This is a genomic window from Kaistella sp. SH40-3 (assembly GCF_030686865.1).
GTDB lineage: Bacteria > Bacteroidota > Bacteroidia > Flavobacteriales > Weeksellaceae > Kaistella.
This window is the reverse complement of the sequence record NZ_JAQYUS010000001.1, coordinates 459,765-690,450: the sequence shown is the minus strand read 5'-3', so window position 1 is coordinate 690,450 and position 230,686 is coordinate 459,765. Positions and strand designations below refer to the sequence as shown.

Here is a 230,686-nt window from a genome sequence, read left to right as displayed (position 1 = left end):
GGATAATTTTATTTTTCATGAATTTTATTTTATAAATGTTCTTCATTAAATTGACTTTAAATGAAGTTTAAATTATTTGTTTAAAGTTGATCAATAGTTTCTTTTATATTTGAAATGTTTTTTTCGAAGAGATCAGCGTAAACAGTAAATTTTCGCAATGCCTCTTCATCGATTGTATTTCGAAAGTCTTTCAGTTTATTTAAAATGGATAATTCGGACTCCATTTTTTCAATAATTTCCTCGAAACGAATTTTCATATACTTTTCATTCATCACAAAAAACCTTTTTCTTTCATCAATCTTATTGAAATCGGTGATGATGTTTAGGTTTAAAAGTAAGTTGAGATTTGAAGAAACTGCACTTTTACTTGCAGAAAAAATTTCAACAACCTCATCAAATGAAACTCCATTTCTGTCGAAATCGAAAATTAGGTAGGAGTATATTTTCGCAGCAAGTGGTGGTAAATGCAGAACATCTCCATAAAACTTTACCATGTCGCGAAAAATTTCTTTATCAATTTTCATTATTATATTTACGAATTAACGCGCAAAATTACAATTTGGTTCTGAACTAAACGAACCAATCTTAAATTTTAAGACTTTTTTATGATTTCCCTAACATTATTTACCAAAAATGAGAATAATGAAAAATGATTTTACAACGAAAAATAGCAGCACTCATTGAATTACAATTAAATTTCATTAATTTTGGTAGATGGATTTAAGAGATCAACTCAAAAATATATTCCCTGATCATGAAGAGCAGGATTTTGAAATGCCGGTGGAAAAATTCGTGCAGAAAGAACCACTTGTCTGTAAATTTGAAAAAAAAGGCAGGCACGGAAAACCGGTAACTCTTGTTGAAGGTTTCGAAGGAAGCGATGAAGAACTGAAAAAGATTTCCAAGAAAATTAAAACGACTTTGGGAATTGGCGGCTCGGAAAAAGACGGAATCATTATTATTCAGGGAGATAACCGGGATAAGATTATGGTGATTTTGAAAGACATGGGTTATAAGACGAAGAGAGTTGGCGGGTAAACTATAATTATTGAGTAATCCTTAATAAGTAATTAATAACTGCGTAAGATTTTAGTAACGAATCTGCAGCCCGACTTGAACGGAAATCCTTTTTTTTGCATAGGCAAATGCGTAGGCAAAAAAGATTGGGAGTGGAAGGCGGAAATGTCTGCCATAAAAAAATATAAAATAAAAAAATATAATATGCTTAATAAATTAGCAGCATCAGAATTGGTGCTTAATGACGATGGAAGTGTGTATCACTTGAACTTATTGCCAGAAGATATTGCTGGGAAAATCATGTTGGTTGGTGATCCTGACCGTGTTCCAAAGGTTTCTAAATATTTCGATAAAATTGAAATCAAGAAAAATAAAAGAGAATTTTATACGCACACCGGAACTTTGCGCGGCGAAAGAATCACGGTAATGTCGACCGGAATTGGAACCGAAAACATCGATATCGTGATGAACGAGTTGGATGCTTTGGTGAATATCGATTTGAAAAATAAAGAATTCAAAACCGATCATACGGTTTTGGAATTATTTAGAATGGGAACTTGTGGAAGTGTGAATCCTGAAATTGAAGTCGACAATATGCTGGTGACTGAAAATGTGGTTGGGCTTGATGGCCTTTTACATTTTTACCAGGACTACGCGTTTGAAAATGAATTCTCCAGAAACTTCATGGCGAAATTCCCGTATGAGAAAATTAAACCGATGTTGTATTTTTCTGATTGGTCAAAAGAAATGGGCGAATATTATAAGGATGCAAAATACCATGGAAACACGGCAACCTTCCCAGGTTTCTATGCGCCGCAAGGAAGACAACTTCGTTTGAAAGCGATTGATGATCAATTTTTGGAAACCTTAAATGAATTAGGCGTAACGAATTTCGAGATGGAAACTTCGGCGATTTATGGACTTTCAAAATTGTTAGGACATAAAGCAATTACCGTAAACTCTGTAATTGCCAACAGAAGAAGAGGCGAGTTTTCTGCGGATCATGCTGCTTCTGAAAGAAATATGATCGAGTGGGTTTTGGATCGGATTATTAAATAAAAAATAATTTTATATTTATGCCGAAGTTATTGCTTCGGCATTTTTTTATGATGAAATTCAAAATAGTTGAACAGAGAAAAAATTTCATAGGTAGAATTACCAATGCTCAATGGGCTGCACTATCTTTTTTTATCCTAGTTTTTTTAATCCTTAAAATTGGTACAAATGAGTATTTAAGTTTGATTCTGGGATTTTTATCTTTTGGAATATTGTCACTAATTATTTATTCTACGTTAAGTTATGAGACGTTAAATGCAGATATAGTAGGAGATTTAATTTTTGATGAAGATTTAGTTGAAATTAAGTTAGAGAATATTCATTATGATGAAATCCAAAATATGGAACTTTATACGAATCACTATAAAAGTCAAAGCAGATATCCTGGTCCGAACAGTTTTTTTGGTCCGTGGAATTACATCGGAAAAAGTAATTATTTAAAGATTAAATGTTTTGATCAAAGAATTTTCAATGTTGAATTTCAAATCCTGTCATTATGTGATTTTAAAAATATTAATGAGTTTTACGCAAATTTACTTTTAACTGGAAAAATCAGTTTATACAGTCATTCTCTGCATAAAGTTCCAATTGACATTAAGCAAACCTCGTCATTTCTTCTTTACGTCATAAAAATGGTGGATGAAAAAGTTATTGGTAAACAATATTCTCAAAGGGTTTTGAGCGATCGGTATAACTCATAAATCTTGAACCAAATATTTCAGATGTACAGCATGTCATTTTTGCAATGACAATCAACCAAATGGTCATTGACCATTCCCGTTGCTTGCATGTGCGCATAAACAACGGTTGACCCGAGAAATTTAAATCCTCTTTTCTTTAAATCTTTAGATAACGAATCCGAAATTTCTGTAGTAGCAGGAATTTCAATTAATGTTTTCGGATGATTTACAATTGGTTTTCCATCAACGAAATTCCAAATGTATTCTGAAAAACTCCCGAATTCTTTTTGGATTTCTAAAAATTTTTGAGCGTTATTTACAGTTGCCAAAATCTTTAATCTATTTCTTATAATCCCAGCATTATTCCTTAACTCTTCTACTTTTCCCTCGGAATAGTTGGCAATTTTTTTATAATCAAAGTCATCAAATGCTTCTGCAAAATTTTCTCTTTTCTTTAGAATCGTATACCAGGAAAGTCCAGCCTGAAAACTTTCTAAAACCAAAAATTCAAAAATAGTTTCATCATCGTAAACAGGTTTCCCCCATTCTTCATCATGGTATTTTCTATAGAGATCATCTTTCTCACACCAGCCGCAGCGAACTAATTCCATTCGTATTATTTAATGACAAAAATAGAAAACTATGTGATTACAAATTAAATCTGCTAAACATTAATTATACCGTTTATGATAAGTTTATAAAATGTTTAACATAGCATTATGATTTTTAGGAATAGAACTTGCAAACTTCATAGTATCAAATTATTTTTTTTCAATCATTAAATATTAACATTAAACATTTTTATTATGGACAGACAAGATTATAACAAAGCAGAAAACGCAGTAGATAAAGCAAAGTGGCATGTAAACGATTACGCTGAAAGAGCAAAAGAATACATCCGCGAACAAAAAGAAAAAAACACAGAGCCAACTCATGAAGGCTGGATGGACAGAGCAAAGGAAAATGTTTCTGATGCTTGGGAAAGCACCAAAGATGCAGTATCTGATGCTTGGGAGAAAACCAAAGATGCGGCGGTTGATGCCGAAGCAGCAGTAAAAAAAGCAACCAACTAATTTTGCTGTAATATCATAGAGGGAACCGTATTTAATACGGTTCTTTTTTTATGCATTAAACAATAAAATTTTTTAAATTTGTCTAAAATTAAGATTATGTCATACGGATTACTAAAAGGAAAGAAAGGAATTATTTTCGGTGCCTTAAACGATCAGTCGATCGCGTGGAAAGTTGCAGAAAGATGCCATGAAGAAGGTGCAGAATTCATTCTTTCAAATGCGCCAATCGCAATGAGAATGGGAGAAATAGATGAACTGGCCAAAAAAACCGGCTCAGATGTTATTGCTGCAGACGCAACTTCTGTTGAAGATTTGGACAAACTTTTTGCTCATGCTGAAGAAAAATTTGGCAAGATTGATTTTATCCTTCATTCAATCGGAATGTCGGTAAACATTAGAAAAGGTAAATCCTACACTGATCTTAATTACGATTTCTTAGAAAAAGGTTGGGATGTTTCTTCTGTTTCTTTCCACAAAGTGATGAAAGCCGCTTGGGACAGAGATATTATGAACGAATGGGGCTCAATTTTGGCCTTAACTTATATTGCTGCACAACGAGTATTCCCAAATTATGGTGATATGGCAGACAACAAATCATACCTAGAAAGCATCGCAAGAAGCTTCGGATATTATTGGGGCGACCGAAAAGTTCGTGTAAATACGATTTCTCAATCTCCGGTAATGACTAAAGCAGGTGCTGGTGTGAAAGGAATTAGTGGTTTCTTCAACTTTGCAGATAATATGTCTCCGCTTGGAAATGCTGATGCTTTGGATTGTGCGAACTATTGCGTGAGTCTTTTCTCGGACTTAACAAGAAAAGTAACGATGCAAAATCTTTTCCACGATGGAGGTTTCAGTAAAACTGGAGTTTCCCAAAAAATTGTAGATAAATTTGAAGATTTAGAATAACTAAATTTTTAGTTGAAATAGAAAGCCCTTCTCATTAATTTAATGAGAAGGGCTTTTTTTATCTTGATACTTTGGGAATAACCGGTAAACTTTGGTTGCCGGAAGTTGATATACTTTCAACGGCAAACAGATAATTATCTTTGGATAGAGGAATGGTTATCGATGCTTCGGTTGTAAATATTCTCTCTGTCCAAACAGGACTGCTGGTTTCACGAATCAAAACTTGATAGCCTTTTACTTTTCCAGAGTTTGGTTTTTCCCAACTCAGTTTTGTAGAATTGGAAAGTTCTTTTACATCCATTAAAACATTTAAAGGTTGCGGAGTTGATTTGGCTAAGTTCGCCAAGACTGCAACATTTACAGCCGTATTGGTTTTTAGATAATCAAAATCCATGAACTCGATTAAATCACCATATTTTTTATTATTCTCTGTTCGAATATCTTGGTGTTGATGGTCATAATTTTCATAATAATCAGTTAAACGAACTGCAGTGAACCCATGATTCACAAAAGGAGTGTGATCACCGCCCCGCAAAAAACGATCATTTCTATAAATTAGTTTAATGTCAATATTTTTCACATACTTCTCTCCTATTTCTTTTACATATCTCGCCAATTGACGGGCATTTCCATCATTTTCTAAACCGAAATTGCGAATCTTAGCGGCTGATTTTTCAGTTTCAAAAGCAGATAGACCTTCACTGAAAACTCTTAATTTGGGAACTCCATCATTTTTGGGAGCATCAAAACTGTTGTTGCCAATCATATCATTATTCAAGACTGCTTCAATTTCCCAGTTTTCTTTCTTTGCTTTATCGGCTAACATTTTCGCTCCTAAAAGTCCTTGCTCTTCGCCACTGACCGCAACAAAAAGAATGCTCATCGGGAATTTTGATTTGCTTAAAACTCTGGCAGATTCGATAACTGCTGCAACACCACTTCCGTCATCGTTAGCGCCTGGAGCATAATCGGTCGAATTCATCACCTCTGAAACTCTGGAGTCGAGGTGCCCAGAAATAATTACAATTCTTTTATCTGAGGGATCAGTTCCCTTTAACAACGCAATCGCATTTCCAAGATTGGTAACTTTATTGATTCGTTTTCCATCGGGTTGCAGATCCTCATTTTGGAGGTAAAATTCCATTCTTCCACCAGAATTTTTCGAATAATTTCTGAACTTTGATAAAACCCAACTTCTGGCGGCACCGATTCCTTTCTCCTGATCTGTAGTAGAACTCATCGTGTGGCGCGTTCCAAAACTCACAAACTTTTCGATGTTCGCTTTTAATGAATCTTTGCTCACTAGTTTTACATACTCTGAAATCTCAGGATCCTTTTCCTGTTTCTGCGCATTGATAGCGACGGAGAGTAATACGCTCAAAAAGAAGACTGATTTTTTCATTTTAAATTTTTTATTTCGGTGGTGAATTTTTCTATAATCTCATTAGTTGTCGCCCAGGAAGTAATCAAACGAATGGCTGATTTTTCGTTGTCAAGTTTTTTCCAAACATAAAAATCAAAGTTAATAGAAAGTTGTTCAATTTGACTATCCGTTAATATTGGAAAGATTTGATTGGTAAATGTTTCGGAAAGAAATTTACATCCAACTTGGGTAAAAGCATCTTTAATTTTCATCGCTTGCTGATTTGCCTGTTTTGCCAGATCAAAATACAAATCATCCTTTAACAATTCCTGAAACTGAATTCCAAGCAAACGACCTTTGGCGAGCATGGCACCTTTTTGTTTTAAATGAAAACCAAATTCTTCCTGCAAACTTTCATTATTAATGATGATCGCTTCACCAATTAAAGCACCATTTTTTGTTCCGCCCAAATAGAAAGCATCCGTGTATTTCCCGAAGTCTTCTAAAGTAAGATCATTATTCTCAGCGGTTAAAGCATGTCCCAACCTTGCTCCATCCACAAATAAATAAAGATTTCTTTCTTGACAGAACTGGTATAAATCAATCAATTCCTTTTTAGAATAAATGGTACCTACCTCGGTAGAATTTGAAATATAAACCAATTTCTGCTTTACCTGATGTGGTTTATTTTGATGAACATCAATGATTTTTTGAATATCATCAGGATAAATTTTCCCCTCAGAAGTTTCAATTCCGTGTACTTTATGACCGGTCGCTTCAATCGCACCACTTTCGTTGGTGAAAATATGACCTGTCGCTGCCGCTACAACACTTTCATGTGGACGTAAAAATGCCGAGATTACAATAAGGTTTGCTTGTGTTCCACCCGAAACAAAATGAACTTTAGATTTCGGATTATTTATTTTTTGTCGAATGATATTTTCTGCGTTTAGCGAATACTCATCGAGTCCGTAACCGTTTTGCTGAATCAAGTTTGATTGAATTAATGCTTCCAGAATTCGCGGATGAGCACCTTCGGCATAATCATTTTTAAAGGAATATTTCATAGTTTAAATTTAGAAAAAAGGGTGAATTAAACCATACAATTTGGGTGAAAATACCTATGAATTAATTAATTTTTGATACACCTTTGTTCTATCAAAATAACCAAATGAAAAACTAATAACCTTTTTAACATCATTATTTTAAAGTTGAACAATAATTTCATTAAATTTTAAAACTGATGTAAATTTTCTTCATGTATTTTTATTTAAATGTAGGCGCGTAAATTTTTTACGCGCTTTTATTTTGTTAGATTTGTAAATATTAGAATCTAACTTTATGATTTCACTTACTGAAGAGAATTACCTGAAAGCCATTTTTCATCTAAGAAACGATTATAACACTGTCACTGTAAACGAGTTAAGCAAGTTTCTAAATGTAAAGATGCCGAGCGTTAATAATATGATGAAGAAATTCGCGCTCAAAAACTGGGTCCTCTATGAAACCTATAAACCCTTAAAAATTACCGAAGAAGGTAAAAAACAAGCGGCATTAATTGTAAGAAAACATCGACTCACAGAAATGTTTTTGGTCGAGAAAATGAATATCGGCTGGGAAAATGTACATGAGATTGCTGAGCAGTTAGAACACGTACATTCAGAATTATTCTTTGACAAGATGGACGAAATTCTGCAATATCCAAAATTTGATCCTCACGGCGAACCTATTCCTGACAAAGAAGGAAACATCATCGCTTTGGATTTACAGAAATTAAGCAATTGTAAAATTGGTGATCAAATTATTTTCAGTGCAGTTACGGTTTCTGATGACGATTTCCTGACTTACCTTAACAGCAAAGAATTAGAACTGGGAACGAAATTAGAAATTTTAGAGATTGAGAATTACGATCAGTCGATGACAATCCTAAAAGATGACGGGATTAGAACCACTTTAAGCAAGATGGTTTGTGAGAAAATTTTGGTTAAGAAATAAGTTCATTATTTCCTTTTTTGGAACATTAATGTAATTCACTTAACTTTGTACGAATCTAATAAAATCAATAAAAATTAAAAATATGTCAAAAGCAATTTCACAGGTTCCTTTCGCAATAAATGAGCCGGTAAGAAGTTACGAACCCGGTTCTGAAGAGGTTAAATCTTTGATTTCTACCTACAAAAAAATGTGGAAAGAGAAAGTTGAAATCCCAATGGTCATCAACGGTAAAGAAGTTAAAACAGAGAATAAGGTGACGATTAATTCACCACAAGATCACCAACATAATTTAGGTTTCTATTATAAAGGAGATATGAGCCACGTTGACGAGGCTATTAATTCCGCTTTAGCAGCCAGAGAAAAATGGAATAATTTAGGATGGGAACATCGTGCAGCGATTTTCCTGAAAGCGGCTGATTTAATTGCTGGACCTTACAGAGACCGTTTGAATGCTGCAACAATGATTGCGCAAAGTAAAAACGTTCATCAGGCAGAAATCGATGCTGCTTGCGAATTCATCGATTTCTTGCGTTTCAACGTAGAATTCATGACGGAAATGTACAGCGAGCAACCGGTTTCTGATAGTGGAGTTTGGAACAGATCAGAATACCGTCCATTGGAAGGTTTCTGTTTTGCGGTGACTCCATTTAACTTTACTGCAATTTCCGGAAACTTGCCAACCTGTATGGCAATGATGGGAAATGTAGTTGTTTGGAAACCATCTGACAAGCAAGTTTATTCTGCAAAAGTGATCATGGATATTCTTATTGAAGCAGGTTTACCTGATGGAGTGATCAATATGATCTATACTGATGGAAAAGAAACTGCAGAAAAAGTGTTTACGCATCCAGATTTTGCCGGACTTCACTTTACAGGTTCTACAACCGTTTTCCAAAACATGTGGAAAATGATGGGCGACAACATTCATAAATACAAAACTTACCCAAGAATTGTAGGTGAAACCGGTGGAAAAGATTTCATCATGGTGCATCCTTCGGCAAACGTAGATGCTGTGGCAACTGCAATGGTTCGCGGTGCATTTGAATATCAAGGTCAGAAATGTTCCGCTGCTTCAAGAGCATATGTTCCTAAATCTCTTTGGAACGATGTGAAAGCAGTAATGGAATCTCAGATGAAAACCATTAAAATGGGAAGTCCGGAAGATCCTTCTAATTTCGTAAATGCAGTAATTGATAAAAATTCTTTCGAAAAATGTAAAGGTTATATCGAGCGCGCTGAGAAATCAAGTGATGCAAAAGTAATTATCGGTGGAAAATGTGATGACTCAAAAGGATGGTTTGTAGAGCCAACCGTTATTGAAGCAAGCAACCCAAGATATGAGTCGGTTTGTGAGGAAATTTTCGGACCAATTCTTTCGGTATATGTTTACGAAGATAAAGACTGGAAAGAAACTTTGAAATTGGTCGATGAAACTTCGCCTTATTCATTAACAGGAGCAATCTTCTCTCAGGATCGCTATGCAATTGATGAAGCGTACAAAGCATTAGAAAATGCTGCAGGTAACTTCTATATCAACGACAAACCAACTGGAGCAGTTGTAGGACAGCAGCCATTTGGTGGTGCAAGAGCCTCAGGAACGAATGATAAAGCAGGTTCTAAAATGAACTTATTGAGATGGGTTTCTGTAAGAAGTATAAAAGAAACTTTCGTTTCTCCAAAAGATTACAAATATCCTTATTTAGGTTAAAAAGTGAATATCTTTAGTATTAAAGAATAAATTAATCCGCCTCGTAATTATTTTCGAGGCGGATTTTCTTTTGTAATAGATTTTTTACTTTAACAAAACTTTAATGTTTATACAATTTCTTTGGCATAGAATTTACATAATAGAAAACATCAAATTAATTTTTCATTAAAAATAAAAACATAATATTATGGGCACTAAAAAAAACGGACTTCTAGCACTATTAGGACTTGGAGCATTAGCATGGTGGAAATATAAAAATTCTACTGATGAAGAAAAACAAGCGGTAAAAGACACCGTAAACAATGCAAAGGAAAATTTCAATAAATGGGGAAATGACTTGAAATCTAAAGCAGGTGATCTATCGTCACAAGTTCAAGACAAAGTAAATCAAGCCAAAACTTCTGTTGAAGATTCTGTAAATCAGAATTAGAATTAAGAATTCATATTCAAAACATTCATATATATTTAAGAGAAGCCGCAGTGTATTTTACACAGCGGCTTTTTTCATGTATAAATCCGGAAACAATAGTGATTTATATTTTTTTTAAATATCCTTGAGAAAAAGGCATTAAATTTATTTTAAAAGTGCATCAAAAGTATCACCTTGACGAATATCTCCAGTGTTATATCCTTTCATAAACCACTCTTTTCGCTGCGCAGAACTTCCGTGCGTAAAACCTTCCTGATTTACGTAACCTTGGGAACGTTTCTGAATATTATCATCACCAACGGCTTCTGCTGCAGAAATCGCAGACTCAATGTCGCCTGGTTCTAAAATATTCTCTCGGTTATCTGTTTGCCTTGCCCAAAGTCCCGCATAAAAATCGGCTTGCAATTCTGTGGCAACAGAAACACGATTCATTTCTGCTTCAGAATACTTACCACTTCTTCTTAACTGATCCACTTTCTGTGTTGTTCCTAAAAGTGTTTGAACGTGATGTCCCATTTCGTGAGCCATAACGTAAGCAATAGAAAACTCTGTTACTTTTGCACCAAAGCGCTGTTCCAATTCTTTGAAAAAACTCATGTCCATATAAACTGTTTCATCAGCCGGACAATAAAAAGGTCCCATTGCCGCTTCTGCAGTTCCACAACCTGATTGGGTAACTGATTCAAACATTACTACTTTCGCAGGGCGGTATTTCATTCCGTTTTCAGCAAATATGTTGGTCCAGGTTTTTTCATTTTCAGCGGTAATCATTTTCACAAAATCACGAACTTTAAGTTCATTTGCATTCAAATCACGTTGCTCTGTTTGTGGACCAGCATTACCCATTCCAGAAGACAATATCGCTGAAGGATCGCCTCCAAGGAAAAATATAATTGCTGCAATAATTAATGTTCCCAAACCGCCGCCGACAAGCATTCCGCCACCACCTCCAGATCCACGTCTGTCATCAACATTACCGCTTCTATCGTTTGTCCATTTCATATTTTAATCTTTTGATAAAATTACAAAAAAAATTATTTATTGAGTTTGTTTTCTTTCAACCAAAATGAAACACTTTGGTAAACAGCGATACAGTCATCAACTAAAGTTTGCTGTAAATTTTTGACTGGAGTTTCATCATAAAAGATTTTGAAATCTTCTGGATTTTTCGATGGCTGTAAACTTAAAGAATACTGTTTTACCTTTTTAGTTGGAGAAATAATAGTTAAATAATTATCTTTTATTAAACCTAAATCTTGATAGGTGGCGATATAAGCCTTGGGCTCAAAGTTTTGTGTGAAAACATCTTGACCTAAAAACTTCGATTGGTATTTAAAATTGAGCAAACCAAATAATGTAGGCATTACATCAATTTGAGACATGGTTTGCGTAAATTTTTGAGGCTCTATAAAACCTTCGGAAAAAATCATCCCTGGAATTCGGTATTTGTCCATCGGAAGTTCTGTTTTACCAGCGCTGGAGGCGCAATGATCTGCAACAATAACAAAAACCGTGTTTTTGTACCAAGGTTGTTTTTTCGCCATTTCAAAAAACTTACGAATGGAGTAATCAGTATATTTTACGCCACCGTCACGAGATTTCGCAGTTCCGAGAATATTAATTCTCCCGTCAGGATAGGTAAAAGGCCGGTGATTAGAAACAGTCATCCAATGATGGAAGAATGTTTTTCCCGCTTTGGCTTCCTTATTCATTACTTCAATGGCTTTCTTGGCCATATCTTCATCTGATACACCCCAAATATTCGCAAAGGTAATTTCTTCAGGTTTAAAGTTATTTCTGTCTACGATTTCATAGCCATTTCCCTTATAGAAATCTTCCATATTATCGAAATAACTGTAACCTCCATAGAGGAATTTCACATCATAACCTTTCGATTGGAAAACACTTCCGGTACTGAACTTATTTTTATTGTTCTCCCTTTTAACAACACTTTCTCCGGCGGTTGGTGGAATGCATAATGTAAGTGCCTCTAAACCACGAACTGTTCTATTTCCAGTTGCATAAAGATTGGTAAACATCAATGATTTATCTGCCAAACTATCTAAGAACGGCATTATCTTTTGATCATTTCCATAATGTTCCATAAATTCTGCAGATAAACTTTCGATTGAAATTAAAACTACATTTTTACGAACTTCTGGATTTTCAGGATTAATGTTTCTAACGAAAGTTGGAGGATCAAACGGTTTTAAAAAATCACTTTCCGCAACTTGTTGATTAATGGTTGGGTAGAACTGAAAGAAATCCAATTCTTTTTGAGTAAATGCGTTATAAAATTTAGGAAAACTATTAGCCTGAATTTCCTGCGCGAAAGTATTATCAGTTTTTACCTTCCCTAATTTAGGAATGATGAATAAACTGATTCCACATAAAACAACGAAAGAAACTAATAAAACGATTTTTTGAATAAAAGTCGGTAGCGTTAATAATTCGTCTTTTGTTTTCTTATAAATGAACCATGTAACAATTAGAGTAAGAGAGAAAATCGCAGCGAACAAAGGAACAACAGGATAACTTTCCATAATGTTTCCAATGACTTCATTGGTATAAATTAAATAATCAACCGCAATGAAATTGTAGCGAACTCCAAATTCATTCCAGAAGAAGTATTCGCTGACTCCATTGAAAATAATCAACATCACGTATAAAAACAGTACGATGAAATAAAGAATATTTCGAATCTTAATTCTTTGAGTTGGAAGGAAAAGCATTAACCCAAACAGTAAAGTTTTCAAGCCAATAAAGGCCATTGCTATTTCTGGGAATGAGCCACCATATTGTTTGAAAATATTTCCAGGAACAAACGCAGTATATAAAAATGCTAAAACAAACAGCCCGAAAATAATATATCCGTATGGTTTTTTATATTTTGAATCCGAAAGAAATAACGAATAAAGAGCAAATATACTGCTGGCTAAAATGAAGACAAACACATCCGTCAAACTTCCAATAAAGAGAATTTTTAAACTTTCAAAAAAACCAAAACTCACTGTTGTGATTGGGTGAAAGATAAAGATGATTCTTACAATAAGGGAAACCAGGCCATAAAAAAGACCCAAATATAAATACGGTTTTAGTTTCGATGCGAACATAATCTTATGGTATTTTTGATTTTTAGAGCCAGTTTTTAATGAAAATAATTAGACGAAAAAAATCACAAATTTCTTTTAAAATCAATCATATGCAAAGCCGTAACTCCAGCTTCTACCCCTTTGTTTCCTAGTGCTCCACCACTTCTGGCAATGGATTGTTCTTTGGTATCATCGGTCAACAGACAGAAAATTGCGGGAACATTGGTCAGAATATTACAATCCTTAATTCCTTGTGATACTGCAGAACACACATAATCAAAATGCGCAGTTTCGCCACGGATGACGCAACCGATTGCAATCACTGCATCAAAGTATTCTGTTTTGCAAAGTTGCATGGTGGCGAAATTTAATTCAAAAGCGCCCGGAACTTTGAAGATTTTAATATTCTCTTCTTTTACGCCTTCTTTCTTAAGCACTTCCAGAGCGCCATCACGAAGGTTATAGGTTACAAAATCATTCCATTCTGAAACAACGATGCCAATTCTAAAAGAACCGGCATCGTTTATTTGTAATGGTTGATAATCAGAAAGATTTACAGTTGCCATTATGTTTAATTTTAATTAGTAATATTTTACCATTTCAATATACGAATCAGACATTCCGTTATCGTAATCTTCATATTTTTCTTCAATCGTAGAGAAATATTTTTTTGCGTCAGCATTTTTCTTCAAAGCCAATGCAACAATTCCTGCTTTTCTTGTAAAATAATAAGTAGTATACGGATCATCAGAAGCAGAAATCGCTTTATTTAAAAGAGATAATGCATCATCATTTTTGTTAAGATTTAACTGACAGTCTGCCATAGCACCATATTTCAGAGCCATTAAAACTTTGTTATCAGAAGAAAAATTATCGATAAGATCGTACGCTTCTTGGTATTTTCCAGCTTTAAATTTAATTAATCCCGCATTGTAAGAAGATAATTTCCCTACTTTAGTACCAGAGTATTCGTTGTAAGTACCTAAATATCCTGGGTTGGCAGCGCTTTTTCCACCTAAGGCTAAATCCTCTTTCCCCTCAGCCATATTTTTCTGCGCAGCAAGATAACTTAAAGTTGCCTCTTCGTTTCTTGGTGCTTCATAAAACTGTTGATAAGCGAAATATCCTAGTACAGCCACCAATAATGCACCAAAAATGGTGATTAATGTTTTAGCATGCTTCTCTAGAAATCTTTCAGTATCAAGTGCACCTTTGTCTAGGTCACGGAAAACTTCTACAGTTTCCTTACCTTCCATTTCTTTTTTGCTGGTGCGAGATTTGAATTTTGCCATAATTTTGATAAAAATTGAAGTGCAAATTTAACTGTTTTTAAGTGATATACAAAATTATGCTTAAAAAAACATTTTTGGTAAATTTCTTGCTGCTGTCAGTTCTTGAGGAAGCATCTATTTTAATAAGATTTACCCAATAATTATTAAATATTTATTTCGAAGTAGACTACAGGCTAAATGCTATTTCGCTTAAAACAAATGGATTAAAGAATATTATTCGATTCTCTTTTAAATAAATAATAATATCAACTAGCTTTACAATATGAATTTAGAACATATTAAAGACCATCTCAATGCCTATAAAAAAAACGATCAACTTTCGGATGCAGCACATTTCCTCATCAATACTTTTGGACTGGAAAATGAAAACCTTGCAGGATTCGGTTTTCGTCCAGAATTAGAACCAAACAAAATGTTGCTCACCACAGAAGGTGCTCTCGGCGAAAAACAGATGGTTATGATTCCCAGAGATCTTTTTGATTTTGATCTGAATTTAGTCACAAACATGGTCGCTCATGAAATGTTGCACGTTCGACAGAAAGCGCCAGAAACTTTGGTAGAAGATAAAAACGAAAGAGAATTTCAGGCATATTATGAAATGCTTTTTCATAAAGAATTCCCGCTCGTTCCCGATGTTTCTGATTTTCATAAAAAATTCTTCGGCGAAAAAGCTTTGGAATATTATAAGAGAATGGGCGAGAATTCAGAATTACAAAACAAATATCTAGACCAAAAAATTGAAATTGAAAGTTTAATTAATTCTCTTTAACTCACCCAGTGATCTAGTGTTTGAATAACTTTCCATTTCCCATTTGTCTTCTTATAGACCGAAGTTTCACCTCCGCCCCAAAGTGGTCCGCAAGAAATAGAATTAATCACAATGCAAATGTTCTTCTCTTTATTAAAATAAGGAATTGAATAATTCCTTAAACATTTATCGCCAAATTCTGCTCTGAATTTTCCCCAATAGTCTCTTGCAGACACATAGTTTTCTTGCGACTTCTGAAATTTCTTAAACTTTTCTGTATCAATGAATTCAACTTTGGAGATAATTTTAGTAGGCTTAAAAGCAAAATTAGAATTTGTATTTAATTGAATTTTGATATAGGCCAAGTCATCTTTTGTAAAAGTGCCGTTTTCAGGTAAGTAAATAATTCCATGTGAACGTGGTGGGGGCAGTTCTATTATTTCGTTCTCTTTTTCCGATAATTTTTCTCTAAACTTTAGATCGATTGGCTCTGAAATTTTATACAAATATTTTTCAGTGTATCCTGACGCTTTATTTTCTAAAATATCTTCAGAGATGATTTGATTTAAAACTTCATATTTTAAATCTAGATTCTCATCTTCCTTTTTACAGGAAAAAAGTAGAACTATTAAAAATAAAAGAATTAGATTTTTTATCACATTTTTATTAAAAGAGAATTACCCAAGAAATCCTTCTAAAATCTCACATGCAGATTTAGGTAAATTTGTTCCAGGTCCAAAAATATAATCTGCTCCATTTTCATAAAGGAATTCATAATCCTGTTTCGGAATTACACCACCAACCACAATTGTAATATCATCTGCACCGAGTTTTTTGAGTTCTGCCACGACTTGCGGAACGAGAAATTTATGTCCGGCTGCTAAAGAAGAAACACCCAAAATATGAATATCATTTTCTACGGCCTGTTTCGCCACTTCTTTCGGAGTTTGAAATAATGGAGCGACGTCAACATCAAAACCCATATCGGCAAAAGCGGTTGCGACTACTTTAGCACCACGATCGTGACCATCTTGTCCCATTTTTACCACCATGATTCTGGGTCTTCTTCCTTCCTCTTCTTCAAACTTTTCGGTTAAGGCAAGTGCTTTCGGGAAATATTCATTTTTGCTCGCATTCATGGCGTAAACTCCTTGTATGGTTCTGATATTGGCTTTGTACCGTCCGAAACTTTCTTCCATCGCATCACTCATTTCTCCTAGAGTTACTCTTCTTCGAGCGGCTTCGATGCAAATTTCCAAAAGATTTCCTTGATCGGTTTTTGCAGCCTCTTTTAATTTATTTAAAATTTCCACGACTGCTTCAGGATTTCGATCTCTTTTTATTTGATGTAATCTTTCAATTTGTTTTCTGCGAACTTCAGAATTATCGATATCTAAAATATCCAATTCCATTTGTTTTTGAGTCGATTTAAAAGAATTAACACCGATGATGAATTCTTCGCCACTGTCAATTTTTGCCTGTTTTTTTGCCGCAGCTTCTTCGATTCTCATTTTCGGAATTCCGGCTTCGATTGCTTTGGTCATTCCACCTTCCAATTCAACTTCATCAATGAACTTCATGGCTTCATCAATCATCTGCTGAGTCAGACTTTCTACCAAATGACTTCCGCCCATTGGATCTACAACATCGCAAATTCCGCTTTCCTGCTGTAAAATAATCTGGGTATTTCTGGCAATTTTCGCAGAATAGTCGGTTGGTAAAGCAATCGCTTCATCCAAAGCATTAGTATGTAAAGATTGTGTTCCACCCAAAGCAGAAGATAACGCTTCTATCGCAGTTCTTGTAACATTATTAAAAGGTTCCTGCTCCGTTAAACTCCAACCTGAAGTTTGAGAATGCGTTCTTAAGGCTAACGATTTTGGATTTTGCGGATTAAATGGTGTCAAAAGATTTGCCCAAATATATCGTGCTGCGCGCATTTTTGCAATTTCCATAAAATGGTTCATTCCAATCGCCCAGAAAAACGAGAGACGCGGTGCAAAATCATCGATTTTCATTCCAGCTTTTATTCCAGTTCTTACGTATTCTAAACCGTCTGCCAAAGTATAAGCCATTTCTAAAACCGGTGTTGCGCCGGCTTCCTGCATATGATAACCTGAAATTGAAATCGAGTTAAACTTCGGAATATTTTTAGACGTATATTCAAAAATATCTGCAATTATTTTCATGGAAGGGCTTGGCGGATAAATGTAAGTATTTCTCACCATGAACTCCTTTAAAATATCATTCTGAATCGTCCCGGAAAGTTTTTCTTGAGAAACACCTTGCTCCTCTGCAGCCACAATATAAAAAGCCAAAACTGGTAAAACAGCACCATTCATCGTCATTGAAACAGAGATATCATCCAAAGGGATTTCATTGAATAAAATTTTCATGTCTTCCACAGAATCGATAGCCACTCCCGCTTTTCCAACATCCCCTTCAACGCGAGGATGATCTGAATCGTAGCCACGGTGGGTTGCCAAATCAAACGCAACGGATAAACCTTTTTGTCCGGCTGCTAAGTTCCTTCTATAAAACGCATTGGATTCTTCCGCTGTAGAAAATCCTGCGTATTGTCGGATTGTCCAGGGTTTTTGAACATACATTGTAGAATATGGTCCCCGCAAATAAGGCGCAACTCCGGCAGAATATTGTTTTTCTGTAAGTATTTTTGAATCCTTTTCGGTGTAGGAGGATTTCATTTCCAAACCATCTTTTTCGAAAAAGTAGGGAAGTATTGCTTCAGACTTTAAGGAAAAGTTTGGATTTTGGTTCTGTATTTTTTGACGCATTATTCTAGACTTTAGAGGAAGTAAAGTTACGGTTTTTATAGGAAATTTTTAAAGAGGAAAAATAATCTTCAGAAATAATAAACTTTCGGGAGTTGTCATCGTAAAAAAAGAATTGCTTAATTTCAACAAAAATAGTGGTTCATCTTTCAAAATAATTTTGACTCAAAAAACAAAACACTTTCAGAAAAATCTGAAAGTGTTTTTATAGTATTGAAACCAGCGCTAATTTTAAATCCCTTAAGGATTAGTTTAATAATTATCTTCTTCCCCTTTCATTTTCTCCGCATTCTCCGCCATAATTACGGCATCAATCATCTCCTGCAAATCGCCATTCATGTACGCATCAAGGTTGTACATTGATTTGTTGATTCTGTGATCGGTAACTCTTCCTTGTGAATAGTTATATGTTTTAATTTTTGCTGAACGGTCTCCTGTTGAAACCATTGATTTTCTTTGGGCTGCGACATCGCCAACTGCTTTTTGCAATTCGATATCGTATAATTTGGTACGAAGCATTTCCATCGCTAATTCTCGGTTAGCCAACTGCGACCGCGCTTGCTGACAAACAACCACCATTCCGGAAGGTTTATGAGTTAACTGTACTTTCGTTTCTACTTTATTTACGTTTTGTCCACCCGCACCTCCAGATCTTGAAGTTTGCATTTCAATGTCGGCTGGATTTAATTCAAAATCCACTTCTTCCGCTTCGGGCAAAACGGCAACTGTAATTGCTGAGGTATGAACTCTGCCTTGAGATTCTGTTTCAGGAACCCTTTGAACACGATGCACTCCAGATTCGAACTTCATGATTCCATAAATACCATCACTCCCTTCCACTCTCAAAATCAACTCCTTATATCCCTTTGAAGCTTCGCTGAAATCGGTTATTTCGTGTTTCCAACCTTTTGATTTGAAATACATTGCGTAAGCCCTGTAGACATCTTCAACAAAAATTGCTGCTTCATCACCACCAGTTCCTGCTCTTAATTCGACAATTACGTTTTTATCATCGGCAGGATCTTTTGGAATAAGAAGCACTTTTAATTCCTCTTCCAGTCCTGGGAGTTTACCCAAAGCTTCATTTTTTTCGGCTTTTGCCATTTCTACAAACTCTTTGTCAGAACCGTCTGCGATAATTTCGTCGGATTCTTCAATGGTGGTCAAAGCTTGTTTGTATTTATCAAAAACCGCAACAATTTTCCCCAAGTCACTGTATTCCTTATTTAAAGTAGAATATTTTTTTTGGTCAGAAATAATATCTGGCTGTATAATAAGGTCTGCAACTTCGTTGTAGCGCTGTTTAATGGCTTCGAGTTTCGGGATAAGGGACTTTGACATTTCTGAAATTTTGTAGTTTGCAAAGATAAAGAAAAATCTTCACGTTCAATTTCTAGGAGCGAAAGAGTTAGACAAAGTCTTTAAATAAAAACATACATTCAATTTATTGTTAACGATCTTCTTTAAAAATCCAAATCATCAATAACCCTGATTGCAGCGATATTGTTTTGCGCAGCATAGTAAAAGATACAGCCCTTCAACAAGTTCAGGCTAACTCCAAGCAGGTTCCCGGCTCCTAAAAATTTGAATAAAATTCCCTATTTTTGCATAAATTCTAAAACGATGGCTAAACAAGAAGATGTTTTCAAAAAATTGATTTCGCATGCGAAAGAATATGGTTTTATTTTTCCTTCAAGTGAAATTTATGACGGTCTTTCGGCGATTTACGATTATGGACAAAATGGTGTAGAACTGAAAAATAATATCAAGCAGTATTGGTGGAAAGCAATGGTGCAGATGAATGACAATATTGTGGGAATTGATACCGCGATTTTTATGCATCCCACTATTTGGAAAGCGTCTGGTCACGTTGATGCTTTTAATGATCCGTTGATTGATAATAAAGATTCGAAGAAACGTTTCAGAGCCGATGTTTTATTAGAAGATTATTGTGCGAAATTAGAAGATAAAGCACAAAAAGAAATTGATAAAGCCGCCAAAAGATTTGGTGAGGCTTTCGATAAAAACGAATTTGAAAACACAAATCCACGTGTTTTAGAATATAGAGAAAAACAGAAAACGATTCTTTCGAGAATGGCGCAATCTCTTGAAAAAGAAGATCTTGCCGATATGAAGTCGCTGATTGAAGAGTTGGAAATTGCGGATCCTGATACCGGTTCTAAAAACTGGACAGATGTTCGACAATTCAACTTAATGTTCGGAACGAAATTAGGTGCGTCTGCGGACACTGCAACCGATTTATATTTGAGACCGGAAACGGCGCAGGGTATTTTTGTGAACTTTTTAAATGTTCAGAAAACATCCCGTCATAAATTACCTTTTGGAATTGCTCAAATTGGGAAAGCCTTTAGAAATGAGATTGTTGCAAGACAGTTTATTTTCAGAATGCGTGAATTTGAACAAATGGAAATGCAATATTTTGTACCTCCGGGAACTGAATTAGGTTTTTATGAAACTTGGAAAGAGAAACGTTTAAACTGGCATTTGGCTTTAGGTTTAGGTGCTGAAAATTATAAATTCCACGATCACGAAAAATTAGCACATTACGCAAATGCTGCGGCTGATATTGAATTTAAATTCCCATTCGGATTTAAAGAACTGGAAGGAATTCACTCCAGAACTGATTTCGATTTAAGTGCACACGAAAAACATTCAGGACGTAAATTGCAATATTTTGATTCTGAAAGAAATGAAAATTATGTTCCTTATGTCGTAGAAACTTCGGTTGGTTTAGACCGTTTGTTTTTGGCAATTTTCTCTAACTGTTTGAAAGATGAAGTTTTAGAAGACGGTTCAGAAAGAACAGTTCTTTCTCTTCCACCTGCTTTGGCGCCAGTAAAAGCAGCGATTTTACCATTGATGAAAAAAGATGGTTTAGGCGAATACGGGGAGAAAATCTTCAATGATTTGAAATATGATTTCAACATGATTTATGAAGATAAAGACAGCATCGGAAAACGTTACAGACGACAGGATGCGATTGGAACCCCTTTCTGTATTACGATTGACCACGAATCTTTAACCGATAACACCGTGACTTTAAGAGATAGAGATACGATGAAACAGGAAAGAGTTGCTGTTGCGGATTTAAGAAGAATTATTGCTGAGAAAACGAATTTCAGAAATCTACTTTCTAAAATTTAAGGTTGCGAAAAAATATTATTACTGAAAAGTTCCGGAGAAATTTGGAACTTTTTTTATTTTAACACATTTCCATTTATAATCCTAAATTTGTCTTAAACATTTTTTGCATGCTAGAAAAAACATTGAAAGGAATATTAGTTGCGATCGCAGCATTAATCGCATTGGCTTACACTTTCGGATATGATTATTTATTCAAAGGAATTCGTGAAACTTATCTGAGGGGAGAAACTGGCTCCAGCATCGATGATGGAACTTATTTCAAGTCTCATACGATTGCAAAAGGAAAAACAATTCCGTGGGTGAAAGATTCATTGTACAATAAAAAGCAATTAACTAAAACTCTAGTCGAAGATTTAAAGCAATCAAAAACGGCTTCTTTTCTCATTATTAAAAATGGCAAATTAGTCCATGAACAATATTGGGATGCTTATAATCAAGAATCCAAAACCAATTCTTTTTCGATGGCAAAGGCAATTACTGTAATGCTTGTAGGTAAAGCCATTGAAGAGAAAAAGATCAAAAGCATCGATGAAAAATTCGCCGATTTCTTTCAGAATTACAATAATGTAGAATTCGGAAAATATCTAACTCTGGCAAATTTAGCGGAAATGGAAGCCGGTTTAAACTGGAACGAAGATTACAATAATCCTTTTCTCCCCAACGCAAAAGCCTATTACGGAAAGTCTTTGGAAGAAGCAGTTTTCCTGCGTGGCTTTAAAGAAAAACCCGGAACAAAATTCGAGTATCAGTCTGGCTCAACACAACTTTTAGGTTTCGCCTTGAGAAAGTCACTCAATAAAACAATTGCACAATATTGTTCAGAAACATTTTGGCAACCGCTCGGAATGGAGCAAAACGCAGAATGGAACACCGACGATTTCGGCATGGAAAAAACTTTTTGCTGCATCAATTCTACCGCAAGGGATTTTGCGAAATTCGGTCAGTTGTTTTTAAATGATGGTGAATTTAATGGACAACAAATCCTTAACCCGCAATTTATTAATGAAATGAGAACGCCGACAAAATTATCGCAAGGCGCTTATGGACAGGGACTTTGGATTAATGAGGATGCAGCGATAAAACATTATTATTTCCGCGGATTATATGGTCAGTTGATAATCGTAATTCCAGAAAAACAAATGGTTATTGTTCGTACAGGAATGGATAAAAGGGAAACTTTCGATGAGAAAGGAAGACCTGTACAAGTTGCGATGTACGTGAATGAAGTGGTGAAAAATTTTGATTAAAGATTGAAATATTTTAACGCAATGGCGCAAAGATTTTTATCCTGATTTATGCGATAAATAATTCCGGTCGCAATGGCGCTACGATGAGAAAAGAGGGATTTCAGAATCCTCTTTTTTGATCTTTTGAATAACTTTCACACCATCATTCTTTTGTGTCTTTTGTGGTTAAATAAAAAATGCGGCAAAATATATTTCAAATATTTTTGTCTCTAATCTCTGGTCTTTAAATCTCAAATCTAATAAAGAATATTCAATTTAAAATTCCGTAAATTTGAAGCATTCTAAATAAGCAACATGTTCGACATCCAAAATATTCGCAGTCAGTTTCCTATTCTTACGCAAACCGTTAATGGTAAACCTTTGGTTTATCTCGATAACGGCGCTACTTCTCAGAAACCAATTTCAGTTATTGAAAGTTGGGAAAAATACTACTCTACCATTAATGCTAATGTTCATCGTGGAATCCACACTTTGAGTCAATTAGCGACTGAAGAAATGGAAGTTTCGCGGAGAAAAATCCAGAAATTTCTTAATGCTAAAAATGATTTTGAAGTTATTTTTACCAAAGGAACGACGGAAGGAATCAACCTCATCGCCTATGCAGTAACGAATTTGATTAAAAAAGATGACGAGATTATTATTTCTTATCTCGAACATCATTCGAATATCGTTCCGTGGCAAATGTTGTGTGAAAGAACCGGCGCAAAATTGAAAGTAATTCCGATGGACGAAAACGGAATTCTTCAACTCGATTTTTTAGATCAAAATTTAAGTGAAAGAACGAAGATTGTTTCTCTTAATCAGGTTTCAAATGCTTTGGGAGTGATCAATCCTGTAGAAGAAATTATTGCAAAAACCAGAGCAAATTCAAACGCAATGATTGTGATTGATGGCGCTCAATCGGTTCCGCATTTCAAAATTGATGTTCAGAAAATGGACTGTGATTTCTTTGTGTTCTCCGGACATAAAATGTACGCTCCAATGGGAACGGGAATTCTTTATGGCAAAGAAGAAATCCTTAGAAAACTTCAGCCTTTTCATGGTGGCGGCGAAATGATTGCGACCTGTTCTTTTGAAGAAACAACTTACGCAGATTTGCCATTTAAATTCGAAGCCGGAACGCCGAATGTTGGTGGAAATATCGCTTTGGGTGTCGCCATTGATTTCATGGAAAAAATTGGTCAGGAAAACATTCAGTCTCACGAAAATGCTTTGCTGGATTATGCTCAGAAAAAATTATTAGAAATTGAAGGTTTAAGAATTTACGGCGAAAAAGCAAATAGAACGGGCGTTGTTTCTTTCAACCTCGAAGGAATCGGGATTGCTTCTGATGTCGGGATGATTCTCGATAAACTCGGAATCGCTGTGAGAACCGGCCATCACTGTACGCAACCGATTATGAATTTCTTTAATATCGCCGGAACAGTTCGTGCGAGTTTTGCGGTTTATAATACTTTTGAAGAAATAGATGTTTTGGCGGAAGGGGTGAAAAAAGCCCAACGAATGCTGGGTTAGGTTTTGGTTTCACGCAAAGGCGAATTTTTTTTCACTCAAAGACGAAAAGATTTTTATAAAAATTGCCACGAATGCACGAATGAAATTATTCGTGAATTCGTGGCAATATATTTTTGTCTTTTACGAGCCTTTCAGAATTTGTTTCGCAGCCTCTTTGGTTTTCACCTTATCGATTACACGAGTACAAACTCCGTTTTCATCAAAGATAAAAGTCGTACGAACGATTCCCATGTATTCTTTTCCCATAAATTTTTTCAATTGCCAAACGCCGAATTTTTCTAATATTTCTTTGGATTCATCAGCGATTAATGGATATTGAAATCCGAACTTTTCATGGAATTTCTTTTGGGCAGAAACGGAGTCAGCAGAAATTCCTAATAGTTGATAACCTTCATTTTTTAGAAGTGAAATATTATCATTCAGGTCACACGCTTCTGCAGTACAGCCTGGAGTATTTGCTTTTGGATAAAAGAAAACTACGAGTTTCTTTCCGGAAAAATCAGATGACTTTACCGTTTCACCATCTTGATTTACACTTTCAAATTCTGGTAATTGATCGCCTACGTTCAACATATTGTTTATTTTTGTTCAAATTTAGAATTAAAATGACTAAAAAGCAAAGAGCAGAAATCGTAATGACAGAACTCGAAAAATTATATCCTGCAGTCCCGATTCCGCTCGACCATAAAGATCCGTTTACTTTACTGGTTGCCGTTGCACTTTCCGCGCAAACTACGGATAAAAAAGTGAATCAGATCACGCCTAAACTTTTCGAAGTTGCTGGCACTCCTTTTAAAATGAAAGAACTGGAAGTTGACGAAATTAAATATTTAATTAAAGAAATCGGCTTAGCAAATACGAAAGCGAAAAACCTTAAAAGAATGTCAGAACTCCTTGTAGAAAGACATAACGGCATTGTTCCCCAAACTTTTGAAGAACTGGAAGCGCTTCCGGGAGTTGGTCACAAAACGGCTTCTGTGGTGATGAGTCAAGGTTTCGGGTTTCCTGCTTTTCCTGTAGATACGCATATTCATCGATTGATGACGCAGTGGAAATTAACCTCTGGAAAAAATGTAGTTGAAACTGAAAAAGACGCCAAGAAACTGTTCCCTAAAGAAACATGGAACAAATTGCATCTTCAGATTATTTTCTACGGCAGAGAATATTCGCCTGCAAGAGGAAATAAAGAGAATGATTTTATCACAAAAATGTTGTTTGAATAAATTTCCTCATTTTGTATTTATTGTAGAAGAGTTTCAACTTTATTGACCAATTCATTGATCTCAAAAGGTTTAGCGAGAAAATCATCGGCACCAATTTCTCTGCAAATCTCCGCAGCATCAGGATGGGCAGACATTAGCATTACTTTTATATTGGCCGTTTCAGGATTACTTTTAGGTCTTTTGTTAAAGTTCGACCATCAAAGCCAGACCTCAACATATCGGTAATGATTAAGATAGGTTTCATGTTTTGCAGTTTCTGCTGATAATCGGAACGATTCCCAATGGTTTCAACATTATAACCATGTGTAAGCAAAATACTTTAAAGGTGCAAGCAAATGTTATCAAAGTTGGCATCCATAAATGATCAAAATCTGACTTGTAAAAATACTTTTTTAATAGTTCTTTTTTAATATTTTAAATATCGCGAATAACCATTTAAAAGAATCTCCTTTATTATGACATTCTATTTAAAAGATAATCATTACTAATTAATATTACAGAAAATAACAAATCCGTTAAATAGTTCAACGGATTATTCATTGTTATCACTAAAATTTTTACTGCTTTTTTGCCCAGTTTTCCATTTTACGGTCGAGAACATCTAATGGCAAACAACCCTGATTTAAAACCTCATCGTGAAATTTCGCCAAACTAAATTTGCTGCCTAATTCTTTCGTATATCTATCGCGCAGTTCACGGATTTTCAAAGATCCGATTTTATAACCGAGCGCTTGTCCAGGCATTGCCATATATCGCTCTATTTCGGCAGTTGCACTTGCTTCATCGTAGGAAATATTGCTTAAGAAATATTTAATGGCTTCTTCGCGATTCATAGTCCCGGTATGCAAACCTGTATCAATAACTAGTCGAACAGCTCGCAGCATTTGATCGCTCAAATAACCCATTTGCTGATAAGGATCCGTGTACAAACCAAACTCTGGACCTAGAGTTTCACAATAATGCGCCCAACCTTCGCCATAAGCTCCGAACCAGCCAAAGCGCATAAATTTAGGAAGTTTGGTGTTTTCCTGCTGCAACGAAACCTGGTAATGATGTCCCGGAATTGCCTCATGCAGAAATAGCGATTCCATGCCAGAAGTCACATTAAATTTCGCAGGATCGGGAATTGGAATGTAGAAAATTCCCGGTCGTTTTCCGTCCGGAGTTCCCTGAATGTATTCGGCACTTGCGGTTGCTTCCCTAAATTTTTCGGTTTGCCGAATTTCAAAAGGAGTGATCGGAGTTACCCCAAACATGGAACTTAATTTTGGTTTTATTTTGTTCAAAATCCCATTAAATCCAGCAATCACTTCCTTCTCCGTTTTATAAGGCATCGCTTTGGGATCAGACTGTACGTGAGTAATAAACTCTTCTAGCGTTCCGGTAAAACCAAGTTGCTGTTTTACTTTCTCCATTTCTGCCCGAAGCATTGCAACCTGTTCTAAACCGATTTTATTAATCTCCTCCGGAGTTTTAGTCGTTGTTGTCCAACTTTTTGCGTAGTAAGCATAAATCTCATTTCCTTTTGGTAACGCATTAATTCCATCGCTATTTCTTGCTTTCGGTAAATATTCATTTTCCAGAAAAGTTCCCATTTTGGTATAAGCCGGAACAATTTTTTTAGAAACAACCTCTTTGTAAGCAGCGGTCAGTTTTTGTTTTTGTGCATTGCTAAAACTTTTAGGAAAATTTTTAACCGGACCATAAAAAATATTGGTATCGAAATCAGAACTTGTTAATTCTTCTGCCTTCATTTGAGGAATCATTTTCGCTACCAATTTCTTCGGCAAGACAAAACTGTTCTTTATTCCTTCCCGGAAATTTCCTTCTGCAGTATCCATCCATTCTGGAAACTTCTCCATTCTCTTCAACCAATCTTCATAATCTTTTTCTGTTTTAAAAGGTTGACTTCCCTCCCCGCTTCCCAACAATGGAAAATCAAGGGGCAAACCACCAAACTGAGTAAAAGGAATATATTCCGGGTGATACGCATATCGCTCAATTTTATCTTTCAAAGTATAATCTAAAACATCATATACCGTTTTATCATCATCGTTCAAGGATTTATAATCCAGTTTCTTTAATTGATTTTGAACCGAATTATAAAATGAGATTTCGCCCGAAATAAAATCTTTATCAATATTTATCGGCAACTGATCATTATAACGCAAATCTCCTTGGGAAGTAGCTTCCAAAGGATAAAGTTTCAAATAGTTCTCGTAGTAATCAGCCGCAATAGAATCAACTTCAATCGGTGTAACTTTGGTTAATGGAGAGTCCGATTTTTTACAACTCGTAAAACCAGCAGCAATTCCAAATCCGAGGATAGAAGCGTATAGTAAGTTTTTCATTATTATAATTTTAAAGATGCTAAATTAATTTTTTTTGTTTAAAGTATAACGATTAAGAATTAAAGTTCGATCACTATTTATACAGGATTTAAATTAGTGATAAATAATTTTGCGCAATCAATCTATTTTTTATCTTTGTTCTATCAGTTTCGCTGAATACATAACACAATTTTTCCTAATAGAAATGAAAGGGATTTTAAAAATCTATCATCCGGATGAAACCCTAAAATACCACATCCAGAATACTTATTGCAAAGCTGTTTACAGCAATACTCAACATTTTTTAGAAGTAGAAATCATCACCGATGATTCCTTGGATCATGTAGATGATGATTCTTTGCAATATCATTTCCCTCAGATTTCGATAAATGTTTTCGATATGCCGATTGAGGATGCTGAATTGGTAGGCAAAACTTTCGAAATTAATGGTGAAGACGCAGACAATTTCACTGGCGTAGATCTCTTTGACGATGAAGATGTTTTTCTTACAGACAGCAAACTCGTTTTCAAAAATGATGCTTCTGGTGAATTAGAACTGTTCTGGGAAGGGAATATCACTGATTTCTACACGGGTTCTGAAGAGCCAATTCCGTTTAAGTTAAAATGTAATTTTAAGCAAGACGAAATTATCGTAGACGAAGACTAATTCTATTTATTTATTGCAAAATTTAAATAATTACCTTAAAATCTGTAATATTAAGGTATTTTTGACGTTCAATCTAAAAATCAAAACAAAAATATGTTTTTACAAACTCCAACGCAAATCATCAATACCACTACAGAAACGCACGTTTTTTCACTTTGGGAAATCCTTTTTGGCGGCGGACTCGTCGGAAACATAATTATGATTGCTATTTTTCTTTTAGGAATTTTGGCACTTTACATCTTTTTAGAAAGATATTTTTTCATCAAAAGGGCTTCAAAACAAACTCCTAATTTTTTAGAAAACATTAAAGATTTCGTTCAGGAAGGTAAAATCACCACAGCGATTGACTATTGCAAAACCATTGATTCGCCAGAAGCAAGAATGATTGAAAAAGGTTTAGCCCGAATCGGCAGACCGATTTCTGACATTTCAAATGCAATGCAAAATCAAGGTCAGTTAGAAGTTTCCAAACTGGAGAAAAATTTAAACATATTAGCATCTGCTTCAGGAGCAGCACCAATGTTAGGATTCTTAGGAACGGTTGTCGGAATGATTATGGCGTTTTTCGAAATCTCAAATGTAACCGGTGCGGTAAGTCCAAAATTGTTAGCATCTGGAATTTATACCGCGATGGCAACAACTGCGGTCGGTTTGTTTATCGGAATCCCCGCTTATTTTTTCTATAATATTTTGGTAACCAATGTAGACCGTTTGGTTTTAAAAATTCAAACCCATGTCAATGACTTTTTGGATACCTTAAATACCCCACTATAATATGGAATTGAAAAGAAAAAACAGAGTCAACGCCGAGTTCAGCATGGCGTCGATGACAGATATTATTTTCCTGTTGTTGATTTTCTTTATGATTACCAGTTCTGCTATAAGCCAAAGTTCAATTGAAGTAAAATTACCAACAGCAGATACCAAGAACCCAAGCGTTCAGGATCCATCGGTGGTAACGATTAAAGAAGACGGCAAGTATTTTGTAAACGATAAGGAAATCCCGAAAGAACAATTAGAAGAGTATTTGGTTTCGACCTTGAAAGATGAAGAAAAACCTTCATTCACCATCAGAGCCGATGAAAACACCAAACATAAAGATGTTGTTTTCGTGATGGGAATTGCAGAAAATCATCATTATAATTTAGCAATTGCAACCACTCAAGAAAAATAGAACGATTAATTCTTTATAAAGAATTCCGTAAAAATGCATTATACCATTCAACATAAAAAGAACGAAGAGAAAGACCGAAGAAGAAGCGTAATTATTACGTTCCTTATTTCGCTATTGTTATTCTTGGGCATATTCTTTTATAAGTTTACCAAAATCACCGAAAAACCAGAGCAAGTTACAACCATGCTTGTTAATTTTGGTGACAACAGAGACGGTGCAGAAATTGAAGAACCCGCTAATCAAGACGGAAGTTTAGCCGCTAATTCAGAAGTTACAGAACCTGTTCAGGAGACCGTTCCCGAAGCAAAGCCTGAACCCGTAAAAGAAATAGTAAAGCCTGTGGTGAAAGAAAAAATCATCACTGGGAATAATCCAAAAATAACTGCACCGAAAGCAGAAAAATTAGAAAAGACAGCACCTAAAACGCCGACCAAATCTGCAACTCCGAAAACAACTCCAGCCAAGGCAAGCCCTGCCAAAGCGACCACTCCTAACTCCAACACTGGAACTGGCGATGGCAAAGGAACTGCAGCAGTTGGGAATCTTTTGAAAGGTCGTGGTACCAAAACCGGAACTCAGGGAACTACTGGAACAACTGGCAATGCCGGTGATCCTTTAGGTGGGGATGGAAATGGCGACAGCAAAGTTGGCATCGACAGAAAATTAGTTGGCTTTATCCCCGGAACCATGGGACGTGGCGGCGCGCAACCGGCGCATAATTGTTCGGCGAGTGGCACCATTAATATCGCTTATACGGTAGATAAAGCCGGTAATGTAATTTCCGCAAGGCGTTCAGGCGGTAATTCCGATCCATGTATGGTCTCGACTTCTTTGAGTTGGGTAAAAAAATACGTGAAAGCAGAAAAAGCGAACACCTCCTCTACAGGAACTTACAGTATTACTTTTTAAAATTTTTGGAACGATTTATCCGCCTATCTTTCTCGATTTATTTAAAATTAAGAGCAACATTTCAACTATCATTTATTTTGTAAAAAGAGTTTGACATTAACCTATCGAATGGTTCGATGATTCAAATAAAGAAAGCAAAAATAACATCCTCAGGTTGGTCGCAGTACCGGCAAATCAAAACCATCTGCAAAGCAAAAATAATTTGCGAATCTGCAAAAGAGGAGTTCATTCTATTTATTTGAACTTTATTTTCTAATCTAGCAAAGACCAAAAAGGTACATTTGCAGATAAAATCTTTTCGACTTTACGATAAGAATTTTATTTAGATATTAAAAACTTTCAGGACTTTTGCACCATGACAAATCAGCAATACCAAGAAGCGATAGACTGGCTTTTCGTACAAATACCAAGTTACCAAACCGATGGAAAAAAGGCTTACAAACCTGGTTTGGAAAACATTATAAAACTCTGCAAACTCTTTGGTAATCCTCAAGAGAAACTTAAAATAATTCACATTGGCGGAACCAACGGAAAGGGTTCTACCAGTAATATGCTCTCTTCTGTTTTACAAGAAGCCGGTTACAAGACTGGACTCTACAATTCCCCACACCTCATCGATTTTACAGAAAGAATAAAAATCAATGGAGAGAATTGTGACAAAGAATTCGTTTATCATTTCATTCAAAAACTAAGAAATTTACCCAAAGAAATAACGCCTTCTTTTTTCGAATTTACCACTATTATGGCTTTTGAATATTTCTTCCAAAAGAAAGTAGATTATGCCATTATCGAAGTTGGTTTGGGGGGCAGATTAGATTCCACTAATATCATCACTCCGCTTATTTCAGCGATTACTAATGTCGCTTTGGATCACCAGGATCTTTTAGGAAACACGATTGAAGAAATTACCCGCGAAAAAGCCGGAATTATCAAACCTAGTATTCCCATTATTTCGGGAACTGAAGATGCCCTTGTTTTGAAGATCATTAAAGAAAAAGCAACCGAACAAAATTCAGAATTTATTGATGCTACATTAATTGAGACAAATATAAAATCTGATCTAAAAGGAAATTATCAGCAAAAGAATATTAAAGTTGTTTTGGCGATCATTAAAGAACTACAAAACTTAGGAATTGAAATTTCAGAAAGAGATATTGAAGCAGGACTTTTACAGGTTCATAAAAGTACCAATTTCATCGGTCGCTGGTTCGAGTTTTCGCAAGATCCACTAATTATTTGCGATACCGCACATAATCAAGCAGGGTTAGAATTGGTATTTGCACAGCTCAACTCCATTAAAAGAGTCAAACATATTGTTTTAGGATTCGTAGCAGAGAAGAACATTGATGAAGTTTTACAGATTCTTCCAACCAATTCAACCTTTTATTTTGCAAAACCATCCAACAATCGAGGCCGACAACCAAAGGATTATGAAGAATTATTAAAAAAATCGAAAATAAATTATAAAATTTTTGATACGATACAAGAAGCCTATCTTTTTGCAAAACAACAACTTAAAAAAGAAGAAATGATTTTTATTGGCGGAAGCAACTTTGTAGTCGGAGAATTTTTAGAAAAAAATTTGCGACATTAGAAATTTTCTGTACATTTGCCGAACCAAAATTTGAAACATCAAAAATGGTATCGGGCTCTTAGCTCAGTTGGTTCAGAGCATCTCGTTTACACCGAGAGGGTCGGGGGTTCGAATCCCTCAGGGCCCACCCAAGAAACCTCAGTTTATTCTGAGGTTTTTTTTATTTTTAAGACAGTTGTATAAGACCGTGCACAAAATTTAAAAAAATTAGTGTAATTAAAAAAAAATTGTATATTTGCAAAACCAAAATTTGAAACATCAAAAATGGTATCGGGCTCTTAGCTCAGTTGGTTCAGAGCATCTCGTTTACACCGAGAGGGTCGGGGGTTCGAATCCCTCAGGGCCCACCCAAGAAACCTCAGTTTATGCTGAGGTTTTTCTTAATTTAGGGCGGTTAGCTCAGTTGGTTCAGAGTGTTGCGTTGACATCGCAGAGGTCGCTGGTTCGAACCCAGTACCGCCCACGAACTCCTCAAGAAATTGAGGAGTTTTTTGGTTATAAACCTTCTTCTTTTTTCCCATTCAAAAACCCGAACTAATTATTTTTCAGAAGATTGAGATTAATTTGCTAATTTTAATCTCAAAACACAAACCATGTTAATAAAAATTTACGGCAGCGCCATCTTCGGAGTTTCTGCGCAAACCATCACCATAGAAGTTAATGTAGATACGGGCGGCGTGGGATATCACTTAGTCGGCCTTCCAGATAATGCGATTAAAGAAAGCAGTTACCGAATATCAGCAGCCTTAAAAAACATCGGTTTTAAAATTCCGGGCAAGAAAATCACAATTAACATGGCTCCGGCAGATTTGCGAAAAGAAGGTTCTGCTTATGACTTAAGCATCGCTTTGGGAATCTTGGCGGCTTCCGAGCAGATTAACGCCGAGGATATCAGCAAATACATTATTATGGGTGAATTGTCTTTGGATGGCGGATTATTGCCTATTAAAGGAGTTTTGCCAATCGCCATTAAAGCAAAAGAAGAAGGATTTAAGGGAATCATCTTACCAAAATTAAATATTCGAGAAGCCGCAATCGTGAGCGAATTAGAAGTTTACGGCGTTGATAATATTAAAGAAGTCGTGGATTTTTTTAATGAAGGTATTCCACTGGAGCGAACTACGATTGATATCCGCAAAGAATTTCAGGAAAAAATTCATCATTTCCCAAATGATTTTTCCGAAGTGAAAGGTCAGGAAACTGCTAAACGTGCGATGGAAGTTGCTGCAGCAGGCGGACACAATATTATTCTCATTGGCCCGCCAGGAAGCGGAAAAACGATGCTTGCAAAAAGGGTTCCGACCATCTTGCCGCCATTAACGTTGAAAGAAGCCTTAGAAACAACAAAAATACATTCTGTCGCAGGAAAGATTGGAACTGAAACTTCTTTAATGACGGTTCGCCCCTTTCGCAGCCCGCACCACACTATTTCGGATGTCGCACTCGTCGGCGGCGGGAGCTACCCTCAACCAGGTGAAATTTCGCTAGCACATAATGGTGTTTTATTTCTGGACGAAATGCCCGAGTTTAAAAGAACGGTTCTTGAAGTAATGCGCCAACCTTTAGAAGATCGGGAAGTCACGATTTCCCGAGCGAAATTTACGGTGAATTATCCAGCGAGTTTTATGTTGGTAGCAAGTATGAATCCCAGTCCAAGCGGTTTTTTCCCCGATGACCCCAATAACACTTCGTCTCAGTTTGAAATGCAACGGTATATGAATAAACTTTCGGGGCCACTACTCGACCGTATCGATATTCACATCGAGGTACAAAAAGTAGAATTTGAACAACTTGCGGACAAAAGGAAAGGCGAAAAAAGCGACGACATCAGGCGTCGGGTTTTAATCGCACGGGAAATTCAGAGCACTCGATTCAAGGATTCAGAGATTCATTACAACGCACAAATGGGTCCACGTGAAATTGAAAAATTCTGCGAATTAGACCAGGATTCACAAACACTCATTAAAACCGCCATGGAAAAACTGAATCTTTCTGCAAGAGCATACGATAGAATATTAAAAGTTTCCCGTACCATCGCCGATTTAGAAGAAACAGAAGCGCTAAATTCTGCACATATTTCAGAAGCAATCCAATACCGGAGTTTAGACCGGGAGTTTTGGAATGTTTAAGAAACCGCTATGATACATTAACTAATACAAGAAGCATTTAAAGAAAATACCGCTCCAAAAGAAACGGTATTTTCTAATCTTTAATGAAAATCATTTGCTACGAATTTAACTAGCTACAAACGGTTTAATCATTTTTTTATTCTTTTCTTTAAATTCAAATCCAAGATTATAAGAGAAGCCAACTCCTAATGTCTGTTTAAGTTGTAATTTCTGCATTTGATCATGATCGTAAAGCAAATCTAAACTAATAACGGTGGTAATAAATTTATTGAATTTAATGTTAAGCGTTCCGTTGTACGCAATATCAACTCTTTCAATATGATTAATGTAATTGCTGAAAAAATTTACCTGGTTTACCAAATTAATATCTTTATAAAGATTGATTCGATAAAGAATATTAACCAAAGCACCGAGTTCTGCACGTACTGACTGACCATCTTTTTCTAACCCATACCTACCCGCCTTTTGTAAATAAGGATCTGTTACAAAAGTAAATTTCCCATTGACTGGTCTAAAAATAACCTGAAAATTCTCGCTTGGATTGTACAAAATACCAACCCCAGCGTAAACATAACCCGGCGACATAAATCTTGAAATTCGATCGTCAAAGGAAGGACTTGGCGTTTCAGTATAATTATATCCTGCAGAAAATTGGGATAGAAATTGAAATCCTGTTGATAAAAAGAAGTTTCGCCCAATATCATATCCGTAATTGGTCATGATATTGATGTAATCTTCGGTTTTACGGGAGGACTCTCCTTGAGAAGAAACAAAGCCATAACCCAACTGAATATTATTATCTAAAAAATGTCGCCTGTTTTTATAACTAATATTATAATTAACTTTCCCGATCACACCAATGTTGTTATTCCCTCCAGAATTCCAGTTTGAGAAAGAAGATTGATTAAAAACCAAATTATTCTGACCATAATAAAACCATCTCATCGGACCCTTTAATCGAACTAAATTATAAGGAGTTACCGGAATTTCCTCCTCTGATTTTACCACGCTAACCTCCTCTGGAACAATGATGATATCTTTAAAACGAACTTCGAATTTCTCAAACTTTGGATTGGCCAAACTATCTAAATCCAGCACATTACTATTCCACCTCGATTGAGATATGGAATCGATTTGTGACAAAACATTCTTGTCTTTTTGAGCAAAAACACCAATTGAAATAAACGCAGCAATAAAAACACTCAAATTTCTCATAGAGTGCAAATTTAAGACAAACAAATAATGTATAAAACTTGTTTTGTTTTGTTTTCGCACTTTTTGTCTGATTTTAATTACTTTTATATAAAGATTTAGCCATAATTACTCATTATTTATTTTGGATGCTCTTTTGTTTAAAAAACAACCATGTTCAGAAAACACTTAAACCTCGATGCAGTAAAATACGCAGCCATAATGGTTGCAATGATGTGGCTGGGTTTTTTATTACAACACATAGGTTGGTTTAGCGGTTGCTCAGGCGCAATTATTCCACTGAGTCCTTATGGTTTAAAAGGAATTTTTCTTTCTCCTTTTCTACACGGGAGTTTAGAACATATTTTTGGCAATTCAGTTCCGATTTTTGTTTTAATGTTCCTGCTTTTTCAATTTTATCCTTTTATCGCCAAAACAGTTTTTCTTCTTGGCTGGATTCTTACTGGTTTTTTGGTTTGGCTTTTACCCCCAATCGATATTTTCACTGGAGAGTATAGTCAAGTTTGTATTATCGGTGCAAGTGGAATCGTCTATGTACTTGCATTTTTTCTTTTTTTCAGTGGAGTATTTCGGTGGAACATGAAATTCTTAACCGTTTCATTGGTTGTCGCACTCTATTACGGAAGTTTAATCTGGGGAGTTCTACCCGAAGAATTATTTTCAAATCTCGCAGAACCTAGCAGAATATCTTGGCAATCCCATTTATCAGGCGCAATTATTGGGATTTTAATGGCCTTTCTTTTTCGAAAATCAGGAGAAAAAAAAATAAAATACATTTGGGAATTTCCGAACTATTACAGCGAAAAAGATGACAAACTATGGCAAGAATACAAAGAAAACCATCCTGAAGATTTTCTGGAACTTCCTTATAAAAAGAAAGAAAATGTGTGGGAACGCTTAGATGAACTTCGTAAAAATGAATAATTTTTGATACTTTTGATAAAACTTCTTTATGCGTTCCGAAGAAAACCTTTACGCTATTGCACTGCGGCACTGCCCCTTAATCGGAGATTTAGTTTTTCGAAAATTGGTGGGCGAAGTGGGCTCAGCAAAAGAAGTTTGGGATCTTTCGAAATCAGGTTTACAAAACATATTCGGTATTGGTAAAAAAATAGCAGTCGAAATAGGAAATTCTGAACACTTAAAATTCGCCGAAAAGGAGATTTCATTTTGTGAGAAAAACGATATCAAAATCAACCTTCGCCATCTTGGAGATTTACCAACACTGTTAAATGAATGTGAAGATGCCCCCGCTATTTTGTATCAAAAAGGAGAATTTAACTCTTCAAAAAAAGCAGTGAGTATTGTTGGAACAAGAAACCTCTCGACTTACGGAAAACATTTTATCCGCGATTTTTTGAATGATGTAAAAAAAGAAAAAATCATGACCGTGAGTGGATTAGCCCTAGGCGCCGATGCAGAGGTTCACGATATTTCTATTCAAAACAACATTACAACTATCGCTGTTTTAGCCCATGGATTTCACACGCTTTACCCTTCAAAAAACAGAAAACTTTCCCAAAAAATTTTAGAGAACAATGGTGTTTTATTTACCGAGTTCAATTCTTCTCAAAAGCCAGATCGGGAGAATTTTATACAGCGGAACCGAGTTATTGCGGGTTTAGCACCTGCAACTATTGTTGTGGAAAGTGCTTTTGGAGGTGGCTCCATCAGTACCGCAACTTTTGCCAATAATTACAACAGAGAAGTTTATGCGCTTCCAGGCAGGATTGATGAGAAATACAGCCAAGGATGCAATCAACTAATTTATCAAAATAAAGCAGCAATCATCTCCACCATTTCGTCACTGATTGATCAACTTGGATTTCGGGATGATGTAGAAAAAACAGGTGATCTTTTCCCTGATTCTGAAATAAAAGTTCTGTTGCCAGAACACCAACAAACTATTTTTAATATTCTAGATAAAAAGATTCCATTATCCTTAGATGAGATTTCCCAAAAACTGGAAACACCAACTTATAAAATTTTACCAGATTTGTTACAATTAGAAATTCTCGGATATATTAAAGCGCTTTCTGGCAGACAATACCTTTCCATTTAACACTTTTCAATTTTTGAAAATTTAGAAATAATCCAACAATGTTGTTATTTTGATATTTTTAATGTTTGTTTTGTGAATTTAATAAAAATAAACCGTATTATTGTTAATAATTCAATAATATTTAAAATTTTTCTTGTACGTGCTGAAAAAAGATTAAATTTGTTAGTAATAATTCTCAATTCTTATGGAACATTATAACGTAGAGCAAAAAATTCAGGAATTTATCGCAAATATTGAAGCGAAAAACCCAAATGAGCCAGAGTTCTTACAAGCCGTAAAAGAAGTTGCTACTACAGTAATTCCTTTCATTGCCACTCGTAAAGAATACAATGGAATGAAACTTCTAGAGAGAATGGCAGAGCCAGAAAGGACTATCATTTTCCGAGTTCCTTGGGTTGATGATGCTGGTGAAATCCAAGTAAATAGAGGATTTAGGATTCAGATGAATTCTGCAATTGGACCTTACAAAGGAGGAATTCGTTTTCACCCAACCGTAAATTTATCTGTCCTTAAATTTTTAGCATTTGAACAAACCTTTAAAAACTCTTTAACAACTCTTCCAATGGGAGGTGGAAAAGGAGGTTCCGATTTTGATCCACAAGGAAAATCAGATATGGAAGTTATGCGTTTTTGTCAGGCATTTATGACAGAAATGTGTAAATATATCGGTCCTGAAACTGATGTTCCTGCGGGAGATATTGGTGTTGGTGCAAGAGAAATTGGCTATTTATTTGGTCAGTATAAAAAAATCAGAAATGAGTTTACCGGTGTGCTAACTGGAAAAGGACTGGCTTATGGTGGGTCATTAATCCGTCCGGAAGCGACAGGATATGGAGTTGTTTATTTCTGCGAGCAAATGCTGAAAACCATCGGACAAGAAGTTAAAGGTAAAACTTTTGCAGTTTCTGGTTTTGGAAATGTTGCTTGGGGTGTTGTTAAAAAAGTAAATGAATTAGGAGGAAAAGTTTTAACCATTTCCGGTCCTGATGGCTACGTATATGACGAAGACGGAATCTCCGGAGAAAAAGTGGATTACTTATTACAACTTCGTGCCTCTGGAAATAACAGAGCGGAAGATTTCGTTAAAAAATTCCCGACTGCTCAGTTTTTTGCAGGCAAACGCCCGTGGAGTGTTAAATGTGACGTTGCAATTCCTGCAGCAACACAAAACGAATTATTCTTAGAAGATGCTCAAACACTTGTGGCTAATGGAGTAGTATGTATCACTGAAGCAGCAAATATGCCTTCAACTCTTGATGCAATTAATTATTTCTTAGACAGCAAAGTTTTATTCTCACCAGGAAAAGCGTCGAATGCGGGTGGTGTAGCAACATCTGGTTTAGAAATGACTCAAAATTCAATTCGTTTGAACTGGTCTTCTGAAGAAGTTGATGCAAGATTAAAAGAAATTATGATCGGAATCCACAAAGCATGTCGAGACTATGGTAAAGAACAAGATAGCTACGTAAATTACGTAAAAGGCGCAAACATCGCTGGGTTCGTGAAGGTTGCCGAGGCAATGTTGGCACAAGGAGTCGTGTAAAAATAGAAGCCAGAGTTCACTCTTGCTTATTTCATAAAATCCTGTCCCGGGAATATGGGAAAAAAGTAAAGTGAAAGGATAAAAAGCATTGAAAATTCAATGCTTTTTATTATTTATGGGAAAGGATTATTTACACAACTATTCTTTCAATGCATTGATTTCATCTCTCAGTTTTGCTGCTTTAATGAAATCCAGATTTTTTGCAGCAGTTTCCATGGCTTTTTGTTTTTCCGCAAGCAACTGCTCCAAACCTTCACCACCATATTTTGCTTTCTGCTCCGCAACCTGTTTCAAAATTTCTTTTTGAGTGTATTTTTCATCCGGGAAATCTTTGCTTCTTCCCACCAACACCTCAGATATTTTTTTATTTAAAGCAGTCGGCACTTGACCATGTTTTTCATTATACTCGATTTGTTTCTGTCTTCTATAAATCGTTTCATCAATAGTTGCCTGCATCGATTTAGTGATCTTATCGGCGTACATGATGGCTTTCCCATTAAGGTTTCTAGCGGCTCTACCCACCGTTTGCGTCATGGATCTTCTTGACCTGAGCATCCCTTCTTTATCGGCATCTAAAATGGCAACTAAGGAAACTTCTGGTAGATCCAGACCTTCTCTTAATAAGTTAACTCCCACCAGAACATCAAATAAACCAACACGTAAATCCTGCATAATTTGAATACGATCCAAGGTTTCTACATCAGAGTGAATATATCTTGTTCTAATGCCGAACTTGGTAAAGTATTTCGTCAATTCTTCCGCCATTTTTTTTGTTAAAGTAGTAACCAGTGTACGCTCATCAACTTCTGCCCGTTTTTGAATTTCTTCCATTAAATCATCAATTTGATTTAAAGAGGGACGAATTTCAATCACAGGATCCAGCAATCCGGTCGGTCGAATAATTTGTTCCACATATTCTCCCCCACTTTTTTCGAGTTCATAATCTGCGGGAGTTGCAGAAACATAAATAACCTGATTTTGAATAGCTTCAAACTCTTCAAACTTTAAAGGACGATTATCCATGGCTGCTGGAAGTCGGAATCCATGTTCTACCAAAACTTCTTTCCTGCTTCGGTCGCCACCATACATCGCATGAACTTGTGGAATAGTTACGTGGCTTTCATCAACCACCATTAAATAATCTTTAGGGAAATAATCCAGTAAACAGAAAGGACGGGAACCAGGTAATCTGCCGTCAAAATAGCGGGAATAGTTTTCTATTCCACTACAATAACCGAGTTCTTTCATCATTTCTAAATCCAGTTCGGTCCTTTCCTGTAAACGTTTTGCTTCGTAAGGTTTTTCAATTTCATTAAAGAAATCGACCTGTTTAACCATATCATCCTGAATTTCCTTAATAGCACTTACCTGCGTTTCTTTGGAAGTAACAAAAAGGTTTGCGGGATAAATTTTAATCTCATCAAAATGATCCATCACATTTCCGGAAAGCGGATCAAAACTTTGAATCGTTTCGATTTCATCTCCAAAAAACTGAAATCGAATTGCATTATCAGCATAAGCTGGAAAAACATCCACCACATCACCTTTCACTCTAAATGTTCCACGTGTAAATTCATTTAAAGTTCTTGCATACAAAGCATTAACTAAGGAATGAAGTAAATTGGTTCTCGTTATTTTTTGATTTTTCTCAATGGAAATAAGTGACTTTTCAAATTCTTTTGGATTTCCCACACCATAAATACAGGAAACGGAAGCGACAATTAAAACATCTCTTCTGCCCGAAAGCAAACTCGCCGTAGCAGAAAGTCGCAGTTTTTCTACTTCCTCATTAATAGATAAATCTTTTTCAATATAGGTATTGGTTGAAGCAATAAATGCTTCTGGCTGGTAATAATCGTAATAAGAAACGAAATATTCAACGGCATTATTAGGAAAAAACTCTTTAAATTCCATAAACAATTGCGCCGCCAAAGTTTTATTGTGTGCTAAAACCAAAGTTGGTTTCTGGGTATTATTGACCACATTCGCTACTGTAAATGTTTTTCCCGAACCTGTAACTCCGAGAAGGGTTTGGTATTTCTCCCCTATTTCTACTCCTTCGGTCAGTTTTTTTATAGCAGTTGGCTGATCACCTGTGGGTTTATATTCTGATTGTAATTCAAATTGCATGGTGCAAAAATACGGAAAAGAAAAGAAGTGATGTTTAAATTTTATGGAATCGGGAATTGAGAATATAAAAAGATGACTCAACTTTAAATAAAAAAAAACGCTGCTAATCTATGATTAACAGCGTTTAAAGTACCTCGGACGGGACTTGAACCCGTACATCCTTACGGACACAGGATTTTAAGTCCTGCGTGTCTACCAATTCCACCACCAAGGCAAAAAGTGGAGCGAAAAACGGGATTCGAACCCGCGACCCCGACCTTGGCAAGGTCGTGCTCTACCAGCTGAGCTATTTTCGCAATTTCTTGAAAAAATCCTCAGAAATTTTCGTGCGGATGAAGGGACTCGAACCCCCACGCCTCACAGCACCAGATCCTAAGTCTGGCATGGCTACCAATTACATCACATCCGCTAAATGAACTCTTTCTCTTTTTTTGTGAGTGCAAATATAAAAGATTTTTTCTAACTAATCCAAACTATTTTTTTTATTTTTTTATTTTTTCGAAAATAACCGCAGAACTTTCTTTTTAGATTCCTTTTTATTACTTTTACACCTTTAACGAATTTATATCATGGAATTACAAGGAACAGTAAAGAAAATAACTGAAGTTCAGACGTTTGCGAGCGGATTTCAAAAAAGAGAAATGGTTTTAACAACCGAAGAACAGTATCCGCAACCTATTAATATCGAATTTCTACAAGAAAAAGGAGATTTGCTTAATCAACTAAAAGAAGGTGATAAAGTGAAAGTTTCCATCAATATTAGAGGTAGAGAATGGACTTCACCACAAGGAGAGGTAAAATATTTCAACTCAATCACTGGTTGGAAAGTTGAAAATGTAGAATCTGCTGGCGGTTTTGAACCAACTCAAGCAACTCCATCTGCAACGAAACCGGCAGAAGGAAAAGGCGTTTTTGAAGAAGACGAAGACGATTTACCTTTCTAATATTGAAATTTAATAAATATAAATCCTGCTTTTACGGCGGGATTTAATTTTAACATGATTCTCCTAAATCCAAATGAAATCTCCTTTCCTGATCCCGCTCTGTTGGAGTCAGAATCTGGAATCATGGCAATAGGTGGAGATTTGTCTGCTGAAAGATTGTATTTCGCTTATCAACTAGGATTGTTTCCATGGTATAATCCTGGCGAAGAAATTCTATGGTGGTGTCCAGATCCAAGATTTGTGCTTTTCCCGAAAGATCTGAAAGTTTCTAAATCGATGAGAAAGATTTTACGTGATGAGACTTTTACCTTTACCGAAAATAAATGTTTTCGCAAAGTCATGGAAGAATGTAAAAACACCTTTAGAAAAGATCAGGTTGGAACCTGGATTTCAGAAGAACTCATTAATTCCTTTGTCATCCTTCAGAAAAACGGAATTGCCAAAAGTATTGAAGTTTGGCAAAATGATGAATTAGTAGGCGGTTTCTATGGCATTCAAATTGGGAAAGTATTCTGTGGTGAAAGCATGTTTGCAAAAGTGAGCAACGCTTCAAAAGCTGGATTTATTCATTTTATCCAAAGTCAAAAAAAAAATCTTGAATTAATCGATTGTCAAATTCATTCCGAGCATCTGGAAAGTTTAGGAGCAACCATGATTTCAAAAAAGGACTATTTAAAAATTCTAAAAAATAATAACGATGAATCCTGAAAAAGAAAAATGGGTTTTGCTGATAACGCTCTCCATTATTTGGGGTTCTTCATTTATACTTATTAAAAAATCGCTAGAACATTTCAACCCTTATGAAGTAGGTGCTTTGCGAGTTTTAATTGCAGGGATTCTTTTGCTTCCAATGGCAATTAGTAATATTAGGAAATTTCCCAGAAAACATTTAAAGTGGTTAATTCTTGCTGCATTGACTGGGAATTTTATCCCAATGTTTCTTTTTCCAATTGCAGAAACATCGGTTAGCAGTAGCATTGCAGGGATTGTCAATTCGATGATGCCGATTTTTGTAATTATTGTCGGTTTTCTGTTTTGGAAGTTTTCAACCACAAAAAGACAATTGATCGGAGTTGGGATTAGTTTTGTAGGTGCTTGTATTTTGGCATTTTCAGGTGGTGAAGGCGGAGAATTAAAATTAATACCAATTGTTTTACTCTTGATTGCAACTTTAGGTTACGCAATTTCCATGACCACTGTGAAATCTAAACTCTCCGATATTCCAGCCAAAATCCTTTCGGGGTTTGTATTCTCTTTCGTCCTAATTGTTCCATCGCTTATTGCTTTGGTATTTGCTGGATTTTTTAATGATTTTCATCCCAACAAAGATTTGTTCATTGGATTAGGCTTTGTGAGTTTGCTTTCGATCTTCGGGACGGGTTTGGCAATGATGCTGAATTATCGCTTGCTCAATATCTCCACGCCTTTATTTGCTTCAACAGTAACATTATTAATGCCGGTCGTTGCGGTAATTTGGGGAATATTGGATGGCGAAAAATTAACAACCATGCAATTTGTAGGTGCTTTTATCATTCTTGCCGGATTGATTTTCCTAAGAGCAAAAACCCCTAAAAAAGAAAAACCGCAAGACTCGAAAGTGCTGCGGTTTTAAATAAATCTAATAAAAAGTAAAAATGAAAGGCGACAAAGATATATTTTTAATATGATATCATCCAAATCTTTTTTTGCAATTTTTAAATTATCTTAAAAAAGCCCTTTCTCTTTTAATATTTTCCTAAATTTGGCTAATGTTTATCAAAGATTACATTTCTAAAGATTATCCTGCGTTCAATACCAGTGATTCCATAGAAGAGGCAAATGAAGTAGCCAAGGAATTTGGCTATTCCCATGTTTTTATTAAGAAAAAAGGTTTTTTTCAAGGAGCGCTGAGTCAGCAGTTTTTAGAAGAAAGTCCGGAAGGAACATTAGGAACACTTGAGCATCACTATGAAAAATTCGCTTTGCTTGATGATGGAAATATTTTAGATTCAATTAAACTTTTTCATACGTTCAACAGCAACGTTGTTCCGATTATTAATAAACTGGAAAAATATCAGGGATATCTTTCTTGTGACGATGTTTTCAGTGAATTCGCAAAATATCCCTTATTCTCAGAAAACGGAGCATTGTTAGTGGTTCAAATCAATAAAAGAAGTTATTCTATGACCGATGTCTGCAAGATTGTCGAATCCAATAACGGTAAAATTTACGGCTGCTATATCAGTGCTTTTGTAGAAGATGATGTGCAAATCACTTTGAAAATAAGCAGCGAAAACCTCAGTTCAATAGATGAAACATTTGAAAGATACGGCTATAACGTGGTTCTGAAATATTACGATGATGAGAAAGAAGAATTATTGAAAGACCGTTTCGGATTTTTTCAAAAATACATGGAATTTTAAAACAGATGAAAGCAGCCATTTATTCTCAAAAAAATGATTTAGATACCTTTTTGTATCTGAGTAAATTTGTTTCCGAACTTGAAAAAAGAGGAGTTCAAGCAGTGCTTTACGAGGAAATGGCCAATGCAATGCAATTCTCCAAAATCTTTGAAACCTTTGCTGGTAAAGAAGATTTACGAGAAATGAAAGTAGATTTATTCTTTACTTTCGGTGGCGATGGCACCATTGTTAATTCCCTACTTTTTGTGCAGGATTTACTAATTCCTGTTGTTGGGGTAAATACTGGAAGACTGGGTTTCTTAGCAAGCTTCACTAAAGAAGAAGTTTTTCTAGAACTCGATGGAATTATTAAAGGAGACATGAAAATCAGTGAACGTTCCGTTATTGAAATTGTGTCGCCAAATAACTCTATGTTTTTCCCCTTTGCATTAAATGATTTAACGATTTCACGTAAAGAAACGACCGCCATGATTACAGTAGAATCTTATATTAACGGTGAATTTCTTAATACATTCTGGGGCGATGGAATTATCATTTCTACACCCACTGGATCAACTGCGTACTCCCTAAGTTGCGGTGGACCGATTATTACGCCAAACAATGATACTTTTGTTATAACACCAATTGCACCTCATAATTTAAATGTTCGCCCATTGATTGTTAATGATAATGTAGAAATTCATTTAAAGGTAAAAAGCCGCGTTCCACAATATTCGCTCTCACTTGATTCTCGATTATTTCATATGGAAACCGATGTAGAAATCATCTTGCGAAAAGCGCATTTCAAAATACTGTTGATTCATCCAACCAATTTAAGTTTCTATGAAACAATCCGTCAGAAACTGCTTTGGGGAAATGATAAGAGAAATTAAACATTTGACTTTAAATCCTTAACTTTACTGTTCCAAAAAACAGCAAAAAATAAATCTATAAAAATATCAATTATGAGCAAGAAATTTCCAGCAGGAGTTGCCACCGGGCAAATGGTTACAGACATTTTCCAATATGCAAAGGAAAATAAATTTGCACTTCCCGCAGTAAATGTGATTGGATCAAGCAACGTAAATGCGACCCTCGAAACTGCTGCAAAACTTAATTCACCAGTGATTATTCAGTTCTCTAATGGTGGTGCTGCTTTTAACGCAGGAAAAGGATTAAGCAATGACGGGCAAAAAGCCGCTATTTTAGGAGGAATCGCTGGCGCAAAACACATTCATACTTTAGCAGAAGCATATGGAGCTACGGTAATTTTACATACCGATCACTGTGCTAAAAAATTATTGCCTTGGATTGATGGTTTGATGGATGCGAACGAAGAGTTTTTTGCACAAACAGGAAAATCTCTTTATTCATCTCACATGCTGGATTTATCTGAAGAGTCAATCGAAGAAAACCTTGATATTTCTTGTAAATATTTCGAAAGAATGGCGAAAATGGGAATGACTTTAGAAATCGAACTTGGAATCACAGGTGGTGAAGAAGATGGTGTTGATAATTCTGGAGTAGATTCTTCAAAACTATATACTCAGCCAGATGAAGTTGCTTATGCTTACGAAAGACTAAATGCAATTTCCCCGAACTTCACAATTGCTGCTGCTTTTGGTAATGTTCACGGTGTTTACAAACCAGGTAACGTAAAATTAACTCCGAAAATTCTTGACAATTCTCAAAAATATGTTTCAGAGAAATTCGGTCTTGGAGCAGAACCAATTAACTTCGTTTTCCATGGTGGATCAGGTTCTTCATTAGAAGAAATTAGAGAAGCAATCGATTATGGGGTTATCAAAATGAATATCGATACTGATTTACAATTCGCATATACTGAAGGAATTAGAGATTTCATGGTAGAAAAAGTGGAATATCTAAGAACTCAAGTTGGTAATCCAGATGGTGCTGATTTACCGAACAAAAAATACTATGACCCAAGAGGATGGGTTAGAAAAGGAGAAGAAACCTTCAGCGCAAGATTGGTTCGGGCTTTTGAAGACCTGAACAATATTAATACTTTGTAATTAAATTATTTTAGATATTGTTTTTAAAGGCTTTTTGTTTTTATTTGCAATCTGAAATTTATAATCTAAAATTAAACTCAATGGCATTCGACTGGTTTAAAAGGAAAACTCAAAATATCACCACTTCTACGGAAGATAAGAAAGATGTACCCAAAGGACTTTGGCATCAATCACCGACTGGGAAAATTATCGAACACGAAGAGCTTAAAGCCAACAATTATGTGTCACCAGAAGATGGTTTCCATGTAAGAATTGGAAGTAAAGAATTCTTTTCGATTCTTTTTGATGATAACAATTTCACGGAACTCGACGCTAATGTGGAGAGTGTAGACATGTTGAATTTCAAAGATACCAAAGCGTATAAAGATCGTTTGAAAGAAGTAAAAGCCAAAACGAAACTCACAGACTCGATCCGAAATGCAGTTGGAACTGTAAATGGAGAAAAGATGGTGATTTCTTGTATGGACTTTAGTTTTATCGGTGGATCTTTAGGATCTGTGATGGGCGAAAAAATCCGCAGAGCAGTGGATTACTGTATTGAAAACAGGCTTCCTTACATGATTATCTGTCAGTCTGGTGGAGCCAGAATGCAGGAAGCAACCTATTCATTGATGCAGTTAGCAAAGGTTCAAGCAAAGTTAGCACAACTTTCAGAAGCCGGTTTATTATACATCGCTTATTTATGTGATCCAACATTTGGTGGGATTACCGCTTCATTTGCAATGACCGCAGATATTATCATGGCAGAACCAGGAGCTTTAATCGGTTTCGCCGGACCACGTGTAATTCGTGAAACCATTGGTAAAGATTTACCGGAAGGATTCCAAACTTCGGAATTTTTACAGCAAAAAGGTTTCGTAGATTTCATTGTTAAAAGAACTGAAATCAAAGAGAAAGTTGCTAAAACAGTAAACCTTTTAAGTCACTCTTAACAAAGTTGAACTAATTCATAAAATCTCACCTCAATTGAGGTGGGATTTCTTTTTATGAGGAACATCACCATAATATTCAATGCTTTAAAATCCTTAAGTTTCGACAAGATCATGAAACTTTTGCGATTAACACTTCCGCATCCACTATTTTCAATTCTTGGGTTTTATGCAACCTTAAAAAGTTTCTCCTTAGCACAAAAACATTTTCCCAAATCACATTCCAACAACGGGGTCGGAAACGCTTTTCGCCACTCTCTTTGGACGTGCTTGATTATGATGTACTGCTGCAAAATTTCTTCGCCCCAAAAAGCCCAGGATTATTGCAAGAAAATGACTGATTTACACGAAGAACTTTTTCCAAATAAACCTTTAGAAACAAAAATGGATTTGCACAATAACCAAGTCGGTTTAGATTATTTTATGGAGCTTCTTCCAGGTGTTCACAGACAGTTTTTTGAAACGAGTTTCTTTGTTAAAGGATTAATTGAAAAAACAAAAACTGCAAAAGTTCTGAAAAATCTTGATGACGAATTCGCTGGGGAATTGGTTTATTTAGACTAAAAAACCCCGACCAGGTCGAGGTTTTATTCTATTAAAAGTTACGTAATTTTTTTTTCGCTTCTAACTCTATTAAATTAATGGTGCACCAACTTCGATATCACACCGGTGGTGAGGTTCTCCGTGCGCTGGATTTAGAGCCGGCTTCGGACCCGTTGCCTGCACTGGTGCAGGAGCAGATGGAGACATTGATGGCGAAATCGGATTGGTATTAAAATTATTGACTGCAGTATTCTGCTGTGGCATTACCTGTGGTGCTGCGTTTTGCTGTGGTGCACTGTCTATCGGCGCTCCCACTGGAATTTCGCAACGGTGATAAGGTTGGCCATGCTCGGGATTCAAAGCAGGTCTTGCACTTGAACTTGAATTATTTACACCAGCGGTTGCAGCCGTAATTTCAGCAGGCGAAACCTCTGAAGGCAATTCTACATTTTCCGCTATTTTTAGCGTAGAATCATCATTAGCAACAGTCATCGAATCGTTTGCCTTTGCTGTAAGTTCAGAACCTTCTGTTAAAATTTCTTCTTTTTTATCGCAGGAATAAAGAATTGCAGCGCTGGCTATTATTAATGGTAATATTCTCATGTTTTCTTTTTTTTCAAAAATAGGTAATTTAATTAGAATTTAAAGTCCAGACCGAAATATACATTCGCTCCCATAATCGGCGCATAGACCATTCCCGCATCAAAGTAATTGCCGAAGGGATTCTGAGCGTCTATAATTGGGTTACTCTGAGTATAACCTAACAGGTTTTCTCCACCAACATAAGCGCGAATACTATTATTGAAGTTTCTTGAAATCTGTGCATTAAGCGTTGAATAACTTTTTGAAAATTCCGGCAATCTGTATTCCAACGGATTAGCATTCAAATTTGGTAGTTTCTGTTTTCCAATTAATTGGAGTGTTGCATCCATATTCCAGAAACCACCTTTATCGTTTTTATCGGTAGAATAAGAAGCATTAAAGAACCCTCTGTTTTTTGCCATAAAAGGGATTTGTCTTTTCCCATCAATGAAATCTGCCTGCACATCGTAATATTTATAGGCCATTCTTACTTCCAAGTTTTTCGCTGGTGTAATATCCAGTTGCGTTTGAAAACTGTTGGCAATAGATTTTCCATCCAGATTATAGAAAACTATTTTCTGTGGCGAAACATCTAAATCGGCCAACACCTGATCTTGAAAATCTGTTCTAAAAAAATCGGCAACTAAACTCGCTTTCCTGTTGAATAATTTAAATTCCTGTTGAATACTTGCTCCGTAATTCCAAGCGATTTCAGGTTTCAAATCATAGATTTTTCCACCGTTTCCTAAAATTTCAATTTGTCTGTTTGAGCCGAAATATTGCTGGCTTTCCGCAAAAACATTTGCTGTTCTAAAACCTCGTCCCGCAGACAGTCGAAGAATTGTTTTATCAAAAACATCATATTTAAAGTTGACTCTTGGTGTAAACTGAGTTCCTGCCAAATTATGGAAATCTGTTCTGGCACCTGCAACCAAAGTATACTTCAAACCTGTTAAAGTATATTCGAAAAATACGCCGGGAACGGTTTCTGTTCTTTTATAATTTTCAGTCAAGTAATCTTCATCATATTGATCGTATAAAAAACTTGCTCCGGTTTTGAATTTATTGTTCGTGTTTCCAATAATACTTTCAAAAACCAAATTGGAATAAAACGTGTTTTGATTTCCCCAATAGTTTCTCTGTCCGAAGAAACTGTCTTGTTGATGCGTCGTAAACTGATTCATCCAACCGATACTTTGATAGGGTTTATCCTTAAACATATATCCAGTTTTATTCCAGATTTCAAAACGCGAAAGGTCGATTCCAACTCCGTAAGCACTTTGTTGGGAACGGTCGATCTTTTTATCAAAAGCAGTTTGCCCTCCGAATCGCTGATCTTTCACAAAACTAATTCCGAAATGAGTTCCTAAACCTGAATGCTCTAAGTCATTATAATTTAAAAGATATGTAGCATTGATCTGATTTCCAGTGGGTTGATCCAAAAAACCATCATCATTAGAATCGGTTTTCCCTAAAGTTGCGTTCCCATGAAGCAAAACCGATTGATTCCAATGTTCATTAAGTTGAGAAGTAGATGTAATATTGGTTTCAACTCTTCCGTGCGCATCTGCAAAAAAATTGACAGCGGTTTCCGGTTGTTCTTGGGTTTTTAAAAGTTCGGTGTTAATTTGTCCCGTAATACTTTCATAACCATTAACTACAGTGCTTCCACCTTTTGTTAACTGGATTCCGCCGATCCATCTTCCAGGAATTAAATTCAACCCATAAGGTGCAGCCAATCCACGAATTGAGGGCAAAAGTTCTTTAGTTAAAGCGGTATATTTCTGATCCAAACCCAGCATCTTCAATTGTTTCGTTCCAGTAACGGCGTTGGTAAATGAAACATCAACTGTTGCGTTGGTTTCAAAACTTTCAGATAAATTACAACATGCGGCTTTCAATAATTCTTTGGTACCGATATTAAAAGTTAATCCGGTTTCTTTCTTACTTAAAGCCGTTGCCTCGGCTAATTTGATTAAGCGAATCTCTTCAATGGATTTATCAAAATGATCCGCATTTTGAGAAAAATCTTTATTCGTAGCTGGTGCTGGAGCAGGCGCTTCGTCATGGTGAACCAAATCGCTTTTTACGCCCAGTGGTAACGCACGGTCATACAAACAACAATCGGGAAGTTTTGCGTAAACACCATCTTTTGCGGTGTACTTTTCGTTATCGTGACCGACTTCTGCAATCTTTTGCAAAATTAAATCTGCAGAAGTTTTCGCAGGATCAAAGTTTAAGGTAACGATTTGTGTGTCTGCATCCCACGCTGCTGAATCTGCACCAGCACTTGTTGCGGCTTTCTCGATTCTTGCTTTACAGGAACCACAATTTCCACGAACATAAAATTGATTGTCTTGTTTTGCAGTTGTTACAGAAATTTCTTTTTTCAGAAAAGAAGGCTCTCTTTCATAATGACAGCATGAAGGAAGTTCTTCATACACTTCATTTGATGCTGTGTAATTTTCATTGTCATGGCCAACTTCTGCAATTTTCTTTAGAATATTATCAGCAGAAGTTTTGGTTGAGTCGAATTCAATTTCAAGTTTTTGGGAATCAGCGTTCCAGTTAGCGGTTTTTGCACCTGTCTTTTTAGCGGTGCTTTCGATTCTGTCTTTGCACATTGCACAATCACCTTTAACCAAGAACGTTGATTTAGTAATGGTTTGAGCAAATAAGAAAGAAGTAAATAATAGGGAAAATAAGCAAAGACTTTTTAACAAAGTTTTCATTTTTAAAATAAGTTAATTAACATAATAAGGTTGCCAAAAGAACATTCTTTTGGCTGTAATCGAATGTGTTAACCTATTTTAGGCGGTTGCCAAATGTTTTGAATATTAGAAGAGAAATAAGAATTTCCGTACTCAAAATTAAGATCTTGAATAAAGAAATTTCTTTTTAAATTTGAATTAAATTCTGGCGTAAGATAATTCATCACGAAATTAACCGTGCAAGAATGACAATTGGTACAATCATCACCACAATTATCTTTCTCAGATTTGTTTTTTGAAAGATCAGAATGACAAGATTTGGTTTTTTCTGTTTTGCAACAATCTTCCTTTGTCGATTTCTGATCGCAACATTCCAAAGTCGTTTGAGCATAAATCATCTGCTTGGGAAGGATGAAAATTCCTAATCCCAAAACGATAAAAAATATTTTCAAAGTTCTTGACATGCTTTTGCAAAATTAATAAATATAATCGAACTAACCTGATTATCGTTAAATCTTCTTAAATAAAGTTAAAAAACCACCTTCCAATTGCTTGATAACTAATTAATTGTAATTTTGCCAACTGAAAATCACTTAACATAATATTGAATGAATAAAGTCCTTTTAATATTGGTTCCTGTTTTATTTTTCGCTACTTCTTTCTTAAAAGTAGAAGATTCAAAGAGAGAACCAATAGAAACCAGCACAAAAACACAAGAACAAAATTTAGTCGTAGAATCCGAACCGAAAACCACCGCAGCCTACGCGGAAGAAATTTATTCCTCCATCGGTTTCGAAAATATCAATCAACTCCAATCCGACGTTTTTTCAAAAGCATTTATAGGATTTACGAATCTTAAAAAAGAAGGAAAATTAGATGAAGATTCTCATCTCCTGACCATTTGCGATTTTTCCTTGTCTTCAAAGGAGAAGCGACTTTGGGTCATTGATTTGAATGAAAAGAAAGTACTCTATAATTCTCTCGTCGCACACGGAAAAAACACGGGTGAAGAGTTCGCTCAGAAATTCTCAAATACCGAAAGTTCTTTGCAAAGCAGTCTTGGATTTTTTATCACCGAAACCACTTACAATGGTTCTAATGGTTATTCGTTGAAATTATTGGGAATGGATTCTGGTTATAATGACGCTGCTTTTAAACGAGCAATTGTAATGCACGGAGCCGATTATGTAAGCGAAGGTTTTATAAAAAGTCAGAAACGTTTGGGTAGAAGTTGGGGTTGTCCTGCTGTTCCGAGAGCGTTGGCTGAACCGATTATTAATACCATTAAAGGAAAGAATTGTCTTTTTATTTACTATCCAGATGAACATTATTTATCGAGTTCAAAATGGCTGAAGACAGAAGAAAACATATAACACGTTTAAAACAAAAATCCCGGTTAACAATTGCTAACCGGGATTTTTTATGCTTTATTTTAATTCAATCGGATTGTTATTTTTCTTAGTTTCCTCTTTTTGTCGATCTTCCATTTGCTTGCGCTGATTAGGATCCATCGTAATTCTCATTTGATTTCCCATTGTAGCCATTGCAGCCATTGGATCTTTTCTAAACTGCTCCTGTTGTTTTTCAAAAGCAGCTCTTTTAACAGCAATCGTATTTCCTCTCTGATCAAAACTGGCGATTTCATTAATTTTTTTGGCTTCTTTTAAATCGAAACTGTAATCGCCTTTAGAATCTTCAACTTTAACAATTAAACCTGGTAAGCCAGAGAACTTATACGGCCCATCCTGAAAAGGTATTTCGGTCGTAAACCAAGCGTACCAAGTTCTTCCTGCAAACTGAGTTTCTGCTTTTTGAGTTTTGTACTCCCCAATTTTGGCCGTCTCTGGTAGAATTTTCCAGTCCATTGGTCGGTCTTCTTCGTAAGCATATTGATCCCGTAGAATTCTTGCTTTATATAATTTCTTTCCTGTTTTATAATCTTTTTCAATAAGGAAATCAAGATTCGTTCTTAAGCCTTGCATTTGACTTCGATCGAAATTAAAACTTCCTGTCTGTCTCATTCTGCCCATGATGGAGTCTCTCTTCATTCGATTTTCAGCATAAAAAATAGAACCATTTGCCGAAACATCAAGATTTGCAGTTTCTGTTTTAGTGGTAGCGCGATCTGTGGAGTCTGGTTTCATGGTTACCTGATAGACAAAACGATTCGCTTGAGCAAAAATTATTTGGGAGCAAATCCCCAACATTAGAAGAGTTATTTTTTTCATTTTTAATAATTTGTTTTTTGATAATAATTATTCCTAAAAGTTAAATAAAGGTGTCTATATCATCGATAGACAAATATACCGAAGCAAATTTGAATTTCATTATATTATTAGTAATTTTGCAATCTAAAATAAGTCTAAATAAAAACAATGATTAAAGTAAGCGATCTGGCAAAAGAAAAGGCCATTCAGTTAATGACTGAAGACGGTTTCAATCCTTTGGAAGATTATATAAGAGTCGGTGTAAAAAGCGGCGGTTGTTCCGGTTTAGAATATGTTCTGAAATTTGATAATGTAAAAACTGATTCAGATCAGGTTTTTGAAGATAACGGCATCAAGATTATTATCGATAAAAAATCAGTCCTTTATTTAGCAGGAACAATACTTGAATTCTCAGCAGGATTGAATGGGAAGGGTTTTGTGTTCAATAATCCGAATGCAAACAGAACTTGCGGTTGTGGTGAGAGTTTCTCGCTATAAAATTTTTAATTTTTTAAAATGGCTACAAAATATACTGAAGACGACCTTAGGGTTGATCTTGAAAATCAAAAATACGAATACGGTTTTACCACGGATATTGAATATGACGATTTTCCGACAGGTTTATCTGAAGATATCGTGCGGATGATTTCTGCTAAAAAAGAAGAACCGGAATGGATGACGGAATGGCGATTGGAATCCTATAGAATGTGGTTGAAAATGGAAGAGCCTGATTGGGCTAATGTGACTTACGAAAAACCTGATTTTCAATCAATTCGATATTATTCTGCACCAACCGTAAAACCGGAATTAGCAAGTTTAGATGAAGTTGATCCGGAATTATTGAAAACCTTTGAAAAATTGGGCATCAATATTGAGGAACAGAAAAGACTTTCAGGTGTTGCAATGGATATTGTAATTGATTCCGTTTCTGTAAAAACTACGTTTCAAAAAACACTAAAAGAGAAAGGAATTATTTTCTGTGCAATCTCAGAAGCAATTCGTGATTATCCGGAATTGGTTCGTAAATATATCGGAAAAGTTGTTCCAAGAGGAGATAACTTTTACGCAGCACTAAACTCTGCCGTATTTTCAGACGGAAGTTTCTGCTATATTCCAAAAGGCGTTAAATGTCCGATGGAACTTTCAACATACTTTAGAATAAACAAATCAGGAAGTGGGCAGTTTGAAAGAACTTTGCTCATTGCTGATGAAGGAAGTTATGTATCTTACTTAGAAGGTTGTACTGCACCTGCAAGAGATGAAAATCAACTGCACGCAGCGGTTGTTGAGTTAATTGCAATGGATGACGCTGAAATAAAATACTCAACTGTACAAAACTGGTATCCTGGAGATTCAGAAGGTAAAGGTGGAGTTTTCAATTTCGTAACAAAAAGAGGAATTTGTGAGAAAAACGCAAAAATCTCCTGGACACAAGTTGAAACCGGTTCTGCCGTAACCTGGAAATATCCAAGTTGTATTTTGAAAGGTGATAACTCTATTGGAGAATTTTATTCAATCGCAGTAACCAATCATCATCAATATGCTGATACAGGAACCAAGATGATTCACATCGGGAAAAATACAAAATCAACGATTATTTCTAAAGGAATCTCCGCTGGAAAATCAAACAACTCCTATAGAGGATTAGTGAAAATGATGCCTTCTGCAAAAGGAGCACGTAACTTTTCACAATGTGATTCTTTATTAATGGGTAATGAATGTGGCGCACATACTTTCCCATATATCGAAGTTAAAAATCCGACGGCACAATTAGAGCACGAAGCAACTACTTCAAAAATTGGTGAAGATCAAATTTTCTATTGCAACCAAAGAGGAATCAGTACAGAAAAAGCAATTGCTTTGATCGTCAACGGTTTCGGAAAAGAAGTATTGAATAAATTACCAATGGAATTTGCCATCGAAGCACAGAAATTATTAGAAATATCTTTAGAAGGAAGTGTTGGATAAAAATTAATTGTTCAATTTGAACAATCATTTCAAAACTTTTTTTAAAGAATTTATATATCACAACAGTAAAAAAACAGGAAGTAATTAACTTTTAAATTATCTAATTACCTCATTTCATATTATGTTAAAAATTAACAACTTACACGCTAGAATCCAAGACGGAGCAGAGATCTTAAAAGGGATCAACCTACAAATAAATCCAGGTGAAGTTCACGCCATCATGGGACCAAACGGAGCCGGGAAATCAACCCTTGCTTCTGTTATCGCAGGAAAAGAAGAATACGAAGTAACTGACGGAGAAATCCTTTTCGAAGGAAAAGACATCGTTGAAGATGCTCCGGAAGAAAGAGCACATGAAGGAATTTTCCTTTCATTCCAGTATCCGGTAGAAATTCCCGGAGTTACCGTAACGAACTTTATCAAAGCGGCCATTAACGAAAACCGAAAAGCAAAAGGTTTAGAAAATATGTCAGCAAAAGAAATGTTGGCTTTGGTAAAAGAAAACTCGCAAAAATTGAACATTAAAAGAGAGTTTCTAAACCGTTCATTAAACGAAGGATTTTCGGGAGGCGAGAAAAAAAGAAATGAAATCTTCCAGATGATGATGTTAAATCCGAAGTTGGCAATTCTGGATGAAACCGATTCAGGATTAGATATTGACGCTTTGAGAATTGTTGCAGACGGAGTGAATTCTTTTAGAAAAGAAGGAAACGCTGTTTTGTTAATTACGCACTACCAAAGACTTTTAGATTATATCGAGCCAGATTTTGTTCATGTTTTAGCCGATGGGAAAATCATCAAAACCGGTGATAAATCACTTGCTTTAGAATTAGAAGACAAAGGATACGATTGGCTTTTGAATTAATTTGGAATTTGTAAACCACAAATTTCCTTTTAAAATGTCGAATTTCAAATCAATACAATGGCTCTATTAGAAAATATACAAAACAACCACGCTGCTTTTTTAGACACGCTTCAACACCGTTTTCTGGATGAGACTCGAAATGCCGCCTTGAAAAAGTTTTTTCATTTTGGCTTTCCAACTAAAAAAGACGAGGAATATAAATACACGAACTTAAGAGAAATCACCGAGAAGAATTACAATTTCTTCCCGAAAGAAGCGCATACGATTTCTAAAGAACAGATTGCAGAACTGCATTTGGGCGAAGAAAATTTTGACTGGATTGTCTTTATTAATGGACAGTTACACAAAGAGTTATCAAAAATTTCAATTGAAAATGTAGAATTACTTTCTTTCAATTACGCTTTGAATGATCCGAAACATAAAGATGTTTTCGAACATTATTTCAATACCCTTGCTGACCAAAATTTAGCATTCACCAATTTGAATACGGCTTATTGCAAGATGGGCTTTTTCTTGAAAGTTCCAAAAAATGTCGTGATTGAAAAACCAATTCACGTTTTCTACATCTCTCAAAATCAAGACGAAAACACATTCTATAATACCCGTAATCTACTGATTGCAGAAGAAGGTGCTAAAATTGAAGTGATTGAAAGTCACCATAACTTCGATGAAACTTACGTGTTCACCAATTCTGTTACTGAAATTTTCACTTACCAAAATGCAAAAGCAGATTGGCATAAAGTACAAAATGACAGCAACACGTCTTACATGATGGATCACACTTTTGCAAAACAGGAGCATGACAGTTTAACGACCGTTAACACGTTTTCGTTCGGTGGAAAATTAGTCCGTAATAACTTAGATTTTATTCATAACGGCGAGAATATTAACTCGTTCATGAATGGAATCACAATTATTGATGACGAACAGTTGGTCGATCATCATACCGCAGTTCACCATAAAACGCCAAATTGCGAGAGTTACCAAAACTACAAAGGAATTTACAAAGGCAAATCTCACGGGGTTTTCAACGGTAAAGTTTATGTAGATAAAATCGCTCAGAAAACCAATGCTTATCAACAAAACAACAATATTTTGCTCGACGAAGGCGCATCGATTGACAGCAAGCCACAATTGGAGATTTTCGCAGATGACGTGAAATGTTCACACGGTTGTACGGTTGGTCAGTTGAACGAAGACGCTTTGTTTTACCTTCGTGCCCGTGGAATTTCCAAGAAAGAAGCGCAGGCAATGTTATTGTTCGCCTTCGCAAACGACGCGATGGAAAACATCGATATCGAACCACTTAGAGTTAAAATCTCCAAACTTCTGGCAGAAAAATTAGAAGTAGATATGGAGTTTGAAGATATATTTTAGGAATAATAAAAATAAATCATAAAAAACGGGCTAAAAAGCCCGTTTTTTTATTGACATCTTTAGTTGGATTAATCTAATATTGTAAGATCTGATGAACTTCTGCATTAAATTTCTTGAGTCGATCTTCGCCCTGCAAGTCCTTTAGTCCAATCAGAAAACTAAACTGAGAAACGATTGCGCCTTGCTTTTGAACCAGATGTGCAGCGGCTTCGGTTGTTCCGCCAGTTGCCAGTAAATCGTCGTGGATGAGGATTCTTTGTCCAGCTTGAATTTGTCCAGTTCGCATTTCTATTTCTGCAGAACCATATTCTAAATCATATTTTTGTGCTACAAAAGGAGGTGGCAGTTTTCCTTTTTTACGAATAAGAATAAAAGGCACATCTAAGGCGACTGCAATTGCAATCCCAAAAAGGTAACCGCGACTTTCTATTCCGCAAACCGCATCAATCTTTCCGCGGCTGAAATTCGCTAAATCTGCAATCACTTGTTCGTAAAGTTTAGGATTGAGAAAAATCGGCGTAATATCTTTAAACTGAATTCCAGGTTTTGGAAAATCTGGGATATTTTGTATTGTATTTTCTAAATCTTGAATAAGTTGCTGATTCATTTTTAATTGATTTTATAACTTGAAATTTTCCAGTCACCATTAACATTCTTTAAACCAAAAGTTACTTGCACCGCGGTTGTTCTTCCTTCCTTATCAGTAATATCATAGGTTGCATTTACGCTCGCAGAATTTGCAGAAGTGCTGTTGGTCGTCATATTTTTTACACTAATATTTTTGACTCCACCAAACCCTGAAGTTGGATTAGAAAAGGTTTCAAAAGATCCCCAATTTGGATTATCGGCTACATCATAAGCTCCACGAAGATTTTGGGCAGAAAGATTATTTAAAAACTTAGATACAAGTGTTTTTGGATCTGCGGTAGGCGCAACTTTAACATCTGGAGTTCCACTTGTAGCATCTGGCGAGATTGCAATAACATCCTCATCGGTATTTGCAGGATTCTCGGCAGGATCTGCCACTGGCATAAGCAGTGCCTTTGGATTTACTAACACGCCGATTTTAGACATCTTAAAGATCTTCTTGGTGGTTTTAACAGAGACCGTAACATCGATCTTTTGATCTATCATCTTTTGAGAAGGAAGTGAAGCAAATTTTAAATTGAACCCTTTAAAATTATTGTCCTGCATTAAATTTCTGGCAGTATATATTCTATTACCACCACTGTACACTTCGAGGACGGTTTCTAATCCTCCACCCGAGAAGTCAGCAACATTTCCTTTTGCATCAACTAATCTCGGAACAATTTGAAGTGATTGTGGACCTAAAACTTCATTGTTACCTACATTCGTTATATTGACATTTAAAGAAGTTGCCTGAATATCATTCGGATCGAATACCTTTGCCTGATCGTTTCCAAAGATATTCATTTCACCTAAAGAAGGTGGACCGGCACTTGACCATTCAATTCCGTTTTTTTGCGCAACCTGATCGGCTAAAGAAAATATTTCCGGTACTTTTTTCCCATTAATTAAAACACCCAGCGCTTTCAACTCATTGGTTTCCCCTTCGGCATCTACACCGAACGTTTTCAAAATATATAGCGCTTCATTAAATTTCACTTGCTGCAATGTATTTAAACTCGAAGCCATATCATTGATGCTTGACTGCAAAGTCTTGGTTGTAGTAGCATCAACTGCATCTTTTTTACAACTTATCAAAAACATTAATAATGCGAAAAACATAAATCTACCCTTCTTTAAAAGGGCAGTTATAGGTGTAACAGACGTTTTAGTATTTTGAATCATCTTTTATTTTGGTTTCTAACAAATTTATAAAAAAATCCCGACAAACGCCGGGATTATGTTTTTGAATAAATTCTAAAATTTAGAAAGGATATTCATATATTTTTGATTCGTGTAGGTAAGGATTACCTTCTGGAATAAGTTTCAATTTAGATAAAGTTGTAAATACTACAAATACAAACAAACCTAAACCGAACATTACTGCACCAAGATTTGTAAGTAATCCAGTGATGTTTTGCCAGTACGGACCAACGGTTCCAGGCATTACCATATTGTAATATACCAACCAATGTCCACAGATTACGATTACTGCCATAGTAGTCATTACGGTATAGTTTCTCTTAATACTTGAACTTACCATCACCGATAATGGAATTGCAAAGTTGAATAACAAAATTGACCAAAATGCCCATCCATAATATTCAAATCTTCCATAGAAATAATTTACTTCTTCCGGAATGTTTGCATACCAATACAACATGAACTGTGCAAACCAAGTGTACGTCCATAACATTGTTGAAGCAAATAAGAATACCCCTAGATCATGTAAATGGTTATCATTAAAATGAGGTAAAAATCCTTTTTTCTTAAGATAAACACTGATGATCATAATTACTGCAATCGATGTTGCCAAAGCACTCACCATTGCATACCATATATACATAGTAGAATACCAGTGTGGATCAATAGACATCAACCAATCCCAAGCCCAAGCTGCAGAAGCAAACCCGAAGAAAGCGATATAACCAACATTCCAACTGTAATATTTAGCGTAAGTTGCTCGGCTTTTAGTTGCATCAATTTCTTTAGAAAGTGATTTCAATTTCCAGGCAAAGAAAGATGCACCAATAACGTAAATTAGGGTTCTAACTACATAGAAAGGAATATTCAAGAATGTTTTCTTTTCGAATAGGATAGGATCAAAGTGTGGACTTTTCGGATCAGTTAAATCTCCATCCATCCAGTGGAAAAGATGTCCCATATGGGAAACGTTCAACACCATAATTACGATGATGATTGCACCAGCATAAGGAACAACAGAGAAAACTGCTTCCATCACTCTTAAAATTATAATTGACCAACCGGCGTGCGATGCATTTTGAATAGCATAGAAAAACATTGCACAACAACTTAATGCAAACAAAAATACCGCAACGGTATGAATGGCTGCTAAAGGTTGGTTTTTGAACTGCATTTTTGCATGTTCTAAATGGGCAGCTTCATCTTGAGGTCCCACCATTTCGGCAGAATTAGAAGGAGCATGATTTCCGCCAGCATGCACTTGTTCCATCATATGTCCAATCTGGGTATCGTCTACTCCATGATTCATAAAGTAACCAGCTCCGAAAAGAACTAGTCCTAGAACGACAAATACGATTGAATATAATCTTAATTTAGGTGAAAAACTATACATTTTTTTTACTCTTTTTTATTTTTTAGGACTCGTACTAGATTCTGCTGGAGTTGCTGCACTCAAAGCAGGTGTTGCATTTGCAGCAACTACTGCTGGAGCAGTTAAGCCTCCTTTGAATTCGTTCATAATATACAAAGCAACTCTCCATCGATCGCCTGGTTTTAATTGGCCAGCATATGAACCCATTGAGTTTCTACCATGAGTCAATACATAATGAACCGAACCGATAGTAATTTCTCTATCTGCGTATTTAGGAACTCCCGAGTACGCACCACTTTCTACGATTGAACCTTGCCCATCACCCGCAGCACCATGGCACGCGGCACAAGTTTGACCATATAAAAGTTTACCTCTAGCAAGATCTTTCGCTTGGTCTGCCGGATTTAAAGGAGAAGCAGTTATTAACTTTGATGCATCATAACCTTCATTATATTCTAAAGGAACCATTGCTTTATTTGCTGCAGGATCTGCGATTCCTTCTGGATTTTGTGAAACTGTTCCGTCAACTGGACCTAAACCAGTTGCACCATTCTGTTTTACAAACGCAGGAATTTCATTTTCATGCTTTGAATAAGCGTCTTGTGCTTTCATCAAAGGATCATATGCTACTGGAAAATACATATCTGGAAAATAGACCAAAGGTGGATTTTCTTTACTGCAAGAACTTAAAGTAATCGCGGCGCAACCTAAAATCGCTGTAATTTTAAATATATTCTTTGTCATTTTAAGCATCTTTTACAGTTATTTCTTCAACTCCTGTATCAATCAGAATTTGTTTCACTGCATCTACATTATCTGTAACAAATTCCATCATAAATTTATCGTCGGTTGTTCTAGGATCAGGATTTTGAGGAGGACAACCAGGATACATTTTATTTCTTACCAAGAAAGTAAGCGACATCATGTGTGCTGCACAAAATACCATTAACTCAAACATCGGAACTACAAAAGCTGGCATGTTGGTTCCCCATTTAAAAGCGGGTTTACCACCAATATTCATTGGCCAGTCGTGGTTCATTGTATACCAAGTCACCAACATCCCAATCGTCAATCCGTACACTGCATAAATAAAAGCAGCATCAGAAATTCTTGTTTTTCTTAAACCTAAAGCGGTATCAAGACCATGAACAGGAAAAGGGGTATAAACTTCGTTTATGGCAATTCCTTTATCATTGAAAGCTTTTACGCCATCTAACAAATCATCGTCATCGGCATAAATACCGTATATTATTTTAGTGGTGCTCATCTTCTTCTTCTTTTGCTTTATAAGTTTCACCTGATATTTTCAAAATAGTCTTCAATTCTGCTTGTGCAATTACAGGGAAAGTTCTTGCATACAATAAGAATAATACTCCAAAGAAACCAATTGTTCCAAGGAACACTCCAACATCAATAATACTTGGTTTAAACATTGTCCAGCCACTTGGCAAGTAATCTCTCGCAATATTAATTACGATAATATCAAATCTTTCAAACCACATTCCAATATTAATTACCAATGCGATAATGAATGTTGCCATAATATTTGTTCTCACTTTTTTGAACCAGAATAATGCTGGAATCACTAAGTTACAAATAATCAAGGCCCAGAACGCCCACCAATAAGGACCAGTTGCTGCTCCTGGAGAAAGATAGGTAAAGTCTTCATATCTTGAACCAGAGTACCAAGCGATGAAATATTCAGTTGCATAAGCAACAGTTACCATACCACCAGTTACAATAATTACAATGTTCATAATTTCGATATGATACATGGTAATGTAATCTTCTAAGTGTGCTACTTTTCTTGCGACTAACAATAGTGTTTGTACCATTGCAAATCCTGAGAAAATTGCTCCCGCAACGAAGTAAGGTGGATAGATTGTTGAGTGCCATCCTTTAATTACCGACGTAGCAAAGTCAAAAGATACCGTGGTGTGAACAGAGAATACAAGTGGTGTTGCTAAACCTGCTAATACCAAAGATAGTTCTTCGAATCGTTGCCAGTGTTTTGCTTTTCCACCCCAACCAAATGATAGGAAGGTGTATATTCTTTTCGTCCACGGAGTTTTTGCACGGTCTCTGATCATCGCAAAATCTGGAATTAATCCCATAAACCAGAATACACTGGATACAGAGAAATAAGTAGAAATTGCAAATACATCCCAAAGTAATGGCGAGTTAAAGTTGGTCCAAAGTGAACCAAACTGGTTTGGTAAAGGGAATACCCAATATCCTACCCAAACTCTACCCATGTGAATTACAGGGAAAATAGCCGCCTGAACTACCGCGAAGATGGTCATCGCCTCAGCAGAACGGTTAACAGACATTCTCCATCTTTGTCTAAATAATAATAGAACCGCAGAAATAAGCGTACCGGCATGACCGATACCTACCCACCAAACGAAATTGGTAATATCCCAACCCCAGTTATTAGTTCTGTTAAGTCCCCATGCACCGATACCGGTACCGATGGTGTATGCAATACAGCCAAATCCATAAATGAATAGAGCTAACGCAACCCAGAAAGAAACCCACCACAGTTTTCCTGCACGTTCCTCGATAGGTCTTGCGATATCGTTTGAGATATCGTGATAAGTCTTGTGACCAATAATTAAAGGTTCCCTTATCGGAGCTTCGTAGTGTCCTGACATTTTTTACCTATTTATTATTTAAACATTATTTTTTCTATTTCTCACTTTGGTATGATAGAATACGTTTGGTTTAGTACCAATTTCTTCAAGCAAAGTATATCTTCTGTTGGTGCTGAAAAGTGCTCTAACTTCAGAACTCTTATCATTCATATCACCAAACTTCATCGCTCCTGTTGCACAAGCATCCACACAAGCGGTAGAGAATTCACCGTCTTTTACGGTTCTTCCTTCTTTTTTGGCTTCCAGAATAACGTTCTGTGTCTGTTGAATACACATTGAACATTTTTCCATAACCCCTCTTGTTCTTACTACAACATCTGGGTTTAATACCATTCTTCCTAAATCATTATTTTGATTAAAGTCGAATTTATCATTAAGGTTGTAAGTAAACCAGTTGAAACGACGAACTTTATAAGGACAGTTGTTCGCACAATATCTTGTACCGATACATCTGTTATAAGCCATTTGGTTTTGACCTTGCTTACCGTGGGAAGTTGCAGCCACAGGACATACCGTTTCACATGGGGCATGATTACAGTGCTGACACATTACCGGTTGGAAAATCACATCTGGGTTAGTCGCAGGGTGATTTAAAATACCACTTTCTTTATCCAAGAAATGACCATACATTCCAGGAACGTTAAGATCAGCAGTTACAGCTTCCTCTTGCGAAAGCATACCGTCTTTATTCAAATCGATATCAGCAGGGATGTCTGTCGTATAGTAACGGTCAATTCTCAACCAGAACATATCTCTAGACATTCTTACTTCAGCTTTCCCAACAACTGGTACGTTGTTTTCTGCTTGACAAGCAATAACACAAGCGCCACATCCTGTACAAGAGTTTAAGTCAACTGATAAATTAAAGTGTGGTCCATCAGTATCATCAAAGGCGTCCCAAAGGTCAATTTTACCTGCAGGTAAAGCACCATTTAAAGTATGATATTCCAATGGTTTGTTCCAACCTAATTTCTCATCATCAAATTTCACATTTAAGAATGTATCCAATGGAACTTCTCTTGCGATTTCGTAACGACCCATTAAGGTATTCTGAAGTTGCATTCCTGCAAATTCGTGCTCACCATTAGTTTTTTCTATTTTCACATCTGAAACAACCAAGTTAGAACCATCAAATAAAGGATAAGCGTTAACACCGGTTTCAGCAACTTTTCCAGAATTCTTTTTACCATAACCCAAAGCCAGTCCTACTGCTCCATCAGCCTGACCAGGTTGAATGTATACAGGAACATCTTTAACGGTTACACCATTTACGGTAACGTTTACCACTGAACCATCTAGTTGCATTCTTCCATTAAGATCGTTTTCGATTCCTAATCTTTTAGCATCTTTTGGAGACATGGTTAAGTAATTATCCCAAGTCATTCGGGTAATTGGATCTGGAAGTTCTTGCAACCAAGGATTGTTTGCTTGCGTTCCATCTCCTATTGCAGTTTTGGTATATAAAACCAATTCTAAATCAGATGATTTGAAACCTGATAAATCAGCGATTGCTTTTGCTGAATCACCTCCTGTGTAAGAAAGTGTTGCAGTATTACCACCATCAACAACTCCATTATAAAGCGCTTTATTGAAAGTTGTACCACCAATTAAAGTAGATGCATTGGCTTTCAAATAATCGTAGTAATTATTATCTGGACTGTCTTTACCATTCATCCAAACCAAAAGAGATTCTTCAATCTGTCTTGACTTAAATATTTTTTGAATGGTTGGCTGCATTAAGGTATAAACTCCTGTTTGCGGCGCCATATCTCCCCAGCTTTCTAACCAGTTCGCTACAGGAATAACAGCTTTCGCTGCTTTGTACATTTCATTTTTCTTATCGGTAACCGCAACAACATAAGGAACTTTTTCTAGAGATTTTCTAAAGTCTTCTCCTTTGTTATTAGAATAAATAGGGTTAACATTATTGGCGATCAAAACCCCAACTTGTCCCGCATTCATCCATGCTAAGAATTCTTGATAGCTAACTGCATCAAATTCCTTTAAGAAGTTTGCTTTCCCAGTGAAAGCATTTGATCCTAATTTTTGGTTGATTAAATTGGCTAGAACGTGAGCCGCTTTAGAACCATCAGCAAAAACAACAGCGTTGCTTCCTTTTGCCTGTAATTCTTTTACGATTTCTCCGGCTTCTTTGCTTACGCTTCCACCATTAAGACCATTATAAACTTCAACTAAAACTTTATTTACAGCACTTGGCTTTAATCTAATTCTTGTATCAGCATTTGCACCGGTTAAAGTCATATTAGACTCTAATTGGATATGTCTCATCATATCTGGACCTGGCTTTCTTGCTATAGCGTATGAAGTTTCTAATGAACCTCCATTAAACTCACCCAAGAAATCTGCCTGAAAAGAAACAACCAACTGTGTTTTAGATAAATCATAAACTGGTAACGCTCTTTGTCCGAATACTTCCTGAGCCGCATCTAAAGCTGCACTATGAGGAAGTGCATCATAAGTTACTAATTCTGCTGTCGGATATTTTGCTTTGAAATCACCAAATAATTTTTTGAAAGTTGGTGAAGGGAATGAATGCGATAAAACAACAATTCTTTTTCCTCCCGCTTGCGCTTCAGCTAAACCTCTCAAAACGAAACTATCAACTTTATCAAAAGTTTCATCTTTTCCGTCTAATTTTGGTTGTTTTATTTTATCGTTATCATATAATGAAAGAACCGAAGCTTGCGTTCTTGCACTTGTTTTACCCAAATCTTTTGCAAGTGGGTTTGATTCAATTTTAATTGGTCTTCCTTCTCTAGTTTTAACTAAAACACTTGCGAAATCGAACCCATCAAAAAAAGTAGAAGCGTAATAATTGGGAACACCCGGAATAATTTCGTGCGGTTTAACCACATACGGAATCGTTTTAATTACCGGTGCCTCACAAGCTGCCAAAGTAACTGCTGCAGTAGAGAAACCTAAAAGTTTTAAGAAATCCCTTCTAGATGTGCCTGACTCAGTTGACTTTTCTGCGCTCGATATACCTTCCACAGGGATTTCGGTCTGAAATTCTTTTTGAGCCAACCTAGCATTTAGACTCGGATCTTTCAGTTCCTGTATACTTCTGAATTGTATTTTATTTGAAGCCATTGATACTTCTAATTTTTGTTATTAATAATGACATTTACCACACTCAAGACCTCCAATTGCATCTACGGTAATTTTCGCACCTGACCCATACTGTTTTTTCAGTTTGTCATGTAGATTTTTGAAGTACTCTTTATTATAACCATTGTTCATATCTACTTCTGTAGTTCTGTGACATTCTATACACCATCCCATGGTAAAATCATTTGCCATTTGCACCACATTCATGGTATCAACCTGTCCGTGACAAGCTTTACAAACGATATCTATTTTAGCATTCGGGTTTTTCTGATTGTAAGAATTAAGAATTGCTTGCTCCCCAGCAACAACGTGTTGCGCGTGGTTAAAGTAAACAAAGTCTGGCATATTGTGAATCCTCGTCCACTCCACAGGTTGTGTCTTGCCTGTATATTGTTGTGAGGCAGGATCCCAGCCAGTTGCAGCATATATTTTCTGAATCTCTCCATCATAGAATGCTTTATCTTTTCCTGGCTCCATATATTTCCCGTTGTATTCGGAAATATTTCGGTGACAGTTCATACAAACATTCATCGAAGGAATTTCTGAAACTTTACCATATTTCGCTGACGAGTGACAAAGTTGACAGTCGATTTTATTTTCTCCAGCGTGAATTTTGTGCGAGAAATAAATTGGCTGTTCTGGCTTATATCCTTTATAAACCCCAATCCACATTAACCAGTTCCATAATCCATAGGCTGCAAAAATCCCTAAAACAACCAATATCCCTTTTCCGACATAACTGTATTTTCTATATACGTCTGCAAATGAAGTTGCTCTGGTAGCATTAAGTCCTGTTAACTCTTCTGCTTGCTGCAATTTCACCAATTGCTGCAATTTCAACAGCAACCAAATCAAAAGACCTCCAATTGACAACAATGAAAGCAAAATCACTTTTGAATTCATTGATTGTTTTCTCTCGGCCTCTAAAGCAGCCATCGAATTATTATCTGCAGTTCCTGCTCCAGCAGCATCTGCTACAGGTTCTGGTGCCGGCGGATTTGTGGTATACTCCAAAATGTCATCAATTTCCTGATCTGTAAGATTAGGAAATGCAGTCATTTCAGTTTTATTGAATTTTTCAAAAATTTCGTTCGCGTACTTATCGCCAGAGGCTCTTAGAGCTTTATTGTCTCTAATCCACTTATGAAGCCAATCTTTATCTAAATTTTGCTCCTTTTTAATTAAGTCTACTACACCGCCCAAAGCAGGACCAACAAGCTGTTTGTCCAACGCGTGACAGGCGGTACAATTGGCCTTAAAAAGCTTCTCACCGTTCTTGGCATCTCCTTGAGCGTAAATAGAAGCACTGGTCGACAGCAATAGACCTATTGCGATGAGACCTCTTTTGTAATGCTTTCTCCAACTAATCATTTATAAAATCTTGGGTTAGTAAATTATATTGAGTTTACTTTCAACTTGGCAAAAATAAGGTTTTTAAGATAAATTTAACAGCCGTTACAATTGCCATTGTGTTATTTTCCTTAATTTGTAATGTTTCTAAATAACAAATGTTGGTATAATTTTTATTTGTTTTAAATTTGTAAAAATATTATTTAATGAAAAACCTTTTTAAAATAATCATCGCAATCTCTTTGTTTTCCACAAATATCTTTGATGCACAACAGGTTGTAAAGAAAGACACTATTTCTGGAACACCCCTTTCTATCATGATGGATCAGAAAGTAAGCGACTTATTAAGCAATATTGAAGATAAATGCACAACATCAATTGCGAATAATTCTGGAAACACAACAAATTCCGATCCTGATTATAACCCTAAAACAACTGCTCCAAGAATTTCTGTACCCGAAAAAGGAATGACCACTGCAGAAATCTGCCGAAAAAACCCAAGAATCATGGGATACAAAATTCAACTCGCAGTCGTTAAAAGCAATAAAGAAGCGGATGAAGTTGGATTATACTTTCGAAGAAGATTTCCCTATATAAAAGTAGAGAAAGATGTTTCTTTAAGACCCAACTATAAAGTGATGGCAGGTAGTTATCTCTCTAAACAAAGTGGAGCCGCAGATCTGGCAAAAGTCAAACAATACTTTAAAGATGCAATTTTAGTTCAATATAGAGTATTCTGTGTAGAGGCTAAATAAATTAACTTGCATACAAATTATAAAGAAGCCGCTTTCGAATTCGAAAGCGGCTTCTTCAATAAATATTATGAGTATTTCATCATTTCAATTTTCCTATCCAGATTTAGTTCTTTACCAACAAGCGGAAACCTTCACCGTGGACATTGATAATTTCTAAACCATCATCTTCTCTCAAGAGTTTTCTCAATTTTGCAATGTAAACATCCATACTTCTAGCGGTGAAATAATTCTCTTTTTTCCAAATTTTTCTTAATGCCAAATCTCTGGGCATAAAATCATTTCTATGTTGACAAAGCAATTTCAGCAATTCGTTTTCTTTCGGTGAAAGTTTATATTCATTATCATTAACCCGCAATTGACGCAACATTGAGTCAAAGAAAATATTACTGATCTTGAATTGTTCCTGCTCATCGTTTTCTGCAGTGGAACTTCTTTGAAGTATTGCTTTTATTTTATATAACAAAAGTTCTGTATCAAAGGGCTTAGTAATATAATCATCTGCACCCAACTGATATCCTTTCAAGATATCTTCGCGCATATTTCTGGCAGTAAGAAAAATAATAGGAATATTTTTATCAATTCTTTTTACGTCTTCTGCCAAACTAAAGCCGTCCTTTTTCGGCATCATCACATCAAAAATACAAATATCAAATTCGTTTTCTGTGAATTCTTTCAAACCTTGTTCACCATCTACAGCCAAGGTCACTTCAAAATTATTTATCGATAAATAATCTTTCAAAACCGCACCAAAACTTTGGTCGTCTTCTACTAATAAGATTCTGTTGCTCATAATTTGTTTATTAAAGTTATTAGGTTTTTACCTTATTTTCAATTTTTAAGTGATTCAATCACGATATTTATTTCTTAAGCATTCATGGGTAACTTTATCGTAAACGTGCTTCCCTTGTCTTTTTGAGAGTCCACGATAATTAAACCTTTATGCAATTCTACTATCTTTTTTACATAAGACAATCCAAGTCCCTGCCCTTTCACATTGTGAATATTTCCCGTTTCCTCCCGGAAGAACTTTTCAAAAATCCGAGTTTTATTATCGGTTTCCATTCCCATTCCTTTATCAGAGATTTCTACGACATACCAATTGCCTTCATTTCTGGTAGTTACTTTAATTTCCGGTGCTTCTGGTGAGTATTTATTGGCATTATCTAATAAATTCACTAAAGCATTTGCAATATGAAATTCATCAATTTTAAACTGGTATTTCTCGGTATTAAACTCTTGAGTCAATGTTCCGTGTCGTTGTGCTACAATGAGCCCAAAAGATTCGGTGGTTCTTTTTATTAAAGCACGAACATCGGTTTCTTTCAAAAATAATTTAACTTCATTTCTTTCCAGTTTCGACATATTTAAAACATTTTCCACCTGCTTCTTCATGCGCAGATTTTCCTGTTTAATTAAACCGGAATAATATTTTACCTTTTCTGGGTTGGTCGCAATTTTATCATTTGCCAAAGAGTCAGTCGCTACAGATATCGTTGCCAATGGAGTTTTAAACTCATGCGACATATTATTAATGAAGTCCGTTTTTACATCTGCTATTTTTTTCTGCCTCATCATATAATTAATAGAGATAATATAAATCCCCAAAATCGTCAGCAAAGACATAATCGTTCCCAACAACATCGGTGCATTATTCTTTGCTAAAGAGTATTCTTTACTAGGAAAAACAACAGCCAACGTATATAAAGTCTGATCTTTACTGTCTGTAAATAGTGGATAAGTGTAATTCGTTTTATCTTTTTGATCTGCATAAATGGTATTAGCAATCTTCGTAATGTCATTCTTTTTATCCATTACCGCGAAACCAAATTTCGCATCTAATCCACTCAATTTCAACTCTTTAGACAAAACAGAATCCAAGGTTTTTACATCCACTCTTTTTTCAATCGGTAAATTGGTTGCACTGAGTTTTGCAAATTCCCGCAATGCATAGGTGTTATTTCCAATATCCTTACTCATTTGTGCAGTAAGTGGTTCGGAAGAGTTGGGTGCTTTTTTAATTTTCAGAATCCCTTCATCAGTGTAAAGTTTGGTTAGTTTCAAACTATCTCCTTTTTGTGATATGGGAAAGTTTTGATTTTCTATGATACTTTTCTGAAAGGTAAGTGTTGACGTATTTGCCGAATCAGAATTTTGTTGAATATACGTTTGTGTTGGCAAATTGCTACTGTCTACTACATTTTTACCAAAGTTTTTAAAATCCTGATTCAAGTATTTATCAACTTCTAGTTGAGAAACTTTTAAAGCAGAAGATTCCAATGAAGAATATACTTTATTGGAAAAATCCTGATTCAGCGCACTGTACAATTCTTTGATCCAGTAAAGTTGCAGTGTTACGAAAACAATCATGGAGATTGTCATCAGAACAGAGATAAACGGAATAAACCTGTTGTTCATTAGTTAAAATTAAAAATGAATTGTTAAAATTAATCATTTTAAGACTTTAACAACAAAATAAATGCCAAATTATTATATAAAATTTCATAAAACGAGATTATTTAACAAATTATTATGAATTAATTTGTTTTTCAATCGATTTAAAGGGTTTTAGTTTTAGATTTAAATATAATATATTTGATAAAAATCAGAGAATGAAAACTGAAATAATTTTTAATAAAGATGACAATTCGGCCTCTCTTTATATCATGAAGATTTTCCATACTACTGTTGATGAAGTTTGGAACCACTTTACAAAAGCAGATTTACTCGATCAATGGTGGGCTCCGAAACCTTGGAAATGCCAGACTTTAAAAATGGATTTTGCGCCAGAAGGAGTTTGGAATTACGCAATGGTCAGTCCGGAAAACGAAAAAAGTTTCAGCGGAGTTCGATTTCATGAAATTAATTTCCATCGAAGTTTTGACTATTCTGCCTTTTTCACCGATGAAAACGGTACTATGAATTATGAATTTCCGACGAGCAATTGGCTACTTGGTTTTACTGGAGTTGAAGAAGGAACAAAACTTACAGTAAATATCCATTTTAAAACAATTGAAGATATGAAAACTCTTTTAGACATGGGTTTTGAAGGAGGTTTTAAAGTGGGATTAAATCAACTCGAAGAATTATTAAACAAAAAAGACTGATTTCAAAAATCAGTCTTTTATTTATTTAAAAAAGTTCTTCATCAATAAAATACTGAATGATCGCTTTCTTCATTAGAATCTGTTGCTCATTCGGTTTCAATTCCGGAAGTGGCGCAACTTCATCGAAATGAGGATATCCATCATCGTCATAATCCCTGAATTTATAATAACCAAAGGGTTCTAACAAACGACAAACGGCAATATGCAGAATATTCAACTTGTCATCTTTCGTATATTTTTGTTGTCCGCTACCTAATTCCTGAACACCGATTAAAAATAAAATCGTGTCAATCTGCGGATGTTTTTCGGTATCAAACGTCTTTACAAAAAACGCTTCAACTTCTTCCCAAAGTTGGCTTTCTGATTTATTTTCCATCTATCTTATTTTCTAATTTCATTAAAAATGCATATTCCAAAGAATCTTCTTTTAAAGATTCAAATCTTCCGCTGGCACCACCGTGACCGGAACTCATATCGGTTTTGAAAATCAAAATATTGGTATCCGTTTTTAATTCCCGAAGTTTTGCCGTCCATTTTGCCGGTTCCCAATATTGAACTTGAGAATCGTGCAAACCTGTTGTAATTAAAATATGCGGGTAATTTTTCGCTTCTATATTATCGTACGGAGAATATGATTTTATATAATCGTAATAGTCTTTGTCTTTCGGATTTCCCCATTCATCAAATTCACCCGTTGTTAAAGGAATTGTTTCATCTAACATCGTTGTAACTACATCAACAAAAGGAACTTGCGCCACAATTGCATTGAATAATTCCGGTTCATAATTAATGATCGCTCCCATCAAAAGCCCACCAGCACTTCCGCCCATCGCATAAAGATGTTTTTCAGACGTATAATTTTCTTTCACTAAATACTTAGCAGCATCGATGAAATCAAAGAACGTGTTTTTCTTGGAGAGCATTTTTCCATCTTCATACCATTCTCTTCCCATATATTCTCCACCTCGAACGTGTGCAATCGCATAGATAAAACCACGGTTCAAAAGGGAAAGTCGAACATTAGAAAAACTCGCATCAATCGTATGTCCGTAACTTCCGTAGCCATAAATCAATAATGGAGTTTGCGCAGATTTCTTGGTATCTTTATGATAAACTAAAGAGATCGGAACCTTTTTCCCGTCTCTGGCAGTTGCCCAAATTCTTTCTGAAATATAATTTTCCGGTAAAAAATCTCCACCCAAAACTTCCTGTTGTTTCAACAATTTGGTCGTTCTTTCTTTCATATCATATTCGAAAGTTGAACTTGGCTGCGTTAAAGAAGTATAACCAAAACGCAATTTTTCAGTATCGAATTCTAAATTCAACCCAATATAAGCCGTGTAAGTTGGATCTGAAAAAGGTAAATAATGGAACTCGTTATTTTTAGTATCAATAATTTTGATTTGTAAAAGGCCTTCCGTTCTTTCTTCAAGAACCAGATAGTTTTTAAAAATTTCGAAACCTTCCAACAAAACTTCTTCACGATGGGGAATTACTTCAATCCAATTTTCTATTCCTGGATGGGCAACTTTAGTTTTCGAAATTTTAAAGTTGGTAGCATCATCAGCATTTGAAATGATATAAAATTCATCTTCAAAATGCTCAACCGAATATTCTAAATCATCAATTCTTGGCTGAATTATTTTCCATTCTGCCATCACATCATCTGCAGGAATAAATCTTTGTTCATCAGAAATCGTACTCGAACTTGAAATAAAAATATATTCTAAAGATTTCGTTTTAAAAACATTCACATCAAAAGTTTCATCTTCTTCATGAAAAATCAAAACATCTTGTGAAGAATCCGTTCCTAGTTGATGAAGAAAAACCTGAAATGCTCGTAAACTGTCATCTTTTCTAATGTAGAAAATATGTTCATTATCATTTGCCCAAACTGCTTTTCCAGTCGTATTCGGAATTTGATCCTGAAGAATTTCGCCCGTTTCTAAATTCTGAAAATTAATATTATAAATTCTTCGCCCCATATTATCGGACGAATAACTCATTAATTTATTATTCGGAGAAACAGCAACACTTCCTACTTCGAAGAATTTTTGACCTTCTGCTAAAACATTAACATCTAATAAAAGTTCTTCTTCATTTTCTAAAGTCTGAAATTTCCGTGTAAACAAAGGATGCTCTTTTCCGTCTACGAACCGAACGATATACCAATATTCATTAAAAAAATAAGGAAGTGACTCATCATCTTTTTTATATCGGGCTTTCATTTCATCAAAAAGAAGTTGCTGAAAATCTTCGGTATCTTTCATCACCGCTTCAGCGTAAGCGTTTTCTTCTTCTAAATATTGAATAACTTCGGGATTCTCTCTTTCATTCAACCAGAAATAAGGATCATTTCTTTTATCACCGTGGATTTCCAGAACCTTTTCTATTTTTTTTGCTTTTGGTGGAATGTTATTTTTATGGCTCATTAAGAGTAAGTATTAAAATATAAAAACCGACTTAATCTTAGAATAAGGCGGTTTTAGGATTATGTTTTTCTGAAGAAATTATTTCTCCAGACTTCTTATGTATTTTTCAATTGCCATCGTCATTGATGGAGATTCTTTGCTTGGTGCCATTACATCAACTCTCAAGCCGGCATCTTTTGCGGCCTGTTCGGTTGTTGAACCGAAAACTGCAACTTTCACATCTCCCTGTTCAAAGTTTTCAAAGTTTTCATGCAGTGATTTAATTCCCTGTCTTGTAAAGAAAACCAACATGTCGTAATCGGTAATGTTAATTTCACTTAAATCGCTGCTTACCGTTTTATACATGGTCGCTTTCGTCCAATCAATTCCAGAAGCATCCAGAACAGACTGAATATCAGAACTTAAAACATCCGATGCAGGTAAAATATATTTTTCTGCTGGAAATTTTTTGAAAAGCGGCAGCAAATCAGCAAAAGTTCTTTCACCGAAAGCAATCTTTCTCTTTCTATAGACTATATGTTTCTGCAAATAATTTGCAATCGCTTCAGATTGGCAAATATATCGCATAGAATCTGGCACTGTGAAACGCATTTCTTCTGCCAAACGGAAATAATGGTCAATCGCATTTTTACTTGTAAAAATAATACCGGTAAAGTGCGATAAATCTATTTTCTGTGCCCTAAGTTCTTTAGCATCAACACCTTCAACATGAATAAAAGGTTTGAAATCTATTCGTATTTTTTCCTTTCTGGCAATTTCCAGGTAAGGAGAAGACTCGTTTGGAGCAGGCTGGGAAACTAATATCGATTTAATTTTCATCATCAATTATTCTTAAAAATATAATACACTCCATAGCACTAAAACAGGTGTAAATTGGAGGGTGCAAAGATACAAAAATTTATAATACCACTTTTCTGGCAGTATCTGGTTTGGTGAAAGGATATAGAAGAAGATTTTGAATAAAAAAACAGCCACAAATCCAATAAAATAATAATCAAATAGTTTTAATCGATTAAAATCAAAATAAAATTGATAGACACACAAAACCATTAATAATAGAGAAAAAACAAAATAAAATTTAGAGGCATCGAACTGAAAAAGTTTCCACCTTTTATTACTGCCAGTACCTGCGTAAAATAAGTAGGACAAAATGCACTTCAATCCATAAAAAAGAATCAGAGACAAAAAGGCAAATCCAAACTTATTTAATTCATATCCAAAGAGATGAATATCTGTAATTTTTTTTGGAACAATTGGAATGGACTGAGAAATAAAAGTAGCCAGCAAGACAGTAAAAACACTGCTTACAATTAACCAACTTAAAAAATTATTAGAAGAGTCCGCAAATTTCTGCATCAAAAAAACCTTCACCGAAGAATCACGATGGAGATATAAAAGCATGAAAATATAAAGCAATACACAACCGATGATGATAAATACCACCCAATCGTTTTGTTGCACTATTCTAACCAAAAGTAATTTTTTGCAAAAATAAGAATATAAAAGGAATAAATTTGGGTGTATTAACCCAAATTTATTTGGAACTAATCTTGCTGCTCAAAATCGTTCTGTAAAAATAACAACGGAATAGTTTATCTTTGCACCTTAATTTCTACGATGAAAAAACTCGTCATCATTCCGACTTATAATGAAAAGGAAAATATCGAAAATATTATCTCAGCGGTTTTTGCGTTGAAAGAGGATTTTCATGTTTTGATTGTCGATGATTCGTCACCCGATGGAACAGCCGAAATTGTAAAAAAACTCCAAGGGATTTATCCTGATTGGCTTCATTTAATTATTAGAAAAGTGAAAGATGGTTTAGGAAAAGCATACATCCACGGATTCAAATGGGCGTTGGAAAATACTTACGACTATATTTTCGAGATGGATGCCGATTTCTCGCACAATCCAGTTGATCTTAATAAATTATATGAGGCTTGTTTAAAAGCCGACATGAGCATTGGCTCCAGATATTCCAAAGGAGTAAATGTAGTTAACTGGCCTATGGGAAGAGTTTTACTTTCTTATTTCGCTTCCGGATATGTTCGTACGATTTTGAGGATTCCGATTCGAGATACGACTGCTGGATTCGTTTGTTTTTCCCGAAAAGTTTTGGAAGAAATCGGCTTAGATCAAATTAAATTAAAAGGATATGGCTTTCAGATTGAAATGAAATTCCGTGCAATTAAAAAAGGATTTAAAGTTGTAGAAGTTCCCATAATCTTCACCAATCGAGAATTAGGTGAAAGTAAAATGAACGGTGGAATTATTCATGAAGCCGTTTTCGGTGTTTTGAATTTAAAGTGGAAATCCATTATCGGAAAATTATGAGAAAAACAGCATTCGTTCTTTTTTCATTTTTAATGATAGCTTGTTCAGAACTCATCGACAAGCCTAAAAACCTTATTGGTAAAGATACCATGTCAGAAGTGCTCGCAGATTTTGCCCTCACTGAACAACTCAGCGCAGTTGTTGAAAACAACAATTTAGATAATGACACCAGATATATTCTTCAACAAAAAAAAATTAAAGGAAATGATTTTGTTGAAAATTACAAATACTACACAGCCACTGGCGAAATAGAACAAATTATAGATAAGGCACAAGATATTATTTTAAACAAAGATCCTAAAGCAAAAATCTATATCGAGAAAAAATTAAAAGAAAATAAAAAAGTACCTGCATTTGCAAAATAATATGAAGTCCCAATTTTTCGAAATCAACAATACCACAACTGGCAAAGCAAGAGCTGGAACAATTACGACCGATCACGGAACGATTCAAACACCGATTTTCATGCCGGTGGGAACAGTAGCCTCCGTAAAAACGGTTCATCAGAGAGAATTAAAAGATGACATCAAAGCGCAGATTATTTTAGGGAATACCTATCATTTAAATCTTCGTCCGAAAATGGATATTATGCAGCAAGCAGGCGGTTTGCACAAATTCATGAACTGGGATTTACCGATCTTAACGGATTCTGGCGGTTACCAGGTTTTCTCTTTATCAAAATCAAGAAAACTAAATGAGAAAGGCGTAAAATTTAAATCTCATATCGACGGCAGTGCCCATTTTATTTCCCCAGAAATTTCAATGGAAATCCAGCGACAAATTGGAGCAGATATTTTTATGGCTTTTGATGAATGTACGCCTTATCCTTGCGAATATAATTTAGCGAAAAAATCAATGGAAATGACGCATCGTTGGTTAAAAAGATGCATTAAATGGACGGAAGAAAATCCAGAAATTTACGAACACAAACAACACCTATTTCCAATCGTACAAGGTTCAACTTATGCGGATTTAAGAAAAAGATCTGCTGAATTTATTTCGGATCAAAATGCAGTAGGAAATGCAATTGGTGGACTTTCTGTAGGGGAACCGGAGGAAGAAATGTACAGAATTACAGATATTGTAACTGATATCTTACCAGTAGAAAAACCTAGATATTTAATGGGAGTTGGAACTCCGTGGAATATTTTAGAATCAATTGGTCTGGGAATCGATATGATGGATTGTGTAATGCCAACCAGAAATGCCAGAAATGCAATGTTGTTTACCTGGCAAGGCGTTATGAATATGAAAAATAAAAAGTGGGAAAGTGATTTCTCGCCTTTAGATGAATTCGGAACAAGTTATGTAGATTCGCATTATTCCAAAGCCTATGTCCGCCATTTATTTGTGGCGAAAGAATATTTAGGAAAACAAATTGCATCGATTCATAATCTTGCTTTCTATCTAGATTTGGTTCGGGTTGCGCGACAACATATTATCGCAGGTGATTTTTATGAATGGAAACAATCGATCGATCCCATACTTAGACAAAGACTTTAAAAAAAAAACGCCATAAGGATTTATGAAAATAATTGACCTCTATATCATCAAAAAATACCTCGGGACTTTTGGGTTCATGTTGGGATTATTAACGATTATTATTTTGGTCATCGATGTACAGGCAAAAGCACCCAGAATTGAATCGAATGGTTTTACCGTAACCGAATTTTTAATCGATTTTTATCCATATTGGGTTGTGAATCTGGTGATTACCTTCATGTCGATTTTGGTTTTTATTTCGGTTATTTTCTTTACTTCAAAAATTGCGAACAATACAGAAATTGTTGCAATCATCAGTTCCGGCGCTAGTTTTCATCGATTTGCAAGACCTTATTTAATGACTTCGGGATTCATTGCAATTGCGGCTTTATTAATCAATCACTTTATTTTACCGCTGGCAAACATTAAAAAGAATGAGTTAGAACCTTACACTTATAGTGCAAAAAACCGTGAGGAATTCACCGGTAATACTGAAGTGGCAACTCAACTTTCTAAGACGGAATATATTTTCATTAAAAGTTATAATAAAAAAGAAAAACGTGGTTCGGGTTTTTTCTATCAAAAATTCGATAAAGACAGAAAACTTATTTATCAATTAAATGCTGCCGATTTTTATTGGCAAGCAGATAAAAAGTATTTCATAATGACCAATTATTTAGAAAAAACCATTCTAAAAAATGACACCGAAAAATTAGCGCAAGGGAGTTCTATGAACAAAAGTTTCGGACAATTGCCAGAAGAATTATTCCCAGATGTTTTATTGGGTCAAAATAAAACAACGCCAGAACTTATTAAATTTATTAATCGTGAGAAAGAAAAAGGAAACGCCAACCTCAATAATTATTTAAATGAACTGCATCAGCGAACCTCGATGCCGTTTTCAGTGATTATACTAACCGTTTTGGGCTTAGCACTTGCATCGCAGAAAAAACGTGGTGGATTGGGAATGAACCTTGCCATCGGGATTTCATTGGCTTTTGTATTTGTATTTTCTTTTGAAGTTCTAAAGGTTGTTTCTGCTAATAAAACGCTATCGCCACTTGTTGCCATGTGGTTGCCTAATTTTATATTTGGACCAATTGCCTTATATCTTTATTTCAAAAGAGCCAATCAATAAAGAAGCGTGATTTCTTTATGAAAGAATTTCTGCAAACCATCTTTTTCTAGTTCTACCCAAAGAAATCCGTCTTCATCAACTTTTTTAATGATGCCATTTTGTCTTGATTGACCGATTTCAAAAACTGAAATTAAATTCTTTCGGAATAACCTTCGATTTAGATTTTGCATTACCCATTTTTCAGAAACTGGTTTTATTAAATTCTCCACTAAATAGTCGTGTAGAGAATGGGTTAGACTTTCCAGGTCAAACCGAAGTCCAGTTTGGGTGAGCAAAGAACCTGCTTTTGGTAGGTGACTGAAATTTTCTTCCAAAACATTTAAACCAATTCCAATCAGAAAATATGATCTTGATTTAATTATTCTCTTTTCAATTAAAATTCCGGAGATCTTTTTTTTATTAATAATGATATCGTTTGGCCACTTGATTTCAGGAACATGATTTGTCAGATTGGCAAGAAAATCAGCCAAGACTTCAGCGGTATGAAAATTGAAGATGTGATTAGGTAATTTAATGAGTTCCTCGGGAACTGCGACTGAATAAGCCAAACTTAATCTTTCGCTAGACTCCCAGGTATTTCCATACTGACCCTTTCCTTTGGTTTGATTAAAGGTGAAAACGGCTTGGATATCAAGAGTATCAGCAGAAATAAATTTCTCTATTTCATCGTGGGTTGAGGAACATTCTCTAAGATAGCACAAGCGCATCATTTATGAAAACTTTAAGAGTTAGAAATGGTAAATTTGAGACTAATTAAATAAAAAAACAATAAATTTGCAGATTATACAAAATTTTTAATGAACAAAATTACAGAAAAGCAACTACTAATCGACAAAGTAGTAGAAGCAATACAAGATACCAACGGAGAAGACATCATGATTTTCGATTTATCTAAAATAGAAAATTCGGCTGCCCAAACTTTTATAATTTGTACAGGAAACTCCAACACGCAAGTCTCTGCAATCTCAGGTAATATTCAAAAGAAGGTTCGTAACGAACTTCAAGACCGACCTTGGCATGTAGAAGGTGAAGAAAATTCTCTGTGGATTCTACTTGATTATGTATCGGTAGTAGTGCATGTTTTCCAAAGGGAAACTCGTGAGTACTACGACATAGAAGAACTTTGGGGTGATGCACAGATTACCAAAATCGAAAATTAATTACTGAAACTTGACGGGCACCATTTTTCGTCAAAATTTTTATAAAAAAGATATGAACAATAATAAAGGATTTAACTGGTTCTTTCCAATAGCAATTGGAGCCATTTTGCTCTTTTTCTTTTCTAATATGAATAGCGATTCAACCTCTAATCAAATAGATGAAGAAGCGTTCTATAAATTAATGGAGCAAGGGAAAGTGGAGAACGTCCTCGTATACAAAGATACTGAGAAAGCAGATGTTTTTTTGAACCAAGCAGCAAAAACAGAATTAGCGACGAAACAAAAAACGAACGAAAGAAGTCCATTTGCTGTTTTTGATTTATCAGAAAAGCCTGATTACACATTAGCGTATGGCGACCTACAACTTTTCTTGGAAAAGTTTGATAAAATTAAACAAGACAACCCAGCAATCACCACAAAAAAAGATTACGGACAAGGTAAGAATCCGATGATGGAATTATTATTTACCGCAGTATTCTGGATTGCAATTATGGCACTTTTCTATTTTGTGATTTTCCGCAAAATGATGGGCGGCGGTGGCGGTGGCGGCGGTGGCCAAATCTTCTCCATCGGTAAATCAAAAGCAAAACTCTTTGATGAGAAAGATAAAATTCAAGTTTCATTTAAGGATGTTGCAGGATTAGAAGGTGCAAAAGAAGAAGTTCAGGAAGTCGTGGACTTTTTAAAGAATTCTGAAAAATACACCAAATTGGGAGGTAAAATCCCAAAAGGAGTATTGTTAGTTGGTCCTCCGGGAACAGGTAAAACCCTTTTAGCAAAAGCCGTTGCAGGTGAAGCGAAGGTTCCTTTCTTCTCCCTGTCTGGTTCTGACTTTGTAGAAATGTTTGTTGGAGTTGGAGCATCTCGTGTTAGAGATCTATTTGCTCAGGCAAAAGCAAAATCACCCGCGATTATTTTCATTGATGAAATTGATGCGATTGGTAGAGCCAGAGGAAAAGGAAACATGACTGGTGGTAACGATGAAAGAGAAAATACGCTGAACCAGTTATTAACAGAAATGGACGGATTTGGAACCGACACCAATGTGATTATAATGGCGGCAACCAACAGAGCCGATATTCTAGACAAAGCTTTAATGAGAGCTGGTCGTTTTGACCGTTCAATTTATGTAGACTTACCAGAATTGCACGAAAGAAGAGAAATCTTCGATGTGCATTTGGCAAAAATTAAATTAGAACCGAATATTGACCGAGAGTTTTTAGCAAAGCAAACTCCTGGATTTAGTGGTGCAGATATCGCAAACCTTTGTAATGAAGCCGCTTTAATTGCAGCGAGAAACTCACATGAATCGGTTACTACACAAGATTTCTTAGATGCTGTTGATAGAATTATCGGTGGTCTTGAAAAGAAAAACAAAGCCATTAAGCCATCAGAAAAAAGAAGAGTAGCTTATCATGAAGCTGGTCACGCAACGATTTCTTGGTTGGTAGAACACGCAGCACCATTGCTGAAAGTGACCATCGTACCAAGAGGACGCTCTTTAGGAGCAGCATGGTACTTACCAGATGAAAGACAACTGACTACGACTGAACAGATGAATGATGAGTTGTGTGCAACTTTAGGTGGTAGAGCTGCTGAGCAAACCATCTTCGGAAATATTTCTACGGGAGCACTTTCTGATTTAGAAAGAGTAACCAAACAAGCCCAAGCAATGGTAACCATTTATGGACTTAATGATAAAGTGGGTAACATCTCTTATTACGACAGTACCGGACAATCTGAATACAGTTTCGGAAAACCATACTCTGAACAAACTGCGAAAATGATTGATGAAGAGATTTCGAAAATCATTGAAACACAGTATCAAAGAGCATTACAAATATTATCAGATAATAAAGATAAATTAGATGCACTTGCTGCGAAACTTCTAGAAAAAGAAGTCATCTTCCGAGAAGATTTAGAAGAAGTATTTGGCAGTAGAGCTTGGGATCCAGAATTAACAGAACATCCCGTTTCCAATAGCCAAAAAGTACAAACTCCTGCTGAAGAAGCAGAGATTATTGCACCTGAATCTAATACGCAACTGTAAAAAATTCATTCCTGATTATTTATATTACTGTAAATAATCAGGATTTTTGTATTTAATTGATTGAATAAACAAATATTTTCTATTTTTGTATTACAATCGCATAAACAGTAGGAATTGAGTCTATTTAAGAAATTCGTAGGAAAAATACTAAATCAACCTGAAGAGAATGATGAGCAGGATTTGGTAAAACTTGGGGATCAGTTGAAAAATGCTGACCTTGATTATAAGTTTGCGCAACTGTTTACGCATTCCGGCGGTTTTTTTAATTACTGCGCTGATGAAGCAGAAGCCCTTCAGACTTTAAACCATATCCTAAAAATTGAAGAAGTTAAATCGGTCTTCTGTTGGGATCATGATTTAAAAAATTTCCTTAATGTGGTTAATGTTCCTTACACTGCAGAACTTGAACTTTTTAATGATTGTGCATTTATTACCTGCGAGTACTTAATCGCTTATGATGGCAGAATCATGCTTTCTCATAATAACATTTTACACTACCATTCTTCCCGTTTACCAGAAAAAATTATCATTATGGCTAATGTTTCCCAGATTGTGACCAATTTGAATGATGCCATGAGCAAAATCAAACGCAACGGAAATATTAGAAACCTAACTTCAATTAGTGGAAGCAATTCTAAATTAGATACTCCAAATAAAGATAACACAAAACTTTTCTTACTTTTGCTCGAAGATTAAAATCCTCGGATCAAGTAATCTAAAAGAAAATATCTTCTCTAATATTTAATCATACAACTTTGGATAAAAATTTAGTTCTACGACTTTTCGGTGGTCTTTTATACGGTTTAGTTGTCGTTCTTTGCACCACTCCACTGGGCGCAGAATTCATCAATGGTCTTTCACCAGGACTTGTACAACAGCAGAATCTTTTTTATGGTTTAATGACGTTTTTCCTTTTCATGGGAGCGTGGGAATGTGTAAAGATGATGAAGTTCGACCCAAAAAGTTGGGAAAAATGGGTGGTCTTCCCCTTAATTCTTTTTGTTTTCTATCAACTATTTTCCAAAAGATATTTCAATCACGGCTTTGATTTCGATTTTAATTTATCAGAAATATTAGGGATTTCACTTATCGCTATTGCAGTAGTCACTTTATTTCGTTTCCCCAAAGAACTTTATTACGATAGTGGAAAACTTATCTTCACCGTTATCTATACAGCATTACCATTTGGATTCTCTTTGGGATTACCCAAATTTTCAACTATAGGAAACACCTTTACTTTAGAAGTTTTCTTCCTGTTCGTTTTAATATGGAGCAGCGATTCCTTTGCTTACTTTACTGGTAAATTTTTAGGCAAACACAAAATGGCTCCAAAGATTTCTCCTAAAAAAACCTGGGAAGGATTTGCAGGCGGAGTTTTCTTCACCATAATTCTTGGTTATTTCATTGAGCAATATTACCCAGACTTAAGAGGAAACTACATCATCGTTGGACTTTTGGTTTCCATATTCGGGCCGTTAGGTGATTTAGTCGAAAGCCAGTTAAAAAGAAATTTCGGGGTTAAAGATTCCGGAAATGTAATTCCAGGACATGGCGGAATTCTGGATCGTTTAGATAGTTTTATTATCTGTGTGCCTGTTGTATATTTGTACTTTATTTTAGAAAAATTAATATAAACATGAAACTTCATAAAGAGTCAAAAGGAACCATCATTGTTGCAAGTATCTTATTTGCAGTAATCAGTTTTCTTTCCATTCATTTCCTGCACATGTGGGGATTACTAATCATCATTCCATTATTAATCATTTTCGGATTGGTGTTTTGGTTTTTCCGAGTACCTCATCGGGACATTTTAGACCACAAAGAAAACGTAATCGCCCCAGTAGATGGTAAGGTCGTGATGATCAAAGAAGTTGATGAAGATGAATTTATTAAAGGAAAAGCAATTCAGATTTCGATCTTTATGTCGCCTTTAAATGTTCATATTTGCCGTTACCCGGTTTCTGGAAAAGTTATTTATAAAAAATACCATCCGGGGAAATATTTGGTAGCATGGCATGAAAAGTCTTCTACAGAAAACGAAAGAACAACCCTTGCTATTGAAAGTTTAACGAACCATAAAGTAGTATTTCGTCAGATTGCAGGTTATGTTGCTAGACGAATTGTATTCTACAGTAATGAAGGTGATGACGCAAAAGCAGGTCACGAATTCGGGTTCATTAAATTCGGTTCCCGAATGGATATCTTCTTACCTCTTGACACCGAAATCACTTGTAAAATCGGTGACAAAACAAAAGGAGGAATTAATGTTATTGCGAAAATGAAAGAATAGTTGCTACAGAAATTATATCATTATAATCCCGAGATTTTCTAATCCGGGATTTTTTTTATAATTTTAAAGTCAATCACAAACTTATTCTAAATGAAATTCCTTTTAATATTCTTATTCAGTTTCTCCTTAATACTCACTTCCTGCGATGATCCCAAAAAAGACAATCAATTGAAAGAGAGAGAAAAAAGTCTGCAAATCAAAGAACAAGAATTTGCTGCAAAGAAACAGGATTATGAATTATTAAAAGCGATGCGTGATAGTCTGGAACAAATTAGCGATACTGCAATTGCCCTAAAAATTCCGGCAAACATCCTAGGTAAATGGAATGGGAAAATGATTTGTACCGATTCAAATTGTTCCGAAAATGTAATTGGTGACCAGCGAAACGATATCTGGGAGTTTTCTGAAGACGGCGTGAAAATCACAAATAAAAGCGGCGGTGAAAGAATTTATACTGCGAAATACAACGGTTCTGAAATCAAACTAAGTTCAGATAACAATATTTCTGCAATCACCTTGCAAGTTTCAGACGATCGAATAGGGAGAATGAAAGGAATCCGGGAATTAAGCGGCAATAATTGTCTTTCGAAATTTTCAATAGACTTAGAAAAAATCAAAAACTAAATTATGATCACACTCTTAAAAGTGTCACAATTCGATCTTCCTTTGGAAGATCCGGTTCTTAAGTTTTTGGTAGTTTTAATTATCATTCTCTCTGCACCTTTACTACTCAACAAAATCAAAGTTCCGCATCTTCTCGGCTTAATTATCGCCGGAGCAGTTGTTGGCCCGAATGGCTTGAATATTCTGACCAGAGACAGCAGTATTGTAGTTACAGGAACCACAGGATTACTTTACATTATGTTTCTCGCTGGCCTCGAAATCGATTTGGCAGAGTTTAAGAAAAACAAATACAAAAGTATGGGCTTCGGCGCCTACACTTTCATCATTCCCTTTGTATTCGGGATTGCGGCGGCACATTTTATTCTTGAATACAATTGGCTAACGTCTTTCCTGTTTGCAAGTATCTTTTCTTCGCACACGCTTATTTCTTACCCGTTGGTGAGTAAATTAGGCGTGGTAAAAAACCGTGCGGTAAATATTACGGTTGGTGGAACGGTAATTACCGATATTTTGGCGTTATTAGTTTTAGCAATAGTGGTCGGAATGACCGCAGGAGAAGTAAACGCTGCTTTCTGGACTAAATTATCGGTAGGTATTGTTCTTTTTGCTGCAATCGTTTTAATCGGATTTCCAATTTTAGGCAGATGGTTTTTTAAAAAGGTAAGTGATAAAATATCACAATACATCTTCGTTTTGGTCATGATTTACCTTGCTGCACTTCTGGCAGAGCTTGCGGGCATTGAAGCGATTATTGGGGCGTTTCTGGCTGGACTGGCTTTAAATAAATTAATTCCGCGAACTTCATCATTAATGAATCGGGTAGAATTTGTGGGAAACGCGATTTTTATCCCCTTCTTCCTGATCAGCGTAGGAATGTTAATTGATGTTACGGTCTTCTTCAAAGATTTGGAAACCATTAAGGTTGCAGCGTTAATGATTACAATTTCTATTGGCGGAAAATATCTAGCTTCGGTAGCAACACAGAAAACTTTCAAATACACGAAGCCGGAAGGTGGAATTATTTTCGGTTTAAGTTCAGCATCTGCGGCGGCAACTTTAGCAACAGTTACGGTGGGATATAATATTATCATCGGTGAAACAGATTTAGGCGAACCAATCAGATTGCTGGACGAAAGCGTTCTTAATGGAAGTATTCTGCTGATTCTTATTTCCTGTACCATCTCTTCTTTTGTTACTCAAAAAAATGCCGAAAAATTACTTAAGGCCGATAATGAAAACACTATTTCAGAAAATAATCCAGAAACAGAAAATATTTTATTGGCTGTAAACCACCTCAGTACGATTGATCCAATGACGAGTCTTGCGTTGTTGATTAAATCAAAAAACACGTCTGAAAATCTCTTTGCGGTAAATATCATTAATGAAGAGAAAAATGATTCCTCTAAAAAAAATGCAGAAAACTTACTAAACCAAATCGTTAATATTGGCGCTTCTGCAGATGTTAAAATTACTCCGATTACCCGCTATGATAAAGATGTTATTTATGGAGTCAGCAATGTTATTAAAGAATATGGTATCACCGATTTAATGATCGGAATCGATGGAGTGAAAGGATTCACGCCAAGTTTTGTCTATAATTTATACAGTGGATATCTGACCAATAGTTCGGCTAATATTTTAGTTTATCATGCGGTACAGCCCGTCGCAACAGTTCAGAAATATGTTGTTATTTTACCCGAAAATGCAGAAAAAGAATCGCGTTTTTTCCATTCATTATTAAAGGTTTGGAATATTGCCAGAAATTCGGGATCTAAGATCGAATTTTACGGAACGGACCTCACGATTGCAATGATTGAGAAAATTAGAAAGAAAGCAAATATCGATGCTAGTTTTATTATTTTTAATAACTGGAGTGAAATCACCAAAGTGTTTGCTAAAATGAAGGAAAACGACGCCCTGATTTTATTTATGGCGCACCGTTCAATGGCTTCCTATTTACCACAAATGCAGCACGTTCCGGATTATCTCAACGAGCATTTCCGTGAAAGAAATTTCTTACTGATATTTCCTGCCTATCAAAATGAAGTAGAATATAGAAAAGATACACGTGACATAGGTAACGCCAGCGATTTTGTGGAAATCGGAAAAATTGTGGGGAAATTATTTAAATAGAAATAGTTTTCAAATTGCAAAATAATTTTAATGATTCGGTTGAATATTAAAACTTATAAACCTTCTTTTTGGTAGGCGCTTGCGGAATTTTACCTCGTAATGGAGTTAATAAATCCATTAACCCATTCATTTTTATTTCGAAAATGGTAGAAAGTTGCATTCCTAATTTTCCAGGCGGCATGCCCTGCCGATGAAACCATTCCAGATAATTAATCGGTAAATCGACCAAAAGAGTTCCTTTGTATTTACCAAAAGGCATTTCGGTTTTACAGATTTCTTGCAGTATTTCAGGGCGAAGTTCAGGAATCATATTGGTTTATCTTTAAATAGAATTTTTTAAATACTTAGGTCTATCTTTTCTTCGATTTCTTTTGGTTCAGACATAATCAGTTCAGGATTATCATCTGAAAATTCATCGCGGTAAACCTGAATTAATAAAATGGTAATTGATATAAGGATTGGTCCAAAAATTAAACCCATAAAGCCAAAAAGATTAATCCCCATTATAATTCCAAAAACAGTATTGAGCGGATGTATGTTTTCCAGTTTCTTTAACAAGGTAAATCTTAATAAATTATCGGTTAATCCCACTACGATTAAACAATAAGCAGCCAGTCCTAAACCTGGTCCAACATTCCCTTCTGCAATCATAAAAATACAAACCGGTATATATACAATCGCGGCTCCAACAATTGGAAGCATTGATCCGACACAGGTTAAAGCAAATAATAATATCGCACTTGGTGCACCAAAAATTAAATAACCGATTAGAGCGATTAAACCCTGACCAATTGCCACGACTGGAATTCCGATTGCATTTGCCATCACCATTTTACGGATTTTTTCTCCCAGTAAATTAACGTTGGCTCTTTTTAAAGGTGCTGAACTTTTCAATAATCGTTCAAAAAGAAGTGGCTTTTCCAACATGAAATACAAGATAAAATACATGGAAGCCACTACTGTTAAAGTGTTAAATGTTCCACTCAATGCGGAAGTAGAAAATTTAGCAACGCCTTCTTTTAATTTGGTTAGATTATCCTTGCTCAATAGATCTATATTCGTTTTGGAAAAAACGAAATCGTGTATTTTATCAATAAAAATATTAAATTTTTGCATGTAGGCAGAAGCATTTCCCAGTTTCGCAATCAATAAATCCGCAATAAAATAAATCGGTAAAATCAATACCACCAAAGTTCCCAGTATGATCACCATCGATGCGATCCAAGGTTTCCATTTCCGTTCTTCCTGCAAATAAAGATTGTATTTTCTGGTAATAACGTACAGCGTAATTGCACCTAAAAGCGACGGGACAAATAAGGACAGGTGAAAACATATTAAACCCGCAAGAATAATAATGACAAGCAACAAAAATACTTGCTTGATTTTCTCTTCATTAATTTGGTGTTTTTTGTTTGGCATAACTAAATATTAAAAAAGCAACGGTAAAAACCATTGCTTTCAAATGTACAGATATTCTTTAAAATATAAGAATGTTTAAATTAATTTTTAATGATGATCGGTCTTGGTCTGCCACAATATGCGCAATATGCAGAATACATCACCACGAGGTAGAATAACAAGGTGAAAATTATTCCGATTCCACATAAAAATACACCTGTAATACTAATTAAGAATGCCAAAATACTCGCACCTAAAAAAGTCCCATAATTGTCTTTTGCGATAGAAAATGATTTGCTTAATGCTTGGGAGAATGTCGCATTTTCAAATAATAAAATTGGATAGCCTAACAAAAAGAAAGGAAAAACAAAAAATACAGGCAAGAAACACAGCATTGCTGAAACACCAATCAAAATATTTGATACCAATGAATATAAGACAATATTTAAAAAGTTTTGCTTGAAGCCAATAAATAAATCAGAGAAACTGATCTTCTCTTGCAGATTATACTTGTTAGCAATATAAATAAGTCCGACATATAAAGGTGTTAGAACCAAACTTACTAAACCCGAAAGTCCCGAATAAAGCATAAATCCAGGAATCGCCCAAAAATTTGGAAAACCGCCTCGGGATGACTTTACTTCTTCCATAAAATCTGCTTGATTAAAACCCGAAACCGGCTGTACTACAAGTGAGACAGCATACGAAATTAATAATGCAACAATCGCATAGAGAAAAACTCCTTTATAAATATCAAATGCATGAGCGATAATTGCGCTAGCCGATTTTTCCGGCCCCGATGGTTGATCAAATTCCTGAAATGTATCCATAGTTTAATTTTTAATGTTCTCAAATTTATCATTTAAATTTAAGACAGTCAAAAATTAGGGATATCTTTTTAGCCATTTTCTTTGAAATATTGTTGATATAAAGTATAGATCATTGCATGCCAGAAAGGGAACGTTAAGAGAAAACCAAAACCGAAAAGTATCAATCCTGATAAACTAAAAAGAAATGCTACAACCATTGAAATAAAAATCGTCGAGAAGTTTGTTTTCAATCCTTTAAAAGTTAATTTAATTCCTTCAATCGTATTGACATTCATAAAAAACATCAAGGGCACAGAGAATAAGGTAATAAAAAACCAAACTACACCCAAAAGAAAAAGAGAATTAGCATAGGAAAAGATGATCATCCAGAAAAGATAAAAACTAAAAAACTTGAAGAAAGATAAACCAATATAACCTGCAAATAAATCATTTAATTCAACTTTCTCGTTCAGGTCTATCTTCCTGTAAATTTTATAAAACCCGACATTTAAAGGATTTAGAAAAGCCAATAAAAAGAAAATCGCCAAAAAGAAATTTTGAGCTTGCGGCAATTTCATCACCTCTTCTGCTTTCTTATTGAATGCAGGAAAATCTGTTTGAATTAATTCACTGTACTGGCTCATCTCTTGCCATAATCCAAAATATTGAAAAAGATAACCGTAGGCTAAAAAGAATAAAGAAAAATACAGTAAACTAAATGATAATTGATAGAACAAAGTCCTGTTCCAATAAGTGAATGCTGTTTTTAATACCTGTTGTATGCCGACCTTTTGAGGGTAATTTTTTTCCATGGTGCAAAAATAGGGAAAACCTAAAGATTAATTCCTAAAAAGAGTATTTTTGCCCCATGCTAAAAACACAACATCCAAAATTTGATAAAATGGATGAACTTTCCCAACAGAAAGTTCCCTTCTTTTTTATGGTTGATTTTTTAGTTGAAAACGTTTTGGTTTACACTGAAAACAACCTAAAAGAAAACGGATTATTAGTTGATTTTCAAAACTTTAAAAACACAAATATATACCACGACGAAAAAAAAGAGATTCTTTTAAAATCATTTCCGCAAAGTAAAGAAGATTACAGAAAAGGATTTGATAAAGTTCAGCAAAATCTGAAACTGGGAAATTCTTATCTTACCAATTATACTTGCAAAACCGAAATCGAAATTAATCTCAGTTTAGAAGAAATTTTCTATTTATCAAAAGCAAAATATAAAGTGCTTTATAAAGATGAATTTGTATTTTTCTCGCCGGAAACTTTTGTGGAAATTGTTAATAATGAAATCTTTACACATCCGATGAAAGGCACAATTGACGCGGCAAAGGAAAATGCGGTCGAAGTCTTAAAAAACGATGTTAAAGAAAAAGCAGAACATTACACCGTCGTAGATTTACTTCGAAATGATTTGAGCATGGTTGCTGATGAAGTAAAAGTAAATGAATTTCAGCGGATCGATTTTCTGAAAACAAACAGGAAAAATCTCTACGCGATGAGTTCAGAAATTTCGGGAAAACTGAAACCTGAATTTCAAAATAAAATAGGAAGTATTATGAAAAATTTACTTCCGGCAGGTTCTATTCTGGGAGCGCCAAAAGCGAAAACTCTGGAAATAATTCTGGAAGCAGAAAATCACGACCGCGGTTTCTATACTGGTGTTTGCGGTTGGTTTGATGGAAAGAATCTCGACTCCTGTGTGATGATTCGATTCATCGAAAAAGAAAGTGGAAAACTTTATTTCAAAAGTGGTGGCGGAATCACTCATTTGAGTAATTTTGCCGACGAATATCAAGAAATGAAAAATAAAATTTATGTCCCAGTTCTTTGAAAGCATTAAGGTTGAAGACCAGGAAATATTTCTTTTAGACCAACATCAGAAACGTATCAATGAGACGTTTTCTAATTTTGGGAAAGAGAAACCAATCAACTTAGCGGAGATTTTTACTAGTTTAGAACACGATGAAGATGGTCTGTACAAATTCAGAATTTCGTACGATTTAACGGGAAAATACAGAACACAAATGATTCCGTATGCGATGTCTGAAATCGCAAATTTCCAGTTGGTGGAAAATAATTCTTACGATTATTCTTTCAAATTCGAAGACCGAAAAGAACTCGAAAAAATGAAGACTCTATCAAAGGCCGCAGAAATTATTATTGTAAAAAATAATCATATTACCGACTCTTCCTATTCTAATCTTATCTTTAAAAAAGGAAAAGATTGGTTCACGCCGAAAACCTTTTTATTAAATGGAGTTCAGCGACAACATTTATTGAAAACTAAGAAGATCAAAGAGGCTGAAATCACTTTGCAAAATTTGCGCGAATATTCTCATTTTCAATTGATTAACGCAATGAATGAGTTGGACGATGCGTACAGTTATCCGATCGACAGGATTAAAAATCTGCCAAAGAATTCGGAACAAACCGAAATATAAATTAGGACTTTAAAAATTCGAAATACCCTTTTAAAACCTCAGCATTTTCGATGGCAGAAGTATCAACTTCTAAGATTTTTGCTTTTTCGTCATGTTTAAAGAAATTATCTAAAATGCGGCAAAGCGTGATTTCATCATCAACTTTGGTATAAGCAAATCCAAAATGTTTCGCTAAATTTTCTGCATTTTTATGATGTTTCGTCAGGATAAATTCATCTAAAGCATTGGTAGAACTGGGTCCCGGAATAATTTTAAAGATATCTCCTCCTCCATTATTAAAAACGATTACTCTGGTATATGGCGGAATATAATTATTCCATAACCCATTGATATCATAGAAGAAACTCATATCTCCTGTTACCAAAACGGTTTGCTTTTGAGATTTTATTGCAAAACCCATTGCTGTTGAAGTCGAACCATCGATTCCGCTTGTTCCACGGTTGCAGTAAATTCTATTTTTATCAAAATCAAACAGTTGTGCATACCGAATCGCCGAAGAATTACTGATATGTAAATTAATATTTTCCGGCAATTGGTTTGAAAGCATTTCAAATAATTTAAAATCAGAAAACGGTGTTCCTACGCAATATTCATCGTGTTTCAAATCTCTTTTATCACGCAATACATCCCACAGATTAAAATAAGGACTTGGCTCCAATAAAATGAATTTCAACAATTTAGAAAAGAATTTTTCTGGCGTTGCTTTTATTTTTTCCGTCAAAGCAAAGAACGTATCAGGATGCCAAACCTCATCAATATGCCAGTGACATTTCGGATTCGCTTTTCGTAAAAACTGTTTTACTTTTTTGGAAACTACATTTTGACCAACGGTAATTAATAAATCTGGTGCGTAAGTTTTAAAATCAGCCTCATTAAAATTGAAAATATATCGATCGATATGGGCAAAAAACTTATCGTGTTTTAAATTAGAATTCGCTTCTTTTAAAACAACAACACTATGATTTTTAACCAACTGCGTTAACTGCATTTCCAGTTCTTCACTATAATCTCTTGTTCCGACAAGAATCATAATTCTTTTCGAAGTATTCCATTCTGCAACTAAATTCGGAGGCAATTCATAAACATTTTCCCGAATTGTTTTTTCTACCGGTAGAAAATTCGGAAGTTCTGAAACCATATTATAAAGCGGTTCTTCCAACGGAATATTGATATGAACCGGGCCTTGCTTTTCAAAACAAACCTCGATGGCTTTTTTAATAATAGAAAAATTCTCATCATCGGCGTTTTCCATAGCATCTTCCAGCAACTGAAAATCTCCGTAAGAATGTTGTTGATAAAGATCTTTCTGCCGAATCGTTTGACCATCAAAAATATCAACAAAATCAATCGGGCGATCCGCTGTTAAAATCAACAATGGCGTATTTTGATAAAACGCTTCGGTAATTGCAGGGTAATAATTTGTAGCCGCAGAGCCACTTGTGCAAGTTAAAGCCACTGGTTTTTTAATGCTTTTCGCCATTCCCATTCCTACAAAAGCCGCACTTCTTTCATCAACAATACTGTAACAGTTAAAGTCGTCGGTTTCTGAAAAGTGAATCGCCAAGGGCGCATTTCGGGATCCGGGAGAAATAACGATATCGAAAATTCCGTAATCTTTTAATAAATGGGCTAATATCTGAATGCTTCGTTTGGAAGAGAATTGTTTCATAATCTAAATGGATTGCGGCAAATTTACTGATAATTAAAATTTTAATCTAAAAAAACTTAATTTTGCACCCGAATTCTTAATCAAACAATATGAAACAGATCCCAAGTGTGGATTTGCGTGATTTCCTTTCGGGTGAACCGGAACGCAAACAAAAATTTGTAAATGAAATCGGAAAAGCATACGAAGAAATTGGCTTCGTAGCACTAAAAGGTCACTTCTTGAATGACCAATTGGTTGATGAACTTTATGGCGAAGTAAAACAATTCTTTGATCTTCCAGTAGAAACAAAACAGAAATACGAAATCCCCGGAATCGGTGGACAGCGTGGTTATGTAGGTTTCGGAAAAGAAACTGCAAAAGGTTCTAAAAAAGGAGATCTAAAAGAGTTTTGGCATTTCGGACAGTATCTGGAAGACGGCTCAAAATACGCGGCTGAATACCCGGATAATGTAGAAGTTACAGAAAATCCTAAATTCAATGTTGTTGGTAAAGAAGCCTTCCAAATGTTGGAAAAAACTGGTATTTATGTTTTGAGAGCATTGGCGCTGTACCTTGGTTTAGATGAGTTCTATTTCGACAAATACGTCGCTGAAGGAAACTCTATTTTGAGACCAATTCACTATCCGCCAATTACTCAGGAACCTGACAACGCCGTTCGTGCTGCGGCTCATGGCGATATCAATTTGATTACGTTATTGATGGGCGCACAAGGAAAAGGTCTTCAGGTAATGAATCATGACGGCGAATGGATTGACGCCATTGCGCAACCAGATGAATTAATGATTAACGTTGGCGATATGTTGTCCAGACATACCAATAACAAACTGAAATCTACGATTCACCAAGTGGTAAATCCGCCAAGAGAATTGTGGAGAACTTCGAGATATTCGATTCCATTTTTCATGCATCCGGTGAGCGAAATGCCATTGAATGCTTTAGAAAACTGTGTTGATGAAAATCATCCGAAATTGTACGAAGACACTACAGCGGGAGAATATCTTCATGAAAGGTTGGTTGAACTTGGTTTGATCAAAAAATAAATTAATCTTTTGATAATTTTAAGAACGGGCAAATTGTCCGTTCTTTTTTGTTTATATAATTCCGAAAATTTCTATTATGTTATTTATCATCTCTTTAAGTCGGTAATTTCGGCGCAATCAATTTAAATCTTTTGTAACTTTAGATTCCTAAAAATTAAGTGCTGGTCATTTCCTTTTTAGCATGATCATTAAATTATTAAAATCAAATATTATGAGTGCTAATACCAAAAATTTACGAAATGTGGTTTTGCTCGGACATTCCGACAGTGGTAAAACTACATTGATTGAAACCATGTTGTACGAAGGCGGAGCGATTAAGCGCCGTGGTAGTGTAGAAGGTCAAAACACGGTGAGCGACAATACTGATTTAGAACATGAAAAAGGGAAAACAATTTTTTCCCACCAAATGTTCGTCAACTGGCGAAATAATAAAATCAACATGATTGATACGCCGGGATTTGATGATTTTATTGGCGAAGTAGTATCTTCTTTAAAAGTGGCAGACACCGCGATTATTGTTCTCAATGCAGCAAATGGTGTTGAAGTAGGAACCGAACTCGTTTGGGAATATGTGGAGAAATATCAGACTCCTGCGATTTTCGTGATCAATCAAATGGATCATCCGAAAGCCGATTTTGACAGAACTTTGGAACAGGCAAAAGAACGGTTTGGACCAAAACTTCTTCCCATCCAATATCCTTATAATTCAGGCAACAATTTTAATTCTATTATTGATGCTTTAAGAATGGTGATGTATGTATTTCCGGAAGACGGTGGGAAACCTGAGAAAAAACAAATTCCGGATAGTGAAATCGACAGAGTCAACGAAATGCATAATGCTTTAGTAGAAATCGCTGCAGAGAATGAAGAAGGTTTAATGGAAAAATATTTTGAAGAAGGTTATCTTTCTGAAGAAGAACTGGCGAAAGGAATTACGATCGCTTTAGCCAAACAACAATTCTTCCCGGTATTTGTAACCAGTGGTTTAAAAGATATGGGAAGTGGCCGATTGATGGGATTCCTGGACGACATCGCACCTTCACCCGCAGAAAGACCTGCCAGAAAATTAGAAAATGGCGACGAAGTTTCTTACAACTCCGATGATAAAACAACCATTTTTATTTATAAAACGATCTCCGAACCACAAGTTGGAATGATCTCTTATTTCAAAGTTTTAAGTGGAACTCTAAAACCAGGCGATGAATTGGTGAATGCTGAAAATGGCGAAACCGAACGGATTTCTCAATTATTTGTTGCGGTCGGAAAAGATAGAATTCCAGTGAATGAATTGGTTGCCGGAGATTTAGGCGTTACCGTAAAATTAAAATTTGCCCGCTCGAACCACACTTTAAATACAAAAGGTTTAGACCGAAAAGTTCGTCCGATGGAATTCCCGGAAAGCCGTATTAGAAAAGCAATATATACCGATGCTGCAGCAGATATGGAAAAACTGGTAACAGCATTACATAAAATTCAGGAAGAAGATCCAACATTAAAACTGGAACAGTCTGCAGAATTAAAACAAACAATTTTGCATGGGCAAGGTCAATTGCATTTAGATTTAGTAAAAGAAAGACTGGCAGATGATTTTGGCGTAAAAATGAATTTTGAAGAACCGAGAATTTCTTACCGGGAAACCATCACAGGAACTGCCGATGCTGATTATCGCCACAAAAAACAATCTGGCGGAAATGGACAGTTTGGTGAAATCCATATGCGCGTTGAAAATTTCTATGACGGAATGGACGAGCCAAGTGGCTTTAACATCCGACAAAAAGAAATTGAAGAATTACCTTGGGGCGGAAAACTGGCGTTCTACTGGTGCATCGTTGGTGGTGCTATAGACAACCGATATATCGGTGCTATCAAAAAAGGAATTATGCAACAGATGAGCGAAGGTCCTTTAACAGGTTCCCGTTGTCAGAATATCCGCGTTACGATCTATGATGGAAAAATGCACAGTGTAGATTCCAATGATATTTCTTTCCAACTCGCGGCGGCTGGAGCATTTAAACAAGCCTTTCACCAAGCGAAACCTCAACTTTTGGAGCCAATGTATTCTGTAGAAATTCTTTGTCCAGATGAAGATACTGGCGATGTAATGGGAGATTTACAAACCCGTCGCGCCATTATTTCAGGAATGGATTCTGAAGGTCATTATCAAAAAATATTAGCAGATGTTCCATTGGCAGAACTTCACGATTACGGTTCTACTTTGCGTTCCATCACTGGTGGCCGGGCAAAATTCACCATGAAGTTTGCAGAGTACCAACTGGTTCCTTCGAATGTTCAACAGGATTTAATCAAAAAACATTCTCAATTAGAAGAAGCGTAAATCAATAAGAGTCAAGGAAAAAGAATCAAAACGGCTCTTGAAAAAAACCAAAGAAAAACCTCGACGAAAGCCGAGGTTTTTTGCTGTGTCAATTGTTAAATTTCTTATTTTGAAAGATCAAAAGAAACTCCAACATTCATTTGAAACTGATTGTTCAGGTTTTTGTAAACTTTATCGTTGTCATTGTATTTAGCAAAAGGAACCTGTGCTTCTGCGAAAAGACCAAAACCTTTATCAAAGAAAACTCTCGCGCCCAAATGACCACCAAAGTTTTTAAGACCTAAATTAAGACCTGGATAAACATCGATGTTTTGTGGTAATCCTAGAACACTTCCCAGGTTTGCATTGAATCTTGCTTTAATGTCAAAACGATTACCAAAAGAAGGTTTGTCGAAACCTTCGATTTCTTTAGCACCAAGTAAATATCCCGCCTGCGCACCAATCGAGAAACTTTCTCCTAAACCGAAATCTGCCGAAGTCATAATTCCTGTTCCACCATCTTGAATGTTTGCACCGATTTGAAAACGGGTGTCACCTGCTCCTTTGAAAGCGTCGGATTGAGCATTTGCAATCCCGAAAACTGCAATCATTGCAGGTAAAAATATTTTTTTCATAATTTTCTATGTTAAATTAAACGGGTGCAAAGATATAAATTTTGAAATTCAACTTTATTCCTTTGAAATTTTGTACAACTTTCCGCTGTCAGTAATAGCGTACAGGTTTCCATCTTGTCCGTTTAGCACATCACGGAACCGCTCTTTTTTATCTTCCAATAGCCATTCTTCACCAACGACTTTATTATTTTTAATGACCAGCCGAATAATTTTCTCACCACTCAAACAGCCGAGCATCAAATTGTTTTTCCATTCCTCCATATTTCCGGTATAAAAAGTAATTCCGCTCATAGAAATGGAAGGATCCCAATAATAGACGGGTTGTTCGGTTCCTGCTTTTTGAGTCGTTCCGGCATTAATTTCTTTACCGCTGTATTCGATTCCGTAAGTTACATCGCCCCAACCATAATTTTTTCCAGGTTTAATGAGGTTGACTTCATCACCACCTTTTGGACCCATTTCGGCTTCCCAAAGCTGGCCAGTTTCATCGAGTGCTAAACCTTGTGGATTTCGATGACCGTAAGAATAAATTTCAGGTTTATATTTTGAGTTTCCGATGAAGGGATTTCCTGGAGCAGGTTTTCCTTCTTTCGTAATTTTTAAAACTTTCCCCAAATAAGCCATTGTATTTTGCGCTAATGGTCTGGTTTCTATATCGGAACGTTCGCCTGCACTGACAAATAAATTTCCATCTTTATCAAACACCAGTCGGCTTCCGTAATGTAATTTTCCATCATAAGTTGGCGTTGCTCGGAATATAACTTGTGGATTTTCAATTGTTCTTTCATCAGAAGAAAGTTTTCCTTTTCCCACAGCCGTGTGATTCCCGCCAGAAACAGGTTCAGAAAAAGTCCAGTAAATCATTCTGTTATTTTTAAAATCGGGGTCAAGAGCGACATCTAATAATCCACCTTGCGCTTTTGAATCAACTGTTGGGAAACCTTCGACTTTAGAAATTGTTTTTCCATCCGCGGAAACAATACTCATAAATCCAGATTTCTCTGTAATCAAAAATCTCCCATCCGGTAAATTGACAATTCCCCACGGTTTTCCTAAATCAGAATTAATGACTTCAACATTGTAAGCCATTTTTGTTTTTACCCCTTCAACTCTGGTTTGTCCTTCAAAAGCAGGTTCAAAGTTCGGTGAGTTTTTATTTAAAGTTTCAGGGTTTGGCAGTCTTCCATTTTGAGTTTCTGTAGTATTCTTAATGGAAGTTGTTTTCGAATTTCCAGTACAAGATACTAAGAACAGAAAAGTTAAAAGGACAGAAGTATTTACGATTGAGGTTTTCATAGACTTAATGGTTTAATTGAATATTATCATCAGTAATTAACATTTCTATAAAGATATTATTAAATTATTTAAAAAATATGTTGCACAATTAAAAAATAGTTCTACATTTGTAGAGCAAACTTTAATCTTGTAGAAATGAAAACCAAACTAACAGAATCTGAAAAGGAAATAATGGAAATTTTGTGGGAGCAAAAAACTGCTTTCATGAAAGATATTTTAGAAGTATTCCCAGAGCCAAAACCAGCCTCAACAACGGTTGCAACCCTTCTTAAAAGAATGCAGAATAAAAATTTGGTGGGTTATAAAACTTTTGGCAACTCCAGAGAATACTTTCCGAAAGTGGAAAAGGAAACCTATTTCAACCACGAAATGAATTCGATGATTGATCGATTTTTCAACAGTTCTGTTTCTCAATTTGCGTCTTTTTTCACGGCAAATTCTAAAATGAGTCAGCAGGAATTGAAAGAACTTCGTGAGATGATTGATAGCCAAATAAAAGAATAAATCATGATTGCAATCCTTTTAAAAATCATTCTTTGTTCCTCTTTCTTGATTGGGTTTTATTATCTTTTTTTAGAGAAAGAACGAACTTTTAAATTTAACCGAATCTTCTTGCTGATTGCTTTGGTATTTTCTTACACGATTCCTTTTGTGAAATTTAAAATTCCATTTGAACAGAAATCAACAGTCCAATTAATTTTCGGAGAATCTGTACAGGAATTTCAAACAGTTAATCACACCACAACACAATTATTTAATAATGAACAGATTATATTAATGATTTACGCAATCGTTTCTATGTTTCTTTTGATAAAATTCATTTATTCATTTGCAAAAATTAAATTTTTAAAAGGAGAAACGAGGATTTGCAAAAATCATAAAGTGTTGATTCTGGATCGTGTTGTAGTGCCTTTTAGTTTTATAAATACCATTTTTTTAAGTAGAAATCATTTAATTAACAATGAAATTGAGGAGCGCATTCTCTTACACGAAAAATGTCATATTGACCAAAAACACAGTTTCGATATTTTGTTCTTAGAGATCTTAAAAATATTTTCCTGGTTTAATCCCGCCTTATTTCTCTACAAAAAAGCAATGATTACCAACCACGAATTTCTGGCAGATGATTATGTAATTCAAAATGACTTTGAAATTAAAAACTACCAACATTTAATTTTAAATGAAATTAGGACTTCACAAAATTACAAACTCACCCACCAATTTAATTTTAATAACACCAAAAAAAGATTTATTATGATGACCACTAAAAAATCCAGGTTTAGCACAGTAAAAAAACTTGCTCTTCTTCCAATACTCGCTATCTTATTTATACTCTTTACAGAAAAAGTTAATGCCCAAAATGAAAAATCGGTGATCTCAGAAAAAAAATCACAAAATGAGACACAAAACGCCATATCATTTAAGAACAAGAGCAGTACAAAATTGACGAATACCATCATTTCATTTTCAAAGAATAGAATAGAAGTTTCTGAATTGAAGGTAGATACCATCAAGAAAAAACAAAATGTTGCAACTCCACCGCCACCACCTATGCCAAGTGAATTTGCACAGATTCCGGCAGAATTTCCAGGAGGAGTTAACACTTTACGACAGTCAGTGGCTAATGCTTTCGATACTTCAATTTTTAAAGGAGACGAAGGATTGCTGAAAACAACCGTCTTTCTGAGCATTGATGAATTGGGAAAAATTTTTAATATTTTTGCTGAAGGTGAAAATCAACAATTTAATGAAGAAGCAGTACGAGCTTTAAAAGTTGCGAATGCTGATAAAGTTTGGAAACCGGCTACAGAAGATAGCAATCCTGTAAAAACTGTTTATAAATTACCGCTGACAATGCAATTTGAAGGATCTGCTGTTAAAAATTAATGTAAAAAAAGGGGTAAAAATTAATTTACTCCTTTTTATTTTATTTCTTAGAAAATGTTAATCGTTCAGTTTCAACACCGCCATAAATGCAGATTGTGGCACCTCTACTCTACCGATTTGTTTCATTTTCTTCTTACCTTCTTTCTGTTTCTCAAGAAGTTTTCTCTTACGCGAAATATCTCCACCATAACATTTTGCAGTAACATCTTTTCTTAAGGCTTTAATAGTTTCTCTCGCAATAACTTTGGCTCCCAAAGCAGCCTGAATTGCTATGTCAAACTGTTGTCTAGGAATTAATTCGCGTAATTTCTCACACATCCTTTTACCGATATAATAAGCGTTGCTGTCGTGAATTAAAGATGAAAGTGCATCAACCATATCTCCATTGATTAGAATATCCATCTTCACTAACTTGGAAGCACGGAAGCCAATAGGATGATAATCGAAAGACGCATAACCTTTGGAAACCGATTTTAAACGGTCGTAAAAATCGAAAACAACTTCTGCCAAAGGCATATTGAAAACCAACTCTACTCTATCGGAAGTCAGATAACTTTGGTTTACAATCTCCCCTCTTTTTTCGATACATAAGGTCATCACAGCGCCTACATAATCTGATTTGGTAATGATGGACGCTTTAATAAACGGCTCCTCAACACGATCCATTAACATAGGATCCGTCATTTCTGAAGGGTTGTTGATCAAGATCATGGTATCTGGATCACGTTTGGTGTAACCGTGGTAAGAAACGTTAGGAACAGTCGTAATAACATCCATATTGAATTCACGATCCAGTCTTTCCTGTACAATTTCCATGTGAAGCATTCCGAGGAATCCACAACGGAAACCGAAACCAAGTGCTGCAGAACTTTCTGGTTCGAAAACCAAAGACGCATCATTCAAACGAAGTTTTTCTAAAGAGAAACGCAGTTCTTCAAAATCCTCCGATTCGATTGGGTAAATCCCGGCGAAAACCATTGGTTTCACTTCTTCAAAACCGTCGATTGGTTCTGTCGCTCCTTTTTCAAAAGTAGTAATCGTATCTCCTACTTTTACTTCACGAGCATCTTTAATCCCAGAAATAATATACCCAACATCACCGGTTTTAATTTCGGCTTTAGGCGTTTGTTTTAATTTTAAAGTTCCAACTTCATCAGCTTCATACATTTTGTTGGTCGCCATGAATTTAATTCGCTGTCCTTTTTTAATGCTTCCGTTAACGACTTTGAAATAGGCTTCAATTCCACGGAAAGGATTATATACCGAATCAAAAATCAGTGCCTGCAATGGTCCATCTTCATTTCCAACTGGTGCTGGAATTCTATTTACGATATGTTCCAATAATTCGTGAACCCCTTCGCCCGTTTTCCCAGAAACGCGTAAAACATCCTCATATTCACATCCAATTAAACCCATGATTTCATCGGTTACTTCTTCCGGATTTGCAGAAGGTAAATCGATTTTATTTAAAATGGGAATAATGGTTAAATCATTTTCCAGAGCCAAATATAAATTGCTTATCGTTTGTGCCTGAATACTTTGTGCCGCATCAACAATCAGAAGGGCACCTTCACAAGCAGCAATTGAACGGGAAACTTCGTAAGAAAAATCTACGTGTCCTGGAGTATCAATCAGGTTGAGCACATACTTTTCCCCATTTAATTCATAATCCATTTGAATGGCGTGTGATTTAATAGTAATTCCACGCTCTTTTTCAATGTCCATATCATCCAGCGTTTGAGACTGGAGTTCTCTAGAAGTTACCGTATTGGTATATTCCAAAAGTCGGTCTGCCAAAGTAGATTTACCGTGGTCAATATGCGCAATAATGCAAAAATTCCGTATGTTTTTCATCTATAATTATCGTAATCTGCAAAGGTAATGAAAGTGAATAGAAAATAATCATTTTTTCTTCAAACTCAAAATTTACTTTTGACGAAATTTTTACTTCGTTTTAAAAATCAAAAGAGAGCAAGAGTAATATTTATTTTATATCCTGCCTGAAAAAGAACGACCTCTATAAAAAAATCATAGAGGTCGCTCACACATTAAAAAAATAAACTATTATTAGCGTCTACGCTGCGTACCAGAATTTCTGGATCCGTCTTCTTTTTTATCTAAAATTTTGTTTCGCATTCGACCTTCCGTTTGATACATTTTTAACACTTGTTGCGGAGAGATCACTTTTATGAATTTTTGTGCGTAGTTTTTTCTGTTATCCAGCAGTTGTTGACCAACTTCGAAACTTTGATTTAGTTGCTTTGTTGCTTCCTCATCACTCATAGTATCATAGTTTTCATTAAGGCTAAACTTAGATTTAATCTCGTTTTGTTTATTCTGATACTCAGTGTAAAGGTTTAGAAACTCCGGTTGACTATTTTGGGAAACTCCTAATTCAGAGACAATCATTTTCTCCCGAAACTCTTTCAAAAGCGCCTTTCGTTCATTTGGATTCATTTTCTGAATCACTTCTTTTCTTTGCTCTGGCTTCATGCTTTTCCAGTCATAAGTCAGTTGTTGTGCGAAACTAAACTGGACTGCTAATATAAAGCCTATTGCTGCTAATATCTTTTTCATCATTTTTTTCTTAATTATACAAATCCAAATAAATGTCCTGTTCTGTATTTCTTCCCACATCTGCTAATTCTGCAGAAGTAAAACTTGCCAATATTTGATCGACCTGAACTTCAGGATTTTGTGTTGTTTTTTGATTCTTTTGATCAGCAAAACTTACATTTCCTTTTTTTGAAATCATATCAGATTTTGTACTTTCCTTTGGATGAGTCTGCTCTATAGAAGTTAAATCTTTTTCTAAAGTTTGCAATGCTACGACTTCTTCTTTTTGAATCTTATCATTTGGCAATGAGTTCGTTGTAGGAACAACTTTTGTAATTGATTGTGTTTCCACAATAGGATCTTGATTCATCACAACACTAACTCCCACTAAAAGTGCTACAGCAGCCGCTGCGCCATATGCCCAGTTTAAATTGATGATTTTTCCACGTGATACAGGTTTAACTTTTTGCAACACGTTGCTTTGCATGTCTTCATAAAAGCCGTTTGGCTGTGTGAAAACATTTTCTCGTTTTAATTTTTCAATATCAAAATCTTTCATTTCTAAAGTCTTATTCTGTATAATTCTGTTTAATAAAATCCTCTACTTTTTGTTTGGCGTAGTGGTAATTGGTTTTACAAGTTCCTACCGACATTTCTAAAATCTGCGAAATATCTTCATAAGGCAAATCTTCATAATACCTCATATTGAAAACCAATTTCTGTTTCTCTGGCAAAGTATTAATCGCCTTTTGCAATAAAATCTGAATTTCATCGGCATCTGCTTGCACATTATCTGCCACTAAATTCTGAAGATGATTGGTAGAACCCTCATCGGATTTCTGCATTTTCTTCAACTTATTCAATTGCTGCAAAGATTCATTCGTTGCAATTCGATACAGCCAAGTATATAACTGACTTTCTCGTTTGAACTGAAGAAAATTTTGATAAGCTTTGATAAAAGTGTCCTGTAAAATATCCTGTGCTAAATCGTGATCAACAACAAAACGCCGTATATGCCAATATAACCTGCTCTGATAAGCATCCATCATCAGGCGAACTCCTTTTTCACGGGATTTGTCGCTTGACATCAACTCGATAATTTCGGCTTCCTGAATCTTCATTGAGATGCTTTCGTTGTTTGGATGGTAAATATATTTAAAAGTTAAATAACACTTCAATTTTTAGTCCAAACCAAAATAAGTATCTTTGTTCATATTCCTTTTTATGAAGATTGTCATCATCGGTTCGGGAAATGTTGCCTACCATTTAGCCAAGGCATTTCAACAAAATAAAATCCCGGTTTCCCAAATTTTTGGACGAAACGAAAACGATTTAAAATTTATTTCCAACCAATTACAAATTCCTTTTTCCACCAATCATTTAGAAGATGCCGATTTGTATCTGATTTGTGTAAGCGACAGTTCTATAGGTAAAGTTTCAAAAATGATTACTAAAGAAAACTGTTTGGTGGCACATACTTCAGGATCTTTACCAAAAGAAATTTTAGAAGGAAATTACCGGAAAGCCAGTTTTTATCCGTTGCAAACTTTCTCTAAATCAAAAGAAATCAACTACGCTGAAATACCATTTTTCGTAGAATCAGATGATGAACAAGATGTAGAATTGCTAAAGAATCTTGCTTTAGAAGTTTCAGAAAAAGTGATGGTTTCAACTTATGAGAAAAGAAAATATATCCATCTGACCGCAGTTTTTGCCTGTAATTTTGTGAACCATCTTTTTGCTAGAGCCAAGGAAATTTCAGATTCACAGGAAATTCCGTTTGACTATTTTTTACCTTTAATTAAAGAAACTACGGAGAAAATTGAAATATTAGAACCGAAATTAGCGCAAACCGGTCCTGCAATCCGAAACGACGAAAGAGTTTTAAAACTTCACGAAGCATTAATTGATGATGAAGAGCAGTTGAAAATTTATAAAATAATGAATGAATCGATAAAGAAAATGTATGAGTTATAAATCGAATTTAAAAAATATAAAAGCCTTTGTATTTGATGTAGACGGCGTTTTTACAGACGGAAGTGTTTATCTGATGCCCGATGGAAGTATGTGTCGCACCATGAATGTACTCGATGGTTATGCCGTGGTAAAAGCCAGAAAGTATAATTATCCTATTTGTGTAATTACTGGCGGTGATGATCCGATGGTGAGAAACAGAATCAACTATTTAGGAATTACTGATTATTACGCCAAGATTGGTAATAAACTGGAAAAGTTTGAAGAATTCAAACAGAAATACAATCTGCAAAACGATGAAATTCTGACCATGGGAGATGATTTACCAGATATGCCAATGATGAAAATTTCTGGAATTTCTGCCTGTCCAGAAAATTCGGTTGCTGAAATAAAATTAATGTCAGATTATATTTCACCAATTCAGGGTGGGAAAGGAGCAGTAAGAGATGTCATCGAACAAGTGATGAAAGTTCAGGGAAAATGGTTAGACGACGATACAAAAAGTACTTAATTAATTGATTTCAAATATTATATGAGAATATTATTAGCCTCGAATTCACCACGTAGAAAAGAATTATTAAATGAATTAGGTTTTGATTTTGAAGTCGTTTCTGTAGATTGTGATGAAGTTTATCCAGACCATTTAGAAGTCAATCAAATTGCGGCTTATCTATCGGAATTAAAATCAAATGCTTTTCGTCTTTTAAATGAAGGTGAATTATTAATCACTGCAGATACAATTGTTGCGCTTAACGAAGAGATTCTGGGAAAGCCAAATGATGAAGTTCACGCCAAAGAAATGTTACAAAAACTTTCAGGAAAGACGCATCAGGTTTATACTGGGATTACGTTGAAAACTTTAACAAAAACCATTACCAAAACTGATGTTGCTAATGTAGAATTTGATGACATTAATAATGAAGAATTAGATTTTTATATTCAAAAATACAGACCGTTCGATAAAGCTGGCAGTTATGGAATTCAAGAATGGTTGGGAATGGCAAAAATCAAAAATATCCAAGGAAGTTTTTACACGATTATGGGGTTACCAACACATTTGGTATATTCCCTACTAAAAGATTTCGAACAAGTTACTTCTTAAAACAAAAAATCATTATTTTTACCAAAATTAACTGGTATTTTTAATAATAAAATACTGATTTGAAAGTTATTACCTCATAATGAAAAAAACGATACTTTTCCTTTTAGCAATCACTGTTTTTAATTCGTGTTCTACTCGAAAAAAGACGAATGATTCTACTTTTATGAAAGGATTTTTCTCTTACTACAATACGCTCTTTAACAGTAAAGATGCTCTGGAAACTGAATTAAAAAGTAGAGATAAAGCCCATAAAGACAATTTCTACGCGCCTTACATTCAACTACTGACCTACGATGAACAACCGCTGGGAACTGATTTTCAGTCAGGTTCAGGAGGTATGTTTGGAAATGATCCCATGGAATCCAGAGCAGATAATGGAAGAAGAGGTAGAAATTCTGGACCACCATCTCCTCCAGGATCTTTTGGTAATTCGGGATCAATGAATGGCAACAGTTCTATGGGAAGTCCTGGACAAAACCCTGCGACCAAAAAAGGTGCTAGTATTTTAGAAATCTCCGAAGCAAAAGCATTGAAAGCCATCTCAAAATATTCAGTGATGAAAGGGGGTGAAGAGAAAAATAAAAAAATGTTCGATGCTTATATTTTATTAGCACAATCCAGATTATACCGCAATAAACCCTTAGAAGCATTAGACGGCTTAAACTTTGTTTTTGCCAATATGCGGAAAGATAAAAGAATCCCTTTGGCTCGTATTTATCAGGCACAGGCGTATTCTAAAATGGAAGATTATCACCGCGCAGAAGAGGTTTTCGTTGATTTGAAAAAAAGCAAAATCAAAAAAGAATACCGCAAACTTTTAGAAATTTATTATTCTGAAATGTTGCTCGCTTCCGGCAAAAAACAAGATGCCGTGAACGAACTTGATGATGCGTATGTCGTTAACAAAAACAGAAAATTAAGAAGTAGAATCGCATTTCTGCGTGGTCAGATTTTGACAGATCTCGGTAGAAATGAAGAAGCAAGAGAAAGTTTTGCAACTGCTTATAAAAATGCCAATGATTTTGAATTTGAAGTGAAATCGCAAATAGAAATCGCGAAAACATTTAATGGTAAAGATGATGATTACCAAAGAGCGAAAAACTATCTGGAAAAAATCAGCAAAAAAGGAACGTATGGTTCCCGTAAAAATGAGTTTTATTATGCTTTAGGTTTAATGGCGAATAAAGCAGGAAAAAAAGACGAAGCAAAAGAGTTTTTTGCAAAAGCGTTGAAGGAAAAAGTTTCTGATCCGCAAGTTCGGGGTTTAACGTATTACGAAATAGGAAAGGCTTATTTTGAAGACAGCGACTATCTTTCTGCAGGTGCTTTTTATGATTCTTCATTGGCTGTAATGACTTATGAACCTGCAAAAATTATATTGGAAGAACAATCATCAAACATCAAAAAAGTATCTGCCAATTATTATTTAATTAAAAGAAACGACAGTATTTTGGCTTTAACTAAAATGCCTGAAGCCGAAAGAATCGCATACTTTAATCAACATATTGAGGCCATTAAAACGAAAGAAGCTCGAGAAGAATTAGAAAGAAAAAAAGAAGAAAGAAGCAAAGGTTTTGATAGTGGAGATTATGCTGCCAATTCACTTTTCGCTGGAAATACGGGAGGATTTCAAGAATTCAGTGGTGGAAAAGGAGGGTTTTATTTTGCCAATCTGGGAACGGTCGCAAAAGGTGAATCTACCTTTAAACAACTTTGGGGAAACCGATCCTTAAATGATAACTGGCGAACTTCAGCAAGAAGCAGTTCCATAGAAGATTTAAAAAATCAAGCCATGGGAATCGCAACTGCACCTGATCCTAGAAGACTGGAACCCGAATTCTATATTGAAAAAATTCCGACTAAAACAGAAGATATTTTAGCCTTGAAAAAAGCACGGGATACTGCCACCTTAGGTATTGGTAGAATGTATGAAACCTTCTTTTCAGACACGCCACTTGCGACAAAAACATTATATGATTTAGTTGATACTCCACCGGAAGAAGAAATTAAATTGCAAGCATTGTATCAGATTTTTGCCTTTAATTATGAGAAAAATCCTGCAGCAGCAGAAAGAGCGAAAGAGATGATTTTATCAGAATTTCCATATACTTCTTATGCAGAATTTGTAAGAAATCCTAAAAATAATTCATTCTCACAATCAGCTGAAGAAGTAGAGAAATTGTACGCTCAAGCATTTGATTTATACGATAAAGAAAAGTTTGAGGAAAGTAAAACCATAATCGATGGTGCTTTGGAAAAATATCCGAAAGATGCTTTGGTTCCTAAGTTTTCTTTGCTAAATGCTTTCAATATTGGAAAAACAGCTGGAAAAGAAATTATGATTTTACAGTTAGAACAAATCGCACTGAATTATGCTAAAACTCCCGAAGGTGAAAAAGCACGGGAAATGCTGAAGTATCTGAAAAGTGATTTAGAAATTGAAAGTTCAGATGCAGAAGGAAATAAAGTAAATTTAAATGCTCCACCAATTCCTCTAAGTAACCAGAAGGAAATGGAAATAGAAGAGTCAGAAAGTGCAGGGGCACCAGTTCCACCAGGAGCGAACACCAAAAGTCCTCAACCACGATCTCCCAATACGACTGAACCGCAGCAAGTTAAAGCCAATCTCAGAGAGATTAAGATGAAATAAACAAAAAGCGAAGATTATTCTTCGCTTTTTGTCTTTTTAACTCCTTGAAAATCTTTCAGATAAAAGGGTTCAAAATACGCTACATCTTCAAACTCTTTTCTATTGTATTTTTCAGCGGCTTTTTTAACTAAGTACTTCGCCGATGGATAAACGGTTTCATTAAATTCCGCATTTGGAAGTTGAAGAAGTTCTTTTGCTTTTTTGGCACCATCGCCCACAAAAAGAATCTTTTTATCCACATATTCCTGGTAAGATTGTTCATCCAAAATTTTGGCTTCGGTTTCACTAATCATCTGTCCGGAATTTCCTTCAAAAACGGCTGAATAAACCTCCATTCTTCTCGCGTCTATTAGTGGAATGATGAAATCATAATCCTTGTTTAAAAACGGCTCTATCATCGTTTCTAAAGAATTAATGGCGATTAATGGAATCTGTAATCCATAACAAAATCCTTTGGCAGAAGAAGCGCCAATTCGAAGTCCCGTGTAGGAACCTGGACCTTTGCCCAATGAAACGGCGTCGATATCCTTTAAAGTCAGTTTTGCACCTTCTAAAGCCCACTCAACATAAGTATGTAGACTTTCAGATTGTTTATAATTTTCAGAAACTTCTTCGCATAAACAAAGTAATTCTTCGCCATCAGAAATAGCAACAGAACAGTTTTTGGAGGAAGTTTCGATGTGGAGAATTTTCATGTGGCAAAGATAATAAACAGGATTCAAGATCTGAATTTAGATTCTTATTTTTTATGAATCGTTCTCGGTTCACTTTGCGCACTGGGATAAATCGTCATATCTGAAATGGCAACGTGTTTAGGCGCATTGATGCAGTACGAAATTGCGTCGGCAATATCTTCTGCTTTCAAAGCCTCGTAACCTTGATAGACGGTTTTTGCACGATCATCGTCCCCTTTAAATCTGACTTTAGAAAAATCAGTTTCTACAGCGCCGGGCTGAATATTGGTGATTTTAATTCCGAATTCGGTCAGTTCCAAACGCATTCCATCAGAAATAATATCGACTGCTTTTTTTGAAGCGCAATAAACAACGCCATTTGCGTACGTTTGTCTGGCTGCTACCGATGAAATATTAACGATATGTCCTGAATTTCTATATTTCATTCCGGGCATAACCATTTTTGAAACGTATAATAATCCTTTCACATTTCCATCAATCATCATATCCCAATCTTCGATGCTGCCTTCGATTAGAGATTCTAAACCATGCGCATTCCCAGCATTATTAATGAGGATATCAATATTTTTCCAATCAACAGGAAGGGACTCAAAGGCAGTTTCTACTTCATTAAAATACCGCTGATCAAAGTTTAAACTAAATATTTCGGTATGTTCCGAAAGTTCCATTTTCAGTTGATCTAAAACTTCGGTTCTCCGACCACAAAGAATCAATTTAAATCCTTGTTTTGCCAAAAGTTCTGCGGTCGCTTTTCCGATTCCGGAGGTGGCTCCGGTGATGAGTGCTGTTTTCATTTTAAGTAATTTATTTACTGTTAATTGGCGTCGAAACTTTGGAAAGCATCTTCGAGATGCGTGATTTGTAATCTTCCTTTTGCATCAGGTAAAACGGCGATGATATCAAACCGAACTTCCTTATTTAAATTCCTGTCTTTCATAAAAAAGTCGGCAACCATGACCAGTGATTTTATTTTCTTTTTAGTCACGGCTTCCTGCGGCTCCATGAAAATATCGCTTCCTCTGGCTTTCACTTCAACAATGATTATTTGGTTATTAAATTCGGCAATAATATCGATTTCTCCCTTCTGATATCTTAAATTTTTAACCAGAATTTTATAACCTTTTTCTTCTAAAAAATTGGCGGCAAGTTCTTCTGCAAGATTTCCTAAATCATTGTGTTCTGCCATTTTTATTGCCTTTAAATTAAAACTGAACTATTATTTTATCCTCAATTTTCATGTTGATATTTGCGCCGATAATTAAAGGTCTGTTATCTAAAATATGCCCATTCGGAAAACCAAAAAGAGTAGGGAAGTCATACTTTTTTAATCGGTCAGAAATAAGTTGGTAAGCAAAATCATCGAAACTTTCTTCGTAGTTTTTATTGTCTTTTTCGTCGCCCATATTGGTCATTCCACCAATAATTAAACCTTTGATTTTTCTGAAAACTCCGGCCAATTCCAAACTCATCATCATTCGGTCTAAGGCGTAATAATTCTCACCAATATCTTCTATAAAAAGGATTTTATCTTTAAAACTGAAAGAATAGGGCGTTCCTAAAAGTGCATAAATCAAGGCTAAATTTCCACCGATTAATTGACCTTCAACGGTTCCTTTTTTATTTAAAGAATGATGCTCTAAAGTGTAAGTTGGTTTGTCTCCACTAAGAATATCAAAAATCAAATTGTAACTTTCATCGGTCACTCCGAAACTTGAAGTTTTAATGGTCTGCCCGTGGATGGAAGCGAAATTATTCTTTAGTAAAAAACTCTGAATCACGGTATTATCAGAATATCCAATATACCATTTCGGATTTTCCTTAAACTTTGAAAGTTGCAGATGCCTTAATAAATGTTGACAACCGTAACCGCCTCTTGAAGCCCAAATCGCAGAAATATTTCCATTGTTAAAAGCCCAGTTCAAATCAGAAATTCGCTCCTTTTCAGTTCCTGCATAATTGTAACCGTTAGAAAATTTCGTGAAAAGATGTTTGCCTGAAACAGGTTCAAAACCTTTTTGACGGATCATTTCTAAACCCTTTTCCAACTGCTTTTCTTCAACCGATCCGGCTGGGGAAATTACCGCAATCTGATCTCCTTTTTTCAAGGATTTTGGGAATATAATCTCTTTCATTATTGAATGTGTTTTTGTTCGGTCTTTTCTGCCTGTTCTAATTTTTTATCGAACTGGTTGAACTTTTTGAAACTTTGTAAGAATATAAAAATACTGAAAGCCACCAAAATATATCCAACTCCTTTTCTAATTTGATTGGCCACATTTTGAGTCAGTTTATCATGAAATATTTTAGCCAGATAAATTTTAAAGAAATCAATCACCAGATAAGTTCCGACCACAAGTGCCATATACAAAAGAAAATCTTCAGTTTTAGGATAAGCATTCCGCACTGAAATGACCGTTACCAGCCAAAAAAGTACAACGCCAATATTTAAAATATTAAAGAAATAACCATTCAGAAAGGTTTTAAAATAATTCTGATTGATTAATTTATCTTCACCAGGCAAATGCATTTTCGTTTTTGAAACGACCATATAAAGCGCATAAATGAAAACTATAAAGGCCGTAATCCGATAGAATCCCGGATGTTTATCGATGATTTCTACTAAGTCGCCGCTGGCAAAATAGGCAGCCACAATACAGGTAATATCAGCCAATACGACGCCACAGTCTAAGGTAAATGCATGTTTAGGTCCGCGGGAGAAACTTGTTTCAATCAGCAGAAAAAAGATCGGCCCGATGAAAACAATACTCAACATGATTCCTAATCCGACGGCTGAAAGTATAAGTTCTAGCATAATTACTTACGTAGTATTTCGTTATTATTGCTTTGCGAAAATACGTAATCTTTCATAACCATAAAACCAAAAAGACCATCTTCTAACTAATAGGTGATTGTTTTCCTGTCTTTCATGGTGTCATAATTAAAAAATATTCCGGGAAAATAATACGTTACATAGAGGAAAGCGGACCAAATATTACATACCATTCCTAAAAAATAAAAGCATTCAGAAATAATCCGAATACTTTTAAAAATTGCGATAATACTCGGTCATTTAAACAATCTTGAAATCCAATTGTTTTTGAATTAAATTGGCTTTCATTACTCTAATCGTAACTTCGTCGCCAAGTTGGTATTTATTTCCTGTTCTACTACCAAAAACCGCGTGGCTTCTAGCATCGTAAGAATAAGAATCATCCATTAAATCTCTTAATTTAATAAGACCTTCTGCACCGTTTTCAGGAATCTGAACCCAGAATCCAAAATCAGCAACACCAGAAATAACACCCGTGAAATCTTCACCCAAATGTTTTTCCATAAACTTAACCTGCATGAATTTGATGGAATCTCTTTCAGCATCAGAAGCCAGTTTTTCCATTGAACTGCAATGTTTACACTTATCTTCTAACTCTTGTTTTTGCGGTGATTTACCGCCATCTAAATAATGCTGCAACAAACGGTGCGCAATTAAATCGGGATAACGACGGATAGGAGAGGTGAAGTGGGAATAGTACTCAAACCCCAAACCGTAATGGCCAATCGGATCCGTAGAGTAAATCGCTTTACTCATCGAACGCATTGCCAAGGTTTCAATCATATTTTCCTCCGGCTTTCCGTTAACATCACTTAGTAATTTGTTAATTGACTGTGCTACTTTTTTGGTATTCGCTAAATCCATAGTGTACCCAAAAGTACCTACGAAATCACGTAATGCTTCTAATTTAGCCGGATCTGGATCATCGTGAATTCTATAAATAAAAGTATTATTCGTCGGAGCGCCTTTCTTATTTAAGGAAATAAATTCAGAAACTTTTCGGTTGGCAAGCAACATAAATTCTTCAATCAAATGATTAGAATCTTTACTCACTTTAAAATAAACACCAATTGGCTGACTGTTTTCATCTAAATTAAAGCGGACTTCGCTTCTGTCAAAAGTAATCGCACCGTTTTCAATACGGGCTTTTCTCATGATTTTTGCCAGTCGATCTAAAGTTAAAATTTCTTCAACCAAATCACCTTCCTGGGTTTCGATTCTTTCCTGTGCTTCTTCATAAGCGAATTTTCGGTCAGAATAAATGATGGTTCTACCAAACCACTGACTTTGAATTTCTGCTTTATCATTTAATTCGAAAACGGCAGAAAAAGTATATTTTTCTTCATTTGGTCGAAGTGAACAAACGTCATTACTTAAAACTTCGGGCAACATCGGAACCACGCGATCAACCAGATAAACCGAGGTCGCACGTTTATAGGCTTCTGTATCGATGATTGTTCCCGGGGTAACATAATGAGAAACATCGGCGATATGAACTCCGATTTCCCAGTTTCCGTTGTCTAATTTCTGAATAGAAAGAGCATCATCAAAATCTTTTGCATCTTTCGGATCAATCGTAAACGTACAGACTCCACGCATATCACGGCGTTTTGCAACTTCATGATCATGAATTCTACGGTCGATTCCCTGGGCTTCTTTTTCTACTTCTTCCGGGAAATCATACGGCAATCCGTATTCTGCTAAAATGGAATGAATCTCTGTTTCGTGTTCGCCTGGAGCACCTAAAACTTTGATAATTTCACCTTCAGGATTTTTATCTCCGGCTTTCCAGTCGATCATTTTCACGACCACTTTATCACCATCCTGCGCTCCGCCAATTTTACCTTGCGGAACAAAAATATCAGTATTAATGTGTTTTTTATCTCCGACTACAAAACCAAAGTCTTTATGTTTAATGAACTGAAACGTTCCCACAAACTGATCGCGTTTTCTTTCCATGACCTCCAATACCGAACCTTCCATTTTTTTACCTTTAAATTTATAGGTAACAATTAGTACGGTATCGCCTTGTAGAGCGTCTTTTACATTTTTTGAATGAATGAAAATATCCTCATCGGACCCAGCGACTTTTACATATGCATTTCCGGCCTGATTGAAATCGATAGTACCTGTTAAAGTTCCTTCAATCTTAAGATTAATGATATATTTTCCTTTGTCAACTTCTTTAATTCTTTGATCTGCAAGTAGTTTGTGAAGTGACTGAATAACCAGTTCACGCTGTCTCGGATTTTTATAATCTATACCGTCTGAAATCTGCTTATAATTATAGATTTTCGAAGAATTATTATTCATAAAACGAAGAATCAGTCGCCCGATTTCCTGTAGTTTATGATTATTTTTATCTGAGAAGTATTTTCCTTTTGCCATTTATTATGGATTGTATTTATATAGAAGAAGGGTTTAACAAGTCGAAATCTTTTCAACTCTGTTTTGATGTCTTCCACCTTCGAAAGGAGTATTGAGGAACGTATCAACAATATCTGTAGCCAATTGGCTGGCGATAAAACGCGCTGGAAGTGCAATCATATTCGCGTCGTTATGTTGACGGGATAGACTGGCAAGTTCAGGCATCCAACATAAGGCACACCGTATTTTCTGATGCTTATTGGCTGTAATCGCAACGCCTTGACCACTTCCACAAATAAGAATTCCAAATTCATTTCTTCCCTGCTCAATGGATTCTGCGGCTGGATGTACGAAATCGGGGTAATCCACAGAGTCTGGGGAAAAAGTGCCGAAATCTTCTACTTCAAATTTACCTTCCAAATGTTTTTTAATGATTTCTTTGTATTCGAAACCGGCATGATCGCATGCAATTGCTATTTTTTTCATAATTGATCTTTAAACTCAATATTCAATTCAGACAAATTTAACATTAATAAAATAAAAAATATTCTGTTCCAGATTAAATCTTCGTAATCATTCTATCTAAAGTGGAGTTATGCGATATATTATAGATCAGTACAATAAACATTATCATCTTTATAAATAACTTGGGGACAACGTACATAATTCATGTTGATAAGTTTATTGAACATTGTCTTTCAGATTTGAATAAATTTTATAATAGACATTAGTTTTCAAAAAGACCGAATATTCTTTCAAAAAATTGTTGGGGTTCAATTCCAAAGTTGTTAAGATTTGGGTTATAAATATTAACTTTAATTCAGAGTTATTAACATTTGTTAACAACCACTATATTAAAATGATAATCAACTATTTAAAATATGGATAAAGTATGATTAAAGGCAGAAGTAAATGGGACGAAAAATTAAAATTTATTTCTCCCCAAACTACCGAACTACAACAACATCATTCATATTCTTATTTATATAAAAAGAAAGTAATGTAGATAAAATGAGGTTTTGTGGATTGTGGATTTTTAAATCGAATTTAATTTTGAATCGAGGGAATAAATGGTAAATTTGTGAAACTTAAAAACGGAGAAAATTTTATGAAAACAATTAACGATTTTAACTTCAAAGATAAAAAGGCTTTGGTAAGAGTGGATTTTAATGTTCCGCAAGACGCAGATTTTAAAGTAACTGATAACACAAGAATTCAAGCGGTAAAACCCACGATCGAAAAGATTTTGAATGACGGTGGATCAGTAATTTTATTGACTCATTTAGGTCGTCCAAAAGGAAAAGTTTCAGAAGAATTTTCTTTAAAAAACATACTTCGTGAAATTGAAAAAGTTTTAGGAAAATCAATTAAATTTTGCACTGACTGTATTGGTGAGGAAGCAAAGAGAATGAGTGCTGATTTGCAGCCTGGTGAAATTCTTTTATTAGAGAATGTTCGTTTTCATAATGAAGAAGAAAATGGTGATGCAGATTTTGCAAAACAGTTAGCAGATCTAGGAGATGCTTATGTGAATGATGCTTTCGGAACTGCACACAGAGCACACGCTTCGACGGCAGTTATTGCACAATATTTTCCTTCAACTAAATTTTTCGGTTTATTAATGGCGAAAGAATTAGAAGCGATTGATAAAGTATTGAAAAGTGGTGAAAAACCGATCACCGCGATTTTAGGTGGATCAAAAGTTTCCAGTAAAATTACCATTATTGAAAATATGTTACCGGCGATTGATAATTTAATTATTGGTGGTGGTATGGCTTTTACGTTTATTAGAGCCTTAGGTGGCGAGATTGGTAACTCCTTGGTAGAGGTAGATAAGCAAACTTTGGCTTTAGAAATTTTAGCGAAAGCCAAATCTCAGAATGTAGCGGTTTATTTACCAGTTGATTCTGTTATTGCTAATGATTTCAACAACGATGCAGAACAAAAAGAAGTTGACATTTATGAAATTCCAAATGGTTGGATGGGCTTAGATGCAGGTGTGAGATCAAGGAAAATATTTCATGATGTGATTATGAATTCGAGAACTATTTTGTGGAATGGCCCGATTGGAGTTTTCGAAATGTCTAATTTTGCAGCAGGAACAGTTACATTGGGAGACAGCATTGCCGAAGCAACCAAGTTAGGCGCTTTTTCCCTTGTTGGAGGCGGTGACAGCGTTGCATTTGTGAAACAGTTCGGGTATGATGACAAAGTAACTTATGTTTCAACAGGAGGAGGAGCGATGCTCGAAAGTTTAGAAGGAATGGAATTACCTGGAGTAAAAGCAATCAATAATTAATATTGAACTAAAGTTTTAGTTTAATTATAGAAAAAAGTTTCCTAGTACTAGGAAACTTTTTTATTTTTAATTTTTGAATCCTTTTGAAATCGAGTGAAAGATAATTTGAACTACAAAATTTAAGAAGGAATAAATACTTTTAAAAAGTTCGCTTTGATTCTGAAGATTAGATATTTTTAATTTCTACTTATTTTAAAGTGAAAATTAATTCTTATATGAGTTTATTAAAAATTACAAGGATTCTAAAAATTCTAAAAATTTGATTTTTATTTCCAACTGATAAAACTTTTATTTCTAAAAAAAATCAATTCAAATTTGTGCTTTCTATTTTTTTTTTATTTTTTTAAACTTTGAAATTTCTATAAAAGTAAGGAAATCTTAATTTTTAGTCAAAAAGACTAAAAATTAACCTTCAGAAACCTATTAAAAATCAATTATCTATTTTTTTTCGATAATATATATCAAACTGGAAAATTCGCCGGATTTTAATGCTTTAGCGTTAGAAATGGCTCCGAAGATCAAACCTTTTAACCATGAAAGTGATGATTTTTGATATTTTTCACTTAACATTGAAATATAAAAGGAATCGAGTAGGAGTGGTTTTACTTTTTTAATTTTCCAGGAATCGGTGTTCATTAATTTTTCCATTCCTGATTTTGAGAAATGAAAGATATGTCTTGGGACATCATAAGCCGCCCAAAATTGTTTATATTTTAAAGCATCGTAAGAAGTTGGATTTGGAACCGCGATAATTAAGACTCCGTTTTTTTTTAATTTATTGTGAAACTGTTTTAAAATTTCGTCCTGATTTTCGATGTGTTCGAAAACATGCCATAAAGTAATTGCATCCAAAGTTTCATCTTGAATATAATCAAGACTGTTAATAATTTTAGTTTTCTTTACTTTTTGAGTTGCATACTGTCTGGCCGAATCACTTGGTTCAAAACCTAAAGTTTCAAAATCATTTTCTATATATTTTACAAATTCTCCCGCACCACATCCATAATCTAAAACAGTTTTATCTTTTCCTACAAAATCAAATAAAATATTTTTTTTGTACTTCAGGTTAAAATTCTGCAGAAACTTATAAAGTTTTACTTTTAAAGAACCAGAATCCTGATGATGAGAAATGTAATCTTTGCTATCATAATACGCAGAAATATTTGCCGGAATATTTTGGGTTTTATAAACTCCTGGAATTGCCGTTTCTTTAATTTCGAATTCTTCCTGAGTTAAAAAATGGTCTTTTATTTTCATTATTATTTCTTAATACCTACAAAATATTTTAAACTTAATTAGTAAATGTTTCACGTGAAACATTATTTTAAATAGATTAATAAAATATTGATATCCGCAGGGGAGACTCCACTAATTCTTGCTGCTTGTGCAATCGTTTTTGGTCTTACTTTATTGAATTTCTGCTTGGCTTCTGCAGATAATGATTTAAGATTATCATAATCAAAATCGTCGGCAATTTTAATGGTTTCCAAACGGGTAAGTTTTGCTACATTATCTTTTTCTTTTTCAATGTACCCTCGGTATTTGATATTAATCTCTGCCTGCTCTTTTACTTCAGTTGAGTATTGATGCGTAACCTCTTTAATGAAATCGATTTCTTCTAATTTCTCCAAAGTCATATTCGGTCTGGTTAAAATTTGAGCCGAACGGTAAGCCTGGTCAACAGGAGCAGAAGATATACTTTCTAGAATTGGATTAATAACTCCTGGTTTTAGAGAAGTGTCTTTTAAGAAACTTTCTAATTGATTGCTTTTATCAATTTTTTCCTGAACTCTGATCAATCGTTCTTCATTCGCTAAACCTAAATTATAAGACTTCTCTGTCAAACGAATATCTGCATTATCCTGTCTTAATAAGAGTCTATATTCTGCTCTGGAGGTAAACATACGATAAGGTTCATCAGTACCTTTCGTAATTAAATCATCGATAAGAACACCAATGTATGCTTCGTCTCTGTTTAATGTAAATATCTCTTTATCGTGGACTTTATTGTGCGCATTAATTCCGGCAATTAATCCTTGTCCGCCTGCTTCTTCATAACCCGTTGTTCCATTAATTTGACCTGCAAAATAAAGGTTTTCGATTAATTTAGTTTCTAAAGTATGGTGCAATTGAGTAGGAGGGAAGTAGTCATATTCTATAGCATAACCTGGACGGAATACTTTTGCATTTGCAAATCCTGGGATATGTCGCATTGCTTTTAACTGAATATCTTCTGGTAGTGAAGAACTGAATCCATTAACATAGATTTCAACAGTTCGCCAACCTTCCGGTTCTACAAATAACTGATGACGTTCGCGCTCTGCAAATCGATTAATTTTATCTTCAATACTTGGACAGTATCTTGGACCAATACTTTGAATAGTTCCATTAAACATGGGACTTCTATCAAAACCTTCGCGTAAAATTTCATGAACGGTCTCGTTGGTATAAACGATATGACAACTCATTTGTTTGGTTAATTTCGGATTGTCTAAATAGGAGAAATTTTTAGGATTTTCATCCCCTTTTTGTTCTTCCATTTTGGAGTAATCAAGTGATCGTCCATCTACACGAGGTGGAGTTCCTGTTTTCATTCGTCCAGATTCGAACCCAAGTGAAACTAATTGTTCGGTAATTCCGAAAGCGCGAGGTTCGCCCATTCGTCCGCCACCAAGTTGTTTATCGCCTACGTGTATTAATCCATTCAGAAAAGTACCATTGGTTAGTACTACTGATTTTCCTCTGATTTCAAGTCCTAAAGAAGTTATTACTCCGGCAACCCGATTATTTTCGATGATTAAACTCTTCACCATATCCTGGAAGAAGTCCAGATTTGGAGTTTTTTCTAATGCAATTCTCCATTCTTCTGCAAAGAGCATTCTGTCGTTTTGCGTTCTTGGAGACCACATTGCAGGACCTTTTGACAGGTTAAGCATTTTGAATTGAATAGCAGATTTGTCTGCGATTATTCCAGAATAACCTCCCATTGCATCGATTTCTCGAACAATCTGCCCTTTTGCAATTCCGCCCATAGCAGGATTACAAGACATTTGCCCGATGGTTTGCATATTCATTGTAATGAGTAGGGTTTTAGAACCTAAGTTGGCAGCAGCAGCGGCTGCTTCTGAACCAGCATGTCCGGCACCTACTACAATAACGTCGTATATTTCGTTTATCATTTTGATCTATTAAAATGTTTCACGTGAAACATTATTAAGTTTTTGGTTAATTTTCGTGGTCTTTAGCCCCGATGGAAGCGGTATCCTATTGTGTAGCGGCAGCGAAACAATAGATATAGCGGACAGCGGGAAAAGGCTCCTAAAAAATATTGAGATAGAAATCTTCTTTGTTGCGCATTTCCGTCTGTTCTTCATTGGTTTTATCTTTGTAACCACATAAATGAAGAATCCCGTGGGCTAAAACTCTGTTTAATTCTGAAGTAAAGTCTTTGGAAAGCGTCATTGCATTTTCGGAAATGCGGGGCAAAGATACGTAAATATCTGCGGAAATGGTTTTGCCTTTTACATAGTCAAACGTGATCACATCGGTATAGTAGTCATGATTTAGAAAATCCTGATTTACTTTTAGCAAACCTTCATCTGATAAGAAAATGTAATTGATCGTACCTAATTTTTTACTTTCTTGATTGATAAGTTCTCCTAACCACTCTGTCGTTCTAGAATCAATTTCTATTGGGGCGATATTTTCAAAGAAAAATTGTATCATATTTTTAAAACCAATGTCCCAGAATTACACTGAACATTCCTCTTTTTACTTTTAATGAATGGCTGTAATTAATTTTAATTTGACCAAACGGTGATTTGTAACCAGCAGTTAGTCCTGCTGAAGAATCTGAAACATGTAAAATATCGTCAACATTTAAATCATTAAAAAGATTAGCGAAGGAGAAGTTGGCATCTGCAAAGAAATTTTTATTTAATTTAAACTGTGCAGTACTGGATGAAACTAATATGTTTTGTGCAACAGACTGCCCAAATTGATAACCCTGAAATGTAACAAAATTACCTAGATTTTGATCAAATATTCCACCCATTCTGTAATTATAATATGGACTGAGGTTATCACCAATAGTGAATCCGCCATATAAACCAAGACGATAGGTGAGCCAATTTGTTACTGGAAAATTGAGTTGCGTGTTTGCCTTCAGTTGAAATATTTTACCATCATCGAATTTATCTAAGATATCGAGTACTTTTCCTTCAACATTTAAATAAAATCCTCTCGTGGCGAAACTACGGTCATCTCGGGTATCGCTTTTAATAAAAGCATAGGCATTCACGAAATTTTGCGGATTTGAATATCCATTTTCTCCTGTAATCTTGGCTTCAAAATAATCATTACTAAGACCTGCACCTATTGCAAATTTATCTCTCCAGATGGATTGTAAAAACACTTCATTTCTGAACCAATTCCATTTTTCATAAATATTCCCAGAATCATCCTTTAGATCTAAAGACATTCCAGATGCGTAAACTCCTAAACCAGGAATATAACCATTATCAATAAAATAATTGAAATAATAACGAGGTTGATCTCCAACAATAATATCTAAAGAAACAGTGGAGTTTCGGAATAAAAGTCTTTTGGCAGTTGCATTTAAGAGTAAGCCTGTTTTAAAAATTTCATCATAATGCAATCCGAATTTTAGGAAAAACCGAGTATCATCTTCTGTAACGTTCAATTGTAAGTAATTCTTATCATCTTGTTGAATGATATCGTAATTGATTAATCTGTAATTATTGGTCGCATACAATTTATCAATCATTTTATTGATTCCGCCGTAGGTTTGAAGTGACGGAACCTTCAAATTCATTTTCCCTAACACATAATTTTTTCTAAAAATATGGTCGTTTACCAGTATAAGACTGTCAATTTTATAGACATTAGAGTAAATATTACTTAGAGGTGCCCGAAGTTTTTTATCTTCCTTTTTTGGGAGTAAAGAAAGCGGTTCTATATATTTTTGCGCTTCTACATAACCAGAGTCCAAAATGGCTTGTTTCATGTCGTAACTGGTAGCACCCATCCCTTCCAGATTTGGATGAATATTGATATCCGTGTATTTATACTGATTTTTTGTTTCTTTCTGAATACCGAAATCGATGACCTGGTTTAAGATTGAAATTGCAGATTGCAGATCTTTTCGGCTGGCTAATCCCTGGCTTAAATCTACTCCAATTACAATGTCTATTCCTTTATCTTTTAATGGTTTCGATGGATAATTAATCGTCATTGCGCCATCAATATAAAGCGAATCTCCAATTTTTACGGGATCCATTAAAGAAGGAAAGGCTGAACTGGCCATGATCGAACTCACTAAATCCCCGCTTTCAAATAACTGCATTTCGCCGCTCTCCAGATTTGTGGCAACACACATAAAAGGAATGGGTAATTTAGAAAAATCAGAAATGGTAGAAACGTTTTTAAAAAGTTCTTTTAATAAATAAATATTTTTCTGACCAGTTGAAATTGCTTTAGGCAGCACATTTATTTTACCATTTTTAACAGGAATAGTCAAGAGGTATTTATCAACTGATTTATTGAAAAAAGAAGTTTCCTGTCGGTTTTTTTCATTCGCAATAATCGAATAAAAATCCGTATCCATGACTATTTTTTCAATTTCTTTACCCGTATATCCCGAAGCATATAATCCACCAACAATAGATCCCATGCTTGTTCCAGAGATATAATCAATTTTTACTCCTAAAGAATCCAGAACTTTTAAAACTCCAATATGGGCGAAACCTTTGGCGCCACCGCCAGAAAGTGATAAACCTATTTTTGGATTAGATGGAACAGTGAAACCTTCTTTAACCTGACTTTTCGCCTGAAAACTCAGCAACAAAAGAAATAAAAATGATAGATAGTTTTTCATTTAATCTTTGATATAAATTCGTTTTACACGTCGTGAAATTGAGGTTAAAACTTCGTAAGAAATTGTTTTACAATATTCTGCAAAATCCTCTAGCGAAGGATTTGAATTAAAGATGATGACTTCTTCACCTTCTTTTACTAAAGAAGTCTCTAAATCGATCATCATCATATCCATGCAAACATTGCCAACGATAGGAAAAAGTTCTTTTCTGATGCCTACAAAACCAGAATTATTGCCAACTAATCTCGGAATTCCATCTGCATAACCAACTGGTATTGTTGCGATTCGGGTATCTTTTATGGCTTTGAATCTTCGGTTATAACCAACAGATTCGCCTGCTTTAACTTCTGATATTTGCGAAATAACCGTTTTAAAAGTAACTGCGCTTTTTAACTGTTTTTTAATTTCAGCATTGGCAGAAATTCCGACCATCCCAATCCCTATTCGAACCATATCAAACTGATAATCAGTAAAGTTTACAATTCCTGAAGTGTTCAGAATATGCCGTATTGGTTGCTCTTTAATCCCTTTAATTAATTTCTGTGAATTTTCATTAAAGATATGAATTTGTTCTAAAGTATATTCATTTTCCTCATCGTCATCAGAAGAGGATAAATGGCTGAATATGGATTTTAACTTCACATTCATCAACTTCAACTTTTCAATGAGTTCACTCAGTTCATCTTTCTTAAAACCAAGACGATGCATTCCTGTTTCTAGTTTAATATGAATTGGATATCGATGTTGAATACCTTTTTGAACTAGCTTTTCATTGAACAATTCAAGCACACGGAAACTGTATATTTCCGGTTCCAAATTATAATCGATGATAATATTATAACTGTGTTGTTCCGGATTCATCACCATAATTGGCGTTGTAATTCCGTTTTTACGTAAATCAACGCCTTCGTCAGCATATGCAACTCCTAAATAATCGATGTGGTGGTGTTGCAGAAATTCCGCTATTTCATAACCACCCAAACCGTAAGAATAGGCTTTTACCATGGCCATCATTTTGGTTTCTGGTTTTAAAAGTGCTTTGTGAACGTTGATATTGTGTAAAATCGAATTCAAATTCACTTCTAAAACAGTATCGTGTTTCTGAAGTTCTAAGTAAGATTTTACCTTATCTATTTCAAATTTGCGGGCACCTTTTAGTAAAATCAAGTGATCTTCTATTTGGTTAAGATGTGCGCTTTCAATGAGTTCAGTCGTATTATTGAAAGTGGAAGTTGTAGACTGAAAAAGTTTTTCAAATTTTGTAATTTCTTCTCCAATTAAAAAGACAGATTTGAAATTTTGCTCATTGGTTAATGCGGAAACTTCCTGATAAAGTTGGTCTGCGTTTTTTCCTTCTACAAAATCGGTGAGGATTAAAGTTTTATTGGGTTTATTATATTCTTTAATATTCTGAAATGCAATTTTCAAAGAATCTAAATCTAAATTGAATGAATCATTGATAATCAGATTATTACGAATACCATTCACGCTTTCCAACCTCATTTCTACTGATTTCAGCGCATTCAGTTTCTCTATAATTTTTGAATTTTCAAAACCAAATTCCTTCAAAGTAGAAATCACACATAATGCATTGCTAATGGTCGCTTCATCACGTTGGTTAATTGGAACAGAAAACTCTTCCTCAAAATATTGAATAATGAGGCCTTGAGTTTTATCGGTCCAGTTATTTTTAATAAAAACATCATTATGATTTTTTAATCCAAATGATATTAATTTTTTACTTGAATTGAATTGATTCATTTTGGTATAAACCAATTCATTATCGCCGTTAAAAATAATCGTTTTAGAATTTATAAAGAGGATTAATTTTTCGTCTATCAATTCATCTACAGATTCGAAATTGGAAGAATGCGCAGAACCGATATGGGTTAGAATTCCGATTTGAGGAGAGAAAATATCTTCGAGAATTTTCATTTCCTCAGGCTTTGAAATGCCAACTTCAAAAATGCCTAATTGATGTTTTTTATTAATTTCCAATAAAGAAAGCGGAAGTCCTAATTGCGAGTTAAAACTTTTCGGACTTTTCACTGTAGCATAATCATGAAAGAGTGATTGATAGAGCCATTCCTTTACAATTGTTTTTCCATTACTACCCGTAATTCCAATCGTTTTTAATGAAAATTGCTGGAGATGATATTTTGCGAATTTTTGAAGAAATTTCAAAGAATTGTCAACAATGATCCAAGTAATATTGTCATACTGTGGAAAATGATGTTCAGAAATAATGATATCAATTCCTTTCTCTATGGCAGATTCGATATATTTTTCGCCAGAATTTTTTGAAGTATTAATAGCTAAAAAAGCAGTGTCGTTTACAGAAAATAGAGTTCTACTGTCGTAGGCTATATTTTTGATGTGCAGATTTTCGTCACCAATGAACTGGGATCCTGTAATTTCTGCAATTTGTTTGGTGGTATAATTCATTTATTTTCGTTGTTCAGAAACTCTTCATTGAAAACTTTTCTGCTCACCGCTTCGTAACTATCTGTTTCGCCCAATTGAACTAAATCTTTATTGGCAGAAGTTCTCATAGAATGATTCGCAAGATTTCCTGTTCTTTTGCAAATAGCGTGCACTTTTGTAACATATTCCGCAGTGGCCATTAAATTGGGAATGGGTCCGAAAGGTCTGCCCATAAAATCCATATCCAAACCAGCAATGACAACTCTTATGCCGCTGTTAGCCAGTTTATTAGCAACTTCAACAATACTTTCATCGAAAAACTGCGCTTCATCAATTCCGACTACATGACAGTTGGAGCCCAGAAGTAAAATTTCACTTGGACTTTCTACAGGGGTGCTTCGGATTTTATTTTGATTGTGAGAAACAACTTCTTCTTCTGCATACCGAGTATCCAGTTTTGGTTTAAAGATTTCCACGTTTTGACCAGCCATTTCTGCACGGCGTAAACGGCGGATTAACTCTTCAGTTTTTCCCGAAAACATCGAGCCGCAGATAACTTCCATCCAGCCGCTTTGTTTTGCGTGATTTATTGTATTTTCTAAAAACATTTGTTAATTTAGCCGTAAGATTTAAAAAGCCAAAATTACGGAAATTTAATAAGATTCTAATATGCAAAATCTCCAAGATATTCACGATAAAATTTTTTTTGAAACAAAAACTATTCTCGAAACCCTCTGTAAAATTAATTCAAAAGATGAACTTTTAGCAAAGCAGGATTTATTTACAGAAGTTACAGATAGAATCGCTTTTCTAAGAATTTTAGAAAAGAACGAAGATCAATTTTCGCGAATTCTTACAGGAGAAGTCAGCCATGAAAACCAAATTTTAGATGAAGCCACGGAGCACGTAGAATTTAATGAAACTACTTTTGATGATATTGTTGAAGAAGAAGTCATGTTCACCAATGAACTGAACGATTTTGAAGAAGAGATTCAAACCGAGCAGGATAATATCCATACCACAACTCAATCAGAATCTTTAGAAGAAGAGAAGCAAGTTGAACCAGAACAGGATTTAATTATTGAACAGGAAGAGTTTGATTATGCGGAAAGAGTAGCGCAAAAAGAAAAAGACTTAGAGGAAATGGAAGAGCGCCGCCGGAGAATTGTTGAGTTTAGTAGACACGAGACTCAGCCTGATGATTCTACTGAAATTGAAAGAAATCTACAAAATTCTGAGAGAGAACACGCAGAGAAAAAATTTAAGTTAGCCAGCATTAAAGGGATAAAAGTTGTTCAGCAATTGTTTGATATCGATCCTTTGGATGAAGAAACAGAAAAAATAGAAACACCAGTTGATGAAGGAAGCTTGTTGAAAAGCCATGTGAAAACAGACTTTATGGAAGCCGAAAAAAGAAAACCAGAATTTAAACTGGATCTTAATGATAAAGTAGCTTTCACAAAAAGTTTATTTGCGGGTAACGAAATAGAGTTAAAGGAAACCATTGAAAAATTAAACAGTTTCAGCAATTTAGAAGATGCGAAACAATATCTCAGTGAAGTTTATTACAGAAAAGATTGGGGAAAAGTCGACGAATACGCACAACGATTGTGGAATTTGGTGGAAAATAAATTCATGTAAGAACTGAAGAATTGATGATGATAAAAAATATAAAAGATTTCCAAAATGTCTTTTTCATAGGAGTTGCAGGCGTTGGAATGAGCGCAATTGCTCAGTACTTAAAAGGTATTGGGAAAGAGGTGAGCGGAAGCGACCGCTATTTTCATCCAGGTGAATATAATAAAACCAAAGAACAGTTAGAAGCAGAAGGAATCAAATGTTTTCTTCAAGATGGAAGCGGAATTACAGAAAAGACTGATCTAATAGTAGTCTCTACTGCAATTGAAGATACTGTTTATGAAGTTCAAAAAGCAAAAGAACTTGGCATTCCAATTATTAAAAGAAGCGAATTATTATCGATCATCGCAAAAAGTAAAAAGACGATTGCAGTCGCAGGAACTTCGGGGAAATCCACGACATCAGCGATGCTTTTCCAGATTTTATTAGATGCTAATTTTGAACCTAGCATCATTTCTGGCGCAGGTTTAACCAGCATTATCAAACAAGGCAAAATAGGAAATGCTGCAGTCGGAAAAGGAGAGTGGCTCATCATAGAAGCCGATGAAAGCGACGGTTCCGTTGTTCAGTATCACCCAGAAATTGGATTGCTTTTAAACATCGATAAAGACCATCAGGAAATTGATGAATTGATCGAATTGTTTACTATTTTTAAAAGCAATACAAACAGTTTATTCATTGTTAATCAATCAAATACATTAGCGAAATCATTGTCTGCGAATCCCGAAATAGATTTTGGATTTGAAAATAAAGAGGCAGGATATTCTGCTGAAAATTTCAAACAAGATGGTTTGTCTTTGACCTTTGAAATTCAGAATCAAAAATTTCAAATGAATTCCTTGGGACAACATTCTGTTGAAAATGCAACTGCTGCAATTGCTGTTGCCCATCAAATTGGAATTGGTTTAAAAACCTGTGCTGAAAGTCTTTCAAAATATGAAGGAATTTACCGCCGTCATCAAATTCTGGGACAGAAAAATGGAGTTTGGGTAATTGATGATTATGCTCACAATCCAGCAAAATGCGCTGCTTCCATTAAGGCTTGCCAACCATTAGCAGAAAAAGTAATCGCCTGGTTTCAACCGCATGGATACAAACCGACTCGGTTTTTGAAAGATGATTTCATTCAAGAAATTGCAGATTCATTAAGACCGCAAGATGAAATCTGGATGAGCGAAATTTTCTATGCCGGAGGAACAGCTGTGAAAGATATTTCAGCCAACGATTTGGTTGAAGGAATTACAGCCAAAGGAAAAAAGGCTCATTTCGTGGAAGACAGAAACGATTTGTTAGAAGCCTTAAAACCTGAATTAAAAGAAGGAACAGTTTTACTTTTAATGGGTGCAAGAGATCCAAGTTTGGAAGAGTTTTGTAAAAACTTATATGAAAACTTATAAAATTAAAATCAATCCTTCAAGTTTATAACAACCTTGGGAGATTCTATAAAAAATGAGCGGAATCCTATATTTTGTGCCAACACCCGTTGGTAACCTAGAAGACATGACTTTCAGAGCAGTAAAAATTCTGAAGGAAGTCGATTATATTTTATGTGAAGATACCCGAACCTCGGGTTTTCTTTTGAAGCACTATGAAATATCTAAACCACTGAAATCCTATCATTTACACAACGAGCATCAAACAACTCAGAAAGTGGTTGATGATTTGAAAAATGGTCAAAACATCGCAATTATAACCGATGCAGGAACACCTGGAATTTCAGATCCTGGCTATCTTTTGGCGAAAGCAGTTTCAGATGAGCAATTAGAAATGCAGTGTTTACCTGGCGCAACAGCTTTTGTTCCGGCATTGGTAGTTTCTGGATTGCCGAATAATGAATTTTTATTTGCAGGATTTTTACCCCAGAAAAAAGGAAGACAAACCAAACTAAAACAATTGGCGGAAGAGAAAAAAACCATTATTCTCTACGAAAGTCCACACAAGATTAATACGACTTTAGAACAGATCAAAGAATTTTTTGGCGAAGAAACTAAAGTAAGTTTAAGTCGGGAAATTTCCAAAAAATTTGAGGAAACTAAACGCGGGACAATCAATGAATTAATCGACTTCTCTAAAAGCAAAACTTTAAAAGGAGAAATTGTATTGGTCATCAATAATGTGGTGAGCAAAGAAGAGGACGAAGAAAAACCTTTGTCAAAAAATAAATATAAAAACTTAGAAAAATAAACGAAATACATATGGGATTATTAGAAGGAAAAGTTGCCTTGATTACTGGCGCAACCCGTGGGATTGGAAAAGGAATCGCAGAAGTTTTTGCGAAAGAAGGTGCACAAGTTGCCTTTACTTACGCCGGTTCTGTTGATAAAGCAAAAGCGTTGGAAGAAGAATTAGGAAAGATTACCAAAGTAAAATCTTACCAGTCAGATGCGTCTGATTATGATGCGGCACAACAATTAGCGGCAGATGTCATCGCTGACTTTGGTAAAATCGATATTCTGATTAATAATGCCGGAATTACCAGAGATAACTTAATGCTCAGAATGTCCAAAGACGATTGGGACACGATTATTAAAGTGAATTTAGATTCGGTGTTCAACTTAACCAAGGCAGTAATTAAACCGATGATGAAAGCCAGATCTGGTTCTATCATTAACATGACTTCGGTCGTTGGGGTGAAAGGAAATGCAGGTCAAGCGAATTATGCTGCATCAAAAGCGGGTGTTATTGGTTTCTCAAAATCGATTGCGCTTGAATTAGGTTCCAGAAATATCCGTTGCAATGCGATTGCTCCAGGATTTATCGAAACTGAAATGACGGCTGCTTTAGATGAGAAAACAGTACAGGGTTGGAGAGAATCAATTCCTTTGAAACGCGGTGGTCAGCCAGAAGACGTTGCAAATGCCTGCGTTTTCCTGGCGAGCGATATGTCCGGTTATATCACAGGGCAGGTTCTGAACGTAGATGGTGGAATGCTCACTTAATATTTTTAGAAGCACTAAGATTTTTGCTATTTAGAAAAACCCGTCCCGCTCTCCACTCTATCTCGCCGAGGCGAGGATGCCGTTACGATCGGGGCTAAAAGAAAAACCATTTCAATTTTCAAAAATAAAAATGCTCTGAATTTCAGAGCATTTTTACTTGGGACAATGATTTGTTTAAAGGATGATCTTTCAACCGTAAAAATGTAAAAAAATCTTGTCAGAAAAGACAAAACAAACAACAGGTTATGTGAACTTATAAACCCAATCAGTTCCATGTCAAAATACTTGAGTGACTTTTGTTGTTAATAAGATGGGCTAATCTCCAAATACCTGATTCTCCTGTTCTAAAACCCGGATAAAAGTTGTTCGCTTAGAAAGTTCCCGCAAAGTAGAAGCACCAACGTAAGTACACGTCGAACGAACGCCGCCCAAAATATCTTTCACCGTTACCGAAACTGATCCTTTGTATGCGACTTTCACCGTTTTTCCTTCAGATGCACGATATTCTGCAACGCCACCCGAATGTTTATCCATAGCGGTTTGAGAACTCATTCCATAGAAAAGTCGGTATTTCTTACCATTTTCTTCTACGATTTCTCCGCCGCTTTCATCGTGTCCAGCGAACATTCCACCCAACATCACGAAATCGGCACCGCCGCCAAATGCTTTTGCGACATCGCCAGGCATTTTACAACCACCATCAGAAATAATATGTCCACCAAGTCCGTGAGCCGCATCAGCACATTCAATAATCGCCGAAAGTTGTGGATAACCAACACCTGTTTTTATTCTGGTTGTACAAACCGATCCAGGACCAATCCCAACTTTAACAATATCAGCGCCAGATAAAATAAGTTCTTCTACCATTTCTCCTGTAACAACATTTCCCGCGATAATTGTTTTATCTGGAAAAGTTTTGCGGATTCTTTTAACAAACGCGACGAAATGTTCAGAATATCCGTTGGCAACATCAATGCACAGAAAATTAATTTTTGGATGGAGATCAATAATCTGCTGAATTTTTCCATCATCATCTTTTCCGATTCCGGTGCTCAAAGCAATATAATCGTAAATTGAATCTGGTTGATTTGTGAGAAAATTTGACCATTCTTCAACCGTATAATGTTTATGAATTGCGGTGATAATCTTTTCTTTCGAAAGCCCTTCAGCCATTTCAAATGTTCCCACCGTATCCATATTTGCCGCAATAATCGGAACTCCAGTCCATTTTTTCTGGGAATTTCTGAAAGTGAAATTTCTTTCTAAACTAACCTGGGATCGGGATTTCAACGTAGAACGTTTCGGACGGATCATGACGTCTTTAAATCCTAATTTAAGTTCGGTTTCTATGCGCATTTTTATGAATATTTAAAAGTTAAACAAAGGTTAAGGCTTGAAAAAAACTAAATTATTATTCCAAAATATTTCGAAGCGTCTGCAAATGTTCGTGAGCAGTTAGATCAAATTTTACAGGAACAATCGATATATAACCATCTGCTAGTGCTGTTTCATCAGCATCATGACCATCATCCATATTATTGAAATAACCAGTCAGCCAATAATATTTTTTGCCGTGCGGATTGGTTCGTTCATCAAAGTTTTCTTCCCATTTTGCGTTGGCTTGTCGGCAAACTTTAATTCCTTTAATTTCCTCTTTCTTTAGTTTCGGAATATTTACATTCAGAACAATTCCTTTAGGCAAAGGATTTTCTAAAACTTTATTTACAATATTCTGAATATGTTCTTTGGCTTGAGAAAAATCGGCATCCCAGGAAAAGTCCAGTAAGGAGAATCCGATTGCTTGTAAACCTTCTACTCCCGCTTCCACAGCAGCACTCATTGTTCCTGAATAAATAACATTAATGGAAGAATTTGCACCGTGATTAATTCCGGATACTACGATGTCTGGTCTTCTGGTCAAGATTTTATCCAAAGCAAATTTTACACAATCAACTGGAGTTCCACTTAATGAATAATCTTTTTGCGGACCTTCTAAATTGATTTCTTCAAATGTTAAAGTAGAGTCAATCGTAATTGCATGACCTTTTCCTGATTGTGGTGAATTGGGAGCAACTACGATTACTTCGCCAATTTCATTCATAAAGTTGACAAGATTTCTAATTCCCGGAGCGGTAATTCCGTCGTCGTTCGTGACTAATATTAAGGGTTTTTCCATGAATTTTAAAATGATTTACCACAAAAATAATTCTTTAAAAAGACATTCCGAGTATTCTTTTCAAACATTATGATTTTTAATATTGAAAGAGAAATAAGGCATCGAATACTACTTTTCTTAATTAGGACTTATCGGTTACTTTGGAACCTAAAATTTTGTCTTACTTTTGTAAGTTGTTTAAAACGTAAAATTTTCACGTTTTTTTGCTACAATTATTTATGAAGTATTTTAAGTTTTTTCTTCTCTGCCTTCTCCTGGCTTCTGTTTTTTCATTTTCTCAAGTTCGAGAAACCGCAATAGATGAAGTGCAAATTAAGATGGTTAAGAAATTAAAAAAGAAAGATAATCCGGCCTTTGAGATTATGCAAGAAGTTTGGAAACGTAAGAAAAACAACGGACTTTCTCAGTTTCAAGATTACCAATATGAAGAATATGAAAAAGTAGAGGTAGACCTTGCCAACATTGATTCTGCTTTTACTCAAAGAAAAATTTTCAATCAACTCGACTTCGTTTTTAAGTATGCCGATACTCTGGATAATGCCAATCAACTGGCTTTGCCTATTTTTTTTAATGAAACACTTTATAAAACGCTGGGCAGAAACACACCAAATAAAAAGGAAAAGCGACAGATTATAGCCAATAAATCTTCAGGGTTTTCTGATAATGATATGGTTGCAAATACTGCAAAAAACCTTTATAAAGAAATTAATATTTATGATAACGTGCTAAATTTCTTTAATATCGGTTTTACAAGCCCGATTGCGAGAGATGGTTTTTCAGTGTACGATTATCAACTTTTGGGCGAAGAGTTTATTAATGGTACAGACGCTTATCGAATAAGATATGCACCGAAAAGAAAAGACATACTCTCGATTTATGGCGTGGTTTATATTGCTAAAGAAACTTATGCGGTAGTGAGCGCAACCATTAAATCAAGTCGAAACATCAACGTGAATTTTGTCAATAGTTTCTATAACGAATTAGAGTATGATAATCCGAACGATTCTATTTTTTTGCCTAAAAGAAATTATCAGGAAATTCAATTGTCGATTTTTGGAAAGAAAGAAAAGTCAAAAAGTATTGTTGCTAAAAAAACGACCGTTTTCTCTGATTATCTTTTTAATCAAAATATAAATGATGAGGTGTTCGACAATAAAATATCATCATTAAGTGATAAAGATTTTGAAAAAGACGATCAATACTGGCTGGAAAATAGAAAAGAACAACTTTCTAAAACGGAAGAAAATGTCTATCAAATGATGGATGAATTACAAAGTGTTCCGAAATTTAAGAAAGTAGTAAAAGCGTATGAAGTTATTTCATCAGGCTATTACAATGCTTTTAAAGCCATCGATTTTGGAGATATTTATTCCACTGTGGGTTATAATGAAGTTGAAGGATTCCGTTTGAGGTTGGGAGCCAGAACCTATTTTTCACCCAATGATTTATGGCGCGCTGCCTTTTATACTGCTTATGGTTTCCGCGATCATCAAGTGAAATATGGAGCCGAATTTAGGAATATGTTTAATCGTGATAATCGATTTACAATCGGTGTTGGAACTCGAAGAGATGTGATGCAATTGGGAGCGCAGTTGACTACTGATGAGGGAATTATGACACGGTCTTTTGCTTCTTCGGGAGTTTTGAATTCAGGAGATAACTTCTTTTTAAGTTCTGTAAATCAAACCAGTACGTTTGCCGCGATTGATCCTTTTAAGAATTTTACCGTGCGTTTAGATGCAACTCATCAAAGCATAAAATCTGCTAATCCGGAAAAATTTTCCCTGGATTATTATAAAAATGGACAAATCTATTCTGAACTGGTAGATTCCAAATTAGTCCTTAGCGTTACCGCAAGACCGGGCGCGAAATTTTCCCAATATGGTGTTGACCGTTATGAGCACAGCACTTTGGCGCCCACGATTATGATGAAATATACGCAGGGTTTAGAGGGCGTTTTCGGCTCGGATTTTAATTACAGTAAACTTCAGTTGTTTTATTATCAGCCGATTCTTTTAAAGAGTTTTGGAAGGCTGATTCTAAATGTCGAAGCCGGAAAAAACTTTAATAAACTTCCTTTGGCTTTACAAAATATTATTCCGGGAAATCAGTCGTATAATTTAATGCCCAATGCTTTTGCTTTGTTGAATTACTATGAATTTGTGGCGGATCAATATGTAACCTTCCAGGCAGAACATCATTTTAACGGAAAAATTTTATCTTATATCCCACTCGTCAAAAAATTAAAATTAAGAGAAGTAGCCTTTTACAGAACTGCCTTAGGTAGTTTGATGGAACGTTCTGTTTTAATGAATGTTGGGAATCAAAACCTGTCGGCTCCGGAAAAGAAACCGTATTATGAATATGGATTCGGAATTGAAAATATCGGTTTCGGAAACGTGAGGATTTTAAGAGTTGATTTCAACTGGAGAGGAAATTATCTTGAAAATCCGGAGACTAAAAAATTCGGAATTAAGTTCGGATTCCAATATTATTTCTAAAATACTTTTCTTTTCTTCTTCTATTAATTTCGCGAAATTCAATAAAAATTTCTAAATTTCTTATATTATTCTAAATAAGGTACTAATTTTGATACTTTGAAAAAATCCTGTAACGAATAAGGATAAACTTCAACAAATTATATATATTATTTAACAACTCTATGTTCAAAAAATTTAAACTCAATAAATTACTGCTGTTCATTCCGCTTACGAGTTTGGTGTTTTGTTTCAATACACCGAAAAATGACGACGAAAAAATGTCGACCATTATGATCAGCGTGAAGAACGCAATCAGTTATTTGCACTATTCACCAAAACCTATTAATGATGCTTATTCACAAGATGTTTATAAACATTATTTTGAAATGGTAGATAATTCTAAAAGGTATTTTCTGCAATCCGATATGGCAGAATTTGCACAGCATAAAACTAAATTAGATGATTATCTGAATCAGGGAGATTTAAGATTCTATAAATTAACTATCGATCGTTTGTATCAGAGAGTTGATGAAATAGATAAAATCACTCAGGATATTTTAAGCAAACCTATTAATTTAGATGAAGACGAAACGCTTGTTCTGGAGCCTAAGATAAAGAACAATCCAGCCAATCAGTCGGAACTTGCTGCAGAATGGAAAAAGTATATTAAATACAATATTCTGCAGGAAATGGAATCTTTAACTGCCAAGGAAGAAATGCAGAAAGAGAAAAAAGATTCTGTTCAAAAATTTAATTTGAAAGATACCATTAAACTAGAAATTTTAACTCCCGAAGCGAAGCGAATTAAAGCGACAGAGGAAGTGAAAGATTTGGTAACAGATACTTTCAGAAGGTTCAAGAAAAGAAATAAAATGGATTGGTTCACGGTGTATATGAATGCGTATACCGAAGTTTTCGATCCTCATACCAACTATTATTCTCCGAAAAATAAAGAAGATTTCGATACCCAATTCAAAGGGAAAATTATTGGAATTGGTGCTGTTATTCAGGAGAAAAAAGGGAATTTATATTTAGGTGAATTGACTATTGGTGCTCCAGCCTGGAAATCTAAACAACTAACATCGGGTGATAAAATCTTGAAAGTAAGATCGAGTCCGGATCAGGATGCCGTGAGTGTGGTAGGAATGCTTGTAGATGAAGCGGTGCGATTAATTCGTGGTAAGGAAGGAACCAAAGTTGTTTTAACTGTTGAGAAGAAAGATAAATCAATCCAAGAAGTAACCATGACTCGTGAAGAAGTGGCTATTGAAGATACTTTCGCAAGAAGTATTGTGGTGAACTCTTCAGATGGTAAAAAATATGGCTTTATTAATTTGCCAAGTTTCAATGCAGATTTCGAAGATCCGAAAGGAAGAAATGCTTCTGATGATATTAAGAATGAACTGATAAAATTGAAAGCACAAAACGTAGAGGGAATCGTCCTTGACCTTAGAAATAATGGAGGAGGAAGTTTAACGGAAGTCGGCGACATTATGGGCTTGTTCATGAATGCAGGCGCTTATGTTCAAGTGAAAGACGGTGACGGAAAGATCCAGACGCTTAAAAACAAATCAAATACTCCACTTTGGACAGGCCCTTTGGTAATTATGCAAAATGAACTTTCGGCTTCAGCGTCGGAGATTTTGGCAGGAGCCATTCAGGATTACGGACGAGGAGTAGTAATTGGTTCGCCGCAATCTTTCGGAAAAGGAACAGTACAAACCTTTGTTGATCTTAACAGATATTTGAATACCAGTGACGATTTTGGTTCTATAAAATTAACCATTCAAAAATTCTATAGAATATCAGGTGAATCTACGCAGAGAAAGGGAATTCAGTCTGATATTCAAATGAAAGACTTCTTTACTTATGCCGAGATTGGGGAACGATTTGATGAGTATGCTTTGGCTTGGGACAAAATTCCAGCAGTACAGTATCAACCTTTGAATTACTTCTCTGTAACCGCTTTACAGAAAGGAATTGAAGCACGTTTGAAAGAAAACAAAACCTATCAGTTGATCCAGCAATCTGCTCAGTGGAAAGAGAATTTAGATAAAGAGGAAACGATTTCTTTAAACCAAACCAAGTTTAATGAGGTGATGCAAATGAGAAAATCACAAATCAAGAAGTTTAAATCACTCACCAAATTTAATAATGGTTTGAAATTCACTGTGAATCCAGACGAAGCGGTTCGGGAGAAAACAGATGAAGCATTTGCGAAGAAAACCGAGAACTGGACCAAGAATCTTCAACGGGATTTATACCTTCAGGAAGCGATAAATGTAATTTCAGAAATGAAGTAAACTTTTAAAATAAGTACTTAAGCAACCATCGAGATATTCGGTGGTTGTTTTTTTTGCAGTTCAGTGATTAAAAATTACCGTTCAGTAGAAATTTATTTTATTTACCTTTAATCAAGTATACATTTGTACCAATAATTAGATCATGAACAGAAAAAGTTTAATAACCATATCCTGGATTACGTTTTTTATCGGAACGGTCATCTTTGTGTTTTTCACGCCGGTAAAAACTTTTCAAAACTACCTGTTGACAATGTTGATTTCCGCCTTGTACAGTTTTACCATCGCGATTGGAAACGGAGTGGTTAATGATTATTTAAACAAAAGATACTCGTGGGTAGAAGACACTAAAAAGCGAACAATTCTAGGCGTGATTTCAACCGTTATTGTCAATGTAATATTGGTCTTTATTTGTAATTATATCAACTTTATTTTATTTCAAAAAGGAAATGTTTCTGAGTTTTTTTCAGGAAATATGGGTTTCTTCAATTGGTTTACGATTAATGTAGCCTTATTTATTTCCGCTGTTTTACATGCAAAAGGTTTTGTAGAAGCCTGGAAAAGTTCTACCAAACAAGAAGTTGTTCAGCAGAAGTTAATCGCAAAATCAGCCAATGCTCAGTTCGAAAGTTTAAAGAACCAACTTGATCCACATTTCCTGTTCAATTCCTTAAATGTGTTGAGTTCTTTAATTGATGAAAATCCCGCGCAGGCCCAAAGATTTACGGCTTCAATGTCAAAAATTTACAGATATGTTCTCGAGCAAAAAGATAAAGAATTAGTGACCGTAGAAGAAGAACTTAACTTTGCGAAAACCTACTGCGATCTACTAAAAACCCGCTTTGAAGACAGCGTAAGTTTCGACTTCAATGTGAATGAAAAAGATTTGAAATTCTATGTAGTGCCACTTTCTTTGCAACTGCTTTTAGAAAATTGCATCAAACATAATTTTGCGACCTCTTCTAAACCATTGCATATTAAAATTTATTCTGAAAATGGTAACCTGTTCATTGAGAATAATTTACAGCAAAGAGAACAGGTAAAAGAAAGCGCCGGAATTGGCTTGTCAAATATTGTTCAGCGCTATTCTTTGTTAACAAAACAAAATGTTTTCATCGAGAAATCAGCAACGTTTTTCAAAGTGAAAATTCCAATATTAACTCAAAAAATTACCGCAATGAATACACAACCTTCCAGCGAATCCATGGCTTATGAAAGAGCCTCCAAAAGAGTAAAAGATTTGAAAGGATTCTATAGCAGTCTCATCTCGTATTGTCTGGTCATTCCATTTTTGATTTTTATCAACTTACGAACCGCACCGGAATACCACTGGTTTTGGTGGCCGATGTTCGGTTGGGGACTTGGCCTGAGTTTAACCGCAATCAAAGTTTTTGGAATCAGCAACAACTGGGAAGAAAAACAAATTCAGAAGATTTTAGACAGAGATAAATATAAAAACTAATAAACAATGGAAAATTTAACAAAGCAAGAAATCGATTATTCGATGGCAAAAGAAAGGGTAAATCAATTGAGAAAGTTCTACGTAAGTCTGGCTATTTTCGCCGTCTTGCTGGCTATCTATAGTTTTAGAAATTATTATTTAAATGGTGAAATTACATTTTTTAGTTTTAATAATTTCTCTGGAATTTTTTGGATCTGGGGACTTATATTAGCGATTAGAGCAGTCAAAATATTCTTCTTCCATCACAGTTGGGAAAGAAAAATGATGGATAAAGAACTTAATAAATAAGATCATGGAAAATTTTAATGACAGCGACATCAAATATTTAGAGGCTAGAAAACGGGTAAAAAGAATCAAAGGATTTTACATCCACGCATTGATTTACGTTCTGGTGAATATTGGATTAATCATCACCAATACTTCCGTCGGCGGATCTGGATTTAACTCAATCGATACTTACTGGACCGCAATTTTCTGGGGAATCGGTCTTGCCGGACATGGATTGAGCGTTTTCCTGCCTAATATGATTTTAGGAAAAAACTGGGAAGAAGAAAAAATCCAGGAGTTAATGAATAAAAATAAGTAACATGAATACCGCCACCAATTTAATCATGGTTCTCTGGGGATTTTCAGAAATTTATCTTCTCTTAAAAATGAGATCCGGAAGTGCTGATGCGAAAGGCAAAGATAAGAAGTCGCTTTCCAGGCTTTGGCTGGTTATCGGCTTCAGTATTTTTTTCGGAATTTTTATTGCCAAATCCACCTACTTTCCTTTTTACCAAAGTCAGTTAATACAATTGCTCGGTTTATTGTTTCTGTTCTTAGGTGTAATTTTGAGGTTGATCGTTATTAATAATCTGGGGAAATATTTCACCGTAGATGTGACCATTAAAAAAGATCATCAGTTAAAAACCGACGGATTTTACAAATATGTGCGGCATCCTTCATATGCATTTTCGTTGCTCACCTTTCTAGGATTAGCGATTGTTTTAAATAATTACATTTCGGCTGTTATTGTTTTCGTTCCTGTATTTCTAATGTTTCTGTACCGCATCAAAATTGAAGAGCAGGTTTTAACGGAACAGTTTGGACAAGATTATTCTGATTATAGGAACAAAACCAAAAGACTTATTCCATTTATTTATTAATTTTAGAAGATGATAAAAACACTCATCATTGAAGATGAAAAACCTGCCGCGCGTAAACTCGAACGATTATTGAGTTTATTCGCTGATTTAGAATTAGTTGCAGTCATAAATTCCGTAGAAGAAGGAATTGATTGGTTTCAGAATAATCCGCACCCAGACTTAATTTTTTCCGATATCGTCTTAGGCGACGGCTTGTCTTTTGACATTTTTGAAAAAGTGCCGACGAAGAGTTTTATGATTTATACGACGGCTTTTGATCAGTATACTTTGAAGGCTTTTAAACTTAATTCTATCGACTATCTTCTAAAACCAATTATGGAAGAAGATCTGGAAAAAGCAATCAGTAAATTTAAAAGTTTCTTACCTTCAGAATCATCTTATAACACATTGGAAATTAAATCTTTAATTAAAGAAGAGAAACAAAAACTATCTCGGATTTTAGTTAAAATTGGTTACAATTTAAAGATTGTTCAAACCGATGAGGTTTCGTGTTTTTACAGCGAAAATAAAATCGTTTACCTTCAAACAAAAGAGAGAAATTATCCCACCGATTTTACCTTAGATGAACTGCAGGAAGTTCTTGATGATAAAAATTTTTTCCGTGTGAACCGGCAGTTTATCATTAATTCTAATTTTATAAAAAACATTCATACTTCACCTTATTACAAAGTCGAAATGGAGTTTCAACCGGAAGAAGAAATTACGGTGAGTCGCGATCGTGTGAAAGATTTCAAAGACTGGTTGTCTAACTAAACTATTTTTATGAACTGGATTTTATTGGCTGAGATTGTTTATGTAATCATCATAATCGCGGTTTTACTTCGAATTATTTATGATACCCAAACAGTCACGAAAACCCTTGCCTATTTGCTCTTGGTCATTTTTGTACCATTGATTGGGATCTTTATTTATTTCTCTTTTGGCATCAATTACCGGAAGAACAAATTGTACAATAAAAAGATTGTTCAAGATCAACAACAGGAGGATCAGGTGCTGGCAAAACTGGAATCCTATAATCTCAAAAATCTGGAAGGAGTCAAGGAAGATGATCATTTTGCAGGACTAATGAAGATGATTTATCAAACAGACCGAAGTCCTTTAACAACGAATAATTCTGCAGAACTCTTAATTAATGGAGAAGAAAAATTCCCCGCAGTTTTGGAGGCTTTACGAAATGCAAAACATCATATTCACATTGAATATTATATTTATGAAGATGATGAAATCGGCCGGGCGATTGAACAGATTCTAATTGGAAAAGCCAGGAGTGGAGTGGAGGTTCGTTTTATTTATGATGACTTCGGAAGTGCTTCCATTCGGAAAACATTGGCCAAAAGATTGCGGGAAAATGGCGTGAAAGCGTTTCCGTTTTACAAAATAAAACTCATCAAGTTGGCGAGCCCCCTTAATTACAGAAATCACCGAAAAATCATCGTAATCGACGGACGCATTTCATTCATCGGTGGAATCAACATCAGCGAGAAATACAGCAATGCTTCAAAACGAAATAAATTATATTGGCGCGACACTCATTTAAAGTTAGAAGGCGATGCAACTGCAATTCTGCAGCATATTTTTATTGGCGACTGGAATTATTGTTCCGATGAAAAACTAACCATCAACGAATTGTATTTCCCGAGACCTGAGCAGAATTTCGAGCATACCAAAAATGTTCAGATCATTTCCAGCGGGCCGGATTCTGACCGACCTTCGATTTATTACGCGATCGTAAAAGCGATCCAGTCGGCAAAAAAAGAAATTTTTCTTACGACACCTTATTTTATTCCGGGAGAAACAATTATTGATGCGATGAAAATGGCGTCACTTTCGGGTGTGAAAGTTAAACTTTTAGTTCCCGGAATTTCAGATTCGTTCATGGTTAACGCCGCGGCAAAATCCTATTATACGATACTTTTAAGAGCGGGAGTCCAAATATATCTGTACCGAAAAGGATTCGTTCACGCCAAAACTTTGGTTGCTGATCGCTGTCTGGCCATGGTTGGAACCGCCAATTTAGATTACCGGAGTTTTGATTTAAATTTTGAAGTGAACGCCGTTGTTTATGATCAAGAACTTGCGGGCGAACTTACAGATAATTTCGAAAAGGATCTTCTTGATTCTGAGCAAATTCATATGGAATCGTGGCTCAATCGTCCAAAACATGTACAACTCATCGAAAAAATAGCACGACTGATGTCTCCGATGTTGTAGCAATTTATTCTATCTAAAACAAAAATACCTTTCAGGATTCCTGAAAGGTATTTTTAAATTGATAGGGAATAATATTTTAAATTCGTTCTGCAACCAATTCTTCTTCGTCGGTCACTTCATAAAGATAGCGTTCCTTGGTGTCATTCAGTTCATCCATCCATTCCGTATGATGCACGGCTGCCTTCGTTCCGGTAACGACACTTTGGTACGTTTTGTCACGATAAGTCAGGATACACTCCTCTTTATCTTTTAGCCATTCTTTAAACATCACGGCTACCTGATCTACATTAAAATGCGGATAATCGGAAAGAGAAAGCAAATCTTTAATATAAGCCGTTTGAAAATCAACATGTCCTTCACCCGTTTCTGCCTGCTCATTTTTCTCTAACCACTGATCGATATCAAGACGTCGTTCGGCCTGAGTTGGAAGTTCTAATCTGCCCATCATATAATCTCTCGCAACCCAAGCCTGCGTATCAAACATGTTGAAGGTATAATACTGATCCTGCATTCCTAAATAAATTAACTGTGGCAAGTCATTAAAGAAGACTCCTTTGTAAAGGTGATCCGGATATAAATTATTTTTGGTTTTCAAACGCATTTCATCGGGTAAGAAAGGGAATTTATGTTGGTAACCGGTACACATAATTACGGCGTCGAACTTCTCGGTTGTTCCATCTTTAAAGAAAGCGGTATCATCTTCAAAACGCGTCACCAAAGGAACTTCCTTCATTCCCTCCGGCCATTCAATCCCGATTGGATTGCTTCTGTAACTTAAGGTCACCGATTTTGCACCATGTTTATAACACTGAACTCCAATATCTTCTGCGGAATAACTGCTACCGATGAGCAAAACATTTCGGTCGATAAATTGGTCCGCTCCTCTGAAGTCATGCGCGTGCATTACCGTTCCCGGGAAATTTTCAATTCCTTTAAAGTAAGGCATATTTGGTGTCGAGAAATGTCCTGACGCGACCACCAAGAAATCGAATTCTTCGGAATACGTTTTATCAATTTTTAAGTCATCCAGAATGACGGTGAATTTTTTCGTTTCCTCATCGAAACTTACCCAGCGAGCCGTGGTATTGAAACGGATGTATTCCCGGGCATTACTTTTTTTAATCCTTCCCTGAATATAATCGAATAAAACCGGACGCGGCGGATAAGAAGAAATCGGCTTTTTAAAATGTTCGTCAAATGAATAGTCAGCAAATTCTAAACATTCTTTTGGACCGTTGGACCACAAGTATTTATACATACTTCCGTGCAATGGTTCACCATATTTTCCTACACCAGTTCGCCAGGAATAATTCCACATTCCGCCCCAGTTATCCTGCTTTTCAAAACAGACGATTTCAGGCATCGCATAACCTTGATTTTTTAGGGCTTCAAAAGCACGAATTTGCGCAAGACCACTTGGTCCGGCTCCGATAATACCAACACGTTTATTTTTTAAAATATTTTTATTACTCATAATATTGTTTTTTTTAAATTGAAACACTTTATAAAAAGCATTCTACATTAATAATAGCTTGTAAAAATTTCTGCAGAAAGCAGAGGGTAGAGTTCAATACTCTAAAGAGAAATTAATGACAAAAAAATTGATTTATTAATTTCCGGGGGAATTTTTAATTTAAGCAAGAATTGGAATATAAGGAATTTTTTGCGGAATTCCTAATTTTTGGTGTTTTTTAAAGGTGCTAATTATGGAATGCGTGGAAATAATCCTTCATTTTTGCCTAAAAATAAAATTTAAAGGAGTTTAGCCGATTCACGAAATCTGTGGTTATCTTTGTAAAAAATAGAACATGTCCACATTGATATCCGATTTAGGAATTATACATCCACTTCAAAATGCGTTAAGAGATTTAGAAATTACGGTTGCGACTGATATTCAGGAGCAGGTAATGCCGATTATCATTAATGAAACTGAAGATATCGTGGCACTTGCCAAAACCGGAACAGGTAAAACGGCAGCATTCGGTTTGCCGCTTTTGCAATTGGTAGAAGTTGAAAATAAGAATATTCAAACTTTGGTTTTAGCGCCGACGCGAGAACTTGCCCAACAGATTTACAATAATCTAACTGAATTTGCGAAATACCTTCCAGAGGTTTCTATCGTTTTGTTAACGGGAGGAAATACCGTAAAATCTCAAGTAGAAGAGTTGAAAGCGACTCCTCAAATGGTAGTGGCAACTCCAGGACGATTTTTAGATTTGTTAGAAAAAGGGGCTTTAGATATTAGATCCTTAAAACGCTTGGTTTTAGATGAAGCCGATGAAATGCTCCAGGCATTAAAAGACGATTTAATGCCGATTCTAAAAGCAATGCCTAAAAATCGACGCACCTTTTTATTCAGTGCGACCATGCCCGGTGAACTGAAAGATATCGTTCATAATTACATGTCGAAGAATGCCGTTTCTATCGGTTCAGACATGGCGACTATCGGACATGAAGGTATTGATCACCAATATATCGTGGTTGACCCGATTGAGAAATTTGATGTGCTTTTACACTTTTTAAATTCTCAGGAAGGCGGACGAGGAATTATCTTCTGTAAAACGAAAGCAGCCGTTAACAAATTGGCGAAAAATCTGGCGATTCGTAAAATCTCCTCAGGTGCTTTACACGGAAGTTTAACGCAGGGAATTCGGGATCGTATCATGGATCAGTTCCGTGAAGGTTATATTGATATTCTGGTTGCGACTGATTTGGTTGCGAGAGGAATTGATGTAAAAGAATTGGCTTACGTAGTGAATTACCATTTGCCAGACACCCATGAAGCATACGTACACCGTAGCGGTAGAACGGGTAGAGCAGGAGCGAAAGGACTTTCAATGACGATTATTCAGCAAGAAGAAGTAAAAGAAATTGCGGGTTTTGAGCAGGAATTAGGAATTAAATTTCATCCAGTTAAAAAAGCAGATGCCGAGGCGATCGAATGGAATAATACTTTGGTTTGGGCGAAAAAAGTTTTCAAAACAAAACCAAATCGTGAAGTTCCAGAAGAAGTAAGACAGCAGGTAAAAACCATCTTTCATCATTTAACCAAAGAGGAATTGGTAGATAAAGTTCTTGCCAATTATTTAGCAGAAAACAGTTAAAAACCATTCTTTTAGCGTCATAAAAGAATAATGATCATAAAAAAAGAGGAGCGATATTTTTATCACTCCTCTTTTTTTATGGTATCAAAATAATTAGTTACTGTTGATGTTCCTTTCTTTTATTTCGTTTTCCAGCGCCTTTTTAAAAGTCCATTTTTTACTAAACATTGGGATAAAGAACAACGGAAAAAAGGTAAGAATTCCGAAACCATTTTTCACCGTACTGTAGATTGCAACGCCAATCATGACTCCGACGATCACTGCATTAATGATGTTTGTGGATTTGATCTTTTGCAGTTCTAAAGACAATTCTTCGTTGGTCATTTCGGATGGTTCTTTCTGCTTCATTTGGGTTTTTTATTTTGGTCTTGAACTGATTTCTAAAGACTGGGTATTCTAGAGGCGGGATAAAAATACGAAAAGTTTCTACTTTCCAAACACTTTAATAGTTCCTGAAACTTAAAATCTTTTGATAATAAAGGATTTAAACCACCAGTTCTGCCTGCCAATATTCAAAAGTCTTTTTCTCTCCTGTATCTAAAGTAAAATCAAATGAAGTTTTAATGGTTTCCGAAATTGAAAACTCAACTTCCTTTTTAAACAAACCTCCAGCGTAGGATAGAGTATGATACTCCCCATTTTCTCCGCAAACATCGATGTTGTCTGGAAATGAGTTGATCAAATTTTGGTCTAAATCTTTTCCAATATAAGTTTCATCTAATAGATCGGCTTGAGTAACAATGATTTTGGATTTGATTCCGGATCGTAAAAAATCATCGATAACTTCTTGTGATGTTTTCTCCCAAAGCGGTTCTACAACTTCAATTCCCAAAGGATTCAATTTGCTTTCCCGATAAGCCTTTACGTCTGATAAAAAGATATCGCCAAAAAAGAAATGCTTCACGCCTTGTTCTTTAAAATGCTTAACGGCTTCACTCATTTTCTCCTCGTAATTTTTCAACATTGTAGAAGAGGTGACCGCGTACAAAGGAATGCCAATACTTTCTGCCTGTCTTTCCAATATTTCCAAAGGAATAGAATGCATTGAAGATTTTTGACTTTCTTCGTTCATCGTGGTCAATAATGCAATGACTTCAAATTCATTTTCTTCCAAAACTTTTTGAAGTGCTAAAGCAGAATCTTTTCCTCCGCTCCAGTTGAATACTGCTTTTTTCATTGCGGATTTGCATTTCAAAGATTTCCGATCCCGCCGGCGACGAATATTGTTTTGTTGATCATTTTTTTTAGAGCGTGTTTAATTAAAAAGATTGTATATCTATATTTACACTTTCTAGTTAAGTAGCTGCATGCGTTCAAATAAGAAATCCTCCTCAAAAAAAGATCTTCTTAGATCCCTTAAATCTTGCCACTTTGTAGCATGGGAAAAGTTTTCAAACTGATTATATTTAATATTGGAAAACTTTTCAATTTGCTGTACTAACCATTTATCGTCAATGTGTTTTAATGACTTATTTGTTTTGCTGGAGTTTTCTTTTGAAGGAAGCGGACAAAGATTAAAAAGAGCATTTTTAATAATTTCCGCATCTATAATGTTACTCTTGTTAAAAAGTGACTGAGGAATTATGTGGTCAATATCAACTGACGAGTCTTGAGGTCCCATTAGACTATAAATAGAATAAATATGATAAACTAATGTTTTTGAAATACCGAAAGAAATATCATTTTCATCAATCTTAAAAGTATCATTAATTCCTTTGATAGTAGATAACCAATTCTGATCATTGACCATATCAAACTTTTCTGGTAAAGAAGAGAAGTTTTTTATATTCTGACTAATTTTTGAATCACTTGAACCTCTCCATTTTAGTGTAACGTATTCAAATACAAGTTTATCAGCTAATATTATTGCATTATTTATAAAGATTTTTGCTTTATCAGAATTTCCTATTGGCATATCTTTCCTTTTGAAATCATGATATACAGTAAATAAGAAATTAAGAGCAATTGCATCACTTGTTATGTCTAAAAAGTTTTGATTCCAAGATTTTAAGTATTTAAAATATGGTGAATCACCCAAAACTTTTCCAATAATATTTAATTCATCAATTATTGTATCAATGTCCGACTCCCAAGAAATATCTTTGTTCAACGCAAGCTTATCAACATCTTCTTTTTTTATACCTTTTTGATAAATACCACTTAGGATTTTAAATCCTAATGTTAATTTTTTTTCTAATTCGTTATTTTTATTATAACTAAGTTTAGGGAATAAGAAATCAAGGGCCGAAATTCGATCGTAAAAAGTAGCTGGATAATCCCATCTAACTGTATTTTCTACTTGAGTGTTTATGGCGCTATATAATAAACGTCTGTGCTCTTCTATATTTTTCGAAGGAGATTTAATTATAATATTCCATGCAGGTTTTGCAGATAAAATTTCGACTGCGGATAATTTTGTACCCTCTTTATTAATTAACATGAAAATCATTTGCGAATCTGTAGCAGTAATATCTTGAGTTTCAATAATTCCAATTATTGCCTCTTGAAGTCGGTTTTTTATAATTTCAACAACCTTAATTGAATTAGATATATGCTCCCAATTCTTTTGAATATTTGAATGTAGAATTTTTGCCGTTTGTGCATCCAACGGATACCGACTGATCAGATAATCATAGAAAGATTTGATATCGATATCAGGAGTACCGTTATCAAAATTATTTTTTAAATACTCACCTATAAAAGTTGTTAATTTTTGTCCCGATAATATTTTATTACCTTCAGTTGAATATGTTAAATTATTAATTTGTTTTCGGAAATCAAAAGGATTGGTAAAGCCAGATTTTGTTATTGTTAAATTATGAACTGTTTGGATAATAAATAAAAGTTCATCTAAATTTCCCCAAATACTTCTATTGTAATCTGTATTACTTTCTAACTCCATTTCGGGCTCTTTTACTAAAGATTCATCCTCAAAAAACTCACCAATATATTCTCCATTAGAATTTACTTCCGTTGAATTCACAGCATAAGTTTTACCATCAAAAAAGAATTCATCTTTTCCCTCCCTAATCGCTTTCGATTTCGCTTCTTGGAATCCATCTTCATCAGAATCATTTAGATAATCAGCAATCTTGTCCCAAAACTTATCTTTTATATCTTGATGTTGATCAGTATTTTTTAGTCCAAAAAATTTCTTTGACCATTCATAAATGTTTTCCGGATTTTGTTGCATTAGTAATAATGCATTTCTCCTTTGTCTCCCATCTAATAGCCACCTTGTAGATTTACTACCAAAAGCCTGCTTATTAATAATTGTGACTCCAATTGGATAAGATTTAAAAACACTTATTGCAAGTTTTAAATTTTGCTCTGCTTTCCAGGTTTGTTTTCTTTGAAAACGTGGGAATCTTATAGTATGGTCGTTTAAAAAAGTGAGGATTGTTTCCGGTTTAACTTGATACATATTATTTCATATTTCACTGTAAATATAAGAGAATAAGAAATAACTAAAAAAGTTTTTCGAAATTTGAATGTTTTACGCAATCACCCCACTTCCCAACAATTCCTCGCCGTCATACCAAGCAGCAAACTGCCCTTCTGCAATCGCAGATTGTGGATTCACAAACTGGATAAATAATCCTTCCTCAAACTGGTAAAGCGTCGCTTCTTCCAAAGTCTGCCGGTACCGGATCCTGGCCTGTACTTTCATCGATTCGCCATTTTGCAAACGCAGATCTTCGCGAACCCAATGAACTTCGGAATTTTCTATTTTTAAAGCGCTTTTGAACAATCCCGGGAAATTTCTTCCTTCGCCCACAAAAACAATATTTTTTTCAATATCTCTGGAAATCAAAAAGCAGGATTCTTTATGTCCGCCAATTCCCAAACCTTTACTTTGACCAACCGTAAAATAATGCGCACCCTGATGTTTGCCAATTACTTTTCCGTCCGATTTTTCGTATTTTATTTTCTGACACAGAAATTCCAATTCTTCCAATTTTGAAGAAAACTCAGGTATCTCTTGATGAAAACCAGGGAAATCTTTAAAAATCTCTACAATTTCACCTTCTTTTGGTTCCAGTTGTTGTTGCAGAAAAGTAGGTAAACTCACTTTCCCGATGAAACATAAACCTTGCGAATCTTTTTTATCTGCCGTCACCAAACCCATTTCCCGGGCAATTTCCCGAACTTCAGGTTTTGTCAATTCCCCAATCGGGAACAGCGATTTTGACAACTGATCCTGATTCAACTGACACAAAAAATACGACTGGTCTTTATTATTGTCTGCTCCCGCCAAAAGGTGAAAAATCTCTTTTCCATTTTCATCAAAAGTAGAGTTTACCTGTGCGTAATGTCCCGTTGCAACTTTCTCAGCACCAAGCGATAAGGCTGTTTTCATGAACACGTCAAACTTCACTTCACGGTTACACAAAACATCAGGATTTGGCGTTCGACCTTTTTGATATTCCTCGAACATATAATCCACGATTTTCTCCTTGTACAATTCACTCATATCGATGACCTGATAAGGGATTCCGAGTTTTTGTGCTACCATCAAAGCATCATTACTGTCCTCGATCCAGGAACATTCGTCCTCCAAAGTCACCGACGCGTCATTCCAGTTTCGCATAAAAAGCGCCACCACTTCATGACCTTGTTTTTGCAGCAAATACGCTGCAACACTGGAATCTACACCTCCAGAAAGTCCTACTACAATTTTCATATGTTCATTTTATAAAGCATTTCAAGGATGCTCTTTATTGAGGCTACAAATTTACGACTTAATTAATGATTTTGTGAGGAGCACAAAAATTGATTTTCGTTTCAAGACCCGTCCCGCTCTCCACTATATCTTTATCTTTTCCGAAGAAAAGATAAAGGATGCCGTTGCGATCGGGGCTGGAAGAAAGTTCAGTTCTTCTTTTCAATTATTTTTGGCGTCTAATATATCAGATTTTAAATCATAGAAATTTTCGATTTCAAAAAAAGACCGCGCTTAAATTGTGAAATTCGTGAAATCATTTGTGGCATTTGTGTTTAGTATTTTTAGTTTTAACCGCAAAAGACACAAAATCGAATATTGAAAAGAAGTTTTTCAAAAGACCGCTAAAAGTTGAAACAATCCCTTGCGAAATATTTTGCAACCTTTTGAATTCTTACTAACTCAACCTTTTGTTTATTCTTTTGCGGTAAAAAAAATTCTCTCCTAGTTGCCGAAATTTGGGATTTAAAAAAATGACTTAATTTTACAGTTCAATCTTTAAAAGCAGCAGCGATGAAAAAACTACTTCTCCTTTCCATAATTTCTATCGGGTTTTCGGGAAACGCCCAAATCGGAACTTCTAAAACTTTAGGCAGTGCTGATTCAAACTGGACTTTCGGTGGTTCTGCCGGATTAGGCGGAAGTTTCGGCAGCAATAATGGCGGAACGTCGATTTACGTTTCGCCACGAATAGGCTACAAACTGACCGAAAGTTTGGAAGCCGGAATCGTTTCTGATCTAACCTGGACGAACGCAAAATATTTTTCCAGCAATACGATTGGAGTCGGACCTTTTATGAATTATTATATTGCCAGAAACTTTTATCTAAGCGGAATGTTCCAGGAATATTTTTTCAATCAAAAGAATAAGGTCACTAATGAAAAATACTCAGGTGATGAAGCCGCACTTTACTTTGGTGGTGGTTATCTACAAAGAATTGGCGACCGCGCTTATATGCAAATCGGTGGAATGTATAACGTTTTGTACAAAGAAGGCGAATCGGTTTTTGGGAGCGGATTTGTGCCAAGTATCGGCGTTGTTTTTGGTCTTTAATTTTTTAAACCACAAGTCACAAAGTTTGATGCTTTTCTGACTTTATAAAAGAGCATGAAGAAAATGCGCAATTACCGAAGACGATCTTAATGTTCTTAATCATTTCATATCAACTTAATGTTGAAAGAAACTTTTTGGATCTCCGATATTTCTGAATTAGCGAATATCTCTCTAAACATAAAAATGAAAAAATCCAGTGAAATTATTCACTGGATTTTTTTGATACTTAAAATTTGAAACGAAATAGTTCAACTAGTTATGGTCTGCAACCCGGCCTGAACGGAAATCCTTTTTTTTAGCGTTGGCTTTTGGCGTTGGCAAAAAAGATTGGGAGTGGAGGACGGATTAAGTTGCCCAAATAAAAATATATTTCGTTATTCAATTATTACTTCAAAGTTTTAATGCCCATTTCATAAAGTCCAAAACTTAAGATGTCAGCGTTTTCACCAATCACCTGTTCTGTGCTTCTACCTGCGCCATGTCCTGCATTGGTTTCTATTCTCACCAAAACCGGATTTGCACATGATTGCTTTTCCTGCAATTCTGCACCGAATTTAAAAGAGTGCGCCGGAACAACTCTGTCGTCGTGATCACTTGTGATAATCATGGTCGACGGATAGCAAACTCCTTTTTTCACGTTATGTACCGGTGAATAAGATTTCAGATAATCGAACATTTCTTTGTTGTCTTCAGCAGTTCCGTAATCGTAACTCCAACCTGCTCCAGCAGTGAATTTGTTATAACGCAACATATCTAAAACACCAACTCCCGGAAAAGCAACTTTCGCCAAATCAGGTCTCATCGTCATGGTTGCACCCACTAAAAGTCCACCATTTGAACGACCGGAAAGTGCCATATATTCTTTGGAAGTATAACCTTTTTTCTGTAAATATTCTCCTGCTTCGATGAAATCTTCAAACACATTTTTCTTCTGCATTTTGGTTCCGGCATCGTGCCATTTCTTTCCGTATTCACCACCACCACGGATATTTGGTACGGCGTAAATTCCACCGTTTTCCATCCAAATCGCATTGACTACTGAGAAAGCAGGTTGCAAACTGATGTTGAATCCACCGTAAGAATAAAGAATCGTTGGGTTCTTTCCGTCCAATTTTAATCCTTTTTTATAGTTGATCATCATCGGGATTTTCGTTCCGTCTTTAGAAGTATAGAAAACCTGTTCTGAAACGTAATCTGCAGGATTGAATTTTACGTTTGGCTTTTGATAAACTTCAGATTTTCCTGTATCTGCGTTATATTTATAAATAGTTGGAGGCGTGATATAATTGGTGAAAGAAAAATACAATTCTTTCTCTTTTTCTTTTCCGCCAAAACCTCCAGCAGTACCGATTCCCGGTAAATCGATGGTACGGATTAATTTGCCATTATAATCAAGTTGTTGTACAGAAGTTACCGCATCTTTCATGTATTTTGCGAATAGATATCCACCGCCTGTTGAAACACTTAAAACATTTTCCGTTTGTGGAATAACATCAGTCCAAACATCTGGCTGGTTAATATTAAATTTTACCAAACGCATATTCGGTGCGTCTTTATCAGTTAAAGCATAGATCCAATCTCCTTTAGAATCAATGATATTGGTATTAAAATCATATCCTTTTTGAATCGGAATGAAGTCAGTTTTATTTTTTAAATCTTTGATATAAAGTTCGTTGCCGTTGGTTGCTTCAGAAGCACTTAAAATTTCAAATCGTTCATCATTAGAAACGCCAACGCTCATATAACGTCTTTTGAATTGATCGCCACCGATAATGAGTTTGTCAGCACTTTGCTTGGTTCCTAATTTATGGAAATAGACTTTGTGCGTATCTGTTTTCGCCGAAAGTTCGCTCCCTTTTGGTTTGTCATAACTCGAATAGAAAAATCCTTCATCGCCTAACCAAGATGCTCCGGAAAATTTAACATCAACAATTGTTTCATCAATCTTTTCTTTAGTTAAAGCATTGATAATGATTATTTTATTCCAGTCACTTCCACCTTCGGAGATAGAGTAGGCAACTAAATTTCCTTTTTTATTAAATGAAACTCCGGCTAAAGAAGTGGTTCCTTTTTCGGAGAATTTATTGGGGTCAAGAAAAACTTCGGTCTTTCCATTTTTATCGGTTCTGTATAAAACGGATTGCGCCTGAAGACCATCATTTTTATAGAAATAAGTAAAATCTCCTTCTTTAAATGGTGCACCGATTTTCTCATAGTTCCAGATATCTTTTAACTGCGCACGAATTTCTTCACGGAAAGGAATTTTTGACAGATAATCATTGGTAAAAGCGACTTCTCTTTGAACCCAATCTTTGGTATCTTCAGCACGGTCATCTTCTAACCAGCGATAAGGGTCCTGTACTTTGGTCCCAAAATACTCGTCGGTATGTTCCACTTTTTTGGTTTCGGGATAATTCAAATTTTTGGTCATTTTTTGCGGAGCGCAAGATGCAAGCATTAATCCGGCTGCACCAAGAGCAAAGGTTTTAACATTCATAAATTGAGGATTTCCCTCAAAAGTAAGATTTTTTAGTGGAAGGGAAAAAGAACTATGCACAAAGACTTCGAATTACATGGATTCTTTTCTTTACCGCAAAAGATTGACAAAGGCTTGATGCAGGAATTTATCAAAAGGAAGTAAAAGGTGTACGCTAGAAGTGTTTTTTTTAATGGAGTCCTTTCAATTTTAAATCGCGTTTTAAAGATGAGTGTTTTTAAAATTTGCTGCAAATGTTAATAAATATTAAACTTTTCACGGTCAACTTTAACAAACTTTAAAACAATTGATTGGTTGTAAGGAATGCAATTTGCTTAATTTTAGAACTACAAATTTAAGATATGAGAAAAGAAACAGGAATTATATTAGCGGGAAGTGTAGGCGTAATTATCGGCCTCACTTTATTTGGTGTCCGAAAATTTTTAATAAAGAAGAGAAAAGAATATGATGATTATTATGCTGATTTTCATCGGCATTTTGAAAAGAAACACAAAGACGACGCCAATGACGGTGTTGAGTTTTTAGCCGTCCGTTAAATTATTTAAAGAGTTAAAAGTTCTGTTTTCACTGAAAGCAGAACTTTTTTTTGCCACTAAAGCACGAATGAAATTTATAAAAATCGCGAATGAAAAATCTGTAGATTTTTTAGTTTAGGTGAATCCTTTTTATTTTAATCAAATTAAAAAAATTAGTGCATTCGTGGCATTTATTCTGAATTGGGAGTTCAATCGGATAATTTATGGTCCTGATTCCTTTAAAAATAAAGATTTTAGTTACTTTTACTCAAATTTTTAATTCATGGTTTTAAGCAGGATTTGGAGCGCCTTTATTATTGTCGCCATTATTGTCGGAAGCATCAAATATATCTTTTCGGATTCTTACAAAGCGATTTATAATGATATGGTCGTTGGTAAAAGTGGCGATACCGTTCAGATTGCGACCCAAAATATCGACCAGTTAAATCCTGAGATTAAAAGTGCCTTATTATTAAAACCTGATTTTGAGCAACATCGAATTCATTATAAAACAGATGCTGCGAAATCGCAAGTTGCGGTTTACAGAGTTCAGGCAACTGACGGAGTTATTGGGACTTCTGAAACTGCGGTCAAAATTTGCTTAGGCTTAATTGGAATTATGACGCTCTTCATGGGATTCATGAGTATCGCAGAAAAAGCCGGCGGAATCAATCTTTTATCCCGAATGATTCAACCTTTCTTTTCTAAATTATTTCCTGAAATCCCCAAAAACCATCCGTCTTTTGGACATATGTTATTGAACTTTTCTGCCAATCTTTTAGGACTGGATAATGCTGCAACGCCTTTTGGTCTAAAGGCGATGGAAAGTTTGCAGACTTTAAATCCAGATAAAGACAACGCGAGCAATTCGCAAATTATGTTTCTGTGTTTGCATGCCGGTGGACTGACTTTGATTCCGGTTTCCATAATTGCGATTCGTGCGTCGATGGGTTCTCATACGCCGACCGATATTTTTCTACCGTGTATGATTGCGACTTTCGCAGCAACTTTGGCGGCGATGATCGTGGTTTCTCTTTATCAAAAAATCAATTTATTGCAACCTATCGTAATTGCTTATGTTGGTGGAATTTCTGCCATTATTGGTTTGCTCGTTGTTTACTTAGTGAGTTTAAGCAAAGAAGGTTTGGATAATTTCAGCATGTTATTGAGCAACGGAATTATCCTTTTAATTTTCTTCGCCATCGTTTTGGGAGCGCTTTATAAAAAGATTAATGTGTTCGATGCTTTTATCGATGGAGCAAAAGAAGGGTTTTGGACCTGTGTGAAAATTATTCCTTATTTAGTCGGAATGTTGATCGCAATTTCCCTGTTAAGAACTTCCGGAGTTTTCGATGTTTTAATTGATGGAATGAAATGGGTGGCTCAAGTTGTTGGATTTGACACCAGATTTGTCGATGGATTACCAACTGCTTTAATTAAACCACTTTCAGGTTCTGGTGCAAGAGGAATGATGGTCGACACGATGCAGACTTTTGGTGCAGACAGTTTCCAGGGAAGATTAGCCGCGGTTTTACAGGGAAGTTCTGATACTACTTTCTACGTGATTGCGATTTACTTTGGAGCAGTTGGAGTTAAAAACACAAGATATACGGTGACGGCGATGCTTTTGGCAGATTTGGTTGGGATTATTACGTCGGTAATTTTGGCGTATATTTTCTTTGCTTAAACAGGTGCAAGATTAATGATGCCAGGTACAGGGAACGAGTTTATATATTTAAAATTTTAGATATGAGTTACAATAAACTTGACATTTACAACCTTTCTTTTGAGTTGTTTATCGAAACGCATCGGCTCTCTTTTCGACTGCCAAAATATGAATTATATGAACTCGGAAGTCAGTTAAGACGTTCATCTGATTCTGTTAATTCTAATATTGTTGAAGGTTATGGCAGACGAATGTATAAAGCCGACTACATTAGATTTCTTGTATTTTCGCATAGCAGTTGTGATGAAACCACCAATCATATATTAAAGATTACTCGTTTATATCCTGATATTACAGAATTTAATGAGATACTTGAAAAATATAAACTTTTAGGAGGGAAACTCCATAATTATATAGAATACGTCAAAAATAATTGGCGCGCATAACCTTGAACCTTGCAACTTGAACCTTGCACCAAAATAAATAAATATGATTCACGACAAAGATTACATCATCAGAATAGTAAAGCAATTTTCAGAATTTCTTTCTAAAATGATTTTAGGCGGAGAAAGCGGTGGCGACGAAATAGAACTTCAAAGAGTTTTCGATACCAATATGAACGATACTTTCAAAATGAATTTTGAGGCCTTGTCTGCAATGCCTACGGACGAAATTGTTCAATTGATTAATGAGAAAGAAAAAGGTCATCACATACCATATTTCGAATTGTTGGGGAATTTGTTTTATTTTAAAAATAAGGAAACTCCAAATCCTAATTTTGCGGCAAAAGCCAAAGTTTTTTACGAACACTATTTAAAAACAAGCGGAATTTTTTCAATGCCGATTGTGAGCAGGATTGGCGAGTTGAAGAAAGATTTAATTTAATGAAAGAATTACATTTATTACTCTCTGAAAAAAAGGAAACTCTTCAAAGATTACAAAAAAAACTAATTATTTTAGGTTGGTTTCGAGTTGTTGTATTCCTTGCTATTACTTACTTTTTATTACAATATTTCATTTTTGAAAGTGGTTTGAAAATTCACTTGTATTTAGCGATTTGTTCAACTGTTGTCTTTTTTATTTTAGGATATTTCCTTTTAAATGTAAAACAGGAATTGCAGTTTTATAAAAATTATCTTCATATCGGTGAGGAAATCATCAACAAAACAGAATTCGAAACGGGTCTTGATTTTGAGGAAAATATTGATCAACATTCTTTTGCAAAAGATCTGGATATTCTCGGTAAAAACTCGCTGTTCAGTTTCATTAATTACGGTGAGTCAACTTTAGGTAAAAACAAACTCCGAGATTTCCTTTTAGATTTAAGTGTAGAAAAAGAGGAAATAATTTTGCGTCAAAAATCGATTGCAGAATTGTCTGAAAAGACAGCGTGGAATATTCATTTTCTGACTTTGGCGAAGTCGATGGAAATCAAAGGAAAAATTTCACATCCAACAAAATCAAATTCAGTTTTTAAAAATGCTGTTTTGGCAAAAATTGCCACAATTGCGGTTCCTGTCCTGACTTTAGCCACTTTATTATTAGCCATATTATTACCGATATCAGGAGCATTGATTGGCTTACTATTCGCCGGGATTTTAATAATTTCCAGAAGTGTCTTGTATGTTTATCGACGGGAAATGCAGAAATTAGGAGCATTGATTTCCTTTGATTCGAATCAATATGAACAGTTTTTGAATGTCTTTTCTCATATTGAAAAAGAAAATTTTAAAGAAGAAATAAATCAGTCTCTTCAAAATAAACTCAGATCTGGAAAGAGCAAATCATCAAGAAAAGAAATAGAAAAGTTGGCGCGTTTGCTTCGGAATTATGAAAGCGGACAAAGTAATATTGGCGTAATTCTTAATAACTTTTTCTTATGGAATCTTAATTTCACGATTAAAATCGAAAAGCAGTTTAACGCAATCGATGAGGATTTGCCGCAGTGGTTTGAGGCTTTCGCAGAATTTGAAGCATTTATTTCATTGGGTATTTTTAAATTTAAAAACCCAGATTTCATTTTGCCTAAAATCAATGAAGATGGTGTTAAACTTAAAACAGAAGAACTTATTCATCCTTTATTGTTTCAAACGAATGTGGTTTCTAATAATTTCACCATTAATCAAAGTACTGAAATTTCAATTATTACCGGTGCAAATATGACAGGTAAAAGTACCTTTCTGAGAACAGTAGGAATCAATTTGGTTTTGGCAATGACTGGCTGTCCGGTCGCGGCAAAAGAATTCAGTTTTATTCCGATGAAACTTTTTACCTCCATGAGCACAAGCGATTCTCTGAGCGAAGGAACTTCTTATTTTAATGCTGAAATCCTTCGCCTTCGAAAACTCGTTGAAAATTTAGAAAATGGCGAACCTCAATTTATTATTTTAGATGAGATTTTAAAGGGAACTAATTCTCAGGATAAACTCACGGGTTCGGAATTATTCCTGGAAAAATTAATGAAAAGTAACGTACTATTCTCTTGTCTCATTGCAACACACGATTTAGATTTAACAAAGATTGAAGAAAAATTTCCTTTAAAAATTAAAAATTATTGCTTCGAACTTCAAAACATTGATGGCGAACTTGAGACGGATTATAAACTTCAAAATGGTGTCACAAAAAGTATGAATGCGATTTATTTGATGCGGAAATTTAAAATAATTGATTAAGTTTTTAAGCAATTTAAGTTTAAGTTTTAGAAAAATCATCCTAAAAAATTACTCTTAAACGAATTGGTGATTTATTTTACAAATGAATCTTGTAAATCCGAAGTATTTCTTCGCAGTAATTGTAACAAATCATCAAAATGTTCGTCTTATTCTTTAAAATCATTAATGAAAAAATCTGCTGTTTTTTTTCTGAGTTTACTTTCCGGTTTTATGTTTTCACAGAAAGTATGGACGCTGGAAGAATGTGTGAATTACGCTGTAGAAAATAATCTGCAGGTGATTCAAAATTCCTACAATAAAAAACTTCAGGACAATTCTTTACAAGTTGCAAAACGACAATATCTGCCGTCGGTTTCCGGGACGATTAATAATAATGTGAGTTTCGGACAGGGCGTTGATATTTTTGGAAACACCAATCGGAATGATAACTTTAGCAACAGATCAAGTGTTGGCGCTGATATTTTATTGTATAATAACGGGCGATTAGAAAAAAGCATTAGAAAAACAGAGTTTGATGTTGAGGCCAGTCAGTTTGATGTGGAAAAAATTAAAAATGATATTTCACTTCAAATTGCACAACAATATCTTTCTGTTTTATTGAACCGAGAAATCACAAAAATTTCTGAAAGTGCTTTGGATAATGCCGACAAACTCTACAAAAGAGCAAAGATTACAACTGAAGTTGGTACAACACCGCAAACAATTTTAGCCGAAGCCGAAGCCGCTTTATCCAGAGAGAAACAAAATGTAAAAACGGCACAAATTAATACGGAACGAAGTTTATTTGCGCTGGCGATGCTTTTGCAACTTCCTGAATATAAAACGTTTGACATACAAAATGTCAATATTCAAAGTGAAATTGAGGCTCCCTTATTTTCTGCTGATCAAATTATCGATAAAGCATTTGAAAATCAACCACAAATAAAATCAGCAGAAAGCAGAATTAAAGCCGCAGAAGCGCAAACTAAAATAACAGAAACGGCGTTTTGGCCAACTGTTACTGCTAATGCCGGAATTGGATCATCCTATTTTAATTCTTTAGTTACTGATTATGCTGGTCGTGATATCAATGGAAATGCTATTAAAGAAAGTGGATTTTTTAAACAATACAAAGATAATTTCGGACAACAAATTGGACTTTCGGCAAACATTCCTATTTTTAATAAAGGAATTACCAAACTCAATGTTGAGCAATCGAAAATTAATGAAGATATTGCTAAAAACACTTTGCTTCAACAAAAGCAGCAGGTTTTACAAAATGTGCAGCAGGCTCAGTTTGATGCAGAAAGCAATTATGAAATCTATATCGCTTCTTCACAAGCCGAGAAAAGTTCTAAACTCGCATTGGATTTTGCCGAGAAAAGTTATAATGCCGGGAAAACTACGATTTACGACCTGAATATTGCAAGAAACAATTATGCTAATGCGCAAGGATCTGTTGCTCAGGCGAAATATAATTACCTTTTCAGTTTGAAATTATTGAACTTTTATGCGGGAATACCACTTTCTCTTTAGTCTTTTTAAAGGTACTTTTGCAACATGTCAATTTCCCTTTTAGAAAAATATTTGCCTGAAAACTGTTTGCCTTATCTCAAGAAATGGTTTAGCGATTATTCTATTCACATTAAAATTACAAGAGGAAGAAATTCTAAACTCGGCGATTATAGGAAAATGCCTGATAAATCCCATCAGATTACCATTAACTCTACTTTACAGCCGCCACTTTTTTTCTTTGTGCTTACGCACGAATTAGCGCATTTGCTGGCGTTTGAGAACTTCGGTCATCGAATTTCAGCTCATGGCTCAGAATGGAAAAATATTTTCAGTACAATGCTTCTGGAAAGTATTTCAATTTATGATGACGATTTAAAACCCATTATTTTAAAATTTTTAAAATCTCCAAAAGCCAATTTCATGTCGAGTCCAGAATTGGTAAGATACTTCCACATTGAGGATTATGAAGATGAAAGTTCTTATATTGAAGATCTGGAAATTAATGATCGGTTCATTTATCGAAAACAAACTTATATCATTGATGAAAAACGTAAAAAGAACTATCTTTGTACGCAACTCGATACCGATAAAAAATATATTTTCAAACCTTTAGCTCGAGTAGAAAAAATTAGTTAACTATGTCTAGATCAAATAATTACTGCGTTATAATGGCAGGAGGCGTCGGAAGTAGATTTTGGCCATTAAGCACCCAAAAACATCCGAAGCAATTTCAGGATATTTTAGGAACCGGCAGAACGATGATTCAGCAAACATATGATAGAATACGCCAAATTGTTCCGGTAGAAAATATTTATGTAATCACCAACAAAGAATATATTACCCTTACAGAAGAGCAGTTACCAGATTTAAATCCGGAAAATATTGTGGGCGAACCCATGATGAAAAATACCGCAGCGTGTAATATTTATATGGCAAAAAAAATTGCTCATAAAAATGCTGCTGCAAATGTGATTGTGCTGCCGGCTGATCATTTAATTTTAAAGGAAAATATCTTCCTCAAAAAAGTAGAACTTGCTTTTAACTTAGCCGAAAAAAATGATTATCTGATCACCCTAGGAATTAAACCAACACGTCCTGATACAGGTTACGGTTACATTCAGTTTGTTGAAAAAAATAAAGCGGAATATTTTAAAGTTAAAACCTTTACCGAAAAACCAGACTTAGAAATTGCCAAAACTTTTTTAGAAAGTGGAGATTTTTTATGGAATGCAGGAATATTTGTCTGGAACGTACAATCAATTCTTTCTGCATTTGATTCTTATTTGCCAGAAATGTATCATAATTTTGAAAGTTGTGAATACAACTCAAAAGAAGAAGAGCGCTGCATAGATCTTATATATCCGAAAGTAAGCAAAATTTCCATAGATAATGGGATTTTAGAAAAAGCACAAAATGTTTATGTAATTCCTGCAGATTTGGGTTGGAGCGATTTGGGAACCTGGACTTCGATTTATGAAAATGCCGATAAAGATAAACAGGAAAATGCAGTTAATACTAAACATTTGGTCACGTATAATTCAACCGGCAATTTGATTAAGTTGAAAAATGAGAACAAAGCCGTTGTAATTGATGGTTTGAAAAATTATATCGTTGTAGATACTGACAAAGCGCTTTTGATTTGTCCGAGAGCGAATGACCAATTAATTAAAGATTATGTTTCCGATTTAAAATCTTTAAGAAAAGGAGAAAAATACCTCTAGAACAGAATTTAATATAATAGAAATCCTTTCAAATGATGAAAGGATTTTTTTATATTAAGTTGATTATCTTTTGAATATCAATTTCTTCCAGGCACGCCCAATCTCCGCGATAACATTTTTTATCTCCAAAAACAGAACATGGTCTGCAGGTTAAATCTTTTACTTGTACGATGTCACTTTCACTTTGTCCATATCCCAAAAAGCCGGCATAAGGATGAGTTGAACCCCAAACAGAAATACATCGGGTGCCGACCAAACTTGCCAAATGCATGTTCGCAGAATCCATGGAAATCATGACTTCAAGTTCTGATATTTTCTGTAATTCTTCTTTTAGAATTAATGTTCCTGCTAAGTTCTCAGTATTGGGAATCTGTTTTTTCCATTCATTAAGCAGGACGACTTCATTTTTCCCGCCACCGAAAAAGTAAATTTTATGTTTTTTTGCTAAAATTTTTACGACTTCAAAAGTTTTTTCAAGCGGAAGCATTTTTCCTTTGTGTTGGGCAAAAGGTGCAATTCCGATTCCATTTTTGGATAAGGAGTTTTTTGGATATTGGTGGGAAAGTTCAAGTTTGAAATTCATGGCTCGAAATACATCTGCATACCGCTCCGAAGTCGGTTTCAGTTTTTTCTTATCCAGATTCCAAACATTAGTTAGGTGTTCTTTTTCTTCTTTGCCTTTGTTGATTTTAAAAACTTTGAAACCATTTTTAATAAAGAATAGATCCAGGGTTTTTGTGCGGATAACATCATGTAAATCCGCGATATAATCAGGTCGAAATTCTTTTAATAAAAGTCTCCCTAGTTTTCTTAACCCCCAAAATCCTTTGTAGTCATCAAGGTCAATTCCTTTAAAAATGAGGTTAGGAATTCCTTCAAATAAATCTTTGAAATTGGCTCGGGAAACCATCACCACTTCCACATCAGGATTTTGTTGAAGAAATTCAGTGATTAGTGGCACCGTCATCGCAACATCACCAAAAGCTGAAAAACGGTATGCTAAAATTCTCGTCACGATTTTAATTGAAAAGCAACGGCGTAAAATTTAATCTGTTTGGTCATCGCCATTAATCCATTGGCGCGGGAAGGTGACAGGAATTCCTGTAATCCTATTTCCTCAATAAATTTAAAGTCGGAATCTAAAATTTCCTGTGTGGTATGCCCACTATAAATTGAGACTAAAAGAGAGATGATTCCTTTGGGTAAAATGCCGTCTGAATCAGCATTGAAATATAGTTTACCATCTTTAAATTCTGCATCGATCCACACTTTCGATTGGCAACCTTTAATTAAATTATCATCTGTTTTTTTATCCTCAGAAATCCCTTTCAGTTCTTTGCCAAGGTCGATGATGTATTCGTATTTCTGTTCCCAATCTTCCATAAATGCAAATGCTTCTACGGTTTCCTGTTGTTTTTCTTTGATGGTCATTGCTCAATTCAATTTGTGCAAAGATAAGAAATTCGGTTTTAGAAATTTTCTGTCTTAACCTTTCTAAACAATTGAATTAATTTTGGTTCTTCTTTTTCCCAACAAAGTTCACTGGCTGCTTTATTTAATGAATCTTTGTAGAAAAGTTTTCCATTTTTAAGGACGATTTCTATTTTTTCGGCTAACTGAGAATGATCACTTATTTTTTCTCCAGTTTGAAATTGCTCAATAACCTTTCTCATTTCTGGGAAATCCGAAACGATTACTGGAATTCTTGCTTGAATATAATCAGAAACTTTATTAGGCATAGAGTAGTAGTAACTGAGTCCATTATTTTCTTCGATGCTTAATCCTAAATCTGCTTTCTTGGTGATTTTACACAAATCTTTTGGTAAAAGTTTTCCGAGAAATTTCACTTTAGAATCTAAGCCTAGAGATTTAGTTAATGTAAGATATTCTGCTTTTTTGGGTCCATCACCTGCGATCCAAAGTTCTGCGTTTTCAATTGTACTCATTGCAGAAATAATTTTATCTATTCCGCGCGAAGGATTAATTACGCCTTGGTACAAAATAATTTTAGGAGAATTATTCTCGGAATAGCTTTGTGGATTTTGGATATGAACTGGAAAGTTCTGAACAACAATAGGCCTTTCGATTGAATATGTTTTTGCAAACCAATCGGCGTAACTTTCACTCGCCGTAAGCATATAGTTGATCTTCGGAATTACAATTCTTTCCAGTTTTCGCCAGATCTTTTGAGTAAATCTTCCTTGAAGAGAAGGCATTTCGGTGAAGATTTCGTGGCTGTCAAAAACCAAGGGAATACCTAATTTCTTTGAAATTAAATAATTTGGTAAAATAGAATCTAAATCATTTGCGAGAAGAATACAGTTTTTATCGGCTTTTTTCAGAAGTTCCTTATACAGTTTCCACTGAAATTCGATATAGGCATAACGCAGAACTTTCTTCTTTAAAATAATTCTTGAAAACGGATAAGTTCTTTCCATTTCGGGTAAGCCTCCCCAATTATTTCCTATAAGGTCTATTTTAAAACCCTCTTCAACTAAAGATTTGCAGACCTTTTCTACGCGTTGGTCCGTATATAAATTGTTGAAAACACTTACGATTACTTTCACTGCAGAAAATTACGTCTTTTTAATCAAATGATAGACCTGAATAAAACACAGGATACCATTAGGAATGATCACTGGCCAAAGGTAACCATTGAAAACTCCATACAATACAAAGAAAGCACAACCTATTAAGTTGAGAATTCTAATTTTCTTTATGTCTTTTAAAGCAAAACTTATAACCACGAAGATAGAGGCTGCGTAACCGATATAATTGGTAATTTCGGGAGTCATGTTATTCTTTTTAGGGTAAACAAACGTAGTAAATTTTAGGGATATTAAGAAATTATTGACTGCCATATAGTCCTGATTTATATTTGGTAAAGTATTTGTAACTTTAATAAAGATTTCAAAGATTTTTATATATCTTTAATTAACAGACGAGAAACAATAATATGGATAGTCAATTTTCAAGTGGTTTGGATCAAGTTTTCAAACACAGTAAGAACGAAGCAAGACGCTTGCACAGCGAGTTTCTAAATACAGAACATTTCCTGTTAGGAATGATTAAAACAGAAAATTCTGCCAAGGAGATCATGCATAATTTGGGAGCCGATTTAACCCAAATAAAAAGAAAAATCGAAACAATGTCCGTTGCAAGTCTAAATCCATTTTCTGTAGAAAGTGAAAAAATATCTTTTACAAAAATGGCTGATCAAGCGATTAAGCGATCAGAATTAGAATGCAGACAATATCAAAGTTCAGAAGTGAATACCGTACATCTTCTGCTTGGTATTCTTTATAAATCAGAAGATCCTACGACGAGTATTCTTAGTTCGTATGATATCGACTATGAAAGAGTAACTAAAGAATATCAAACCATGCTTAAGAATTCTGGACAAGATCCGAAAATGAGTTCTTATGATGACGATGAAGAGCGTGAAGAATTCGGACAAATGAGAAAACCGACCGGAAATATCGGTACTGGAAAAAGCAAAACGCCGACTTTGGATAATTTCGGACGTGACCTTACGACACTTGCCCGCGAAGGAAAACTGGATCCAGTGATCGGTCGTGAAAAAGAAATCGAAAGAGTTTCTCAAATTTTGTCAAGAAGGAAAAAGAACAATCCTTTGCTAATCGGTGAACCAGGTGTTGGTAAATCAGCGATTGCGGAAGGTTTGGCTTTAAGAATTCAGCAGAAAAAAGTATCGCGTGTTCTTTACGGAAAACGAGTCATTACTTTGGATCTTGCAAGTTTGGTTGCCGGGACAAAATACCGGGGTCAATTTGAAGAGCGAATGAAAGCCATAATGACTGAACTGGAAAAAAACAGAGATGTCATTTTGTTCATCGATGAATTACATACGATTGTAGGCGCAGGAAGTTCAACCGGAAGTTTGGATGCTTCAAATATGTTTAAACCAGCCTTGGCAAGAGGTGAAATTCAATGTATCGGTGCTACAACTCTTGATGAATACAGACAGTATATCGAGAAAGATGGAGCGTTAGAAAGACGTTTCCAAAAGGTAATGGTAGAGCCAACAACCGTTGAGGAAACTGTGCAGATTTTAAATCAAATTAAAGACAAATACGAAGATCACCATAATGTGATTTATACCGACGAAGCAATTTTGGCGTGTGTCAATTTAACTGCAAGATATATTACAGACCGTTTTCTACCAGATAAAGCGATTGATGCAATGGACGAAGCGGGTTCTAGAGTGTATATTAAAAACATGAAAGTTCCGACCGAAATCATCGAGCATGAAAAAAGCATCGAAGAGATTAAGGAATTGAAACAGGCCGCAGTTAAAAAACAAGATTATCTGGAAGCCCGTAAATTAAAAGATGAAGAAGAGCGTTTGCAAATGGAATTAAATGTTGCGCAAACCGAATGGGATAAAGAGGTTAAAGAGAAAAAAGAAATCGTGACTGAAGACAGCGTTGCTGAAGTAGTTTCGATGATGAGCGGAATCCCAGTAACGAAAGTTGGAAAAAATGAGTTAGATAAACTGGCGCTAATGAATGAAATGCTGAATGGCAAAGTCATCGGACAAAAAGAGGCCGTTAAAAAAGTGGTGAAAGCCATTCAACGTAACAGAGCAGGATTGAAAGATCCGAACCGACCGATCGGCACCTTTATTTTCTTAGGAACAACAGGTGTTGGTAAGACGGAATTGGCGAAAGTGATGGCCCGTGAACTTTTTGATTCTGATGAAGCATTGATCAGAATCGACATGAGCGAGTACATGGAGAAATTTGCAGTTTCCAGATTAGTTGGTGCGCCTCCAGGATATGTTGGTTATGAAGAAGGTGGTCAGTTGACCGAAGCCGTTCGTAGAAAACCTTATGCTGTAGTGCTTTTAGATGAGATAGAAAAAGCGCATCCAGATGTATTTAATATTTTACTGCAAATTTTAGATGAAGGTTTTGTGACCGATTCTTTAGGTCGTAAAATTGATTTTAGAAATACCATCATTATTTTAACTTCCAATATTGGAACGAGGGATTTAAAAGATTTCGGAGATGGTGTTGGTTTTGGAACCAATGCGAAGAAATCAAATACCGACGCAAGAGCGAGAACTACAATAGAAAATGCTTTGAAGAAAGCTTTTGCTCCAGAGTTCTTGAATAGAATTGACGACATCGTGATCTTTAATAATTTAGAAAAAGAAGATATTTCGAAAATCATCGATTTAGAATTAGGCAAATTGTATAAACGTCTGGAAAAACTAAACTACAAAGTGGAGTTAACCGACGAGGCAAAAGAGTTTATCGCTGAAAAAGGATGGGACAAAGATTTTGGAGCAAGACCTCTGAAACGTGCCATCCAGAAATATATTGAAGATTTATTGGCAGAAATGTTAGTGAACAAATTATTGACCGAAGGCGGAACAGTTGTTTTGAAAGTTAACGAAGCCAAAGATGGATTAGAAGGAGATCCAGTTAAAAAGAAAGCGAGTGTAAAATAAATTCTCGTATTACTCCTAAAAAATCCGTTTCGTCATTGACGAAACGGATTTTTATTTTAGAGAAATTTTCCATCCTTTACGATTGAGGAAAAGAAAATTTTGTCTCTTACTTAATTTCTATGCAACCAACTCTACCACCAGCATTTCCAGTTGGTTGAGTGTGAAAGTCATCTGCATCAGCATGAATAATAATCGATTTTCCGATGATGTTTTTAGTTTCATCTTTACAACCCATGCACCAGTTATCGGTTTCAAAAACCAACCTTGCAGTTCCATCTTTATCAGCAACTAAATTTCCGATATCACCCATGTGGAATTCACCATGTTCCCATTTTCCGTGTTTTTCAGCTGTCGGATTCCAGTGTCCACCAGCAGAACTTCCATCGGCTGCGGAGCAATCTCCTTTTTCATGAATATGAACGGCGTGGATTCCTGGCGTTAATTTGTAAACACTCAAATCCATAGATACATTCTTTCCTTTTTGGGTAAACTGGGCGGTTCCTTGGGTATCGGTGCCACTTTTAGAATTAATAACGTAAGACTTTGTTGTCGAGCAAGATACCGCAAAAAGAGCAGTGCATGCGAACATCGAAAGGGTAGCGATTTTCATAATAATATTGTTTTAGATTAAGGTGATAGGATGGTTTTGACAAATAAATAAAATTTTCAAACCCCATTCAGTTTACAAATTTAACCATTCGGTAGATTAATTTTTCAGCAAATCTCATTCCGTAATACATTTGTGGTATAAAATTAACGCCATGCAAACTTTCATTATTTCTAAAGTCCTCCTTCTTGTGTTTTTTATCATTGGTATTTTTTCCAATGCACAAATTTCAATTTCGGGAAAAGTATATTTTAAAAGTAAAGGAGTAAAAGATATTTCAGTCACTTTAAAAGATAGTTATGACGGTGCCACTACGGATGCTAATGGAAACTATTCTTTTGAAACTTCTGAAAAAGGACAAAAGACTTTGGTCTTTTCAAATTCAAAATTTGTAGAAGTTGAAAAATCAATCGTCATCGAAAATGAAGATCTCTCAATAAATTCCGATTTAAAAGAACAGATTTCCGAAATCGATGCTGTCGTAATTTCTGCCGGTTCCATTGAAGCAAGTGATAAAAAAAGAGCGACCACGCTTTTGACTCCAATTGATATTTATACTACTGCAGGCGCAAACGGACAAGTTTCTTCTGCCTTAGAAACCCTTCCCGGAGTTCAGAAAATTGGTGAGGCCGAAGGTTTATTTGTTCGTGGCGGAACTGGAAATGAAACTAAATTTTTTATGGATGGAAATTTAGTTAACAATTTTTTCGGAAATTCTATTCCAGGAGTAAAATCGATGGATCGATTAAATACTTCTTTATTTAAAGGAAATATTTTTTCAAGTGGCGGATATTCTGCCGTTTACGGACAAGCGTTATCTTCGGTTTTGGTTTTGGAAAGTATTGATTTTCCGGAAAGAAATTCTATTGATTTGGGAATATCGCCTTTATTTCTAACCGCAGGATTTCAAAATGTAAATGAGGAAAAATCGAAATCATTTGGGATTTTTGGTTCGTATTCTAATTTAGAATTGATGACGAAATTAATTAAATTCAACAATGATTTTACCAAAGCGCCAGAAAGTTTCGGTACGAATTTTAACTTCAGAATTAAAAATAAAAATGGCGGAATCTTAAAATATTATGGCAGTTTCGACACCAATAAAATTGACTTGCAATCACAAAGTTTAGAACCCAATATCGATTTCGACAATACTTCATTAAAGGGAAAAAACACTTTTCATAATTTATCTTTCAAACAAAAATTTGGTCAATATCTTTTAAGTGTAGGAACTTCTTATACTTTTAATTCTAACGATATTGATTTGAGTAATACTTTTCAAAATAATGAAATCAATTCAAATTCAATTAATATTAAAGGCAATTATTTCAATGTTAAAGGAGTGTTAGAAAGAAAGATAAACAAAATTTCAGCAGTGAGAGCAGGAATCGAATTTAATCAGTCCAAAGAAAAAACAGAAGTCGCTATATCGCCAAATCCTTTTCAGTCAGATGATCAAATTACTTCACTTTTTGCCGAAACTGATTTAGGGTTTAGCAATAATCTATCCGCAAAATTGGGTTTAAGATCTGAGTATTCCTCAGAACTTAATCACTGGAATCTTGCTCCAAGATTGGCAATGGCTTATCGACTTTCTAAAAAATGGACGACTTCTTTGGCGTATGGAATTTTTTATCAAAACCCAGAACAAAAATATTTCGGCAGCGATCCTTTAAATTATCAAAAAGCCGAACATTATATTTTCCAGGTTCAAAAATCGGAGGAAGGTAGAAGTTTTAGACTCGAAGCATTTTACAAAAACTATACGGATTTAATTAAAAACAAAGTTGTTGATTTTCGCCAAACTGCCATTAATAATAACGGAGACGGTTTTGCAAAGGGTTTTGAAGTTTTCTGGCGCGACAAAAAATCGATCAAGGATATTGATTACTGGGTTTCCTATTCTTATTTAGATTCAAAAAGAAATTTCGAGAATTACGACCAAAGTTTATTTCCCAATTTTGCGGCAAAACATACGCTTTCTGTTGTGGCCAAAAAATTCGTAACCGATTGGAAAACTGGTTTTAACCTATCCTATACTTATGCTTCCGGAAGACCTTTTTATAATTTTCAAACCGATAATAATGGTGACTATCATTTAAATAATCAAGGAAAACTGAAAGATTATAATGCGCTTAATTTCAGTTTAAACTATTTGCCCAATCTTGGAAAGAAGGATTCAAAAGCATTTACCATTCTCGTTTTGTCGGTTAATAATATCTTAGGACAAAAGAATATTTACGGCTACCAATTTTCGAATGATGGTTTAAGAAGCAGACCGATTTTACCTTCAGCCAGTACGTTTGTTTTTATCGGTGCTTTCATCAATTTCGGTATTGATCGAACTCAAGATGCAATTAATAACAACCTTTAATACGGTTCGGAAAATGGAATTAACCTTTCAGTAAGAAAAAATTTCATTCCGTTTAATTCAGAATTACCTTTGAATCATCAAATTAGAATACCAACTCAAAAATTTAATATCATGAAAAAATTATTTTTAACAATGCTTTTATTAGCAACAGTGAGCATCTTCGCCCAAACTACTTTTGAAAAAGTAATGACAGAAAAAATCGCAAAAATGGAACAGTTAAAAACTCAGGAAGATTTCACGGCGCTGTCAAATGATTTCATAAGAATCGGTGATAAAGAAAAAACACAATGGCTTCCGTACTATTACGCCGCACATACCTCCATTGAAAAAGGCAGAAGTTTAATGCGAACCGGACAAGTTTCTGACTTGGATGCTATTGCTGCAGAAGCCCAAACTTATTTGGATAAAGCCGCTGAATTAAGCAAAGACAACGCTGAAGTTTTAATTCTGCAAAAAATGATTCACGGTTTAAAAATGATGGTCGATCCACAAGCCAGATTTATGAGCGAAGGAATGTTGGGTGCAGACGCGCTTTCTAAAGCGGCAAAATTAGATCCCGAAAATCCGAGAATTACTTTACTCAAAGCCGAAGATGTTTATTATACTCCAGAGCAATATGGCGGTAGCAAAGCTAAAGGATTGGAGTTATTTCAAAAAGCAAAAGATCAGTTTGCAGCATACCAACCGAAAACAGCGTTACATCCTAATTGGGGGAAAGGTGAAGTCGACTATTTTTTGACGAACAAACCTTAAGCGCGCCAATTTTATAAAATAACCTCCGGGATTTCTGGAGGTTATTTTCATTTGAGGCAAAGAATAATTTCACTAATTTTACGGCATGAAAAAAGACGACATTGCTGATTTTTACGATGAATTTTCGACGAAACAAGTCAAGACCGGCGCCAATGAACGTTTGATTTCTTTATATAAAAGACTTACTAAATTAGGCTTAAAATCAAATTCAAGAATTCTGGAATTAGGTTGTGGCGTAGGCATTTTCACAAAGTTACTCTCAAAACAAATTTCTACTGGTTTAATTGAAGCCGTAGATTTAAGTGAAAAAAGTGTCGCAATTGCTCAAAATGAATTGAAATCGAAAGAGAATATTCAGTTGGAAGTTGCAGACGTCGTATCATACCAACCTGAAAATTCAGATTTTGATTTTATTACTTTAATGGATGTTATTGAACATATTCCGTTAGATCAACACGATGCATTATTTGAAAATCTAGCGCAAATTTGTTCAGACAGAACAGTAATCGCTATTAATATCCCAAACCCTCAATACATTGGGTACGCGAGAATTAACCATCCGGAAAGTTTGCAGGTCATCGATCAGGAAGTTCACTTATTTCCGCTGTTGCAACATTTTGAAAAACATGATTTAGAATTAGTGTTTTTTGAAAAGTATGGTATTTGGGAAGTAGAAGATTATCATTTTATGGTCGTACGTAAAAAGAGAGAATTTAGCCTCAATCATCTTGCTGATCAACGAAATATTTGTGAAAAAGTCTTGAAAAAAGTAACTTCCAAAATCGACGCAATTAAATACCAATAATTGCTTTAAAACCCTTTATTTGACTATATTATTTAAATGTCAGACATTATAAAACTTTTGCCAGATCATGTTGCCAACCAAATCGCCGCCGGTGAAGTGGTGCAGCGCCCTGCCTCTATTGTGAAAGAATTGGTAGAAAATTCCATCGATGCTGGTGCGACGAAAATTGAGCTGATAATTCGGGATGCTGGACGCAACTTAATTCAGGTGGTTGACAACGGAAGCGGCATGAGTGAAACGGACGCAAGATTCGCCTTCGAACGTCACGCTACGTCAAAGATTAGTACAACGGAAGATATTTTTAAAATTTCGACCAAAGGATTTCGTGGTGAAGCTTTGGCTTCCATCGCAGCCGTGGCAGAAGTAGAATTGAAAACCAAAACGCACGATGCGAAAATTGGCACTAATATTTATATTGAAGGTGGCGGATTTCAATTTCAGGAACCAATTCAAACGGCGGAAGGTTCTAACTTTTCGGTAAAGAATTTATTCTATAACGTTCCGGCCAGAAGAAAATTTTTAAAAAATAACAACATAGAATTTCGTCATATTATCGATGAATTTCAACGAGTTGCGTTGGCGCATGAAAATGTGGAGTTCGAACTTTTTCACAATGATGATATTATTTTCAGACTGCGAAAAGCCAGTATCTTACAAAGGATTGTAGATATTTTTGGAAGAAAATTACAACCACTTTTAATTCCAATTAAAGAGGATTTAGGTTGGATTCAACTCAATGGATTCGTAGCCAAACCAGAAGGTGCGAAAAAAACAAGAGGCGAACAGTTTTTCTTTGTGAACGGAAGATTCTTTAGAAGTCCCTATTTCAATAAGGCGGTGCAGGAAGCTTTTGAAGGATTGCTTTTACCAGGATATATTCCGACTTTCTTTCTGTTTTTAGAATTAGATGCCGAAAAAATTGATGTAAATATTCACCCTCAAAAAACCGAAGTTAAATTCGAAGATGAAAACTTAATTTTCGCATTGGTTCGATCCACGATTAAAAGGTCTTTAGGAATTTACAATGTTTCTCCGAGTTTAGATTTCGACCGCGATTCTGGAATGGACGCTTTTTTGAATCAGAAAAGTACCAGCGGCAGTTTTAAAGTACCGGAGATTGTAGTAGACCGCGATTATAATCCGTTCCGAGAAGAAACCGTTTCGGCTGGAGAAAAGGTGGCGATGACCGAAATGTATCAGCAAAATATTCAAGCTGAACCTTCCAAAATAAACCTTTTTGAAGATGAAGATTTTGATGAGGATTTAATGCGTCTTCCAAATGGATATTGGCTTTTCAACAAGAACGGAAAAACATTAATGCTGGATTTGGGCAGAATGCAGCGCCTAATTGTAAGCGAAAGAAACGCGAAGAAAAAACGCAGCAATGAAAAACACACGCTTCTTTTTTCGCTCGAATATCACATGAATGAAACAGAGAAAAATAAGTTTCGTTCTATTAAAAAATACTTGCCCGAACTTGGTTTTGAAATGATTATCGCGAATGATAATGTGTTGAGAATTGATGCAGTTCCGCAAGGTTTAAAAGAAACCCAAGTCATGAAATTTCTGGAAAATCTTTTTGAGATTTTAGAATACAGGACTGAAGAAGAGTTTCTTGATTTTTATAATAACCAATGGAATAAGATCCACAGCAAATCCCGTTTTGATTTTCTCTATAAAATGGAGGCGGAGCAGGTGATTAAGGATTTTACTTTATTGGGTTTTCCAGAATATTTACCGTCGGGGAAAAGATGTTTTATCGAAATTCCTTTAGATGACTTAAAAAATAAATTTTAAAGAATATGTTTCAGAATATTACACCGATTACCCGAAATATCATCATCATCAATGTTGTTGTTTTTGTACTTTTCTATTTGCTCAACAACCAAGAGTTGTACATGAAGTTCTCAGCATTTTATCCTTTTTCTCCTTTTTTTAGATCTTGGCAAATCATTACTCACATGTTTATGCATGGTAGTTTAATGCATATTCTATTTAATATGTTTACGCTCTATAGTTTTGGTCCTGTATTAGAGAGAACGTTGGGTGATAGAAAATACATCATCCTTTATTTTGTGAGTGGACTTGGGGCTTTTTTTCTTTTCAATTTATGGAATTTCATTGAGGTTCAGCAGATACAATCAAGTTTAGAAAGTTTCGGATTTAATTTAAATGGATATTTGGCTGGAGAGAATGTTTCTTTTACAGGAAGTCCTGCGGCAATCAGTAGCCAGCGAGAATTGGTTGAAAATCTAAAATCGATTATTTTGGTTCCTATGGTTGGCGCATCAGGCGCAATCTTCGGCGTAATTGCTGCGTTTGCGACCTTATATCCAAATGCTGAAATAGGAATTATGTTTATTCCAATTCCTGTAAAAGTAAAATATGTTTTACCAGTTATAGTGATTGGTTCTATATTTTTGGGAGTTACAGGAAACGTGGGTGGTATTGCTCACCTTGCTCACGTGGGTGGTGCAGTTGTAGGTTTCGGCTTAGCAAAATATTGGAAAAGGAACCAATATAGAATCAATTAGAAAATTCGAATTGTGAAAATTTTCAGGTTTGGTTTAATTCTTATTCATCTTTTCATCATTGTTTTGCTCAGCGGAACAGTGTTGAATGATTACGTTTCTCCCGCAGTATTTCCGTATTTAAATCTACTTTCTTTGGCATTTCCGATGCTTATGGTTTTAAATGTTATGCTCTGCTTTTTCTGGATTATTCTGTGGAAGAAGCGGGCATTATTTTTCCTCGCAGTTACATTAATGATGATGATGCCTATTCGAAGATGGGTTAACTGGAGTAGCAAAAGTTCTGAAAAACCGAATCTGAAGGTAGTTACGATGAATGTGAAATTCTGTAGTTTCGGAAAGGATGAAATAGATGATTACCTGAAAAAAACTGATGCTGATATTATCTTGACACAAGAGGCTCGAAGAGGTTTTGAAGTTCCAGGCTACAAGCACAGAATTAGTGATTTACAAATAGTCGCTCTCAATTCGAAGACAGAAGTCATTAAACAAGAAAAATTAGCCACCTTCAGTAATGGAAACGCTTTCTATGCCGACATTAAATTTGAGGGTAAAATAATTAGAATTGTTAATGTGTATTTGAATCCATTTTCCTTCGATAAACAAATGGTAAAGCCGGTTGAAGATTTGCAGGAAAATAAAACCAAAGTAAAAGATATTATAAAAAAGTTAGTACCGACTTTTAAAATCCATCAGAAAGAAATTGTCGATATTCGAAAAGCAATCGATCATTCGCCATATCCGGTTATTCTTGCAGGCGATTTTAATTCTGTTCCTAATTCTTACGAGTATTATGAGCTGGGTAAAGGTTTAACTGATGCTTTCGTAGAAGTTGGGCGCGGAAGTGCTACCAGTTTTCATGACTATAAATTTCCGATCAGAATTGATTATATCTTTACATCGAAGGAGATAAAACCCATCAGTTATCGAGTAGATCGGTCGGTGAAATTATCAGATCATTTTCCTGTAATTGCTGAATTTAAAGTTGATTAAAAATGAAAAATATAATTACAATTTCAATTCTTTTTTTCCTTATTTCCTGTGGAAAGGAATCCGCAAAAAAACGGATTATTGTTGAAGAAAAATCCTCTGTTCCTCCGTATGATACCATTGCAATCGACTCCTTTTCTCAAGGTGCAACAAGCGTTGATATCGCTGCCAAAATTAAAATGTCTTCTCGTAAATTTCAGGATTCTTTAAGACAAATAAAATTGAAGAATGAAGAAGAAAGATTGCTCAAAAAAGCCACAGACGAAAAACTGGAGTTAGAGAAAAAAACAGCGGAATCCCAAAAGAAGAAGGAAGCAGAAATTAATAAAGCCAAAGAAAAATCACAGGCAACAATTCCTGAATCGACGGTTACTCCGTAAATTTTATTTAAATTTGAATTCATTTAAACATTAATAACATGAAAAAGTATTTCTTAATAGCAAGCGCAATTTCCTTAGGGTTAATGAGTTGCAAAAAGTCAGAAGTCAAGATTGAAACCGTAGAAAATCCAGATGGAACGGTAACCACGACCACCATAGAAAAAGAACATTCTACCACTTTGGATTCTGTGCAAATTAATGAGACCGTTGATCAGGCAAAACAAAAACTGAATGATGCCGGAGAAAAGCTTGATCAGTACGCGACCGATGGACGAACTCAGTTTAAGAAAGCGGGCAAAGACGTAAAAGCCGCCGCCGCTAAAGGTGCTGAAAAAGTAGAAAAAGGTGCCGAAAAAATAAAAGAAGATCTCGAGAAAAAATAGATAACCATCTGCTGTAATTCAGCAGATTTTTTATTGGTTCATCTCTAATAATGGCTCGATAAATTCACGGTCATTGCTGAGTCTTGGGACTTTATTCTGACCACCGAGTTTGCCTCGTTCCGACATCCAGTTATAGAAAAGATGAGGTTTTGCAACGTGAATGATCGGCTTTTTCAAAGTGATGTCATTATACCTTTTTGCTTCATAATCGCTATTCACTGATTTTAAATGATTGTCGAAAACTTCGGCAAACCTTTCTAAATCGCCTGGTTCGTGAGTAAATTCAAAAATCCATTCGTGAGCGCCACTTTCACCTTGTTGCATAAAAACGGGCGCGCCAGTAAAATCTAGAATGGAGGATTCAGTTGCCTCACAGGCTTTTGCCAAAGCGGTTTCTACATTATCAATCATCAGCTCTTCTCCAAATGCATTGATATAATGTTTGGTCCGCCCCGAGACTTTAATTCTAAAAGGTTGAAGAGAGGTAAAGCGCACAGTATCCCCAATTAAATAGCGCCAAAGTCCACTGTTTGTGGTAATGACCATTGCATAATTTTTACCGATCTCAACTTCTTCTAATGGAATTGCCTCTAACTTATCAGGATTAAATTTATCCATTGGAATAAATTCATAGAAAATTCCATAATCCAGCATGAGCAACATCTCATCACTTCCGTGCTGGTCCTGAATTCCAAAAAAACCTTCAGAGGCGTTATAAATTTCGTAATAATTAATATCTTTTCCGATGATCTTTTTAAACTGTTCACGGTAAGGTTTAAAACTTATCCCACCATGAAAAAAGACTTCTAAATTCGGCCACAACTCTGAGATACTTTCGTGACCTTTTTCTTTTAAAATCCTTTGTAACAAAACCATCATCCAACTTGGTACGCCGGTTAAACTGCCGACTTCTTCATTGGTTACTTCAGAAATAATTGCATTTAATTTAGATTCCCACTCCGACATCAGCGAAACTTTTTTGCTTGGTGTTGTCGTGATTTCAACCCAAAAAGGAAGGTTGTCAATTAAGATGGCAGAAAGATCGCCAAACTTCGTATTAAAGTTTTCATAGAAATCAGCACTTCCGCCTAAACGTAGATTTTTATTGATGAAGAGTTGATTATCAGGATGATTATTGGCATAAATTGATACTAAATCTTTTCCCGCTTTCATATGGCACAGTTCTAAACTTTCATCGGTAATAGGAATAAATTTACTTTTAGCATTAGTTGTTCCAGAAGATTTAGCAAAATTTTTCACATATCCTGGCCAGAAAACATCTCGTTGACCTTGTCGTGCTTTTTCTATATATGGTTCAAAATCTTCGTAAGTAGTGATGGGAACATTCTTCGTAAAATCTTCATAACTCGAAATGGAACTGAAACCGTGGATCTTGCCGTAGTCTGTATTTTCTGCGTAATAGAGTTGGGAGAAGAGCACTCCGTTTTGGGTTTCAATCGGGTGGTCCATAAAATTCTGAATTTGATCAATCCTTTGTTTAATAAACCAGTTGACCACCGTATTGAAAAGTGCTTTTGTTGCCATAGAGACAAATATAATATTTTTCTTTCAAAAGGTGTTATGCTATGTATTACAAAAAAATTCCGCCTTCTAAAAAGCGGAATTTTAATTTAAACTAAAATTTTAGTTTTAGCAATACTCTTCGTAAGCACCTTGCAAATTCGCAGCAATTGCGCCTGCAGGATTTCCTTCGATGTGGTGTCTTTCTAACATGTGAACCAGTTCACCGTCTTTGAAAAGAGCGATACATGGCGAACTTGGTGGGAAAGGTGCCAAAAATTTACGTGCTTCGTCAACCGCTTCTTTATCGTAACCTGCAAAAACAGTTACCAAATTCGCTGGTTTTTTATCTCCTGTTAAAGAGAAAACAGCGCCTGGTCTAGCTGCACCTGCTGCACAACCACAAACTGAGTTGATCATTAATAATGTTGTACCTTCTTTTTTAAGTGCTTGGTTTACTGCTTCAGCAGAGGTTAAGTCTTGAAAACCTTTATCGGTTAGTTCATGCTTCATTGGCATTACTAAATCATCTGGATACATATTGTACGTTTTTTAAATTGAACTTTTATTTAGAACGATTCTGATTTGCAAATTTAAGTATTATTAATCAGACTACTTCCATACTATTTTCATCAAAACCATTCCATCTTTTAAAGTACGACTTTTTGTCCACAAAAAACCCGAAACAAAAATGCTCCGGGTTTCAATCAAATCGATATGCAAAGGTTGTATATCCTAAATAAAACTTTAAGAAAGTAATTTTTTCGCCATCTCGGAAATGCTTTTTCCGTCGCTTTTTCCGGCTAGTGATTTACTTGCCATTCCCATTACTTTTCCTAAATCTTTGGCGCTGGTTGCGCCCGTTTCGGCGATTATTTCTTTCATCGCTGCTTCTAACTCTTCACTGGTCATTTGCTGCGGTAGAAATTGCTCAATGACTTTGCTTTGTGCTTCTTCAACTTCCGCTAAATCGCTTCTGTTTTGGGCCGTAAACTGGTCATAAGAATCTTTGCGCTGCTTGATCATTCTCTGTAAAATTGCGATCTCTTGTTCTGCGGAAACTTCTGCTCCTTTTGCTTCAGTTTTCAACAATAGGATTTGAGATTTTACTGCACGCAAAGCGTCTAAGGCAACTTTATCTTTTGCTCGCATGGCGTCTTTAATCGCGTCGCTGATGATATTTTCTAAACTCATAATTTTGATAGTGATTAAGTTACTAATCTACGTCTTTATTCAAAAAACGATTTTCACGAACCTGCATTTTTCCATCGCTTTCGGTTAGGAAATTGCTGATTTTTTGTTCTGACGGATTTTCATGTCCGAGGGTAATATTCTTTCTTCTAAAAGCAGGAATCGTTTCGAACTCGTTTTCGGGTTCGAAGTTTTGATATCTTGAATTAAATTGCTTCAATTTATTTCTTCTCTCTAAAACTTTATCAGAATTCGGAGTTTTATTGATGAAAGTAAAATCATCTTCAACATCAAATATTGTTTTCTCTTCTGCTTTTTCTACCACCTTTGGTTCGGATTTTTGAACCGGTTCTTCTTTGATGATTGCTTGAGGTTGCGGTGTTTCAACTCTAGGCTCATCAATCGGTTCGTTTACGAAAAAACTGAATTCCATCGGTTTTTCTTCCGTAAAAGTGGGTGTTTTTTCTACAGGTTTTTCTATTTTTTTATCTTCAGTTTCGAATGAAAATGATTGTGCCATTGGTTCATCGCTTAGGTCGTCATCATACGTGAAAAGATCAAATTCTGGAATTTCTTCTTCCTGATGGAAATTTTCTGTTGAATGATTTTCTTCACCATAATGATTTATTTCAGTGGGTGTTTCTCTTTCAATAACTCTTCTTTTCTCAACCGTTTTTACCTGAAATTGATTGATTGGAAAATCATCTTCATCATCTAAGACAAATAAATTTTTAGAAGGCGAATGACCTTTTGGACTGTCCTGATTTTCTATGCTTGATTTGAAAACCGCTTCTCTTTTCTTAGTGGGTTCTATTGAATCCGATAAAGTGAAATTCACCTTTTCAGTTACGCCAGATGTTTTTTGATAATCTTTAGAAAAACCAGTCGCAATCACTAATACACTTACAGCGTCGCCCAATTCTTCATCAGTTCCAACTCCGAAAATAATGTCGGCAGTATTTCCAGCTTCTTGCTGAATATGATCCATAATCACCCCGATTTCGTCCATGGTTACTTCTTCAGAACCACTTCTGATTAATAACAGTACATTTTGTGCACCTGTAATTTTGTTGTCATTTAATAATGGAGAATCCAATGCTTTTTTCACTGCTTCTTCAGCTTTGTTTTCACCTGAAGCAACTCCATTCGACATCAATGCAGTTCCAGAATTTTGTAAAACAGATTTCGCATCACGGAAGTCAATATTCACATCGAAATATCCTGTAATAACTTCTGCCATTCCTTTTGCAGCGTTAGTTAATACTTCATCCGCTTTTGAGAATCCTGATTTAAAACCAAGGTTACCAAACTGCTGACGTAATTTATCATTATTAATGACAATCAGTGAATCAACATTATTTCTCAGTTTATCTAAACCTAATTCTGCTTGCTCCAGTCTTCTTTTTCCTTCAAAACTAAAAGGTACGGTAACGATTCCGATGGTTAGAATTCCCATGTCTTTCGCTACTTTCGCAATTACGGGAGCAGCACCAGTTCCAGTCCCACCGCCCATTCCGGCTGTGATGAAAACCATTTTGGTATTTTGTCCCATCGCTGCTTTGATATCTTCGATACTTTCGATGGCTGCTTTTTCACCAACTTCTGGGTCGGCTCCGGCGCCTAAACCTTCGGTGATGCTTAATCCTAACTGTACTTTATTCGCAACAGGATTGTTATCTAAAGTTTGCGAATCGGTATTACAAATGACGAAATCAACGCCATGAATTCCTCTTTCGTACATGTGCTTCAGGGCATTGTTTCCACCGCCTCCTACGCCGATTACTTTAATTATTGATGAATTTCCTTTTGGCAAATCAAATGAAAATCCTGGGGTGTTTATATTTTCCATAGTCTTGGTGTTTTAATTATTCAACTTCTTCAAAGAATTTTTTTACGCTTTCCATTATTTTCTGACCGATAGTCAGTTTGTGTTGTCTTTTTTCTACTGCTTGTGCAACTAATTCCTCCTTGTCGACAACTTCTTGCAATACATTTTGCTCGGTCGGAATTTCGGTTTTTTGTGGATTTTTATCCTCTGCTTTTAGTTCTACCTTTTCCGGAGCATTTTTCTTGTCCCGGATTTTTAAACTTTCCATTAACAAACCTATGGCAGTCGCATATTCTGGGCCTTTTAAATGCTGGCTTTTATCATTGGTCACATACTCATTAGCAAAACCAATTCTGCTGTCGAAACCAGTCGTGTAATTGGCCAACTGACGTAGATGACGAAGATTTGAACCTCCACCTGTCAAAACGATTCCGGCAATTAATTTTTTCTTTTGTTCAAATGCGCCGTACGCTTTTAACTCTGTATTGACCATTTCCAAAATTTCTTCCACTCTCGCATTCACGATCTGCGCTAATGTTTTTAATGAAATTTCTTTATCTGGTCTTCCGTGCAAACCTGGAATGGTAACGAAAGTTGTGTCTTTTTCTAATTCTGGAACAGCGGAACCGAAATTCACTTTCAGTTTTTCTGCGTGTTTTTCAATGATAGAACAACCTTCTTTTATATCATCAGTAATAATTCCACCTCCATAAGGAATGACGCAAGTGTGACGAATAATATTGTCTTTGAAAATTGCAATATCCGTAGTTCCACCACCGATATCTACGATGGCAACTCCAGCTTCTTTTTCTTCTTTAGTTAAAACTGCTTCAGAAGATGCTAATGGTTCAAGCGTTAAAGCTTCCATTTCTAAACCGGCTTCACGAACACATCTTGCAATATTTCTAATGCTGCCCATTTGACCAACTACCACATGAAAATTGGCTTCTAAACGGGTTCCATGCATACCGACAGGTTCCTGAATTTCTCCTTGCGAATCCACTTTGTATTCTTGAGGAAGAACATGAATAATTTCTTCACCCGGCAACATGACCAACTGTTTTACCTGATCTTTTAATTTTTCGATATCATCATCCGTAATATATTGATCCGGATTTTCCCGCATAATATAATCTGAATGTTGCAGCGAACGAATATGTTTGCCAGCGATTCCCACCGTAACTTTTTGAATAGGAACGCCAGAACTTGATTGTGCTTGAGCAACGGCGGCTTTGATGGACTGAATGGTTTGGGAAATATTGTTCACAATACCTTTGTGAACCCCTAAACTTTTTGCGGTTCCAACGCCGAGAACTTCAATTTTTCCGTGGGTGTTTCGCCGTCCAACAATGGCCACAATCTTTGTGGTACCGATGTCGAGGCCTACTGAATACTCGTGATTTTCCATTATATGTCGATTTGATTTTTTATCATTTTCAAAGGATTCTGGTCCAATGTTTTGTATTTATATTTTTTGAAGGATTTAACCTTTTCTTTATTCTATTTTAACTTTCGCTTTCGGTTTGTTGTCTGGCTTTTTCTGAGTGACAGCAGTTTTGTTAACGACGGTTTTTGGTTTCGGTAAATCCTTTTTTACCACTTGCTTCGATTCTTCCTTTGATTTAATAAAAGGTTTTTTCTCAGCTTCTTCCTTCTTCTTATTAATGAGTGGCAACTTTGCTAATTCTTTTTTACCTACTGAAATAATACTGTCGTTTTCTTTAAAGTGAGGATTCAGCGTTGTTACAATTTGGTTGTCGTACTTTACAGAAACCTTGGTGTATTTTTCTGGATCCTGATGAATCAAATACTTTTCTACAAAGGCTTTAAAACCTTTTACCTTAAGATCTATATTTTCTAAGTCCCCGATTTCAACTTTGAAATAACCTTCGCTGGTGAGCAATTCATAATTGCCTTTCTTTTTAGAAATTCCGATGAAATATTTTTTGCTGAATTCGTCACGGTCAATTTTTGAGATGAGTTCTGCTAACTTTACATATTCTGACTGTTTTACATTTCCCATGACCAACATACAAGGGAAAGAATAGTTTTTAGAAGTCGGGAATTCTACGCCTTTTTCATCCACATAAAAATCGCGATCATCTTTATTCAAACGGAAAGCCGGAACTCTTTGCTTAATATCTAAATTCAAATTGCCATTCAGGTTCAAATACACATTTGCACTATCTACGGCTGGGAGTTGATTCAGTTTTTTCTCTAATTCAGGAATGTTAATATCTCCAATTCTTTTAGTGGGATTCGATTTTTTCACCAATTCCTTTACATCTTTTTCGTCGATGAAATAGACCGGGTTTTTAGTCTGAGTCATTTTTACACTGACTTTTTCCATCGGCTTATTGTTGAATCTTTTCAATGAAAAACTCAGCAGAAACCCAAAGATGATTACTGTACTTAAAATTTTTAATATTCTAAATTTGTTTTTCATTATTTATTTGAAAGCCATTCTACAATTCCGTCGTATAAAGTGTCGATGTTTCCTGCACCAACAGTTAACAGTACATCGAAGTCCTTTTCTTTTATTTTATCAAAGGCTTCATCCAAAGTGGAAACTTCCTTTTTTTCTAATTTTACTTTTTCTAATAACCAGTCTGAAGTAATTCCTTCAAAATTTTCCTGTAATTCTCTCGCCGGATAAATATCCAGTAGGATTAACTCATCTGCTTTATCTAAACTTTCTGCGAATCCATCAACAAAATCTTTTGTTCTGCTGAAAAGGTGTGGTTGAAAAACGACCAACAATTTCTTGTGAGGATAAAAAGTTTTTATCGAACCAATCACCGCATTTAACTCAGTCGGATGATGCGCATAATCATCAATATAAATTTTTCCGCTGTCGAAATTATGTTTCGTGTAGCGTCTTTTAATTCCTTTGAAACCGGCAATTCCTTTTTTCAAAGTTTCGAAATCAACGCCGAAATTATTTAATAAGGCAATCGCTGCCGTTGCATTTTCGACATTGTGAATTCCGGGGATTTCCCAAACAAAATCGTCAATTTCTGTGGTTGGAGAATGAAAATCGAAATAGATTTTATCACCAATTTCTCTTATGTTATCTGAGTAATAATCGGCTTCTTCGTTTACGGCGTAGGTTTTCGTTTCCCGTCCGATCTGGATTCCTTTTCGTACAAAAAGTTGCTGACCTTCAGGAACCAAGTCCGCAAAATCCTGAAATCCTTTTTGAATGGTGGCATTGTCGCCATAAATATCTAGATGATCTGCATCGGTTGAAGTAATCACCGCCCAATCCGGAGAAAGGGTGAGGAAACTTCTATCGTATTCATCGGCCTCAACAACTGAAACATCACTTCCATTAAAATGAAAATTCGATTTAAAGTTTTCTGCAATTCCACCTAAAAAACAAGAGAAAGGAAGATTGGCTTCTTCGCATAAATGAGCAACTAAAGATGAGGTGGTCGTTTTTCCATGTGTTCCGGCAATTGCGATACAGTCGGTGTTTTCGGTAATCATACCGAGAACTTTTGCTCTTTTTAAAACATCGAATTTATTATCATTAAAGTAATTAAGAATATCTAATTTCTTAATCGCCGGCGTATAGATCACCAAAGTGTTTTCTGGTGTTAAATTTTTAATTTTATCATTAATGATATCTTCAAACTGAATATCAATTCCTTCTTCAACCAAAGCCTTTGTCAACTTGGTGTGCATTTTATCATACCCCAAAACGGTGTTTCCAGATGCGTTGAAATAGCGCGCCAAAGCACTCATTCCGATGCCGCCGATTCCTACAAAATAGAAGTTCTGATATGTGGTTAAAGGTTTCATTTTCGTTTTATTGATTGCGCCCTTTCAGGGCTTTTTATTATTTTCTTTTATCAAAGGGCTTCACCCTTTGCTTTTTGATTTCGCCACTTCGTGGCTGGATTACTTTTTATTAAAAACTGATCTTGACTATTTTTAAAATTTCATCTACAATTTCCTCCGTGGCTAATGGTTTCGCGAAGAATTTTAAATTTTCACTCATCTCATTTCGTACTTGCTCGCTTTCGCAGATTTCCATTAAGGTTGTCCAGAATTTCTCAGACATCTCCGTGTCTTTTACCATTCTGGCTGCATTCTTATCAACCAAAGTGATTGCGTTTTTGGTTTGATGATCTTCTGCTGCAAAGGGGAATGGAACTAAAAGCACTGGTTTCTGAGCCATCGCCAGTTCTGAAATTGCAATTGCTCCAGCGCGGGAAACAATAACATCTGCCGCAGAATAGGCCAAAGCCATATCAGCAATAAATTCTTTAACCTGAATTTGGTCTGTGGTTTCAGATTTCAGATTTTCTGAAATTTCTTTATAATCCAGTTTTCCGGTTTGCCAGATCAACTGAAAATCCTTTTCTATTACTTTTTCTAAATTATCTTTCCAGCCATTATTTAATGTTCGAGAACCTAAAGAACCTCCGACAGAAAGAATTGTTAATTTATTTTTATTTAAACCGAGTTGTTCTTTCGCGTCATTCTTATCGATTAAATCATTAATGATATTTTTTCGAACAGGATTTCCTAAAAAGTAAGTTTTCGTTTTCGGAAAGAAATGATCCATTTCAGGGTAAGCCGTAAAAACGGCTTTCGCTTTTCTGGAAAGGAAGGTGTTTGTTTTCCCCGGCAAAGAATTTTGCTCCTGAACAAAAATTGGAACGTCTAAATTCGCTGCCATATAAAGTGCAGGTCCACTTGCAAATCCTCCGGTTCCGATGGCGAAATCCGGTTGAAATTCTTTAATTGCTTTTCTGGCTTTTGTAAAACTTGAAAGCAATTTAAAAGGCAGGTTTAAATTTTTCAAAAGATTTCCTCTGTCGAATCCAGCGATATTTAAACCAATAATTTTGAAGCCGGATTGTGGAACTTTCTCCATTTCCATTTTTCCATTGGCACCAATGAATAAAAACTCTGCTTGAGGAAATCTTTTTTGGATTTCCTGTGCAATCGCAATCGCCGGGAAGATATGTCCTCCGGTTCCGCCGCCGCTCATTAGAATTTTTATTTTTTTGTTCATATTATATCATAGGGTTGAAACCCTATGTTTTGTTAAATCGTCCCTTTGGGACTTTATGCGATATCATTTATTTCTTCAATACTCTGTTTTTTGCCCATTCCTTCTTCATCATAAACCTGAATTCTGGAACTTACATTTAAGATAATTCCCAGTTGAATATAGGTTACCAACATGGATGTTCCTCCGTAACTTATTAAGGGCAATGGTTGTCCTGTAACTGGAATCAGATTAATGGCGACTGCAATATTCACGGCGAGTTGTACAAAAATCATGGTCCCGAGACTTAAGACGAGCAGACTCCCAAAGAAGGCCGGCATCTTACTGGCAATCATCACGATCCGTATAATCATTATTAAATAAAGCGCGATTAAAACGGTGGCGCCAATAAATCCGTATTCTTCAACAATAATGGCGAAAATAAAATCCGAGGCAGATTGGGGTAGCATTTGTTTTAAAGCACTTTTACCGGGTCCCATTCCTGTAATTCCACCGTGAACAATTGCGGCTTTGGCTTGCATTACCTGATAGTTTTTTGCTTTATCGGCTTCATCTTCAATCTGACTTTCTTTTTTGGTAAAGGTCTCAACACGGCTCATCCAGGTGTGAACACGGTTGTTTTCGATAAGGTTTGTTTTTAAAGCCAAAAACATGAAAACGCCAATTAAAACCGATGAAAGTCCTACGAATCCAAAGATGTATTTTTTATCTAATTGACCGATTAACATTACAATTAATGAAACCATTAATATCATTAAAGCCGTTGAACCATTGTCTTTTGCAACCAAACCAAACACCAGTAAAACAGGACCGAAGATGTAAAACACGTTTTCAATTGGTAGCCTTTCTCGTTTAATGGTCTTTGTTAAATATCGGCAGAGATAAATGATCAACATTAAATAAGCAAAAGAAGAAGGTTGGAAAGAAATTGGTGTTCCTGGAATTTTTAACCATCGTGAGGCTGATGCACCATCAATTGTTTGTCCGGTAACCATTGTTAATCCAAGTAAGATTACCGTAAATCCTAAAAGAATACTACTCAGTTTTCCGATGTATTCATATTTAAAAAGACCAACACCACGCATAAAAGCCAAACCGAGCAATACGAAAAAAGTGTGCTTGATAAGGTGGGAAGTGGTGGTTCCGCTATTTACGATATATTCTAAATTAGAACTTGCAGAATAAACAGGGAATACCGAGAAGAACGAAATCAATAAGATCACGCTCCACAGCACTTTGTCGCCTTTTAACAATTCAAATTTGTTATCTCTTTCCTGCATTTTAATCTATGATTAGTCGATTGCTTTTTTTAATACTTCGTTCTTAAATTGATTTCCGCGGTCTTCATAATTGTCGAACAAATCGAAACTTGCGCAACATGGTGAGAGCAAAACAGTATCGCCGTCATCAGATAAAGATTTCGAAACTCTTACGGCTTCTTCCATACTTGAGGTGCTGTAAATTGATTCTTTTTTATCCTTGAAGAAGTCGATGATTTTTTGGTTATCAAGTCCTAAACAAACAATTGCTTTTACTTTTCTCTTTACTAAATTTTCTATTTCGGCGTAGTCATTTCCTTTATCTACACCACCAACAATCCAAATGGTTGGTTGGCTCATGCTTTCCAAAGCGAAGTAAGTTGCATTCACATTCGTTGCTTTACTGTCATTGATGTAAGTGACACCATGAATCTGAGCAACTTGTTCTAAACGATGTTCCACCGCCTGAAAAGTCATCAAGGCAGTACGAATACTTTCGTTGCTGATATTTAAAATCTTACTCGCAATTGAAGCGGCCAGACTATTAGCGATATTATGATTCCCAACTAAAGAGAGTTCTGCAATTTTCATTGAAAACTCATCATCAACATTTACGATTATCTTATCATTATTAATAAACCCCCCTTCTGCTAATTTTTCTTTGGTCGAGAATGGGATTTTTCTCGCTTTGATGGCAATTTTTTCTAGCAGACTCATACTCATTTCATCATCTTTATTATAGATGAAAAAATTATCATTCTCTTGATTTTCTGCAATTCTGAATTTTGCCATCGCATAATCTTCATAGTTGTAATTGTATTGATCAAGGTGATCCTGACTTAAATTCAACAACAAAGAAATATACGGTCGGAAGTTCTGAATATCATCTAACTGAAAAGAACTTACTTCTAAAACATAATAATCGAAATTTTCATCTGCTACTTGTTTGGCAAAACTTTTACCGATATTTCCGGCTAAACCTACGTTTAGATGATCATTTTTTAAAATATGATAAATGAGCGAAGTGGTTGTGGTTTTGCCGTTACTTCCAGTGATTGCGATAATTTTTGCTTGGGTAAATTCTGCAGCAAATTCAATTTCAGAGGAAAGGCGAATTCCTTTCTGACTGATTTTAAAAATAATATCTGCTTTCTTTGGAATGCCTGGAGATTTTATAATCCAGTCTGCATTAAGGATTCTTTCTTCGTCGTGTTGACCTTCTTCAAACTCAATTCCGGCTTCAGTCAACTGTTTTTTATAGTCATCTTTAATCACCCCACGATCCGAAAGAAAAACATCCAAGCCTTTCTTCTTCGCCAAATATGCAGCGCCAACGCCACTTTCTCCGCCACCTAAAACAACTATTTTCATATTCTGTTTTTTAATTTAATAGAACTAAATCCTATTGTAAAACTGGGTCGTTCCTTTGGGAACTCTCTTTTATCTGACTTTTAAAGTAATTAAACAAATAATGGCAAACATTACCCCGATGATAATCATACGGTTTACGATTTTGCTTTCGTGATATCCTTCTTTCTGGTAATGATGATGAAGAGGAGACATTTTGAACAGTCTGTTGTTCTGAGCGTACTCCAATCCATATTTTCTTTTTCTATATTTAAAGACTCCAACTTGTAGCATAACGGAGAGATTTTCAATTAAGAAAATTCCACAAAGCACAGGAATCAATAATTCTTTTCTAAGGATAATTGCTAAAACTGCGATGACTCCACCTAACATTAAACTTCCGGTATCACCCATGAATACTTGAGCCGGGTAAGTATTGTACCAGAAAAACCCGATGACCGCACCAACCAAAGCGAGTGCGAAAATGGTTGTTTCTCCCATATTCGGCAGGAACATTATATTGAGATAGTCGGCAAAAATGATATTTCCGGAGAGGTAGGCAAAAAGTGATAACGTTAATAAAATAACGACACTCGTGCCGGCGGCGAGACCATCAATCCCATCGGCAATATTGGCTCCGTTGGAAACTGCAGTAACGATGAAAATTACGATCGGGATAAATACGATCCACGCCCATTCATGCGCTTTTTCGGGAGTCATCCAAAATAAAATTCCGCTATAATCGAATTCGTTGTTTTTTACAAATGGAACGGTGGAAAATGTAGATTTCTCCGTTTTCATAAAATTGGCTTCAACATTATTTCGGTTAACTTCTTTGGCATCAGCATATTTTCTTTTCACCGTAATATCCGGATGAAAATACATGGTAACTCCCACGATTAAACCCAAGCCAACCTGTCCGATTACTTTGAATTTTCCGCTTAGACCGTCCTTATTTTTCTTAATCTTTTTTAAATAATCATCGATGAATCCGATTGCGCCCATCCAAACTACAGAGATGATGAGCAAAACAATATATACGTTCATGATTCTGGTGAAAAGTAAAACCGGAATTAGGGTTGCCAAAATGATAATTAAACCACCCATTGTAGGCGTGCCTTCTTTTTGTTTTTGGCCTTCTAACCCTAGATCGCGCACTAATTCGCCCATCTGTTTATTTCGCAGATAGTTGATGATTTTTTTACCAAAAACCAAAGCGATGAGAAGGGAAAGCAATACAGCCATTCCTGCACGAAAAGAGATGAATTTAAACATACCCATTCCCGGAATGTGAATTCCGTGGTTGTTTAAATATTCGAATAGGTAGTATAACATTTTCTTTTTGGTTTAAAGGTTATTGCTTTTTATTTCGACATCAGTCTTGCCAGTTCTATGATTGTTTCTTTATCGTCGAAATGGTTTTTTATACCATTTATTTCCTGATAGGTTTCATGACCTTTTCCGGCTACTACGATAATGTCTTTCGGCTCTGCAAATTTAATTGCCATTTTAATCGCTTCTCTTCGGTCAGGAATTGAAGTGTATTTGCTATAGTTTTGCGGTTCTACACCGGCTTCTATTTCTTTAATAATGTCACCCGGATTTTCTGTTCTTGGATTATCAGAAGTGATGATTGCTAAGGTAGATTTACGAGTTGCAATTTTCCCCATTTCTGGACGTTTTGCGTGATCTCGATCTCCTCCACAACCGAATACGGTAATTAATCTTTCATTTTTGGTTCGGATTTCATTGATAGAGTCCAATACATTTTCTAAAGCATCTGGAGTATGCGCATAGTCAACAATGAAGAAAATTCCGCCGTCAGATTTTAAAGTTTCAAATCTTCCTGTCACTCTTTTTAATTGTGAAATTGCGGGTAAAATATCATCTTCATGAAAACCACATTCTATGGCAACTGCATAAGCAAGAAGCAAATTGTAAGCGTTGAATTTTCCAGTCAAAGTCGTCCAGAATTCTTTACCATTAAAGTTGAGAAGCATTCCATTAAAATCAATTTCTGTGATTTTACCGTGGAAATTTGCCATCGTTTTCAAGGCGTAGGTTTTCTTTTTCGCTTTGGTGTTTTGCAACATTACGTTTCCGTTTTTGTCATCAACGTTTGTAATGGCAATTGCATCTGAATCTAATTCATCAAAAAATCTCTTTTTGGTTTTAAGATATTCTTCAAAGGTTTTATGATAATCTAAATGATCGTGCGTAATATTGGTAAAGCCTGCGATTTTAAATTGCAAACCTTCTATTCTGTGCTGATGAATTCCGTGAGAAGAAACTTCCATGAAAGCATATTCACAACCTTGTTCTACGGCTTTTGCTAAAATTTGATTCAAACGAATAACGTCTGGAGTCGTGTGTGTTGAAGGAATAATCTCTTCACCAATTCGATATTCTACCGTGGAAATTAAAGCAGATTTAAAACCCAAAATTTTAAAAATGTCAAATAGAAGAGTAGTGGTAGAAGTTTTACCATTTGTTCCGGTAATTCCGATGAGGTTTAATTTTGTGGAAGGATTTCCATAAAAATTAGAAGCAAGATGACCCAAAGTTTTTGCAGCATCTTTTACTTTAACATAAGTAATTTCATCGTTAATTTCATTTGGGATATCCTCGCAAACGATTATGGTCGCTCCTTTTTCAATAGAGGAATTGATGAAATCGTGTCCATTAGAAACCGTTCCTTTGATCGCCACATACAATGTGTTTTCAACTGCTTTTCGGCTGTCGAAAATTAATTCTGAAATTTCTCGGTCTTTATTTCCGATGATTTCTAGGACGGGGATTCTATGTAATACTTCTTCTAATTTCATCTTTTAATGCGATAGCAATTTTTCCTATCCTTTGTTTAATCGTCCTTGGGACTTTGTTTTTATTTTAATTCTGCAATTGCAGGTAAATTCTCTGGTTTTTATTCATAATAGTTCCTTCTAAAGGGAACTGTTCTTTAATTTTTCCTACGCCTTTATAGTCAACTCGATAACCTTGATTTTCTAGTTGTGGAATAATATTCTTGCCGATAAGACCAGTTACATTTGGCATTTGATTTTTGTTCACTGCAACTTTTACAGTCGGTTTAATCATTTTGCTCAAATCCACTTTTTTATCTACTAACATTTCTTTCTCAATATTTTGAGGAGTTTTCAAAAACGTCTTTCCCGCAATTTCTTTAAACACAGGTGCTGAAACCGTAGAACCATAAAATCCTTTTGAATTATCTGGTTGGTTAATCATCACGATACAAGTATATTTAGGATTGTCTGCTGGATAAAAGCCTGCAAAACTTGCTTGATATTTGGCTGGTCCTGGTTTCCAATATTCAAATCTTGCAGTTCCGGTTTTTCCGGCCATTTTAAGATTTGGGGTGAAAATACTTCTTGCTGTTCCTTTCTCTACTGCTTTTGTAAGCGCCGATGTCATTAAAGTAATTGCTTTTTCCGATGCCATTTTCTTTACCATAACCTGTGGTTTTGCTTCGTAAAGAGTGCGGCCATCTTTTAGAATTTTTTCAATGAAAAGTGGTTTTAGCATTACTCCATTATTCGCAATTCCGTTATAAAAGGTAGTCAATTGCAAAAGGTTAAACCTCGATGAATAACCATAAGCTAATGAAGCCAAAGTCGCGTCGTTCCATCTTTTATCATCAGGTGTAACAACATATGGTTTGGTAATTCCGGGTAATTCAATATCCATTTTATCGAACATTTTCCAACGGCGTAAATGATCTAAAAAGACTTGTGGTTTTTTTGCATAAAACTTGGTAATCAACTTTGCTGAACCTACGTTACTCGATTTAGCAAGCACATCTGAAATTTCATAAACTCCACCACCGTGACCGTCAGAAATTCTTTGTTTTGCGTAAGTCCAGACGCCATTTCCAACATCAACTGTAGTGTTTTCATCAATAAACCCATCATCCATTGCTGCCAAAAGTGATACCGTTTTAAAAGTAGAACCTGGTTCTGTAGCATCTTTCAGCGCATAATTATAAGCGTCAACATAAATTCCCGGTTCTGTTCTTCTAAGGTTGACCATTGCTTTAACTTTCCCAGTCGCTACTTCCATAACCACAACAGAGCCGTGATCTGCCTCGAAATTAATCAGTTGTTTTTCTAAAGCAGAATGAACAATATCCTGAATTCGGATATCAATTGTGGTGTAAACATCCTGTCCGTCGATGGGTTCGTTTACTTTCCAGTAATCGATTGGTTTCCACTGGCTTGAGTTTACTCTTTGTTCTAATCTCGTTCCATCAGTACCTGTAAGGTATTTAGAGAAAGCACCTTCTAAACCAGATTTTCCCATCTCATTATCCATTCCGATGGTTCCGGCTCCAATTTGCGTGGTTGCCAATTCTCTTTTGTAATTTCTATCCACGATAAATCCACCTCTGTTTTTCCCTTTTTTAAATATTGGGAAATTGCGGATACGATCGTAATCATCAAAATCCAGTCCTTTAACCAAAGAATAATATTGGTTTTTGGCTTTTTTCTGTTGATCAAAACGGTCTCTGAAATAACTTCTAGGTTTGCCGAACATTTTTGATAATGAATCGGTTAATGCACCAATATTGTTGGAGTAAACAGTGTCTTTAATAATTTTGAAATCGAGATAAACATCGTAGCGCATTACAGTAGTTGCCAAGATAGAACCATCTGAAGCGTAGAGGTTTCCGCGGGCTGCTTTTAAAGTGGCTTCACGGTAATTTTTATTAATGTAATCGTCTTTTATTTCCTGTACGTTGGTGTTTTGTAAAAACAGAATTCGACCAAGAAACACCACAAACAAAATGAAGGCAAACCCTGTAAAAAGGTAGCCCCATCTCAATGTGTTTGAGCGTTTTTTTTCAAATTCATTTTGTACTGCCATCTAAACTATCTAATTTTATCAATATCTTATGTGGATGATTTTCTAATGATAGCAAGGAATCCTGCACCATTTCTTTTCCTAATTCTGATTCTAATTTTACTTTTATAAGCCGGCTTTGTGCATAAGCATTTCTGGATTTAAACTCTTCTGTCTGCTCTTTTAAAATATTAACATGTTCGATTTTCTTGCTCACCAAATGGTTGCTGTAAATCATAATCATTAATAAAAAGAACACCAACAAAAAATACCGATAATGAATTTTTACTTCATCACGGTTCAAGAAATTACCTTTTAAAATATCAATAAGAGTTAATTTCTTTTGTGGGCGATTTGTTGGTCTTTTTGCCATATTCATGATGATAAATAAGTAATTATTGCTAATTCCTTATTATCAATTGCTTATATCTTTATTCCTGTTCTTAATTTTGCACTTCTTGCTCTCGAGTTTTCTTTAATTTCTTCTTGATCGGGAACTACTGCTTTTGTTTGTAAAAGATCAAATGATTTAGAAAAATTTCCATAAATGTCTCTTGCAGGTTCACCTTCGAACATTCCATTTTTCAAAAATCTCTTTACCAATCTATCTTCTAATGAATGGTATGAAATTGCGACTAATCTTCCGCCAGGTTTTAACATTCGGTGTGCCTGAACCAAAAGTTCTTTTATTACTTCCAACTCTTGATTAACTTCTATTCTGATGGCTTGAAAAATCTGGGCGTAAACTTTATTTTGCTTAAACTGTGGAATATAACTGAAGAGTTTTTTTAAATCCTCCGTCGTTTCGATTGGTTTCAATTTTCTTTGGTTAACAATTTCTCTTGCTAACTTTCTTGATTCCCGAATTTCTCCGTATTGATACAAGATGTCTGCGATATATTCTTCCTCATATTCATTAATCACTTTTTTCGCATCCAAAAGTTGCATTACATTCATTCTCATATCGAGCGGAGCGTTACTTCGGGTCGAAAAACCTCTTTCCGCTTCATCAAACTGATGAGAAGAAACCCCGAAATCCGCTAACACACCATCAATTTTAGAAACGCCATACATCATTAAGGCATTTTCTAAAAACCGAAAATTTTGATTAACCAGTGTAAATCTAGGATCGTCGATTGTGTTTTTTAAAGCATCTAAATCCTGATCGAAACCGTACAATTCCCCCTTCTCAGAAAGTCTACTCAGTATTTCACGCGAATGACCGCCACCGCCGAAAGTGCAATCCACGTATATTCCGTCTGGATTCGTTATCAAATCATCGACACTTTTTTTCAGTAAAACAGGATTGTGATACATTATTTTTATACTAAGTATTTGTATTTTAAAATTTCTTCGAATCTTCTATTGTTCCTCTTCATCAAAACAGATGGAACCCATAACGTCTTCTGCCAATCTTGCAAAATCTTCTTCGGAAGTTGCAATTACCTTTTCGTAGGCCTCTTTGTCCCAGATTTCGAAAAGTTCACCAGCACTCGTAATTACAATCTCTTTTCGAAGGTTCGCAAACAGCGTAAGGTCTTTCGAAATTTGTAATCTTCCCGAATTATCGGGTTCTACGGTTTTTACACCCGCCGTAAACATCCTTATAAAATCTGCATTTTTCTTGATGAATCGGTTGAGTTTATTGAGTTTAGTCATCAGTTGTTCCCAAGCCTGCATTGGATAAACCTCTAGGCATGGTTGAAATACAGCGCGTTTTACAACAAAGGACTCATCGCCAAAGTCTCCCATCTGTTTTACCAGAGATGAGGGGAGTTTTAGCCGACCTTTATCGTCGATTCTGCATTCATATGTTCCGATGAAATTCTTCATTTGGGACAAATTTATATAAAAATTTCCAAAAGCTCCCACTTTTTCCCACTTTTTGACTTAATGTTAATAAGTTTTGATTTGTGGATTAAAGTATTGATTAAAAAGAAGTTAAAAAATGATTTGAATTTTCTCTGGTATAAGTTGGTTATTCAGTAAGAAAATCTTAAATTTATTTTATAAATAGTGCTGAATAAATTTAATTTGGCGTTTAATTTGTATTTTTGCAAACGCTTAGGGCGAGAATTTATGGTATTTAAAACAAAAAGAGAAAAGAAGTTTGCTTTTATTGAAGCGGGAGAAGGTGACCCTGTAATTTTATTACATGGGTTAATGGGTGGTTTAAGTAATTTTGACAATACGGTTGAATATTTTTCAGAGAGAGGGTATAAGGTTTTTGTGCCTGTTCTTCCTATTTATGATTTACCAGTTCTAAATACAAACCTAACAACAATTGCAAAATATGTGGCCAAATTTATTGATGAAAAAGTTGGGAAACCTGCAACCATAGTAGGTAATTCTATGGGAGGCCACGTAGGTTTGATTCTTACTTTGGCCAGACCTGATTTGGTAGAGAATTTAGTTCTTACGGGAAGTTCGGGTTTATATGAAAGAACTTTTGGCGATAGTTTCCCGCGTAAAAGCGATAAGGATTATATAAGAAAGAAGACCGAAGAAGTGTTTTACGATCCAAAAGTGGCGACCCATGAATTGGTTGAAGAAGTTTTTTCGGTGGTGAACGACAGAATGAAAGGAATTAAAACCGTTATGTTGGCTAGAAGTGCTATTAAACATAATATGTTAAATGACTTGCCAAAAATTACCATTCCCGTATGTTTAATCTGGGGAAAACAAGATAATGTTACTCCGCCAGAAGTAGCAGTTGATATGCATAAATTCTTGCCCAATTCAGACTTATATTGGATCGAACATTGCGGCCATGCAGCAATGATGGAAAAACCAAATGAGTTTAATGAAATATTATATTCCTGGTTACAAAAAATAAAAAAATAGTTTTAATGGAAGTTTATTCTTCCATTTTTTATTTTTACTAAAATTAAAAAAAAACTGATTATGGTTATCAAAACAGCAGAATTCGTAAAAAGCAGTGATAAATGGCAGGATTGTCCCGAACCAACGATGCCGGAATATGCATTTATTGGAAGATCAAACGTTGGGAAATCCTCTTTGATCAATGCGCTGATGAATCATAAATACTTAGCAAAAACTTCTGGAACTCCAGGAAAAACTCAATTGATTAATAATTTCGTTATTAATGGTAGTTGGTCGCTTACGGATTTACCAGGTTACGGTTATGCCAGAGTTTCGAAAACTTTGAGAAAAGAATTTGAAAAATTAATTACCAATTATATTTTAAACCGAAAAAACTTGGTTAATCTTTTTGTTTTAATCGATTCAAGGCACACTCCGCAAGCCATCGATATTGAATTTATAGAATGGTGTGGGGAAAATTCCATACCCTTTTCAATCGTATTTACAAAAGCCGATAAATTGAAGCCGAATGTGATCACCAAAAATGTGGAACATTACAAATCAGAGTTATTGAAGACGTGGGAAGATCTTCCTGAAATCTATGTAACTTCTGCCGAGAAAAAAACGGGTGGTGATGAAATTCTAGATTTTATCAGTAAAACAAATGAATTTTTGATGCATAATCATGTAAAGTTCTAAGGATTAATTTATTCTTTAGTAAAGATGAAAAAACTCACCTGGAAAATAAAGACTTTCAACGACTTGTCTGCCTTTGAGTTGCATCAAATTTTAAAAGCAAGAATTGATGTTTTTGTCGTAGAACAAAACTGTCCATACCCTGAAGTTGACGGGGATGATCCACAGGCGATTCATCTCTGGGCTGAACACAGAGATGAGGTTGTAGCCTACTGCAGAATTTTTGAGCCAGGAATTAAATATGCGGAAGCATCGATCGGTAGAGTTCTCACCCATCAAAACTATCGGAAGATGAATTTGGGTAAAACTTTAATGAATTTTGCCATCAATATTATTAATGCCAGATTCACAGGAAGTTCTATCCGAATCTCTGCGCAAGATTATCTTCTGCCATTTTACACCAATTTAGGTTTTATTGCTACTGGAAAAAGTTATTTAGAAGATAGTATTCCTCATTCAGAGATGCTGCGGTCTTGATTTCAATATAGTATTCTATTTCCTTTATCGCAGTTGTTTTCAGTATTCAGACCAAAATTAGTATTTTCTACAAATGCGATATTCTCACTGTTTATTAAAAATCTTTAAAAAAGTCTCATAATATTTGGCTATTATATTCAAAATCTATATTTTTACCAAAATCATTTAACTTTAAATATTATGAAAAAACTTTTACTTACGAGTTTTGCGCTAGTTGCAATGGCGACTCAAGCACAAACGTGGACTGAATATCCTGCTAATTTTTCTGCAGCGAGTACAGGACTAAACAACATTAAAATTGTTGATGCAAATGTTGCATGGGGAACTGGCGTGAATGGAACTAATGGACAGTCCTTAAAAATATTTTCTAAAACCATTAACGGTGGAACAAGCTGGACTTCCGGAACAATCAACTTCGGGAATAGTACAACGGGACTTAGTGATTTCACTGCTGTTTCGGCAAATGTTGCATGGGCGGCAGGTAATGGTTCCAGTGCAGCAACAAACGGCGTTTGGAAAACTACCGATGGTGGTTCAACTTGGACAAAGCAAAGTGCTTATGCTGCAACCTCTTTTCCTGATATTGTTTATTTCTGGGATGAAAACAATGGTGTGACAATGGGTGATCCTGTTGGAGGTTATTATGAAATTTATACTACAACTAATGGTGGAGCATTGTGGACAAGAGTTCCAAGTGCTAATATTCCTGCTCCCCAGCCTGGAGAAGGAGGCTATACTACGATAAAAGCAGTTGCGAAAGAAGACGGTACAATTTGGTTTGGAACCTCGGAAGGTAGAGTTTACAAATCTAGTGATAAAGGAGCAACATGGTCGGTAGCTGTAACTCCAATTCTTGATTTTGGAAGTCTAGCGGCAAATGGAGAAATAACAATTAAAAACGCCAATACTGCATGGTTAATGGATCAAGATAATGCTATTTTTGCTACTGATGATGCGGGTGAAACTTGGGATTTTTTATCTCCCAACGGAACTGTTTATAGCAGTTTTGCTTATGTTCCGGGAACAACGCAAACTCTTATTTCCGCTGGATTAGACGAGGCAGGTGAAATAGTGGGAAGTTCTATAAGTACTGATGGAGGCCTTAATTGGACAGATTTAGATGAGCCTGGTCAAGTACTTGATATCGCAGCATTCAGCCCAAGTCATATTATTGCTTCAGGGTATTCTAGTACTGCGGGAGGAACAGGTTCAGCTTATAAATTAAGTCCTCTTTTAGCGACTGTTGATGCTAACCAATCAGCAAAAAAACTTTCTGTTTACCCTAACCCGACAAATGGCGAGGTAAATATTGTTTCTAAAAGCAATGTAAAAAATGTTCAATTGTTAGATATGAATGGTAAAGTGATTAAAAACTTTTCAAGTACAAAACAATTAAATATTTCTTCTGTTGGATCTGGAGTTTATTTGTTGAAAGTAACTACAGAAGATGGAAAATCTACTGCTACGAAACTTGTTAAAAAATAAGAAAATTACATTTATAATATAAAGGGCGAGATTTCTCGTCCTTTTTTTTGTTATAATGCCCTATATTAAATGATTTTCTTAATTTAGCCCTATTAAAAAATTTATCAATGAAAAGAATATTATTGTTGCTCACATTTATGTTGAGTTTTCTGCAACTGAAAGCAGATGAAGGAATGTGGCTTTTGAGCATGGTCAAAAGACTAAATGGAGTTGACCTTAAAAAAGAAGGTTTAAAATTAACCCCGGAAGAAATTTATTCCATAAATAACTCAAGTCTTAAAGATGCGATCGTGCAGTTTGGTGGCGGTTGTACTGCTGAAATGGTTTCAAAAGAAGGTTTGCTATTTACAAATCACCACTGCGGTTACGGAAATATTGCAGCACTTTCTACTCCAGAAAAAGATCACCTTACTAATGGTTTCTGGGCAATGAAAAAAAGCGAGGAGCTTCCTTCAAAAGGTCTTTCTGTGAGATTTATGGTAAGAATGGATGATGTTTCAAAAAGAATCAACGCCAAACTTAATAACAATATGTCTGCGGAAGAAAGAAAAGCAATCATTGATGCAGAGTATAAATTAATCCAAACTGAAAATTCAGAAAACGGGAAATATACCGTTGTAGTGAGAGATTTCTATAACGGAAATGAATTCTATTACTTCGTCTACCAAGACTTTAAAGATGTTCGTTTGGTAGGAACTCCTCCAAATGCATTAGGTAAATACGGTGGCGATACCGATAACTGGGAGTGGCCAAGACATACTGTAGATTTCTCTGTATTTAGAGTGTATGCAGATACTAATGGTAACCCGGCAGAATATTCGCCAAGCAACGTTCCAATGACTCCTAAACATGCGCTTCCTATTTCTTTAAAAGGATATAAGCCAGGAGATTTTGCAATGATTTTAGGATATCCAGGGAGAACTAACAGATATTTGACTTCTTACGGAATTAGCCAAATGGTAAATAAAGATTATCCAGCTTGGGTAGAAGCTTCTAAAGTTGCAATGGATGTAATGAAAAAGTACATGGATAAAGATCAGGCAACAAAACTTGATTATGCTTCTCAATATGCTTCAGTAGCCAATTACTGGAAAAACAGACAGGGAACTATCGATGCGGTTAATAAAAACGGAACGATTGCTGAAAAGCAAGCTTTGGAAGAAAAATTCCAGACTTGGGCCTTAATGCCTGAAAACAGAGAAATGTACGGGGGAATTTTACAGGATATTCAATCAAATTACGCTCAAACTTCTGACCGTAATGTAGAGAGAAATTATTCTTCTCAATTGCAAAGAAATGCAAAGTATATCACCATTTCTTACCAGTTAGGTTCACTTTTGAAAACTTACGCTGATCAGGACGAGGCAGGAAAAGTTGCAATGAAAACCAAAGTGATCGATGCAATTGAAAGACTTTATAACAAACTGAACATTAACCTGGAAGGTGAAATGTTAAATTCTATGGTGAGTTTATACCAGCAAAGAGTTAACAAATCAGTTGGTTCGCCAACCTTGTTCGCAGCAGATGCGAAAAATCTTTCTACCATGGCTTTCGCTTCTATTTTTGCTACAAAAGAATCTGCAATGGATTTTGTAAATAATCCTGACCGTTTAAAAATCGATGCTGATCCTTTATTAAAATTGGCAAATGGTTTCGTAGAAGATCAGAAATTAAGTGGAGAAAAATTTACAAAAGTTGACGATGCTTTCACAAAAAACAGCAGACTGTTTTTAGATGGTCTTAGAAAATCTCAGCCAGAAACCGCTTTCTATCCAGATGCGAACTCTACCATGAGATTAACTACCGGTAAAGTTACGACTCTACCAGAAAGAGCAGATAGAAATTATGCAGGGATCAAACAAAAAAACAACTACTACACCGAAATTAACGGTATGGTTGCAAAGCATAAAAAAGGAGATGAGGAATTCGAATTACCTCAAAGATTCTTAGATCTGGTTAAGAAAAAAGACTTCGGTCAGTATAAAGATAAAAAAGGGTTTATGCCTGTTAACTTCTTAACAGATAATGATATCACTGGAGGAAACTCTGGATCACCTGTACTTGATGGCGAAGGAAACCTTCTTGGTTTAGCATTCGATGGAAACAGTGAAGCGTTAAGTGGTGATATTATCTTCGATCCGAAATTGCAGAAAACAATTAATGTAGATGTGAGAATGGTTCTTTGGACAATTGAAAAATACGGAAAAGCAGGACATCTAATCAGTGAAATGACTTTGGTAAAATAATTCAATTTAGAATTTTTAAAGACCGCTGGACTTTTCAGCGGTCTTTTTTTGTCATTATTAATGGGAGTTTATCCTTTTTAGAATGACTTATTTTTAATAAAAAATTTTAAGGTATAACTATGGAATTTGATAATTTTGTTAAAGAGAAAAAAATAATAGATTTACACAAAGCAAATGGAGAAGCATTAAAATATCTCGCTTTCTTTATGGTTATTTTTTCGGTGCCATTTTATTTTATCTGGGGTTTCGCATTACCTAAATTAAATTCAGAGTATTTAATATTAAAGGCTCTTAGTCCATTAATCATTCTTCTTCTTGGAATTGTAGCACACGAATTGATCCACGGAATATTCTTCGCTCTGTATGCTTCCAAAGGCATCAAATCGATTAAGTTCGGCATTCTCTGGAAGATGTTAACTCCATATTGTCACTGCAAAGAACCTTTGAAAATTAAACAGTATATAATTGCGTTACTTGCTCCATTGTTGATTTTAGGAATTATTCCCTCCATCATTGGTTTAGCAATCGGAAATGGTTTACTCTTAATTTTCGGGATATTTTTCTCATCTGCAGCAGCAGGAGATCTTATGATTTACTTCCTCATCAGAAAAGAAAATCCCGAAGATTACGTTCAGGATCATCCTTCAGAAGCGGGATATTATATTTTCAGAAAAAAATAAAGCGAAGAATTAATCTTCGCTTTTTATATTAACTTACTTCGGGTCTTAACATTCCCAGTTCTCCAAAATGTTTTTTAAATTTCGCAACTTTAGGTCCTACGACTGCGCTGCAAAAAGGTTGGGTAGGATTTGCCTCATAATATCCTTGATGATATTGTTCGGCAGGCCAAAATTTTTCAAGTTTTGTAATTTCAGTAACATACTTTCCGCTGTACTTTCCTGAGGCTTCAGATTGTTTCATAGCCGCTTCTGCTTTTGCTTTCTCAGCATTATCTTTATAAAAAATTACAGAGCGGTATTGTGTTCCAATATCAGCTCCCTGTCGGTTTAATTGAGTGGGATCGTGTAGGAAAAAGAAAGCATCCATCAATTGTTCGTACGTAATAATTTTAGGGTCATAAGCCATTTGAACTACTTCTGCATGTCCAGTTTCTCCCGTACAAACCTCTTCGTAAGTTGGGTTTGCTTTATGTCCACCTGCATAACCTGACGTCGTAGATTCTACACCTTTTAATAAATCGAGCACGCTGTCAACGCACCAAAAACACCCACCACCAAAAGTGATATATTCTAGATTTTGTTTATCCATTTTGTTTTTATTTGTTTTAGTTTCCTGTCCGTTACAAGAACTTAAAAAAGTACTGATAATAAGAATTAATAATTTTTTAGCCGAAAATGGTTATATTCACTTTTACCAGACCAAAGCGCTTGCTCCCAGAATTGCAGCATCGGCTTCATCAAGTTCACTGAAAACCAGTTTCACTTTATTTCTAAAAATAGGCAACAGATTTCTTTCCATATGAAGTTTTGTAGGTTTCAATATAAAATCGCCCGCTTTGATCACGCCACCAAAAAGCAAAATTGCTTCTGGCGAAGAGAACATGACAAAATTTGCAAGAGCTTCTCCTAACTTCTGTCCCGTATATCGGAAAACTTCAATAGCAGTAGGATCTCCTTTTGTGGCACATTCATAAACTACCTTAGAATTGATCTCTTCTTCTGGGTAATCATTCAGCATAGAAGTAGGAAACTCTGCACGCATTTTTTTTGCAGTGATGGTGATTCCGGTTGCAGAGGCATAGGCTTCTAAAGAACCTTCTGATCCTGTGCTCCAGTGTTTTCTGCCGCCAGGTTTTACAATCGTGTGACCGAGTTCTCCAGCAAATCCATCGTGACCATAGATCAGTCGACCATTTGACACAATTCCGCTTCCAACGCCTGTTCCCAAAGTCATCATGATGAAATCTTTCATTCCTCTAGCAGCACCGAACATCATTTCTCCGAGTGCGGCAGCATTGGCATCATTCGTCATTTTGCAAGGAACTCCAAATTTTTCTGTCATTATTTTCGCAAATGGAATTACACCTTTCCAGCGAAGGTTTGGTGCTTGCTCAATGGTTCCGGTGTAGAAATTAGCATTGGGTGCACCGACTCCGATTCCGTCGAAATGTCTTTGCCCACAGTGCTTCATAATTAATGGAGAGACCTTTTCATAAAGAGCATCTGCGAATTCTTCTGCTGTGGGATAGTCTTCTGTTTTGAGGCTTCCTTTTTCTAAAATTTCACCTCTATGATTTACGAGTCCGTATTTGGTATTGGTTCCCCCAATATCGATGCCGAGTGCTACTTGTTTGGATAGGTCTAGTAATGCCATTAATGAAAAAATTTAATCCTTAAAATTACAAAAATTATTAGAATTGTTGCCAAAAAAAGGTTTCTATTGCTACATTCTTTTAAATTATTTTATAGTGATGATTGGTGATGAATTTGGTTTATTCAAATGAAAAACAGCATTTTATTTAAAATTTAGATCGTGTTAATTTACAGTTTTATTTTGGTACAAATTTTTCTATAAGTGCGTTATGAAAAAAAGTATTCTTAAATATAATTTATGGACTATAGGGCTATTCAGTATTGTCCTTACTTCGTGTAGTTCTAAATACCGCGTAAAAGTAGGGCAGAATGAGAAGAAAATATATAATTTAAAATATGGTGATGCCCGTCAGCAGACGATGGATGTTTTTATTCCTGAATCATTTGATAAAGAAATTCCTACAGTTATCATTGTACATGGCGGCGCCTGGAAGATGGGACGAAAAGAACACATGAAGATGATTCAGAAGTTTTTGCACAAAAACAGTATTCCCACAGCCAATATTAATTATCGGCTCGTTAATAAGAAATCAACTTACAGACAACAGTTAGAGGATATCGGTTTGGCTGTTGAAAAAATTAATGCTCTGGCTAAAGAAGAGGGGTTTAAGGAAGATAATTATATTATTTTGGGTGAAAGTTCTGGTGGACATATTTCGATGCTTTATGGCTACAATAATCCTCAGCACATCAAGAAAATTATCTCTTTGAGTGGTCCCACTGATTTTTATACTGAAAATTATACGAGCTCATTTTATTCCAAATATTCTTCGCCAACCATCCAGGAGGTGGTGGGAGAAAAGTTTGACCGTAAAAATCTATCGGTAGAATTTAAAAAGGCAAGTCCAATCGCAAATGTTTCTAATGTACCGACCTTAATGTTCCAGGGCGACCGGGATATTTTAGTCAATAAAAAACAAGGTTTGGTTTTGGATTCAGTATTGACTGAAAAAGGAATTCCTCATCAATTAATCTTTATGAAAAATACAGGTCATATCCCGCGATTTTTCAGTAAAAAGAAAAGAGCAAATATCATATTTCCAAATATTCTTGAATGGGTGAAAAGTTAAAGCCTGTTACCTAATTTGATAATAAGGTTTAAACTTTGTCCCGTTCTAAAAAAGAAACCCAGCGTGAAATTTTCGCGCTGGGTTTTTTATTAAATGGTATAATGTATTTACGCTGGGATTTCTCCTTTGAATAAGAATGATACAATTTCTTTGTTTACTCTTTCTACCATTTCTGTGAAAAGGTAAAAGGATTCTTGTTTATAAATAACCAATGGATCTTTTTGTTCGTAAACCGCCCCTTGAGAAGAACGTCTTAGGTCATCCATTTCTCTTAAGTGCAATTTCCAGTTTTCATCGATGATTGCAAGTGAAATATTTTTCTCGAAATCATTGATTAAGGACTCACATTGCGTATCATGAGCTTCTTTCAAATCAGTAACAATAGTCATTGTTTTAGTACCATCAGTGAAAGGAACTTGAATCATTTTGAACATTGACCCTTGATTTTGGAAGACATTCTCGATAATTGGGAATGATTTTTCTTTCAGTAAGTTCAATTTCATTTTATAATCTTCACTCGCTGCTTTGAAGAGAATCTCAGTTAATTCTGGAGCTTGTTTGGTTTTGAATTCACTTTCTGTCACCGGAGCTTCCATCGTGAAATACTTAATGATTTCGTGTTCGAATTCTTTGTAATCTCCTTCTAATTTCCCTCTGCTAACAAGTGATTGCGCTACATCAAAAATCATGTTAGAAATATCGTATTTCAAGTGATCACCGAATAATGCATTCTTTCTTCTTTTGTAAATAACATCACGTTGTTTGTTCATAACATCGTCATATTCCAAAAGTTTTTTTCTAATTCCGAAGTTATTCTCTTCAACTTTTTTCTGCGCTCTTTCAATGGATTTAGAAATCATTCCGTGTTGAATTACTTCTCCTTCTTTATGACCCATTCTGTCCATCATTTTCGCGATTCTTTCAGAACCGAAAAGACGCATTAAATTATCTTCAAGAGAAACATAGAACTGCGAACTTCCTGGATCTCCCTGTCTTCCGGCACGACCTCTTAACTGTCTATCAACACGTCTGGAGTCATGTCTTTCAGTACCGATAATTGCCAAACCTCCGTTTTTCTTCACTTCGCCTTGCAATTTAATATCCGTACCACGACCTGCCATGTTGGTTGCAATAGTAACCACTCCTGGTCCACCAGCCATTGCTACAATTTCTGCTTCTCTGGCGTGTAGTTTCGCATTCAAAACATTATGCTGAATTTTTCTCAACTGTAATGCTTTTGATAATAATTGAGAAATCTCAACTGAAGTTGTACCCACCAAAACTGGTCTTCCTGCTGCAGTTAATCTTTCAACTTCTTCAATTACCGCGTTGTATTTTTCACGATTTGTTTTATAAACCAAATCTTGTTTGTCATCTCTTTGAATTGGTCTGTTGGTCGGGATTACGACTACATCCAATTTATAAATTTCCCATAATTCACCCGCTTCAGTTTCTGCTGTACCTGTCATCCCCGCAAGTTTGTTGTACATTCTGAAATAATTCTGAAGAGTAATGGTCGCAAAGGTTTGAGTAGCGGCTTCAATTTTTACATTTTCTTTCGCTTCAATCGCTTGGTGAAGTCCGTCTGAATAACGTCTTCCTTCCATAATACGACCGGTTTGCTCATCTACGATTTTCACCTCGCCGTCGATTACCACATATTCGTCATCTTTTTCAAATAAGGTATATGCTTTTAATAACTGGCTAAGCGTATGAATTCTTTCTGATTTTACTGCGAAATCACTGAATAATTTCTCTTTCAGTTCAAATTCTTCTTCTTTAGATAAGTTCTGTTTTTCAATTTCTGCGATTTCAGTTCCGATATCATTTAAAACGAAGAAATCTTTATCTTCATTTCCGGCAGACATGTATTCTACTCCTTTGTCGGTCAATTCAATCTGATTGTTTTTTTCGTCAATAACAAAGTACAAATCTTTATCAGCGATCGGCATATCTTTGTTATTATCCTGCATATATTGCCCTTCTACTTTTTGAAGAAGTGCTTTATGACCACTTTCCGAAAGGAATTTAATCAACTGACGGTTTTTTGGTAAACCTCTGTATGCCTGAAGCAATTTAAATCCACCTTCTTTCGTGTTTCCGCTGGCGATTAATTTTTTCGCTTCATGGAAAATTGCGCTTACCGTCTTTTTCTGAATCTCTACAATTCGGTCAACTGATGGTTTCAAAGTGTCATATTCCTGTCTGTCTCCTTGTGGAACTGGACCAGAAATAATTAATGGTGTTCTAGCATCATCAACTAAAACTGAATCTACTTCATCTACAATGGCAAAGTTTAATTCACCCTGAACTAATTCAGAAGGTGAAGTTACCATGTTATCTCTCAAATAGTCAAAACCAAATTCGTTATTGGTTCCGTATGTAATGCTTGATTGATATGCTTTTCTTCTCGCGTCAGAGTTTGGTTGGTGATTATCAATACAATCAATGGTCATCCCATGGAATTGATAAATCGGTCCCATCCAAAGGGAGTCACGTTTTGCCAGGTAATCATTTACGGTTACTACGTGAACACCTCTTCCTGGTAGTGCGTTCAGGTAAATTGGCAAGGTTCCTACTAAAGTTTTACCTTCACCAGTTGCCATCTCCGCAATTTTTCCGCTGTGCAATACAACTCCACCGATGAACTGTACATCGTAGTGAACCATATCCCAAACAATCGGAGTTCCAGCAGCGTCCCACTTATTTTTCCAGACTGCGGTGTCGCCGTCTAATTCTATAAAATCTTTAGTTGCCGCAAATTCACGATCTAAATCAGTCGCTGTAACACGAATCTCTCCGTTTTGCGCTAATCTTCGAGCAGTCTCTTTGATCAATGCGAATGCTTCGGGAAGAATTTCGTTCAGAACTTTTTCTTCAACTTGATAAGATTCTTTTTTCAAAGTTTCGATCTTCGTAAAGAGCGATTCTTTCTCATCAACATTCGTAGAGTTCTTTATCTGTTCTTTGGTTGCCTCTATCTGAGCCGTAAAATCCGCAGTGGCCGTTTTTAATTTCTCTTTAAATTCAGCAGTTTTGGCTCGCAGACCGTCATCGGTTAACTCCCCAATTTTTGGTTCTACTGCTTTTATTTTATTTAAAACTTTTTTTACTTCCTTGAGGTCAGTTACGTTTTTGTCACCAAGAAAACCTTTAAGAACATTATCTATAAATCCCATAGTATTTGCTTTAGGCTTTATGCGTGGGAGCACGCAGCCATTTTAAAAATTTTAATTTTTAGAATTTTTCTAAAATATAAAAGTCGATTGTCGAAAACGACTATCGACTGTGTTTTTTAATATTCATCTTCATTCCAGAGAAAATCATCATCGGTTGGATAATCGCTCCATACCTCTTCGATTGACTCGTAAATCTCTCCCTCATCTTCGATGGCTTGGAGATTCTCCACCACTTCCATTGGTGCACCTGTTCTAATTGCATAATCAATAAGTTCAGCCTTTGTCATAGGCCAAGGAGCGTCGCTTAAATAAGAAGCCAATTCTAATGTCCAATACATATAATATAATTTTTTGCAAAAATATAAAAATCAGCGACATAAAAAATCTTTTTGTCTCTGATTTTCAACATTATTTGATTAATATTCATTTTTTTTCAAGAACCATTTCTCAAAAACCATTCCACAAACTTTTTTATGCCATTTTGGAAGTGAGTTCGTGGCTGATAACCGATTAAAGTTTTGGCTTTTTGAATGTTCGCATTCGTTTTTTCAACATCGCCTGGTTGTAGTGGCAGATTTTTTTTAATTGATTTTTTCTCCAGTTCATTTTCAATAGTTTCCACCATTTCATTTAAATTAATGACTTGACTTTCACCTAAATTAATAATTTCATAAACTTGATTCTGGCTTTCAATATGCGTGATCGATTTATGAATCCCTTCAATAATATCATCGATAAAGGTATAGTCTCTTGCAGTAGAACCATTGCCATAGAAAGGAATCTCTTTGTTTTCAGAAATTAATTTTGTGAATTTATGAATCGCAAGATCAGGTCTTTGTCGCGGTCCGTAAACCGTAAAAAACCTTAAGTGAATCATATCTATTCCATACAAATGATGATAGACGTGTCCTAAAATTTCACCAGATTTCTTCGTCGCAGCATAAGGGGAGATTGGGTGTTCAACTGAATCATCTTCGGAGAAAGGAGTCTTTTCATTGTTCCCATAAACACTGGAACTTGAAGCATTAATGAATTTTTTAATTTGAAAATCTTTACACAATTCCCAAAGGTTCATAGTTCCTTTAATATTCACTTCTGCATATTCCAAAGGACTCTCAATAGAAGGTCGAACACCTGCCAAAGCCGCGAGGTGAATGACCATGTCGATTTTGTGTTTCTGAAAAATCTTTTCTAAACCCTCTTTATTTCTAATGTCTTGGTAATAAAGTTGATAATCTTTAATCGAGGTTTCGAAAATTAACTTTTGAATATCCAGTTGTTTTTCATGGAAAGAAAATTCCAATGTTTTACCGACTGACTCTAATGTATTTTTGATTTTAATCTTATAATCGTAAAAATCATCAAAGTTGTCAATGTTAATGACAGAATGTCCATTTTTTAATAAGTGTTCGACCAAATGAGAACCAATAAAACCGGAGCCGCCTGTAACAAGATAATTCATTTTGTGATTTTAAAATGCTAAGATATGGATTAAATGAAAATTTCTACCTCTTCTGAGAGGGTATTCCTTTTTGCTTTTGATTATAATTAAAAAATTAAATTAAGTCACTCATTATAATGGAGTTAAAAAAAATTTCTATTTGTTTTTTTCTGTAACTTTGTTAGGATAAAACCAAAATTATGAAACACAACATCATCAAGTTTTCGTTAGCGGTTGCCGCTACATTTTTTATGGTAACATCATGCAGTAAAAAAGAAACCGAAACTACAGACATTGAAAATCCTGAAGTTGCTTTACCAACTTCAGATTCGTTAACCAGAAGTGATTCTACCAATTTGAGTTATGACTCCGCTACGGTGACAACTGCCGTCGGTGTTAAGGATGAAGAGCAAAATGCAATGAAAGATGAGAAGGAAGATGCCGAAAAAATGAAAAAAGACGAACAAGAGAAAAAGTAATTACTTTTCTTTTATAAACTTAAAACATCCTAATCAAGGATGTTTTTTTATATTTGACTCTAAATATTTAAAAATGAAATTCTCCGGACAAATTCTCAAAATGGCAACACAAAATGGCCAGCCAATTCAATATTTTCTTAACCTGTCGAATGATTTAATTAATATGAATCAGTTGATCGGTAAGATTATTAAATTAAAACATATCGGCTACGAGTGTGTGAATTGCAGCAGCGATGCGAAAATCTACCGAATGGGTTTCTGTAAAAAATGTTTTTTCGAAAGTCCGTTTGCGAGCGAATCCATTATTCGTCCGGAACTGTCAACTGCGCATTTGGGGATTGGCGAGCGGGATTTGGCCGTAGAGGAATCGATTCAGTTAAAACCACATATCGTTTATCTTGCTTATACTGGCGATGTAAAGGTTGGGGTAACACGGGAATCTCAAATCCCAACCAGATGGATTGATCAGGGTGCAACTTTCGCGCTTCCTATTGCTAAAACCGAAAACCGCTATGAAGCAGGAATGATCGAGGTTGCCATGAAAGAACATCTTAATGATAAAACCAACTGGCGCAAAATGCTGGAAGATGATTTCGAAGATGATTTGGATTTAGCCGATTTCAGGGAGAAAGTTAAAAATTACTTTCCAGATGATTTTAAAAATTTCTATTCGGGAGATGCAGAGATTACTAGATTGGATTATCCTTATGAAGCACCGGAAAAAATTACATCTTTTACTTTAGATAAAAAACCGGAATTCGAAGGGGTTTTAAAAGGAATCAAAGGCCAATATCTTTCGTTCGAAGGTGGGAATTTTATTAATGTTAGAGGGCATGAAGGTTATGTGGTTGAAATGGAAATAGGATTGAGCCTCAGTGAATAATGGGAGTTAAGCGCAATGGTGCATAAATTGATTGTTCAAGTTTATGAAGAAAAAATACATCCGTTTATTTTCAATAATTTTTGGGATTCTGCTGTTGCTTTTTCTCATCGTAAACTTTGGGCTGAATTTCTGGCTCAAATATAATTTACCGAATTACATCAAGAAAAATTCTGACTATATTATTACGTACAAAACGCTGGATGTCGATACAGGAACGGGAAATATACATGCGACCGGAATTACCATTAATAATCAAAATCCGGATCGTACGGATAAATTAGGTTTGCAGGGAACGGTTGATACGCTCTCGATTTCCAGATTGGGGATTTATGATTTGATTTTTTCAAAAAGCATTTCAACAGATGATTTAACGCTTAACGGACCGAACCTTAATATTGTTTTGCCTAAACCGATTGATGAAAAAACGAGCAAAAAATCTAATACGCCAACATTTAAGAATATCAATATCAGTGAGGGTAATATTCAGGTTTTTCGACCTACGAAACAGAAACTTCTGTCGGTGAAGGAATTGGATTTATCGGTAGAAAATCTCGAGATGACCGAAAAATCGGTTGATAATCAATTGCCAATTGCTTTTGAAAAATACCATCTTAAAGGGAAAAACTTCTTTTTCCGGCCAGATAATGTGTATGCTTTTACGGCGCAATCAATTTCAACGGAAGATGGGCAAATGAACGTGAAGAATTTCGCGATGATTCCACTTTTGTCCTATCAAAATTTTCTTAGATATTATCCTAAAAAAAGAAATCTCTTTGATGTTAAAGCGACTGAGATGAGTTTCAAAGACATCATCATTAAAAATAATAAATTGTCGCTTACGAACGTGAAATTCGAAAGTCCACAAGTGACGATGTTTACTACCAATGTAAAATCTGAGGAGAAAAAAAAGAGTTTCACCTATGATGTTAATCTGGAAAATGTATTGCTGAGCAATGCGAAAATAAATATTCTAAAACCTTCCGGAACACCATTTTTTGCAGCCGAAAATTTAACAATGCAGATTAATCAACTCGTGATGAATGATGAAACTGCGAAAGGAAATATTCCTTTTCAATATAATGATTTCGATATTAAAGGAGAGAATATCAATTATGTTTCGGCTACTGAAAATGTAAAAGTTGCCAGTTTAAATATACAGCCGAAATCTGCTGATTTACAAAATATTTCAGTGAAGCCAACCTCGGTTCATTCTGATAAAACAAGTTTGGATTTAACTGCTCAACATCTTCAACTTAAAATAAACAACTGGGAATTCATTAAAAATAAACTGAAGTTAGATATTCAAAATGTTTTGGTAAATCAACTGAACGGAACGGTTAAAACAGCCAGTAATCCTCAGAAAAAGAAACCAACTTTTGATGGAATCCAGTTTCCTTTAACAGTGAAAAATGTAGTATTGAAGAATTCTAATCTGGAGGTTGATAGTAAAAATCAGCCGTTGGTTTTCAAAGATTTGAATGCGAATATCCAGCAAATTGAAATGAACGACCAAACAATTAAAGATGCAATTCCTTTTAAAACAGGAAATTATAGTTTGACCACCAGAAACTTTAATTATAAAACGAAATTTTACAATCTCTCGGCCTCGCTTTTAAAGTTGAATAAAAACACAGTTCAGATTTCTAATTTTGCCATGAAGCCAACGGTTTCCAGAACGCAATATATTCGAATGATTCCAACAGAAAAAGATTTATATGATTTGAAAATTAATCAGATAACGGCCAATGGAAAATGGGATCTCGTTTCTGAAAGTAAATTTTTAGATGTTGATCAAATCACATTAAATCAACTGGATGCCAATGTTTTCCGAAGTAAAATCCCAAAAGATGATTTAAGTGAAAAACCGATGTATTCTAAATTGTTACGTTCAATTAAATTTCCGGTTTTTGTTCAGAATTTAGATATCAAAAATTCACTTTTGGTTTATGAAGAAGACACTAAAAAAAGTGATGGTCCCGGAAAACTCACCTTCAATAATTTGAATTTGAGTGCGAAGAATGTGAATTCGGGAAAGATGAAAAACAGACCAACTCAAATTCCCATCACCATTCAGTGTCAGTTTATGAATGCTTCGCCAATGAATGTGAAGTGGAGTTTTGATACGGCGAATATGAATGATGCTTTTGCAATTTCAGGGAATATTGCAGATTTACCGGCGTCCAGGATTAATCCATTTATAGAACCTTATTTGAAGGTTCGGGCGACGGGTTTAATTTCTGACTTGATTTTTAATTTTAAAGGAACTCAGCGCGGAATCGGCGGAACTTTGAAAATGGTTCATCAGAATTTAAAAGTCTCTATACTGAAACAAACCGGTGAGAAAGATAAGATCCTGTCTGCCGTTGCCAATATATTTGTACGAACTGATTCGGGTAATTATCCGGAATCTGTGGAGGTTGAGGAAGTGGAGCGCGATAAAACAAAATCCTTTTTTAATCTCTTCTGGCGTGGAATTGAGCAAGGTTTAAAGAAAACTTTGATCGGGAAAAACGCCCCGAAAACAGAACAATCGATTAAAAACACGGTCGAAAATACTAAATCTGCCTTAGAGCAAAACAGAGTTGAATTAAAGGAAACCAAAGCAGAAGTGAAGCAAAAAGTAGAGAACGCCAAACAGAAAGTACAGGAGAAAAAAGAGGCGGTGAAAGAGAAGGGTATCTTTAGAAACCTGTTCAAGAAAAAAACCGACTCGGTTTAAAACGAGCCGGTTTGTATATTAGTCGATGTTATGTTCATCACTTTCCTGTACCGGAACTTTACGTAAAAAATTGTCGAACTCTTTACCGCTGTAATTACTTTCTGCACCGTATGAATCCAAGATGGTTGCCAATTCTCCGTCTTTATCTTGAAGTAAGTAAAGAACCGCGTTATCATCCGGATTGCTGTCTCCTTCAAATCGGTACGATTTTACAATACATAAATCTTCGGGTTGATAGATTTTTTCGTCTTTACCCAAAACCATTTGATGCTGATCATTCATGCATATTTCCTTGGTAATTCCTCTTTTAATTAAAGTGTTAAGAACTTCGGAAAGTGTTTTTAAATTGTGATTTGCCATAATGTAGTATTTGATAATTAGAGTTACAAAAAAAGTACCACTAAAAAAGTGCAAAGATTTCGTGCAGCGAATCAGAATTAATTCAGGTTGCTGATAATTTATTTTGAAATGTTTTTTTCACAATTATATGAATTGAAAGGTGATTTTTTTTACGAGAATGTTTTTGTAATTTCGAAAAAATTTAAAAATGAAATTTTTAATAACTCTTTTTTTCTTAGGATCATCTTTAATTTTCTCTCAAACAAAACCTCTTACTCCTTTTGAAAAAGGAAATGGAAATCAAACAACCACTTATACGGAGATGGTAAAATTCTATGATGATTTGGCAAAGGAATTTAAAACCATTACTGTAGAATCTTTTGGGACTGATGATAATGGTGAACCTATAAAAGTGGTCATTTTTAATAATTCAAAAGATAAGAATGTTCCTACAATTCTTATTAACAATGGAATTCATCCTGGCGAACCAGATGGGATTGATGCCACAATGATGATGATGCGTGATTTTGCAACAGGAAAAATTTCTGTTAATAATCTGAAAATTGTGGCGATTCAAGCATACAATATTTCCGGAATGCTGCGTAGAGGAAGTCACAGCCGAGCCAACCAAAACGGTCCGGAAGAATATGGCTTTCGTGGAAATTCAAGAAACTATGATTTGAACCGTGATTTCATTAAAAACGATACCGAAAATGCGAAAGCATTTCAAAAGATTTTCCAGCATTTTAAACCGATTTATTTCATTGATAATCATGTTAGTAATGGAGCGGATTACCAATATTTGTTTACCTACATTTCTACCAATAGAGAACGGTTGGGTAAAAAACTCGGCCCTTACTTTAATGGAAAAATGCAACCTGCAATTCTAGAAACTTTGGAAAAGAAAGGAATTCTCACTACGCCTTATGTCAATATTCATGGTGATTCACCAAATGATGGTTTTCCTGCTTTTATGGATTCTCCACGATATGCAACAGGTTATACTACGCTTTTTAATACGCTGGGAACGGTGGCAGAAACGCATATGTTGAAACCGTATAAAGATAGAGTTCAGGCGACGTACGAAAACATGTTGAGTTCAATAAATTATACCGCAAAAAACGCGAAGGAAATTCAAAAATTAATGGCTGAAAGTTTAGCGGATTATCAACCTAAAATGAAGTATCCGATTCAATGGAAATTAGACAGCACTAAATATAAACTCATCGATTTTAAAGGATATGAAGCTGGGAAAAAAGCAAGTGAGGTTTCCGGAAAACCCAGATTGTTCTATGACAGAACAAAACCTTTTAAGCGAAAAGTAAAATTCTACGATCAGTATATTCCGACGAAAGAAATCGCTATTCCGTCTTATTATGTAATTCCGAGATCTGAGCAAAAAGTTTTGGAATATTTAAAACGAAATAATATTTTCATCAAAGAAATTAAGCAGGATTCTACCATTTTTGCGCAACAGTATAAAATTTCAGATTATAAAACAGTAAAAAATCCTTACGAAGGACATTATCTCCATTATGATACCGAAGTAAAATCGGAAACTAAAAATTTTAAATTTAGAAAAGGAGATTATTTGGTTTCAACGAAACAGCTCGGTGTAAAATATTTACTAGAAACCTTGGAACCGGAAGCTACAGATTCTTTTTTCAATTGGAATTTTTTTGATGGCATCCTGGGTCAAAAAGAATATTTTTCTGATTATGTTTTTGAAGATACGGCGGCTGAATTATTAAAAAATAATCAGGTTTTAAAAACTGCTTTTGAATTTGAAAAAATCGCCAATCCAGAATTTGCAAAAGATGGGAATAGTCAATTGGAATGGGTTTACAGGCATTCTGATTATTACGAAGGAAGTGTTGGGACATATCCGATTTACAGAATATTTTAATTCTAAAATAGTTTTTTAGTTAAATATAAATACAGGTATAATGATAAAAAATACAATAAGAATAGTTTTGGGAGCCTTCATGCTTTTGGCAGGAATCGGGCATCTCACTTATGCTCGTGAAACTTTTCAGGCACAAGTTCCAGATTGGATTCCGCTTTCAAAAGATTTTGTCGTTTTGGCTTCTGGAGTTGTAGAAATTTTATTGGGATTAGCCATGATATTTTTAACGAAAAAAAAGAAAGCAGTAGGTTTAATCCTTGCTGTATTTTTCGTTTTGGTTTTTCCCGGAAACATCGCACAATATATAGAACACCGTGACGGATTTGGTTTAGATACCGATTCCAAAAGATTGATTCGGTTATTTTTTCAGCCTGTTCTTATTTTCTTTGCGCTGTATTCCACTGATGCCTTAAAGAAATTTAAAAGATCCTGAAATAAAAAACACTTTCAGTCGTATAAAGGCTGAAAGGGTTCTCAAAGATTAATAAATTTTATTTCGGCAATCCTTTTTTCAAAGCGCGATTGGCTCTTTCGATTGCTTTTTTCTCTTTCCAATCCATGTATCTATTCTTGTATTTTCTTTTCATGAAATTATCAAAATTTCTTTGAACGACAAGATTCCAAAGAGAGTGCGCTTTTACGGCCCACGATTTGTCCCAAGCTCTTTGGGAAATAGAAAAACTGCCATCTAAATATTTCATGTAATGCCACCAACCAGTTGGCATAAACAAAGTGTCGCCATGCTCCAAGAAACATTCAATTCCTTCAACGCCGTTTAAAGCAGGAAATTTTTCGAAATCTGGATTCGCAATATCATAATCTTCCAGTGAATAAGTCGCAAACGGCATTTTATACAGTCGCTCTTTCCATTTGTAGTCGAACAGTAAAACGTGTTTTCTACCATTGAAATGGGTGTGAAAAATATGGGGCATATCGATATCGAAATGCATGAAAGTTTCAGAACCTTGACCACCAAAAAACATGTTGGGATATTTGTCCAGGAATCCACCCATTAAATCTTTAGGGGAAATGTAATCCTCTAAAAGAGTCGGTGCAAATTTTATAGGGTCAAAAAGGAAAATCCGTAAATCGGTCGGTTTTTCTTTAATTAAATCAATATAATCTGTGAATTTCATTTTTGCTGCAGATGAATTAATGGGAGCAGCTGGATCCGCTTTTGATGAATCGTAGAGTGGTACTTCAACATCGCCCACTACCTTTTTCATATAATCCATCGTCCATTTTTCGTAAGCAGGCCAGTTTTTAGCCATGTTTTTTATGACCACCGGCTTTCTTGGAAGCAAATATTTATTCCGAAAATCTTCTTTGGTAATCGATTCTACAATATCAATTGGCTGTAAATGAAATCCCATAATGCGCAAATGTTAGGGCACAAAATTAGTAAAAAAATGATTTCGAAATTCATTTTAATTATCGTGCCTAAGTGATTCTGAATTTAACTTTGATTTATATTCGCAATCAAAACAGATCTGTAACAAATAGTTGCTTTACGTTACTAATAAATAAATCTTTTCATGAGAAAAATATCAACTCTTTTTGCTTTATTTCTTGCCATTTATTCTTGGGCACAATCTTCCATCAGTGGAAAAATTTTAGATGAAGACGGAAAGCCGATTCCAAGTGCCAGTGTTACGGTAGAAGAACCGGGTAAAGATGCGATTATCGCTTTTTCGATCACCAATTCAAATGGGGAATACAAGGTCACCTTTACCACTCCAGAGCAAAATGTTGATGTGAAAATAAAAGCCTTTAACCAAAAACCTTTGCAGAAAACGTTTAAGAATGAAAGTCAAACACAGAATTTTACTTTGCAGCCCGATGCTACAGAAATTAAAGAGGTCAAATTAAAGGCGAAAATGATCACCAAAAGAGGCGACACGATTTCTTATGATATCAAAGCATTTGAGAGTAAATCTGATCGAACTCTTGCTGATGTTTTAAAGAAAATCCCGGGAATTGATGTCAATAAAGATGGAACTGTACTTTATCAAGGCGAGCCGATTAATAAATTCTATGTGAATGGAAAAGATTTAATGGAAGGTGGTTACGGAACCATCAACAACTCTTTGCCAACTGGCGATGTTCAAAAAATTGAAGTGATGGAAAATCACCAACCCGTGAAAATTCTTCAAGATAAAGTTCCCTCTGAAAATGCGGCACTTAATGTAGTTCTGAAAAAAGCGGTGACCATGACCGGTCGGGGAGAAGTGGGTATTGGCATGGATCCGCTGTTGTGGAATGTGAAATTAACACCCATGTTTTTCGGACAGAAGAACCAATGGGTTTTAAATTATAAAACCAATAATAATGGTGAAAGTGTAGAAAGAGAAGGAAATATGCTCGCTTTCGGAAGTCGCTGGGAAGGTCAAAGAGGACAATCTGCGGGGAATTATTGGGTGGGTGTAGATAAAGCAAGTACGCCGAATCTTCCGGAAAAAAGATATTTAATGAACAATGTACATTTCTTCTCGGCCAATGTTTTAACCAATCCTTTTAAGAGTAAAGAATGGGAATTGAAAGCGAGTACGAGTTATACCAATAATGCCATAAGTAGAGATTCTAAGCGGGAAATTGTTTATGAACAAGGATATTTTGATGTTGGAAAAATCACCAATACAGAATCCAATAATCTTTATAGCAATGCTGCAAAAGGAGAAATTATTATTACCAAAAACGCCAAGAAAGGATTCTTTAAAAACACCACAACCTGGAATGGTTTCTGGAATGAGGATCGTGGAAATTCTGCCACAAGATATAATATGGTTGTTCCTAATCCTTCTTTAAAAGATATTACACTTGATGAATCAATGAGCGCACCTACTGGAATCATCAAAAACTCACTAAGTACCATTATTCCGTGGAAAGAAAAACTGGTAAATTTCATGAGTTATATCGCTTATCAAACTGACCGACAAGATTTATCGGCAACCAACGAGAATTTCTTTGATCTTGACCAACAGTTTGGTCGGGATTCTACCAGGGTTCATTATGGCAGACTTGATCAAAGTATTGCTTTAAAAACATTGACTGCAAATCATTCGGCATCAGTTGGTTTTTCTTATAAAAAATGGACCATCACGCCGGAAGTTGGTTTGAGATTATCCTTTAATGATATGAATTCTCAGTTATATGGAGACCGAAGTTTATTAGATGGCCGTTTCCAAAACCGTATGAAATGGAATGAAATCAATCCTTATACTCAAGTCGGACTTAACTATAAAGGCAGCGCCTTGAATGTGAGCATTACTTTGCCGGTAAATATGTATGGAATTGATTACAAAGATCAACTGAGATCCAAAGATTCGGAAATCAGCAAGACCGTTTTTGAACCAAATGTTTGGGGAAGTTATACTTTCGCGTCGTTCTGGAAAGCCTTTGTTTTTGGTAACCTGAATTATGATTACGGCAACTTCGGTTCGGTGTATGACGGCACAATTCTGACCAGTCCTAAATCTTTAAATTTTAGAGACAGCAACCTTTTACCGGAAAACAGAAACATCAATACGTCTGCTCGATTAGAATATAGAAATCCGCTGAATAACTTATTCTTTAATATTCGATACGGTTATAATGATACCAAGAGAAATTTAATTACAAAAACGCAGCAGTTTTTATCGGGATCTTCTGTAAACTCTTTAGATTTTAGAGATAACAGTTCTTTTTCTCAAACAGAAAGTATTGAAATCGGAAAGTATTTCCCGAAATTTAAAACCAACGCATCGGTAAATTTCAGCAATAGAGATTCTAATTCTTTTAGCGTTTTGGTGGACAAAAATAATGTAGATAATTTTATTGAAAGTAAAAGCAATGGACAAAATTTAGCCTTGAAATTCAACAATACTTATTTTTCTTGGATGAGTGTGGATTATAATATATCAATGAATTGGAATAAAAACAGTGATGATTATTTTAATAATTCCAATAAGAATTCTGGGTGGAATCACAATATGAACCTGTTCCTTTATCCCATAGAAAATCACACGATTGGTTTTGTTTGGGATGATGTTACAACTTCGCAAGGAGCAACTAATCTTCGTAATTCTTTCTACGATCTTTCTTACCAATATACTTGGGCAAAGAAAAAAATTGATTTTGAAGTAAAATGGTTGAATATTGCGAACAAGAAATTGTACGAAACCATCAGTTATGATACCCGATATTTTTCAACCACAAGAAATAGTATTGAGATCAGACCAAGTCAAGTAATGTTTACGGTGAAATTTAATTTTAAGTAATATTAAAATTTCTTTGGAAAAATCCCATCTTGTAAAAACAGGATGGGATTTTCTTTGTTATTTGATGATGATTAGAAATTTTCTTCATCAGCACTTGGTCCGTAACTTCCTGACACCGGAATATCGTTTAACCGATAATAAACTCCTAATTGGGCTCGGTGATGGGTGATTTGATTGAGCGCATGTCGCATCGCGCTGTATTTGGTGTATTCTGCAAGAACTTTTTCTCCCATATTCATTGACCATCTTCCGCTTAACTCTTCCTCACTTGTATTGTCGAGTGTTTGCTTGGTTTTTTGATAATCATCATCAAGTTTTTTCTGTAATTCTGCTTTCGAGTTTAGGAATGTGGGTTGGTAATCACCAGCAGCGAAATCAAGTTTGTCGGTTTTCATAATTATTTCTGGCCAGCCGAAAATTTCTGCGATATGAGTAGCAAGCAATATCATTTTCATGCTCTTCTCATGTGGTCGATATTCATTTTTGTCTTCAGGATAAACATCAAAGAATTTTTTGGTGGTTTCGTATTCCTGTCCAAATTCTGTTCTGAGGTTGGGTAAACTTTCCATATTATTTTGTTTTAGTAAAGGTAGTATGCTGCTGTTCATTTTTATCTTAAACTAATAATAAAATATTCATAAAAAACTGTAACAAATTTTATAATTGGTTAACTAATAGTAAAATAAAAAACATGAAAAAGATACTCACCCTCTTTGCAGTCAGCGTTTTTTTTGCTCTTAATGCGCAGGAAACGGCGAACAGATTCTTTTATGAATTAACTTTTAAACCAAAGAAAGATTCTGCTAAATTAGATAAAGTAATGACCATTCTGGATGTTGTAAAAGACAAGTCAATTTATAGAGATTATACTTTATTGGCGCAGGATTCGATTCTTAAAATTCAGGTAGAAGCGATGCAAAAAGCAGGGACTTTCAAAGATATTTCTAAGAGCGTAACGATGCCGAAGTTTTCAGAGAAAATTTATAAGTTTTATCCGGGCATGAAAATACAATATGGTGATCGCGTTGCTAATGGATTTACACCTATGAATATCGGCTATAATGAAGACCTAAAATTTGATTGGAAAATCCAGAGTGGAAAAGAAAAAATAGGCGCTTATAATACTCAAAAAGCAACTACAGAATACGGAGGTAGAAAATGGACTGCTTGGTTCACCCCCGATATTCCATTGCAAGACGGACCGTATAAATTCTATGGTTTACCAGGTTTAATTGTTAAGGTTACCGATGATGGAAATAATTATTCTTGGGAATTAAAAGGGAATAAAAAAGTTGATAACTTCAAAGAAGCAACCTACTTGGAATCAGTTCAACCGGGAGGTGATGGCGGAAAAGTTGTTGAGGTTTCTCGTGATAAGTTTGAAAAAACCTTCGGTGAATTTAAGAAAGACCCGATGGCCACAGCAAGGCCTTATTTAACTGCTGAGGTAATGTCTCAAAAAATTCCAGGTAGTGATTTAACGATTGGTCAAATGGTTAAGCAACAGGAAAAAATGATGAATGATTTCTTTAATGCGAACGATAACCCGATTGAAATTTCAATTGAAAAATCCAAAAAATAACATTCGTTACTATTAAGTTATATTTTCGAGCCTCGGAACAAATTTTGTTTCGGGGTTTTTTATGTTTCAAATCATTTCAGTGACATTCCTTATTTAGATTAAATTTAAATAGCGTACATTTGCACTTCAAAATTTTAGTGTTGAAAGGAGATAAATCAAATAAATTATGCTGTTTTCCCAGAAATAAATCCGGGAAGATTTTGGGTTATGAAAATGACGACCTCAGAATGCCCAATAAAATTATTGAAATGGGTCTGCTCCCGGAAACCGTCTTCAAAATCCTGTACCAGGCACCTTTCAAAGGTCCATTGTATATAGAATTTGGTGACGAAAAAAGCAGAATTGCCCTTAGAGAAGAAGAAGCGCAGTTTATCATCGTGGAAAGTTTATCTTAAACAATCACGATAAATTTCAACTTAGATCGAGCGAAGAATGAACACTTCAAACAAGAAACAAATCCTTTTGGTAGGAAATCCCAATGTGGGAAAATCTACTGTATTTAATTTACTGTGTAACAAAAAGCAAAAAACCGGGAATTACGCCGGAGTTACCGTAGCAAGCCATTCCGGCGATTACGATTATCAGGGCGAAAACGTAGAGGTTATTGATTTACCTGGTTCTTATAGCATTTATCCGAGTTCCGAAGATGAAGCGATTTTATCCAAGTTTTTGGTAGAAGAGCAAACTCATTATTCGGGTGTTGTCTATATTTTAGAAGCATTAAGCATCAAAAGAGGTTTGCTTCTTTTCCAGCAAATTCAGGATTTAGGAATTCCTATTTTATTAGTTGTTAATCAAATTGACCAAGCCGAAAGGCGCGGAATCAATATCGATATCGACCAACTTTCAAAAGAATTAAACGTTACCGTTTTACAGGCAAACGCCAAAGAAAATCAAGGAATTGAAGAATTGCGTGCCGAGATTAATAAAGGAAATTTTACCAAATCTGAAACCGTTTCTTTCGATATTCCAACCGAACATAAAGGTTTGGTTTTTAAAATTTTAGCCGAAACAAAAGAAGAAAATCAATATAAAGTCTGGACTTTACTTTCTTCAGATACGTATTTAGGAAAACTGGAATCTGTTAAAGAACAGTTGAATAATGATGAGGTTAAATGTTTGGTTCCTAAAAGATTACAGACTCAAGAAACGATTAGAAGATATCAGGAAATTGACAAAATAATTTCCAAAGTTCTTTCTAAAAAACCGCAGTTCAAAGAATTACTTACTGAAAAATTAGATAAAGTTTTAGTTCATAAATTCTGGGGATATGTCATTTTTGGATTGATTTTATTAATCATTTTCCAAAGTGTTTTCTTTTTGGCAGAATATCCGATGAACTGGATTTCAGATTTCTTCCTTTGGTTATCTATTTATGCGAATGAATATCTTCCGGCAGGACCGATTAATTCACTGATCGCCAATGGAATTATTCCAGGTGTTGGTGGAATTATGGTTTTTGCGCCACAAATTGGTATTTTACTTTATTTCCTTTATCTCCTCGAAGATTCAGGATATATGGCGAGAGTTATATTTTTAATGGACCGATTTCTTCGTCCGTTTGGTTTGAACGGGAAAAGTATTGTTCCATTGGTTTCAGGAACGGCTTGTGCGATTCCGGCAATTATGTCAACCAGAAATATTGAGAATGTTAAAGAGCGTTTGATCACTATTTTGGTAACGCCTTTTATGACGTGTTCTGCGAGACTTCCAGTTTACAGTATTATCATTGGCTTAATTATTCCGGACAAATATTTTATTGGAATCAGTTATAAAGCAATCGCTTTAATGGCAATGTATTTCCTAGGATTTTTCACTTCATTAATGGCTTCTTTAATTCTTAAAAAAATTATTAAAAGTAACGCGAAATCCTTTTTGGTAATGGATTTACCTTCCTATAAAATGCCACTTTTCGGTTATGATTTTAAAGTCGTTCTCGGTAAAGTTTGGGAATTCGTTACAGGTGCGGGGAAGATTATTTTCTTCTTCAGTATCGTGATTTGGTTCTTCAGTTATATCGGACCAACTCAAAACAAGGAAGAATTCGTGGCTACCGATGTTAAATTAGATCATTCGTATCTCGCCAAAATGGGAAAATCCATTGAGCCAGTAATTGCACCCTTGGGTTACGACTGGAAAATGGGCGTTGGGATTTTAACGAGTTTTGTAGCGAGAGAAGTATTTGTAGGAACAATGTCAACTTTGTATAGTTTAGATGATGAAGCGCCAGAAGGAAAAATCATCGATAAAATGCGAAATGATAAAAAACCAAATGGTGAACCAATTTATAGTTTCGCAACTGGAGTTTCAATCTTATTCTTTTATGCTTTTGCCATGCAATGTGTTTCTACTTTGGCCGTTGTATATAGAGAAACCAAATCCTGGAAATGGACAATGGCGCAACTCTTCGGCATGTCGGGTTTAGCGTATGTTGCTTCTTTAATTGTCTATCAAATATTAAAATAATGGATGATTCACTTATTTTTCAATATGTCATTATCGCGGTATTCGTCTTGATTGCCGGTTACTCTTTATTTAAAATCATTGCTAAAAATTTTAGTTCTAAAAAATTTAAAGGCAAAGGAAAACCAGGTTGCGATTCTGATTGCTGTGGATGATTTAATTTAGTTAAATTACTCATTATCAATGTTCTTTTTTTAAAAGAGATTTTAATTTAACTTTTGTTTAATAATTTCTTCTCCTATTTTATTCGTATTTTTGCAAATTGAAAAACCAGACTTTTCGAGAATTTATTTGTTCTTGAAAATCATATAAAAAATTGCAGTTTATGGCTTTAATAAAATCGATATCAGGAATCCGCGGAACCATTGGTGGTAAAGTTGATGAAAATCTAACGCCACTTGATGTGGTAAAATTTACTTCCGCTTTTGGAACCTGGCTTCAAAATAATAAAAATAAAAAAGATCTGACCTTAGTCGTTGGTCGTGATGCACGTATTTCCGGTTCAATGGTAAATTCATTGGTTACTGCAACTTTGCAAGGACTCGGAATTAACGTTGTTGATTTGGGACTTTCTACAACGCCAACCGTAGAAGTAATGGTTCCCGAATTGAACGCAGATGGTGGGATTATCTTAACCGCTTCTCACAATCCAAAACAATGGAACGCTTTAAAATTATTAAATGAAAAAGGCCAATTCATTACTGGTGAAAATGGAACTGAAGTTTTGGCTTTAGCAGAAAGTCAGGATTTTCATTATGCAGAAGTTGATGATTTAGGAAAATACGAAACTAGAGAAGATGGTTTCGATATTCATATTCAAAAGATTCTGGATTTACCAATGGTTGATGCAGAAGCCATTAAAGCAAAGGAATTTAAAGTCGTAGTTGATGCCGTAAATTCTACAGGCGGAATTGCTATTCCACAATTGTTAGAAGAATTAGGTTGTGAAGTCGTGAAATTATATTGCGAACCCAACGGACATTTTCCACACAATCCAGAACCGTTGAAGGAACATTTAGGAGATATCTGCGAATTGATGAAAACCGAGAAAGCAGACGTTGGAATCGTAGTTGATCCAGATGTTGACCGTTTGGCTTTGGTCGATGAAAACGGAGAACTTTTTGGTGAAGAATATACTTTGGTTGCTGTTGCAGATTATCTTTTGAAACATAAAAAAGGAGCAGCGATTTCGAACCTTTCCTCAAGTCGTGCTTTAAGAGATGTTGCAAGAAATTTAGGTTCTGAATATTTCTCCAGCGCTGTTGGTGAAGTAAATGTAGTAACTTTAATGAAAGAGAAAAATGCCGTAATTGGTGGTGAAGGAAACGGTGGAATCATTTATCCTGAACTTCATTACGGTCGTGATTCTTTGGTTGGTGTAGCATTGTTTTTAACTCATTTAGCCAAAGAAAATAAAACTGTTTCCGAATTGAGAGCAAGTTATCCAAGTTATTTCATGGGTAAAAAGAAAATTGAATTAACTCCGGATATCGATGTTGATTCTCTTTTAACTAAAATGGAAAAAGAATATCAAACAGAAGATATTTCTACAATTGATGGTGTGAAAATTGATTTTGAAAACAATTGGGTCCATTTGAGAAAATCAAATACAGAACCGATTATCAGAATTTACACCGAAGCATTTTCTCAGGAGGAAGCCGATAATTTGGGAGATCAAATGATTGAAAAAATAAGAAGTTTGATTTAATCAAAATTGACTAACTTTAATTCAAATTTAAGTCATGACAATAACAGTAAACCCCAAAAACAAGAAAGAATCTGAAAAAATAAAAGCGATTCTCAAAGCAATTGAGGTCGATTTTGTTGAAGACAATGTAGAAAAGGATTGGTGGAATGAACTTTCAGATGCTGAAAAAAAATCCATCGAAACGGGCTTGAAAGACATCGAAGAAGGAAGAGTAATTTCACATGAAGAAGTTATGAAATCTTTTGGAAGATGAAAAAAGTAAGTTGGTCCATAAAAGCCAGTAAAGAATTAAATGAAGTTTATGATTATTGGACTCTTAACAATAATTCCAATATTTACTCAGAAAAAATTCTTGATGAAACTTTTAGAATGATCAATTTAGTAAGATCACAAAGTTACATTGGTGAGGAAAGTAAAATTAAAAGAATCAGTAGAGTTTTGATTTTAGAAAACTTTTCTCTTTTCTATAGATCTATGAATGATGAAATTAAAGTATTATCATTCTTTGATAACAGACTGGATCCAGGTAACTTAAAAATTAATTAAAAAACTTTTTCATATCTAATTAGAATTTAGATAGAGAAAAAAACAACAATATATTGGAAGAATTTTTTGAAAACGAACTGGTAGAAAAGTTCGAAGCAATGGTTGAGAATAATGATGAATTCTACTTCGAAACCGAAGAATATGAAGAAATCATTATTTATTACCTCGAAATGGGGGATATTTCCTTTGCCGATATGGCAACCAAATATGGGTTGAAAATTCACCCGAATTCCCTTGATTTAAAAATAAAGCAATTCGAAGTTCTTTTGGAATTAGAAAAATATTCTGAAGCCAAAGAACTGATGACTGAACTGAAGGAATCTTGTATGGATCATACCGATTTCCTTGTTTGCTGTGCAAAATATTATTCGAATCTTGGAAACCCAAGACGTTCAATCGAGTATTGCGAAAAAGCATTAGAATTAGAAGAAGAGGAAAACTTTTTACATAACTTCATTGCTGATGAATACGTGAATTTAGAAGATCCATTCAAGGCTTTGAAGCATTACAAACTCGCTTTGAATTTTGATTCTCAAGATGAATATTCATTAGAAAACGTAATGTTCTGTTATAACCAATTGAAGAGAAGCGATGAAGCCATCGAGTTTTTGAACGGTTATTTGGACAAGTTTGCATTCTCAGAAACGGCTTGGTACGAATATGGACAGTTCTTCTTTAACAAAAAGAATTACGAAGAAGCCATTAAAGGCTTTGATTATTTGTTGGCGATTAATCCGCAATCTGTCGGAGTTTATGCCAATAAAGCGGCGTGTTATGAAGCGATGGGTGAGTGGTTAAGAGCCGTCGAGGTCTATGAAGAAATGCTGGCTTTAGAATATACGAAATCATTTACTTTTTATAAAATTGGTTTGTGTTACAAAGAAAATAAGCAACCGGTTTTAGCCTTAAATTCGTTTCAGAAATCGTTGCGGGATGATCCCCAGTTTTACCTTTCGATGATGGAGCAATCCTACATTTACGAGGAAATGGGCGGAATGAAAGAAGCCTTGCACTTTGCGAAAGAAGCAGTTTCTCTGAACGAATCGAATCTGGATTATCAGAAAAGACTCGCTTTTTTATATATTGAAGGGGGAAAGTTTGAAGAGAGTTTGTCATGTTTGAAAAAGTTGGTGGATTTTGAACCAAGCCGTTTTTACAACTGGTATGCCTACTCGGAAGTACTGATGTTAATTGGCGAATATGAAGAAGCAGTTAACGTTTTGGTAGAAGCCACGAAAATGCATAACAGAGCAGAATTGTTTTATCAGTTAAGCAACTGTTATTTCCAGTTGAATAGTCAGAAAAAAGGAAGAGTCACGCTTTCGACCGCTTTAGAACTTGATCCGCAATTGTTGGAAGATATGCAACAAAAATATCCTTTTCTAAAAGATGAAGTGGATAAAGTAAAAGCTAAAAAGAAGTAAGTTTTTTGAATAAATATAAGTAAGGGTCTCAATACTTAAATTGAAACTCTGCCAATTCGATATACTAAACCGTGCTTATAAAGAAGTACTTTAAAAAATCATAACAAAGCCGTTTCATTAATTATGAGACGGCTTATTTTTTAAAATCTAATAATCCATCAAGGCTTAATAACCTTGAAGGATTGAATAACTCTTATGTGTAATATTTTTCGAGGAAGTCGAAAAACTCAACCATTCTGAAAATATTATTCATCGCTAAATAAAAGAATAAGATCGAAACCGTAACATACAGAAATGAAATTGTTTTCGGCGAATCTTTGTAACCGTAAAACAGCCAGCCCAACATCAACGGAACTACAAAAATAAAGTGGCCGCCGTAAATGTAAGAAGTGTGCAATCCGAATTTTAAAATACAGTGAATCACAATATCTACTAAAAATGAAATCATGAGAATTTGTACAAATTTATTTTTAAAGTTCCTTGCAAAACTCCATAAAATCAAGATTAAAATCAATCCTACAAATACATATGAAATCACGGAGGAATAAACGTCCATGAAAAGTGCTTTGAACTGAAAGCCTTTTAAACTGTGATAATCTCTTAAAGCAAAACTGCTGAAAAGCATATTCCCACCAAAAAACCAAGAGGCGATCATGTCCCAAAGCGGAGTGGCTTTTGGAGTTGAGAATTTCTCATACTGCTGTCCTGATTTATTTAAAAAGTTTAAAAACTTAAAATCTAAGCGATACAAAAACAGTAAAACAAAAACAGAAACGGAAATCAAAACGCGGAAAAAAAGGTTTCCAAATTTTCGCCAGTTTTGGAAAACATTCTTTTCAAAAAGAAGTGGAATATAAACTTTAACAATATTCGTGATGGTTAATCCTCCGATAGAAACTGCGGCTAAAGTCATTGCAACTGCGGGCATCTTTTCTTCTTTTCTTAACTTCAGTGCTGCATAATAATTAAATAGGACCAAGAAAAACAAGGTGTAAGTATAAGTTTCTGGTGTGAAAGAAAGTAAAATCGGCGTCGTGAAAAATGAGAAAAAGAAAACAATTAAAACCGAAATCTTTTTCGGTAAAGTGATGATGTTTTTTAAATATTTATAAATCTGAACTAAACTCAAACTCACCGCTACATTACTGCACCAAACTAAGACAAGCCGAAACACTTCATCTTTTTTGCCATTTGAAAAGAGAAAAGAGAACTCACGAATCCAACCGAAATAATAATTCGCTAAAGGATGTCTTTCAAATCCTCCACCAGTCATTACAATCGCCCTATTATCAAAACTAAAATACGCATCCCACGGAATTCGGTCATCAAAAACAATCCTATAGTTCAATGCAATCACAGTTCCCAAAATACCGTAGGCAATTAGGAATAAGATAAATAAAAATATTTCGAATTTTGTTGCAGGGAAAACACTTTTTAGAAAATCGGTAAATTTTTGTTTCAAATTCAAAGTGATAATTTTGGGCAAAAGTAAGGAATTTTAAGAACTACAGGAAAGGGTAGAGCAACCGGTTTGACCATCATATTCATTCGGTCTTTTGATAGAGAATTCTGGGTAAATCTCTTCGTAAGGATTTTCTAAAGCGGTTAAAAGTTTGTTCAGTAAATCTTTCTTTCCTTCATTCAGTTCATTGATACATTCAAAAAGCAAATAATTTCTGAGAATGAATTTTGGATTGGTCGTTTTCATTAGATTTAAAGAATCTGCTCTTGAAATGGTGTTTTTCGTTAATCGATTTTGATAAAGAGAAAGAAATTCTTTTAGTTTTTCAAATTGCTCATCAGTTATTTTTGAGTAAAAAACATCTTTAAAATGAACTTTAAAATCGATGGTTTCAGAATAGGTTTCTAACTGTTTGAAAAACAATGTGTAGTCAATTTCTAAGTCTTGCATCAGTTGCTGCGCTTTGGTAAACAGATCATCATCACCTTTTTTTAAAGAGTTAAATCCAAACTTTCTCGCCATCATTTCATCGTGTTTTTTCCAGAAATTGGTATTGAAATCATTCAAGATATCTTCCAGTTTAGACTCGTCTTTAATCAAAGGAAATAGAGCATTTGCCAATTGCCAAAGATTCCACTGTGCGATTTTCGCTTGATTTCCGAAGGTATATCTTCTACCAGGTAAATCTGTTGTGTTGGGTGTGAAATTCAAATCATATTCATCTAAAAAAGAAAATGGACCGTAATCAATCGTTAAGCCCAAAATCGACATATTATCGGTATTCATTACGCCGTGAACAAATCCTACACGAAACCATTCCACAATCATATCTGCAGTTTTCTCTGCGACTGTTTTAAAGAATTCAGCATATTTATTTGAATGGCTAAGATCAATTTGAGGAAAATAATTTTCAATGGCAAAGTCCGCAAGTTGTTGTAAAGTCGCAGTTTCACCTTGAGCAGAAAGTAATTCAAAATGACCGAACCTAAGAAAACTGGGAGAAGTTCTGGTTATTACAGCACCTTTTTCGTAAGCTGCATTTCCATCGTAAAGCATATCGCGAACAACTTGCTCGCCACTGAAAGAAAGCGATAACGCACGGGTTGTAGGAATTCCCAAATGATACATTGCTTCACTCATCAAATATTCCCGAACAGAAGAACGAAGAACCGCTCGCCCATCTGCATGGCGTGAATAGGGAGTTGCGCCCGCTCCTTTCCATTGAATTTCGGTTTTTCTTCCGTTCTCATTTTGTATTTCGCCCGCAAAAATTGCTCGTCCATCGCCCAGTTGCCCAGCCCAATTCCCAAACTGATGTCCAGCATATGCGGTTGCATAAGTTTTAATATTATCACTTAATTTTGAAGCGTTTAAAAAATCGATATCTTCTTGATTTTCAATTTTGCCCATGCCAATTTCTTCCGATAGTTTTTCATTAAAAGTAATGAGTTCCGGATTTTCAAACTGAGCAATTTCTGTTGTTGAAAAAAGAACTTTTGGTGTTTGTCTTTGTCGCGGGTTTCCCGAAAAATCGCCGGGAAATATTTTTAAGTATGGTTGTTTTATCTGATCTAAATTCATGACTCAAAGTTCGTTAAAAAAAACATCCTTCCAAAAATTTGAAAGGATGTTTACTATTTATAGGTTAAATGACTGTTATTTGTTAAAATCGATATCGTCGCCCGTATTGATTTTTTCGTTTACATTCTCTTCTTTTTTTGATGCCGGTTTATTTACCGGACCGGTTGGTTCCGCAATTTTCGGATTTTTAATTTCATCAATAGTTTGTAAACCACCGTCGTCACCATATCCACCAAGTCCTTGTAAGTCATTACAGTTTCCGGTCCAGTTGGAAGGTTTTACGAATTTGTCTTCAGGCGTAATCCCGAGTTCTTTGTCAGCCCATACTTTTTTCATAAAAATCGCCCAAATCGGCAAGGCCATTTTCGCACCCTGTCCTTCACCTGTTCCAAAGAAGTGCGTGGCACGGTCTTCCCAGCCAACCCAAACTCCTGTGGCCAAATTTGGGGTAATACCCATAAACCAACCATCGGAGTTGTTCTGTGTGGTTCCTGTTTTACCTGCTATTTCAATTCCTTTGGCAACGCCTCTACGCCCAAGTTCACCAGAAGCGGTCCCAAATTCTGCGACTCCTTTCATTAAATCAATCATGGTATAGGCATACAGTTCATTCATTACTTCTTTCGTCACTGGTTTAACTTCTTTAATGACTCTTCCGTTTGCATCTTCAATCCTCCAAATCATTTCAGGTTTAATGTAATTACCATAATTGGCAAAAGTACTGTAAGCGCCTAA

209 protein-coding genes and 6 tRNA genes (2 of these 215 only partly in view) are annotated in these 230,686 nt (G+C 35.3%); 114 read left to right on the top strand and 101 right to left on the bottom strand.

Going from position 1 to position 230,686, the window contains the following annotated elements:
- Together PUH65_RS03190 and PUH65_RS03185 are read right to left on the bottom strand one after the other, a co-directional pair.
- Positions 1-19, bottom strand: the 5' end (the start) of a protein-coding gene (locus tag PUH65_RS03190; protein WP_305520405.1) for an efflux RND transporter periplasmic adaptor subunit. Its footprint begins 1,211 nt before the window's first position; 19 of the gene's 1,230 nt are visible here — the first part of the coding sequence; its start codon is at positions 17-19; its stop codon lies beyond the left edge, outside the window.
- A gap of 61 nt (positions 20-80) precedes the next feature.
- Positions 81-524, bottom strand: a complete 444-nt coding sequence (locus tag PUH65_RS03185) for a transcriptional regulator (protein ID WP_305520406.1) — start codon at positions 522-524, stop codon at positions 81-83.
- 190 nt (positions 525-714) lie between these two features.
- On the opposite strand from PUH65_RS03185, the gene PUH65_RS03180 reads away from it, so the two are divergent.
- The 3 genes from PUH65_RS03180 to PUH65_RS03170 all read left to right on the top strand — a co-directional run bounded on the left by PUH65_RS03180 (position 715) and on the right by PUH65_RS03170 (position 2,774).
- Entirely contained in the window at positions 715-1,038 is a 324-nt protein-coding gene (locus PUH65_RS03180) for a translation initiation factor (protein ID WP_305520407.1), read from the top strand.
- Positions 1,039-1,221: 183 nt separating this feature from the next.
- Positions 1,222-2,076, top strand: coding sequence for a nucleoside phosphorylase (locus PUH65_RS03175; protein ID WP_305520408.1), 855 nt, complete (start codon positions 1,222-1,224; stop codon positions 2,074-2,076).
- Positions 2,077-2,285: 209 nt separating this feature from the next.
- Positions 2,286-2,774, top strand: coding sequence for a hypothetical protein (locus PUH65_RS03170; RefSeq protein ID WP_305532465.1), 489 nt, complete (start codon positions 2,286-2,288; stop codon positions 2,772-2,774).
- A gap of 17 nt (positions 2,775-2,791) precedes the next feature.
- On the opposite strand, the gene PUH65_RS03165 is transcribed toward PUH65_RS03170, so the two are convergent.
- Entirely contained in the window at positions 2,792-3,364 is a 573-nt protein-coding gene (locus PUH65_RS03165) for a DNA-3-methyladenine glycosylase I (RefSeq protein WP_305520410.1), read from the bottom strand.
- Between the two features lie 195 nt (positions 3,365-3,559).
- Here PUH65_RS03165 and PUH65_RS03160 point away from each other — a divergent pair, with 195 nt between their 5' ends.
- Together PUH65_RS03160 and PUH65_RS03155 are read left to right on the top strand one after the other, a co-directional pair.
- Positions 3,560-3,826 carry a hypothetical protein gene (locus tag PUH65_RS03160; protein WP_305520411.1) on the top strand — a complete coding sequence of 89 codons (267 nt, stop codon included), beginning with the start codon at positions 3,560-3,562 and terminating at the stop codon, positions 3,824-3,826.
- A gap of 96 nt (positions 3,827-3,922) precedes the next feature.
- Complete coding sequence (locus tag PUH65_RS03155; protein WP_305520412.1) at positions 3,923-4,735, top strand: enoyl-ACP reductase; 813 nt, start codon at positions 3,923-3,925, stop codon at positions 4,733-4,735.
- Between the two features lie 58 nt (positions 4,736-4,793).
- Here PUH65_RS03155 and PUH65_RS03150 read toward each other — a convergent pair whose 3' ends face one another.
- Together PUH65_RS03150 and PUH65_RS03145 are read right to left on the bottom strand one after the other, a co-directional pair.
- On the bottom strand, positions 4,794-6,137 hold the full coding sequence (locus PUH65_RS03150) for a M20/M25/M40 family metallo-hydrolase (protein WP_305520413.1): 1,344 nt from the start codon (positions 6,135-6,137) through the stop codon (positions 4,794-4,796).
- The gene (locus tag PUH65_RS03145; RefSeq protein WP_305520414.1) at positions 6,134-7,165 is read right to left on the bottom strand and encodes a low specificity L-threonine aldolase; all 1,032 of its coding nucleotides are present in this window, start codon (positions 7,163-7,165) and stop codon (positions 6,134-6,136) included. The genes PUH65_RS03150 and PUH65_RS03145 overlap by 4 nt, the downstream gene beginning before the upstream one ends.
- 274 nt (positions 7,166-7,439) lie before the next feature.
- Between PUH65_RS03145 and PUH65_RS03140 the strand changes: the two genes are divergently transcribed.
- The 3 genes from PUH65_RS03140 to PUH65_RS03130 all read left to right on the top strand — a co-directional run bounded on the left by PUH65_RS03140 (position 7,440) and on the right by PUH65_RS03130 (position 10,231).
- The gene (locus tag PUH65_RS03140) at positions 7,440-8,093 is read left to right on the top strand and encodes a metal-dependent transcriptional regulator (protein WP_305520415.1); all 654 of its coding nucleotides are present in this window, start codon (positions 7,440-7,442) and stop codon (positions 8,091-8,093) included.
- 82 nt (positions 8,094-8,175) lie between these two features.
- Positions 8,176-9,801 carry an L-glutamate gamma-semialdehyde dehydrogenase gene (pruA, locus tag PUH65_RS03135; RefSeq protein WP_305520416.1) on the top strand — a complete coding sequence of 542 codons (1,626 nt, stop codon included), beginning with the start codon at positions 8,176-8,178 and terminating at the stop codon, positions 9,799-9,801.
- A 187-nt stretch (positions 9,802-9,988) separates the two neighbouring features.
- A complete protein-coding gene (locus PUH65_RS03130; RefSeq protein ID WP_305520417.1) occupies positions 9,989-10,231 on the top strand; it encodes a YtxH domain-containing protein in 243 nt (80 codons plus the stop codon).
- A gap of 144 nt (positions 10,232-10,375) precedes the next feature.
- Here PUH65_RS03130 and PUH65_RS03125 read toward each other — a convergent pair whose 3' ends face one another.
- The 4 genes from PUH65_RS03125 to PUH65_RS03110 all read right to left on the bottom strand — a co-directional run bounded on the left by PUH65_RS03125 (position 10,376) and on the right by PUH65_RS03110 (position 14,615).
- Positions 10,376-11,233: a neutral zinc metallopeptidase gene (locus PUH65_RS03125; RefSeq protein WP_305520418.1), complete on the bottom strand. Its 858-nt coding sequence runs from the start codon at positions 11,231-11,233 to the stop codon at positions 10,376-10,378.
- A gap of 32 nt (positions 11,234-11,265) precedes the next feature.
- Entirely contained in the window at positions 11,266-13,344 is a 2,079-nt protein-coding gene (locus PUH65_RS03120) for an LTA synthase family protein (protein ID WP_305520419.1), read from the bottom strand.
- Between the two features lie 62 nt (positions 13,345-13,406).
- Positions 13,407-13,889 (bottom strand): 6,7-dimethyl-8-ribityllumazine synthase, encoded by a 483-nt coding sequence (gene ribH, locus PUH65_RS03115; protein WP_305520420.1) that lies wholly within the window; start codon positions 13,887-13,889, stop codon positions 13,407-13,409.
- A 15-nt stretch (positions 13,890-13,904) separates the two neighbouring features.
- A complete protein-coding gene (locus tag PUH65_RS03110) occupies positions 13,905-14,615 on the bottom strand; it encodes a tetratricopeptide repeat protein (RefSeq protein ID WP_305520421.1) in 711 nt (236 codons plus the stop codon).
- A 262-nt stretch (positions 14,616-14,877) separates the two neighbouring features.
- On the opposite strand from PUH65_RS03110, the gene PUH65_RS03105 reads away from it, so the two are divergent.
- Complete coding sequence (locus PUH65_RS03105) at positions 14,878-15,384, top strand: hypothetical protein (RefSeq protein ID WP_305520423.1); 507 nt, start codon at positions 14,878-14,880, stop codon at positions 15,382-15,384.
- On the opposite strand, the gene PUH65_RS03100 is transcribed toward PUH65_RS03105, so the two are convergent.
- The 3 genes from PUH65_RS03100 to prfA form a co-directional block, all read right to left on the bottom strand.
- Positions 15,381-16,022, bottom strand: coding sequence for a hypothetical protein (locus PUH65_RS03100; RefSeq protein ID WP_305520424.1), 642 nt, complete (start codon positions 16,020-16,022; stop codon positions 15,381-15,383). The genes PUH65_RS03105 and PUH65_RS03100 overlap by 4 nt on opposite strands.
- 18 nt (positions 16,023-16,040) lie before the next feature.
- Positions 16,041-18,158: a methylmalonyl-CoA mutase gene (gene scpA, locus PUH65_RS03095; RefSeq protein ID WP_305520425.1), complete on the bottom strand. Its 2,118-nt coding sequence runs from the start codon at positions 18,156-18,158 to the stop codon at positions 16,041-16,043.
- A 249-nt stretch (positions 18,159-18,407) separates the two neighbouring features.
- Positions 18,408-19,496, bottom strand: a complete 1,089-nt coding sequence (prfA, locus tag PUH65_RS03090; RefSeq protein WP_305520426.1) for a peptide chain release factor 1 — start codon at positions 19,494-19,496, stop codon at positions 18,408-18,410.
- Positions 19,497-19,778: 282 nt separating this feature from the next.
- Between prfA and PUH65_RS03085 the strand changes: the two genes are divergently transcribed.
- The 3 genes from PUH65_RS03085 (at position 19,779) to PUH65_RS03075 (ending at position 24,082) form a co-directional block, all read left to right on the top strand.
- Positions 19,779-21,320 carry a glycine--tRNA ligase gene (locus tag PUH65_RS03085; RefSeq protein ID WP_305520427.1) on the top strand — a complete coding sequence of 514 codons (1,542 nt, stop codon included), beginning with the start codon at positions 19,779-19,781 and terminating at the stop codon, positions 21,318-21,320.
- Positions 21,321-21,427: 107 nt separating this feature from the next.
- Positions 21,428-22,567 (top strand): serine hydrolase, encoded by a 1,140-nt coding sequence (locus PUH65_RS03080; protein ID WP_305520428.1) that lies wholly within the window; start codon positions 21,428-21,430, stop codon positions 22,565-22,567.
- A 294-nt stretch (positions 22,568-22,861) separates the two neighbouring features.
- Positions 22,862-24,082: an aminotransferase class V-fold PLP-dependent enzyme gene (locus PUH65_RS03075; protein ID WP_305520429.1), complete on the top strand. Its 1,221-nt coding sequence runs from the start codon at positions 22,862-22,864 to the stop codon at positions 24,080-24,082.
- Between the two features lie 120 nt (positions 24,083-24,202).
- Here PUH65_RS03075 and bcp read toward each other — a convergent pair whose 3' ends face one another.
- Positions 24,203-24,655: a thioredoxin-dependent thiol peroxidase gene (gene bcp, locus PUH65_RS03070; RefSeq protein ID WP_305520430.1), complete on the bottom strand. Its 453-nt coding sequence runs from the start codon at positions 24,653-24,655 to the stop codon at positions 24,203-24,205.
- 32 nt (positions 24,656-24,687) lie between these two features.
- On the opposite strand from bcp, the gene nth reads away from it, so the two are divergent.
- Positions 24,688-25,305, top strand: a complete 618-nt coding sequence (gene nth / locus PUH65_RS03065; protein ID WP_305520431.1) for an endonuclease III — start codon at positions 24,688-24,690, stop codon at positions 25,303-25,305.
- Between the two features lie 557 nt (positions 25,306-25,862).
- Here the strand turns inward: nth and PUH65_RS03060 are convergent.
- Positions 25,863-27,656: a DUF885 family protein gene (locus PUH65_RS03060; RefSeq protein WP_305520432.1), complete on the bottom strand. Its 1,794-nt coding sequence runs from the start codon at positions 27,654-27,656 to the stop codon at positions 25,863-25,865.
- 184 nt (positions 27,657-27,840) lie between these two features.
- Here PUH65_RS03060 and PUH65_RS03055 point away from each other — a divergent pair, with 184 nt between their 5' ends.
- The 9 genes from PUH65_RS03055 to PUH65_RS03015 all read left to right on the top strand — a co-directional run bounded on the left by PUH65_RS03055 (position 27,841) and on the right by PUH65_RS03015 (position 34,108).
- On the top strand, positions 27,841-28,302 hold the full coding sequence (locus PUH65_RS03055) for a hypothetical protein (RefSeq protein ID WP_305520433.1): 462 nt from the start codon (positions 27,841-27,843) through the stop codon (positions 28,300-28,302).
- Between the two features lie 93 nt (positions 28,303-28,395).
- Complete coding sequence (locus PUH65_RS03050) at positions 28,396-29,076, top strand: MotA/TolQ/ExbB proton channel family protein (RefSeq protein WP_305520434.1); 681 nt, start codon at positions 28,396-28,398, stop codon at positions 29,074-29,076.
- 1 nt (position 29,077) lies between these two features.
- Positions 29,078-29,476, top strand: a complete 399-nt coding sequence (locus PUH65_RS03045; RefSeq protein ID WP_305520435.1) for a biopolymer transporter ExbD — start codon at positions 29,078-29,080, stop codon at positions 29,474-29,476.
- Positions 29,477-29,509: 33 nt separating this feature from the next.
- Positions 29,510-30,385 carry a ferric siderophore ABC transporter substrate-binding protein gene (locus PUH65_RS03040; RefSeq protein ID WP_305520436.1) on the top strand — a complete coding sequence of 292 codons (876 nt, stop codon included), beginning with the start codon at positions 29,510-29,512 and terminating at the stop codon, positions 30,383-30,385.
- A 355-nt stretch (positions 30,386-30,740) separates the two neighbouring features.
- A complete protein-coding gene (locus PUH65_RS03035; RefSeq protein ID WP_305520437.1) occupies positions 30,741-31,979 on the top strand; it encodes a folylpolyglutamate synthase/dihydrofolate synthase family protein in 1,239 nt (412 codons plus the stop codon).
- Between the two features lie 52 nt (positions 31,980-32,031).
- A tRNA-Val gene (locus tag PUH65_RS03030) sits at positions 32,032-32,106 on the top strand.
- 145 nt (positions 32,107-32,251) lie between these two features.
- Positions 32,252-32,326, top strand: a tRNA-Val gene (locus PUH65_RS03025).
- A 41-nt stretch (positions 32,327-32,367) separates the two neighbouring features.
- Positions 32,368-32,442: transfer RNA gene (locus PUH65_RS03020), tRNA-Val, on the top strand.
- 130 nt (positions 32,443-32,572) lie between these two features.
- A complete protein-coding gene (locus tag PUH65_RS03015; RefSeq protein ID WP_305518403.1) occupies positions 32,573-34,108 on the top strand; it encodes a YifB family Mg chelatase-like AAA ATPase in 1,536 nt (511 codons plus the stop codon).
- A 105-nt stretch (positions 34,109-34,213) separates the two neighbouring features.
- On the opposite strand, the gene PUH65_RS03010 is transcribed toward PUH65_RS03015, so the two are convergent.
- Positions 34,214-35,323: a DUF3078 domain-containing protein gene (locus tag PUH65_RS03010; RefSeq protein ID WP_305518402.1), complete on the bottom strand. Its 1,110-nt coding sequence runs from the start codon at positions 35,321-35,323 to the stop codon at positions 34,214-34,216.
- Between the two features lie 150 nt (positions 35,324-35,473).
- Here PUH65_RS03010 and PUH65_RS03005 point away from each other — a divergent pair, with 150 nt between their 5' ends.
- The 3 genes from PUH65_RS03005 (at position 35,474) to gdhA (ending at position 38,925) form a co-directional block, all read left to right on the top strand.
- Complete coding sequence (locus tag PUH65_RS03005; protein ID WP_305518401.1) at positions 35,474-36,244, top strand: rhomboid family intramembrane serine protease; 771 nt, start codon at positions 35,474-35,476, stop codon at positions 36,242-36,244.
- A 28-nt stretch (positions 36,245-36,272) separates the two neighbouring features.
- Positions 36,273-37,382: a DNA-processing protein DprA gene (gene dprA / locus PUH65_RS03000; protein ID WP_305518400.1), complete on the top strand. Its 1,110-nt coding sequence runs from the start codon at positions 36,273-36,275 to the stop codon at positions 37,380-37,382.
- Positions 37,383-37,566: 184 nt separating this feature from the next.
- Positions 37,567-38,925 carry an NADP-specific glutamate dehydrogenase gene (gene gdhA / locus PUH65_RS02995; RefSeq protein ID WP_305518399.1) on the top strand — a complete coding sequence of 453 codons (1,359 nt, stop codon included), beginning with the start codon at positions 37,567-37,569 and terminating at the stop codon, positions 38,923-38,925.
- A gap of 138 nt (positions 38,926-39,063) precedes the next feature.
- Here the strand turns inward: gdhA and uvrB are convergent, their stop codons facing one another.
- The 4 genes from uvrB to PUH65_RS02975 form a co-directional block, all read right to left on the bottom strand.
- Positions 39,064-41,055, bottom strand: a complete 1,992-nt coding sequence (uvrB, locus tag PUH65_RS02990; protein WP_305518398.1) for an excinuclease ABC subunit UvrB — start codon at positions 41,053-41,055, stop codon at positions 39,064-39,066.
- Between the two features lie 130 nt (positions 41,056-41,185).
- A tRNA-Leu gene (locus PUH65_RS02985) sits at positions 41,186-41,269 on the bottom strand.
- Between the two features lie 6 nt (positions 41,270-41,275).
- Positions 41,276-41,351 (bottom strand) — tRNA-Gly (locus PUH65_RS02980).
- 31 nt (positions 41,352-41,382) lie between these two features.
- Positions 41,383-41,464 (bottom strand) — tRNA-Leu (locus PUH65_RS02975).
- A 160-nt stretch (positions 41,465-41,624) separates the two neighbouring features.
- Between PUH65_RS02975 and PUH65_RS02970 the strand changes: the two genes are divergently transcribed.
- The 8 genes from PUH65_RS02970 (at position 41,625) to PUH65_RS02935 (ending at position 47,906) form a co-directional block, all read left to right on the top strand.
- Entirely contained in the window at positions 41,625-41,999 is a 375-nt protein-coding gene (locus PUH65_RS02970) for a DUF3127 domain-containing protein (protein WP_193811353.1), read from the top strand.
- Positions 42,000-42,053: 54 nt separating this feature from the next.
- Entirely contained in the window at positions 42,054-42,707 is a 654-nt protein-coding gene (gene aat / locus PUH65_RS02965) for a leucyl/phenylalanyl-tRNA--protein transferase (protein ID WP_305518395.1), read from the top strand.
- Positions 42,697-43,611 (top strand): DMT family transporter, encoded by a 915-nt coding sequence (locus PUH65_RS02960; protein ID WP_305518392.1) that lies wholly within the window; start codon positions 42,697-42,699, stop codon positions 43,609-43,611. Before aat ends, PUH65_RS02960 begins: the two co-directional genes overlap by 11 nt.
- 136 nt (positions 43,612-43,747) lie before the next feature.
- Entirely contained in the window at positions 43,748-44,401 is a 654-nt protein-coding gene (locus tag PUH65_RS02955) for a CBS domain-containing protein (protein WP_305518391.1), read from the top strand.
- A 5-nt stretch (positions 44,402-44,406) separates the two neighbouring features.
- Positions 44,407-45,273, top strand: coding sequence for an NAD kinase (locus PUH65_RS02950; protein WP_305518390.1), 867 nt, complete (start codon positions 44,407-44,409; stop codon positions 45,271-45,273).
- A gap of 72 nt (positions 45,274-45,345) precedes the next feature.
- On the top strand, positions 45,346-46,413 hold the full coding sequence (gene fbaA / locus PUH65_RS02945) for a class II fructose-bisphosphate aldolase (RefSeq protein ID WP_305518388.1): 1,068 nt from the start codon (positions 45,346-45,348) through the stop codon (positions 46,411-46,413).
- A gap of 80 nt (positions 46,414-46,493) precedes the next feature.
- Positions 46,494-47,345 carry an acetyl-CoA carboxylase, carboxyltransferase subunit beta gene (gene accD, locus PUH65_RS02940; protein WP_305518386.1) on the top strand — a complete coding sequence of 284 codons (852 nt, stop codon included), beginning with the start codon at positions 46,494-46,496 and terminating at the stop codon, positions 47,343-47,345.
- 54 nt (positions 47,346-47,399) lie between these two features.
- Positions 47,400-47,906 carry a hypothetical protein gene (locus PUH65_RS02935; protein WP_305518384.1) on the top strand — a complete coding sequence of 169 codons (507 nt, stop codon included), beginning with the start codon at positions 47,400-47,402 and terminating at the stop codon, positions 47,904-47,906.
- A 69-nt stretch (positions 47,907-47,975) separates the two neighbouring features.
- Here the strand turns inward: PUH65_RS02935 and PUH65_RS02930 are convergent, their stop codons facing one another.
- The 3 genes from PUH65_RS02930 to PUH65_RS02920 form a co-directional block, all read right to left on the bottom strand.
- Complete coding sequence (locus PUH65_RS02930) at positions 47,976-48,488, bottom strand: hypothetical protein (RefSeq protein WP_305518382.1); 513 nt, start codon at positions 48,486-48,488, stop codon at positions 47,976-47,978.
- 32 nt (positions 48,489-48,520) lie between these two features.
- The gene (locus PUH65_RS02925; RefSeq protein ID WP_305518381.1) at positions 48,521-51,199 is read right to left on the bottom strand and encodes a TonB-dependent receptor domain-containing protein; all 2,679 of its coding nucleotides are present in this window, start codon (positions 51,197-51,199) and stop codon (positions 48,521-48,523) included.
- 68 nt (positions 51,200-51,267) lie between these two features.
- The gene (locus PUH65_RS02920) at positions 51,268-51,642 is read right to left on the bottom strand and encodes a hypothetical protein (protein WP_305518380.1); all 375 of its coding nucleotides are present in this window, start codon (positions 51,640-51,642) and stop codon (positions 51,268-51,270) included.
- Between the two features lie 144 nt (positions 51,643-51,786).
- Between PUH65_RS02920 and PUH65_RS02915 the strand changes: the two genes are divergently transcribed.
- A complete protein-coding gene (locus PUH65_RS02915; RefSeq protein WP_305518379.1) occupies positions 51,787-52,551 on the top strand; it encodes a murein L,D-transpeptidase catalytic domain family protein in 765 nt (254 codons plus the stop codon).
- Positions 52,552-52,605: 54 nt separating this feature from the next.
- On the opposite strand, the gene PUH65_RS02910 is transcribed toward PUH65_RS02915, so the two are convergent.
- A complete protein-coding gene (locus PUH65_RS02910) occupies positions 52,606-53,406 on the bottom strand; it encodes a GLPGLI family protein (protein ID WP_305518378.1) in 801 nt (266 codons plus the stop codon).
- A gap of 147 nt (positions 53,407-53,553) precedes the next feature.
- Here PUH65_RS02910 and PUH65_RS02905 point away from each other — a divergent pair, with 147 nt between their 5' ends.
- From PUH65_RS02905 to sufD, 4 genes are all read left to right on the top strand, one after another.
- On the top strand, positions 53,554-53,883 hold the full coding sequence (locus tag PUH65_RS02905; protein ID WP_305518377.1) for an iron-sulfur cluster assembly accessory protein: 330 nt from the start codon (positions 53,554-53,556) through the stop codon (positions 53,881-53,883).
- An 18-nt stretch (positions 53,884-53,901) separates the two neighbouring features.
- Positions 53,902-55,353, top strand: coding sequence for a Fe-S cluster assembly protein SufB (gene sufB / locus PUH65_RS02900; protein WP_305518376.1), 1,452 nt, complete (start codon positions 53,902-53,904; stop codon positions 55,351-55,353).
- A 121-nt stretch (positions 55,354-55,474) separates the two neighbouring features.
- The gene (gene sufC, locus PUH65_RS02895) at positions 55,475-56,218 is read left to right on the top strand and encodes a Fe-S cluster assembly ATPase SufC (protein ID WP_305518375.1); all 744 of its coding nucleotides are present in this window, start codon (positions 55,475-55,477) and stop codon (positions 56,216-56,218) included.
- Between the two features lie 57 nt (positions 56,219-56,275).
- Positions 56,276-57,595 (top strand): Fe-S cluster assembly protein SufD, encoded by a 1,320-nt coding sequence (gene sufD, locus PUH65_RS02890; RefSeq protein WP_125025319.1) that lies wholly within the window; start codon positions 56,276-56,278, stop codon positions 57,593-57,595.
- Between the two features lie 73 nt (positions 57,596-57,668).
- Here sufD and PUH65_RS02885 read toward each other — a convergent pair whose 3' ends face one another.
- The 8 genes from PUH65_RS02885 to PUH65_RS02850 form a co-directional block, all read right to left on the bottom strand.
- Positions 57,669-58,202 carry an adenine phosphoribosyltransferase gene (locus PUH65_RS02885; RefSeq protein WP_305518374.1) on the bottom strand — a complete coding sequence of 178 codons (534 nt, stop codon included), beginning with the start codon at positions 58,200-58,202 and terminating at the stop codon, positions 57,669-57,671.
- 2 nt (positions 58,203-58,204) lie between these two features.
- Positions 58,205-59,407: a hypothetical protein gene (locus tag PUH65_RS02880; protein ID WP_370692009.1), complete on the bottom strand. Its 1,203-nt coding sequence runs from the start codon at positions 59,405-59,407 to the stop codon at positions 58,205-58,207.
- A 79-nt stretch (positions 59,408-59,486) separates the two neighbouring features.
- Positions 59,487-60,818, bottom strand: coding sequence for a quinol:cytochrome C oxidoreductase (locus PUH65_RS02875; protein ID WP_305518373.1), 1,332 nt, complete (start codon positions 60,816-60,818; stop codon positions 59,487-59,489).
- 15 nt (positions 60,819-60,833) lie between these two features.
- Positions 60,834-61,550: a cytochrome c gene (locus tag PUH65_RS02870; protein ID WP_305518372.1), complete on the bottom strand. Its 717-nt coding sequence runs from the start codon at positions 61,548-61,550 to the stop codon at positions 60,834-60,836.
- Positions 61,543-62,064, bottom strand: coding sequence for a DUF3341 domain-containing protein (locus PUH65_RS02865; RefSeq protein ID WP_305518371.1), 522 nt, complete (start codon positions 62,062-62,064; stop codon positions 61,543-61,545). Before PUH65_RS02865 ends, PUH65_RS02870 begins: the two co-directional genes overlap by 8 nt.
- Positions 62,051-63,451 (bottom strand): NrfD/PsrC family molybdoenzyme membrane anchor subunit, encoded by a 1,401-nt coding sequence (nrfD, locus tag PUH65_RS02860; protein WP_305518370.1) that lies wholly within the window; start codon positions 63,449-63,451, stop codon positions 62,051-62,053. The genes PUH65_RS02865 and nrfD overlap by 14 nt, the downstream gene beginning before the upstream one ends.
- A gap of 18 nt (positions 63,452-63,469) precedes the next feature.
- Complete coding sequence (locus PUH65_RS02855) at positions 63,470-66,562, bottom strand: TAT-variant-translocated molybdopterin oxidoreductase (protein WP_305518369.1); 3,093 nt, start codon at positions 66,560-66,562, stop codon at positions 63,470-63,472.
- Between the two features lie 21 nt (positions 66,563-66,583).
- Entirely contained in the window at positions 66,584-67,951 is a 1,368-nt protein-coding gene (locus PUH65_RS02850; RefSeq protein ID WP_305518368.1) for a c-type cytochrome, read from the bottom strand.
- A gap of 185 nt (positions 67,952-68,136) precedes the next feature.
- Here PUH65_RS02850 and PUH65_RS02845 point away from each other — a divergent pair, with 185 nt between their 5' ends.
- Entirely contained in the window at positions 68,137-68,685 is a 549-nt protein-coding gene (locus tag PUH65_RS02845) for an SPOR domain-containing protein (protein WP_305518367.1), read from the top strand.
- A 103-nt stretch (positions 68,686-68,788) separates the two neighbouring features.
- On the opposite strand, the gene PUH65_RS02840 is transcribed toward PUH65_RS02845, so the two are convergent.
- Together PUH65_RS02840 and PUH65_RS02835 are read right to left on the bottom strand one after the other, a co-directional pair.
- The gene (locus tag PUH65_RS02840; protein WP_305518366.1) at positions 68,789-69,475 is read right to left on the bottom strand and encodes a response regulator transcription factor; all 687 of its coding nucleotides are present in this window, start codon (positions 69,473-69,475) and stop codon (positions 68,789-68,791) included.
- Between the two features lie 74 nt (positions 69,476-69,549).
- Positions 69,550-71,100: a sensor histidine kinase KdpD gene (locus PUH65_RS02835; protein WP_305518365.1), complete on the bottom strand. Its 1,551-nt coding sequence runs from the start codon at positions 71,098-71,100 to the stop codon at positions 69,550-69,552.
- A 194-nt stretch (positions 71,101-71,294) separates the two neighbouring features.
- Between PUH65_RS02835 and PUH65_RS02830 the strand changes: the two genes are divergently transcribed.
- Positions 71,295-71,789, top strand: coding sequence for an SRPBCC domain-containing protein (locus PUH65_RS02830; RefSeq protein ID WP_305518364.1), 495 nt, complete (start codon positions 71,295-71,297; stop codon positions 71,787-71,789).
- A gap of 25 nt (positions 71,790-71,814) precedes the next feature.
- Here the strand turns inward: PUH65_RS02830 and PUH65_RS02825 are convergent, their stop codons facing one another.
- The 3 genes from PUH65_RS02825 to PUH65_RS02815 form a co-directional block, all read right to left on the bottom strand.
- Complete coding sequence (locus tag PUH65_RS02825) at positions 71,815-72,165, bottom strand: hypothetical protein (protein WP_193811141.1); 351 nt, start codon at positions 72,163-72,165, stop codon at positions 71,815-71,817.
- Positions 72,155-74,221, bottom strand: a complete 2,067-nt coding sequence (locus tag PUH65_RS02820) for a S9 family peptidase (RefSeq protein WP_305518363.1) — start codon at positions 74,219-74,221, stop codon at positions 72,155-72,157. Before PUH65_RS02820 ends, PUH65_RS02825 begins: the two co-directional genes overlap by 11 nt.
- Before the next feature lie 78 nt (positions 74,222-74,299).
- Positions 74,300-75,040 carry a uroporphyrinogen-III synthase gene (locus PUH65_RS02815; protein WP_305518416.1) on the bottom strand — a complete coding sequence of 247 codons (741 nt, stop codon included), beginning with the start codon at positions 75,038-75,040 and terminating at the stop codon, positions 74,300-74,302.
- Between the two features lie 798 nt (positions 75,041-75,838).
- Here PUH65_RS02815 and PUH65_RS02810 point away from each other — a divergent pair.
- Genes PUH65_RS02810 through PUH65_RS02795 form a run of 4 tightly spaced genes read left to right on the top strand, consistent with a single transcriptional unit; the run spans position 75,839 to position 79,175 of the window.
- Positions 75,839-76,555: a polyprenol monophosphomannose synthase gene (locus tag PUH65_RS02810; RefSeq protein ID WP_305518362.1), complete on the top strand. Its 717-nt coding sequence runs from the start codon at positions 75,839-75,841 to the stop codon at positions 76,553-76,555.
- Positions 76,552-76,920 carry a DUF4296 domain-containing protein gene (locus tag PUH65_RS02805; protein ID WP_305518361.1) on the top strand — a complete coding sequence of 123 codons (369 nt, stop codon included), beginning with the start codon at positions 76,552-76,554 and terminating at the stop codon, positions 76,918-76,920. The genes PUH65_RS02810 and PUH65_RS02805 overlap by 4 nt, the downstream gene beginning before the upstream one ends.
- Before the next feature lies 1 nt (position 76,921).
- Positions 76,922-78,058, top strand: coding sequence for a tRNA guanosine(34) transglycosylase Tgt (tgt, locus tag PUH65_RS02800; protein ID WP_305518360.1), 1,137 nt, complete (start codon positions 76,922-76,924; stop codon positions 78,056-78,058).
- A gap of 22 nt (positions 78,059-78,080) precedes the next feature.
- Positions 78,081-79,175, top strand: coding sequence for an LptF/LptG family permease (locus PUH65_RS02795; protein WP_305518359.1), 1,095 nt, complete (start codon positions 78,081-78,083; stop codon positions 79,173-79,175).
- Here the strand turns inward: PUH65_RS02795 and PUH65_RS02790 are convergent.
- The gene (locus PUH65_RS02790; RefSeq protein WP_305518357.1) at positions 79,169-79,885 is read right to left on the bottom strand and encodes a biotin--[acetyl-CoA-carboxylase] ligase; all 717 of its coding nucleotides are present in this window, start codon (positions 79,883-79,885) and stop codon (positions 79,169-79,171) included. The two genes, PUH65_RS02795 and PUH65_RS02790, sit on opposite strands and share 7 nt — an antisense overlap.
- Before the next feature lie 87 nt (positions 79,886-79,972).
- Between PUH65_RS02790 and rsfS the strand changes: the two genes are divergently transcribed.
- The 7 genes from rsfS to PUH65_RS02755 all read left to right on the top strand — a co-directional run bounded on the left by rsfS (position 79,973) and on the right by PUH65_RS02755 (position 87,432).
- On the top strand, positions 79,973-80,335 hold the full coding sequence (rsfS, locus tag PUH65_RS02785) for a ribosome silencing factor (RefSeq protein WP_305518356.1): 363 nt from the start codon (positions 79,973-79,975) through the stop codon (positions 80,333-80,335).
- Positions 80,336-80,387: 52 nt separating this feature from the next.
- Complete coding sequence (ftsH, locus tag PUH65_RS02780; RefSeq protein WP_305518355.1) at positions 80,388-82,385, top strand: ATP-dependent zinc metalloprotease FtsH; 1,998 nt, start codon at positions 80,388-80,390, stop codon at positions 82,383-82,385.
- Between the two features lie 114 nt (positions 82,386-82,499).
- Positions 82,500-83,081, top strand: coding sequence for an LUD domain-containing protein (locus PUH65_RS02775; RefSeq protein WP_305518354.1), 582 nt, complete (start codon positions 82,500-82,502; stop codon positions 83,079-83,081).
- Between the two features lie 59 nt (positions 83,082-83,140).
- A complete protein-coding gene (locus tag PUH65_RS02770; protein WP_305518352.1) occupies positions 83,141-84,019 on the top strand; it encodes a phosphatidate cytidylyltransferase in 879 nt (292 codons plus the stop codon).
- A gap of 2 nt (positions 84,020-84,021) precedes the next feature.
- On the top strand, positions 84,022-84,675 hold the full coding sequence (locus tag PUH65_RS02765; protein WP_305518351.1) for a phosphatidylserine decarboxylase family protein: 654 nt from the start codon (positions 84,022-84,024) through the stop codon (positions 84,673-84,675).
- Positions 84,676-84,765: 90 nt separating this feature from the next.
- Positions 84,766-85,299 carry a hypothetical protein gene (locus tag PUH65_RS02760; protein WP_305518350.1) on the top strand — a complete coding sequence of 178 codons (534 nt, stop codon included), beginning with the start codon at positions 84,766-84,768 and terminating at the stop codon, positions 85,297-85,299.
- A 3-nt stretch (positions 85,300-85,302) separates the two neighbouring features.
- On the top strand, positions 85,303-87,432 hold the full coding sequence (locus tag PUH65_RS02755; RefSeq protein WP_305518349.1) for a cation:proton antiporter: 2,130 nt from the start codon (positions 85,303-85,305) through the stop codon (positions 87,430-87,432).
- A 46-nt stretch (positions 87,433-87,478) separates the two neighbouring features.
- On the opposite strand, the gene PUH65_RS02750 is transcribed toward PUH65_RS02755, so the two are convergent.
- The 4 genes from PUH65_RS02750 to PUH65_RS02735 form a co-directional block, all read right to left on the bottom strand.
- Entirely contained in the window at positions 87,479-87,742 is a 264-nt protein-coding gene (locus PUH65_RS02750; protein WP_305518348.1) for a DUF3820 family protein, read from the bottom strand.
- Between the two features lie 26 nt (positions 87,743-87,768).
- Entirely contained in the window at positions 87,769-88,851 is a 1,083-nt protein-coding gene (locus PUH65_RS02745; protein ID WP_305518347.1) for an AI-2E family transporter, read from the bottom strand.
- A gap of 80 nt (positions 88,852-88,931) precedes the next feature.
- On the bottom strand, positions 88,932-89,660 hold the full coding sequence (locus PUH65_RS02740; protein ID WP_305518346.1) for a beta-carotene 15,15'-monooxygenase: 729 nt from the start codon (positions 89,658-89,660) through the stop codon (positions 88,932-88,934).
- 68 nt (positions 89,661-89,728) lie between these two features.
- Positions 89,729-90,451 (bottom strand): hypothetical protein, encoded by a 723-nt coding sequence (locus tag PUH65_RS02735; protein WP_305518345.1) that lies wholly within the window; start codon positions 90,449-90,451, stop codon positions 89,729-89,731.
- Positions 90,452-90,507: 56 nt separating this feature from the next.
- Between PUH65_RS02735 and PUH65_RS02730 the strand changes: the two genes are divergently transcribed.
- Together PUH65_RS02730 and PUH65_RS02725 are read left to right on the top strand one after the other, a co-directional pair.
- Entirely contained in the window at positions 90,508-91,485 is a 978-nt protein-coding gene (locus PUH65_RS02730) for an aminodeoxychorismate synthase component I (RefSeq protein ID WP_305518344.1), read from the top strand.
- On the top strand, positions 91,469-92,095 hold the full coding sequence (locus PUH65_RS02725) for an aminotransferase class IV (RefSeq protein WP_305518343.1): 627 nt from the start codon (positions 91,469-91,471) through the stop codon (positions 92,093-92,095). The genes PUH65_RS02730 and PUH65_RS02725 overlap by 17 nt, the downstream gene beginning before the upstream one ends.
- 1 nt (position 92,096) lies before the next feature.
- Here PUH65_RS02725 and menD read toward each other — a convergent pair whose 3' ends face one another.
- Positions 92,097-93,764, bottom strand: a complete 1,668-nt coding sequence (gene menD, locus PUH65_RS02720; protein WP_305518341.1) for a 2-succinyl-5-enolpyruvyl-6-hydroxy-3-cyclohexene-1-carboxylic-acid synthase — start codon at positions 93,762-93,764, stop codon at positions 92,097-92,099.
- Between the two features lie 89 nt (positions 93,765-93,853).
- Between menD and PUH65_RS02715 the strand changes: the two genes are divergently transcribed.
- A complete protein-coding gene (locus tag PUH65_RS02715) occupies positions 93,854-94,804 on the top strand; it encodes an isopenicillin N synthase family oxygenase (RefSeq protein WP_305518340.1) in 951 nt (316 codons plus the stop codon).
- A gap of 211 nt (positions 94,805-95,015) precedes the next feature.
- Positions 95,016-97,139, top strand: a complete 2,124-nt coding sequence (locus tag PUH65_RS02710; RefSeq protein ID WP_305518339.1) for a translation factor GTPase family protein — start codon at positions 95,016-95,018, stop codon at positions 97,137-97,139.
- Positions 97,140-97,243: 104 nt separating this feature from the next.
- Here the strand turns inward: PUH65_RS02710 and PUH65_RS02705 are convergent, their stop codons facing one another.
- A complete protein-coding gene (locus tag PUH65_RS02705) occupies positions 97,244-97,753 on the bottom strand; it encodes a DUF6646 family protein (protein ID WP_305518338.1) in 510 nt (169 codons plus the stop codon).
- A 54-nt stretch (positions 97,754-97,807) separates the two neighbouring features.
- The gene (locus PUH65_RS02700; RefSeq protein ID WP_305518337.1) at positions 97,808-99,049 is read right to left on the bottom strand and encodes a PQQ-dependent sugar dehydrogenase; all 1,242 of its coding nucleotides are present in this window, start codon (positions 99,047-99,049) and stop codon (positions 97,808-97,810) included.
- Between the two features lie 135 nt (positions 99,050-99,184).
- Here PUH65_RS02700 and PUH65_RS02695 point away from each other — a divergent pair, with 135 nt between their 5' ends.
- Positions 99,185-99,553 carry a BlaI/MecI/CopY family transcriptional regulator gene (locus PUH65_RS02695; RefSeq protein ID WP_305518336.1) on the top strand — a complete coding sequence of 123 codons (369 nt, stop codon included), beginning with the start codon at positions 99,185-99,187 and terminating at the stop codon, positions 99,551-99,553.
- Between the two features lie 3 nt (positions 99,554-99,556).
- Positions 99,557-100,936, top strand: coding sequence for a M56 family metallopeptidase (locus tag PUH65_RS02690; RefSeq protein ID WP_305518335.1), 1,380 nt, complete (start codon positions 99,557-99,559; stop codon positions 100,934-100,936).
- Between the two features lie 57 nt (positions 100,937-100,993).
- Here the strand turns inward: PUH65_RS02690 and lepA are convergent, their stop codons facing one another.
- From lepA to PUH65_RS02670, 4 genes are all read right to left on the bottom strand, one after another.
- Positions 100,994-102,790 (bottom strand): translation elongation factor 4, encoded by a 1,797-nt coding sequence (gene lepA, locus PUH65_RS02685; protein ID WP_305518334.1) that lies wholly within the window; start codon positions 102,788-102,790, stop codon positions 100,994-100,996.
- Between the two features lie 213 nt (positions 102,791-103,003).
- Positions 103,004-103,516, bottom strand: coding sequence for a hypothetical protein (locus PUH65_RS02680; RefSeq protein WP_305518333.1), 513 nt, complete (start codon positions 103,514-103,516; stop codon positions 103,004-103,006).
- Between the two features lie 7 nt (positions 103,517-103,523).
- Positions 103,524-104,051, bottom strand: coding sequence for a hypothetical protein (locus tag PUH65_RS02675; RefSeq protein WP_305518332.1), 528 nt, complete (start codon positions 104,049-104,051; stop codon positions 103,524-103,526).
- A 10-nt stretch (positions 104,052-104,061) separates the two neighbouring features.
- Positions 104,062-104,613: an RNA polymerase sigma factor gene (locus PUH65_RS02670; protein WP_305518415.1), complete on the bottom strand. Its 552-nt coding sequence runs from the start codon at positions 104,611-104,613 to the stop codon at positions 104,062-104,064.
- A 103-nt stretch (positions 104,614-104,716) separates the two neighbouring features.
- Between PUH65_RS02670 and PUH65_RS02665 the strand changes: the two genes are divergently transcribed.
- The 4 genes from PUH65_RS02665 to PUH65_RS02650 all read left to right on the top strand — a co-directional run bounded on the left by PUH65_RS02665 (position 104,717) and on the right by PUH65_RS02650 (position 109,218).
- Complete coding sequence (locus PUH65_RS02665) at positions 104,717-105,469, top strand: Rossmann-like and DUF2520 domain-containing protein (protein WP_305532355.1); 753 nt, start codon at positions 104,717-104,719, stop codon at positions 105,467-105,469.
- The gene (locus tag PUH65_RS02660) at positions 105,459-105,977 is read left to right on the top strand and encodes an HAD family hydrolase (RefSeq protein ID WP_305518331.1); all 519 of its coding nucleotides are present in this window, start codon (positions 105,459-105,461) and stop codon (positions 105,975-105,977) included. The genes PUH65_RS02665 and PUH65_RS02660 overlap by 11 nt, the downstream gene beginning before the upstream one ends.
- Positions 105,978-105,998: 21 nt before the next feature.
- The gene (locus PUH65_RS02655; RefSeq protein ID WP_305518330.1) at positions 105,999-106,568 is read left to right on the top strand and encodes a Maf family nucleotide pyrophosphatase; all 570 of its coding nucleotides are present in this window, start codon (positions 105,999-106,001) and stop codon (positions 106,566-106,568) included.
- 79 nt (positions 106,569-106,647) lie between these two features.
- Positions 106,648-109,218: a heme biosynthesis protein HemY gene (locus PUH65_RS02650; protein ID WP_305518329.1), complete on the top strand. Its 2,571-nt coding sequence runs from the start codon at positions 106,648-106,650 to the stop codon at positions 109,216-109,218.
- A 14-nt stretch (positions 109,219-109,232) separates the two neighbouring features.
- Here PUH65_RS02650 and tsaB read toward each other — a convergent pair whose 3' ends face one another.
- The 7 genes from tsaB to rpiB all read right to left on the bottom strand — a co-directional run bounded on the left by tsaB (position 109,233) and on the right by rpiB (position 115,596).
- Positions 109,233-109,913, bottom strand: coding sequence for a tRNA (adenosine(37)-N6)-threonylcarbamoyltransferase complex dimerization subunit type 1 TsaB (gene tsaB / locus PUH65_RS02645; RefSeq protein ID WP_305518328.1), 681 nt, complete (start codon positions 109,911-109,913; stop codon positions 109,233-109,235).
- Between the two features lie 44 nt (positions 109,914-109,957).
- Positions 109,958-110,707: an SDR family NAD(P)-dependent oxidoreductase gene (locus tag PUH65_RS02640; protein ID WP_305518327.1), complete on the bottom strand. Its 750-nt coding sequence runs from the start codon at positions 110,705-110,707 to the stop codon at positions 109,958-109,960.
- Positions 110,708-110,727: 20 nt separating this feature from the next.
- Positions 110,728-111,099, bottom strand: a complete 372-nt coding sequence (locus PUH65_RS02635) for a YraN family protein (protein WP_305518326.1) — start codon at positions 111,097-111,099, stop codon at positions 110,728-110,730.
- 16 nt (positions 111,100-111,115) lie between these two features.
- A complete protein-coding gene (locus PUH65_RS02630) occupies positions 111,116-112,045 on the bottom strand; it encodes an LD-carboxypeptidase (RefSeq protein ID WP_305518325.1) in 930 nt (309 codons plus the stop codon).
- A complete protein-coding gene (locus tag PUH65_RS02625; protein WP_305518324.1) occupies positions 112,045-112,725 on the bottom strand; it encodes a LysE family translocator in 681 nt (226 codons plus the stop codon). The genes PUH65_RS02630 and PUH65_RS02625 overlap by 1 nt, the downstream gene beginning before the upstream one ends.
- Before the next feature lie 258 nt (positions 112,726-112,983).
- Positions 112,984-115,131, bottom strand: coding sequence for a ribonuclease R (gene rnr / locus PUH65_RS02620; RefSeq protein ID WP_305518323.1), 2,148 nt, complete (start codon positions 115,129-115,131; stop codon positions 112,984-112,986).
- A 33-nt stretch (positions 115,132-115,164) separates the two neighbouring features.
- Positions 115,165-115,596 carry a ribose 5-phosphate isomerase B gene (rpiB, locus tag PUH65_RS02615; RefSeq protein ID WP_305518322.1) on the bottom strand — a complete coding sequence of 144 codons (432 nt, stop codon included), beginning with the start codon at positions 115,594-115,596 and terminating at the stop codon, positions 115,165-115,167.
- A 622-nt stretch (positions 115,597-116,218) separates the two neighbouring features.
- On the opposite strand from rpiB, the gene pgk reads away from it, so the two are divergent.
- Positions 116,219-117,409: a phosphoglycerate kinase gene (gene pgk / locus PUH65_RS02610; protein WP_305518321.1), complete on the top strand. Its 1,191-nt coding sequence runs from the start codon at positions 116,219-116,221 to the stop codon at positions 117,407-117,409.
- Between the two features lie 438 nt (positions 117,410-117,847).
- Here the strand turns inward: pgk and PUH65_RS02605 are convergent, their stop codons facing one another.
- The 6 genes from PUH65_RS02605 to PUH65_RS02580 form a co-directional block, all read right to left on the bottom strand.
- Positions 117,848-118,666, bottom strand: coding sequence for a class I SAM-dependent methyltransferase (locus tag PUH65_RS02605; RefSeq protein WP_305518320.1), 819 nt, complete (start codon positions 118,664-118,666; stop codon positions 117,848-117,850).
- 62 nt (positions 118,667-118,728) lie between these two features.
- Complete coding sequence (gene mnmG, locus PUH65_RS02600) at positions 118,729-120,588, bottom strand: tRNA uridine-5-carboxymethylaminomethyl(34) synthesis enzyme MnmG (RefSeq protein WP_305518319.1); 1,860 nt, start codon at positions 120,586-120,588, stop codon at positions 118,729-118,731.
- 139 nt (positions 120,589-120,727) lie between these two features.
- Positions 120,728-121,135 carry an rRNA maturation RNase YbeY gene (ybeY, locus tag PUH65_RS02595; protein WP_305518318.1) on the bottom strand — a complete coding sequence of 136 codons (408 nt, stop codon included), beginning with the start codon at positions 121,133-121,135 and terminating at the stop codon, positions 120,728-120,730.
- Between the two features lie 4 nt (positions 121,136-121,139).
- A complete protein-coding gene (locus PUH65_RS02590; protein ID WP_305518317.1) occupies positions 121,140-123,305 on the bottom strand; it encodes a patatin-like phospholipase family protein in 2,166 nt (721 codons plus the stop codon).
- Positions 123,306-125,750, bottom strand: coding sequence for a bifunctional UDP-N-acetylmuramoyl-tripeptide:D-alanyl-D-alanine ligase/alanine racemase (locus tag PUH65_RS02585; protein ID WP_305518316.1), 2,445 nt, complete (start codon positions 125,748-125,750; stop codon positions 123,306-123,308).
- The gene (locus tag PUH65_RS02580) at positions 125,747-126,337 is read right to left on the bottom strand and encodes a thymidine kinase (RefSeq protein WP_305518315.1); all 591 of its coding nucleotides are present in this window, start codon (positions 126,335-126,337) and stop codon (positions 125,747-125,749) included. The genes PUH65_RS02585 and PUH65_RS02580 overlap by 4 nt, the downstream gene beginning before the upstream one ends.
- A 61-nt stretch (positions 126,338-126,398) precedes the next feature.
- On the opposite strand from PUH65_RS02580, the gene PUH65_RS02575 reads away from it, so the two are divergent.
- Genes PUH65_RS02575 through fabG form a run of 4 tightly spaced genes read left to right on the top strand, consistent with a single transcriptional unit; the run spans position 126,399 to position 130,306 of the window.
- The gene (locus PUH65_RS02575) at positions 126,399-127,370 is read left to right on the top strand and encodes a hypothetical protein (protein ID WP_305518314.1); all 972 of its coding nucleotides are present in this window, start codon (positions 126,399-126,401) and stop codon (positions 127,368-127,370) included.
- 14 nt (positions 127,371-127,384) lie between these two features.
- Complete coding sequence (gene murC / locus PUH65_RS02570; protein ID WP_305518313.1) at positions 127,385-128,764, top strand: UDP-N-acetylmuramate--L-alanine ligase; 1,380 nt, start codon at positions 127,385-127,387, stop codon at positions 128,762-128,764.
- Between the two features lie 52 nt (positions 128,765-128,816).
- Positions 128,817-129,551, top strand: a complete 735-nt coding sequence (gene rsmI / locus PUH65_RS02565) for a 16S rRNA (cytidine(1402)-2'-O)-methyltransferase (RefSeq protein ID WP_305518312.1) — start codon at positions 128,817-128,819, stop codon at positions 129,549-129,551.
- 11 nt (positions 129,552-129,562) lie between these two features.
- Positions 129,563-130,306 carry a 3-oxoacyl-[acyl-carrier-protein] reductase gene (gene fabG, locus PUH65_RS02560; RefSeq protein ID WP_305518311.1) on the top strand — a complete coding sequence of 248 codons (744 nt, stop codon included), beginning with the start codon at positions 129,563-129,565 and terminating at the stop codon, positions 130,304-130,306.
- Positions 130,307-130,621: 315 nt separating this feature from the next.
- Here fabG and PUH65_RS02555 read toward each other — a convergent pair whose 3' ends face one another.
- A complete protein-coding gene (locus PUH65_RS02555) occupies positions 130,622-131,662 on the bottom strand; it encodes a GMP reductase (protein ID WP_305518310.1) in 1,041 nt (346 codons plus the stop codon).
- A 55-nt stretch (positions 131,663-131,717) separates the two neighbouring features.
- The gene (gene surE / locus PUH65_RS02550; protein WP_305518309.1) at positions 131,718-132,482 is read right to left on the bottom strand and encodes a 5'/3'-nucleotidase SurE; all 765 of its coding nucleotides are present in this window, start codon (positions 132,480-132,482) and stop codon (positions 131,718-131,720) included.
- A 317-nt stretch (positions 132,483-132,799) separates the two neighbouring features.
- Between surE and PUH65_RS02545 the strand changes: the two genes are divergently transcribed.
- The 8 genes from PUH65_RS02545 (at position 132,800) to cls (ending at position 142,083) form a co-directional block, all read left to right on the top strand.
- A complete protein-coding gene (locus PUH65_RS02545; RefSeq protein WP_305518308.1) occupies positions 132,800-134,983 on the top strand; it encodes a DUF5686 family protein in 2,184 nt (727 codons plus the stop codon).
- 161 nt (positions 134,984-135,144) lie between these two features.
- The gene (locus PUH65_RS02540) at positions 135,145-137,265 is read left to right on the top strand and encodes a carboxy terminal-processing peptidase (RefSeq protein WP_305518307.1); all 2,121 of its coding nucleotides are present in this window, start codon (positions 135,145-135,147) and stop codon (positions 137,263-137,265) included.
- A gap of 142 nt (positions 137,266-137,407) precedes the next feature.
- Positions 137,408-138,724, top strand: a complete 1,317-nt coding sequence (locus PUH65_RS02535; protein WP_305518306.1) for a 2TM domain-containing protein — start codon at positions 137,408-137,410, stop codon at positions 138,722-138,724.
- A gap of 6 nt (positions 138,725-138,730) precedes the next feature.
- A complete protein-coding gene (locus PUH65_RS02530; protein WP_305518305.1) occupies positions 138,731-139,012 on the top strand; it encodes a 2TM domain-containing protein in 282 nt (93 codons plus the stop codon).
- A gap of 4 nt (positions 139,013-139,016) precedes the next feature.
- On the top strand, positions 139,017-139,310 hold the full coding sequence (locus tag PUH65_RS02525) for a 2TM domain-containing protein (RefSeq protein ID WP_305518304.1): 294 nt from the start codon (positions 139,017-139,019) through the stop codon (positions 139,308-139,310).
- Between the two features lies 1 nt (position 139,311).
- Positions 139,312-139,872 carry an isoprenylcysteine carboxylmethyltransferase family protein gene (locus PUH65_RS02520; RefSeq protein WP_305518303.1) on the top strand — a complete coding sequence of 187 codons (561 nt, stop codon included), beginning with the start codon at positions 139,312-139,314 and terminating at the stop codon, positions 139,870-139,872.
- A gap of 9 nt (positions 139,873-139,881) precedes the next feature.
- Positions 139,882-140,625 (top strand): LytTR family DNA-binding domain-containing protein, encoded by a 744-nt coding sequence (locus PUH65_RS02515; RefSeq protein ID WP_305518302.1) that lies wholly within the window; start codon positions 139,882-139,884, stop codon positions 140,623-140,625.
- A 9-nt stretch (positions 140,626-140,634) separates the two neighbouring features.
- On the top strand, positions 140,635-142,083 hold the full coding sequence (cls, locus tag PUH65_RS02510; RefSeq protein WP_305518301.1) for a cardiolipin synthase: 1,449 nt from the start codon (positions 140,635-140,637) through the stop codon (positions 142,081-142,083).
- A 76-nt stretch (positions 142,084-142,159) separates the two neighbouring features.
- Here the strand turns inward: cls and PUH65_RS02505 are convergent, their stop codons facing one another.
- On the bottom strand, positions 142,160-143,557 hold the full coding sequence (locus PUH65_RS02505) for an NAD(P)/FAD-dependent oxidoreductase (RefSeq protein ID WP_305518300.1): 1,398 nt from the start codon (positions 143,555-143,557) through the stop codon (positions 142,160-142,162).
- Positions 143,558-143,891: 334 nt separating this feature from the next.
- On the opposite strand from PUH65_RS02505, the gene PUH65_RS02500 reads away from it, so the two are divergent.
- The gene (locus tag PUH65_RS02500) at positions 143,892-145,187 is read left to right on the top strand and encodes a DEAD/DEAH box helicase (protein ID WP_305518299.1); all 1,296 of its coding nucleotides are present in this window, start codon (positions 143,892-143,894) and stop codon (positions 145,185-145,187) included.
- A gap of 93 nt (positions 145,188-145,280) precedes the next feature.
- On the opposite strand, the gene PUH65_RS02495 is transcribed toward PUH65_RS02500, so the two are convergent.
- The 4 genes from PUH65_RS02495 to mnmA form a co-directional block, all read right to left on the bottom strand.
- Positions 145,281-145,535 carry an FUSC family protein gene (locus PUH65_RS02495; protein WP_305518298.1) on the bottom strand — a complete coding sequence of 85 codons (255 nt, stop codon included), beginning with the start codon at positions 145,533-145,535 and terminating at the stop codon, positions 145,281-145,283.
- A gap of 136 nt (positions 145,536-145,671) precedes the next feature.
- The gene (locus tag PUH65_RS02490) at positions 145,672-146,364 is read right to left on the bottom strand and encodes a diphthine--ammonia ligase (RefSeq protein WP_305518297.1); all 693 of its coding nucleotides are present in this window, start codon (positions 146,362-146,364) and stop codon (positions 145,672-145,674) included.
- Positions 146,365-146,478: 114 nt separating this feature from the next.
- Complete coding sequence (locus tag PUH65_RS02485) at positions 146,479-148,611, bottom strand: DUF262 domain-containing protein (RefSeq protein WP_305518296.1); 2,133 nt, start codon at positions 148,609-148,611, stop codon at positions 146,479-146,481.
- 72 nt (positions 148,612-148,683) lie between these two features.
- Entirely contained in the window at positions 148,684-149,871 is a 1,188-nt protein-coding gene (mnmA, locus tag PUH65_RS02480; protein ID WP_305518295.1) for a tRNA 2-thiouridine(34) synthase MnmA, read from the bottom strand.
- Positions 149,872-150,423: 552 nt separating this feature from the next.
- Between mnmA and PUH65_RS02475 the strand changes: the two genes are divergently transcribed.
- Entirely contained in the window at positions 150,424-150,963 is a 540-nt protein-coding gene (locus PUH65_RS02475; protein ID WP_305518294.1) for a hypothetical protein, read from the top strand.
- 385 nt (positions 150,964-151,348) lie between these two features.
- Here the strand turns inward: PUH65_RS02475 and PUH65_RS02470 are convergent, their stop codons facing one another.
- Complete coding sequence (locus PUH65_RS02470; RefSeq protein WP_305518293.1) at positions 151,349-153,460, bottom strand: prolyl oligopeptidase family protein; 2,112 nt, start codon at positions 153,458-153,460, stop codon at positions 151,349-151,351.
- 341 nt (positions 153,461-153,801) lie between these two features.
- Here PUH65_RS02470 and PUH65_RS02465 point away from each other — a divergent pair, with 341 nt between their 5' ends.
- The 8 genes from PUH65_RS02465 to PUH65_RS02430 all read left to right on the top strand — a co-directional run bounded on the left by PUH65_RS02465 (position 153,802) and on the right by PUH65_RS02430 (position 161,528).
- A complete protein-coding gene (locus PUH65_RS02465; protein WP_305518292.1) occupies positions 153,802-153,996 on the top strand; it encodes a hypothetical protein in 195 nt (64 codons plus the stop codon).
- 262 nt (positions 153,997-154,258) lie between these two features.
- Positions 154,259-155,662, top strand: a complete 1,404-nt coding sequence (locus PUH65_RS02460) for a nucleoside recognition domain-containing protein (protein ID WP_305518291.1) — start codon at positions 154,259-154,261, stop codon at positions 155,660-155,662.
- A 62-nt stretch (positions 155,663-155,724) separates the two neighbouring features.
- The gene (locus PUH65_RS02455; RefSeq protein WP_305518290.1) at positions 155,725-156,087 is read left to right on the top strand and encodes a four helix bundle protein; all 363 of its coding nucleotides are present in this window, start codon (positions 155,725-155,727) and stop codon (positions 156,085-156,087) included.
- A gap of 43 nt (positions 156,088-156,130) precedes the next feature.
- Positions 156,131-156,526 carry a hypothetical protein gene (locus tag PUH65_RS02450; RefSeq protein ID WP_305518289.1) on the top strand — a complete coding sequence of 132 codons (396 nt, stop codon included), beginning with the start codon at positions 156,131-156,133 and terminating at the stop codon, positions 156,524-156,526.
- Positions 156,526-158,313: a DNA mismatch repair protein MutS gene (locus PUH65_RS02445; protein ID WP_305518288.1), complete on the top strand. Its 1,788-nt coding sequence runs from the start codon at positions 156,526-156,528 to the stop codon at positions 158,311-158,313. The genes PUH65_RS02450 and PUH65_RS02445 overlap by 1 nt, the downstream gene beginning before the upstream one ends.
- 165 nt (positions 158,314-158,478) lie before the next feature.
- On the top strand, positions 158,479-159,828 hold the full coding sequence (locus PUH65_RS02440) for a TolC family protein (RefSeq protein ID WP_305518287.1): 1,350 nt from the start codon (positions 158,479-158,481) through the stop codon (positions 159,826-159,828).
- Between the two features lie 24 nt (positions 159,829-159,852).
- Positions 159,853-160,443, top strand: a complete 591-nt coding sequence (locus tag PUH65_RS02435; RefSeq protein WP_305518286.1) for a SprT-like domain-containing protein — start codon at positions 159,853-159,855, stop codon at positions 160,441-160,443.
- A gap of 2 nt (positions 160,444-160,445) precedes the next feature.
- Entirely contained in the window at positions 160,446-161,528 is a 1,083-nt protein-coding gene (locus PUH65_RS02430; RefSeq protein ID WP_305518285.1) for a mannose-1-phosphate guanylyltransferase, read from the top strand.
- 49 nt (positions 161,529-161,577) lie between these two features.
- Here PUH65_RS02430 and PUH65_RS02425 read toward each other — a convergent pair whose 3' ends face one another.
- Genes PUH65_RS02425 through PUH65_RS02410 form a run of 4 tightly spaced genes read right to left on the bottom strand, consistent with a single transcriptional unit; the run spans position 161,578 to position 164,323 of the window.
- Entirely contained in the window at positions 161,578-162,495 is a 918-nt protein-coding gene (locus PUH65_RS02425) for a glycosyltransferase family 9 protein (RefSeq protein ID WP_370692012.1), read from the bottom strand.
- 44 nt (positions 162,496-162,539) lie between these two features.
- Positions 162,540-162,959, bottom strand: a complete 420-nt coding sequence (locus tag PUH65_RS02420; protein ID WP_305518283.1) for a SufE family protein — start codon at positions 162,957-162,959, stop codon at positions 162,540-162,542.
- Positions 162,960-162,997: 38 nt separating this feature from the next.
- A complete protein-coding gene (locus PUH65_RS02415) occupies positions 162,998-164,095 on the bottom strand; it encodes a glycosyltransferase (RefSeq protein WP_305518282.1) in 1,098 nt (365 codons plus the stop codon).
- 9 nt (positions 164,096-164,104) lie between these two features.
- Entirely contained in the window at positions 164,105-164,323 is a 219-nt protein-coding gene (locus PUH65_RS02410; protein WP_305518281.1) for a uroporphyrinogen decarboxylase, read from the bottom strand.
- Between the two features lie 161 nt (positions 164,324-164,484).
- On the opposite strand from PUH65_RS02410, the gene PUH65_RS02405 reads away from it, so the two are divergent.
- Positions 164,485-167,004 (top strand): ATP-dependent Clp protease ATP-binding subunit, encoded by a 2,520-nt coding sequence (locus PUH65_RS02405; protein WP_305518279.1) that lies wholly within the window; start codon positions 164,485-164,487, stop codon positions 167,002-167,004.
- A gap of 106 nt (positions 167,005-167,110) precedes the next feature.
- On the opposite strand, the gene PUH65_RS02400 is transcribed toward PUH65_RS02405, so the two are convergent.
- Positions 167,111-167,614 carry a superoxide dismutase family protein gene (locus PUH65_RS02400; protein ID WP_305518278.1) on the bottom strand — a complete coding sequence of 168 codons (504 nt, stop codon included), beginning with the start codon at positions 167,612-167,614 and terminating at the stop codon, positions 167,111-167,113.
- A gap of 151 nt (positions 167,615-167,765) precedes the next feature.
- Between PUH65_RS02400 and PUH65_RS02395 the strand changes: the two genes are divergently transcribed.
- The 8 genes from PUH65_RS02395 (at position 167,766) to PUH65_RS02360 (ending at position 175,827) form a co-directional block, all read left to right on the top strand.
- Complete coding sequence (locus PUH65_RS02395; RefSeq protein ID WP_305518276.1) at positions 167,766-169,985, top strand: TonB-dependent receptor; 2,220 nt, start codon at positions 167,766-167,768, stop codon at positions 169,983-169,985.
- A gap of 111 nt (positions 169,986-170,096) precedes the next feature.
- Positions 170,097-170,738 (top strand): hypothetical protein, encoded by a 642-nt coding sequence (locus PUH65_RS02390; protein ID WP_305518275.1) that lies wholly within the window; start codon positions 170,097-170,099, stop codon positions 170,736-170,738.
- Positions 170,739-170,823: 85 nt separating this feature from the next.
- Positions 170,824-171,543 carry a bifunctional 2-polyprenyl-6-hydroxyphenol methylase/3-demethylubiquinol 3-O-methyltransferase UbiG gene (locus tag PUH65_RS02385; RefSeq protein ID WP_305518273.1) on the top strand — a complete coding sequence of 240 codons (720 nt, stop codon included), beginning with the start codon at positions 170,824-170,826 and terminating at the stop codon, positions 171,541-171,543.
- Between the two features lie 36 nt (positions 171,544-171,579).
- Complete coding sequence (gene mutL / locus PUH65_RS02380) at positions 171,580-173,340, top strand: DNA mismatch repair endonuclease MutL (RefSeq protein WP_305518271.1); 1,761 nt, start codon at positions 171,580-171,582, stop codon at positions 173,338-173,340.
- A gap of 5 nt (positions 173,341-173,345) precedes the next feature.
- On the top strand, positions 173,346-174,077 hold the full coding sequence (locus PUH65_RS02375) for a rhomboid family intramembrane serine protease (RefSeq protein ID WP_305518269.1): 732 nt from the start codon (positions 173,346-173,348) through the stop codon (positions 174,075-174,077).
- A gap of 12 nt (positions 174,078-174,089) precedes the next feature.
- The gene (locus PUH65_RS02370) at positions 174,090-175,067 is read left to right on the top strand and encodes an endonuclease/exonuclease/phosphatase family protein (RefSeq protein WP_305518268.1); all 978 of its coding nucleotides are present in this window, start codon (positions 174,090-174,092) and stop codon (positions 175,065-175,067) included.
- Between the two features lie 2 nt (positions 175,068-175,069).
- On the top strand, positions 175,070-175,444 hold the full coding sequence (locus tag PUH65_RS02365; RefSeq protein WP_305518267.1) for a hypothetical protein: 375 nt from the start codon (positions 175,070-175,072) through the stop codon (positions 175,442-175,444).
- Positions 175,445-175,482: 38 nt separating this feature from the next.
- Positions 175,483-175,827, top strand: a complete 345-nt coding sequence (locus PUH65_RS02360; RefSeq protein WP_305518266.1) for a hypothetical protein — start codon at positions 175,483-175,485, stop codon at positions 175,825-175,827.
- 30 nt (positions 175,828-175,857) lie between these two features.
- On the opposite strand, the gene PUH65_RS02355 is transcribed toward PUH65_RS02360, so the two are convergent.
- From PUH65_RS02355 to mraZ, 16 genes are all read right to left on the bottom strand, one after another.
- Complete coding sequence (locus PUH65_RS02355; protein WP_305518260.1) at positions 175,858-177,372, bottom strand: GH3 auxin-responsive promoter family protein; 1,515 nt, start codon at positions 177,370-177,372, stop codon at positions 175,858-175,860.
- 105 nt (positions 177,373-177,477) lie between these two features.
- Positions 177,478-177,888: a BrxA/BrxB family bacilliredoxin gene (locus PUH65_RS02350; protein ID WP_193811322.1), complete on the bottom strand. Its 411-nt coding sequence runs from the start codon at positions 177,886-177,888 to the stop codon at positions 177,478-177,480.
- A 207-nt stretch (positions 177,889-178,095) separates the two neighbouring features.
- Positions 178,096-178,542 (bottom strand): GatB/YqeY domain-containing protein, encoded by a 447-nt coding sequence (locus tag PUH65_RS02345; protein WP_305518257.1) that lies wholly within the window; start codon positions 178,540-178,542, stop codon positions 178,096-178,098.
- Positions 178,543-178,564: 22 nt separating this feature from the next.
- Positions 178,565-180,388, bottom strand: a complete 1,824-nt coding sequence (gene ftsZ, locus PUH65_RS02340; RefSeq protein ID WP_305518256.1) for a cell division protein FtsZ — start codon at positions 180,386-180,388, stop codon at positions 178,565-178,567.
- Between the two features lie 16 nt (positions 180,389-180,404).
- Positions 180,405-181,775, bottom strand: coding sequence for a cell division protein FtsA (gene ftsA / locus PUH65_RS02335; protein WP_305518255.1), 1,371 nt, complete (start codon positions 181,773-181,775; stop codon positions 180,405-180,407).
- Positions 181,776-181,862: 87 nt separating this feature from the next.
- Positions 181,863-182,813, bottom strand: coding sequence for a cell division protein FtsQ/DivIB (locus PUH65_RS02330; RefSeq protein ID WP_305518254.1), 951 nt, complete (start codon positions 182,811-182,813; stop codon positions 181,863-181,865).
- Positions 182,813-184,171, bottom strand: coding sequence for a UDP-N-acetylmuramate--L-alanine ligase (murC, locus tag PUH65_RS02325; protein WP_305518252.1), 1,359 nt, complete (start codon positions 184,169-184,171; stop codon positions 182,813-182,815). The genes PUH65_RS02330 and murC (PUH65_RS02325) overlap by 1 nt, the downstream gene beginning before the upstream one ends.
- 109 nt (positions 184,172-184,280) lie before the next feature.
- Positions 184,281-185,393, bottom strand: coding sequence for an undecaprenyldiphospho-muramoylpentapeptide beta-N-acetylglucosaminyltransferase (gene murG, locus PUH65_RS02320; protein ID WP_305518251.1), 1,113 nt, complete (start codon positions 185,391-185,393; stop codon positions 184,281-184,283).
- 53 nt (positions 185,394-185,446) lie between these two features.
- The gene (locus PUH65_RS02315) at positions 185,447-186,670 is read right to left on the bottom strand and encodes an FtsW/RodA/SpoVE family cell cycle protein (protein ID WP_305518250.1); all 1,224 of its coding nucleotides are present in this window, start codon (positions 186,668-186,670) and stop codon (positions 185,447-185,449) included.
- A gap of 12 nt (positions 186,671-186,682) precedes the next feature.
- Positions 186,683-188,020 (bottom strand): UDP-N-acetylmuramoyl-L-alanine--D-glutamate ligase, encoded by a 1,338-nt coding sequence (gene murD, locus PUH65_RS02310; protein ID WP_305518249.1) that lies wholly within the window; start codon positions 188,018-188,020, stop codon positions 186,683-186,685.
- Between the two features lie 69 nt (positions 188,021-188,089).
- Positions 188,090-189,331 (bottom strand): phospho-N-acetylmuramoyl-pentapeptide-transferase, encoded by a 1,242-nt coding sequence (gene mraY, locus PUH65_RS02305; protein WP_305518248.1) that lies wholly within the window; start codon positions 189,329-189,331, stop codon positions 188,090-188,092.
- Positions 189,332-189,360: 29 nt separating this feature from the next.
- Positions 189,361-190,821 (bottom strand): UDP-N-acetylmuramoyl-L-alanyl-D-glutamate--2,6-diaminopimelate ligase, encoded by a 1,461-nt coding sequence (locus tag PUH65_RS02300; RefSeq protein ID WP_305518247.1) that lies wholly within the window; start codon positions 190,819-190,821, stop codon positions 189,361-189,363.
- Positions 190,822-190,885: 64 nt separating this feature from the next.
- The gene (locus PUH65_RS02295) at positions 190,886-192,877 is read right to left on the bottom strand and encodes a penicillin-binding transpeptidase domain-containing protein (RefSeq protein WP_305518246.1); all 1,992 of its coding nucleotides are present in this window, start codon (positions 192,875-192,877) and stop codon (positions 190,886-190,888) included.
- Positions 192,861-193,226 carry an FtsL-like putative cell division protein gene (locus PUH65_RS02290; RefSeq protein WP_305518245.1) on the bottom strand — a complete coding sequence of 122 codons (366 nt, stop codon included), beginning with the start codon at positions 193,224-193,226 and terminating at the stop codon, positions 192,861-192,863. Before PUH65_RS02290 ends, PUH65_RS02295 begins: the two co-directional genes overlap by 17 nt.
- Positions 193,227-193,276: 50 nt before the next feature.
- On the bottom strand, positions 193,277-194,170 hold the full coding sequence (rsmH, locus tag PUH65_RS02285) for a 16S rRNA (cytosine(1402)-N(4))-methyltransferase RsmH (protein WP_305518244.1): 894 nt from the start codon (positions 194,168-194,170) through the stop codon (positions 193,277-193,279).
- 45 nt (positions 194,171-194,215) lie between these two features.
- The gene (mraZ, locus tag PUH65_RS02280) at positions 194,216-194,686 is read right to left on the bottom strand and encodes a division/cell wall cluster transcriptional repressor MraZ (protein ID WP_305518243.1); all 471 of its coding nucleotides are present in this window, start codon (positions 194,684-194,686) and stop codon (positions 194,216-194,218) included.
- A 246-nt stretch (positions 194,687-194,932) separates the two neighbouring features.
- Between mraZ and PUH65_RS02275 the strand changes: the two genes are divergently transcribed.
- The 6 genes from PUH65_RS02275 to PUH65_RS02250 all read left to right on the top strand — a co-directional run bounded on the left by PUH65_RS02275 (position 194,933) and on the right by PUH65_RS02250 (position 201,260).
- Entirely contained in the window at positions 194,933-195,697 is a 765-nt protein-coding gene (locus PUH65_RS02275; protein WP_305518242.1) for an alpha/beta fold hydrolase, read from the top strand.
- A 60-nt stretch (positions 195,698-195,757) separates the two neighbouring features.
- Positions 195,758-196,375: a ribosome biogenesis GTP-binding protein YihA/YsxC gene (gene yihA, locus PUH65_RS02270; protein WP_305518241.1), complete on the top strand. Its 618-nt coding sequence runs from the start codon at positions 195,758-195,760 to the stop codon at positions 196,373-196,375.
- A gap of 24 nt (positions 196,376-196,399) precedes the next feature.
- Positions 196,400-196,849 (top strand): GNAT family N-acetyltransferase, encoded by a 450-nt coding sequence (locus PUH65_RS02265; protein WP_305518240.1) that lies wholly within the window; start codon positions 196,400-196,402, stop codon positions 196,847-196,849.
- A 180-nt stretch (positions 196,850-197,029) separates the two neighbouring features.
- A complete protein-coding gene (locus PUH65_RS02260) occupies positions 197,030-198,334 on the top strand; it encodes a T9SS type A sorting domain-containing protein (RefSeq protein ID WP_305518239.1) in 1,305 nt (434 codons plus the stop codon).
- A gap of 107 nt (positions 198,335-198,441) precedes the next feature.
- Entirely contained in the window at positions 198,442-200,580 is a 2,139-nt protein-coding gene (locus tag PUH65_RS02255) for a S46 family peptidase (protein WP_305518238.1), read from the top strand.
- A gap of 119 nt (positions 200,581-200,699) precedes the next feature.
- On the top strand, positions 200,700-201,260 hold the full coding sequence (locus PUH65_RS02250; RefSeq protein ID WP_305518237.1) for a DUF3267 domain-containing protein: 561 nt from the start codon (positions 200,700-200,702) through the stop codon (positions 201,258-201,260).
- Between the two features lie 28 nt (positions 201,261-201,288).
- Here the strand turns inward: PUH65_RS02250 and msrA are convergent, their stop codons facing one another.
- Together msrA and PUH65_RS02240 are read right to left on the bottom strand one after the other, a co-directional pair.
- Positions 201,289-201,849 (bottom strand): peptide-methionine (S)-S-oxide reductase MsrA, encoded by a 561-nt coding sequence (gene msrA, locus PUH65_RS02245; protein ID WP_305518236.1) that lies wholly within the window; start codon positions 201,847-201,849, stop codon positions 201,289-201,291.
- A gap of 102 nt (positions 201,850-201,951) precedes the next feature.
- Complete coding sequence (locus PUH65_RS02240) at positions 201,952-202,914, bottom strand: ROK family protein (protein ID WP_305518235.1); 963 nt, start codon at positions 202,912-202,914, stop codon at positions 201,952-201,954.
- 208 nt (positions 202,915-203,122) lie between these two features.
- Between PUH65_RS02240 and PUH65_RS02235 the strand changes: the two genes are divergently transcribed.
- Positions 203,123-203,983 carry an alpha/beta hydrolase gene (locus PUH65_RS02235; RefSeq protein ID WP_305518234.1) on the top strand — a complete coding sequence of 287 codons (861 nt, stop codon included), beginning with the start codon at positions 203,123-203,125 and terminating at the stop codon, positions 203,981-203,983.
- Positions 203,984-204,090: 107 nt separating this feature from the next.
- On the opposite strand, the gene secA is transcribed toward PUH65_RS02235, so the two are convergent.
- The 3 genes from secA to PUH65_RS02220 form a co-directional block, all read right to left on the bottom strand.
- Entirely contained in the window at positions 204,091-207,162 is a 3,072-nt protein-coding gene (gene secA / locus PUH65_RS02230) for a preprotein translocase subunit SecA (protein ID WP_305518233.1), read from the bottom strand.
- A gap of 116 nt (positions 207,163-207,278) precedes the next feature.
- Positions 207,279-207,500: a DUF2795 domain-containing protein gene (locus PUH65_RS02225; protein ID WP_015807225.1), complete on the bottom strand. Its 222-nt coding sequence runs from the start codon at positions 207,498-207,500 to the stop codon at positions 207,279-207,281.
- 95 nt (positions 207,501-207,595) lie between these two features.
- On the bottom strand, positions 207,596-208,624 hold the full coding sequence (locus PUH65_RS02220; protein ID WP_305518232.1) for a GDP-mannose 4,6-dehydratase: 1,029 nt from the start codon (positions 208,622-208,624) through the stop codon (positions 207,596-207,598).
- A 179-nt stretch (positions 208,625-208,803) separates the two neighbouring features.
- Here PUH65_RS02220 and PUH65_RS02215 point away from each other — a divergent pair, with 179 nt between their 5' ends.
- From PUH65_RS02215 to PUH65_RS02205, 3 genes are all read left to right on the top strand, one after another.
- A complete protein-coding gene (locus PUH65_RS02215; protein ID WP_305518231.1) occupies positions 208,804-209,082 on the top strand; it encodes a hypothetical protein in 279 nt (92 codons plus the stop codon).
- Between the two features lie 73 nt (positions 209,083-209,155).
- Positions 209,156-209,965, top strand: coding sequence for a DUF2797 domain-containing protein (locus PUH65_RS02210; protein WP_305518230.1), 810 nt, complete (start codon positions 209,156-209,158; stop codon positions 209,963-209,965).
- Positions 209,966-210,008: 43 nt separating this feature from the next.
- The gene (locus tag PUH65_RS02205) at positions 210,009-212,684 is read left to right on the top strand and encodes a hypothetical protein (protein WP_305518229.1); all 2,676 of its coding nucleotides are present in this window, start codon (positions 210,009-210,011) and stop codon (positions 212,682-212,684) included.
- An 18-nt stretch (positions 212,685-212,702) separates the two neighbouring features.
- On the opposite strand, the gene PUH65_RS02200 is transcribed toward PUH65_RS02205, so the two are convergent.
- Positions 212,703-213,044: a hypothetical protein gene (locus PUH65_RS02200; protein WP_305518228.1), complete on the bottom strand. Its 342-nt coding sequence runs from the start codon at positions 213,042-213,044 to the stop codon at positions 212,703-212,705.
- Between the two features lie 187 nt (positions 213,045-213,231).
- Between PUH65_RS02200 and PUH65_RS02195 the strand changes: the two genes are divergently transcribed.
- Both PUH65_RS02195 and PUH65_RS02190 read left to right on the top strand, forming a co-directional pair.
- On the top strand, positions 213,232-214,929 hold the full coding sequence (locus tag PUH65_RS02195; protein ID WP_305518227.1) for a M14 family zinc carboxypeptidase: 1,698 nt from the start codon (positions 213,232-213,234) through the stop codon (positions 214,927-214,929).
- A gap of 40 nt (positions 214,930-214,969) precedes the next feature.
- Positions 214,970-215,362, top strand: a complete 393-nt coding sequence (locus PUH65_RS02190) for a MauE/DoxX family redox-associated membrane protein (RefSeq protein ID WP_305518226.1) — start codon at positions 214,970-214,972, stop codon at positions 215,360-215,362.
- Between the two features lie 58 nt (positions 215,363-215,420).
- On the opposite strand, the gene PUH65_RS02185 is transcribed toward PUH65_RS02190, so the two are convergent.
- On the bottom strand, positions 215,421-216,302 hold the full coding sequence (locus PUH65_RS02185; protein WP_305518225.1) for a cupin-like domain-containing protein: 882 nt from the start codon (positions 216,300-216,302) through the stop codon (positions 215,421-215,423).
- Positions 216,303-216,464: 162 nt separating this feature from the next.
- On the opposite strand from PUH65_RS02185, the gene PUH65_RS02180 reads away from it, so the two are divergent.
- Positions 216,465-219,185, top strand: coding sequence for a carboxypeptidase regulatory-like domain-containing protein (locus PUH65_RS02180; RefSeq protein ID WP_305518224.1), 2,721 nt, complete (start codon positions 216,465-216,467; stop codon positions 219,183-219,185).
- A gap of 71 nt (positions 219,186-219,256) precedes the next feature.
- Here PUH65_RS02180 and PUH65_RS02175 read toward each other — a convergent pair whose 3' ends face one another.
- Entirely contained in the window at positions 219,257-219,793 is a 537-nt protein-coding gene (locus tag PUH65_RS02175) for a DinB family protein (protein WP_305518223.1), read from the bottom strand.
- 83 nt (positions 219,794-219,876) lie between these two features.
- On the opposite strand from PUH65_RS02175, the gene PUH65_RS02170 reads away from it, so the two are divergent.
- From PUH65_RS02170 to PUH65_RS02135, 8 genes are all read left to right on the top strand, one after another.
- Entirely contained in the window at positions 219,877-220,767 is an 891-nt protein-coding gene (locus tag PUH65_RS02170; protein WP_305518222.1) for a GLPGLI family protein, read from the top strand.
- 140 nt (positions 220,768-220,907) lie between these two features.
- Entirely contained in the window at positions 220,908-221,162 is a 255-nt protein-coding gene (locus PUH65_RS02165; RefSeq protein WP_305518221.1) for a FeoA family protein, read from the top strand.
- A 37-nt stretch (positions 221,163-221,199) separates the two neighbouring features.
- Positions 221,200-223,233 (top strand): ferrous iron transport protein B, encoded by a 2,034-nt coding sequence (gene feoB / locus PUH65_RS02160; protein ID WP_305518220.1) that lies wholly within the window; start codon positions 221,200-221,202, stop codon positions 223,231-223,233.
- Positions 223,233-223,385, top strand: a complete 153-nt coding sequence (locus PUH65_RS02155; RefSeq protein ID WP_305518219.1) for a hypothetical protein — start codon at positions 223,233-223,235, stop codon at positions 223,383-223,385. Before feoB ends, PUH65_RS02155 begins: the two co-directional genes overlap by 1 nt.
- 170 nt (positions 223,386-223,555) lie before the next feature.
- Positions 223,556-224,938 (top strand): phosphoglucosamine mutase, encoded by a 1,383-nt coding sequence (gene glmM / locus PUH65_RS02150; RefSeq protein WP_305518218.1) that lies wholly within the window; start codon positions 223,556-223,558, stop codon positions 224,936-224,938.
- 34 nt (positions 224,939-224,972) lie between these two features.
- On the top strand, positions 224,973-225,191 hold the full coding sequence (locus PUH65_RS02145) for a hypothetical protein (protein ID WP_305518217.1): 219 nt from the start codon (positions 224,973-224,975) through the stop codon (positions 225,189-225,191).
- Positions 225,188-225,484 (top strand): type II toxin-antitoxin system RelE/ParE family toxin, encoded by a 297-nt coding sequence (locus tag PUH65_RS02140; RefSeq protein WP_305518216.1) that lies wholly within the window; start codon positions 225,188-225,190, stop codon positions 225,482-225,484. Before PUH65_RS02145 ends, PUH65_RS02140 begins: the two co-directional genes overlap by 4 nt.
- A 53-nt stretch (positions 225,485-225,537) precedes the next feature.
- Positions 225,538-226,908 carry a tetratricopeptide repeat protein gene (locus tag PUH65_RS02135; protein WP_305518215.1) on the top strand — a complete coding sequence of 457 codons (1,371 nt, stop codon included), beginning with the start codon at positions 225,538-225,540 and terminating at the stop codon, positions 226,906-226,908.
- Between the two features lie 193 nt (positions 226,909-227,101).
- Here the strand turns inward: PUH65_RS02135 and PUH65_RS02130 are convergent, their stop codons facing one another.
- The 3 genes from PUH65_RS02130 to PUH65_RS02120 form a co-directional block, all read right to left on the bottom strand.
- On the bottom strand, positions 227,102-228,394 hold the full coding sequence (locus PUH65_RS02130; RefSeq protein ID WP_305518214.1) for a DUF6080 domain-containing protein: 1,293 nt from the start codon (positions 228,392-228,394) through the stop codon (positions 227,102-227,104).
- A gap of 12 nt (positions 228,395-228,406) precedes the next feature.
- A complete protein-coding gene (locus PUH65_RS02125; RefSeq protein ID WP_305518213.1) occupies positions 228,407-229,951 on the bottom strand; it encodes a YdiU family protein in 1,545 nt (514 codons plus the stop codon).
- Between the two features lie 75 nt (positions 229,952-230,026).
- Positions 230,027-230,686 carry the 3' end of a penicillin-binding protein 1A gene (locus tag PUH65_RS02120; RefSeq protein ID WP_305518212.1) on the bottom strand. It continues 1,722 nt past the right edge of the window, so the window shows 660 of its 2,382 coding nt (coding positions 1,723-2,382); its start codon lies beyond the right edge, outside the window — the gene reads right to left on this strand; the stop codon is at positions 230,027-230,029.

What these genes read in the sequence shown, in the direction of transcription:
- PUH65_RS03185 (WP_305520406.1), bottom strand. Translation starts at nt 524, where the DNA reads ATGAAAATTGATAAAGAAATTTTTCGCGACATGGTAAAGTTTTATGGA.
- PUH65_RS03180 (WP_305520407.1), top strand. Translation starts at nt 715, where the DNA reads ATGGATTTAAGAGATCAACTCAAAAATATATTCCCTGATCATGAAGAG.
- PUH65_RS03175 (WP_305520408.1), top strand. Translation starts at nt 1,222, where the DNA reads ATGCTTAATAAATTAGCAGCATCAGAATTGGTGCTTAATGACGATGGA.
- PUH65_RS03165 (WP_305520410.1), bottom strand. Translation starts at nt 3,364, where the DNA reads ATGGAATTAGTTCGCTGCGGCTGGTGTGAGAAAGATGATCTCTATAGA.
- PUH65_RS03160 (WP_305520411.1), top strand. Translation starts at nt 3,560, where the DNA reads ATGGACAGACAAGATTATAACAAAGCAGAAAACGCAGTAGATAAAGCA.
- PUH65_RS03155 (WP_305520412.1), top strand. Translation starts at nt 3,923, where the DNA reads ATGTCATACGGATTACTAAAAGGAAAGAAAGGAATTATTTTCGGTGCC.
- PUH65_RS03150 (WP_305520413.1), bottom strand. Translation starts at nt 6,137, where the DNA reads ATGAAAAAATCAGTCTTCTTTTTGAGCGTATTACTCTCCGTCGCTATC.
- PUH65_RS03145 (WP_305520414.1), bottom strand. Translation starts at nt 7,165, where the DNA reads ATGAAATATTCCTTTAAAAATGATTATGCCGAAGGTGCTCATCCGCGA.
- PUH65_RS03140 (WP_305520415.1), top strand. Translation starts at nt 7,440, where the DNA reads ATGATTTCACTTACTGAAGAGAATTACCTGAAAGCCATTTTTCATCTA.
- pruA (WP_305520416.1), top strand. Translation starts at nt 8,176, where the DNA reads ATGTCAAAAGCAATTTCACAGGTTCCTTTCGCAATAAATGAGCCGGTA.
- PUH65_RS03130 (WP_305520417.1), top strand. Translation starts at nt 9,989, where the DNA reads ATGGGCACTAAAAAAAACGGACTTCTAGCACTATTAGGACTTGGAGCA.
- PUH65_RS03125 (WP_305520418.1), bottom strand. Translation starts at nt 11,233, where the DNA reads ATGAAATGGACAAACGATAGAAGCGGTAATGTTGATGACAGACGTGGA.
- PUH65_RS03120 (WP_305520419.1), bottom strand. Translation starts at nt 13,344, where the DNA reads ATGTTCGCATCGAAACTAAAACCGTATTTATATTTGGGTCTTTTTTAT.
- ribH (WP_305520420.1), bottom strand. Translation starts at nt 13,889, where the DNA reads ATGGCAACTGTAAATCTTTCTGATTATCAACCATTACAAATAAACGAT.
- PUH65_RS03110 (WP_305520421.1), bottom strand. Translation starts at nt 14,615, where the DNA reads ATGGCAAAATTCAAATCTCGCACCAGCAAAAAAGAAATGGAAGGTAAG.
- PUH65_RS03105 (WP_305520423.1), top strand. Translation starts at nt 14,878, where the DNA reads ATGAATTTAGAACATATTAAAGACCATCTCAATGCCTATAAAAAAAAC.
- scpA (WP_305520425.1), bottom strand. Translation starts at nt 18,158, where the DNA reads ATGCGTCAAAAAATACAGAACCAAAATCCAAACTTTTCCTTAAAGTCT.
- prfA (WP_305520426.1), bottom strand. Translation starts at nt 19,496, where the DNA reads ATGTCAAAGTCCCTTATCCCGAAACTCGAAGCCATTAAACAGCGCTAC.
- PUH65_RS03085 (WP_305520427.1), top strand. Translation starts at nt 19,779, where the DNA reads ATGGCTAAACAAGAAGATGTTTTCAAAAAATTGATTTCGCATGCGAAA.
- PUH65_RS03080 (WP_305520428.1), top strand. Translation starts at nt 21,428, where the DNA reads ATGCTAGAAAAAACATTGAAAGGAATATTAGTTGCGATCGCAGCATTA.
- PUH65_RS03075 (WP_305520429.1), top strand. Translation starts at nt 22,862, where the DNA reads ATGTTCGACATCCAAAATATTCGCAGTCAGTTTCCTATTCTTACGCAA.
- bcp (WP_305520430.1), bottom strand. Translation starts at nt 24,655, where the DNA reads ATGTTGAACGTAGGCGATCAATTACCAGAATTTGAAAGTGTAAATCAA.
- nth (WP_305520431.1), top strand. Translation starts at nt 24,688, where the DNA reads ATGACTAAAAAGCAAAGAGCAGAAATCGTAATGACAGAACTCGAAAAA.
- PUH65_RS03060 (WP_305520432.1), bottom strand. Translation starts at nt 27,656, where the DNA reads ATGAAAAACTTACTATACGCTTCTATCCTCGGATTTGGAATTGCTGCT.
- PUH65_RS03055 (WP_305520433.1), top strand. Translation starts at nt 27,841, where the DNA reads ATGAAAGGGATTTTAAAAATCTATCATCCGGATGAAACCCTAAAATAC.
- PUH65_RS03050 (WP_305520434.1), top strand. Translation starts at nt 28,396, where the DNA reads ATGTTTTTACAAACTCCAACGCAAATCATCAATACCACTACAGAAACG.
- PUH65_RS03045 (WP_305520435.1), top strand. Translation starts at nt 29,078, where the DNA reads ATGGAATTGAAAAGAAAAAACAGAGTCAACGCCGAGTTCAGCATGGCG.
- PUH65_RS03040 (WP_305520436.1), top strand. Translation starts at nt 29,510, where the DNA reads ATGCATTATACCATTCAACATAAAAAGAACGAAGAGAAAGACCGAAGA.
- PUH65_RS03035 (WP_305520437.1), top strand. Translation starts at nt 30,741, where the DNA reads ATGACAAATCAGCAATACCAAGAAGCGATAGACTGGCTTTTCGTACAA.
- PUH65_RS03015 (WP_305518403.1), top strand. Translation starts at nt 32,573, where the DNA reads ATGTTAATAAAAATTTACGGCAGCGCCATCTTCGGAGTTTCTGCGCAA.
- PUH65_RS03010 (WP_305518402.1), bottom strand. Translation starts at nt 35,323, where the DNA reads ATGAGAAATTTGAGTGTTTTTATTGCTGCGTTTATTTCAATTGGTGTT.
- PUH65_RS03005 (WP_305518401.1), top strand. Translation starts at nt 35,474, where the DNA reads ATGTTCAGAAAACACTTAAACCTCGATGCAGTAAAATACGCAGCCATA.
- dprA (WP_305518400.1), top strand. Translation starts at nt 36,273, where the DNA reads ATGCGTTCCGAAGAAAACCTTTACGCTATTGCACTGCGGCACTGCCCC.
- gdhA (WP_305518399.1), top strand. Translation starts at nt 37,567, where the DNA reads ATGGAACATTATAACGTAGAGCAAAAAATTCAGGAATTTATCGCAAAT.
- uvrB (WP_305518398.1), bottom strand. Translation starts at nt 41,055, where the DNA reads ATGCAATTTGAATTACAATCAGAATATAAACCCACAGGTGATCAGCCA.
- PUH65_RS02970 (WP_193811353.1), top strand. Translation starts at nt 41,625, where the DNA reads ATGGAATTACAAGGAACAGTAAAGAAAATAACTGAAGTTCAGACGTTT.
- aat (WP_305518395.1), top strand. Translation starts at nt 42,054, where the DNA reads ATGATTCTCCTAAATCCAAATGAAATCTCCTTTCCTGATCCCGCTCTG.
- PUH65_RS02960 (WP_305518392.1), top strand. Translation starts at nt 42,697, where the DNA reads ATGAATCCTGAAAAAGAAAAATGGGTTTTGCTGATAACGCTCTCCATT.
- PUH65_RS02955 (WP_305518391.1), top strand. Translation starts at nt 43,748, where the DNA reads ATGTTTATCAAAGATTACATTTCTAAAGATTATCCTGCGTTCAATACC.
- PUH65_RS02950 (WP_305518390.1), top strand. Translation starts at nt 44,407, where the DNA reads ATGAAAGCAGCCATTTATTCTCAAAAAAATGATTTAGATACCTTTTTG.
- fbaA (WP_305518388.1), top strand. Translation starts at nt 45,346, where the DNA reads ATGAGCAAGAAATTTCCAGCAGGAGTTGCCACCGGGCAAATGGTTACA.
- accD (WP_305518386.1), top strand. Translation starts at nt 46,494, where the DNA reads ATGGCATTCGACTGGTTTAAAAGGAAAACTCAAAATATCACCACTTCT.
- PUH65_RS02935 (WP_305518384.1), top strand. Translation starts at nt 47,400, where the DNA reads ATGAGGAACATCACCATAATATTCAATGCTTTAAAATCCTTAAGTTTC.
- PUH65_RS02930 (WP_305518382.1), bottom strand. Translation starts at nt 48,488, where the DNA reads ATGAGAATATTACCATTAATAATAGCCAGCGCTGCAATTCTTTATTCC.
- PUH65_RS02925 (WP_305518381.1), bottom strand. Translation starts at nt 51,199, where the DNA reads ATGAAAACTTTGTTAAAAAGTCTTTGCTTATTTTCCCTATTATTTACT.
- PUH65_RS02920 (WP_305518380.1), bottom strand. Translation starts at nt 51,642, where the DNA reads ATGTCAAGAACTTTGAAAATATTTTTTATCGTTTTGGGATTAGGAATT.
- PUH65_RS02915 (WP_305518379.1), top strand. Translation starts at nt 51,787, where the DNA reads ATGAATAAAGTCCTTTTAATATTGGTTCCTGTTTTATTTTTCGCTACT.
- PUH65_RS02910 (WP_305518378.1), bottom strand. Translation starts at nt 53,406, where the DNA reads ATGAAAAAAATAACTCTTCTAATGTTGGGGATTTGCTCCCAAATAATT.
- PUH65_RS02905 (WP_305518377.1), top strand. Translation starts at nt 53,554, where the DNA reads ATGATTAAAGTAAGCGATCTGGCAAAAGAAAAGGCCATTCAGTTAATG.
- sufB (WP_305518376.1), top strand. Translation starts at nt 53,902, where the DNA reads ATGGCTACAAAATATACTGAAGACGACCTTAGGGTTGATCTTGAAAAT.
- sufC (WP_305518375.1), top strand. Translation starts at nt 55,475, where the DNA reads ATGTTAAAAATTAACAACTTACACGCTAGAATCCAAGACGGAGCAGAG.
- sufD (WP_125025319.1), top strand. Translation starts at nt 56,276, where the DNA reads ATGGCTCTATTAGAAAATATACAAAACAACCACGCTGCTTTTTTAGAC.
- PUH65_RS02885 (WP_305518374.1), bottom strand. Translation starts at nt 58,202, where the DNA reads ATGAATCAGCAACTTATTCAAGATTTAGAAAATACAATACAAAATATC.
- PUH65_RS02880 (WP_370692009.1), bottom strand. Translation starts at nt 59,407, where the DNA reads ATGATTCAAAATACTAAAACGTCTGTTACACCTATAACTGCCCTTTTA.
- PUH65_RS02875 (WP_305518373.1), bottom strand. Translation starts at nt 60,818, where the DNA reads ATGTATAGTTTTTCACCTAAATTAAGATTATATTCAATCGTATTTGTC.
- PUH65_RS02870 (WP_305518372.1), bottom strand. Translation starts at nt 61,550, where the DNA reads ATGCTTAAAATGACAAAGAATATATTTAAAATTACAGCGATTTTAGGT.
- PUH65_RS02865 (WP_305518371.1), bottom strand. Translation starts at nt 62,064, where the DNA reads ATGAGCACCACTAAAATAATATACGGTATTTATGCCGATGACGATGAT.
- nrfD (WP_305518370.1), bottom strand. Translation starts at nt 63,451, where the DNA reads ATGTCAGGACACTACGAAGCTCCGATAAGGGAACCTTTAATTATTGGT.
- PUH65_RS02855 (WP_305518369.1), bottom strand. Translation starts at nt 66,562, where the DNA reads ATGGCTTCAAATAAAATACAATTCAGAAGTATACAGGAACTGAAAGAT.
- PUH65_RS02850 (WP_305518368.1), bottom strand. Translation starts at nt 67,951, where the DNA reads ATGATTAGTTGGAGAAAGCATTACAAAAGAGGTCTCATCGCAATAGGT.
- PUH65_RS02845 (WP_305518367.1), top strand. Translation starts at nt 68,137, where the DNA reads ATGAAAAACCTTTTTAAAATAATCATCGCAATCTCTTTGTTTTCCACA.
- PUH65_RS02840 (WP_305518366.1), bottom strand. Translation starts at nt 69,475, where the DNA reads ATGAGCAACAGAATCTTATTAGTAGAAGACGACCAAAGTTTTGGTGCG.
- PUH65_RS02835 (WP_305518365.1), bottom strand. Translation starts at nt 71,100, where the DNA reads ATGAACAACAGGTTTATTCCGTTTATCTCTGTTCTGATGACAATCTCC.
- PUH65_RS02830 (WP_305518364.1), top strand. Translation starts at nt 71,295, where the DNA reads ATGAAAACTGAAATAATTTTTAATAAAGATGACAATTCGGCCTCTCTT.
- PUH65_RS02825 (WP_193811141.1), bottom strand. Translation starts at nt 72,165, where the DNA reads ATGGAAAATAAATCAGAAAGCCAACTTTGGGAAGAAGTTGAAGCGTTT.
- PUH65_RS02820 (WP_305518363.1), bottom strand. Translation starts at nt 74,221, where the DNA reads ATGAGCCATAAAAATAACATTCCACCAAAAGCAAAAAAAATAGAAAAG.
- PUH65_RS02815 (WP_305518416.1), bottom strand. Translation starts at nt 75,040, where the DNA reads ATGAAAATTAAATCGATATTAGTTTCCCAGCCTGCTCCAAACGAGTCT.
- PUH65_RS02810 (WP_305518362.1), top strand. Translation starts at nt 75,839, where the DNA reads ATGAAAAAACTCGTCATCATTCCGACTTATAATGAAAAGGAAAATATC.
- PUH65_RS02805 (WP_305518361.1), top strand. Translation starts at nt 76,552, where the DNA reads ATGAGAAAAACAGCATTCGTTCTTTTTTCATTTTTAATGATAGCTTGT.
- tgt (WP_305518360.1), top strand. Translation starts at nt 76,922, where the DNA reads ATGAAGTCCCAATTTTTCGAAATCAACAATACCACAACTGGCAAAGCA.
- PUH65_RS02795 (WP_305518359.1), top strand. Translation starts at nt 78,081, where the DNA reads ATGAAAATAATTGACCTCTATATCATCAAAAAATACCTCGGGACTTTT.
- PUH65_RS02790 (WP_305518357.1), bottom strand. Translation starts at nt 79,885, where the DNA reads ATGATGCGCTTGTGCTATCTTAGAGAATGTTCCTCAACCCACGATGAA.
- rsfS (WP_305518356.1), top strand. Translation starts at nt 79,973, where the DNA reads ATGAACAAAATTACAGAAAAGCAACTACTAATCGACAAAGTAGTAGAA.
- ftsH (WP_305518355.1), top strand. Translation starts at nt 80,388, where the DNA reads ATGAACAATAATAAAGGATTTAACTGGTTCTTTCCAATAGCAATTGGA.
- PUH65_RS02765 (WP_305518351.1), top strand. Translation starts at nt 84,022, where the DNA reads ATGAAACTTCATAAAGAGTCAAAAGGAACCATCATTGTTGCAAGTATC.
- PUH65_RS02760 (WP_305518350.1), top strand. Translation starts at nt 84,766, where the DNA reads ATGAAATTCCTTTTAATATTCTTATTCAGTTTCTCCTTAATACTCACT.
- PUH65_RS02755 (WP_305518349.1), top strand. Translation starts at nt 85,303, where the DNA reads ATGATCACACTCTTAAAAGTGTCACAATTCGATCTTCCTTTGGAAGAT.
- PUH65_RS02750 (WP_305518348.1), bottom strand. Translation starts at nt 87,742, where the DNA reads ATGATTCCTGAACTTCGCCCTGAAATACTGCAAGAAATCTGTAAAACC.
- PUH65_RS02745 (WP_305518347.1), bottom strand. Translation starts at nt 88,851, where the DNA reads ATGCCAAACAAAAAACACCAAATTAATGAAGAGAAAATCAAGCAAGTA.
- PUH65_RS02740 (WP_305518346.1), bottom strand. Translation starts at nt 89,660, where the DNA reads ATGGATACATTTCAGGAATTTGATCAACCATCGGGGCCGGAAAAATCG.
- PUH65_RS02735 (WP_305518345.1), bottom strand. Translation starts at nt 90,451, where the DNA reads ATGGAAAAAAATTACCCTCAAAAGGTCGGCATACAACAGGTATTAAAA.
- PUH65_RS02730 (WP_305518344.1), top strand. Translation starts at nt 90,508, where the DNA reads ATGCTAAAAACACAACATCCAAAATTTGATAAAATGGATGAACTTTCC.
- PUH65_RS02725 (WP_305518343.1), top strand. Translation starts at nt 91,469, where the DNA reads ATGTCCCAGTTCTTTGAAAGCATTAAGGTTGAAGACCAGGAAATATTT.
- menD (WP_305518341.1), bottom strand. Translation starts at nt 93,764, where the DNA reads ATGAAACAATTCTCTTCCAAACGAAGCATTCAGATATTAGCCCATTTA.
- PUH65_RS02715 (WP_305518340.1), top strand. Translation starts at nt 93,854, where the DNA reads ATGAAACAGATCCCAAGTGTGGATTTGCGTGATTTCCTTTCGGGTGAA.
- PUH65_RS02710 (WP_305518339.1), top strand. Translation starts at nt 95,016, where the DNA reads ATGAGTGCTAATACCAAAAATTTACGAAATGTGGTTTTGCTCGGACAT.
- PUH65_RS02705 (WP_305518338.1), bottom strand. Translation starts at nt 97,753, where the DNA reads ATGAAAAAAATATTTTTACCTGCAATGATTGCAGTTTTCGGGATTGCA.
- PUH65_RS02700 (WP_305518337.1), bottom strand. Translation starts at nt 99,049, where the DNA reads ATGAAAACCTCAATCGTAAATACTTCTGTCCTTTTAACTTTTCTGTTC.
- PUH65_RS02695 (WP_305518336.1), top strand. Translation starts at nt 99,185, where the DNA reads ATGAAAACCAAACTAACAGAATCTGAAAAGGAAATAATGGAAATTTTG.
- PUH65_RS02690 (WP_305518335.1), top strand. Translation starts at nt 99,557, where the DNA reads ATGATTGCAATCCTTTTAAAAATCATTCTTTGTTCCTCTTTCTTGATT.
- lepA (WP_305518334.1), bottom strand. Translation starts at nt 102,790, where the DNA reads ATGAAAAACATACGGAATTTTTGCATTATTGCGCATATTGACCACGGT.
- PUH65_RS02680 (WP_305518333.1), bottom strand. Translation starts at nt 103,516, where the DNA reads ATGATGAAAAAGATATTAGCAGCAATAGGCTTTATATTAGCAGTCCAG.
- PUH65_RS02675 (WP_305518332.1), bottom strand. Translation starts at nt 104,051, where the DNA reads ATGAAAGATTTTGATATTGAAAAATTAAAACGAGAAAATGTTTTCACA.
- PUH65_RS02670 (WP_305518415.1), bottom strand. Translation starts at nt 104,613, where the DNA reads ATGAAGATTCAGGAAGCCGAAATTATCGAGTTGATGTCAAGCGACAAA.
- PUH65_RS02665 (WP_305532355.1), top strand. Translation starts at nt 104,717, where the DNA reads ATGAAGATTGTCATCATCGGTTCGGGAAATGTTGCCTACCATTTAGCC.
- PUH65_RS02660 (WP_305518331.1), top strand. Translation starts at nt 105,459, where the DNA reads ATGAGTTATAAATCGAATTTAAAAAATATAAAAGCCTTTGTATTTGAT.
- PUH65_RS02655 (WP_305518330.1), top strand. Translation starts at nt 105,999, where the DNA reads ATGAGAATATTATTAGCCTCGAATTCACCACGTAGAAAAGAATTATTA.
- PUH65_RS02650 (WP_305518329.1), top strand. Translation starts at nt 106,648, where the DNA reads ATGAAAAAAACGATACTTTTCCTTTTAGCAATCACTGTTTTTAATTCG.
- tsaB (WP_305518328.1), bottom strand. Translation starts at nt 109,913, where the DNA reads ATGAAAATTCTCCACATCGAAACTTCCTCCAAAAACTGTTCTGTTGCT.
- PUH65_RS02640 (WP_305518327.1), bottom strand. Translation starts at nt 110,707, where the DNA reads ATGAAAACAGCACTCATCACCGGAGCCACCTCCGGAATCGGAAAAGCG.
- PUH65_RS02635 (WP_305518326.1), bottom strand. Translation starts at nt 111,099, where the DNA reads ATGGCAGAACACAATGATTTAGGAAATCTTGCAGAAGAACTTGCCGCC.
- PUH65_RS02630 (WP_305518325.1), bottom strand. Translation starts at nt 112,045, where the DNA reads ATGAAAGAGATTATATTCCCAAAATCCTTGAAAAAAGGAGATCAGATT.
- PUH65_RS02625 (WP_305518324.1), bottom strand. Translation starts at nt 112,725, where the DNA reads ATGCTAGAACTTATACTTTCAGCCGTCGGATTAGGAATCATGTTGAGT.
- rnr (WP_305518323.1), bottom strand. Translation starts at nt 115,131, where the DNA reads ATGGCAAAAGGAAAATACTTCTCAGATAAAAATAATCATAAACTACAG.
- rpiB (WP_305518322.1), bottom strand. Translation starts at nt 115,596, where the DNA reads ATGAAAAAAATAGCAATTGCATGCGATCATGCCGGTTTCGAATACAAA.
- pgk (WP_305518321.1), top strand. Translation starts at nt 116,219, where the DNA reads ATGAAAACAATTAACGATTTTAACTTCAAAGATAAAAAGGCTTTGGTA.
- PUH65_RS02605 (WP_305518320.1), bottom strand. Translation starts at nt 118,666, where the DNA reads ATGAAAATAAAAGACCATTTTTTAACTCAGGAAGAATTCGAAATTAAA.
- mnmG (WP_305518319.1), bottom strand. Translation starts at nt 120,588, where the DNA reads ATGATAAACGAAATATACGACGTTATTGTAGTAGGTGCCGGACATGCT.
- ybeY (WP_305518318.1), bottom strand. Translation starts at nt 121,135, where the DNA reads ATGATACAATTTTTCTTTGAAAATATCGCCCCAATAGAAATTGATTCT.
- PUH65_RS02590 (WP_305518317.1), bottom strand. Translation starts at nt 123,305, where the DNA reads ATGAAAAACTATCTATCATTTTTATTTCTTTTGTTGCTGAGTTTTCAG.
- PUH65_RS02585 (WP_305518316.1), bottom strand. Translation starts at nt 125,750, where the DNA reads ATGAATTATACCACCAAACAAATTGCAGAAATTACAGGATCCCAGTTC.
- PUH65_RS02580 (WP_305518315.1), bottom strand. Translation starts at nt 126,337, where the DNA reads ATGTTTTTAGAAAATACAATAAATCACGCAAAACAAAGCGGCTGGATG.
- PUH65_RS02575 (WP_305518314.1), top strand. Translation starts at nt 126,399, where the DNA reads ATGCAAAATCTCCAAGATATTCACGATAAAATTTTTTTTGAAACAAAA.
- murC (WP_305518313.1), top strand. Translation starts at nt 127,385, where the DNA reads ATGATGATAAAAAATATAAAAGATTTCCAAAATGTCTTTTTCATAGGA.
- rsmI (WP_305518312.1), top strand. Translation starts at nt 128,817, where the DNA reads ATGAGCGGAATCCTATATTTTGTGCCAACACCCGTTGGTAACCTAGAA.
- fabG (WP_305518311.1), top strand. Translation starts at nt 129,563, where the DNA reads ATGGGATTATTAGAAGGAAAAGTTGCCTTGATTACTGGCGCAACCCGT.
- PUH65_RS02555 (WP_305518310.1), bottom strand. Translation starts at nt 131,662, where the DNA reads ATGCGCATAGAAACCGAACTTAAATTAGGATTTAAAGACGTCATGATC.
- surE (WP_305518309.1), bottom strand. Translation starts at nt 132,482, where the DNA reads ATGGAAAAACCCTTAATATTAGTCACGAACGACGACGGAATTACCGCT.
- PUH65_RS02545 (WP_305518308.1), top strand. Translation starts at nt 132,800, where the DNA reads ATGGTTAAGAAATTAAAAAAGAAAGATAATCCGGCCTTTGAGATTATG.
- PUH65_RS02540 (WP_305518307.1), top strand. Translation starts at nt 135,145, where the DNA reads ATGTTCAAAAAATTTAAACTCAATAAATTACTGCTGTTCATTCCGCTT.
- PUH65_RS02535 (WP_305518306.1), top strand. Translation starts at nt 137,408, where the DNA reads ATGAACAGAAAAAGTTTAATAACCATATCCTGGATTACGTTTTTTATC.
- PUH65_RS02530 (WP_305518305.1), top strand. Translation starts at nt 138,731, where the DNA reads ATGGAAAATTTAACAAAGCAAGAAATCGATTATTCGATGGCAAAAGAA.
- PUH65_RS02525 (WP_305518304.1), top strand. Translation starts at nt 139,017, where the DNA reads ATGGAAAATTTTAATGACAGCGACATCAAATATTTAGAGGCTAGAAAA.
- PUH65_RS02520 (WP_305518303.1), top strand. Translation starts at nt 139,312, where the DNA reads ATGAATACCGCCACCAATTTAATCATGGTTCTCTGGGGATTTTCAGAA.
- PUH65_RS02515 (WP_305518302.1), top strand. Translation starts at nt 139,882, where the DNA reads ATGATAAAAACACTCATCATTGAAGATGAAAAACCTGCCGCGCGTAAA.
- cls (WP_305518301.1), top strand. Translation starts at nt 140,635, where the DNA reads ATGAACTGGATTTTATTGGCTGAGATTGTTTATGTAATCATCATAATC.
- PUH65_RS02505 (WP_305518300.1), bottom strand. Translation starts at nt 143,557, where the DNA reads ATGAGTAATAAAAATATTTTAAAAAATAAACGTGTTGGTATTATCGGA.
- PUH65_RS02500 (WP_305518299.1), top strand. Translation starts at nt 143,892, where the DNA reads ATGTCCACATTGATATCCGATTTAGGAATTATACATCCACTTCAAAAT.
- PUH65_RS02495 (WP_305518298.1), bottom strand. Translation starts at nt 145,535, where the DNA reads ATGAAGCAGAAAGAACCATCCGAAATGACCAACGAAGAATTGTCTTTA.
- PUH65_RS02490 (WP_305518297.1), bottom strand. Translation starts at nt 146,364, where the DNA reads ATGAAAAAAGCAGTATTCAACTGGAGCGGAGGAAAAGATTCTGCTTTA.
- PUH65_RS02485 (WP_305518296.1), bottom strand. Translation starts at nt 148,611, where the DNA reads ATGTATCAAGTTAAACCGGAAACAATCCTCACTTTTTTAAACGACCAT.
- mnmA (WP_305518295.1), bottom strand. Translation starts at nt 149,871, where the DNA reads ATGAAAATTGTAGTAGGACTTTCTGGAGGTGTAGATTCCAGTGTTGCA.
- PUH65_RS02475 (WP_305518294.1), top strand. Translation starts at nt 150,424, where the DNA reads ATGAAAAAACTACTTCTCCTTTCCATAATTTCTATCGGGTTTTCGGGA.
- PUH65_RS02470 (WP_305518293.1), bottom strand. Translation starts at nt 153,460, where the DNA reads ATGAATGTTAAAACCTTTGCTCTTGGTGCAGCCGGATTAATGCTTGCA.
- PUH65_RS02465 (WP_305518292.1), top strand. Translation starts at nt 153,802, where the DNA reads ATGAGAAAAGAAACAGGAATTATATTAGCGGGAAGTGTAGGCGTAATT.
- PUH65_RS02460 (WP_305518291.1), top strand. Translation starts at nt 154,259, where the DNA reads ATGGTTTTAAGCAGGATTTGGAGCGCCTTTATTATTGTCGCCATTATT.
- PUH65_RS02455 (WP_305518290.1), top strand. Translation starts at nt 155,725, where the DNA reads ATGAGTTACAATAAACTTGACATTTACAACCTTTCTTTTGAGTTGTTT.
- PUH65_RS02450 (WP_305518289.1), top strand. Translation starts at nt 156,131, where the DNA reads ATGATTCACGACAAAGATTACATCATCAGAATAGTAAAGCAATTTTCA.
- PUH65_RS02445 (WP_305518288.1), top strand. Translation starts at nt 156,526, where the DNA reads ATGAAAGAATTACATTTATTACTCTCTGAAAAAAAGGAAACTCTTCAA.
- PUH65_RS02440 (WP_305518287.1), top strand. Translation starts at nt 158,479, where the DNA reads ATGAAAAAATCTGCTGTTTTTTTTCTGAGTTTACTTTCCGGTTTTATG.
- PUH65_RS02435 (WP_305518286.1), top strand. Translation starts at nt 159,853, where the DNA reads ATGTCAATTTCCCTTTTAGAAAAATATTTGCCTGAAAACTGTTTGCCT.
- PUH65_RS02430 (WP_305518285.1), top strand. Translation starts at nt 160,446, where the DNA reads ATGTCTAGATCAAATAATTACTGCGTTATAATGGCAGGAGGCGTCGGA.
- PUH65_RS02425 (WP_370692012.1), bottom strand. Translation starts at nt 162,495, where the DNA reads ATGACGGTGCCACTAATCACTGAATTTCTTCAACAAAATCCTGATGTG.
- PUH65_RS02420 (WP_305518283.1), bottom strand. Translation starts at nt 162,959, where the DNA reads ATGACCATCAAAGAAAAACAACAGGAAACCGTAGAAGCATTTGCATTT.
- PUH65_RS02410 (WP_305518281.1), bottom strand. Translation starts at nt 164,323, where the DNA reads ATGACTCCCGAAATTACCAATTATATCGGTTACGCAGCCTCTATCTTC.
- PUH65_RS02405 (WP_305518279.1), top strand. Translation starts at nt 164,485, where the DNA reads ATGGATAGTCAATTTTCAAGTGGTTTGGATCAAGTTTTCAAACACAGT.
- PUH65_RS02400 (WP_305518278.1), bottom strand. Translation starts at nt 167,614, where the DNA reads ATGAAAATCGCTACCCTTTCGATGTTCGCATGCACTGCTCTTTTTGCG.
- PUH65_RS02395 (WP_305518276.1), top strand. Translation starts at nt 167,766, where the DNA reads ATGCAAACTTTCATTATTTCTAAAGTCCTCCTTCTTGTGTTTTTTATC.
- PUH65_RS02390 (WP_305518275.1), top strand. Translation starts at nt 170,097, where the DNA reads ATGAAAAAATTATTTTTAACAATGCTTTTATTAGCAACAGTGAGCATC.
- PUH65_RS02385 (WP_305518273.1), top strand. Translation starts at nt 170,824, where the DNA reads ATGAAAAAAGACGACATTGCTGATTTTTACGATGAATTTTCGACGAAA.
- mutL (WP_305518271.1), top strand. Translation starts at nt 171,580, where the DNA reads ATGTCAGACATTATAAAACTTTTGCCAGATCATGTTGCCAACCAAATC.
- PUH65_RS02375 (WP_305518269.1), top strand. Translation starts at nt 173,346, where the DNA reads ATGTTTCAGAATATTACACCGATTACCCGAAATATCATCATCATCAAT.
- PUH65_RS02365 (WP_305518267.1), top strand. Translation starts at nt 175,070, where the DNA reads ATGAAAAATATAATTACAATTTCAATTCTTTTTTTCCTTATTTCCTGT.
- PUH65_RS02360 (WP_305518266.1), top strand. Translation starts at nt 175,483, where the DNA reads ATGAAAAAGTATTTCTTAATAGCAAGCGCAATTTCCTTAGGGTTAATG.
- PUH65_RS02355 (WP_305518260.1), bottom strand. Translation starts at nt 177,372, where the DNA reads ATGGCAACAAAAGCACTTTTCAATACGGTGGTCAACTGGTTTATTAAA.
- PUH65_RS02350 (WP_193811322.1), bottom strand. Translation starts at nt 177,888, where the DNA reads ATGTATCCAGATGATTTAGTAATGCCAATGAAGCATGAACTAACCGAT.
- PUH65_RS02345 (WP_305518257.1), bottom strand. Translation starts at nt 178,542, where the DNA reads ATGAGTTTAGAAAATATCATCAGCGACGCGATTAAAGACGCCATGCGA.
- ftsZ (WP_305518256.1), bottom strand. Translation starts at nt 180,388, where the DNA reads ATGGAAAATATAAACACCCCAGGATTTTCATTTGATTTGCCAAAAGGA.
- ftsA (WP_305518255.1), bottom strand. Translation starts at nt 181,775, where the DNA reads ATGGAAAATCACGAGTATTCAGTAGGCCTCGACATCGGTACCACAAAG.
- PUH65_RS02330 (WP_305518254.1), bottom strand. Translation starts at nt 182,813, where the DNA reads ATGAAAAACAAATTTAGAATATTAAAAATTTTAAGTACAGTAATCATC.
- murC (WP_305518252.1), bottom strand. Translation starts at nt 184,171, where the DNA reads ATGAAACCTTTAACCACATATCAGAACTTCTATTTTGTAGGAATCGGC.
- murG (WP_305518251.1), bottom strand. Translation starts at nt 185,393, where the DNA reads ATGAACAAAAAAATAAAAATTCTAATGAGCGGCGGCGGAACCGGAGGA.
- PUH65_RS02315 (WP_305518250.1), bottom strand. Translation starts at nt 186,670, where the DNA reads ATGCAGGAAAGAGATAACAAATTTGAATTGTTAAAAGGCGACAAAGTG.
- murD (WP_305518249.1), bottom strand. Translation starts at nt 188,020, where the DNA reads ATGAAAATAGTTGTTTTAGGTGGCGGAGAAAGTGGCGTTGGCGCTGCA.
- mraY (WP_305518248.1), bottom strand. Translation starts at nt 189,331, where the DNA reads ATGTTATACTACCTATTCGAATATTTAAACAACCACGGAATTCACATT.
- PUH65_RS02300 (WP_305518247.1), bottom strand. Translation starts at nt 190,821, where the DNA reads ATGAAATTAGAAGAAGTATTACATAGAATCCCCGTCCTAGAAATCATC.
- PUH65_RS02295 (WP_305518246.1), bottom strand. Translation starts at nt 192,877, where the DNA reads ATGGCAGTACAAAATGAATTTGAAAAAAAACGCTCAAACACATTGAGA.
- PUH65_RS02290 (WP_305518245.1), bottom strand. Translation starts at nt 193,226, where the DNA reads ATGGCAAAAAGACCAACAAATCGCCCACAAAAGAAATTAACTCTTATT.
- rsmH (WP_305518244.1), bottom strand. Translation starts at nt 194,170, where the DNA reads ATGTATCACAATCCTGTTTTACTGAAAAAAAGTGTCGATGATTTGATA.
- mraZ (WP_305518243.1), bottom strand. Translation starts at nt 194,686, where the DNA reads ATGAAGAATTTCATCGGAACATATGAATGCAGAATCGACGATAAAGGT.
- PUH65_RS02275 (WP_305518242.1), top strand. Translation starts at nt 194,933, where the DNA reads ATGGTATTTAAAACAAAAAGAGAAAAGAAGTTTGCTTTTATTGAAGCG.
- yihA (WP_305518241.1), top strand. Translation starts at nt 195,758, where the DNA reads ATGGTTATCAAAACAGCAGAATTCGTAAAAAGCAGTGATAAATGGCAG.
- PUH65_RS02265 (WP_305518240.1), top strand. Translation starts at nt 196,400, where the DNA reads ATGAAAAAACTCACCTGGAAAATAAAGACTTTCAACGACTTGTCTGCC.
- PUH65_RS02260 (WP_305518239.1), top strand. Translation starts at nt 197,030, where the DNA reads ATGAAAAAACTTTTACTTACGAGTTTTGCGCTAGTTGCAATGGCGACT.
- PUH65_RS02255 (WP_305518238.1), top strand. Translation starts at nt 198,442, where the DNA reads ATGAAAAGAATATTATTGTTGCTCACATTTATGTTGAGTTTTCTGCAA.
- PUH65_RS02250 (WP_305518237.1), top strand. Translation starts at nt 200,700, where the DNA reads ATGGAATTTGATAATTTTGTTAAAGAGAAAAAAATAATAGATTTACAC.
- msrA (WP_305518236.1), bottom strand. Translation starts at nt 201,849, where the DNA reads ATGGATAAACAAAATCTAGAATATATCACTTTTGGTGGTGGGTGTTTT.
- PUH65_RS02240 (WP_305518235.1), bottom strand. Translation starts at nt 202,914, where the DNA reads ATGGCATTACTAGACCTATCCAAACAAGTAGCACTCGGCATCGATATT.
- PUH65_RS02235 (WP_305518234.1), top strand. Translation starts at nt 203,123, where the DNA reads ATGAAAAAAAGTATTCTTAAATATAATTTATGGACTATAGGGCTATTC.
- secA (WP_305518233.1), bottom strand. Translation starts at nt 207,162, where the DNA reads ATGGGATTTATAGATAATGTTCTTAAAGGTTTTCTTGGTGACAAAAAC.
- PUH65_RS02225 (WP_015807225.1), bottom strand. Translation starts at nt 207,500, where the DNA reads ATGTATTGGACATTAGAATTGGCTTCTTATTTAAGCGACGCTCCTTGG.
- PUH65_RS02220 (WP_305518232.1), bottom strand. Translation starts at nt 208,624, where the DNA reads ATGAATTATCTTGTTACAGGCGGCTCCGGTTTTATTGGTTCTCATTTG.
- PUH65_RS02215 (WP_305518231.1), top strand. Translation starts at nt 208,804, where the DNA reads ATGAAACACAACATCATCAAGTTTTCGTTAGCGGTTGCCGCTACATTT.
- PUH65_RS02210 (WP_305518230.1), top strand. Translation starts at nt 209,156, where the DNA reads ATGAAATTCTCCGGACAAATTCTCAAAATGGCAACACAAAATGGCCAG.
- PUH65_RS02205 (WP_305518229.1), top strand. Translation starts at nt 210,009, where the DNA reads ATGAAGAAAAAATACATCCGTTTATTTTCAATAATTTTTGGGATTCTG.
- PUH65_RS02200 (WP_305518228.1), bottom strand. Translation starts at nt 213,044, where the DNA reads ATGGCAAATCACAATTTAAAAACACTTTCCGAAGTTCTTAACACTTTA.
- PUH65_RS02195 (WP_305518227.1), top strand. Translation starts at nt 213,232, where the DNA reads ATGAAATTTTTAATAACTCTTTTTTTCTTAGGATCATCTTTAATTTTC.
- PUH65_RS02190 (WP_305518226.1), top strand. Translation starts at nt 214,970, where the DNA reads ATGATAAAAAATACAATAAGAATAGTTTTGGGAGCCTTCATGCTTTTG.
- PUH65_RS02185 (WP_305518225.1), bottom strand. Translation starts at nt 216,302, where the DNA reads ATGGGATTTCATTTACAGCCAATTGATATTGTAGAATCGATTACCAAA.
- PUH65_RS02180 (WP_305518224.1), top strand. Translation starts at nt 216,465, where the DNA reads ATGAGAAAAATATCAACTCTTTTTGCTTTATTTCTTGCCATTTATTCT.
- PUH65_RS02175 (WP_305518223.1), bottom strand. Translation starts at nt 219,793, where the DNA reads ATGAACAGCAGCATACTACCTTTACTAAAACAAAATAATATGGAAAGT.
- PUH65_RS02170 (WP_305518222.1), top strand. Translation starts at nt 219,877, where the DNA reads ATGAAAAAGATACTCACCCTCTTTGCAGTCAGCGTTTTTTTTGCTCTT.
- feoB (WP_305518220.1), top strand. Translation starts at nt 221,200, where the DNA reads ATGAACACTTCAAACAAGAAACAAATCCTTTTGGTAGGAAATCCCAAT.
- PUH65_RS02155 (WP_305518219.1), top strand. Translation starts at nt 223,233, where the DNA reads ATGGATGATTCACTTATTTTTCAATATGTCATTATCGCGGTATTCGTC.
- glmM (WP_305518218.1), top strand. Translation starts at nt 223,556, where the DNA reads ATGGCTTTAATAAAATCGATATCAGGAATCCGCGGAACCATTGGTGGT.
- PUH65_RS02145 (WP_305518217.1), top strand. Translation starts at nt 224,973, where the DNA reads ATGACAATAACAGTAAACCCCAAAAACAAGAAAGAATCTGAAAAAATA.
- PUH65_RS02140 (WP_305518216.1), top strand. Translation starts at nt 225,188, where the DNA reads ATGAAAAAAGTAAGTTGGTCCATAAAAGCCAGTAAAGAATTAAATGAA.
- PUH65_RS02125 (WP_305518213.1), bottom strand. Translation starts at nt 229,951, where the DNA reads ATGAATTTAGATCAGATAAAACAACCATACTTAAAAATATTTCCCGGC.